This window comes from Pseudomonas sp. Leaf59, assembly GCF_920984685.1.
In the GTDB taxonomy this organism is placed as follows: domain Bacteria; phylum Pseudomonadota; class Gammaproteobacteria; order Pseudomonadales; family Pseudomonadaceae; genus Aquipseudomonas.
On record NZ_CAKLBR010000003.1, the window covers coordinates 108,954 to 339,639 of the forward strand.

179 protein-coding genes, 1 tRNA gene, 5 pseudogenes and 2 riboswitches (2 of these 187 only partly in view) are annotated in these 230,686 nt (G+C 61.9%); of the genes and pseudogenes, 97 read left to right on the forward strand and 88 right to left on the reverse strand.

Going from position 1 to position 230,686, the window contains the following annotated elements:
* Together LUB09_RS04110 and LUB09_RS04115 are read left to right on the forward strand one after the other, a co-directional pair.
* Positions 1-398, forward strand: partial view of a Na+/H+ antiporter family protein gene (locus LUB09_RS04110; protein WP_209990255.1) — the 3' portion only. 922 nt of this gene lie to the left of the window's left edge; the window shows 398 of its 1,320 coding nt (coding positions 923-1,320); its start codon lies beyond the left edge, outside the window; its stop codon occupies positions 396-398.
* Positions 399-519: 121 nt separating this feature from the next.
* A complete protein-coding gene (locus LUB09_RS04115; RefSeq protein WP_057009037.1) occupies positions 520-1,587 on the forward strand; it encodes an AI-2E family transporter in 1,068 nt (355 codons plus the stop codon).
* On the opposite strand, the gene LUB09_RS04120 is transcribed toward LUB09_RS04115, so the two are convergent.
* The 3 genes from LUB09_RS04120 to LUB09_RS04130 form a co-directional block, all read right to left on the reverse strand.
* Positions 1,584-1,760: a hypothetical protein gene (locus tag LUB09_RS04120; protein WP_209980904.1), complete on the reverse strand. Its 177-nt coding sequence runs from the start codon at positions 1,758-1,760 to the stop codon at positions 1,584-1,586. The genes LUB09_RS04115 and LUB09_RS04120 overlap by 4 nt on opposite strands.
* Positions 1,761-1,853: 93 nt before the next feature.
* Entirely contained in the window at positions 1,854-2,048 is a 195-nt protein-coding gene (locus LUB09_RS04125) for a hypothetical protein (RefSeq protein ID WP_231421729.1), read from the reverse strand.
* 243 nt (positions 2,049-2,291) lie between these two features.
* On the reverse strand, positions 2,292-2,666 hold the full coding sequence (locus LUB09_RS04130) for a hypothetical protein (protein ID WP_169896687.1): 375 nt from the start codon (positions 2,664-2,666) through the stop codon (positions 2,292-2,294).
* A 157-nt stretch (positions 2,667-2,823) separates the two neighbouring features.
* Here LUB09_RS04130 and LUB09_RS04135 point away from each other — a divergent pair, with 157 nt between their 5' ends.
* Positions 2,824-3,642 carry a shikimate 5-dehydrogenase gene (locus LUB09_RS04135; RefSeq protein ID WP_231421730.1) on the forward strand — a complete coding sequence of 273 codons (819 nt, stop codon included), beginning with the start codon at positions 2,824-2,826 and terminating at the stop codon, positions 3,640-3,642.
* A 54-nt stretch (positions 3,643-3,696) separates the two neighbouring features.
* On the opposite strand, the gene LUB09_RS04140 is transcribed toward LUB09_RS04135, so the two are convergent.
* Entirely contained in the window at positions 3,697-4,347 is a 651-nt protein-coding gene (locus LUB09_RS04140) for a YceH family protein (protein ID WP_231421731.1), read from the reverse strand.
* Positions 4,348-4,462: 115 nt separating this feature from the next.
* Between LUB09_RS04140 and LUB09_RS04145 the strand changes: the two genes are divergently transcribed.
* Positions 4,463-4,972 carry a DUF1993 domain-containing protein gene (locus LUB09_RS04145; RefSeq protein ID WP_231421732.1) on the forward strand — a complete coding sequence of 170 codons (510 nt, stop codon included), beginning with the start codon at positions 4,463-4,465 and terminating at the stop codon, positions 4,970-4,972.
* A gap of 72 nt (positions 4,973-5,044) precedes the next feature.
* Here the strand turns inward: LUB09_RS04145 and nhaR are convergent, their stop codons facing one another.
* The gene (nhaR, locus tag LUB09_RS04150; protein WP_231421733.1) at positions 5,045-5,947 is read right to left on the reverse strand and encodes a transcriptional activator NhaR; all 903 of its coding nucleotides are present in this window, start codon (positions 5,945-5,947) and stop codon (positions 5,045-5,047) included.
* A 134-nt stretch (positions 5,948-6,081) separates the two neighbouring features.
* Here nhaR and LUB09_RS04155 point away from each other — a divergent pair, with 134 nt between their 5' ends.
* The 4 genes from LUB09_RS04155 to mnmH all read left to right on the forward strand — a co-directional run bounded on the left by LUB09_RS04155 (position 6,082) and on the right by mnmH (position 9,342).
* Positions 6,082-6,333 carry a hypothetical protein gene (locus tag LUB09_RS04155; RefSeq protein ID WP_209980915.1) on the forward strand — a complete coding sequence of 84 codons (252 nt, stop codon included), beginning with the start codon at positions 6,082-6,084 and terminating at the stop codon, positions 6,331-6,333.
* A gap of 28 nt (positions 6,334-6,361) precedes the next feature.
* The gene (locus LUB09_RS04160) at positions 6,362-7,111 is read left to right on the forward strand and encodes a TerC family protein (RefSeq protein WP_209980917.1); all 750 of its coding nucleotides are present in this window, start codon (positions 6,362-6,364) and stop codon (positions 7,109-7,111) included.
* A 93-nt stretch (positions 7,112-7,204) separates the two neighbouring features.
* Positions 7,205-8,239 (forward strand): selenide, water dikinase SelD, encoded by a 1,035-nt coding sequence (gene selD / locus LUB09_RS04165; RefSeq protein WP_209980919.1) that lies wholly within the window; start codon positions 7,205-7,207, stop codon positions 8,237-8,239.
* Entirely contained in the window at positions 8,239-9,342 is a 1,104-nt protein-coding gene (gene mnmH, locus LUB09_RS04170) for a tRNA 2-selenouridine(34) synthase MnmH (RefSeq protein ID WP_231421734.1), read from the forward strand. The genes selD and mnmH overlap by 1 nt, the downstream gene beginning before the upstream one ends.
* A 118-nt stretch (positions 9,343-9,460) precedes the next feature.
* Here the strand turns inward: mnmH and LUB09_RS04175 are convergent, their stop codons facing one another.
* Complete coding sequence (locus tag LUB09_RS04175) at positions 9,461-10,516, reverse strand: permease (RefSeq protein ID WP_231421735.1); 1,056 nt, start codon at positions 10,514-10,516, stop codon at positions 9,461-9,463.
* A 58-nt stretch (positions 10,517-10,574) separates the two neighbouring features.
* Entirely contained in the window at positions 10,575-11,276 is a 702-nt protein-coding gene (locus tag LUB09_RS04180) for a histidine phosphatase family protein (RefSeq protein WP_231421736.1), read from the reverse strand.
* 253 nt (positions 11,277-11,529) lie between these two features.
* On the opposite strand from LUB09_RS04180, the gene LUB09_RS04185 reads away from it, so the two are divergent.
* The 3 genes from LUB09_RS04185 to hemB all read left to right on the forward strand — a co-directional run bounded on the left by LUB09_RS04185 (position 11,530) and on the right by hemB (position 14,152).
* Positions 11,530-12,228, forward strand: a complete 699-nt coding sequence (locus tag LUB09_RS04185) for a glutathione S-transferase N-terminal domain-containing protein (protein ID WP_231421737.1) — start codon at positions 11,530-11,532, stop codon at positions 12,226-12,228.
* A 3-nt stretch (positions 12,229-12,231) separates the two neighbouring features.
* Positions 12,232-13,062 (forward strand): PhzF family phenazine biosynthesis protein, encoded by an 831-nt coding sequence (locus LUB09_RS04190; protein ID WP_231421738.1) that lies wholly within the window; start codon positions 12,232-12,234, stop codon positions 13,060-13,062.
* 115 nt (positions 13,063-13,177) lie between these two features.
* Complete coding sequence (hemB, locus tag LUB09_RS04195; protein ID WP_231421739.1) at positions 13,178-14,152, forward strand: porphobilinogen synthase; 975 nt, start codon at positions 13,178-13,180, stop codon at positions 14,150-14,152.
* A 104-nt stretch (positions 14,153-14,256) separates the two neighbouring features.
* Here the strand turns inward: hemB and LUB09_RS04200 are convergent, their stop codons facing one another.
* From LUB09_RS04200 to LUB09_RS04215, 4 genes are all read right to left on the reverse strand, one after another.
* Positions 14,257-14,565: a contact-dependent growth inhibition system immunity protein gene (locus LUB09_RS04200; protein WP_269325476.1), complete on the reverse strand. Its 309-nt coding sequence runs from the start codon at positions 14,563-14,565 to the stop codon at positions 14,257-14,259.
* Positions 14,566-14,674: 109 nt separating this feature from the next.
* Positions 14,675-15,031 carry a hypothetical protein gene (locus tag LUB09_RS04205; protein WP_231421740.1) on the reverse strand — a complete coding sequence of 119 codons (357 nt, stop codon included), beginning with the start codon at positions 15,029-15,031 and terminating at the stop codon, positions 14,675-14,677.
* 483 nt (positions 15,032-15,514) lie between these two features.
* On the reverse strand, positions 15,515-15,901 hold the full coding sequence (locus LUB09_RS04210) for a hypothetical protein (RefSeq protein WP_231421741.1): 387 nt from the start codon (positions 15,899-15,901) through the stop codon (positions 15,515-15,517).
* A gap of 2 nt (positions 15,902-15,903) precedes the next feature.
* The gene (locus LUB09_RS04215) at positions 15,904-20,733 is read right to left on the reverse strand and encodes an RHS repeat-associated core domain-containing protein (protein ID WP_231421742.1); all 4,830 of its coding nucleotides are present in this window, start codon (positions 20,731-20,733) and stop codon (positions 15,904-15,906) included.
* 245 nt (positions 20,734-20,978) lie between these two features.
* Between LUB09_RS04215 and LUB09_RS04220 the strand changes: the two genes are divergently transcribed.
* Positions 20,979-22,064 carry a DUF1615 domain-containing protein gene (locus LUB09_RS04220; RefSeq protein WP_231421743.1) on the forward strand — a complete coding sequence of 362 codons (1,086 nt, stop codon included), beginning with the start codon at positions 20,979-20,981 and terminating at the stop codon, positions 22,062-22,064.
* A 209-nt stretch (positions 22,065-22,273) separates the two neighbouring features.
* Positions 22,274-22,375 (forward strand): annotated as a pseudogene (locus LUB09_RS04225) (DUF1615 family protein); the annotation flags it as partial.
* A 151-nt stretch (positions 22,376-22,526) separates the two neighbouring features.
* Here LUB09_RS04225 and LUB09_RS04230 read toward each other — a convergent pair.
* Genes LUB09_RS04230 through LUB09_RS04240 form a run of 3 tightly spaced genes read right to left on the reverse strand, consistent with a single transcriptional unit; the run spans position 22,527 to position 25,112 of the window.
* Positions 22,527-23,708 (reverse strand): acetyl-CoA C-acetyltransferase, encoded by a 1,182-nt coding sequence (locus LUB09_RS04230; RefSeq protein WP_231421744.1) that lies wholly within the window; start codon positions 23,706-23,708, stop codon positions 22,527-22,529.
* A gap of 11 nt (positions 23,709-23,719) precedes the next feature.
* A complete protein-coding gene (locus tag LUB09_RS04235; RefSeq protein WP_231421745.1) occupies positions 23,720-24,379 on the reverse strand; it encodes a CoA transferase subunit B in 660 nt (219 codons plus the stop codon).
* Between the two features lie 34 nt (positions 24,380-24,413).
* Entirely contained in the window at positions 24,414-25,112 is a 699-nt protein-coding gene (locus LUB09_RS04240; protein WP_231421746.1) for a CoA transferase subunit A, read from the reverse strand.
* Positions 25,113-25,243: 131 nt separating this feature from the next.
* On the opposite strand from LUB09_RS04240, the gene LUB09_RS04245 reads away from it, so the two are divergent.
* Positions 25,244-26,146 carry a LysR family transcriptional regulator gene (locus tag LUB09_RS04245; protein WP_231421747.1) on the forward strand — a complete coding sequence of 301 codons (903 nt, stop codon included), beginning with the start codon at positions 25,244-25,246 and terminating at the stop codon, positions 26,144-26,146.
* A 57-nt stretch (positions 26,147-26,203) separates the two neighbouring features.
* Here the strand turns inward: LUB09_RS04245 and LUB09_RS04250 are convergent, their stop codons facing one another.
* The 6 genes from LUB09_RS04250 to LUB09_RS04275 form a co-directional block, all read right to left on the reverse strand.
* Positions 26,204-26,533 (reverse strand): hypothetical protein, encoded by a 330-nt coding sequence (locus LUB09_RS04250; RefSeq protein ID WP_057009060.1) that lies wholly within the window; start codon positions 26,531-26,533, stop codon positions 26,204-26,206.
* 695 nt (positions 26,534-27,228) lie between these two features.
* Positions 27,229-28,074: an NAD-dependent protein deacetylase gene (locus LUB09_RS04255; protein WP_231421748.1), complete on the reverse strand. Its 846-nt coding sequence runs from the start codon at positions 28,072-28,074 to the stop codon at positions 27,229-27,231.
* A gap of 8 nt (positions 28,075-28,082) precedes the next feature.
* Entirely contained in the window at positions 28,083-28,523 is a 441-nt protein-coding gene (locus tag LUB09_RS04260; protein ID WP_209980949.1) for a CBS domain-containing protein, read from the reverse strand.
* Positions 28,524-28,651: 128 nt separating this feature from the next.
* The gene (locus LUB09_RS04265) at positions 28,652-30,601 is read right to left on the reverse strand and encodes a DNA topoisomerase III (protein ID WP_231421749.1); all 1,950 of its coding nucleotides are present in this window, start codon (positions 30,599-30,601) and stop codon (positions 28,652-28,654) included.
* A 151-nt stretch (positions 30,602-30,752) separates the two neighbouring features.
* The gene (locus LUB09_RS04270; protein ID WP_209980953.1) at positions 30,753-32,375 is read right to left on the reverse strand and encodes an MFS transporter; all 1,623 of its coding nucleotides are present in this window, start codon (positions 32,373-32,375) and stop codon (positions 30,753-30,755) included.
* A gap of 65 nt (positions 32,376-32,440) precedes the next feature.
* Positions 32,441-34,087: a GMC family oxidoreductase gene (locus tag LUB09_RS04275; RefSeq protein ID WP_231421750.1), complete on the reverse strand. Its 1,647-nt coding sequence runs from the start codon at positions 34,085-34,087 to the stop codon at positions 32,441-32,443.
* Positions 34,088-34,216: 129 nt separating this feature from the next.
* Here LUB09_RS04275 and LUB09_RS04280 point away from each other — a divergent pair, with 129 nt between their 5' ends.
* Positions 34,217-35,110: a LysR family transcriptional regulator gene (locus LUB09_RS04280; protein ID WP_057009065.1), complete on the forward strand. Its 894-nt coding sequence runs from the start codon at positions 34,217-34,219 to the stop codon at positions 35,108-35,110.
* Between the two features lie 304 nt (positions 35,111-35,414).
* On the opposite strand, the gene LUB09_RS04285 is transcribed toward LUB09_RS04280, so the two are convergent.
* Both LUB09_RS04285 and LUB09_RS04290 read right to left on the reverse strand, forming a co-directional pair.
* Positions 35,415-36,761 carry a glutamine synthetase family protein gene (locus LUB09_RS04285; RefSeq protein ID WP_231421751.1) on the reverse strand — a complete coding sequence of 449 codons (1,347 nt, stop codon included), beginning with the start codon at positions 36,759-36,761 and terminating at the stop codon, positions 35,415-35,417.
* Between the two features lie 11 nt (positions 36,762-36,772).
* Positions 36,773-37,330 (reverse strand): helix-turn-helix domain-containing protein, encoded by a 558-nt coding sequence (locus LUB09_RS04290; protein WP_209980961.1) that lies wholly within the window; start codon positions 37,328-37,330, stop codon positions 36,773-36,775.
* A gap of 405 nt (positions 37,331-37,735) precedes the next feature.
* Here LUB09_RS04290 and LUB09_RS04295 point away from each other — a divergent pair, with 405 nt between their 5' ends.
* On the forward strand, positions 37,736-38,044 hold the full coding sequence (locus LUB09_RS04295) for an RcnB family protein (protein WP_057009067.1): 309 nt from the start codon (positions 37,736-37,738) through the stop codon (positions 38,042-38,044).
* A gap of 95 nt (positions 38,045-38,139) precedes the next feature.
* Here the strand turns inward: LUB09_RS04295 and LUB09_RS04300 are convergent, their stop codons facing one another.
* Entirely contained in the window at positions 38,140-38,412 is a 273-nt protein-coding gene (locus tag LUB09_RS04300) for a DUF1652 domain-containing protein (protein WP_057009068.1), read from the reverse strand.
* Positions 38,413-38,515: 103 nt separating this feature from the next.
* Positions 38,516-40,012 carry a PAS domain S-box protein gene (locus LUB09_RS04305; protein ID WP_209980967.1) on the reverse strand — a complete coding sequence of 499 codons (1,497 nt, stop codon included), beginning with the start codon at positions 40,010-40,012 and terminating at the stop codon, positions 38,516-38,518.
* Positions 40,013-40,208: 196 nt separating this feature from the next.
* Here LUB09_RS04305 and LUB09_RS04310 point away from each other — a divergent pair, with 196 nt between their 5' ends.
* The 3 genes from LUB09_RS04310 to LUB09_RS04320 all read left to right on the forward strand — a co-directional run bounded on the left by LUB09_RS04310 (position 40,209) and on the right by LUB09_RS04320 (position 42,332).
* Entirely contained in the window at positions 40,209-41,177 is a 969-nt protein-coding gene (locus LUB09_RS04310; RefSeq protein WP_231421752.1) for a hypothetical protein, read from the forward strand.
* Between the two features lie 120 nt (positions 41,178-41,297).
* Entirely contained in the window at positions 41,298-41,918 is a 621-nt protein-coding gene (locus LUB09_RS04315; protein ID WP_122457676.1) for a transglycosylase SLT domain-containing protein, read from the forward strand.
* Between the two features lie 69 nt (positions 41,919-41,987).
* Positions 41,988-42,332, forward strand: coding sequence for an FKBP-type peptidyl-prolyl cis-trans isomerase (locus tag LUB09_RS04320; RefSeq protein ID WP_209990257.1), 345 nt, complete (start codon positions 41,988-41,990; stop codon positions 42,330-42,332).
* 211 nt (positions 42,333-42,543) lie between these two features.
* Here the strand turns inward: LUB09_RS04320 and LUB09_RS04330 are convergent, their stop codons facing one another.
* The 3 genes from LUB09_RS04330 to LUB09_RS04340 all read right to left on the reverse strand — a co-directional run bounded on the left by LUB09_RS04330 (position 42,544) and on the right by LUB09_RS04340 (position 46,683).
* Positions 42,544-43,716, reverse strand: coding sequence for a hypothetical protein (locus tag LUB09_RS04330; RefSeq protein ID WP_231421753.1), 1,173 nt, complete (start codon positions 43,714-43,716; stop codon positions 42,544-42,546).
* A 14-nt stretch (positions 43,717-43,730) separates the two neighbouring features.
* Positions 43,731-44,618, reverse strand: coding sequence for a nitrilase family protein (locus LUB09_RS04335; RefSeq protein ID WP_209980973.1), 888 nt, complete (start codon positions 44,616-44,618; stop codon positions 43,731-43,733).
* Positions 44,619-44,733: 115 nt separating this feature from the next.
* Positions 44,734-46,683, reverse strand: a complete 1,950-nt coding sequence (locus tag LUB09_RS04340) for a flavin monoamine oxidase family protein (protein WP_231421754.1) — start codon at positions 46,681-46,683, stop codon at positions 44,734-44,736.
* A 773-nt stretch (positions 46,684-47,456) separates the two neighbouring features.
* Here LUB09_RS04340 and mgtA point away from each other — a divergent pair.
* The 5 genes from mgtA (at position 47,457) to LUB09_RS04365 (ending at position 56,076) form a co-directional block, all read left to right on the forward strand.
* Entirely contained in the window at positions 47,457-50,162 is a 2,706-nt protein-coding gene (gene mgtA / locus LUB09_RS04345) for a magnesium-translocating P-type ATPase (protein ID WP_209980975.1), read from the forward strand.
* A gap of 93 nt (positions 50,163-50,255) precedes the next feature.
* Positions 50,256-50,972, forward strand: coding sequence for an MgtC/SapB family protein (locus tag LUB09_RS04350; protein WP_209980977.1), 717 nt, complete (start codon positions 50,256-50,258; stop codon positions 50,970-50,972).
* A gap of 296 nt (positions 50,973-51,268) precedes the next feature.
* Entirely contained in the window at positions 51,269-51,895 is a 627-nt protein-coding gene (locus LUB09_RS04355; RefSeq protein WP_209980979.1) for a response regulator transcription factor, read from the forward strand.
* Positions 51,896-51,931: 36 nt separating this feature from the next.
* Positions 51,932-55,525, forward strand: a complete 3,594-nt coding sequence (locus LUB09_RS04360; RefSeq protein ID WP_209980981.1) for a transporter substrate-binding domain-containing protein — start codon at positions 51,932-51,934, stop codon at positions 55,523-55,525.
* A 134-nt stretch (positions 55,526-55,659) separates the two neighbouring features.
* Positions 55,660-56,076, forward strand: a complete 417-nt coding sequence (locus LUB09_RS04365; protein WP_209980983.1) for a chemotaxis protein CheY — start codon at positions 55,660-55,662, stop codon at positions 56,074-56,076.
* Positions 56,077-56,078: 2 nt separating this feature from the next.
* Here LUB09_RS04365 and dkgB read toward each other — a convergent pair whose 3' ends face one another.
* Complete coding sequence (gene dkgB / locus LUB09_RS04370) at positions 56,079-56,897, reverse strand: 2,5-didehydrogluconate reductase DkgB (RefSeq protein WP_231421755.1); 819 nt, start codon at positions 56,895-56,897, stop codon at positions 56,079-56,081.
* Positions 56,898-57,066: 169 nt separating this feature from the next.
* Positions 57,067-58,146, reverse strand: a complete 1,080-nt coding sequence (locus tag LUB09_RS04375; protein WP_209980988.1) for a 3-deoxy-7-phosphoheptulonate synthase — start codon at positions 58,144-58,146, stop codon at positions 57,067-57,069.
* A gap of 609 nt (positions 58,147-58,755) precedes the next feature.
* Here LUB09_RS04375 and LUB09_RS04380 point away from each other — a divergent pair.
* Together LUB09_RS04380 and LUB09_RS04385 are read left to right on the forward strand one after the other, a co-directional pair.
* The gene (locus LUB09_RS04380; protein ID WP_231421756.1) at positions 58,756-59,505 is read left to right on the forward strand and encodes a carbon-nitrogen hydrolase family protein; all 750 of its coding nucleotides are present in this window, start codon (positions 58,756-58,758) and stop codon (positions 59,503-59,505) included.
* Positions 59,506-59,937, forward strand: a complete 432-nt coding sequence (locus LUB09_RS04385; protein WP_209980992.1) for a GNAT family N-acetyltransferase — start codon at positions 59,506-59,508, stop codon at positions 59,935-59,937.
* A 34-nt stretch (positions 59,938-59,971) separates the two neighbouring features.
* Here LUB09_RS04385 and LUB09_RS04390 read toward each other — a convergent pair whose 3' ends face one another.
* Positions 59,972-60,151, reverse strand: coding sequence for a DNA-binding protein (locus tag LUB09_RS04390; protein WP_231421757.1), 180 nt, complete (start codon positions 60,149-60,151; stop codon positions 59,972-59,974).
* A 141-nt stretch (positions 60,152-60,292) separates the two neighbouring features.
* Here LUB09_RS04390 and LUB09_RS04395 point away from each other — a divergent pair, with 141 nt between their 5' ends.
* The 5 genes from LUB09_RS04395 to LUB09_RS04415 all read left to right on the forward strand — a co-directional run bounded on the left by LUB09_RS04395 (position 60,293) and on the right by LUB09_RS04415 (position 64,022).
* Complete coding sequence (locus LUB09_RS04395) at positions 60,293-60,676, forward strand: helix-turn-helix domain-containing protein (RefSeq protein WP_209980994.1); 384 nt, start codon at positions 60,293-60,295, stop codon at positions 60,674-60,676.
* Between the two features lie 150 nt (positions 60,677-60,826).
* The gene (gacA, locus tag LUB09_RS04400; RefSeq protein ID WP_003190387.1) at positions 60,827-61,468 is read left to right on the forward strand and encodes a response regulator transcription factor GacA; all 642 of its coding nucleotides are present in this window, start codon (positions 60,827-60,829) and stop codon (positions 61,466-61,468) included.
* 1 nt (position 61,469) lies between these two features.
* A complete protein-coding gene (gene uvrC, locus LUB09_RS04405) occupies positions 61,470-63,293 on the forward strand; it encodes an excinuclease ABC subunit UvrC (RefSeq protein ID WP_231421758.1) in 1,824 nt (607 codons plus the stop codon).
* Positions 63,294-63,325: 32 nt separating this feature from the next.
* A complete protein-coding gene (gene pgsA / locus LUB09_RS04410) occupies positions 63,326-63,886 on the forward strand; it encodes a CDP-diacylglycerol--glycerol-3-phosphate 3-phosphatidyltransferase (protein ID WP_003232771.1) in 561 nt (186 codons plus the stop codon).
* 60 nt (positions 63,887-63,946) lie between these two features.
* Positions 63,947-64,022, forward strand: a tRNA-Gly gene (locus tag LUB09_RS04415).
* A gap of 173 nt (positions 64,023-64,195) precedes the next feature.
* Here the strand turns inward: LUB09_RS04415 and LUB09_RS04420 are convergent.
* Positions 64,196-64,534, reverse strand: a pseudogene (locus LUB09_RS04420) (dienelactone hydrolase); the annotation flags it as partial.
* Between the two features lie 36 nt (positions 64,535-64,570).
* Here LUB09_RS04420 and LUB09_RS23860 point away from each other — a divergent pair.
* Entirely contained in the window at positions 64,571-64,732 is a 162-nt protein-coding gene (locus LUB09_RS23860; RefSeq protein ID WP_269325479.1) for a topoisomerase DNA-binding C4 zinc finger domain-containing protein, read from the forward strand.
* Between the two features lie 152 nt (positions 64,733-64,884).
* On the opposite strand, the gene LUB09_RS04430 is transcribed toward LUB09_RS23860, so the two are convergent.
* On the reverse strand, positions 64,885-65,562 hold the full coding sequence (locus tag LUB09_RS04430; protein ID WP_231421760.1) for a GntR family transcriptional regulator: 678 nt from the start codon (positions 65,560-65,562) through the stop codon (positions 64,885-64,887).
* A gap of 296 nt (positions 65,563-65,858) precedes the next feature.
* Here LUB09_RS04430 and LUB09_RS04435 point away from each other — a divergent pair, with 296 nt between their 5' ends.
* The 7 genes from LUB09_RS04435 (at position 65,859) to LUB09_RS04465 (ending at position 73,999) form a co-directional block, all read left to right on the forward strand.
* The gene (locus tag LUB09_RS04435) at positions 65,859-66,944 is read left to right on the forward strand and encodes a phosphotransferase (protein ID WP_231421761.1); all 1,086 of its coding nucleotides are present in this window, start codon (positions 65,859-65,861) and stop codon (positions 66,942-66,944) included.
* A gap of 25 nt (positions 66,945-66,969) precedes the next feature.
* A complete protein-coding gene (locus LUB09_RS04440; protein WP_231421762.1) occupies positions 66,970-68,325 on the forward strand; it encodes an aspartate aminotransferase family protein in 1,356 nt (451 codons plus the stop codon).
* A 192-nt stretch (positions 68,326-68,517) separates the two neighbouring features.
* Positions 68,518-69,186 carry a haloacid dehalogenase type II gene (locus LUB09_RS04445; protein ID WP_231421763.1) on the forward strand — a complete coding sequence of 223 codons (669 nt, stop codon included), beginning with the start codon at positions 68,518-68,520 and terminating at the stop codon, positions 69,184-69,186.
* Between the two features lie 3 nt (positions 69,187-69,189).
* Positions 69,190-70,062, forward strand: coding sequence for a GNAT family N-acetyltransferase (locus LUB09_RS04450; RefSeq protein WP_231421764.1), 873 nt, complete (start codon positions 69,190-69,192; stop codon positions 70,060-70,062).
* 69 nt (positions 70,063-70,131) lie between these two features.
* Positions 70,132-71,409 carry an NAD(P)/FAD-dependent oxidoreductase gene (locus tag LUB09_RS04455; RefSeq protein WP_231421765.1) on the forward strand — a complete coding sequence of 426 codons (1,278 nt, stop codon included), beginning with the start codon at positions 70,132-70,134 and terminating at the stop codon, positions 71,407-71,409.
* A 132-nt stretch (positions 71,410-71,541) separates the two neighbouring features.
* Positions 71,542-73,179: an ABC transporter substrate-binding protein gene (locus LUB09_RS04460; RefSeq protein WP_231421766.1), complete on the forward strand. Its 1,638-nt coding sequence runs from the start codon at positions 71,542-71,544 to the stop codon at positions 73,177-73,179.
* A 178-nt stretch (positions 73,180-73,357) separates the two neighbouring features.
* A complete protein-coding gene (locus LUB09_RS04465) occupies positions 73,358-73,999 on the forward strand; it encodes a glycoside hydrolase family 25 protein (protein WP_231421767.1) in 642 nt (213 codons plus the stop codon).
* 91 nt (positions 74,000-74,090) lie between these two features.
* Here LUB09_RS04465 and LUB09_RS04470 read toward each other — a convergent pair whose 3' ends face one another.
* A complete protein-coding gene (locus LUB09_RS04470; RefSeq protein ID WP_231421768.1) occupies positions 74,091-74,867 on the reverse strand; it encodes a hypothetical protein in 777 nt (258 codons plus the stop codon).
* A 195-nt stretch (positions 74,868-75,062) separates the two neighbouring features.
* Here LUB09_RS04470 and LUB09_RS04475 point away from each other — a divergent pair, with 195 nt between their 5' ends.
* The gene (locus LUB09_RS04475; RefSeq protein WP_231421769.1) at positions 75,063-76,376 is read left to right on the forward strand and encodes an APC family permease; all 1,314 of its coding nucleotides are present in this window, start codon (positions 75,063-75,065) and stop codon (positions 76,374-76,376) included.
* Here LUB09_RS04475 and LUB09_RS04480 read toward each other — a convergent pair.
* The 7 genes from LUB09_RS04480 to LUB09_RS04510 form a co-directional block, all read right to left on the reverse strand.
* Entirely contained in the window at positions 76,366-77,994 is a 1,629-nt protein-coding gene (locus LUB09_RS04480) for a methyl-accepting chemotaxis protein (protein ID WP_231421770.1), read from the reverse strand. The two genes, LUB09_RS04475 and LUB09_RS04480, sit on opposite strands and share 11 nt — an antisense overlap.
* A gap of 156 nt (positions 77,995-78,150) precedes the next feature.
* Entirely contained in the window at positions 78,151-79,737 is a 1,587-nt protein-coding gene (locus LUB09_RS04485) for a rhamnogalacturonan lyase B N-terminal domain-containing protein (protein ID WP_231421771.1), read from the reverse strand.
* Entirely contained in the window at positions 79,737-80,960 is a 1,224-nt protein-coding gene (locus LUB09_RS04490; protein ID WP_231421772.1) for a pectate lyase family protein, read from the reverse strand. Before LUB09_RS04490 ends, LUB09_RS04485 begins: the two co-directional genes overlap by 1 nt.
* A gap of 451 nt (positions 80,961-81,411) precedes the next feature.
* Entirely contained in the window at positions 81,412-82,650 is a 1,239-nt protein-coding gene (locus tag LUB09_RS04495) for an alginate lyase family protein (RefSeq protein WP_231421773.1), read from the reverse strand.
* Entirely contained in the window at positions 82,647-85,715 is a 3,069-nt protein-coding gene (locus LUB09_RS04500; RefSeq protein WP_231421774.1) for an efflux RND transporter permease subunit, read from the reverse strand. Before LUB09_RS04500 ends, LUB09_RS04495 begins: the two co-directional genes overlap by 4 nt.
* A complete protein-coding gene (locus LUB09_RS04505) occupies positions 85,712-86,830 on the reverse strand; it encodes an efflux RND transporter periplasmic adaptor subunit (RefSeq protein WP_231421775.1) in 1,119 nt (372 codons plus the stop codon). Before LUB09_RS04505 ends, LUB09_RS04500 begins: the two co-directional genes overlap by 4 nt.
* The gene (locus LUB09_RS04510; RefSeq protein WP_231421776.1) at positions 86,827-88,308 is read right to left on the reverse strand and encodes an efflux transporter outer membrane subunit; all 1,482 of its coding nucleotides are present in this window, start codon (positions 88,306-88,308) and stop codon (positions 86,827-86,829) included. The genes LUB09_RS04505 and LUB09_RS04510 overlap by 4 nt, the downstream gene beginning before the upstream one ends.
* Positions 88,309-88,404: 96 nt before the next feature.
* Between LUB09_RS04510 and LUB09_RS04515 the strand changes: the two genes are divergently transcribed.
* From LUB09_RS04515 to LUB09_RS04525, 3 genes are all read left to right on the forward strand, one after another.
* Entirely contained in the window at positions 88,405-89,094 is a 690-nt protein-coding gene (locus LUB09_RS04515; protein WP_209981087.1) for a response regulator, read from the forward strand.
* A gap of 5 nt (positions 89,095-89,099) precedes the next feature.
* The gene (locus LUB09_RS04520; protein WP_231421777.1) at positions 89,100-90,275 is read left to right on the forward strand and encodes a sensor histidine kinase; all 1,176 of its coding nucleotides are present in this window, start codon (positions 89,100-89,102) and stop codon (positions 90,273-90,275) included.
* Between the two features lie 256 nt (positions 90,276-90,531).
* Positions 90,532-91,779 carry a glycoside hydrolase family 68 protein gene (locus LUB09_RS04525; protein WP_231421778.1) on the forward strand — a complete coding sequence of 416 codons (1,248 nt, stop codon included), beginning with the start codon at positions 90,532-90,534 and terminating at the stop codon, positions 91,777-91,779.
* A gap of 53 nt (positions 91,780-91,832) precedes the next feature.
* Here the strand turns inward: LUB09_RS04525 and LUB09_RS04530 are convergent, their stop codons facing one another.
* The 4 genes from LUB09_RS04530 to LUB09_RS04545 all read right to left on the reverse strand — a co-directional run bounded on the left by LUB09_RS04530 (position 91,833) and on the right by LUB09_RS04545 (position 95,053).
* Entirely contained in the window at positions 91,833-94,145 is a 2,313-nt protein-coding gene (locus LUB09_RS04530; protein WP_231421779.1) for an FdhF/YdeP family oxidoreductase, read from the reverse strand.
* A gap of 60 nt (positions 94,146-94,205) precedes the next feature.
* A complete protein-coding gene (locus tag LUB09_RS04535; protein WP_209981097.1) occupies positions 94,206-94,451 on the reverse strand; it encodes a hypothetical protein in 246 nt (81 codons plus the stop codon).
* Positions 94,448-94,705: a DUF6555 family protein gene (locus LUB09_RS04540; protein WP_209981099.1), complete on the reverse strand. Its 258-nt coding sequence runs from the start codon at positions 94,703-94,705 to the stop codon at positions 94,448-94,450. The genes LUB09_RS04535 and LUB09_RS04540 overlap by 4 nt, the downstream gene beginning before the upstream one ends.
* A 66-nt stretch (positions 94,706-94,771) precedes the next feature.
* A complete protein-coding gene (locus LUB09_RS04545) occupies positions 94,772-95,053 on the reverse strand; it encodes a hypothetical protein (RefSeq protein ID WP_209981101.1) in 282 nt (93 codons plus the stop codon).
* 206 nt (positions 95,054-95,259) lie between these two features.
* On the opposite strand from LUB09_RS04545, the gene LUB09_RS04550 reads away from it, so the two are divergent.
* The 9 genes from LUB09_RS04550 to LUB09_RS04590 all read left to right on the forward strand — a co-directional run bounded on the left by LUB09_RS04550 (position 95,260) and on the right by LUB09_RS04590 (position 103,077).
* Entirely contained in the window at positions 95,260-95,961 is a 702-nt protein-coding gene (locus tag LUB09_RS04550; protein ID WP_209981102.1) for a glycosyltransferase, read from the forward strand.
* A gap of 2 nt (positions 95,962-95,963) precedes the next feature.
* Positions 95,964-96,212: a hypothetical protein gene (locus tag LUB09_RS04555; RefSeq protein WP_231421780.1), complete on the forward strand. Its 249-nt coding sequence runs from the start codon at positions 95,964-95,966 to the stop codon at positions 96,210-96,212.
* 235 nt (positions 96,213-96,447) lie between these two features.
* Positions 96,448-97,338, forward strand: a complete 891-nt coding sequence (locus LUB09_RS04560) for an amidohydrolase family protein (RefSeq protein ID WP_231421781.1) — start codon at positions 96,448-96,450, stop codon at positions 97,336-97,338.
* 33 nt (positions 97,339-97,371) lie between these two features.
* On the forward strand, positions 97,372-98,340 hold the full coding sequence (locus tag LUB09_RS04565; RefSeq protein ID WP_231421782.1) for an alpha/beta hydrolase: 969 nt from the start codon (positions 97,372-97,374) through the stop codon (positions 98,338-98,340).
* Positions 98,341-98,683: 343 nt separating this feature from the next.
* Complete coding sequence (locus LUB09_RS04570) at positions 98,684-99,613, forward strand: GlxA family transcriptional regulator (protein WP_231421783.1); 930 nt, start codon at positions 98,684-98,686, stop codon at positions 99,611-99,613.
* Positions 99,614-99,821: 208 nt separating this feature from the next.
* Positions 99,822-100,511: an ABC transporter permease gene (locus LUB09_RS04575; protein ID WP_209981111.1), complete on the forward strand. Its 690-nt coding sequence runs from the start codon at positions 99,822-99,824 to the stop codon at positions 100,509-100,511.
* A complete protein-coding gene (locus LUB09_RS04580) occupies positions 100,508-101,479 on the forward strand; it encodes an ABC transporter ATP-binding protein (protein ID WP_231421784.1) in 972 nt (323 codons plus the stop codon). The genes LUB09_RS04575 and LUB09_RS04580 overlap by 4 nt, the downstream gene beginning before the upstream one ends.
* Positions 101,480-101,481: 2 nt before the next feature.
* Positions 101,482-102,150, forward strand: coding sequence for an ABC transporter permease (locus tag LUB09_RS04585; protein WP_209981115.1), 669 nt, complete (start codon positions 101,482-101,484; stop codon positions 102,148-102,150).
* Positions 102,151-102,189: 39 nt separating this feature from the next.
* The gene (locus LUB09_RS04590; RefSeq protein ID WP_231421785.1) at positions 102,190-103,077 is read left to right on the forward strand and encodes a glycine betaine ABC transporter substrate-binding protein; all 888 of its coding nucleotides are present in this window, start codon (positions 102,190-102,192) and stop codon (positions 103,075-103,077) included.
* A 114-nt stretch (positions 103,078-103,191) separates the two neighbouring features.
* Here LUB09_RS04590 and LUB09_RS04595 read toward each other — a convergent pair whose 3' ends face one another.
* Positions 103,192-103,395, reverse strand: a complete 204-nt coding sequence (locus LUB09_RS04595) for a hypothetical protein (protein ID WP_416195171.1) — start codon at positions 103,393-103,395, stop codon at positions 103,192-103,194.
* A 222-nt stretch (positions 103,396-103,617) separates the two neighbouring features.
* Between LUB09_RS04595 and LUB09_RS04600 the strand changes: the two genes are divergently transcribed.
* The 3 genes from LUB09_RS04600 (at position 103,618) to LUB09_RS04610 (ending at position 109,793) form a co-directional block, all read left to right on the forward strand.
* Entirely contained in the window at positions 103,618-103,767 is a 150-nt protein-coding gene (locus LUB09_RS04600) for a hypothetical protein (RefSeq protein WP_209981120.1), read from the forward strand.
* Between the two features lie 296 nt (positions 103,768-104,063).
* Positions 104,064-105,785 (forward strand): ShlB/FhaC/HecB family hemolysin secretion/activation protein, encoded by a 1,722-nt coding sequence (locus tag LUB09_RS04605; RefSeq protein ID WP_231421787.1) that lies wholly within the window; start codon positions 104,064-104,066, stop codon positions 105,783-105,785.
* Positions 105,786-105,830: 45 nt separating this feature from the next.
* The gene (locus tag LUB09_RS04610; RefSeq protein ID WP_231421788.1) at positions 105,831-109,793 is read left to right on the forward strand and encodes a YDG domain-containing protein; all 3,963 of its coding nucleotides are present in this window, start codon (positions 105,831-105,833) and stop codon (positions 109,791-109,793) included.
* A 109-nt stretch (positions 109,794-109,902) separates the two neighbouring features.
* On the opposite strand, the gene LUB09_RS04615 is transcribed toward LUB09_RS04610, so the two are convergent.
* Positions 109,903-110,787, reverse strand: coding sequence for a LysR substrate-binding domain-containing protein (locus LUB09_RS04615; RefSeq protein ID WP_231421789.1), 885 nt, complete (start codon positions 110,785-110,787; stop codon positions 109,903-109,905).
* A 148-nt stretch (positions 110,788-110,935) separates the two neighbouring features.
* On the opposite strand from LUB09_RS04615, the gene ydiJ reads away from it, so the two are divergent.
* On the forward strand, positions 110,936-113,965 hold the full coding sequence (gene ydiJ, locus LUB09_RS04620) for a D-2-hydroxyglutarate dehydrogenase YdiJ (protein WP_231421851.1): 3,030 nt from the start codon (positions 110,936-110,938) through the stop codon (positions 113,963-113,965).
* Here ydiJ and LUB09_RS04625 read toward each other — a convergent pair.
* The 7 genes from LUB09_RS04625 to LUB09_RS04660 all read right to left on the reverse strand — a co-directional run bounded on the left by LUB09_RS04625 (position 113,955) and on the right by LUB09_RS04660 (position 121,778).
* Positions 113,955-114,824: an isocitrate lyase/PEP mutase family protein gene (locus LUB09_RS04625; RefSeq protein ID WP_209981131.1), complete on the reverse strand. Its 870-nt coding sequence runs from the start codon at positions 114,822-114,824 to the stop codon at positions 113,955-113,957. The two genes, ydiJ and LUB09_RS04625, sit on opposite strands and share 11 nt — an antisense overlap.
* Before the next feature lie 128 nt (positions 114,825-114,952).
* Positions 114,953-115,264, reverse strand: a complete 312-nt coding sequence (locus LUB09_RS04630) for a hypothetical protein (RefSeq protein ID WP_209981133.1) — start codon at positions 115,262-115,264, stop codon at positions 114,953-114,955.
* A 241-nt stretch (positions 115,265-115,505) separates the two neighbouring features.
* Entirely contained in the window at positions 115,506-116,567 is a 1,062-nt protein-coding gene (locus LUB09_RS04640) for an ATP-binding protein (RefSeq protein WP_209981135.1), read from the reverse strand.
* Complete coding sequence (locus tag LUB09_RS04645) at positions 116,564-117,292, reverse strand: response regulator (protein WP_209981137.1); 729 nt, start codon at positions 117,290-117,292, stop codon at positions 116,564-116,566. The genes LUB09_RS04640 and LUB09_RS04645 overlap by 4 nt, the downstream gene beginning before the upstream one ends.
* A 440-nt stretch (positions 117,293-117,732) precedes the next feature.
* Positions 117,733-119,070 carry a c-type cytochrome gene (locus LUB09_RS04650; protein ID WP_231421791.1) on the reverse strand — a complete coding sequence of 446 codons (1,338 nt, stop codon included), beginning with the start codon at positions 119,068-119,070 and terminating at the stop codon, positions 117,733-117,735.
* Positions 119,071-119,085: 15 nt separating this feature from the next.
* Positions 119,086-121,323 carry a xanthine dehydrogenase family protein molybdopterin-binding subunit gene (locus LUB09_RS04655; protein WP_209981142.1) on the reverse strand — a complete coding sequence of 746 codons (2,238 nt, stop codon included), beginning with the start codon at positions 121,321-121,323 and terminating at the stop codon, positions 119,086-119,088.
* Positions 121,323-121,778: a (2Fe-2S)-binding protein gene (locus tag LUB09_RS04660; protein ID WP_209981143.1), complete on the reverse strand. Its 456-nt coding sequence runs from the start codon at positions 121,776-121,778 to the stop codon at positions 121,323-121,325. Before LUB09_RS04660 ends, LUB09_RS04655 begins: the two co-directional genes overlap by 1 nt.
* Positions 121,779-122,056: 278 nt before the next feature.
* Here LUB09_RS04660 and LUB09_RS04665 point away from each other — a divergent pair, with 278 nt between their 5' ends.
* From LUB09_RS04665 to LUB09_RS04675, 3 genes are all read left to right on the forward strand, one after another.
* Entirely contained in the window at positions 122,057-122,803 is a 747-nt protein-coding gene (locus tag LUB09_RS04665) for a hypothetical protein (RefSeq protein WP_231421792.1), read from the forward strand.
* Positions 122,804-122,930: 127 nt separating this feature from the next.
* Positions 122,931-123,203: a hypothetical protein gene (locus LUB09_RS04670; RefSeq protein WP_231421793.1), complete on the forward strand. Its 273-nt coding sequence runs from the start codon at positions 122,931-122,933 to the stop codon at positions 123,201-123,203.
* A 73-nt stretch (positions 123,204-123,276) separates the two neighbouring features.
* Positions 123,277-125,388, forward strand: a complete 2,112-nt coding sequence (locus LUB09_RS04675; RefSeq protein WP_231421794.1) for a TonB-dependent receptor family protein — start codon at positions 123,277-123,279, stop codon at positions 125,386-125,388.
* A gap of 19 nt (positions 125,389-125,407) precedes the next feature.
* Here LUB09_RS04675 and LUB09_RS04680 read toward each other — a convergent pair whose 3' ends face one another.
* Positions 125,408-126,553: a PAS domain-containing sensor histidine kinase gene (locus LUB09_RS04680; RefSeq protein WP_231421795.1), complete on the reverse strand. Its 1,146-nt coding sequence runs from the start codon at positions 126,551-126,553 to the stop codon at positions 125,408-125,410.
* On the reverse strand, positions 126,543-127,358 hold the full coding sequence (locus LUB09_RS04685; RefSeq protein ID WP_231421796.1) for an alpha/beta fold hydrolase: 816 nt from the start codon (positions 127,356-127,358) through the stop codon (positions 126,543-126,545). The genes LUB09_RS04680 and LUB09_RS04685 overlap by 11 nt, the downstream gene beginning before the upstream one ends.
* Positions 127,359-127,488: 130 nt before the next feature.
* Here LUB09_RS04685 and LUB09_RS04690 point away from each other — a divergent pair, with 130 nt between their 5' ends.
* Positions 127,489-128,688: a TPM domain-containing protein gene (locus LUB09_RS04690; protein ID WP_209981154.1), complete on the forward strand. Its 1,200-nt coding sequence runs from the start codon at positions 127,489-127,491 to the stop codon at positions 128,686-128,688.
* A 9-nt stretch (positions 128,689-128,697) separates the two neighbouring features.
* Here the strand turns inward: LUB09_RS04690 and LUB09_RS04695 are convergent, their stop codons facing one another.
* Positions 128,698-129,192: a DUF1543 domain-containing protein gene (locus LUB09_RS04695; protein ID WP_209981156.1), complete on the reverse strand. Its 495-nt coding sequence runs from the start codon at positions 129,190-129,192 to the stop codon at positions 128,698-128,700.
* A 106-nt stretch (positions 129,193-129,298) separates the two neighbouring features.
* On the opposite strand from LUB09_RS04695, the gene LUB09_RS04700 reads away from it, so the two are divergent.
* Entirely contained in the window at positions 129,299-130,120 is an 822-nt protein-coding gene (locus LUB09_RS04700; RefSeq protein WP_231421797.1) for an aldo/keto reductase, read from the forward strand.
* A gap of 69 nt (positions 130,121-130,189) precedes the next feature.
* On the opposite strand, the gene LUB09_RS04705 is transcribed toward LUB09_RS04700, so the two are convergent.
* Positions 130,190-130,705 carry an Hcp family type VI secretion system effector gene (locus LUB09_RS04705; RefSeq protein WP_003235468.1) on the reverse strand — a complete coding sequence of 172 codons (516 nt, stop codon included), beginning with the start codon at positions 130,703-130,705 and terminating at the stop codon, positions 130,190-130,192.
* 472 nt (positions 130,706-131,177) lie between these two features.
* On the opposite strand from LUB09_RS04705, the gene tssA reads away from it, so the two are divergent.
* The 4 genes and pseudogenes from tssA to LUB09_RS04725 all read left to right on the forward strand — a co-directional run bounded on the left by tssA (position 131,178) and on the right by LUB09_RS04725 (position 135,898).
* On the forward strand, positions 131,178-132,629 hold the full coding sequence (gene tssA / locus LUB09_RS04710; protein ID WP_269325477.1) for a type VI secretion system protein TssA: 1,452 nt from the start codon (positions 131,178-131,180) through the stop codon (positions 132,627-132,629).
* Positions 132,580-134,349, forward strand: a pseudogene (gene tssM, locus LUB09_RS04715) (type VI secretion system membrane subunit TssM); the annotation flags it as partial. The gene tssA and the pseudogene tssM, both read left to right, overlap by 50 nt.
* Entirely contained in the window at positions 134,346-135,065 is a 720-nt protein-coding gene (locus LUB09_RS04720; protein WP_231421798.1) for a PP2C family protein-serine/threonine phosphatase, read from the forward strand. The pseudogene tssM and the gene LUB09_RS04720, both read left to right, overlap by 4 nt.
* The gene (locus tag LUB09_RS04725) at positions 135,062-135,898 is read left to right on the forward strand and encodes a serine/threonine-protein kinase (RefSeq protein ID WP_231421799.1); all 837 of its coding nucleotides are present in this window, start codon (positions 135,062-135,064) and stop codon (positions 135,896-135,898) included. The genes LUB09_RS04720 and LUB09_RS04725 overlap by 4 nt, the downstream gene beginning before the upstream one ends.
* Positions 135,899-135,905: 7 nt before the next feature.
* On the opposite strand, the gene LUB09_RS04730 is transcribed toward LUB09_RS04725, so the two are convergent.
* From LUB09_RS04730 to gloB, 9 genes are all read right to left on the reverse strand, one after another.
* Positions 135,906-136,235, reverse strand: coding sequence for a DUF6388 family protein (locus tag LUB09_RS04730; protein ID WP_209981191.1), 330 nt, complete (start codon positions 136,233-136,235; stop codon positions 135,906-135,908).
* Between the two features lie 22 nt (positions 136,236-136,257).
* On the reverse strand, positions 136,258-136,512 hold the full coding sequence (locus LUB09_RS04735) for a hypothetical protein (RefSeq protein ID WP_209981193.1): 255 nt from the start codon (positions 136,510-136,512) through the stop codon (positions 136,258-136,260).
* A 151-nt stretch (positions 136,513-136,663) separates the two neighbouring features.
* Positions 136,664-138,274, reverse strand: coding sequence for an ABC transporter ATP-binding protein (locus LUB09_RS04740; protein WP_231421800.1), 1,611 nt, complete (start codon positions 138,272-138,274; stop codon positions 136,664-136,666).
* Between the two features lies 1 nt (position 138,275).
* Positions 138,276-139,295, reverse strand: coding sequence for an ABC transporter permease (locus LUB09_RS04745; RefSeq protein WP_003235508.1), 1,020 nt, complete (start codon positions 139,293-139,295; stop codon positions 138,276-138,278).
* A gap of 1 nt (position 139,296) precedes the next feature.
* Positions 139,297-140,370: a microcin C ABC transporter permease YejB gene (locus LUB09_RS04750; protein WP_209981197.1), complete on the reverse strand. Its 1,074-nt coding sequence runs from the start codon at positions 140,368-140,370 to the stop codon at positions 139,297-139,299.
* A complete protein-coding gene (locus LUB09_RS04755) occupies positions 140,371-142,209 on the reverse strand; it encodes an extracellular solute-binding protein (RefSeq protein ID WP_209981199.1) in 1,839 nt (612 codons plus the stop codon).
* Positions 142,206-144,035, reverse strand: a complete 1,830-nt coding sequence (locus LUB09_RS04760; protein WP_209981203.1) for an extracellular solute-binding protein — start codon at positions 144,033-144,035, stop codon at positions 142,206-142,208. Before LUB09_RS04760 ends, LUB09_RS04755 begins: the two co-directional genes overlap by 4 nt.
* A 210-nt stretch (positions 144,036-144,245) precedes the next feature.
* On the reverse strand, positions 144,246-145,652 hold the full coding sequence (locus LUB09_RS04765; protein ID WP_231421801.1) for a transglycosylase SLT domain-containing protein: 1,407 nt from the start codon (positions 145,650-145,652) through the stop codon (positions 144,246-144,248).
* A gap of 98 nt (positions 145,653-145,750) precedes the next feature.
* Positions 145,751-146,518 (reverse strand): hydroxyacylglutathione hydrolase, encoded by a 768-nt coding sequence (gene gloB, locus LUB09_RS04770; protein WP_231421802.1) that lies wholly within the window; start codon positions 146,516-146,518, stop codon positions 145,751-145,753.
* A gap of 65 nt (positions 146,519-146,583) precedes the next feature.
* Between gloB and LUB09_RS04775 the strand changes: the two genes are divergently transcribed.
* From LUB09_RS04775 to LUB09_RS04790, 4 genes are all read left to right on the forward strand, one after another.
* A complete protein-coding gene (locus LUB09_RS04775; RefSeq protein WP_209981210.1) occupies positions 146,584-147,342 on the forward strand; it encodes a class I SAM-dependent methyltransferase in 759 nt (252 codons plus the stop codon).
* A gap of 33 nt (positions 147,343-147,375) precedes the next feature.
* A complete protein-coding gene (rnhA, locus tag LUB09_RS04780) occupies positions 147,376-147,828 on the forward strand; it encodes a ribonuclease HI (protein ID WP_003207474.1) in 453 nt (150 codons plus the stop codon).
* A gap of 72 nt (positions 147,829-147,900) precedes the next feature.
* Positions 147,901-148,641 carry a DNA polymerase III subunit epsilon gene (gene dnaQ / locus LUB09_RS04785; protein WP_209990274.1) on the forward strand — a complete coding sequence of 247 codons (741 nt, stop codon included), beginning with the start codon at positions 147,901-147,903 and terminating at the stop codon, positions 148,639-148,641.
* Between the two features lie 283 nt (positions 148,642-148,924).
* Positions 148,925-149,503 (forward strand): GNAT family N-acetyltransferase, encoded by a 579-nt coding sequence (locus LUB09_RS04790; protein ID WP_209990277.1) that lies wholly within the window; start codon positions 148,925-148,927, stop codon positions 149,501-149,503.
* A gap of 31 nt (positions 149,504-149,534) precedes the next feature.
* Here the strand turns inward: LUB09_RS04790 and LUB09_RS04795 are convergent, their stop codons facing one another.
* Entirely contained in the window at positions 149,535-150,452 is a 918-nt protein-coding gene (locus LUB09_RS04795; RefSeq protein ID WP_209981212.1) for a LysR substrate-binding domain-containing protein, read from the reverse strand.
* A 183-nt stretch (positions 150,453-150,635) separates the two neighbouring features.
* Between LUB09_RS04795 and LUB09_RS04800 the strand changes: the two genes are divergently transcribed.
* The gene (locus LUB09_RS04800; RefSeq protein ID WP_209990280.1) at positions 150,636-150,980 is read left to right on the forward strand and encodes a hypothetical protein; all 345 of its coding nucleotides are present in this window, start codon (positions 150,636-150,638) and stop codon (positions 150,978-150,980) included.
* A 62-nt stretch (positions 150,981-151,042) separates the two neighbouring features.
* On the opposite strand, the gene LUB09_RS04805 is transcribed toward LUB09_RS04800, so the two are convergent.
* Positions 151,043-151,279: a hypothetical protein gene (locus LUB09_RS04805; protein ID WP_057009432.1), complete on the reverse strand. Its 237-nt coding sequence runs from the start codon at positions 151,277-151,279 to the stop codon at positions 151,043-151,045.
* Positions 151,280-151,506: 227 nt separating this feature from the next.
* On the opposite strand from LUB09_RS04805, the gene LUB09_RS04810 reads away from it, so the two are divergent.
* The gene (locus LUB09_RS04810) at positions 151,507-152,064 is read left to right on the forward strand and encodes an NADPH-dependent FMN reductase (protein WP_209981214.1); all 558 of its coding nucleotides are present in this window, start codon (positions 151,507-151,509) and stop codon (positions 152,062-152,064) included.
* Positions 152,065-152,130: 66 nt separating this feature from the next.
* On the opposite strand, the gene poxB is transcribed toward LUB09_RS04810, so the two are convergent.
* From poxB to LUB09_RS04830, 4 genes are all read right to left on the reverse strand, one after another.
* Positions 152,131-153,855, reverse strand: coding sequence for a ubiquinone-dependent pyruvate dehydrogenase (gene poxB / locus LUB09_RS04815; protein WP_231421803.1), 1,725 nt, complete (start codon positions 153,853-153,855; stop codon positions 152,131-152,133).
* Positions 153,856-154,003: 148 nt separating this feature from the next.
* Entirely contained in the window at positions 154,004-155,251 is a 1,248-nt protein-coding gene (locus tag LUB09_RS04820) for an MFS transporter (RefSeq protein WP_231421804.1), read from the reverse strand.
* 631 nt (positions 155,252-155,882) lie between these two features.
* Positions 155,883-156,377: a DUF934 domain-containing protein gene (locus LUB09_RS04825; protein ID WP_003235539.1), complete on the reverse strand. Its 495-nt coding sequence runs from the start codon at positions 156,375-156,377 to the stop codon at positions 155,883-155,885.
* Positions 156,361-158,019, reverse strand: coding sequence for a nitrite/sulfite reductase (locus tag LUB09_RS04830; RefSeq protein ID WP_231421805.1), 1,659 nt, complete (start codon positions 158,017-158,019; stop codon positions 156,361-156,363). The genes LUB09_RS04825 and LUB09_RS04830 overlap by 17 nt, the downstream gene beginning before the upstream one ends.
* A gap of 424 nt (positions 158,020-158,443) precedes the next feature.
* Between LUB09_RS04830 and LUB09_RS04835 the strand changes: the two genes are divergently transcribed.
* Positions 158,444-159,511 (forward strand): ABC transporter substrate-binding protein, encoded by a 1,068-nt coding sequence (locus LUB09_RS04835; RefSeq protein ID WP_209981224.1) that lies wholly within the window; start codon positions 158,444-158,446, stop codon positions 159,509-159,511.
* A gap of 36 nt (positions 159,512-159,547) precedes the next feature.
* On the opposite strand, the gene metH is transcribed toward LUB09_RS04835, so the two are convergent.
* Entirely contained in the window at positions 159,548-163,258 is a 3,711-nt protein-coding gene (metH, locus tag LUB09_RS04840) for a methionine synthase (RefSeq protein ID WP_209981226.1), read from the reverse strand.
* Positions 163,259-163,419: 161 nt separating this feature from the next.
* Between metH and LUB09_RS04845 the strand changes: the two are divergent.
* Positions 163,420-163,601, forward strand: a pseudogene (locus tag LUB09_RS04845) (fatty acid cis/trans isomerase); the annotation flags it as partial.
* Between the two features lie 23 nt (positions 163,602-163,624).
* Here LUB09_RS04845 and LUB09_RS04850 read toward each other — a convergent pair.
* Complete coding sequence (locus LUB09_RS04850) at positions 163,625-167,668, reverse strand: membrane-targeted effector domain-containing toxin (RefSeq protein ID WP_231421806.1); 4,044 nt, start codon at positions 167,666-167,668, stop codon at positions 163,625-163,627.
* 182 nt (positions 167,669-167,850) lie between these two features.
* Between LUB09_RS04850 and nfuA the strand changes: the two genes are divergently transcribed.
* Positions 167,851-168,435: a Fe-S biogenesis protein NfuA gene (gene nfuA / locus LUB09_RS04855; RefSeq protein ID WP_003190728.1), complete on the forward strand. Its 585-nt coding sequence runs from the start codon at positions 167,851-167,853 to the stop codon at positions 168,433-168,435.
* A gap of 146 nt (positions 168,436-168,581) precedes the next feature.
* Here the strand turns inward: nfuA and cobM are convergent, their stop codons facing one another.
* From cobM to LUB09_RS04875, 4 genes are all read right to left on the reverse strand, one after another.
* Positions 168,582-169,328: a precorrin-4 C(11)-methyltransferase gene (cobM, locus tag LUB09_RS04860; RefSeq protein ID WP_209981229.1), complete on the reverse strand. Its 747-nt coding sequence runs from the start codon at positions 169,326-169,328 to the stop codon at positions 168,582-168,584.
* A gap of 67 nt (positions 169,329-169,395) precedes the next feature.
* A complete protein-coding gene (locus LUB09_RS04865; RefSeq protein WP_231421807.1) occupies positions 169,396-169,788 on the reverse strand; it encodes a cobalamin biosynthesis protein in 393 nt (130 codons plus the stop codon).
* Entirely contained in the window at positions 169,785-170,477 is a 693-nt protein-coding gene (locus LUB09_RS04870; protein WP_231421808.1) for a CbtA family protein, read from the reverse strand. Before LUB09_RS04870 ends, LUB09_RS04865 begins: the two co-directional genes overlap by 4 nt.
* A gap of 11 nt (positions 170,478-170,488) precedes the next feature.
* The gene (locus LUB09_RS04875) at positions 170,489-170,677 is read right to left on the reverse strand and encodes a CbtB domain-containing protein (protein WP_231421809.1); all 189 of its coding nucleotides are present in this window, start codon (positions 170,675-170,677) and stop codon (positions 170,489-170,491) included.
* Between the two features lie 95 nt (positions 170,678-170,772).
* Positions 170,773-170,987, reverse strand: a riboswitch (cobalamin riboswitch).
* A 251-nt stretch (positions 170,988-171,238) separates the two neighbouring features.
* Between LUB09_RS04875 and LUB09_RS23865 the strand changes: the two genes are divergently transcribed.
* The 10 genes and pseudogenes from LUB09_RS23865 to LUB09_RS04920 all read left to right on the forward strand — a co-directional run bounded on the left by LUB09_RS23865 (position 171,239) and on the right by LUB09_RS04920 (position 212,075).
* The gene (locus LUB09_RS23865; protein WP_269325478.1) at positions 171,239-172,579 is read left to right on the forward strand and encodes a M10 family metallopeptidase C-terminal domain-containing protein; all 1,341 of its coding nucleotides are present in this window, start codon (positions 171,239-171,241) and stop codon (positions 172,577-172,579) included.
* 51 nt (positions 172,580-172,630) lie between these two features.
* Positions 172,631-172,830, forward strand: a riboswitch (cobalamin riboswitch).
* A gap of 93 nt (positions 172,831-172,923) precedes the next feature.
* On the forward strand, positions 172,924-173,985 hold the full coding sequence (cobW, locus tag LUB09_RS04885) for a cobalamin biosynthesis protein CobW (RefSeq protein WP_209981239.1): 1,062 nt from the start codon (positions 172,924-172,926) through the stop codon (positions 173,983-173,985).
* A 3-nt stretch (positions 173,986-173,988) separates the two neighbouring features.
* A complete protein-coding gene (gene cobN / locus LUB09_RS04890) occupies positions 173,989-177,750 on the forward strand; it encodes a cobaltochelatase subunit CobN (protein WP_231421810.1) in 3,762 nt (1,253 codons plus the stop codon).
* A 284-nt stretch (positions 177,751-178,034) separates the two neighbouring features.
* Positions 178,035-179,033 (forward strand): ATP-binding protein, encoded by a 999-nt coding sequence (locus tag LUB09_RS04895; protein WP_231421811.1) that lies wholly within the window; start codon positions 178,035-178,037, stop codon positions 179,031-179,033.
* On the forward strand, positions 178,958-179,689 hold the full coding sequence (locus tag LUB09_RS04900; protein ID WP_231421812.1) for a vWA domain-containing protein: 732 nt from the start codon (positions 178,958-178,960) through the stop codon (positions 179,687-179,689). Before LUB09_RS04895 ends, LUB09_RS04900 begins: the two co-directional genes overlap by 76 nt.
* Before the next feature lie 1,528 nt (positions 179,690-181,217).
* A complete protein-coding gene (locus LUB09_RS04905) occupies positions 181,218-194,132 on the forward strand; it encodes a non-ribosomal peptide synthetase (protein WP_231421813.1) in 12,915 nt (4,304 codons plus the stop codon).
* 245 nt (positions 194,133-194,377) lie between these two features.
* Positions 194,378-195,709, forward strand: a pseudogene (locus tag LUB09_RS24000) (condensation domain-containing protein); the annotation flags it as partial.
* A 162-nt stretch (positions 195,710-195,871) separates the two neighbouring features.
* The gene (locus LUB09_RS04910; protein ID WP_442964092.1) at positions 195,872-208,594 is read left to right on the forward strand and encodes an amino acid adenylation domain-containing protein; all 12,723 of its coding nucleotides are present in this window, start codon (positions 195,872-195,874) and stop codon (positions 208,592-208,594) included.
* Positions 208,595-208,961: 367 nt separating this feature from the next.
* The gene (macA, locus tag LUB09_RS04915; RefSeq protein WP_209981251.1) at positions 208,962-210,113 is read left to right on the forward strand and encodes a macrolide transporter subunit MacA; all 1,152 of its coding nucleotides are present in this window, start codon (positions 208,962-208,964) and stop codon (positions 210,111-210,113) included.
* Between the two features lie 3 nt (positions 210,114-210,116).
* Complete coding sequence (locus LUB09_RS04920) at positions 210,117-212,075, forward strand: MacB family efflux pump subunit (RefSeq protein ID WP_231421815.1); 1,959 nt, start codon at positions 210,117-210,119, stop codon at positions 212,073-212,075.
* Between the two features lie 110 nt (positions 212,076-212,185).
* Here the strand turns inward: LUB09_RS04920 and LUB09_RS04925 are convergent, their stop codons facing one another.
* Positions 212,186-212,854, reverse strand: a complete 669-nt coding sequence (locus tag LUB09_RS04925) for a helix-turn-helix transcriptional regulator (RefSeq protein WP_231421854.1) — start codon at positions 212,852-212,854, stop codon at positions 212,186-212,188.
* Positions 212,855-213,132: 278 nt separating this feature from the next.
* On the opposite strand from LUB09_RS04925, the gene LUB09_RS04930 reads away from it, so the two are divergent.
* Genes LUB09_RS04930 through LUB09_RS04940 form a run of 3 tightly spaced genes read left to right on the forward strand, consistent with a single transcriptional unit; the run spans position 213,133 to position 215,219 of the window.
* Positions 213,133-213,723, forward strand: a complete 591-nt coding sequence (locus LUB09_RS04930; protein ID WP_231421855.1) for a histidine phosphatase family protein — start codon at positions 213,133-213,135, stop codon at positions 213,721-213,723.
* A 9-nt stretch (positions 213,724-213,732) separates the two neighbouring features.
* On the forward strand, positions 213,733-214,488 hold the full coding sequence (gene cobF, locus LUB09_RS04935) for a precorrin-6A synthase (deacetylating) (RefSeq protein WP_231421816.1): 756 nt from the start codon (positions 213,733-213,735) through the stop codon (positions 214,486-214,488).
* 11 nt (positions 214,489-214,499) lie between these two features.
* Positions 214,500-215,219: an alpha/beta hydrolase gene (locus LUB09_RS04940; RefSeq protein WP_231421817.1), complete on the forward strand. Its 720-nt coding sequence runs from the start codon at positions 214,500-214,502 to the stop codon at positions 215,217-215,219.
* Between the two features lie 466 nt (positions 215,220-215,685).
* On the opposite strand, the gene LUB09_RS04945 is transcribed toward LUB09_RS04940, so the two are convergent.
* Together LUB09_RS04945 and LUB09_RS04950 are read right to left on the reverse strand one after the other, a co-directional pair.
* A complete protein-coding gene (locus LUB09_RS04945) occupies positions 215,686-216,237 on the reverse strand; it encodes a hypothetical protein (protein WP_209981258.1) in 552 nt (183 codons plus the stop codon).
* Between the two features lie 74 nt (positions 216,238-216,311).
* Positions 216,312-218,120 (reverse strand): monovalent cation:proton antiporter-2 (CPA2) family protein, encoded by a 1,809-nt coding sequence (locus tag LUB09_RS04950; protein WP_231421818.1) that lies wholly within the window; start codon positions 218,118-218,120, stop codon positions 216,312-216,314.
* Positions 218,121-218,317: 197 nt separating this feature from the next.
* Between LUB09_RS04950 and LUB09_RS04955 the strand changes: the two genes are divergently transcribed.
* From LUB09_RS04955 to LUB09_RS04970, 4 genes are all read left to right on the forward strand, one after another.
* Positions 218,318-218,683, forward strand: a complete 366-nt coding sequence (locus LUB09_RS04955) for a type II toxin-antitoxin system RelE/ParE family toxin (RefSeq protein WP_209981262.1) — start codon at positions 218,318-218,320, stop codon at positions 218,681-218,683.
* Positions 218,676-218,981, forward strand: a complete 306-nt coding sequence (locus LUB09_RS04960; protein WP_209981264.1) for an XRE family transcriptional regulator — start codon at positions 218,676-218,678, stop codon at positions 218,979-218,981. The genes LUB09_RS04955 and LUB09_RS04960 overlap by 8 nt, the downstream gene beginning before the upstream one ends.
* An 87-nt stretch (positions 218,982-219,068) precedes the next feature.
* A complete protein-coding gene (locus tag LUB09_RS04965; protein WP_231421819.1) occupies positions 219,069-220,625 on the forward strand; it encodes a DUF726 domain-containing protein in 1,557 nt (518 codons plus the stop codon).
* A 38-nt stretch (positions 220,626-220,663) separates the two neighbouring features.
* Positions 220,664-221,983 carry an Nramp family divalent metal transporter gene (locus tag LUB09_RS04970; RefSeq protein ID WP_209981269.1) on the forward strand — a complete coding sequence of 440 codons (1,320 nt, stop codon included), beginning with the start codon at positions 220,664-220,666 and terminating at the stop codon, positions 221,981-221,983.
* Positions 221,984-222,010: 27 nt separating this feature from the next.
* On the opposite strand, the gene LUB09_RS04975 is transcribed toward LUB09_RS04970, so the two are convergent.
* From LUB09_RS04975 to LUB09_RS04985, 3 genes are all read right to left on the reverse strand, one after another.
* Positions 222,011-222,388, reverse strand: coding sequence for a type II toxin-antitoxin system VapC family toxin (locus LUB09_RS04975; protein WP_057009402.1), 378 nt, complete (start codon positions 222,386-222,388; stop codon positions 222,011-222,013).
* The gene (locus LUB09_RS04980; protein WP_231421820.1) at positions 222,385-222,624 is read right to left on the reverse strand and encodes a type II toxin-antitoxin system Phd/YefM family antitoxin; all 240 of its coding nucleotides are present in this window, start codon (positions 222,622-222,624) and stop codon (positions 222,385-222,387) included. The genes LUB09_RS04975 and LUB09_RS04980 overlap by 4 nt, the downstream gene beginning before the upstream one ends.
* Positions 222,625-222,878: 254 nt before the next feature.
* Positions 222,879-223,811, reverse strand: a complete 933-nt coding sequence (locus tag LUB09_RS04985; protein WP_231421821.1) for a LysR family transcriptional regulator — start codon at positions 223,809-223,811, stop codon at positions 222,879-222,881.
* 118 nt (positions 223,812-223,929) lie between these two features.
* Here LUB09_RS04985 and LUB09_RS04990 point away from each other — a divergent pair, with 118 nt between their 5' ends.
* The 3 genes from LUB09_RS04990 to LUB09_RS05000 all read left to right on the forward strand — a co-directional run bounded on the left by LUB09_RS04990 (position 223,930) and on the right by LUB09_RS05000 (position 225,135).
* Positions 223,930-224,418: a DMT family transporter gene (locus tag LUB09_RS04990; RefSeq protein ID WP_231421822.1), complete on the forward strand. Its 489-nt coding sequence runs from the start codon at positions 223,930-223,932 to the stop codon at positions 224,416-224,418.
* A 4-nt stretch (positions 224,419-224,422) separates the two neighbouring features.
* A complete protein-coding gene (locus tag LUB09_RS04995) occupies positions 224,423-224,875 on the forward strand; it encodes a DMT family transporter (RefSeq protein ID WP_057009398.1) in 453 nt (150 codons plus the stop codon).
* 89 nt (positions 224,876-224,964) lie between these two features.
* On the forward strand, positions 224,965-225,135 hold the full coding sequence (locus tag LUB09_RS05000; RefSeq protein ID WP_231421823.1) for a metallothionein: 171 nt from the start codon (positions 224,965-224,967) through the stop codon (positions 225,133-225,135).
* A gap of 180 nt (positions 225,136-225,315) precedes the next feature.
* Here LUB09_RS05000 and LUB09_RS05005 read toward each other — a convergent pair whose 3' ends face one another.
* From LUB09_RS05005 to LUB09_RS05020, 4 genes are all read right to left on the reverse strand, one after another.
* Entirely contained in the window at positions 225,316-225,588 is a 273-nt protein-coding gene (locus LUB09_RS05005) for a hypothetical protein (protein ID WP_057009397.1), read from the reverse strand.
* 288 nt (positions 225,589-225,876) lie between these two features.
* Positions 225,877-226,905: a purine-nucleoside phosphorylase gene (locus LUB09_RS05010; RefSeq protein ID WP_231421824.1), complete on the reverse strand. Its 1,029-nt coding sequence runs from the start codon at positions 226,903-226,905 to the stop codon at positions 225,877-225,879.
* A 14-nt stretch (positions 226,906-226,919) separates the two neighbouring features.
* The gene (locus LUB09_RS05015; protein WP_442964091.1) at positions 226,920-227,870 is read right to left on the reverse strand and encodes a nucleoside-specific channel-forming protein Tsx; all 951 of its coding nucleotides are present in this window, start codon (positions 227,868-227,870) and stop codon (positions 226,920-226,922) included.
* A 172-nt stretch (positions 227,871-228,042) separates the two neighbouring features.
* Positions 228,043-228,963 (reverse strand): AraC family transcriptional regulator, encoded by a 921-nt coding sequence (locus tag LUB09_RS05020; protein ID WP_231421826.1) that lies wholly within the window; start codon positions 228,961-228,963, stop codon positions 228,043-228,045.
* A gap of 245 nt (positions 228,964-229,208) precedes the next feature.
* Between LUB09_RS05020 and LUB09_RS05025 the strand changes: the two genes are divergently transcribed.
* The 3 genes from LUB09_RS05025 to LUB09_RS05035 all read left to right on the forward strand — a co-directional run.
* Positions 229,209-229,982 carry an L-iditol 2-dehydrogenase gene (locus LUB09_RS05025; protein WP_209981285.1) on the forward strand — a complete coding sequence of 258 codons (774 nt, stop codon included), beginning with the start codon at positions 229,209-229,211 and terminating at the stop codon, positions 229,980-229,982.
* Positions 229,983-230,073: 91 nt separating this feature from the next.
* Entirely contained in the window at positions 230,074-230,664 is a 591-nt protein-coding gene (locus LUB09_RS05030) for an antibiotic biosynthesis monooxygenase (RefSeq protein WP_003235611.1), read from the forward strand.
* A protein-coding gene (locus LUB09_RS05035) for an amidohydrolase (protein ID WP_231421827.1) crosses the window boundary here: on the forward strand, positions 230,661-230,686 show its 5' portion. It continues 1,813 nt past the right edge of the window; only the first 26 of its 1,839 coding nucleotides appear in the window; the start codon lies at positions 230,661-230,663; the stop codon falls past the right edge of the window. Before LUB09_RS05030 ends, LUB09_RS05035 begins: the two co-directional genes overlap by 4 nt.

The following is a 230,686-nucleotide window of genomic DNA, read 5'->3' on the forward strand; positions in this document are numbered from 1 at the left end:
TGCTCAAGGCCACCGGTGACGTGCGCTCGCTGGTGGAAACCTCGGCGGCCTTCATCGGCCACAGCCGTGGGGTGGGGGCGTTGTTGATGCTGCTGGTGGGCCTGCTGGTGACCATGGGCATTGGCTCGTCGTTTTCCACGGTGCCGATTCTCGCAGCGATCTTCGTGCCGCTGTGCGTGCAACTGGGCTTCAGTCCGCTGGCCATCGTGTGCATCGTCGGCACGGCCGGCGCGCTGGGCGACGCCGGTTCGCCTGCCTCCGACTCCACCCTCGGCCCGACCTCCGGCCTGAACATCGACGGCCAGCATCACCATATCTGGGACACCGTGGTGCCGACCTTTCTGCACTACAACATCCCGTTGCTGGCCTTCGGCTGGATCGCCGCGATGACCCTCTGAGGCGAACGCCGCCATCGACCGATGTACGGCGGCTACGCTCAGTGCAACAAAGATGGCACTCGCAGGATTCGCTGCGGACTAAGCAGCAGGATGCACCCCGCTTTTTTCACACGGACCGGACATGAACGCGACCAATCTTCAATTCAAAACCCTGCTGCTGATGCTGGTCCTGGTGACCGTGGCGTTCATCTGGATATTGCTGCCGTTCTACGGCGCGGTGTTCTGGGCAGTGATCCTCGGCATCATCTTTGCGCCCATGCAGCGCCGCGTGCAGACGAAATTCGGCTGGAACCGCAACCTCACGTCCCTGACCACGTTGACGGCGTGTCTGGTGATCGCGATCCTGCCGGTGATCATCACCAGCGCCCTGCTCGTGCAGGAGGGCGCCACGCTGTACAAGAACATCGAAAGCGGCAAGCTGGATGTGGCCGGTTATATCGAGCAGTTCAAGAACTTCCTGCCGCCTTACTTCCAGCACCTGCTGGACCGGTTTGGCATGGGCAATCTGGAGGGGCTGCGCGAAAAGATCGTCAAGGGCGCGATGCAGGGCAGCCAGTTTTTTGCGTCACAGGCGTTCAGCTTTGGCCAGGGTACGTTTGATTTCCTGGTGAGCTTTTTCATCATGCTGTATCTGCTGTTTTTCCTGCTGCGCGATGGCCCGGAGCTGGTGCGCAAGGTGCGTACCGCGGTGCCGCTGGCCGAGCCGCAGAAGCGTCGCCTGCAATTGAAGTTCAACCGGGTGGTGCGGGCGACGGTCAAGGGCAACGTATTGGTGGCGGTGACTCAGGGCGCGCTGGGCGGCTTGATTTTCTGGTTTCTCGACATTCCCAGCGCGCTGCTCTGGGCCGTGCTGATGGCGTTTCTATCTTTGTTGCCGGCGGTCGGCGCGGGGATTGTCTGGGCGCCAGTGGCGGTTTACTTCCTGCTCAGCGGGGCGATCTGGCAGGGTGTGGTGCTGGGGCTGTTCGGCGTGTTCGTAATCGGCCTGGTCGACAACGTGTTGCGCCCGATTCTGGTCGGCAAGGACACCAAGATGCCGGACTACCTGATCCTGATCTCGACCCTGGGCGGTCTGTCGGTGTTTGGCCTCAACGGCTTCGTGATCGGTCCGCTGGTGGCAGCGCTGTTCATGTCCAGCTGGGCGCTGTTTGTGGAGACCAAGCCGCGGGTCAAGTTGCCGTTGCCTTAAGCGCGAAGCGACGTTTGTTGCAGCTGCTGTTTTGCGTCAGACAGTGACAGGAGCGGGCCACTGATGGGCTCGCCGTTGCTTACCAGGTACCAGCAGGCCAGCAGACCCCTGTTGCGCAGGGAGGCGGGAACGGCGGTGCCGACGACGGACATGATGTGAACGGTGGTGGGCATACAGACCTCCAAACGTGATGATGGGGCTACCTTAAGCGGCATGAAGGCACGGGAAAAATCATCTGTCTCGATAGTCGTCATCAACGCCAGGCGTTACTCCACCACCTGATCAAGCATGTGCACCACTTCCGCTTCACTGAGCACGCCTTTGCGCACCAGATTTTCCGCCAGCAACGCCATGAACTTCGCGTTGCGGTGGCCTTCCAGGTGCTTGAGTTCGGTCAATGCGTTGTAGACCTTGCTGGATGTGCACAGGCCTGCGGTGCGGTGTGGGTTTTGCGTGGGCATGGTCAGTCGTCCTTTGTTGTTATTGGGTGGACAGGCGCGGTGATGAGCGTGTGAGTGGCTCCAACATGCCAGCGCCGGCCCCGGTCAAGCAAGCAGACTTTGACATCAATGATGTGGGATTACGCGTTGGTCGCTGTCCTCAAAACGACCCCCACGCGGCTGAGTCGGACGTAGCCCCCATGAATTGCGCGCAAAAAAAGGCCCCGCGTGTGGGCGGGGCCTGTTCATACAAGGTGATGACGCTTACCAGCCGCGGCCGTAGTAGCCATGGGGAGGACCGTAGTAGTGGGCAGGTCCGTAATAGCCGCGCGGTGGGCCGTAATAGACCGGCGCCGGGCGATAATAGACCTCGCGCTGCACATACACCGGTGGCGGCGGGGCGTAGTAGACCGGTGGCGGCGCCGCATAGACCGGCTGCGGTTGCACATACACCGGTTGCTGTTGCACATAGACCTCACGGGGCTGGTTGGCCACCACGGAGCCCACTACGGCGGCGCCCACCAGTGCACCCAAGACGGCAGGGCCACCCCATCCACCACCGTGGGCGGAGGCTTGGCCGGCCATTGCGAGTGCGCCGATAAGCAAGGCGATCCTGGGGAGTTTACGCATCATGGTCATTCCTCGGTTAGCCCCTGCGCTTGTGGTCTGCAATCAATAGACTCAAGTAATGTCGCGGGGATACTTTTAAGACAACGTATTTCTGAAAAACAGCACAGCCGCCAGGTAAAGGTTGTGTAAGGTCTGTACCGATTTGCTTACTTTCAAGGAGCTACCCATGCAGATGCACCCCAACAAGGACACCCAGCTGTGCATGTCACTGTCGGCGCGTCCCGGAAATTTTGGCCTGCGTTTCCATAACCATCTGTACGAGCAGTTGGGCTTGAATTTCTACTATAAGGCCTTCAGCAGCCGCGATCTGCGCGGCGCGATCGGCGGCATCCGAGCGCTGGGAGTACGCGGTTGCGGGGTGTCCATGCCGTTCAAGGAGGCTGCCATTGCCTTGGTGGACGAACTTGACGAGTCGGTTCAAGCCATTGATTCCCTGAACACCATCGTCAACACCGATGGCCATCTCAAGGCGTACAACACCGACTATATCGCCATCGAACAACTGCTGAAAAAACATACGGTGCCCAAGGATTCCACGTTTGCCCTGCGCGGCAGCGGCGGCATGGCCAAAGCTGTGGCCAGTGCACTGCGCGATGGCGGCTATGCCAACGGCGTGATCGTGGCGCGCAACGAAGCGGCGGGCCGGGCGCTGGCGCAGAACCTGGGCTATGAATGGCAGGCGCACCTGGGCGAACTGCGCCCGCAGATGCTGATCAACGTGACCCCGATCGGCATGACCGGCGGATCGGAAGCGGATCAGTTGGCGTTTGACGCCGATGCGGTGGATAGCGCGGACACGGTGTTCGATGTGGTGGCGATTCCTGCCGAAACGCCGTTCATCCTGCGAGGCAGGGCCAAAGGCAAACGAGTGATTACCGGGCTGGAGGTGATCGCGATTCAGGCACTGGAGCAGTTTGTGCTTTACACCGGCGTACGGCCGACGAATGAGCAATTCGAGGCGGCAGTCGCCTTCGCCCGGGGTTGAAGCCCTGTGCCGATCCAAATGTGGGAGGGGCTTGCTCCCACCTGGATCACCGCGTTACGCCCGTTCCAGCTGTGCCAGGCGCTCTTCAAGGGCGGCAATGCGCGCTTCCAGTTCTTCAATGCGCTCAACCGGGACGCCCTGCGCCCCACGTTCCACCGGACTTCCGCGCGCCGCGATGATCACTTCGATATCCGCCGGGTCGCCCAGTGCATGGGTGTAGCGGTCTTCGCGCTGCCCCGCCTGGCGCGGTACCAACAGCGCCAGGCCTCGCGCAATCAGGCGTTCGAGTTGGTGCATCACCTGCTCGGCGTCTTCGAAGTCATGCATGCGCCCGCTGCGGGTCAGCAACTCGTTGACCGTCTGCGGCCCGCGCAGAAACAGCAGGCCGATAAGAATCACCTGGGCCGGCACTAGTTCCAGGGCTTTTTCCACACGGTGTTCCCAGCGGTCGGCGCGGCTGCCCATCACCAGCCGGGTAAAGCCCTGACCTTCGAGTACGCGCAGGCTTTGGCCGACCTGACCCGGGCTCAGGTTCATCACCGGCTCGCGGCTGGTCTTCTGGTTGCAGGCCAGCACCAGCGCGTTGAGGGTCAGGGGGTAGGTTTCCGGGTTGGTCGCCTGTTTTTCGATCAGGCAGCCCAGGATGCGGATTTCCGTGCTTTTCAGGCGCGGCTCAGGGGTGTCGGTGTCGTGCTCGGCGGTCATCGCGCTTTCCCTATGCAGTGAGAGCACTAGCCTATGCCGGAAAAAATAAAAGACAAGCGGCTGGCATGCCTATAATCGACGCTGGTTCAAACCCTGCCATAACCGTGAGACTGTCATGACTATTTCCCTGTACGCCGCCTCAATCCCGGTCTTCAAGCAAATGCTCAGCGCCCTTAGCGATGTGCTGAGCAAAGCCGAAGCCCACGCCACCGCCAAAAACATCGAGCCGAACGCGCTGCTGCAGGCGCGCCTGTTCCCGGACATGTTCGCACTGGTGCGCCAGGTGCAGATCGCCGTCGACTTCGCCAAGGGTGTCTCGGCACGTCTGGCCGAGATCGACGTGCCCAAGTACGAGGACAACGAAGTCACCTTCGCCGACCTGCAAGCGCTGATCGCCAAGGTGCTGGCCTTCATCGACACCCTCAAGCCCGAGCAGATCGACGGCAAGGAAGGCATCGAGATCGTCACCCGCCCAGGCACACCGAAAGAGAAGCGCTTCACTGGCCAGTCCTACCTGTTGACCTACGGCCTGCCGCAGTTCTTCTTCCATGTCACTACGGCCTATGCACTGCTGCGTCATAACGGTGTGGAAGTGGGCAAGCGCGATTACATGGGCGCGTTCTAAGCAGCCATTTACAAAAAAACCGGGGTGGATCTTCAACGAGCCACTCCGGTTTTTTTGTGCCTGCGTTGGCGGTCAGGGCAGGGCGGTAAACAACTCGCGTCGTGCGCCTTCGGTAATCGCCACGATGCCGGGGTGCTTGACCTTGCGCTCCACCGAGATGGCGTAGAACGACTCGGTCACTGCATCGGTCTGGCCAATTAAAGCCACGCCGTACTGGCGCACCACCTCGTCGGCAATCACGCTGGGGGCGATGAATATGCCGCTGCCGGATTGGCCGAAGGCCTGCATCAATGCGCTGTCGTCGAACTCGCCGATGATCTTCGGCTGGATCTGCTGCTCGGCAAACCAGCGCTGCAAACGGCTGCGCACCACCGTCTCCGCACCGGGAATCAACAGTGGCGCGCCCTGCAAGCATTGTGGGAAAGCGCCGGGATGCCGGTCGGCCAAGGCCTGGGTGGCGAAAAAACTGATGCCGCATTCGCCCAGTTTCTGGCTGTAGCCCTTGATGTCGAGGTGCGTCGGCATCGGGCTGTCAGAGATCACCAGGTCCAGGCGCTGGATCGCCAGGTCTGCCAGTAAGCGTTCGAGCTTGTCTTCGCGGCAGGTGATGCGCAGCGGCTCGCTCAACTCCATGGTGGGGGCGATCAGCCGGTAAACAATGGACTTGGGCACCACATCCGCCACCCCGACCCGGAACAGGATCTGCTGTTCATCCGGTTGCGCGCGCAACATCGCCTCCAGTTCATTGCCGGTCTGGAACATCTGTTCGGCGTAGGGCAGGGCCTTGCGCCCGGCCTCGGTGAGTTCCAGCTGGCGTCCTACCCGCTGAAACAATGCGATGCCATAGGTATGTTCGAGCAGGCTGATCTGCCCGCTGATGGTCTGCGGCGTGAGGTTCAGTTGCTCGCAGGCGCGCACGATGCTGCCTGTCTTGGCCACCACCCAGAAGTAGTGCAGTTGTCGGTAATTGAGCATGGCGACCTACACTTCGTGAAAATCGAAGTATACGTGAGAAAAATACGAATTTTACTGAACTGTCCGCCTGCATAGAATGCCTCGCTATCACGGGGCCACTCTCTGGACCCATTGGTTCTAACGAGGAATGCATCATGAAACTCAATTCCCTGGGCGCGGCGTCCTTGCTTGCGCTTTCATTGGTGATGATCAGCGGGTGTGATCAGGTCGAAAAAAGTGCACAGCAGGTGTTGGGCAAAGCCACCGAATCGGCCAAGCAGGCCATCGATGACACCCACAAGGCCGCCGAACAGGCGTTGAGCGAAGCGACACAAGGCCTGATCAGCCCGCAAAAAAAGGATGATCAGGAAAAAAACGAGTCAGACTCCAATACCCAAGACACCTAACTTCCCGGCACAACCTCAGGACTGACCTATGGACTACCTTTTACAACTGGCCGCCAGCCCCACCGCCTGGATCGCCCTGGCGACCCTGATCGTCATGGAAATCGTGCTGGGCATCGACAACCTGATCTTCATCTCGATCCTCACCAACAAACTGCCGGAGAAACATCGGGCGAAGGCGCGGCGCATCGGTATCAGCATGGCGCTGATCCTGCGTCTGGGCCTGTTGAGCACCATCGCGTTCATCGTGCAACTGACGGCCCCGGTGTTCGAGATCTTCGGCCAGGCGTTTTCGTGGAAAGACATGATCCTGATCGCCGGTGGCCTGTTTCTGGTGTGGAAGGCGACCACCGAGATCCATCACAGCATGGACCCGGAGCCAGAGGAAAAGACCAGCACCGGCAACGCCGTTACCATCGGTTTTGCCGCGGCCATCGGCCAGATCCTGCTACTGGACCTGGTGTTCTCCATCGACAGCATCATCACCGCCGTGGGCATGACCGAACACTTGCCGATCATGATCATTGCCGTGGTGACCTCGGTGATCGTGATGCTGGTGGCGGCCGAACCGTTGGCCAGGTTCATCAACGACAACCCGACCGTGGTGATGCTGGCCCTGGGCTTTTTGATCATGATCGGCATGACGTTGATCGCCGAAGGCTTCGGTGCCCATGTGCCCAAAGGCTACGTGTATGCGGCCATGGCCTTCTCGGCGGTGATCGAATGCCTGAACATCGCCCGGCGTAACCGCCACAAGCGTTTGCTTGCTGCCCGTCAGTAAGCGCTGAAACAAACAGGCCGGCTGCGCTCACAAGCGCCAGCCGGCCTTTTGCTGTCTGCTAGAATCGTCCCACTTGATAGCTTGAGGTTTCCCATGAACGAGCCGATTCGCCTTACCCAGTACAGCCACGGCGCGGGATGTGGCTGCAAGATTTCGCCCCAGGTGCTGGAAGTGATCCTTGCCGGCAGCGGCGCGCAAAACCTCGACCCCAAGCTGTGGGTGGGCAACGCCTCGCGCGACGATGCGGCGGTGTACGCCATCGACGACGAGCGTGGCGTGGTCTCCACCACTGACTTTTTCATGCCGATTGTCGATGACCCCTTCGACTTCGGCCGCATCGCCGCCACCAATGCCATCAGCGATATCTACGCCATGGGCGGCGACCCACTGATGGCCATCGCGATCCTTGGCTGGCCGGTCAATGTGCTGGCGCCGGAGGTGGCTCGCGAAGTCATCCGTGGCGGCCGTTCGGTGTGCGACGAAGCCGGCATTCCATTGGCGGGCGGGCACTCGATCGACGCGCCCGAGCCGATCTTCGGCCTGGCCGTTACGGGCCTGGTGCACAAGCGCCACATGAAGCGCAACGACACCGCCACCGCCGGTTGCCGGCTGTACCTGACCAAGCCCCTGGGCATCGGCATCCTCACCACGGCGGAAAAGAAGGGCAAGCTGCGCGAGTCGGATATCGGCCTGGCCCGGGACTGGATGTGCACCCTCAACAAACCGGGCAGCCGCTTTGGCAAGTTGGCCGGGGTGACCGCCATGACCGACGTCACCGGTTTTGGTCTGTTGGGTCACCTGGTGGAAATGGCCGACGGCAGTGGCCTTACGGCGCGCATCGAATACGAAAAGGTCCCACGCCTGCCAGGGGTGGAATACTACCTCGACCAGGGCTGCGTGCCCGGCGGCACCTTGCGCAATTTCGACAGCTACGCGAAAAAGCTTGGGCGCGTGCAGGAGCTGCACAAGCGCGTATTGTGCGACCCGCAAACCAGCGGTGGCCTGCTGATCGCCGTCACGCCTGAAGGCGACGCCGAGTTTCACGCCGTGGCGGCGGAGCTGGGCCTGAACCTTACGCCAATCGGCGAATTGCTCGAGCGACAGACCAACGCGGTCGAGGTGATTTGATGGCGGCCGACATCACCGATTACCGCGACATTTTCCTCAACGACCGGCCGATGATGGACACCCGCGCGCCGGTTGAATTCACCAAGGGCGCGTTCCCGGGGGTGATCAATCTGCCGCTGATGACCGACCACGAGCGCCAGCGGGTCGGCACCTGCTACAAGCAGCAGGGCCAGCAAGCCGCAATCGTCCTGGGCCACGCGTTGGTGTCCGGGGCGATCAAGGCTCAGCGTATCGAGCAATGGGCGCACTTCGCCCAGGCCCATCCCCATGGCTACCTGTACTGCTTTCGCGGCGGGCTGCGCTCGCAGATCGTGCAGCAATGGCTGAAAACCGAAGCCGGCATCGAATACCCCCGCGTCGGCGGTGGCTACAAGGCCATGCGTACGTTCCTGGTGGACACCATCGAGCAAGCGACTGCCCAGTGTGATTTCGTGCTGCTCGGCGGCATGACCGGCACCGGCAAGACCGAAGTGCTCGGCCAGTTGCACAACGCCCTTGACCTGGAAGGCCACGCCAACCATCGCGGCTCCAGCTTCGGCAAGCGCGCCACGGCGCAACCGTCCAACATCGACTTCGAGAATCGCCTGGCGGTGGACCTGCTGAAAAAACGCGCCGCCGGCGTCGAGCGGTTCGTGGTCGAGGACGAGAGCCGCATGATCGGCAGTTGTGCGTTGCCGCTGCCGTTGCACAAAGGCATGCAGCGCTTTGCGATGGTGTGGCTGGAAGACAGCGTGGAAGGGCGCGTGGAACGGATCCTGCGCGACTATGTGGTGGACCTGTGTGCCGAGTTCATTACAGTGTTTGGCGAGCAGGGCCAGGCGCTGTTTGCCGAACGCCTGACCCAGAGCCTGGCCAATATCCACAAGCGCCTGGGCGGCGAACGCTTCCAGCGGTTGCAGGCGATTCTGCAGGACGCTCTGGCGGAGCAGGCGCGCAGTGGCGAGGTGCATTTGCACCGAGTGTGGATTGAGGGGTTGTTGCGTGAGTACTACGACCCGATGTACGCCTTCCAGCGCGAGAGCAAAGGTGCACGGATCGAGTTTGCGGGGGAGCAGGGGGCTGTCGTGGAGTATTTGCGCGAGCGTGGTATACGGCACGGTTAAAGGGTTGGTCTGACGGGCCTCTTCGCGAGCAAGCCCGCTCCCACCTTTTGATCTGTAACTACATCCAAAACGTGGGAGCGGGCTTGCTCGCGAAAGGGCCATCAGCCTCATCCGAATTCTAGAGAATCACCGCCCCGATCAAGCCACAGACCACCCCGATCAGCATGGTCAATCCGGCCACCGTCACCAGCACCCGCGCATCGAAATCCTTGCGCAGCATCAACAGCGACGGCAGGCTCACGCTGGGCAGGGTCATCAGCAGCGCCACCGCCGGGCCGGTGCCCATGCCAAGGGCCATCATGGTTTGTACGATAGGAATCTCCGCCGCCGTAGGAATCACGAACAGCGTGCCGACAATCGCCAGCGGCACCAGCCACACCAGGCTGTTGGCCATTGCGCCGTCCACGTGGGGGAACAGCCACACCCGTGCCGCGCCCAGGACCAGCACTGCCAGGATGTACACCGGGATGGTGCTCCAGAACAGCTGCCAGAGGGTACGCAGCCAGCGGCCGAGAAACGGTTGCGCGTCCACCGTGCTCACATCGGCCACAGCTTCCAGCGCGGCCTCCGGCACCTGCTCGGGGCGTGCGATACGCTGCGCCACGAGGGACACGCCCACCACCAGCACAATCCCTGCCACCAGCCGCAACGCGGTAAAGCCCCAGCCCAGCACGAAGCCCATGAACACCAGAGTGGCCGGGTTCAACACCGGGTTGGCGATCCAGAACGCCAGTGCCGCGCCCACCGATACCTGCTGACGGCGCATACCCGCCGCCACAGGCGCGGCGCAGCAACTGCACATCATCCCCGGCAGGGCGAACAACCCACCGCGCAGGGTCGAGCCAAGCCCGGCGCGGCCGAACAGGCGCAGCAGCCAGTCACGGGGGATCAGCACTTGCAGCAATGAGCCAAGAATCACCGCCAGTACGGCGGCTTTCCAGATCGCCAGGAAATACACCTGGGCGTAGGCCAGCGCGGCCGCCAGGGGCGCGCTTTGCTGGTCATTGAGAATCGAGGCGCCGATGCTGTGGTTGTCGGCCGCGACAAACGCCTTGAAGTAGTAGGGCGACCACTTCACATAGTAGAGGCCGACGCAGGCCACCAATAGGAACAGCGCCGGCTTCCACCAGAAAGACCAGCCCCGATTGGGCTGGGTGGAGATGAGGTTGGACATGCTGATAATCCGCAGAGGAGTCGATAGCGCAGCATCATACGCCCCTGCCGCTCAACCTTCAGATATCTGCACTCACCTGTGTCGCTTCCGGGCAGCTTTGCTCGCCGTTGTTCAGGCCCTGCTTATAGTTGCGACTCAACAACGACGCCTTGCCGTTGTGCCAGGTCAGCGTGAGCACGTAGAGGGTGTCGTAATCGCTGCCGGACCAGTCTTCGGTGATGGTGTGCTTCTCGCCCACCGCTTCGCTGGCCACCTTGTTGATCAGTTCCGGCAGATAGCCGTGAGACCAGGCGGTATAGATGGTCGCGTTGTGGTACTTGTCTTCCACCAACTCGTCGGCCAGGGCGCTGGTGTCGTTGGCCGAGAACTTGATGTTGACCGGCAGGCCGAGCTTGATCGCGCTGGGGCTGATGGTCATCAGCGGACGAATGTAGCTGTAGGAATTATCCTTCTCGCCTTCCTCGATATTGCGCGTCGGGTTGGCTGCAAACACGTAATTGGCCTTGCCGAATTTTTCCGGCAGCACCGTGGCCAGGTTCATCGCACGGTTAAGGCCCTGGCAATTGAGCTGACCGAGGCCGCCGGCCGGTTTTTCGCCGTGGCGCAAAAATACCAGGGTTTGCACGCCGTCCACCGGCTGCGCGCGGCTTTCACGGGCGTCAAGGACGGCAACCATGGCGCCGCTGACCAACAGCATCGGTAACATAATGTATGAATAGCGTTTGAAACGTTGCACTAGGCGCAGAGGCTTGATCTTCATGATAGGTTCGAGTCTTCGTGCGTCAGGTTAAGGCCGACAGGCCCGGCCACAGTGGCGCTTGGTGCGTGCTGCGGTGTTCCTTGTCGATATAGCAAGGTGCCTCCATTCACCCAAGAGGGCGCACTTAAGAGTGCATCGGGGCACTTTGGTTCGCGCTCGCGGCAGATTAGCGCACCATTGTTGCGCAATGATGACGCATGCACGAAGGCGGGCAGATGACTATGATGGTGAGTTTCCGCCCAGGGGTTTCCCGATGAATCCACTCGCTGCCTTCCCGATCAACGCCAAATGGCCCGCCCAGCACCCCGAACGCCTGCAGCTGTATTCGTTGCCCACGCCCAACGGTGTCAAAGTCTCGATCATGCTGGAGGAGCTGGGGCTGCCCTATGAGGCGCACAAGGTCAGTTTCGACACTCAGGACCAGCTCTCCCCCGAGTTCCTGTCGCTCAATCCCAACAACAAGATTCCCGCCATCATCGACCCCAATGGCCCCAGCGGCCAGCCGCTGGCGTTGTTCGAGTCCGGCGCGATCCTCATCTACCTGGCGGAAAAAACCAGCCGGTTGCTCTCCGAAGACCCGGCCACCCGTTACGAAACCCTGCAATGGCTGATGTTCCAGATGGGCGGCATCGGCCCGATGTTCGGCCAGCTCGGATTCTTCAACAAGTTCGCCGGCAAGGCTTACGAAGACAAACGCCCCCGCGATCGCTACGCCGCCGAATCACGGCGCCTGCTCGAGGTGCTGGAAAAACGCCTGCTGGGCCGTACCTGGATCATGGGCGACGACTACAGCATCGCCGACATCGCAACCTTCCCCTGGATTCGCAACCTCATCGGCTTCTATGAGTCCGGCGACGTGGTGGGCATCGCCGACTTCCCCAATGTACTGCGCGCGCTGGATGGCTTCGTCGCCCGGCCGGCAGTGATCCGTGGCCTGAGCATACCGAGCTGACCCATGCCGACTTTTGATTTCAAGCAACTGGATGTGTTCAGCAGCGTGCCGCTCAAGGGCAACCCGCTGGCGGTGGTGCTGGGCGCTGACAGCCTGACCGACCAGCAGATGGCCGATTTCGCCAAGTGGACCAACCTCAGCGAAACCACGTTTTTGCTGACGCCACGCGATCCAAGGGCTGACTACCGCGTGCGCATCTTCACCACCCTGCGGGAACTGCCGTTCGCCGGGCACCCGACCCTTGGCAGCTGTCACGCGTGGCTGCAGGCCGGCGGTGTGCCGAAGGGCGAAGAGATCATTCAGGAGTGCGAAATCGGCCTGGTGCGTATCCGGCGCCAGGGCGACGAACTGGCGTTTATTGCGCCGCCGTTGTTGCGGTCCGGCGAGGTGGAGGCTTCATTGCTGGAGCGCGTTCGCCTGGGGTTGGGCCTGGCGCCCGGTGCCATCCTGCGCAGCCAGTGGGTCGACAATGGCGCCGGTTGGCTAGCCGTGATGTTGGCCGACCGACAGAGCGTGCTGGACCTGCAGCCCGATTACGCGCAACTGCTTGGCCTGGCGGTCGGCGTGATTGCGCCGAGCGACGTGGGCGACACTCAGTTTGAGGTCCGCGCCTTTGTCGCGGGCGACGGCGCTCCGGAAGATCCGGCCACCGGCAGCCTGAACGCGGGTGTCGCACAATGGTTGCTCAGTGAGGGCCTGGCGCCTGAACATTACGTGGTCAGCCAGGGCACGGCGATGGGCAGGGCAGGGCGCATCCACATCGAACGCCAGGGCGATGAGATCTGGGTCGGTGGCGCCGTTGCGGTGTGTATCGACGGGCGTTTGCAGCTCTAGCGCAAGGCAATTGTTACAGGCCATGCAACAGACTATTGGGCCTTCGGCGTTTGTGCCGTGCAATCAAGGGGCATAAGCTTTTGCCCAACTGTTTCCGCCGTTTTTCAGGAGTTCCATGACCAGCCAGTTCCCCCAGTCCCGTCCCCGCCGCCTGCGCCGCTCACCGCAGTTGCGCGGCTTGTTCCAGGAAAACGAATTCACCCTCAATGACCTGGTGCTGCCGATCTTCGTCGAGGAGGAAATCGACGACTTCGTGCCGATCACCAGCATGCCGGGCGTGCAGCGCATCCCCGAGAAGAAGCTTGCCGGTGAAATCGAGCGCTACGCCCGCGCCGGCATCAAGTCGGTGATGACCTTTGGCGTGTCCCACCACCTGGACGCCAGCGGCAGCGACACCTGGCAGGAACGCGGCCTGGTCTCGCGCATGTCGTCGATCATCAAGGACGCCGTGCCGGAAATGATCGTGATGTCCGACACGTGCTTCTGCGAATACACCGATCACGGCCACTGCGGCGTGATGCACGGCGCCCATGTCGACAATGATGCGACCCTGGTCAACCTCGGCAAACAAGCCGTGGCCGCCGCCCGCGCCGGCGCCGATGTGATCGCCCCGTCAGCCGCGATGGACGGCCAGGTCCAGGCGATCCGCCGCGCCCTGGATGACGCCGGCTTCACCCACATCCCGATCATGGCCTACTCCACCAAATTCGCCTCGGCCCTCTACGGCCCCTTCCGCGAAGCCGGCGGCAGCGCCCTCAAGGGCGACCGTAAAAGCTACCAGATGAACCCGATGAACCGCCGCGAAGCCGTCCGCGAATCGCTGCTGGATGAACAGGAAGGCGCGGACGCATTGATGGTCAAGCCAGCAGGCGCCTACCTCGACATCATCCGCGACATCCGCGAAGCCTCGCGCTTGCCGGTGGCGGCTTATCAGGTAAGTGGTGAGTACGCGATGATCAAGTTTGGCGCCCAGGCTGGCGCGATTGACGAAGATCGCGTGGTGCGGGAGACGTTGGGGTCGATTAAAAGAGCGGGCGCGGATTTGATTTTTACGTATTTTGCGATGGAGTTGGCGTTGGCGGGGATTTGAGGCATCCACTACCTCTTGTGGCGAGCGAGCTTGCTCGCGTGGGGCTGCGTAGCAGCCCCACAGCCCGCGTTCACCGATTTTATATTTTATAACGTTGTAACTATTTATTTTTTGAGTAAATAGTGGTCGAATTTTTCTACTACATGATTCAACCATAGCAGCCCTGATGTCCACTGGTTGGGGTAGTAATAGTTGCAATACTGTTTATAGAACAGGTTCTCCTGAAAACTCTGATCAGTTGTGAATGATTGTGCCAACTGTAAGATTTCACCTCTCACAGTCATGATCGTATCTCTGGAAGAATCCAGTAAGAAACTATCAATTACCTCGTCCGCTGTTGCATGTTCTTCCATCCAGTCCTGGTGGAAATAGGCGCCAAAAAATTGTTGAAGTTCAGTTAATGGGGGGTTCATATGTGACTGCTTAATTTAAGACGGCTAATTGCATTTTATGGATTTTGAATGGGCTGCTCAGTTGTATGCGGTTCCCTGATGTCTAGTGGTGAACGAGTTTCTATGGTTTTCATTTTTCGCCTATCTCAGCTTCGTACCTTTCAAGGCACTCTAATAAAACATGCATGAACTGTCGTTTGTCGATTATTTCATCGTCGAAATAAGTGTCAAAAAGATGAAAGACAGATTCAAAGTCTCCATCGGTACTTAAGAAGTGGTTAAGTGTGTCAATGTACCACTTGCGTCGAGCAGGTTCGAAAAAAATAAAGTCGGGTTTTGTCAGGCCGTCAAATAACTCCGACAGCTCTTTATTGTTGTTTGTGTTTTTTGAGGTGATAAATAGCTCTCTTTCGACGTCGTCGTAATTTTCAAAACTATACGTAAAAAGCAGGCTTCGTATGATGGAAAGTTTCGGTTGATACTTCATTTAGAAAACCGTGTAAGCGGTAATTGGGTTGCCGTCTTCATCTGATATTACTGGGGCTTTCCTTTGCTTTCCATATTCTAGCGTGCGCTTTTTTTAACCCTCTTCAATTATTTTTTCCATGTCCATAGGCTCTCGTGACGCTTCAGGTCCTGCGTTCTGAAATATAAATTTTGCACGGTAGATTGTATTCAGTTGGTCCCTGTGGCTGATATGTCGTGTTGCGGCGCTAGGTGTTTTTGGCTGACCGTTTTTGCGCAATAAATATGCCTTTCAATTTATCCCGTGGTCGGATTTTTTGCTATCTTAACTCTTTCAAGATGGGAACTTCGAGTTGTTTGTGCTCCATGTTTTTCTAAAAAGTGCGCTCTTGGGAATTCTTCTTCCATCTCCGCTAAACGTCTATAGGCGTTAGCCTCGCTTTCGAAGCGGCGAGTGGGGAGGCTAACTATTTATTAAGTGAGCCTGTTTTTTTGGCTAACCTGGTTATTCACTTTCATATCTGAGGTTTGAATGGCTTTTTTCTTCAGAAACACTCGTGTATTGTTTTAAACAGTTGACTAGGGTTTGCATGAACTTCCGTTGATCTGCAACAGGTTCGCTGAAGTAGGTTGCCGTTTTTTTAAATACGGCATCGAAATTATCGTTGATCGATAGGTAGTGCTCAATCGAACTGATGAACCACTCTTGTTCTGGTTTTGTATAGTCTAAAAACTCGGGCTTTGTCAGTTTTTCGAAAAGCTCGATGAGCTCTTGTTCGTTGTTTATGTCCTTCGAAGAAATGAATTCTTCCCGTTCTAGGTCATCCGTATTTTCAATTTCGTAAGTGAATAGCAGTCCACGTATTATCGATATGCTCGGTTTTTTATTCATGTTCATTGCTCGGTATAGGCAGTTTTGGGTTTTCCATGGCTGTCAAGTATTACTCTTGCTTTACGCTGTTGGCTATATTCCAATTCCTTTGAGTATCCCTCCCCAATAATTTTCCCCATGTCCATTGGCTTCATTGACGCAGGATGCCCATTTCCTCTAAAGATTAGCTGTGCACGATATATCGAGTTTAATTGATCCCTGTGACTTATATAGCGTGTTGCAGCAGGTGGATACTTTGGTTCGTCTTTTTTATTTCCGGACGTGTAAACCTCTACAATTCCGGTGCTAGGGTTTTTGGCAGTTTGCACGCGTTCCATTTGGGATTCGAGTGTTGTCTGTTTGCCGTGCTTTTCCAAAAAATGTGCCCCCGGCGTTGCTTTTTCCAATTCATCTAACCGCCTGTAGGCGTTCGCCTCTGCGAGTTCGTCAATTCTTGCCTGCCGCTCAGCTCTTTTAGCTTGCGGTAGTGCAGGCTCTCCGTGATTTACGTTCTCTGCAGGATTTTGAGCTGTAGTGCTTGATTTACATCCATCTCCACCTGGGCATGTGTTCAGCCCCAGTGGATCGACCCACCCCGTAGGATTCGGCACGTACTGGTACGCATTGATCCCACCCGCCAGCTTCACCGGGTCCGGCGTCAGATAGCGCCCAACATCCGGATTGTAGTAGCGATGACGGTTGTAGTGCAGGCCGCTTTCTTCGTCGAAGTATTGGCCTTGAAAGCGCAGCGGGTTATCGATTTTTCCGACGTCGAGGCGGCTGATGTGGCCGTAGGCGCGGTAGTGCGCGGACCAGACGATTTCGCCGTCTGCGGCGGTGAGTTCCTGTGGCGTGCCGAGGTGGTCGAGTTGGTAGTGGTAGGGCTGGGTGGCGTTGGGGCCGAAGCCTTCCAGTAAGGCCAATGGCCGGAAGCTGTCGGGTTCGTAGAGGTAGCTGCGGTGGCGGTCGGCGTGGTGTTCGGCGATCAGTTTGTCGCCTTGCCAGAAGAACTCCGTCGTTACGCCGTCAACGGTTTTGCTGATGCGGCGGCCAAAGGGGTCGTAGCGGTAGTGGGCGGTTTGTCCGCTGGGTTGGGTGAGGCTGGTTAAACGATGCTGGCAGTCGTAGCGGTATTCGGTGACCAGTGCGTGAGCTTTGCCACGGCGTTCGCGGATCAGGTTGCCGAAGGCGTCGTAGTCGTAATGCCGGTCGCCCTGGATCATCAGGCGATTGCCGGCGACGATGTCCGGGCCGGGGCGGTCGTGCATCAGCAGGTTGCCGGCCGGGTTGTGGCCGAAGCGTTCCTGCAGGTCCTGCGAGTGGTCGGCGCGGGTCAGGCGGTGGAGCGGGTCGTAGGCGTAGCGGTGTTCGCCTTTGCGGGTGTCGAGGATACGACTGAGGTTGCCGGATTTGTCGTAGTCGTATTGGCGGCGGTAGTGGCGGTTTTCCTGTTGCGTGATGGCGTGGGCGTGCAGGCGGTGTTGGTCGTCGTAGTGGTAATGGCTGATTAATTCGCCTTGCTGTCGTTGCTGCTCCTTGCCCGCTTTGAATAGATGCGAGGTGAGCACTTCACCGTTGAGCTGAACCGTCGCGAGGTGGCCACCTTTATCGTGGTTAAACGTGACGCGGTTGTTGTCCGGCAGGCGCAGGCGTTGCAGTTGTCCGCAGGCGTCATAGCCATAACGCAAGGTGCCCCAGCCTTGATGCTCGGCGGTCAGGCGGTTTTGTCGATCGTATTCGTAGGCCAGCGCCCAGTGACCGTCTACGACGCTGAGGAGATTGCCCTGGCGGTCGTAGGCATAGTCAACAACGGCGCCGTCCGGCAGGGTTTTTCTGACAAGGCGTCCGGCAGGATCTCGCTCATAACGCGTGATGAGCTGACTGCCATCGTCGCCATGTTCGGTCTTTTCCTGCAGATTGCCGTTGAGGTCATAAACGTAGGCGGTACGCTGGCCGTCAAAGCCGATTTCCTGCTGGATCAGGCCGTTGGGGTGGTAGGTAAGCCGGTAGGTCTCGCCGACCTCGTTTTCGATCTCGGTCAGCAGCAACCGAGTATTGTCGTAGCGGTACTGGACCTGCGTGCCGTCGGCATTGAGCCGTCGACTGATCAGGTGCAGCCCGTCGGCATACTCGTAGCGGGTGACGTGGCCCAGTTCATCGCGTTCGGCGGTGATTTTTCCGTAGGCGTTGTAGCTGTATTCCCTGCATGCACCGCCCGGCAATATCAGGCGAGTCAGCCGGCCCACGCTGTCCCACTGATACTGGGTCAGCGCCCCATGCTCATCCTCGCGGGCAACCTCTCGACCCAGGTCGTCATAGCGATAGCGCCTGATCCCGCCATTGGGCAACTGCTCCTCAAGCAGTTGCCCGCGCTCATTCCACACCAGCCGCTGACAACTGTGATCGGGATACCAGACGCCAATCAACTGCCCGTGTTTGTTGTAGCTGTAGTCGGTTACATGGCCGTCAGGATCGGTCTTACGCGTTACGTCGCCTTGTTCATTACGCTCGTACTTCCAAACCGCCTCACCCCGGCGCACCACCCGTACGAACCCGTTGTCATGCTCGTAGGACGTCGGCTCATCGTCCCCCGGAAACAGCGCCACCAAGCGCCCAGCGTCGTCGTACTGGTACGCCGTCACCGCGCCCAGCGGGTCCTGCTCAACCGTCAGCCGGCCTTTTTCATCGTAGGATTTGAAGTGTTGAGCGCCATCCGGATCAACCCGCTGCACCAGCCGCGCCCGCGGGTCATGCACATACACTTCCTGACTGCCATCGGCGTTATGCACGGTGACGCGTCCGTCATCACCCCACACATAGCGCGTATCCATCTGCGCAAAACTGGCCCAGTGCCGCACACAGCGCGCCGCCTTGCCGGAACGTTCCCACGCCCAGAAGAAACTCGCCCCACCGGCCAGCCCACGTTCCAGAATCACGTGCTGCTCGTCGTACCGATAAGTCTCGCATTCACCTACGGCATTGGTCGCCGACACCAGTCGGCCTGTGTCGTCGTAGGCGTAGGACACAACCGTCTGCTCAGTGACCCACTCGTAAGGCTCACGCCCCTTGGCGCGATGCACCTGATAGTCCACCGCGCCAATCCGGCCCTGCGCATAACGCAACCACAGCGAGCGCCCGGCGCCGTTGTCCAGCCGTTCAATGCGCCCCAGCACGTCGCGGAAAATGCGCAGCCGGTTGTCATACGCATCGCTGATCGACACCAGCACGCCATCACGAAAGTGGTAAAACCGCGACGCCTGGGCCAGCACCAGTTCATCCGGCACATCCCCGAGGAAGATCGCTGCTTCCGCCAGGCTGTTGGTGATCGCCGGTCGCGAAACGGTCGGCAAGGGCAGGGTGGTCGAGCGATTTTCATGGTCGGTCCACACCACCGAATCGCCGGACACCACCAGCCGCTGCGCCAGGGCATGACTCCAGCCAAACCCCAGCCCAACATCGATTTCCACCGCACTGGTGCGATACACCCGCGTCCACTCAAACGGCAGAATTCCGTCCAAGGTGCCGTCGGTGAGGGTGAGCAATTCCTCGCCGGTGACCATCGACACCGGGCAGCCGTTGGTCACGGTTTTATCGGAAGAAGCAGACGCATCCCCCGCCGGGTTTTTCGCCGAAACCGGCACGTCATCCACGGGCGATTCGTGCACGAGCGCCGTGCGCTGCTGCTTGCTGCGCACCGCCGGCACGGCGTTCGGCACCAACTCCTCACCCACCTTCAGCGGCGCCACCGTCTTGATCGGCGTGGCCGCACTGGCTAACAACACCGGCTTCAGCGCATCGGTATGCTCGTCCAGGTTCGCCTTGCCAAACTGACTGGCTATCTGCTGCAACCACTGGCGTGTACGGTGAGACTTGATGCGGCCGAGCACTTTCGTACTGATGCGCACCGCCATGCCCATCCCGGCCGTTGCCATCGCCAGCAACAAATTGATCAGTACTTCGGCGCCGAGCTCTCCCAGCATTTCGTTCATGTAGGGCGGCGGTAGCAGGCGCATCCAACTGACCAGCGCCGCCAGGTACACGAACAACAAGGGTTCATCGCTGAGCACCAGCAGCCCCTTGGCGAAGGTCTCGGCACTCAACGCCAGTAACTGGTCAAGTTCTGCCTGTGAGAGGTAATGCAGCAGCTTTTCAGCATTTGCCAGCGGGGCTGAAAGCCACTCCAACAGCTGCTTGATGCTGTCCCACAATGAATACAGCGCTTCGCCGAAGCCCTGGGCATAGGCTCGATGCAACGAGCGATAGCGCTTGAGAAAATTCGCCTCGGAATAGCCCTTCCACAAGGGTTCGAATGTGTCGTGCCATTCATTGCGCAGCCAACTTTCGAGGGGGGCGATCACCGATTGATAGGAGGCGTACAGCGCCTTGAAGTGCTCCTGGGAAACGTTGGGGTAAAAGCTGATGCGGTAACGCTGGTTGCGATCACATTCCTTGACCTCAAGAATGCCGCTGGGCCCGATGGTGTGATGGATGGGCTCGCCCAGCGGCCCGCCGTTCGGGTCAATTCGCTGCAGCACCACCGGCGTATTGCCAATGGGCACAAAGCGTGAACTCTCGAACATATGCACCAGGGTCAGCGTGCCGTCAGCAGGGCAGGCGGCGACGGTGCTGCTGGGGAAGAGTGAACGGGTGATCGGCGTGACCACCACCTCGTCGCCGACCTTGAACACCTGCTCGATATCGAGCGCGGAAAAGCTGAAATAGCTTTGCGCCCATAGATCGTAGGAATTGAGGCAACGCCGGAAATCGCCGAGAACGGCTTCGACGTCCCGCGTCTTCGAGTCCATGGCGGCCAGCACCAGAAAGCCAATGGCCTGGCTGGTAGGGTTGATCATGAGACAGCCCCGGCAACCAGGGCCTTAACGAACAAATCCATCTGCAATCCTTCGCACTGTGTGATCAGGCGACGGACTTTGCCGAGGTGTCTGGAGGAGGGGAGTAGAGGTTATCCGAGGCTCATGTGGGAGATTTCAGCGGGATGTGTCCCCTTTCAAATGGCGCAGGGTAGAGTGGCGAACCCGCGTTAGACTTGCCTGTCGATATCCGCACTGCCTGGCCCGTCGTTATCCAAGGAAGCTCCATGTACTCAACACGCTTGATCCTCAGCCTCACGACTTTGCTGGTGCTGGCCGGCTGCTCAACGTCACGCGGCCCGCAGCAGCCGGAACGCAGCGAGGGCGACGTGAAGGCGCAGATCGTGCGCCTGCTGCCCGCCAAAGTCGCCGACCGCAACGGTTGGGCCCAGGACATTTACACCGCGTTCGATACCCAGCACATCTATCCCAGCACCGAAAATATCTGCGCCGTGCTGGCGGTGACCGAACAGGAATCCACCTACCAGGTCGACCCGCCCGTGCCGAATATGGGCAAGATCGCCCAGGATGAAATCCTGCGCCGTGCCGGCAAGGTGCATGTGCCAGCGTTTGTGGTCCGCAGCGCCTTGCAGGTGCGTTCTCCCGGCGGCAAGACCTACGCCGAGCGCCTGAATGCCGCGCGCACCGAGAAGGACCTCAGCGGTATCTTCGACGATTTCATCAGTATGGTGCCTCTGGGCAATACGCTGTTCGGCGGCTTCAACCCGGTGCACACCGCAGGCCCGATGCAGGTCAGCATCGAGTTTGCGCAGAAGCAGGCGCGCGATTATCCCTACACGGTGGACGGCACGATTCGCCGCGAAGTGTTCACCCGCCGTGGCGGCATGTACTTCGGCATCGCTCACTTGCTGGGCTACCCGGTCAATTATGAACAACCGCTTTATCGCTTTGCCGACTTCAATGCGGGATGGTACGCAAGCCGCAATGCCGCGTTCCAGGCGGCAGTCAGCCGCGTTTCCGGCAGTGAGTTGGCGTTGGATGGGGACTTGATTCGCTACGGTTCGGTACTGCCCGGCACTACCGAGCTGGCGGTGCGCTCGCTGGGCGCGAAACTGGACATGCGCAACCCCAGCATCCGCAGCCAGCTGGAACAGGGCGAGCAATTGGATTTCGAAGACACGACCCTCTACAAGCGCGTGTTCGCCCTGGCCGACAAGGCGGCCGGCAAGCCGCTGCCGCGTGCCGTGTTGCCGGGCATAGTGCTCAAGAGCCCGAAGATCACCCGAAACCTCACCACGGCGTGGTTTGCCAAACGGGTGGATGAGCGTTATCAGCGCTGCATGAAACGCTGAGCCTCTTCAGTCGTGATGAAGAGCACCATGTGGGAGGGGGCTTGCTCCCGATAGCGGTGATGCAGTCACGAGTGTGCTGACTGAACCGCCGCTATCGGGAGCAAGCCCCCTCCCACAGTTGGACTGTATTGGTCTGTGAAATCAGCTGCGTTCGAGGGCCAGGGCCCCGGCCTGACCGCCGCCGATGCACAGGAGACCCAGGCCTCTTTCGCAGCCAGTTGGAACAGGGCGAGCAATTGGATTTCGAAGACACGACCCTCTACAAGCGCGTGTTCGCCCTGGCCGACAAGGCTGCCGGCAGGCCGCTGCCGTAAGCGCTGAGCCTTTCCAGTCATGATGAAGAGCACCATGTGGGAGGGGGCTTGCTCCCGATAGCGGTGATGCAGTCACGGGTGTGCTGACTGAACCGCCGCTATCGGGAGCAAGCCCCCTCCCACAGTTTGACTGTGTTGGCCTGTGAAATCAGCTGCGTTCGAGGGCCAGGGCTACGCCCTGACCGCCGCCGATGCACAGGGTGGCCAGGCCTTTTTTGGCGTCGCGCTTGATCATTTCATGCAGCAGGGTCACCAGCACGCGGCAGCCTGAAGCGCCGATCGGGTGGCCGATGGCGATGGCGCCTCCGTTGACGTTGACCTTGTCGGCGTCCCACTCCAGTTCCTTGCCCACCGCCAGGGCTTGCGCGGCGAAGGCTTCGTTGGCTTCGATCAGGTCCAGGTCGGCGAGTGTCCAACCGGCCTTGTCCAGGCAGCGGCGGGTCGCCGACACCGGGCCAATGCCCATGATGGCCGGGTCGACGCCGGCATTGGCGTAGCCAGCGATACGCGCCAGCACCGGCAGCCCGAGTGTCTTGGCTTTGTCCGCGCTCATCAGCAACACCGCCGCAGCGCCGTCGTTGAGGCTGGAAGCGTTGCCGGCCGTGACGCTGCCGTCTTTCTTGAACGCGGGCTTGAGTTTACCCAGGGACTCGGCCGTGGTGCCGGCGCGTGGTTGCTCATCCACGGTAAAGGCTACGGGGTCGCCCTTGCGCTGGGGAATCAGGACCGGCGTAATCTCATCGACAAATCGCCCGGCTTCAATGGCCACAGCGGCTTTTTGCTGGGACGCGGCGGCGAAGGCATCCTGCGCTTCACGGCTGATGCCGTACTTGTCCACCAGGTTCTCGGCGGTGATGCCCATGTGGTAGTCGTTGAACGCATCCCACAGGCCATCGGTGATCATGCTGTCGACCATTTTGGCGTGGCCCATGCGCAAACCGGTGCGCGCGGCCGGCAACACATAGGGGGCCAGGCTCATGTTTTCCATGCCGCCGGCGATGATCACCTCGGCATCGCCGCAGCGAATCGCCTGCGTGCCGAGGTGCAGGGCCTTGAGGCCCGAACCGCAGACCTTGTTCAGGGTCAGGGCGGGTACGGCGTGGGGTAAACCGGCGAGGATCGAGGCCTGGCGTGCCGGGTTCTGACCCGAGCCTGCGGTGAGCACCTGACCGAGGATTACTTCATCTACCTGGGCCGGGTCCAGGCCGGTCTGCTCCAGCAGGCGGCGGATCACGGCGGCGCCGAGTTCCGGTGCCGGAATAGTCGCCAGCGAACCCTGGAAGCTGCCCACGGCGGTGCGGGTGGCAGCAACAATCACGACGTCTTGCATGGCATCGGTCCTCACTGGAAATGCATTTCCGGAACAGAGTCCGGGACGATGAGTTTACCGGCGGTCTTGCTCACAATTTCTTCAACGCTGACGCCTGGTGCGCGTTCCTTGAGGATAAACGCGCCATTGTCGATTTCCAGGTAAGCCAGGTCGGTGAGCACACGTTTGATGCAGTGGGCGCCGGTCAGCGGCAGGCTGCATTGGCTGAGCAATTTCGACTCACCGTCCTTGGACGCGTGGGTCATGATCACGATGATGTTTTCCGCACCGGCTACCAGGTCCATGGCGCCGCCCATGCCCTTGACCATCTTGCCGGGGATCATCCACGAGGCGATGTTGCCCTGCACGTCGACTTCAAACGCGCCGAGCACCGTAAGGTCGACGTGGCCGCCGCGAATCATCGCGAAGGACTCGGCGGAGGAGAAGATCGAGGCGCCGATACGCGCGGTCACCGTCTGTTTGCCGGCGTTGATCATGTCGGCATCAAGCGTCTCTTCAGTAGGAAACGGGCCCATGCCCAGCAGGCCGTTTTCCGATTGCAGCATCACTTCTATGCCGTCGGGGATGTAGTTGGCCACCAGGGTTGGAATGCCGATGCCGAGGTTCACGTAGAAACCGTCCTGCATTTCGCGGGCGACGCGTTGAGCCATTTGTTCGCGGGTAAGCGCCATTTCTTGAGTCCTTATTGTCAGGGCCTGAGGCAGATTATGTGCGGACGGTGCGCTGTTCGATGCGCTTTTCGAAGGTGCCGCAGATGATCCGGTCGACGTAGATGCCAGGGGTGTGGATCTGCGCCGGATCCAGCTCGCCCGGTTCGACGATTTCCTCGACTTCCACCACGGTGATCTTGCCGGCGGTGGCGGCCAGCGGGTTGAAGTTCTGGGCGGTGTGGCGGTAGATGACATTGCCGAAGTGGTCGGCTTTCCAGCCTTTGACGATGGCGAAGTCGCCGGTGATGGATTCTTCCATCAGGTAGGGGCGGCCGTTGAATTCACGGGTTTCCTTGCCTTCGGCCACCGGGGTGCCAACGCCGGTGGCGGTGAAGAACGCCGGAATGCCGGCGCCGCCTGCGCGCATTTTTTCCGCGAGGGTGCCTTGCGGGGTCAGCACCACTTCGATTTCGCCACTGAGCAGTTGCTTCTCGAACAGGGCGTTCTCACCCACGTAGGACGCGATCACTTTGCTGATCTGTTTTTCTTCGAGCAGCACGCCGAGGCCGAAACCGTCGACACCGCAGTTGTTGGAGACCACGGTCAGGTCGCGCGTGCCCCTGCGCTTGATCTCGTTGATGAGGTTTTCCGGAATGCCGCACAGGCCAAAACCACCGGCGAGGACGGTCATGCCGTCTTCCAGGCCTGCCAGGGCTTCCTCGTAGGACGCCACGCGTTTATCGAAACCTGCCATATGCACCTCTTTTATTATGTGTGGGCCAGCCAATGAGCCGAGTGTTGCGCCGCCGCATTGATTTGTTAAGTTGTTTTTTAAGGTTGATTGATTTAGAAAACAGCATAGTCGAGCCGCCGCCCGGAGCAGTCATGACCGTCAAACAGCTGCGTGCCTTCCTGGCCGTGGCGCAAAGCCTGAGTTTCGCCGCCGCGTGTGAGCGCCTGCACCTGTCCCAGTCGGCACTCAGCCTGACCATCAAAGGGCTGGAGGAAGGCCTGGGCGGTCGTCTGTTCAGCCGCACCACGCGCAATGTGGCGCTCACCCCGGAGGGCGAATCCCTCCTGCCGCTGGCGCGCCGGTTGATTGCTGACTGGGACAATGCCGAAGACGAACTGCGTCAGCGTTTTACCTTGCAACGCGGGCGGGTGACCGTGGCGGCGATGCCATCGTTTGCCGGCAACCTGCTGCCGCCGATCCTGACCCTCTTCCGCGCGCGTTACCCTCAGGTGAACGTGACCGTGCATGACCTGATCAATGAGCAGGTGCTGGAAATGGTCCGCGACCGCCAGGTGGAGCTGGGCGTGGCGTTCGAGCCGGGTGAAGGTTCGACATTGGCGTTTACGCCCCTGTATCTGGACCGCTTCATTGCCGTAGTGCCGGGCGACTCACCCTTGGCGCGGCACACGGCAATCAACTGGCAAACCTTGCTCGAATACCCATTCATTACCTTGCAGCGACCCTCCACGGTGCGGGTGATGCTGGAGGAGCACCTCGGTGCGTTGCACATGAAGCTGCCGGTGGCGCTGGAAAGCCATCAACTGGCGACGGTGGGCAAGATGGTTGCCAGTGGCCTGGGCGTGAGCGCCGTGCCGGCGTTATGCAGAGGGCAGATGGAGGAGGCGGGCGCGCAGTGCATCACCTTGACCGGCCCGGTGATCGAACGGCCGATTGGCGTATTGACCAAACCGGGGCATGAGCTGTCGGCGGCGGCGCAAGTGTTGTTTGATATCTTTCGGGATGAGGCGCAGAAGGGAAAGTTTCCAACGTTCTGAGTGACGGCACGGTCACTTCAGGGAGCAGGCAAACCTGCTCCCTGAAGTTGCACTTGGCTAGTAGTAGCGATCAATCACTTTAACTTGCGAGCTGTCTTTGAAAGAGGCCCAGGCATTGTTGATTGTGTCGAATACCTGCTCGATAAAGTTGCGATCGGCGGCTGCTTTCTTGCCGACATAACCCTGGCCGCGACGGTACATCTTCAGGCGCGCCGCCAGCTCTCGGTGGCTGCGGTCGAAATCGGCTTCTTCGGAGTGGGGCGCCAGGCAGTCAATTTTCACTTCGCCCGATTTTTCCACCCACAGGATATGGTCGTCGAGTGTGTCTTTCTGCGCGGCGAACATCTCAGCCAATTCATCGATAGTGGGTTGGTTATTCAGATTCATGTGTAAGCCCCTTGACCAGTTGGTGATCTATCCGTTAATTCCGTTAAAACTGCTTAGTTGTCTCCGGCTCAAAAAACCGGGCGTCAGTGACGGTCTGCCAAATACGGGCAGGGTCTTGAAACTGATGCATGTAGTCTTGCTGATGAACTGCTACGCAATGCATTCATAACGAAGACAGGCAGCATTTGAGCGCCTGTACCCAACCCTTGCGGGGCAGGTCAGCTTCATCAATCTGCCTTGTGGGCAGTGCACATCCGGAAAAAACAGCTCGGCGGTCAGACGAGCGTCTTCAAAACACCTGTTACCAACGCTCCCGATGCGGGAGACGTCTAGATCATGCAAGGACAAAAACGCCGCGTCAACGATTATGTAGTGATTATTTTTGCTCACTACATAAAATGCTTTGATGACGGGAGAATGCGTAAAAACGTGACCTGGGCGTCATTTTTGGAGCGGTGGGTCGCCTCTGTGGCAAGCCGACTGTGTGGCGAGCGGGCTTGCCCCGCGTTGGGGTGCGAAGCGCCCCCAATCAAGGAACACGCGGTGTACCTGACACTGCGCGGAGCATGGTTTTGGGGCTGCTGCGCAGCCCAACGCAGGACAAGCCTGCTCGCCACAGGGAGTCTGCGCTTAACTGAACGGCATTAGGGCAAGCCCGCTCGCCACAAGGCATTTTTGATGGGCAGTGTTTTTTGCTAGCTCAATCGCTCGGCAAGCAAGGGCAACAAATGCTCACAGGACGCTTCAATCTTCACCTGCAACAGCTCATCGCCACGGGTCTTGCCTAAATTGATGGCGATCACCGGCTTGTCCTGTTCAACCATCGCTTTGCACAGACGAAACGCCGAATAGGCCATCAAGGACGACCCCACCACCAACAGCCCATCGGCTTGCTCCACCGCCGTCATGGCCCTGGCGGCTGTAGCCGGTGCTACATTCTCGCCAAAAAACACCACGTCGGGCTTGAGCCGCTCGCCATTGCAGCGTGGGCATCGGGGCACCTGGAAGCGTTCTTCGAATGTGGGGTCTAGCAAGGTGTCGCCGTCCGGTAATTGCACGGCATGTACCTGGGCGAGGTAGGGATTGTCGATCTCCATCTGCCGCTGGATTCCATCGCGCGGGCTGCGCTGCTGGCAATCCAGGCACAGCACCCGATGCAGGCTGCCATGCAGCTCGATCACATCCTGGCTGCCGGCCTGATCATGCAGGGTGTCGACATTTTGCGTGATCAGCCCGCTGATGCGCTGGCGGTGTTGCAGGGTCGCCAGTGCCAGGTGGGCCGCGTTGGGCTGCGCGATGCGCACCTTCGGCCAGCCCAGCATCGCCCGCGCCCAGTAGCGACGGCGCGCTTGGGGGGTGGCGAGAAATTCCTGGTACATCATCGGCGCCTTGCCACGGCGCACGCCTTCGCTGTCGCGGTAGTCGGGGATGCCCGAGGAGGTGCTGATCCCCGCACCGGTCAGGACCAGAAAGCGCCGTTCGCTCATCGCCCGGTGCAGGGTGTCGAGTTGATCGGCAAGATGTTCCAGCGTGTCGAGCATGGGTTCCCCTATTCGCCGCGAATGTATTGCTCCAGTTGCCTGATCAGGTCCGTCTGTTCGGCAATGGCTTCCTTGACCAAATCGCCAATGGACAGCAAGCCCAGCAGCTTGCCATCTTCTACCACCGGCAAGTGGCGCAGGTGACTGTCGGTCATGATGTTCATGCACTCCTCGACACTTTTATGGGGCTCAACGGTAATGACCGGCGAACTCATGACCTGATCGACCCGCGTGGTCACCGACGACAGGCCCTTGAGGATGAGTTTGCGCGCGTAGTCACGTTCGCTGATGATCCCTACCACCGCACCGTCCTTGACGACCGGCAAGGCGCCGACGTTTTTTTCCGACATGCGCACCAGCGCTTCAAACACGGTGTGGTCCCATTGAATGGTATGCACGTCGTGATGCTTCTGGTCCTTGGCTTTGAGCAGTTGTGCAACGGTTTTCATGGCGGCCACTCCGGTATTGTTGTTGGTGAGTCAGGGTCCTACAGAATCCTAGACGGCCCACAACCGGGCAAGGTCCAAAGCGGCGTTAAACCCGTCGAAAAACGTCATTTACCGGATTTTTTCGTGTTTTAACCTGCTTTGGTCGGCTTTTTCGCGCGCTTGGCGCTGGTTGCCGCCTTGCGCGGGGCGCTCTTGCGTTTGTTTTTCCAGGGCGTGGCACCCCGGCCTGCCGGGCTGGCCGGGCCGGTGATGGTCATGCGCATGCCATTGCACCGGGCCACCTGCTTGCTCATCCAGGCCGCTTGTTTGGCGACGAATTCCTCAAGGCTCATTTCGCCGCTTTGCACCATGTCCAGCGCCTGCTCCCAGATGGCGGTAGTGCCGGGGTCGGCAATGGCCCGGGGCACCGCGTCGATCAGGCTGAACGCCGCCGGCGTGGCCGACAGCGCCTTGCCATTCTTTACCAGGTAACCGCGGTCCAGCAGGCCCTGGATTATCCCGGCGCGGGTGGCTTCGGTGCCGATGCCGGTGGTGTCCTTGAGTTTTTGCTTGAGCAGCGGGTCCTGCACCAGCTTGGCGACGTTCTTCATCGCCTTGATCAGGTCGCCTTCGGTGAACGGCTTGGGCGGTTGGGTCCACAGGTCCTTGAGGTTGACCCTGGCCACCGCGTAGTCCCGACCTTGCGCCAGCGTCGGCAACGCCTGGGGCGCAGGGGGGGCGCGGCCTTTGGCGGGGGCCAGTGCTTCGGGCAGGGCGCGCTTCCAGCCCGGCTCGATCACTACCTTGCCCACCGCGCGCAACGCCTGGCCGGCGCAGTCGAAATCGGCCTGGGTACGATCGTATTCATGGTTGGGCAGGAACTGCGCCAGGTAACGCGCACGAATCAGCGTGTACACCGCTCGCTGCTTGCCGGCGAGTTGCCCGACATCCTTGCCGGCCCCGGTGGGAATGATGCCATGGTGGGCGCTGACCTTGCTGTCGTTCCAGGCCCGCGAGCGGCGCTGGGGGTCGATATGGGGCATCAGCTCGTTCACCGCGGCATCCGCGCGGCCCAGCGCCGCGAGAATCTTCGGCGCGTCGCTGTGCTGGCTCAAGGGCAGGTAGCCGCAGTCGCTGCGCGGGTAGGTGATGACCTTGTGCGTCTCGTAGAGGGATTGAGCGATATCCAGGGTTTCCTGGGCGCCGAGGCCGAGCTTCTTCGAGCAGATTTCCTGCAGGGTGCCCAGGTCGAAGGGCAGGGGCGCCACCTCACGCATGCGCTCGGTGCGCAGCTTCACCAGCCGGGCGCTGGCGGCCTGGGTCATCGCTTGGGCGGCGTCACGGGCGATTTGCGGGTTGAGGCAGCGGCCCTGGTCGTCACAGGCATCCTCTGCGGCACGCCACTGAGCAGTGAAGGTGATGGCGTCGTGGCGCAGGTCGACATCGATGGCCCAGTACGCCACCGGGACGAAATCGGCGATGCTGCGGTCGCGGTCCACCACCAGGCGCAGGGTCGGGGTTTGTACGCGACCGACCGGCAACACGCCCTGATAACCGGATTGACGACCCAGCAAGGTAAACAGGCGGCTCATGTTCATGCCGATCAGCCAGTCGGCGCGCGAGCGACCCAGGGCCGAGTGGTACAGGCTGAAGGTTTCGGCGCCGGGCTTGAGCGCGGCAAGGGCCTTGCGGATGGAGGCGTCGTCCAGCGCCGACAGCCACAGCCGCTGGATCGGCCCTCGATAACGGCAATGCTCCACCAGCTCACGCGCGATCATCTCGCCCTCACGGTCCGCGTCAGTGGCAATGATCAGTTCCTGGGCTTCCCCCAGCAGGCGCTTGACTGCCTTGAACTGGCTGGCGGTCCTGGGTTTGACCTGCATTTTCCATTTTTCCGGGACGATCGGCAGGTCGGCCAGTACCCAGCGCTTGTATTTGACGTCGTAGGCGTCGGGCGGAGCTGTTTCCAGCAGATGGCCGATGCACCAGGTGACGGTGACTCCAGTGCCCAGCCAGCAACCGTCGCCGCGGCGACTGGCGCCGAGCACGGCCGCGATATCCTTGGCCTGGGAAGGTTTTTCACAGAGGTACAGCCGCATGGTCATCACATCAGCTTGGGTTGATGCCTTGCAGGATGCTTAGTCGAAGGCAATTGAGCAACCATTATCTGTATGGATGTACAGCTATTTGTGTATTCATTGCAAAACCCTGTGGGAGAGGCTTGCTCCCACAGGGATTTCCACCGATCAATCAGTTGTTATCGATGTCGACGTGGCGCGTTTCCTTGAGGCAGAACAGCCCTACGATCAGGCTCACACCCGTCACTACCACCGGATACCACAACCCGTAGAAAATATCCCCGGTGTACACCACCAACGCAAACGACACCGTCGGCAGGAACCCGCCGAACCAGCCGTTACCAATGTGATAGGGCAGGGACATCGAGGTGTAGCGGATGCGCGTCGGGAACAGCTCCACCATCAGTGCCGCCAGCGGGCCGTAGCACATGGCCGCGATCAGGATGAGTGCGACGATCAGCACCACCACCATCACCTTGTTCACCTGGGCCGCATCCGCCGAACTCGGGTAGCCGGCCAGGGTCACCGCGCCGCGCAGGGCGGCTTCGTCGAAGCCATCGATGCGCACGTCACCCACGCTCACCTGCACCGGGCTTCCGGCCGGTGCGGCAGCGCTGGTGTAAGGCAGGCCCTGTTTGACCAGGAAGGTCTTGACCTTGTCGCAGGGGCTGTCAAACCGCGCCTTGCCCACCGGGTCGAACTGAAACGTGCAGGTGGCGGGGTCGGCCAGTACGGTGATCGGCGCCTGTCGGCTGGCCTGGTCCATGGCCGGGTTGGTGTAGTGCGCCAGGCTCTTGAAGATCGGGAAGTACAGCACGGTTGCCAGCAGCAGGCCGAGCATCAGCACCGGCTTGCGCCCGACCTTGTCCGACAGCCAGCCAAAGAAGATAAAGAACGGCGCACCGATCACCACGCTGATGATCAGCAGCATGTTGGCCAGGGCCGGGTCCATTTTCAGGAACTGGGTCAGGAAGAACAGCACATAGAACTGCGCCGCGTAGAAGGTCACCGCTTGCCCGCCGTTGATGCTGAACAGGGCGATCAGCACCACCTTGAGGTTTTCCCATTTGCCGAAGGAATCGCGGATCGGCGCCTTGCTGGCCTTGCCTTCCTCTTTCATCTTCAGAAAGGCCGGCGACTCATGCAGGCTCATGCGGATCCAGGTGGAAATGCCCAGCAGCACGATGGAGAACAGGAACGGTATGCGCCAGCCCCACACTTCGAATTGATCGCCCGTGAAGTAACGGCAGGCCAGCACCACCAGCAGCGACAGCAGCAGGCCGAGGGTGGCGGTGGACTGGATCCAACTGGTGTGCAGGCCGCGTTTGCCTGCGGGTGCGTGCTCGGCCACGTAGGTCGCAGCGCCGCCGTATTCGCCGCCCAGTGCCAGGCCTTGCAGCATGCGCAGCACGATCAGGATGATCGGCGCCGCGATGCCGATGCTGGCGTAGGTCGGCAACAGCCCGACGCAGAACGTGGCCACGCCCATCAAAATGATGGTGACCAGAAACGTGTATTTGCGCCCGATCATGTCGCCCAGGCGGCCGAACACCAGCGCGCCGAACGGGCGCACTACAAATCCCGCCGCGAAGGCCATCAAGGCAAAGATAAACGCCGTGGTGTCGTTGACCCCGGCAAAGAACTGCTTACTGATCACGGCCGCTAGGGCGCCGTAGAGGAAAAAGTCATACCACTCGAACACTGTGCCGAGGGAGGAGGCGAAGATGACTTTTCTGGAGTCGTTACCGGCGCTGGCAGGCAGTGCGGCGCCGAGCGGTTGAGCATGTTCTGACATCGGGTAGTCCTCACAGTGATTATTTATTGTTGTTCCACTGTCGGCGTCAAAGGTGACGCCGCTGTTCAGATTGCATGAACCCGTTCTTTCTCCGGGGCGAGGCGCCTTGTGGGCGGTGAAAGGATCAGCTGCGCAGCCTTCTCGGCAATCATCAGCGTGGGTGAGCAGGTGTTGCCGGAGGTGATGCGCGGCATGATTGAGGCGTCGGCAATGCGCAGCCCCGGTACGCCGTGTACTCGCAGTTGCGCGTCGACCACGGCGTCTTTGTCGCTGCCCATGCGGCAGGTGCCCACCGGGTGGAAGATCGTCGTGCCGATACGGGCGGCGGCTTCGTGCAGTTGTTCTTCGGTCTGCAACGCCTCGCCCGGCAGGTATTCCACCGGTTTGAACTGGCTCAGCGCCGGTGCGGCGACGATGCGTCGGGTCAGGCGAATGGCGTCGGCGGCCACGCGCAGGTCTTCGGGATGGCTCAGGTAATTGGGCTGGATCAGCGGCGCATCTGCCGGGTTGGCCGAACGAATATCGATACGCCCGCGGCTCTGCGGGCGCAGGTCGCAGACCGACGCGGTAAACGCCGGAAACCCGTGCAAAGGCTCACCGAAGCGCTCCAGGGACAGCGGCTGCACGTGGTATTCAAGGTTGGCCGAGGTCTGTTCGGGCCCCGAGCGGGCAAATGCGCCGAGCTGGCTGGGCGCCATCGACAGCGGGCCGCTGCGGTCATACAGGTATTGAAGGCCCATGCCCATCTTGCCCCACACGGTGCCGGCGATCTGGTTGAGGGTGCGGGCGTTTTCCAGTTTGTAGATCAGCCGCAGTTGCAGGTGGTCCTGCAGATTGCCGCCGACGCCCGGCAATTCATGCAGCACCTCGATGCCCAACGGCTTGAGCACGCTGGAGGGGCCAATGCCCGAACGCTGCAGGATGCCCGGCGAGCCCACGGCACCTGCGCACAACACGATTTCCTTGTGCGCTTTCCAGGTTATCTGCTGGCCATGCTGACGGCCGACCACCGCTGACGCACGGCCGTTTTCGAGTACCACGCGGTCGACTTCCACGTCGGTCAACACGGTGAGGTTGGGTCGCTGGCGGACGGGTTTGAGAAACGCCTTGGCCGCGTTCCAGCGCACCCCGGCTTTCTGGTTGACCTGGAAATATCCGCAGCCTTCATTGTCACCCTGGTTGAAATCACTGACCGAGGCGATGCCACTTTGCGCCGCCGCATCGCGAAAGGCATCGAGGATCGGCCAGTGCAAGCGCTGCTGCTCAACGCGCCATTCGCCGCCGTCATTGTGGAACTCCGAGCCACCGGCGAAATGGTTTTCGCTGTGCTTGAACAGCGGCAGTACGTCCTTCCAGGCCCAGCCGGGATTGCCGGCGGCCGCCCAGCCGTCGTAGTCCAGGGCCTGGCCGCGCATGTAGATCATGCCGTTGATCGACGAGCAGCCGCCCAGCACCTTGCCCCTTGGATAACTCAGCGCACGGCCTTGCAGGCCTGCCTGTGCTTCGGTCTTGAAGCACCAGTCGGTGCGCGGGTTACCGATGCAGAACAGGTAGCCGACGGGAATGTGAATCCAGGGGTAGTTGTCGCGGCCACCGGCTTCCAGCAGCAGGACGCGGTGGGCGGGGTTGGCGGACAGTCGATTGGCCAGCAGGCAGCCTGCGGGGCCGGCACCGACCACCACGTAATCGTATTGCGCAGTTGCAAGAGGCATCTGGGGTCTCGCTTGTTTTTCTTATTGGTTCCATCCTAGTTGTTAGTTTTCGTCTTAAAAATGTTAGTTTTTGCCCAGCTGCTGTGCGTTTTTAAACAGCGCTGCCCGAGGCCACGCAATGGAGGCGACATGTTCGACTGGAATGACCTGCGGTTTTTTCTCGAGTTGCAGCGCAGCGGCCGCCTGCTCACCGCCGCGCAGCGCCTGAAAACCACACATGCCACGGTGGCCCGGCATATTGAAGCGATTGAAAAGAGCCTCGGCACCGCATTGTTTGTGCAGCATGCCCAGGGCTACGAACTGACGCCCTCCGGCGAAGCGCTGCTCAAGCACGCCGAAGCCATGGAAAACCTTGCGTTGCTGGCCGAAGACGAACTCACCCACTCCGCCGCGCCCCTGGGCAAGATTCGCCTGGGCGTGGCGGAAGGGTTGGGCGTGATGTTCCTGGCCGGGCGCATGGGCGGCCTGTTCGAGCGTTATCCCGGTCTGGAAGTGGAGCTGGTGGCGGTGCCGCGCTTCGTCAGCATCCTCAACCGCGAGGCGGAAATCAGCATCCACCTGGAGCGTCCCAGCGTCGACCAACTGGTCACCCGCAAACTCACCGACTACCGCCTGGCGCTCTACGCCAGCCGTGCCTACCTGGACCGCCACCCGCCGATTGAAAAGCGCGAAGATCTCGCGGCCCATGCCTGGATCGATTACGTCGACGACCTGCTGTTCAGCCAGGAGCTCAAATTCCTCAGCAGCTTCTGCCGCACCCCCAAAGTGGTATTCCACAGCACCAGCGTCATCGCCCAGCATCAAGCGGCGCGCTCCGGCTTGGGAATCGCCGTACTGCCATGCTTCATGGCCGCCGGTGACCCGGACCTGATCGCGCTGCTACCGGAGGAAGGCATTCAGCGCAGCTACTGGATCAGCTCACGCCGGGAACTGCATAAATCGGTGCGGCTGCGGGTGTTGTGGGATTACGTGGTGGAGTTGTGCGCCCGCGAGCAAGCGCTGTTGCTCGGCGCGCCTACCTGACGAAACCGGGTAAAAAGGTGGGAAGCTTGGCGCTGTCGTGCAGCCAGTTGCAGCCTCTGTGGTAAGCAGGCTTCTTGTGGCGAGCCCTAATGCCGTTCAGTTAAGCGCAGATTCCCTGTGGCGAGCAGGCTTGTCCTGCGTTGGGCTGCGCAGCAGCCCCAAAACCAGACGCTAAGCCGTATCAGGTACACCGCGTTTTGCTTGATTGGGGGCGCTTCGCACCCCAACGCGGGGCAAGCCCGCTCGCCACAAGCCTGTAATCGCCTGAAAAGGTGATTTTCGTCCCTGAAGAACAACGCCAGGTTCAAAGAAACCAGCGATATTCCCGCGCATTAATCTCCTGCTGAAACGCCAGGTGATCCTGGCGCTTGTTCTCGCAATACACGTCAACAAACTCTGCGCCCAGCGTGTCGCGCACGACCGTGTGAGGCTGCATGGCGCGGACGGCGTCGAGCATTTCCACGGGGAAGTCGGTGCCGCTGCTGCGGTCGTCGTTCAGCGGGGCGATGGGTTCTTGTCGGGTTTCAAGCCCGTGTTCGAGTCCGGCCAGGATTGCCGCCAGCACCAGGTAGGGGTTGGCGTCGGCGCTGGCCAGGCGGTGTTCGATACGCAGGTTGCGCGGGTCGGACTCGGGGATGCGCACGCACGCGTCGCGGTCTTCGAAGCCCCAGCTGGCGCGGGTGGCGGCGTTGACTGTGCCGCCCAGGCGGCGCAAGGCGTTGTGGTTGGGGGCGAAGATCGGCATGCAATGGGGCAGCAGTTGCAGGCAGCCGGCCACCGCGTGGCGCAGCGCTTGCTGCTGGTGCGCGGCCAGCAGGTTGTTGCCTGCGCCGTCGTACAGGCTGACGTGCACGTGCATGCCGCTGCCGGGAAATTGCAGGTAGGGCTTGGCCATGAAGCTGGCGCGGTAGCCATGCTTGAGCGCCACGCCGCGTGTACTGCGGCAGAACAGGGCGGCCCAGTCGGCGGCGCGCAGGGCGTCGTCCGAGTGGCCGAAATTGATCTCGAACTGGCCGGGGCCGATCTCGGCAGTGATTACGGTGCTGTCGATGCCCTGGTCCCTGGCGGTTTGCGCCATGTCGTCGAGCACGGCGCTGAACCGCGACAGCCGCTCGATGTGCAGGTTGGGCTGGTCGTCGGTGTCATCGCTCAGCGGGTCGCGGGGGAATTGCGGCAGGCCGTTGGCGAGCTTTTTATCGAACAGGTAAAACTCCAGTTCGAACGCCACCACCGGGTGAATACCCCTGTTCTGCAAGCGCTGCAACACTCTGGCCAGCACTTCGCGGGGTTCGAACTCGATGGGCGCGTCGGTGCCGTCGGAGGTGATCAGCATCTGCCCCAGGGGCTGTGACTCCCAGCTCACCGGCTTGAGCGTGCCCGGCACCAGGCGGCGATTGGCGTCCGGGTCGCCATCGTTGAAACAGTAATCGCCGATCTTGAACAGCCCGCCCTGAACCCCCAGCAGCACGGCGTTCTGGGGCAGCTTCAAGGGGCTGCCGGCGGCGACTTTTTCGAGCATCTCCACCGGGTACCGCTTGCCGTAGAAATGCCCGGGAATGTCCAGAGCGATCAAGTCGACATAGCGCACATCGGGGTACTTCTGGCGAAACGCGCGGACTTCGGCCAGCAACGTGCAGGATGGGGTTTTCACAGGGGTTGCTCCTAGTTGTACACCCACAGCACGCGGGCAGGCACATCGGTAAGGTTGGCGTAGCGACAGTGGGCGAAACTGGCCAGGTGGAAACTGTCGCCCGGGCCGAGGGTGACGCTGTCGGCCTCGCCCTCCACCCACAGCGTCAACTCGCCTTCGAGCACGAAGCCGGCCTGCTCGGCGCGGTCGCTCATGCTCTGTTCACCACTGTTGGCGCCGGGCGCCAGCAGGCTGTCGAGCATGGAGAAGGCGCCGTTCATGCTCGGCGAGACGAGGATGTCGGTGATGCCATTGGCGTAATACACCGTGCGCCGCTCGTTGGGGCGCGTGACCCAGTCCACCGCCTTGGGCTTGGGCAGGCTGTAGAAATAGGTGGTGGGCACGTCGAGGGCATGGCTGATGGCGGTGAGGTCCGCCACGGTCGGGCGCGACAGGCCGCGTTCCACCTGGGACAGAAACCCTACGGATCGCTCGATCTTTTGCGCCAGCTGAGCGAGTGTAAGTTTCTTGTGCTTGCGCAGATCGTGGATCAGGGCGGCGAGGGTGGCGAGTTCTTCTTGTTGGGTCATGAAATTAATGTCGATAAATTTCATGAAAAATTATAGGATAAATTTCATGCGGGCAACCCGTGCCAAGGATCGATGCCGAACCGTGGCGAGCGGGCTTGCCCCGCGTTGGGGTGCGAAGCGCCCCCAATCGAGCAAAACGCGGTGTACCTGATACGGCTCAGCGCCTGGCTTTGGGGCTGCTGCGCAGCCCAACGCAGGACAAGCCTGCTCGCCACAGGGAATCTGCGCTTAACTGAACGGCATTCGGGCAAGCCTGCTCGCCACAACAAGCCTGCTCGCCACAGGGAATCCGCACTTAACTGAGCGGCATCTGGGCAAGCCCGCTTGTCACAAAAACATGGCCTGAATGATTCCACGCGGCTGCGGTCGGAATCTGGGTACGCGTCATTAATTGAAGGAGCACCCATGAAGTCCAGATCCCTAGCTGCCTGCGTTCTCGTTGCTGCAAGCCTGTCCACCGCCAGCTTTGTGGCCCAGGCCGGTGATACCCCCCAGGAAACCGTGCAGCCTTCCAACATCAATGCCCGTGACTTGAAAGAGGGCGACCGCGCGCCGGATATCCTGATGCGCGAGGAATCGGCGGTAAAAGACTGGAAAAAACGTGGCCTCAAGGACCCAGGTGAAAACAACCAGTGGGCTAAGGCGGCCGACAAGTACGTACTGCTCAAGACCACCAACGGCACCATTCTTGAGATCACCCCGGCGAAGAAATAATCGCGCAGCGTCCTGCATCAAGGTAACCGGCCGCAAGGGTCGCGTTACCTTCCTACAGATGGGGGGATTTTATCGTCGGGAGAGGGTGTGTTGTTTTATCTGGGCGTGATTGACGGCCAATCATCCAGCGTGAGCTTGCCTACGGTGTTGCTTTGCAGTTCGTAGCGCAGCTCTTCGACCATTCTGGTCACTTCCTCCGGGGTGTGCAGCCGGTTGGTGGTAATTCCGGTGACGACCAGGTCCACCCGGCCGGTCTCGGCGTCGTAGACCTTGAGGGTCAGTGACGCATCCCGGCACAGGGTGAACTCACAGGTTAACGGCAACAGGCCTTCCTCGATGCAATTGCGCAATTGAGAGACGGTGAGCATGCATTTTCCTTCAGGGCATTCAATGCGGTCCCTTCAAGGTTATTGATCGCTCCCCCGCGCCAGAAGGCGAATTCGCACTAGAGGCACTAGTGCATTTGCATGTCTAAGGCTTGTTTTTCAGGCGCAGTTCTCCGGCAAACAGTCCGCGTTCACGGGCCCAGACGATCGCTGCGCTGCGGCTGTGCACCCCCAGTTTGGAATACACCGTGGCCACATGATTACGCACGGTATTGGGCGCCAGCTTCAGGCGCGAGGCGATTTCCTTGTCGGCCAGGCCTTCGCAGATCAGCCCCAGTACATCGCGTTCGCGCGCGGTCAGGTCGGTGAAGGTCACGTTCGGCAGGTTGGGGCTGTTGACGCTTTTGGCGTTGGCCAGCTTCTCGATCAGGGTCTGGCTGAACCACGAAGCGTCCTGCATCACTTCTTCGATGGCTGCCACCAGTTCCAGCTCCGAGCGTTTGCGTTCGGTGATGTTCATCAACACCAGCAGGTAGCAGGGCACGTTTTCGATGCTCACGGTGTCGGCGGACACCACGCAGTCGATCACTTCATTGCCTTTTTTGCGCACTTTCAACTCTTGCCCGTCGAGGTTGCCGACCTTTTCCAGGGTCGCGAACAACTGCGCGCCGGCTGAAGCGCTGTCGATAAAGTCGATGTCTTCGATGGCCTTGCCGATCAGCTCCTGGCTGATATAGCCGGTGATGTTCATGAACGCTTCGTTGACGTCTACCACCTGGCGGTTGGCGGCATTGCACACCAGCGTCGGCACGGGCGTGAGGCGGAAGGATTTGGCAAAGCGTTCCTCGCTCTGGCGCAGGGCGATTTCCGCCTTGCGCCGTGGCTCCAGGTCCATGAAGGAAAACAGCATGCAGTCTTCCTCGTTCATGTCCAGCGGCTGCCCGGCGACGATCACCAGTTTGCTGCCGCCTTCTGGCAGTTTGAGTTCGGCCTGCATTTGCGGGATGGTCGCGCCTTCCCCCAGGCGCTGGATGGCCAGGTCCTTGCGCTCGGCCTGCTCCAGCACGTCCAGTTCATACACGGACTTGCCGATGACCTGGTCGCGGTTGTAGCCGGTCATTTCCAAAAAACCCTGGTTGACCTTGATGTAGCGCAGATCACTCAGGCGGCAGATCACGGCGGGCGCCGGGTTGGCGTTGAAGGTTTTTTCGAAGCGCTGCTCGGCGCTGGCCCACTCGGTGGCGTCGCTGAGGATCAGCACCAGCAATTCCGGCTCACCCTTGGCATCGGCGATCACCAGGCTGCGCAGGCGGTGCACCCAGGTTTTGTCCGGGTCGGCGGTAGACGTGACTTCGACCACCACATCGCTGAATTCATCGCCGGCGGCGGCTCGGGCGAGGGGGTAGTTGTCCGCCTGCACCGGGTGATTGTTTCGATAGCGCAGAGCAAAGCGTTCGGCGTATTGCCGGCCGTCGCTACCGAGGCCCATCACATCGCCGACGCCGTGCATGGCCAGCGCGGCTTCGTTGGCCCAGAGGATGGTCTGGTCGACCTCGGCCAGGATCACGCCATCGGATAAGCCCGAGATGATCTGCTGCAATTGGCGGCGGTTGGTTTCTTTGGCAAGAACGTCCTGTGTCATGGGCTCTCCGATCTTTAAGTGCATGAAACTACGACAGGGGAGGTTCGTGAACGTGCAGAAAAAATGATCCCGTTCAGGTGCGAATGCACCAGTGCGGATAGTGCAGATGGGCCAAGACTGAACGTATGTCGTTTCGCCACACTCACAAGATCAAGGCACTTTGCCTTGCTTCTATAACTTGTGAAGGACCTCTTGTATGACCACTGTCTATGAAACCAACCGTTCGTTGTTTCGCGTGTCCTGGAGCTCGATATTGGCCGGTAGTGCAATTGCACTGGTGACCTATCTGGTCTTGAGCGTGCTCGGCACTGCAATCGGCGCCAGCGCCGTCAACCCGATGGAAGCGGGTAACCCGCTGAGTGGTTTCGGCACCGGTGCCGGGATCTGGCTGTTCGTTTCGACGCTGGTGGCGATCGCCGTCGGTGCATTCGTGGCCGGGCGTACTGCGCCGGATCGCGGCGGTCTGCACGGCGTGCTGACCTGGACCCTGACCACCCTGTTCACCACCTGGCTGCTGGCCGGCCTGGCCTCAAGCGTGGTCGGCACTGCCGGCAATGTAGTGGGCAAAGGCCTGTCGGCTGCCGGTAGCGGTATCGCCGCCGCCGCACCGGGCATCGGTGACAGCATCAAGCAGCAATTGAACGAGCAGGGCATCCAGCTGGACTGGAACAGCCTGCAGGGTCAACTCGACACCTTGCTCAAGCAGACCGGCAAGCCTGAGTTGGACCCGTCCAACGTCGAGCAGAAAACCGATCAGGCCGCTGCTGATGGCAAGCAGTCGGCAACCGATGCTGCGAACAATCCTGCCCAGGCCGGCGATGAGTTGAAACAGTGGTTCGAACGCGTCAAGGCTTCGGGCGAACCGGCGCTGAACGCTGCCGATAAGGAAGCACTGGTCAATATCGTTGCTGCGCGTACTGGCAAGAGCAAGGCAGAAGCTACCCAGATCGTCGACAACTATGCCCAGGCTTATCAGCAAGCCATGCAGAAGGTTGAAGAACTCAAGCAGCAAGCCGAGCAGAAAGCCCGCGAAGCCGGTGAAGTGGCCGCCAAGCAACTGTCGCGCGCTGCCTGGAGCACTTTGGCGATGCTGTTGCTGGGCGCTGCCTTGAGCTTCTTCGTAGGCCGTTTCGCACTGACCAGCCGTCGCGTGCCATTGGCCTGATTCAAGCCAGCGCTTGCGCCACGGTTGTGGCGCAGGCGCTGGAGACGCGATGAGCAGTCGGCATCGGCGTCAATGAGTGCGTAAAATGGGCGCCTTTCGCATATCACGCAAAGGTGCCCCTTGAGCGCAGGCAAAGCTGTCGGACTGTTGGTCCTCACTTCCCTACTGGCCGCGTGCGGCACCTCGCCGCCGCGCAGTCCCAATGACCTGTGTGCCATCTTCCGCGAAAAGGACGACTGGTACGACGCCGCCAAGGTCACGCAAAAGCGCTGGGGCGTGCCAATCGAAGTACCGTTCGCCATCATGTATCAGGAGTCGGGTTTCCGCCACGACGCCAAGACCCCGCGTAAATACCTGCTGTGGATCATCCCCTGGGGCCGCGTCTCTACCGCATCCGGCTACGCCCAGGCCAAGGATGAAGTGTGGAACGACTACCGCAAAAGCACCGGCCGCAGCGGCGCCGATCGTGAAGACTTCGACGATGCCATCGACTTCGTCGGCTGGTACATGGACAAGACCTACACCATCAACGGCGTCTACAAATACGACGCGTACGGCCAATACCTGAACTACCACGAAGGCTGGGGCGGCTACCGCCAGCGCACCTACGCCGGCAAGCCCTGGCTGCTCCCGGTGGCGGGCAAGGTGCAGGCGCGTTCGCAGATGTATGCGCGCCAGTATGCCGGGTGCAAGGATGATCTGGGGCGGGGATGGTGGAGCAGGTTCTGGCGATGGTTGTAGGTTGATCGCTTGATCGCTCCCACGCAGGTGCTGCTGCACTTGCCGCACGTATTCGTCAATGAGGGCTCCATGAACAACGACCAATTGCAGATCACCGATACGCGGCCGGGCACTGGCAAAGCCGTGGTCAAGGGCGCGCTGATCACCACCCAATACACCGGCACCCTGGAAGACGGCACGGTGTTCGATTCGTCCTGGGAGCGGGGCAAGCCGTTCCAGTGCGTGATCGGCACCGGGCGTGTGATCAAGGGTTGGGACCAGGGCCTGATGGGCATGCAAGTGGGCGGCGTACGCACCTTGTTCGTGCCCGCGCACCTGGCGTATGGCGAGCGGTCGATGGGCGCGCACATCAAGCCCAACAGCAACCTGCGCTTTGAGATTGAGTTGCTGGAAGTGTTGACGCGCGAGGATTGAGGTCAGTTGGTTGTGGTTGTGGTTGTGGCTGTGGCTGTGGCTGTGGTTGTGGTTGTGGCGAGCGGGCTTGCCCCGCGTTGGGCTGCGCAGCAGCCCCACATCCAGCCGCTGCGCAATATCGCGTTCTGGAAGGGGGCGCTTCGCACCCCAACGCGGGGCAAGCCCGCTCGCCACAGAGGTCTCGGATTGCTGGTGTATTCGGTGGGGTTGTCTACATCTCGTTTAACCAGCCCACCAGCGGCACCACCAGGAGCGTACTCAGTGCCATTGAAATCACATTGCCAATATACGGATGAAAATGTGCCGGCAATCGCGCCGCAATCGCACAGGCCAATGGCGGTGCGATCAGCGCACCCAGCAGTGCGCTTGAGCCCACGACCATCCAGCTGCCGCCAAGGGTCAATACGGCGGCAGGCACTACCGATACCAGCGGCACATACGTGGGGAACCAGCCGCGCTTGATCCATTGTTGCCTCCAGATCAGCACACCCAACGCCGAAGTCAGGGCTTGTGCGCCAAGCAGTGGCAAGACCAGGCCCGAGCCGTAGGCCGGGCTGGCGGGGTTCAGCGCATAGGCCAGCAACACGCCTGCAATCAGCCCGAGGCTGGCCCACTCATTACCGAAAAACGGCGCTTCGGAAAAGTCCGCCAACACCCTGCGCGCGCTCCACACTACGCCGTAGGTGGGCGGTTTGACAGGGGCTGACCGGGTGGGCGCGGGGTGGTCCGAGCGTACCAACGAGGGCACGTGACGGCAGAGTACAAACGCCACCACGCTGCCCAGCGCCATGCCTGACACGTTGCCGATCACCACGGGCAGGCCCAGCGGCACGCACACGAAGTTCACGATCAACAGGCACATCGGCGTTACCAGTAATGCGCCCAGTACCGCCCCATTGATCGTCACTTTCCAGCCGCCGCCGAACATCAGCACCATGGCGGCCGGTAATGAAACAAACGCTGCGAATGTCGGTTGCCACGTCTGCGCAGTGACGCTCCAGCCCCAGAGCATATTGCTCAGCAGCAGCCCGAGCAGTGAACTGGTCACCAGCCAGGGCCATACTCCGCTGCCGTAGCAAATCGAAAAGCCTTGCCAGGCCTTATTGCGCGTACTCGCCCACCAGGCCAGGTACGCACCGGCCAGCAGGCCAAGGGAGGCCAGTTCATGCTTGTAGAAAGCGACTTCACTGATGTCTCCCAGTACCCAGCGGAGCCAGGCAACGGGATGGGGAAGGCTTTGCGTCATGTCGCTGTAGCCTGGCCAGGAGCCGCCGTAGCGGATGGCAATCCACAGCACCAGCAATGCACTGATGAGAAACAGGCTGAGCGCTACTGTGTCGGCCCTTGAGCGAGCCGCCTTGGACTTGGTTGATAACATCTCCATGCTGTGCCCTCCGATCAGCGTGGAAGGGCAGGGTGTTGCGCATACCCGAGCATCTGATCGTAGAGATCGCAGCGTCGGTCGCGCTGCAGGTCATTGAGGCTGTTCCAGATCGGCGCGCTGCGGGCGCTGGTGATGTCGATGTCGGCAAACAGTATCTCCTGGCGATTGGCCGAGGCCACGGCGCCGATGGGCCAGCCATTGGTGCCGGCAATCAGCGAGCAGCCAAGGTAACGGGCGTCGCGTTCTTCACCGATGCGACTGGCGGCCGCGATAAATACGTTATTGACATGGGCGGCCGTCATCGTGAGGTAGGACGCCATGCATTTGCCCGCCTCATCGAACAGCGGCGGCGGGGTCCACACCCAGTTGTTCAGGCTGCAAATGATATCGGCGCCTTGCTGGCTGAGAATTCGCGGCACTTCCGGAAACCAGATGTCCCAGCAGATCAGCAAACCGATGCGCCCGATGGGCGTTTCAAACACGGGAAAACCCGTGTCCCCGGGGGTGAACCACAGCTTTTCCCTGTTCCATAAATGGGCTTTGCGGTATTTACCGATGAACCCATCCGGGCCAAGCAGCACTGCAGTATTGAACAACTGCGTCCCGTCTATTTCGCTCAACCCGGCGACCAGATACACCTGATGTCGGCTGGCAAAATCCATCCAGGCCCTGACACTGGCTCCCTCCGGGACTGCCTCGGCGTGATCGAAAGCGTCCTGGCGACTGGTGAAGTAATAGCCACAATTGGACAGCTCTGGCAGCACGATCAGGTTGGCACCACCGTTCGCGGCGTCGGTGGCCAAGGTCAGTGTCTGACGCAGGTTGTTGGCGCGGTTGACGGTGCCGACCTGCGGGTCAAGCTGTATCACGGCTACGCGGGCGGGGCTTGCAGCTTCGGTCATGGGTGTGGCCTCTTATTTTTATACAACCGGAATGGTTGGGCGTTTATAAGAGGCGAAAATATGTTTATATAAAAGTCAGACGGTTCCTGTTGAGTCGTGGCCTGTTTCTCTTTATTTAACGCTCAACCCGATACTCTGGATAATCACTCAGGGTAAAGCCACCGTTGAAGGATGCCTGGGTCTTCTCGCAGATGTTGATCACGGTATCTATTGCTCCCCTGAAGCACGGTTCCGTCCAGCCAGCGTCAACCGAAAACGACTCGCCACACAAGTAGAGCCCTGACGCGTATGAGTAATCTCTGTTGTACTTCATCAGGCTCACCGCATCGTAGTAAGTGCCCGCACGATAAAGCTTCGCGCAACCGAGTGAGTGTTTGTCATTCATCCAGCGCTGAACGACGGCCTGTTCACGCGCTATATAAGGCGAAATCTTTTGGTGTATATTGGTCGATTTCAGAAGTATTCTATCCAGCTCGTCTATGCACTTTTCAACCAACTCTTCATCGGTGAAAACTAATAGTTTCGTGGCGTCGTCTTCCCAGGTGTAGCTGAGCAGAATGCAGTCGTAGGTGTGGTTGTTGTTATAGCGGTAAGTGTATACGTCGTGTATCAGGCTGTCCGTTACGATGGTTTGCGGGATAGTTATATTATGCGAAATAAACGATTTTTTTAACGGCGCATACACCTTGCAGCTGGTTTCCCAGTGGGCCGTTTTGTAGGCCGATATTATTTCGAAGGGAAGCATTTTCTGATCGAAGTTTTCGAGTGATATCTGCGTTTCTATTAGCCAGGAGGGTAGGGTCATGACGACGGAGTCAGCGTCGATAAACTCTTTTTTTGCCCTCTCTGGATCGGCGCTGTTCCAATCGTAGTAAACCCGTATTTTTCCGCTGTTCAATTTTTTTAGTTTTGTTACCGCGCTGCTGGTCAGTAATCCGTGCCGATGTCCAAGCAAATGTTCGTATAGCGATTGCCGGGTCTCGTCAGGCTTTATGAATAGCAGTGATTCCGCCAAAGATCCTAGGCCGATGTAACAGGGTTTGCTGAACGGCAGGCCTCTTGAATCGACGGTCTCCAGGGCATTCAGATAAGGTGAATCTTTCGGGCTGCCGTCTTCATTCACGCGGCCATGGATCAACTGTAAATGACTGCTGAAACCGAATATTGCGGTGCGAAGTGGATAAAGCGAACAGACGTCGTAAAACGCTCCCCAACTGCCATCACCAATACCTATGGCATAAAAAATTGCCGACTCCTGAGCGTTCATGCCCATCCCGCCAAAATTGCCGGGGTCATCTTGCCGCCATGTGTCGATGGCTGGCATTTTCACCAAATCCCGAAATGAAATACCTTCGTATTTTTTGACAATGGCTGTCCACATGTCATTCCAGCTTTCAGCAGCATAATGTTCGGATACGTTTAGCGTCATGCGTTCAGCAAACATTTTCCATTTTTCGAAAACCGTGCTCAAGGCTGCTCCGGGGGGCGGCGTTTTTCCATCAGCGTTCTTCCATATAAGCATGGTCGGCTCGTCACTTCCTTCTACGCTGCCTTCCCTGAGGTATATACCCGTTGATCGAACGGCAGGGCTGCCCGGATTTGGGAAGTCTGAATGCACTAATTCGAATGCGTCAGCGTAATAGGCCATGAGCGAGCGGCCCTCTTTAGGGTGTTCACCTGATTTGTTGAAGAATGGCATTCTCATTGCCCCCATTTCAAAAGGGGGACGGCCATACGTACGCGTGTTGTTTTTCCCAAAAGCGGTAAGGTGTCTGCCGCCGATGCGCTGGGACTTTTCAAGCAGCGTGATATTTTTAAAGCCGCATCTATGCAATTCGCGTGCGGTTGTCAGGCCGGTGATGCCTGCACCGATGATGCAGATTTTATGGTGGGTATCCGTTGCGTGAGCGACACCGTTTTCCTGTTCTACCAAGGCGCGATAGTCAAAGCATAAATCCGGCGGGCCAGGGAAGGTTGCTCGCCACTTATTGTCTGCGCCGCGTTTTTCCCGATGGGCCTGAGAGGCGATGTCTGCTGGGTAGTTGAAATTGGAGCCGATGGTCATCCTGATATTCCCTGTTCAGTGTTGAGTCACTGCTTACAGGGTGAGCGCTGGTGCGGATAGACGGGAATAAGCCGGGAGTGATTGTTGGATAGGGAATATCGTGTTCTCGCGTAGGTGTTGCCAATGCTGTTCAGTTAAGCGCGGACTCCCGGTGGCGAGCAGGCTTGTCCTGCGTTGGACTGCGCAGCAGCCCCAAAACCAGGCCCTGAGTAGTATCAGGTACACCGCGTTCTCCTTAATCGGGGGGCACTTCGCCCCCCAACGCGGGGCAAGCCCGCTCGCCACAGCGCCAGGTCGGGGAATTAGCGGGGGCTTTCATTGATCAAGGGGCTTGAAAATTGGTTCCTGAACCCACCCTGAAGAATTTTCGTATTCACCATTTCGACACTTTCCTACGGTTTACTCTGCCGGCACCGGGGCGTAAGCTTCGCGCGTTTTCATCAATAGCGGAGACCCTCAGTGGGTACTTGTTCGAGCGACAGTTGTCGGCCGGTCTCGGTAACCGGCACGTACTTGGCAAGGTAACGCGCATTCTTTTCGATGCCGTTGTCTCGCCAAAAAAGCGAGAAGCGGCATCCCGGTAGCGGCCAGTCCTGGCCCTGCCTCGATCCTCTCTCATCGACGCTGACCAGCCACCCGATTAACCTCGGGAGGCTACGGACGCGCCTGCCTGTTACGGCAGGCGGGCCAAATCTGTCTGTGCCTGTGAAACGGGCGCGGTGCAGAGGGCAGTACCTGCACGACGGGTTTTTACCTCGCGCAGGAGTAACACCATGAAACTCACTCTGCTCAAAGAGTTCTTCGCAGGCTTTCTGCGGACCCGCCATATCGCCCGGCATTTTCGCCGCCTGGCGATGCTCGAAACCGTGACCGACGCCAGCGTCAGCCGTGAAGTGCCGCCGACGTTGGCGCAAACCCTGGTGGCCGCCGCCAACAGTAATGCCGGGCAATTGCTCGGCACGCTGGGCAGCCATGCCGAGGGCCTGAGCACCCAGGACGCCGACGCCCTGCGCGTGCAATACGGCCTCAATGAAGTCGAGCATGAGCAGCCGCTGCCATGGTGGGTGCACCTGTGGCACTGCTACAAGAACCCGTTCAACCTGCTGCTGACCTTGCTGGCAGTGATCTCGTGGCTGACCGAGGACATGAAAGCCGCCACGGTGATTTTCTCCATGGTGGTGCTCTCGACCCTGCTGCGCTTCTGGCAGGAGGCCAAGTCGAACAAGGCTGCCGATGCGCTGAAAGCGATGGTGAGCAATACCGCGACCGTGCTGCGCCGCGATGCCGCCAAGCGCATTGAGCTGCCGATCAAGCAACTGGTGCCGGGCGACCTGATTGTGTTGTCGGCCGGCGACATGATCCCGGCGGACTGCCGCGTGCTCACGGCCAAGGACCTGTTCGTCAGCCAGGCGGCGATGACCGGTGAGTCGATGCCGGTGGAGAAATTCGTGCAGCAGCAGGACGCCGCCACGCGCAACCCGCTGGACCTGGAAAACATTCTGTTCATGGGCACCAACGTGGTGTCCGGCGCCGCCACCGCAGTGATCCTGGCGACCGGCAACAGCACCTATTTCGGCGCGCTGGCCCAACGCGTGACGGCCACCGACCGCGCCACTACGTCGTTCCAGCATGGCGTGAACAAGGTCAGCTGGCTGCTGATCCGCTTCATGTTCGTGATGGCGCCGGCAGTGCTGTTCATCAATGGCTTCACCAAGGGCGACTGGACCGAAGCGCTGTTGTTTGCGCTGTCGATTGCCGTGGGCCTGACCCCGGAAATGCTGCCGATGATCGTCACCTCCACCCTGGCCAAGGGGGCGGTGTTTCTGTCGCGCAAGAAGGTCATTGTCAAGCGCCTGGACGCGATCCAGAACTTCGGCGCCATGGACGTGCTGTGCACCGACAAGACCGGCACGCTGACCCAGGACAAGATTTTCCTGGCACGCCATGTCGACGTGTGGGGCGAGGACTCCGACGACGTACTGGAAATGGCCTACCTCAACAGCTACTACCAGACCGGGCTGAAAAATCTGCTGGACGTGGCGGTGCTGGAGCACGTGGACGTACACCGCGAGTTGAACGTGGGCACGGCCTTCCACAAGGTCGATGAAATTCCGTTCGACTTCAATCGCCGACGCATGTCGGTGGTGGTCGCCGAGCAAGGCTTGCCGCACCTGTTGATCTGCAAGGGCGCCGTGGAAGAAATCCTGTCGGTGTGCACCAGCGTGCGTCACGGTGACGTCAACGAGGCGCTGACCGACGAGTTGCTGGCGCGTATTCGCCAGGTCACTGCAGCGTTCAACGAAGAAGGCCTGCGCGTGGTGGCGGTGGCCGCACAACCTATGGCGCCGGGTCGCGATACCTACAGCCTGGCGGATGAAAACAACCTGACCCTGATCGGCTATGTCGCGTTCCTCGATCCCCCCAAGGAAAGCACCGCGCCGGCGCTCAAGGCGCTCAAGGCGCATGGTGTTGCGGTCAAAGTACTCACCGGCGACAACGAACTGGTCACTGCCAAGATCTGCCGCGAAGTAGGCCTGGAACAGCAAGGCTTGCTGATGGGCAATGACATTGAAGACATGAGCGACGCCGAGCTGGCCAAGGCGGTGGAAACCACCAATGTGTTCGCCAGGCTCACACCCAGCCACAAGGAGCGCATCGTGCGCCTGCTCAAGGCCAACGGGCACGTGGTCGGGTTCATGGGCGACGGCATCAATGATGCGCCGGCGCTGCGTACCGCCGATATCGGGATTTCGGTGGACAGCGCGGTGGATATCGCCAAGGAAGCGGCCGACATCATTCTGCTGGAAAAGAGCCTGATGATCCTCGAGGAGGGCGTGCTCGAAGGCCGTCGTACCTTCGCCAACATGCTCAAGTACATCAAGATGACCGCCAGTTCCAACTTCGGCAACGTGTTTTCGGTGCTGGTGGCCAGTGCGTTTATTCCGTTCCTGCCGATGCTGCCGATGCACCTGCTGGTGCAGAACCTGCTGTATGACATTTCGCAGATCGCGATTCCGTTCGATAACGTTGACGAGGAGATGCTCGCCAAGCCGCAACGCTGGCAGCCGGGGGACGTGGGGCGCTTCATGCTGTTCTTCGGGCCGATCAGTTCGATCTTCGACATCACCACGTTTGCCCTCATGTGGTACGTGTTCGATGCCAACACCCCGGACCACCAGACCCTGTTCCAGTCCGGCTGGTTTGTGGTGGGGCTGCTGACCCAGACGTTGATCGTGCACATGATCCGCACCCCGAAAATTCCGTTCCTGCAAAGCCGTGCGGCGATGCCGTTGATGGTGATGACCGGAGTGATCATGGCCGTGGGGATTTTCCTGCCGATGGGGCCGCTGGCGCATTACTTCAAGCTGCAGGCGTTGCCATCGCTGTACTTCGTGTTCCTGCCGGTGATTCTGCTGGCGTACATGGCGCTGACCCAGGCGGTGAAGGGCTACTACATCCGTAAATTTGGCTGGCAGTAAGACTTTATTGGCAACATTGCCTGCCCCTGTGGAAGCCAGCTCTCACAGGGGCAGGGTCGTTTTAATCAATGGCTGCAGACAGGGAAATTTTTTATGCAGGCAATCCATAACATTAACCTCGATTCGTTGATCGATACCCTGATCAGCCTCACGGCCGCGTTTATCTTCGGTGGCCTGATCGGCTTCGAGCGCCAATACCGTCAGCGCACGGCGGGCCTGCGTACCAACGTGCTGGTGGCGGTGGGTGCGGCGATCTTCGTTGACATGGCCAGCCGTCTTGGCGGTGCGGAAGGCGCAGTGCGGGTGGTTGCCTATGTGGTCTCGGGCATCGGCTTTCTCGGGGCCGGCGTGATCATGCGCGAAGAAGGCAATGTGCGCGGGCTCAACACGGCGGCCACGTTGTGGGGCTCGGCTGCGGTAGGCGCCTGTGCCGGTGCCGACCTGATTCTGGAAGCGCTGTTGGGAACTCTGTTCGTGTTGGCCGCCAATACCTTGCTGCGGCCGATCGTCAATAACATCAACCGCCAACCGCTGGACGTGGTATCGGCCGAGGTGACCAACATCCTCTATGTCATCGCGCGGCGCAGCCAGCAACAGGCGGTGATGGTGTTGCTGGAAGCCGAGCTGGCGCGCTGCAATTACCCGGCCAGTGACATTGATGTGCGGCCGTTCGGCAGCGAGGAAGTGGAGATCGAGGCCACCCTGGCCGCCACATCGGTGGATGGCGACGAGCTGGACGCGCTGGTGGCGCGTATTTCCGGTTCGACCCTGGTGGTGCAGGCGTTCTGGAGTCCGAGTACCACCGACTGACGGGGCGCGCGCAAGGCGCGTCCACGTTGCCGGATCTTCAGGCGTTGTGAGGATAAGTCCTACGCCTGGTCAGGAATATCCCTTCGGTTCAGGCGTTATTACGTTGCTAAGGTTGCGCTCTCGCTGCTATCCGGCGGCAAAAATTCGGCTGTGCCTATCCGAAAATGCTTTCAATCGAGGGGAACAGGCTGACCCGGTGTTGAGCGAGCGCAGTGCCGCCGGTCGGAACTGTCATTTCTCACAGGTACCTGCGTTTCGTGTGATGTGTGAATGTACTGGCGTCTCAGGGGAGTGTTATGAGTAAAGCGTTAATCGTCGATGATCATCCGTTTATCCGTCAAACCGTCCGGTTCCTGCTCAAACAGGAGGGTTTCACCGAGATCGATGAGGCGGGTAATGGCGCGGACGCGGTACAGAAGGCTCGGGAAGGTCGCCCGGATTTGATGATTCTTGACCTGTCCATTCCGAAGCTGGGTGGGCTGGAGGTGATCAGTCGGGTCAAGACACTGGGCTTGCCGTGCAAGATGCTGGTGCTGACCGCGTCCCTTGCGGAGTTTTTCTCTGCCCGCTGCATGCGCGCCGGCGCCATGGGGTTTGTCGCCAAGACCGGTGAACTGGACGAGCTGCAGAAGGCGATCAAGGCGGTGATGTCCAATTACAGCTGCTTTCCCAGCTTGCCGAGCAGTTCGGTACGGCGTGACGACTTGCAATCCACCGAGCTGCAACTGGTGGAGTCGCTGTCTGATCGCGAGTTGGAAGTCCTGCGCATGCTCGCACTGGGGCTGGGCAACAACCAGATTGCCGAGCAGATGCTGCTCAGCCATAAAACGATCAGCACCTACAAGACACGCCTCAAGGAGAAGTTGCGTATGTCCTCGGTGGTGCACATCGCAAAATTTGCCCAGCGCAACCACTTGATCTGACCGCACATGAGGTTCGTCAGGATTCGCCCCTTCATCATGGCCCTGTTACTGGCCTGGCTGCCGATGGTGGCGGCCGCTCTCGACGAGCCATCCTCCCTGCGTTTATTGGCGCATTCCAGTTTTCATGGTCCGTCCCCGGTATTGAAGGAGTCCGACTGGCGCTGGCTGCGTGAGCGGCGCACGTTGCTGATGGGGATTTCCGCCCCCGATTACGCGCCGTTTGACCTGACGAACAACAATGGTGAGTTCCAGGGCATCACCGCTGATTTTGCGGCGCTGATCAGCCAGGCCTTGAATGTCACCATCGAGGTCCGATCCTACGAGACCCGCGATGAAGTGATCGAAGCCCTCAAGCAGGGCGCCGTGGACTTCATCGGTTCCGCCAATGGCTATGAAGCCGCAGACCCGCAACTGGTGATGTCGCGCGCCTACGCCAACGACCAGCCGACCCTGGTCACTCGCACGGGTGACAGCCAGGCGCTGACCAGCGACCTTGCGGGCAAACGCGTGGCGATGCTTTATCACTACTTGCCACCCGAAATGGTGCGCGGTTTTTACCCCGATGCGCGTTTGGAGCTGTTTTCCTCGACGTTCGAGGCGATCGGCGCGGTGGCGTTCGGTCGCGCCGATGTGTATCTGGGCGATGCCATCAGCACCAATTACCTGATCAACCGTAACCATCTGAATAATGTGCGCATGGTGGACTTTTCCACCCTGGAAGTCAGCCCGTTTGCGTTCGCCCTGACGCGTGACAACAAGCAGTTGCTGGCAATTATCAACGCTGCGCTGACGGTGGTGCCGGCCAGCGAGCAAATGGAGATTCTGCGCCGCTGGAGTGGCGGCAACCTGGGGATTGTCGGCGCCGAGCGCTTGCAATTGAGTGCCAGTGAACAGCGTTGGCTGGAGAAACATCCACGGGTCAAGATTGCGGTGCCCGACAAGTTCATGCCGCTGTCTCTGATCGATGACCAGGGGCAATTCGAAGGGCTGAGCGCCGAGTTGCTGTCCCGTATCAGCCTGCGCACCGGCCTGAAATTCGATACCGTGCCGGGCCGCTCGATCCCGCGGCAGATCGATCAGGTGAGCGCGGGCGGAGCGGACATGCTGGCGGTGGTGACGCCCAGTGTCGAGGGCGCCGAAAAGGTTCGTTTCACCCGGCCCTATCTGACCAACCCGCTGGTGCTGGTGACCCGTGGCGAAGAGCGCAGCCCGCTTACGCTGGAGGACATGGTGGGTAAGCGCCTGGCGCTGATCGGCGGCAGTGGCCTGCACGATACGATTGCGCAGAACTTTCCCGGTATCCGTTTCGTGGACGTCGAGAACCCGGAACAGGCGCTGGCGCTGGTGGCCAATGGCGGCGCAGAGGGCGCGGTCAACTCGCTGCTCAGTGCGCGCTTTATGATCGCTCGGTCTTACCGCGACCGCCTGCGCGTTACCAGCACGATCGGCTCGGACCCCGTGCGTATCGCCTTCGGGGTCAACCGCAGCCAGCTGGAACTGTTTTCGATCCTCGACAAGGCACTGCTGAGCATCACGCCGCAGGAAATGGATGAAATCATCGGCCATTGGCGCAATGAGGTCATCATCGAGGACAGTTACTGGCTGCGTCATCGCAACATCATCCTGCAAGGGTTCGGCCTGGCTGCGCTGCTGTTGGTGATCACCCTGGGCTGGGCCATTTATCTGCGCAGCCTCATCCGCAAGCGAGTGCAGGCCGAGCGCGCCTTGAGCGATCAGATGCGCTTCATGAGCGTGTTGATCGACGGTACGCCGCATCCTATTTACGTGCGTGACCGCCAGGGACGGTTGATGGCCTGCAACAACGCGTACCTCGACGTGTTCGGCTTCAGGCTCGAAGAGGTGATAGGCAAGACCGTGGTCGAAACCGACACCGGCAACCCGCCCCAGGCGCAGCTGTTCCATGAGGATTACATGCGCCTGATGACCAGCGGCGTGCCGCAGATTCACGACAGAATCCTCAAGGTGCCGGGTAACAAGGTGCTGACCATTTACCAATGGATGCTGCCGTACCGCGATGGCGATGAGAACGTGGTGGGCATGATTGCCGGTTGGGTGGATGTGAGCGAACGGCAACGGTTGCTCGGTCAGTTGCAGGAGGCCAAGGAAGATGCGGACGCCGCCAACCGCGCGAAGACCACGTTCCTGGCGACCATGAGTCACGAGATTCGCACGCCCATGAACGCGGTGATCGGCATGATCGAGCTGGCCCTGGCGAATGCCGAGCAGGGCCGCCCCGACCGCGATGCCCTGCAGGTGGCGTCGGTGGCGTCACGCGGCATGCTGGAGTTGATCGGCGATATCCTGGACATCGCCAGGATCGAGTCCGGCCACCTTTCGCTGGCCCAGGAGCCGGCCAATCTGCATGAACTGCTGCTGTCGGTGGCGCGAGTGTTCGAAGGGCTCGCGCGGTCCAAGGGCCTGGCGCTGCAGGTGGAACTGGATCCGTTGATGGATTGCCCGGTGCTGGTTGATCCGTTGCGGTTCAAGCAGGTGATGTCCAACCTGCTGAGCAATGCGATCAAATTTACGTCGCGGGGCCAGGTGCGGTTGGGAGGATGCGTTTCGCCGACCAGCGATGCTGACCAACTGGAGTTCAAGTTGTGGGTCGAAGACGCCGGAATCGGCATCAGTGCGCAAGACCAGCAGCGCCTGTTCAACCCGTTTATCCAGGGCAGCAACAGTGAGCAATCGGCGCGCAGCGGGTCCGGGCTGGGGCTGGTGATCAGCCGCAACCTGTGTGAAATGATGGGGGGCAAACTGCACCTGAGCAGCGTACTGGGCAAGGGCACGCGGGTGGATGTGGTCGTGACGCTGGCCCGCACCGCGCGGTTACCCACCGAGCATCCGGCGCCGGTCGCGCGGGTGCAACCGGTTAAGGCATTGGACATCCTGGTGGTGGATGACTATCCGGCCAACCGCGTGCTGCTGGCCCGTCAATTGAGCTTTCTGGGGCATCGAATCAGGACTGCGGATGAGGGCAATCAGGGGTTCGAGCTATGGAAAACTGCACCTGCGGATGTGGTCATCACCGATTGCAACATGCCGCTCAAGAATGGCTACGCATTGGCCCGTGATATTCGCGCGTATGAACGCGAGCACGGCCGGGTGCCATGCCTGCTGCTGGGTTTTACCGCCAATGCGCAACCTGAAGAAACCGAACGCTGTCGCGAGGCCGGCATGGACGGTTGCCTGTTCAAACCGGCGGGCCTCGAAGACTTGCGCTCGGCGTTGGCCGCGCTCACCGATCAAGCGTCAGCTGCGGGCCAGGCCGCTGTAGTTGACTTGGGCGCTCTGGTCTCGCTGACTGGCGATGATCGCGCCGCGCTGCTTGAGCTGCTGGCGCCGTTGCTCGACAGCCTGCAGGCTGACCGCGCGCTGCTTTCGAAGCTGCACAGTGAGCTCGACTTTCACGCGTTGCATGATCTGGCTCACCGCGTCAAAGGTGGCGCGCACATGGTCAGGGCCCACGTACTGATCGCGTGTTGCGACACGCTGGAGGCGGCTTGCCTGCGCCAGGAGCGCAACGCACTGGTTGCGGCGGTAGAGGCGGTAGGCGTGGCGATTGACGATGTGCATCACGGCTTAAATGTTTATTGCAACCAGCCTTGACTGTGATTTATGGCCATTCGGTAAGTTTGGGACAACTCCTACGCGAAGGGGGAACAAGCCTGATTTTGTCTGCGGGATATGTCTGGAAAATGGGCCGCGCTCACTGACGAGCTCCGCCTGCGCAGGTACCCGACATGCCGAACAAAGCACTGACCATCCTGATTGCCGATGAACAGCACCTGCAACGACTGCACATCGAGAGAATGCTCAATCAGCTGGGATATCACCGCATTCTGCCGGTGCAAACCTTCGAAGAAGTCCAGATCCTGACGGGCATTCCGGCCGAGCCCTTCGATGTATTGATCATCAATGCGGGACTGGCGGCCCAGGCGACCGGGCCCCAGCCCCAGGCCCGTCATGTGTTGGTGTACGACCATCTGAACCTCGCCGCACCCGCCGGCGCAATGTCGACGTTGCCGGTACGTTTGCCCGGCGTTCCGGACACGGTCAACCTCAAGCACTTCATGGACATCATCGATCCCCCTGGGGCTTCGCGGGGGCTGCGGGTTTTACCGTGGCTGCGGGAGTTGTCCCGCAAGCCGGCTGCCTGAGTTCAATCCCACTGCGGTGCGATGCTCTTGGGGCTGGTCAACCGATGGCCACGTTCCAGGCTGGCAATTTGCGTCATGTCGTCGGCGCTCAAGGTCAGTTGCAGGGCTTTCAGGTTGCTCGCAAGGTTGGCGCGTTTGGTCGACGACGGAATCACCGCGTGGCCCAGTTGCATGGCCCAGGCCAGCGCCACTTGCGCCGCAGTGGCTTGGTGGCGTTCGGCGATTTGCTTGAGTACCGGGTCGTTGAGCACTTCGCCATAGGCCAGGGTCATGTACGAGGTAATCTGGATATCGTTGGCGTGGGCGAATTCCACCACCTTGCGGTTTTGCAGGTAGGGGTGCAGCTCGATCTGGTTGGTGGCGATATTCTCCGCGCCTACGGCGGCAATCGCCTGTTTCATCAGGTCGACCGTGAAGTTGGAGATGCCGATCTGACGCGTCAGGCCCAGGCGCTTGGCTTCCAGTAACTGGCCCATGAACTCGGCGACGGGTACCTGGTTTTGCGGTGACGGCCAGTGAATCAGCGTCAGGTCCAGGTAATCGGTTTTCAGCTTGCGCAGGCTCTCCTGCAGGCTGGGAATCAACTGGTCCTGGGCGAAATTGGATACCCATATTTTGCTGGTGATGAACAGCTCGTCACGTGGCACGCCACTGTCGGCAATCGCCTGACCAACCTCGGCTTCGTTCTCGTAGATCTGCGCCGTATCGATGGCGCGGTAGCCCAGTTCCAGGCCGGTGCTGACGGAGTCGATCACCACCTGGCCCTTCAAACGGAAGGTGCCAAGACCGAAGGCGGGGACTTTTTGCGTTGGGATGGACATCGGATGCTCCTGAACGGGTGTGAACAATGGAGTCGAGTATCCACGCGTCGTTCCGTTGGAAAAACCGCCGAATCCGCAAAGGACTGTTGACCGAGTGGCACGAATAGCGGTGCGACTCGATCAACGGTGGGAGGAAGCAAGCCCCCTCCCAGACTTTGATCTTTAGCGGTCAGGCGAGTGTGCGGGGGGCGCGCAAGCGTTCGGCCGCACTGCGCAGCAATTGCTCGGTGGCGGTCCAGCCCAGGCAGCCGTCGGTTACCGAGACGCCGTATTTCATCGACGCGCTCAACGGCTGGCAGCCTTCGAACAGGTGGCTTTCGAGCATCATGCCGATCAGCGACGTGTCGCCCTGCAAGCGTTGCTCCAGCACCTCGTTGAACACGGCCGGCTGACGCAGCGGATCCTTGCCGCTGTTGGCATGGCTGCAATCGACCATGACGCGTGCGGCCACCTTGGCGTTGGCGAGGTCTCGCTTTACCTGTTCTACATTCTGCGCATCGTAATTCGGCCCGCGGTGACCGCCGCGCAGCACCAGATGGGTATCGGGGTTGCCCGGGGTCTGGATGATCGCCGGGTGGCCCTGGCTGTCGACACCGAAGTGGCGATGGGGGTGGGCGGCCGAGCGCATCGCGTCACAGGCAATGGCGACGCCGCCGTCGGTGCCGTTCTTGAAGCCCACGGGCATGCCCAGGCCGCTGGCCATTTCGCGATGGATCTGCGATTCGGTGGTGCGTGCGCCAATTGCGACCCAACTGAGCAGGTCATCGAAGTAGCCGGCTGCCATGGGCTGCAGCAGCTCGGTCGCGACCGGCAGGCCCAGGCGCAGCATTTCGCGCATCAGCTCGCGCGACAGCGTGAGGCCGGCGGCCATATCGTCGCTGCCGTCCAGGTGCGGATCGTAGGCCAGGCCTTTCCAGCCGATGGTGGTGCGGGGTTTCTCGACGTAGGCGCGGATCACCAGCAGCATCTGGTCACTGACGTCCAGTGCCAGCTTCTTCAGGTTGCGGGCGTATTCCATGGCCGATGCCGGATCGTGGATCGAACACGGGCCGACAATCACCAGCAAGCGTGAGTCTTCGCCATTGAGAATGGCGCGCACGGCTTGGCGATGGGCGTGGATCTGTTCATTGAGGAACGGACTGAGGGGCAACTGGTGCTTGAGTTCAAGCGCGCTGGGCAGGCGCCGGGTCAGGGCTTCATTGGCGCAGGTCAAGGCGTGGAGGGGCAGGGCGGCGACGGAGGAGTTCATATTCAGGGCTTCCTGGGCAAGCGGCGGGCTATTCCCGCGCACTTGGCCTACTGGGGTGTTCGACAATTGGCCGGGTTGGCTACGGGTGTGGATTTGCCACCAGCGGGTGACCGATCGGAGGCGGCAGGCTGTCCCGAGCGGAGCTGGCTAAATCGCCATGCAGTGCACGTGTCGTAACGGTAATAGGTGGCGTAGTTCATGGCTTGATTCCTTGTGTAAGTGCAAAGTTGTTAAGGGCTGAAAAAACAAAACCCCCGATCGGGGAGCCGACCGGGGGTTAGATTTCTCTGGTAGGCGACCCCTTGAACAGTGGGCGCCGATTTCAGGTATCAGGCGCGCCAGTGGCTAAACCAATACCCAAAATAAAAGCTGACCAGCGCGCTCAAACCGCTCACGCGGGCAGCCGCAACCGAGCGCTGGACGCTGGCAGCCGGGCTAACCTGAGGGTGAGTGAGTTGCAGCATGGTCGCTCTCCGAAATGATGGTGCCGAGCTTACTAGAGGCGCCCTGGCAGATTCAATCAGTAATTTCTATTGCCCGCAGGTACTTACCGCTATGGGGTGAGTGCCGATATGCTGGTCGCCTGTTGATGATTGATCGGATGCGACCATGACTGCCCTGACCCTTGCTGCTGCGCAATCCATTTCCATTGCTGGCGATGTGCCGGCGAATATCCAACGGCATGTGGCGCTCATGCGCGAGGCGGCTGAACAAGGCGTGCAATTGCTGATATTTCCCGAGCTGTCGTTGACCGGGTATGAGCCTTCGTTGGCGGCTGAACTGGCAATCGCTCCGGAGGACGCGCTGCTGTTACCGCTGCGCGAAATGGCGCGCGAACTTCAGATAACGGCGGTGGTGGGCATGCCGATTCGATTGACGCCGCAGGCAGGCGTGCTGATTGGCGCGCTGGTGCTGGGCGCGGACGGCGGCCTGGCGCTCTACACCAAGCAGCACTTGCACCCCGGCGAAGACGTGGCCTTCGTTGCAGGGCAAGGTGGTGCCGCTCTGGAATGGGGGAGCGACCGAATCGCACTGGCGGTATGTGCAGACTTTTCCCGCGCCAGTCATCCTCTAGCTGCGGCGCAGTCAGGTGCCAATATATATGCCGCCGGTGTACTGATCAGCGAAGGAGGGTACGCGGGGGACAGTGCGCTGCTGCAGGGCTATGCCGTTGAACACAAACTGCTGGTGTTGATGGCCAACCATGGTGGACCCTCGGGTGGCTGGGCCTGTGCCGGGCGCAGCGCAATCTGGGCGGCGGATGGCCGTTTGCTGGCAGCTGCGCCTGGCATCGGTGATGCGCTGGTGATTGCCCATTGCGATGGCGATCAGTGGGCTGGCCGGGTGGTGGCGCTGTAAATGGCCTTTCACTTTCGCGCAGCCACGCAGCAGGACTTGGCTTTTGCCCGCACGCTCACCCACGAAGCCATGAACAATTACTACCAGCAGTACGGCTTGCTGTGGTCTGACAGAGGCTTCGACATGGCCTGGGCAGATCGGGAAAACTGGTTGATTTGCCGCGACGCCGATGTCCTGGGTTTTATCAGCCTGAGTCGCGACAGCCGGGCGCTCTATATCCGCGAGCTGCATATGATCGAGGGCTGTCGTGGTCTGGGTGCGGGAAGCTGGGTGCTGCAACAGATGGCGTTAAAAGCGCAGGCGCCAGGCCTGTTGCGGTTGACCGTGTTCAAGACCAACCCGGCGCGCAGGCTCTATCAGCGCATGGGCTTCAGCATCGTCGGTGAAGAGAATTGTTTCTGGCGAATGGAGCAGATTTGCCGCGCAAGCTGACCATGCGTCAAATCCTAATAAGCGCATACTGCCTTCAGGAACCGAATTCCTGATCTTCGTTCTGGCTCTCAGCCTCAGCAAGGATGATCCCTTCTTTCATGCCCAAAAGGACCGCTACCTTATGGGCCTCCCCACGCCGCCCCTTTTTGCGCCCAGCGAACACTTGATAGGTGGTTGCCGGATCTACACCCTGTTCACGGACGAACGCTTGCACAGACTTTCACTGGTGTTCCAGCCAGGCCTTGGCTTGTGCAGCGGTCCGAATTCCGGGCATAGTTCAAAACCGTTCAAGTTTGTTTAACCAGGAGGTGAGTGTGTCATCTCTTGGGGGGTTCAAATAGGATCATGCATCCAAATGAGTGGAATCAGTTCACGTTTAAGGCAAGAAAGAGAGCGGCTTGGCATGTCGCAAAAAGTTTTTGGTGAGATTGGCGGCGTGGAGGCCAACGCACAAGGTAAATATGAAAGTGGCGGTCGGGCGCCTAAAGCCGACTACCTGTCTCGTGTGGCGGAGAAAGGCGTGGACGTGCTTTACGTGCTGACGGGCAACGCTACGCCGATTCAACTGGCGCATCTGAGCCAGATCGAAGAAAAAGTACTGGGTGATTACCGTACGATGTTCAAGGAGGACCAGGATGCGATCCGCCGTCTGACGTCGACCCTGGCTGAGCACTCCCTTAAGGTGAACGGCAGAGTTACGGCGAACGGCAAATCCAGGCAGCCGCTTCAGGATTCCTGACGGTTTACCCAGGAAAAAGCGCCGTTCGTCATCCGACGAACAGGCGCGCGGCGCCAAAAAATCATATATGACACGTGCAACTAGGTCTGTGCCTTGGTTTTTTGCTAAGGTGTTCGGCAATGTATAAAGACCATTTCGCGAGGTGTCTGCTTGATTAGGGTGCTAGTAGTCGATGACCATGATCTCGTTCGTACAGGCATTACACGAATGCTGGCTGACATCGACGGCCTGCAAGTAGTCGGCCAGGCCGAATCAGGAGAAGAATCCCTGATCAAGGCCCGGGAGTTGAAACCCGATGTGGTGTTGATGGACGTCAAGATGCCCGGAATCGGCGGGCTTGGGGCAACGACCAAACTGTTGCGCAGCCATCCGGACATCAAGGTCGTGGTGGTCACCGTGTGCGAGGAAGACCCGTTTCCAACTCGTCTGTTGCAGGCCGGTGCCGCCGGTTACCTGACCAAGGGCGCAGGCCTGGCAGAAATGGTACAGGCCATTCGCCTGGTATTTGCCGGCCAGCGGTATATCAGTCCGCAGATCGCCCAGCAGTTGGCCATCAAGTCTTTCCAGCCCACCAGTGATTCGCCGTTCGATGCGCTGTCGGAGCGGGAAATCCAGATTGCCCTCATGATCGTAGGCTGCCAGAAGGTGCAGACGATTTCGGACAAGCTGTGCCTCTCACCCAAGACCGTCAACACCTACCGTTATCGCATTTTCGAGAAGCTCGCCATCAGCAGTGATGTTGAATTGACCCTGCTTGCGGTGCGTCACGGCATGGTGGACGCCAGCGCCTGACATGACCACGCCGTTCGATCCAAGTGCCTTCCTCTCGACCTGCAGTGGCCGCCCCGGCGTGTACCGCATGTTCGACAGCGAGGCGCGCCTGCTGTATGTCGGTAAAGCCAAGAACCTGAAGAACCGTCTGGCGAGCTACTTTCGCAAGACCGGTCTGGCGACCAAGACCGCCGCCCTGGTGGCGCGTATCGCCCAGGTCGAAACCACCATTACCGCCAACGAAACCGAAGCGCTGCTGCTTGAGCAGACGTTGATCAAGGAATGGCGGCCGCCCTACAACATCCTGCTGCGTGACGATAAATCCTACCCCTACGTCTTTTTATCCGATGGCGCCTTTCCGCGCCTGAGTATTCACCGTGGGGCCAAGAAGCAGAAGGGCAAGTACTTCGGACCCTATCCCAGCGCTGGCGCGATTCGTGAAAGCCTGAGCCTGTTGCAAAAGACCTTTTTTGTGCGCCAGTGCGAAGACAGTTTCTACAAGAACCGTACGCGACCGTGCCTGCAGTACCAGATCAAGCGGTGCAAGGCGCCTTGTGTCGGCCTGGTCGAGCCTGCGGAGTACGCCGAGGATGTGCGCCATTCGGTGATGTTTCTCGAAGGGCGCAGCAATGCCCTCACCGATGAGCTCTCCGGCGCCATGGAGCAGGCGGCCAGTACCCTGGATTTCGAGAAGGCCGCCGAACTGCGCGACCAGATCTCACTGTTGCGTCGCGTGCAGGATCAGCAAAGCATGGAGGGTGGCACCGGCGACGTCGATGTGATCGCCGCCTTCGTCAACCCCGGCGGTGCCTGCGTGCACCTGATCAACGTTCGCGGCGGCCGGGTGCTGGGCAGCAAAAACTTCTTCCCGCAGACCGGTATCGACGAAGAAGTGGCCGAAGTCATGGCCGCGTTCCTCGGCCAGTACTACGTGAGCAGCCCGGAGCGCGATCTGCCCTCGGAGCTGATCGTCAACGTGGTACACGAAGACTTCCCCACGCTCATCGAAGCGATTCACGAGTTGCGCGGCCGCGAGCTGGCCATCAGCCACCGCGTACGCGGCACCCGTGCGCGTTGGCAGCAATTGGCCGTGACCAACGCCGAACAGGCCCTCAGCGCGCGCCTTGCCAATCGGCAGCATGTTGCCGCACGGTTTGACGCGCTGGCCGAAGTCCTCAAACTCGAGGAGCCACCACAGCGCCTGGAATGCTACGACATCAGCCACTCCAGCGGCGAAGCCACCGTGGCCTCCTGTGTGGTGTTCGGGCCGGAAGGACCGATCAAATCCGATTACCGGCGCTACAACATTGAAGGCGTGACGGCCGGCGATGACTACGCGGCCATGCACCAGGCCCTCATGCGCCGCTTCAGCAAACTGAAGGAAGGTGAGGGCAAGCTGCCCGATATTCTCTTGGTGGACGGCGGCAAGGGCCAGCTGTCGATGGCCCGCGACGTGCTTAATGAACTGGCAGTGCCGGACCTGATCCTGCTCGGCGTGGCCAAGGGGACGACGCGCAAGGCCGGTTTCGAGACCTTGTACTTGAATGATGCCGCCCATGAGTTCACCTTGAAGGGCGATTCACCTGCGCTGCACCTGATTCAACAGATCCGCGACGAAGCCCACCGATTCGCCATCACCGGCCACCGCGCCCGTCGTGGTAAAACCCGACGAACCTCAACCCTGGAAGGGGTGGCAGGGGTAGGGCCGACGCGCCGACGTGACCTGCTTAAACATTTTGGTGGCTTGCAGGAGCTGTCCCGTGCCAGCATTGACGAAATAGCCAAAGCACCCGGTATCAGTAAAAAGCTCGCTGAGCTGATTTATGCAAACCTGCACAGCGAATAGAATGCCTTTCCACCTCGTAGCCAGTTGTGCCGATGAATATCCCTAATCTGATCACCGTTCTACGCGTCCTGCTTATCCCGATTTTCATTCTGTTGTTCTATTTGCCCTACGAATGGAGCTATGCGGCGTCAAGTTCCGTGTTCGCTTTCGCCGCCGCCACCGATTGGCTCGACGGCTACCTGGCCCGCCGACTGGAGCAGAGCACGCCGTTCGGCGCGTTCCTCGACCCCGTGGCCGACAAGCTCATGGTGGCCGTTGCCCTGGTATTGCTGGTGCAGGAACACGGCAATCTGTGGCTGACGCTGCCGGCCGCGGTCATCATTGGCCGCGAGATCGTGGTCTCGGCCCTGCGCGAGTGGATGGCCGAAATCGGCGCCCGCGCCCACGTTGCCGTTTCCAACATGGGCAAGTGGAAAACCGCCGCGCAAATGCTTGCGCTGGTCATTCTGCTGGCCAACCCGTCGGACTTCTCCTTCTGGGTGCTGACAGGCTACGCCTTGTTGTTGATCGCCGCCGGCCTGACCCTGTGGTCCATGCTCCAATACCTGCGCGCTGCCTGGCCGCATCTGCGCACTACCGTCGAAAAGAAATAAAACTTTTTTGAATCAAGGTGTTGACGAGCGCCGAGGATTCTATAGAATGCGCGTCACCAAGCGGGAATAGCTCAGTTGGTAGAGCACGACCTTGCCAAGGTCGGGGTCGCGAGTTCGAGTCTCGTTTCCCGCTCCAAGATTCAGAAAAAAGCCACTCAGATGAGTGGCTTTTTTTTGCCTGAGAAATGTCTGTACTCAGGTTGACAGGCTACTTTCGGCTAAAAGCGGACGCTGGATAGCGTAGGCAGCATGTCTCCGAGATCGCAGTCTCCATCCGTGGTAATCAGTAGCGATTGCCCTGCGTATCGGTTAATGCTGAAACCACTTCGCCAGAAAACGGCTGATCTGCTGAATCACTGCCCGCGGCCGAGCCCCTCACCATCCCGGCAAATCATGCCATCCCCGGGCGAGCTCTCTTCAATCAACGCCATACCGCCCGGCCTGCAGATTGACCTAAAGCTGAAGTGCGTGGCGTCGCCAATCTCCACGTACTGCGTGGTTGTTTCAGGCATGCGCTTGACCCTGTCGGCGGACTCCAATTCGGGCGACATGTCCTCCGTTGGCACCCCCCCCCGCAATCACCAGAGCCAGCACCGGCAGGGCGGCCAAGCTGGCGCTGGTGACGCCGCGCGCCAGGCCCAGGTCCAAAAGTGTGTTCTGGCATCGGTTCTTCCTTGGTTACCCATTGAGGCTTCAGCGTGTGGTTCGTCAGGGCCATCTGCAGCGAATGTTTGTCCGAGCTGCGGTGCTCTCATGATTCGTCGTACCGCACGTAAGGGTAAGCATGCTGGGCGTCAGTTTTGGGGTTGCTCCAAGTTTCCTGTATGTAAAGGTACGAGAAGCTAAGGCCTATCTCAGTGGTAGTTCCCGGAGTGGCGCAGACGTTGATAACTGCCAATGCGAATTCAGCCTCAAGCACGCCCGTAAGCAACGCGATGAAGCGCGACCGTCGCTGGCTTAGAACATCAATCCCGTGCGCGCCACGTTCAAGATAACGCTCATCGCCGACTCTCGAAATTCGCGCGCAACAGCTTCGTGCTCAAATCCTCCCAGTGCTCGACAAACGCCGCCCGAGCCGTCTCGAAATCCCGACTGCGCAAGCACTCTATCAAGTGCTCGTGGTCGGCGACGATGTCCTTGGGGTCTTCGTAGCAGGGTTGTTGCAGCACCAGCAGCAATTCGATCTCGCTCTCCAGCATGGCGTAGCTGCGTTGTAATCGCGGGCTGCCGCTGGCGCGGATTATTGCCCGGTGAAAGTCACCATCGGCAACCACAACCTCTGAACGGGGCGCGTCGGCGGGGGTCTGGCGCAACTTTTCCACGGCGCTCAGTGCGTCAGGTGGGATCACGCCGCTCAGAATAATCATGCGCACCGCTTCGGTTTCCAGCACCCCGCGCAACCTGGCGATATCCACGATTTCGTTCGGCCCGAACTCGGGTATGCAAAAGCCGCGATGCGGCACTTTGAGCAGCAGGCCGAATGAAACAAGCAGCTGCGCAGCGCTGCGGAACGTGTTGCGGGCGACTTCGTATTCCTCCGCCATTTTGATGTCGCGCAGAAATTCACCGGGCTCGAAATCACCGTTCAGGATTCTGGCTTTGAGCTTGGCAGCCAACACCTCTACCGCCGACAGGTTGGCGGCAGGGGCTTGGATGTTGGTGGTCAGAAAATTCATTTCGTGCAAGACCCAGGTGGAGGCGCGGCTGAAGGCGATTCTAATACGTGTTGGGGATATTGCACCAGTGAGGATCTGAGTAGTCTCGATAATTGTGCGACAACTACAAAAAATCAAAAAAATTTTAATTTAATTATTTTTATTAAAATACAGATAGTTATGCGTGAGTCGTGTGTTTTTCAAGACGGATTTTCAGCGAATCTCTATTTTCGCCTCTTTAAAATTAAAAAGTTGTAGCACAATATTGCTCCATCGAAGGCTGCTCTACACGGTCTTCCAAGGCCTGGAGTTCAGCAATGCGAGAGATGCACGAAGCTGTAGATACGGACGGCCTTACGGCGTTGCAGGGCGATCTGGCGGCCCCTTTTACCCCGATTGCATTAGAAAAGGCCGGGCTGATTCTGCAGGATCAGTTCGGGATCAAAGCCGATCTGACGCGCTTCTCGACGGAAAAGGACGACACATTTCGCTGTGACACGGCTGACGGAAAATCCTGCGTTCTCAAAATTTCCAACCCCCGGGAAGTGCCGGTTGAGCTTTCGCTGCAAATCGACGTCATGCGTCACATTGGGCATACGGCCCCTGAGCTTCCGGTTCCCAGGGTTTACCCCTCGCTGCAGGGTGAGTACCTCACGCCCATCGAGACGGCCAATGGCGATGTCAGGCACGTGAGGCTGATGAGTTTTCTGCCGGGCATGCCCCTGGATAAAACCAGCGCGAATGCTGAAATTCGTGAGCACATCGGCGAAATGCTTGCACGCCTGAGGTTGGCCACCGCCGGGTTTTCCCACCCGGGCGAGTCTCGAAAAGTGTGCTGGGATGTTCAGCACCTGAGCACGCTTGAGCCCTTGATGAGCTACGTGCCCGAGCGCGCGCTTCGGCAGTTGCTGGAAAAGGCGCTCACTCGATTCCTGGATATCGAGGGATTGATTGCCGGTTGTCGCAAACAGGTGCTGCATAACGACTTCAATACCTCAAACATCGTCGTTGACCCGCACAACCCGACGTCCGTCAGCGGCATTATCGACTTCGGTGACGCCGTCAAAACGGCCATTGCCATTGATGTTTCCACCGCAATGATGAACCAGTTGGGCGTGGTCGGCGCAGGCAACGACGTGGATATCTTTGCCCCGGCAAACGATGTGCTGAGGGGGTATTTGCGTGTCGCCGATCTGACCGCCGAAGAGCTCTCCCTGATTCCCCATCTGGTCATGGCGCGTCTGGTCACCCGAGCCCTGCTAACCACCTGGAGGTCGCAGCTTTTTCCGCAAAACAGTGCCTACATTCTCAGGAATGCTGCCCCAGGCCTGGCTCAGCTGGACTGGATACTGGGCCGTTCACCGTCACACCTGTCAGCGCTTCTGATGCCTTTTGCCGATTGATCCATCCTTGAGAGTGAGGATTCAAATGAGTAATGCAAAAATCGAGGCTGTCCGCGGTGATATGCCCAACGGCTTCAACCCGGCCCATACCGAGCACCTGGACGCAGCGGCGCGCGAGCATATACAGCGGCGCACCAACCTGCTGGGGCCTGGCTATCGGCTGTTCTATAACGAACCGGTAGGCGTGGTCCGCGCCAAGGGTGCCTACCTCTACGACAAGGACGGTAACGAGTACCTGGACGCCTACAATAATGTGGTGTCGGTAGGGCATTGCCATCCGCGCGTTGTGGCGGCAATCACCCAGCAAATGAACACCTTGTGCAGCCACACCCGGTACATGCAGGAGGGGATTCTTGATTATGCCGAGCAACTGCGCGCTACCGCAGACGGTGAGATGGCGGCCGACGGCCAGATGATGTTTACCTGCAGCGGTTCGGAAGCCAACGATCTGGCAATCCGTATTGCACGCCATCACACCGGCAATACCGGCGTCATCGTCACTAGCGAGGCCTACCACGGCAACTCGGCAACGGTGGCGGCTTTTTCGCCGTCGCTGGGTGCCAATGCCAAACTCGATCCCTATGTACGTCGCGTGCCCGCGCCGGATTCTTACCGTATCCCGCGTGAAGCATTGGGGCGCTATATGGCCGATCAGGTCTCTGCCCAGATCCAGGATATTCAGCGCCATGGCGGCGGGGTCGCTGCCTTCATTGCCGACTGCCTGTTTTCGTCCGACGGGCTGTTCTGTGATCCGGTGGACGTGTTCGGGCCGATTGCCGACGTGGTGCGCAAGGCCGGCGGCCTGTTTATTGCCGATGAGGTGCAGTCGGGATTTGGTCGCAGCGGTACGCATTTTTGGGGCCATCAGCGCCACGGCGTGGCTGCGGACATCATCACCATGGGCAAACCCATGGGTAACGGCTACCCCGTTGCCGGGTTGATGGTGCGCCCGCAGGTGGTTGAAAGCTTTGGCCGTGACATGCGTTATTTCAACACCTTTGGCGGTAACAGCGTGGCCATTGCTGCCGCCCAGGCCACCCTCGACGTCATCCAGCAAGAGCAGCTCATGCTCAACGCCAAGCGCATCGGCGGACTGATCCTGGCAGGTCTCAGGGACCTCGCCGAGCGGTATGAGCAGATTGGCGACGTGCGCGGCACGGGCATGTACTTCGCCGTCGAGTTGGTCACAGACAGGGCCAGCAAAACCCCGGACATGAAGACCGCGCTGCGGCTGGTCAACCATTTACGTGAAAAACGTGTGCTCATTTCCGCCACGGGACCTGACGCAAGCATCCTGAAAATTCGCCCACCCCTGATCTGGACCGAAAGGGAGGTGGGGCGGCTGCTGGACGCCCTGGAGAGCGCTTTCGCGGCGTTGTGAAAAACACACGCCGGCTGCCTCGGCAAAGTCTGCCGGAGCAGGCCTCTCAAACAGTGTTTTGTACCAGTTAAACGTTACTTTCAATCGGTTTACAGGGCGTCAGGGTGTTTCAATAAATCCATCACAAACCGCCGTGTGCACCGAGTAAGGCTTGACCCGTTGCGACCTCATTAATCATTCAGGACTGCACTCATGAGCTTTCTTCGCCCCAAGTACATTACTTTCGACTGCTACGGCACGTTGACCAATTTCAAAACCGCTGCCTTGACGCGCGAGTTTTTCGCCGATCGCGTCCCGGCCGAGCGGATGGATCAGTTCATCAAGGACTTCGCAGCTCATCGGCTCGACCAGGTGATGGGCGACTGGCGACCCTATGACGAGATTCTCAAGACAGCCCTGGCGCACACCTGCACGCGTTGGGGGATTGAATACCGGCAAGAAGGCCAGCTGTATTACGACGCAGTGCCGACCTGGGGCCCACACGCGGACGTACCCGCAGGGCTTTCAAAAATTGCCGGCAAGATTCCCTTGGTGATTTTTTCCAACGCCATGGATGAGCAGATCATGCACAACGTCGACAAGCTTGGCGCACCCTTCCATAAAGTCTTTACCGCCCAACAGGCGCAGGCTTACAAGCCACGCCTGGCGGCGTTCGAATTCATGCTCGATAACCTGGGTTGCGGGCCGGAGGACGTGTTGCATGTGTCCTCAAGTTTTCGCTACGACCTGATGTCTGCCCACGACATGAAAATCAAGCACAAGGCGTTCGTTGCCCGCGGGCATGAACAGCCGGCGAACGCTGCCTTTGGCTATCACCAGATCCCGGACATTGGCGGGCTGCCAGGCCTGGTCGGACTCTAACCCATGAAAACCGCATCAGCGGAGCCTCAAGTGGTGCCCTTGCGCGCAGATCATCTGCCGCAGGCGGTCGATCTCTCACGCGCCTTGGCGTGGCCGTACCGTGAGGCTGACTGGCGCTTTGCCTTTGAGCTTGGCGCCGGTCTCGCGGTGGAGGCAGAGGGCCAACTGGTTGGCACTGCACTGTGGTGGCCGCAAGGCGAAAGCCATGCCACGGTAGGCATGATCATTGTGGCGTCAGCCATGCAGGGCAAGGGCATCGGGCGCGCGCTGATGGACGCTCTGTTGCAGCAGACCGGCGAGCGAACGCTGATGCTCAACTCCACCCAAGAGGGCCTGGCGCTGTATACCCGCCTGGGGTTCATCGCCCACGGGCGCATTTATCAGCATCAGGCGTTGCTGGAGCAGGCGTCCCATTTTGCCGGCCATGATGGGGCGCCTGTCAGGTTCATGCAGGCCGAGGATGAGCCGTCGGTGCGACAGCTGGACCGGGCTGCCACCGGCAGGGATCGCAGCGCATTGTTAAGTCACTTGTTCGACATCGGCAGCCTCCTCGTCGTTGATCACGGTGACGGCGTGGCGGCTTATGCCTGCGCGCGCGAATGGGGCCGTGGCGTGGTGATCGGTCCGGTGATTGCCAGTGGGTCAGAGGCCGTGCCGGATGGCAAAGCGCTTATCGCCGCACTTGCAGAGGCTCATCGAGGCCGTTTCATTCGCATCGACGTGACCGAAGACAGCGGCTTGTCACCCTGGTTGAGCGAGAACGGCTTGCCCTGCGTGGGTCATGCCACACCCATGGTGCGCACCACGCAAGCTACCCCCAACGCCGTTGAAACAGATGCGCGATTGTTTGCCCTGTCCAACCAGTCGATCGGCTGACCCCGGCAACCGCTGCAAAGCCTGCATGGCGCCAATGGCCCACTTACCCTCAGAGGATGGATGTTGCGTATGAAGATGATGCCCTATTGGCTGGACACCGCTCCCAGGTTTGCCGCGGGTGAACGTGACGCGCCCAGTGGTGAGGTCGACGTGGCGATTGTCGGCGCCGGTTTTACCGGCCTGTCGGCTGCCATCGCGCTGGCCAAAAAGGGCGCAAAGGTCGCGGTGTTCGAGGCCGGGCTGGTCGGCAACGCAGCGTCCGGACGCAACGGCGGGATGTGCAATAACGGCTTTGCGCAGGACTACCACGCGCTGTCGACCGCTATCGGACGCGAGCGCGCGAACCTGCTGTATCGCGCCTTTGACGCTGGCGTCAGTAAAGTGGAGTCACTGATCACGGAAGAGAACATTGACTGCAGTTTCAAGCGCGTCGGCAAGCTCAAACTGGCGGCAAAGCCTGAGCACTTCGACAAGCTGGCCCGGTCCCAGGCGCTCATGGCACAGGAATGCGACCCCGACACCTGCATGCTGACGCGCGAGCAGTTGAGCGGCGAAGTCGGCACAGACCGTTATTTTGGCGGGCTGCTCTTCGGCAAGAGTGCCGGCATGCACGTGGGCCGCTATGGTCAGGGGCTCGCCGAGGCCGCCGCCCGACGTGGCGTGCGTATCTACGAGCAGGCGCCGGTGCTTGGCCTGTCCCGTCAGACGGGCACCGTGCATCAGGTGAAGACGCCACGCGGCGAGGTGCGTGCCAAACAGGTCTTGCTGGCGACCGGCACGTCTGCGGTGGGGCCGCTTTCCTGGTTTCGCCGACGCATCGTACCGGTGGGGGCCTTCATCATTGTCACCGAGCCCTTGTCCGTCGAGATGCTCGACCGTCTGGTGCCGAGTCGGCGCATGTACACCGATACGAAAAACTTCGTTAACTACTTTCGCATCACGCCGGACAATCGTTTGTTGTTCGGTGGCCGTGCGCGCTTTGCCACGTCCAACCCTGCCTCCGACGCGAAAAGCGGGGTCATCCTGCAAAGAGCGCTGATCGATATTTTTCCCGAGCTGAGCGGTACGCGCATTGATTACTGCTGGGGAGGCATGGTGGACATGACCCGCGACCGGCTGCCCCGTGCCGGTGAGCACGACGGATTGTTCTACTCCATGGGTTACAGCGGCCACGGCACGCATATGGCGACCTACATGGGCGCGATCATGGCCGAGGTGCTCGATGGTCGCGCCGACCTCAACCCATGGCGGGACTTTGATTGGCCCGCTATCCCGGGGCATTTCGGCAACCCCTGGTTTCTGCCGTTGGTGGGCGCCTATTACCGGTTTCAGGACTTGGTGCGCTAAGCCGCGACCTGGATCGTGACACGCTGCACGCTAGTTACATTGATGTTGGCATCACCGTCGTTCGCGTTTGAAAGGACGTTCCGCTCAGTCGGGACACGCCGTTTTTCTCATTTTTCGACAGGTACAACTGAAATGACCGACACCGAAATCGACTCCCAACTGATCAGCGGCCAGGAAAGTCTGCGCGTCTTCGAAAGCCTGAATCGTGATGTCTCTCGACGCAGAACGCTGCAGATGCTGGGACTCGCCGGTGTCGCCGCCGCCGGGGCCGGTAGCCTGTTCGGCGCCGCCGGCAAGCTGCTCGCCGATGAAGCGGCCGCCCCCGGCAAAGGCAAGCCCGGTGGACGTATCCGTGTCGCCGGCATGAACAGCTCGACCGCTGACACCCTCGACCCGGCCAAGGGTTCCGGCTCTACCGACTACACGCGCCATTACATGTTTTACAACGGGCTGACGCGTTTCGACAGTCACATGGTGCCGCAGCTGGAGTTGGCCGAGCGCTTTGAGACCACCGATGCCACGCTCTGGGTGATCACCCTGCGAAAAGAGGTGACCTTCCACAACGGCAAGCCCCTCACGGCGGCCGACGTCGTGTTTTCGTTGTTGCGGCACAAGGACCCCATCTCCGGCTCCAAAGTCCTGTCGCTGGCAGAGCAGTTCAGCGAGATCAAGGCACTCGGCCAGAACGAAGTGCAGATCCGCCTCACTGGGCCGAACGCCGAGCTGATGTCGATTCTCGCGGTGTCGCACTTCCTGATCGTGCCCGAAGGCACCACTGACTTTAACCTGGGCATCGGCACGGGGCCGTTCAAGGTCAAGGAGTTCAAGCCCGGCGTGCGCTCGATTGCCGTGCGCAATAGCCACTACTGGAAACCGGGGCTGCCTTACCTGGATGAAATCGAATTCATCGGCATTGCCGACGAACCTGCAAGGATCAACGCGTTGCTTTCGGGCGATGTGCATATCACCAATGAAGTCGACCCGCGCTCCACCGTGCGCATCAAGGCCAGCAACACGCACAAGGTGATTTCATCTCCTTCGGGCAACTACACCGACCTGATCATCCGGCAGGATCAACTGCCAGGTCAGAATCCGGACTTTACCCTGGCGATGAAATACCTGCTGGACCGTGAGCAGGTGGTATCCGCCGTGTTCAGGGGGTTTGCCGTGGTCGGCAACGATCACCCGATTGCGCCGAGCGCGCGATACTTCAATGCCGCGCTGCCGCAACGCGCCTACGACCCGGAAAAAGCCAAATTCCTGCTCAAAAAAGCCGGCATGGAGAGCATCACCATGCCGCTGTTCGCCTCGCCGGCGGCCACCGGCTCGGTTGAAATGGCGGTGCTCCTGCAACAGTCGGCGAAACAGGCCGGGCTCAAGCTCGACGTCAACCGCATGCCAAGTGATGGTTACTGGAGCAATCACTGGGCCAAGCACCCGCTGACGTTCGGCAACATCAACCCACGGCCGAACGCCGACGTGATGTTTTCGCAGTTCTTCAAGTCGAACGCCCCATGGAACGAGTCCGCCTGGAAGAACGAGCAATTCGACCAGTTGCTGCTGCTGGCCCGTGCCGAAACCGATGACGCCAAGCGCGGCACTATGTACGCCGACATGCAGACACTGGTGCACGATCATTGCGGCATTGGCGTACCGGTGTTCATCAGCAACATTGACGGTGTCGATCAGCGCGTCAAAGGCTATGGCGCCAATCCGCTGGGCGGTTTCATGGGCTATATGTTCGCCGAGCAAGTCTGGCTGGATGCCTGATCGAGGCAGGGTATCTATAAAAATGAGGTGCCTGAGCGCCTGTGGCGATTGAGAGGGCTGCGGGCGTGACCTTGAACGTTAACTCGGCGCCGCCCTGGAAGCGGTACTCCGATAGTGCATCTGGGCTGATCGCGGATGAAAAGATGCGACGACCAGATACCCACTACGGAGCGCAGAGATGAGTTGTGAAGAACCGATCAAGAATGAAAACGCACGCGGTATCGACGTGTCGCGCTGGCAGGGCAACATCGACTGGGCGCGCGTGGCGGGCGCCGGCATCACCCATGCGATAGCGAAGATGACCGAGGGCGGTGACTACACCGATCCCACATTTGTCGAGAACTTCCAGGGGATGAAGGCGAACGGCTTGAAGGCCGGGGTTTACCACTATTTCCGTGCGTTGAGCAGCACGCCGTGTGAGCAACTGGCCAATATCAAGGCGCGCCTTGCCGAGGTGGACTTCAAGCTCGGGCAGGACATTTTGGCTATTGATGTCGAGACAAATCGTAACGAAAGCGCCACTGCGGATCAGATGGCGGATGCCCTGTTCCAGTTGGTGACGCTTGTTCGGGTTTCGCTGCTGGAGGGGGCCTATCCGCATATTTATGCCTCGCCCAACATCTGGAACAACCGCGTGGCCTGGCACACATATGACTTTAGCGAATGCCCGCTGTGGATCGCCAACTGGAACGTCGCCGAACCTACAGTTCCGCAAACATGGAACAAGCAGGGCAAGAGTTGGCGATGGTGGCAGCACAGCAGCAAGGGACAGGTTGACGGTATTCAGGGGGCGGTGGATCTGAATTGGGTCAGGCTCTGATCGCAAGCAGCACAACGGCGCTTATGTGGGCCGTTGTCTGCTGCGCGAAGATCAGCGCCTGTTGCCCTCCTTGCCAGCGCTCTATCGACCGCTAAGCAGCAGGCCTGACCCGAAAGGCCAGAAACACCGGGCCTGCGGGAAAGGAGCTGATTTCCAGCTCGTCCAGTGGATTGAGCGTGTTCATGCGGCTGCCGGCGTTGCTGTACAGCGTATGGTCGCCCGCAGCGGCGAGGTTGATCTTGCCGGCGGCGGCCTGGATCAGCGTCACCTTGAACCCTTCGGTCACTTCCTCACCTATCGTCAGGGTGACGTCGGTGTTGCTGATGACCAGAATCGATTTGCCTGAATCGGCCATGGTCAGGGGGCGACTGCCGGTGATCGAGGTGTTGGTGTGCACGTGGCCACCGGCGTGGTAGGTCACCATCCTGGGGTCGGCGAAGACGCGGGCGAAGGCGCCCACGTAATTGACGCTGGCGCGCATGTCATCAAATTGCTCGACCACATAAGTGCCGATGCTGCCGGCGGTGTCGGCATCGGAGTCAAACACCCATTTGCGACCGACCATCAGCCCGATCTGGGTGTTGGTGCGTACGCCCGTGCGCAGTTCTTCGAGGTACAGCGTGCCGATCTGGCCGCCGCCCTTGCCCTGCACGTAGGTAAGCCGCGCAATGGAGTGGCTGTCGCCCGTCGGGCTGCCCTGGGAGGTGTCGACCCGATAGTCGACACAGTCTGCCGAGAGGATGGTGGTGGTGGTGTTGGTATTGGGGGCCCAGGTGAACTCCAGCACCCTGCCGGCCTTGGCCTGTTCCAGTGAGACAGTGGTCTGCGAAGTGGTGCTGGAGCCTGACTGCTTCAGATCGTCGGTCATGATACTTGTCCTTAAGTGAGGTGTGATTGAGCTGTTCATCCATACAGTAGTTGCGATGTGGTCGGTGCGCGAGGTGAGGCGACGAAATGCACGGGCGAGCCTCATTTGCCCGCAGCTTCGCCATCCTGATGGAACTTCAACTGTGCAACAGTCCTCCACCAAGGATGCCTTCCTCACCTGCCGCCAGAGCCGCCCATGACCCAATCCCCCAGTAGCGCCAAACCGTCCCTGCGCCGGGCCATTAGCGGCCCGATGCTGTTTCTGTTCATCCTCGGTGACGTGCTCGGCGCCGGCGTCTATGCGCTGGCCGGCACCATTGCCGGCGAGGTGGGCGGGGCGATCTGGGTGCCGCTGCTGGTGGCACTGTTCTTCGCCATGCTCACTGCCGGCTCCTACGCGGAGCTGGTGACCAAATACCCGCACGCGGGCGCCGCGTCGGTGTTCGCCGAAAAGGCCTTCAAGTCGCCGCTGATTTCCTTTCTGGTCGGCTTCAGCATGCTCGCCGCAGCGGTGACCAGCGCCGCCGGGCTTTCGCTGGCGTTTGCCGGCGACTACCTGGCAGCGTTCATCGATATCTCGCCCCCTCTGGCTGCGCCGATCTTTCTGCTGGTGATTGCGCTGCTCAATGCGCGCGGGATCAAGGAGTCGCTGGGCGCCAACATGCTCATGACGGCGATTGAACTGTCCGGGCTGTTACTGGTGGTGGTCGCGGCGGCCTGGTGTTTCCAGATGGGCGACGCCAACCTCGGCCGCGCGTTCGAATTCAAGCCCGGCATCAACCCGATGCTCGCCGTGCTCGGCGCGGCGTTGCTGGCGTTCTACTCGTTTGTCGGCTTCGAGACATCGGCCAACCTCGCCGAAGAAATCCGTGACGTGCGCAGGGTGTACCCGCGTGCGCTGTTCGGCGCGCTGGTGACGGCGGGCATTGTTTACATGGCGGTAGGTGTCGCCGCGTCCACCGTGCTGCCAATGGACAGGCTGATGGCGACCTCGGCGCCGTTACTGGAAGTGGTGCGCGCCTCAGGCTTGAATATCCCGCCCAGGCTGTTTGCGTTCATTGCCCTGGTGGCGGTGGCCAACGGCGCGCTGCTGACCATGATCATGGCCAGCCGCCTGACCTACGGCATGGCCCGCCTGGGCCTGCTGCCCGAGCCGTTGTCGCGGGTGCTGCCCAAGCGGCGTACGCCCTGGGTGGCAATCATCGCCAGCAGCCTGGTGGCCATTGCATTGACGTTGACCGGCACCCTGGCGGCCTTGGCGCAGACGGTGGTGCTGTTGCTGCTCTTTGTGTTTCTGAGCACCAACCTTGCGGTGCTGGTACTGCGCCATGACACCCTCGACGTCGACCATTTTCGCGTGCCCACCTGGGTGCCGGTGCTGGCGATTGTGTCGTGCCTGCTCCTGCTCAGCCAGCAGAGCCTCGACACCTGGTTGCGGGGCGGCGCGCTGCTGCTGTTGGGCATGCTGTTGTACGGCTGCAACCGGCTGGCGACCCGGCCTAAAGCTTGAACTGGCGGGTCAGCTGATTGAGGTCGGTCGCCAGCTTGGTCAGCTCGGCTGTGGCAATCGCCGTCTGGTTCGAGCCTTCGGAGGCCTCGCTGGACAAGTCGCGGATGCTCACCAGGTTGCGATCCACTTCGCGCGCGACCTGGGCCTGTTCCTCGGCGGCGGTGGCAATCATCAGGTTGCGCTCGTTGATCTGACTCAGGGAGTCGGTGATGTCGCCCAGCACTTTGCCGGCGCCGTTGGCCATGTCCAGGGTCTTGCTGGCTTGAGCGCTGGTCTGGTTCATCGACGACACCGCATTGCCCGTGCCCGTCTGGATCGAGCTGACCATCTGCTCGATTTCCTGGGTGGATTTCTGCGTGCGATGGGCCAGGGCTCTTACTTCATCGGCCACCACCGCGAAGCCACGACCGGCTTCACCGGCGCGCGCGGCTTCAATGGCGGCGTTCAACGCCAGCAAGTTGGTTTGCTCGGCAATCGCCCGGATCACGTCCAGCACCTTGCTGATGTCATTGGCCATGGTCGCCAGCACTTGCACTTCACCGGAGGTGGTCTGCACGTTGGCGACCATCAGGTTGATGGCCGCGACCGTGTCGTTCACCTGATTGCGCCCGGCGATGGCGGCCGAGCTGGATTGCGCGGTCAGATCGGAGGTGGTGGCCGCATTGCCTGCGACTTCCTCCACGGCGGCGGTCATTTCGGTCACGGCGGTGGCCGCCATTTCAATTTCGTGGTTCTGACGCTGGATGGTGCGCGACGCGCCCTCGGTCACGGCATGCATTTCTTCGGCGGTGGCCGCCAGTTGCGTGGAGGAGTCGCCGATCAGCGCCAGTGCATCACGCAGATTGGACTGCATGGTGGCGATGGCTTTTGACAGTTGCGCCGCTTCGTCGGAGCCGTCCACCTCGATGCGCTGGCTCAAGTCATTGGCGGCAATGCGCTGGGCCATCAGCAGGGATTGATTGATCGGCACTGTGAGGCTGCGGGTGTAAAGCCAGGCCAACAGTAAAGAGGCGGTTATCGACAGGAGCAGGAACACGCCGACGATCATCAGTGTTTGCGCATAAACGTCATCGGCCTCCTGTCCGGCTTTTTTTGCTTTGTCCTGGTTAACGCTGATAAGCGCTTTTAATGCAGTTTCGACATTATCCGCCGCTACTTTCATTGGCCCGTTTGATATGGCGACTGCGCCTTCCAATTGCTGTGCGCTAACTAGCGCAAGGTAATTGTCCTGAGTCTTGAAATAGTCGGCTTGTACTTCGCGTAAACGTGCAAACGCTTCCTGGCCTCGCGGCGTGACGATAAAGTTGTTCAAGGACTGCGCATATTGATCGATCAACTGCCGCGATTGCTGAATATCGCTGACCGCCTTGGTCCGGCGCTCCTGGGGCTCAATCGGGTTGCGCACCCGGGCGTTGTTGCCTCGGATGGTGACAAACTCCCGGTCCAGTTGGCCCAACAGTTGTACGCTGGGCAACACGTTGGTTTCGACATACTTCTCTGCTGTTCTAAGCAGCCCGGCTTGCCTGAGTGCCAGCAACCCCATCGCAATAATGATCAGGCAGAAAAAACCGAAACAAACAGCCGATCGCGGTGCGAGATTTAGTTTTCGCAAAAACATGGTAACTCCTCAGGTGTGGGCGCTTTCACCCGTGGAATTAATATCGACACTCTTGTTCGCAACTTTAAGTTTGTTCGAAATATAGTGTTGATTTTTTTGGCTCTGTATTGAGTCAATAACAATTAGATGTCTAATTGTTTCAGGGTTCGCGAGGCATCAGTCCTGCACCCACTGCACACTGTCGAACACAAAGCCCGGGCTCAGAAAACCCTGGCCCGTTTTACCCGAAGCCACGCCAATCTCCAGTGAATTTACCCCTGCATGCAAGGCCGTGGCCGGCACATTGACGTCGAACACCGTGTTGTTGCCTCGATACGTCCCACGGGTGATGCCACGGCTGTCCGGCTGGTTGGAGGCCTGCGGCAGCGGCGCTGTCCACTGCTGATTCACGCTCACCGTCGGCCTTCCGCCAGCCTGGGCCAGCGAGATGAACAGGCGCAGGCGGTAAGCGCGTATCTCATTGGCAGCCAGGACGAATTGGATGCGCGTAGGGCTGTTGACGTCGCGCCATTGCGCGGCGGGGAAGGCGTCGGGCTTGCTGGTGCCAACGCTGTAGGTGACGGGCGCCCAAGGGGTCATGCGCGCATCGCTGGGATGGGCGCAGGCCAGCAGACGCGCATTGAGAAACCCGGCGGGTGTGCCATCGGGTGTGCCGATCTGCCATTTCACCTGACCCGCTGGCGGGTGTGCCTGCAAGCTCGCCTGGCTGGTAGCGCCTGCGCTGATATCCACCCCGCTCTGCGCCACCTCACGTTCACCCTGATACAGCGTCATGCGGTAATGCCCCGGCCGCATCGCCGTCAACTGGAACCGCCCGTTGCCGTCGGCCCGCGCCCAGTATTGGGCGTTGGCATTGCTCAAGCCCACCACTGCCGGCAGGCCATGGGCCACGCCGCCAACCTGGCCGGCGAGGGCACCGCGTTCTGCGCTGCCGACAAAGCCGGCAAGTCCCAGGCGGTCGTCGACGAACCCAAGGTCGGTCAACGCTGCGCCTGGCGCGTCACCGTCGGTGAACAGCAGCCCGTAGACGCCGTGCAGGCCGCCGCGATAGGGCTCGGTCTGGGTGTGGTTGGAGAACATATAGTTGTACAGCTCGTGGGTGACCGGGGTTTTCTGCGTGGCGATGTCCTTGAAGAACGGGCCGCCCGCGCTCAGCTCGCGGTTGCCCATCAGCATGTACACCGCCACCCCCGGGCCTTTGACGCCGTGCAGGGGGTCATCGATCATCGGTTGCGCCGAATAGAACTTGGAACTGGTGCGCCCGTCGGCCAGCAAAAACACGTCCTTGCCTTCGATGGCCGTGCCGACATTGGAGTCGGTGCCACGCTGGGCCTTGGGCAGCTTGCTGACATCCAGCCGCGCCACAAAGCGCAGCTCGCCCACCGGCAGCAGGGTCGGCGCGTAGGTCGCCATGTAGATCGCCGCGCGGCCTTTGTTGGCGAGGTAGTAGTGGATCAGCTCACCTGACCGCGCGCTGATCACAATCACATCGCCCACGGTGCGCGCCTCCACCTGTGCGCTGCCAAGGCCCGAAGCAATCTGCGAAGCCTTGGGTTCGGTGGTCTGCAGTTCGTTGCCGCGATAGCGCATCGAGACCAGGTCGCCATTGTGAGTGTCCACACTGAAGACCAGGTTGGCGCCGGTGTCGACCACGATGTGCGAGTCACTGCGGGTAAAGCCGAAACCGGCGGCGTGGGCCTGGGCCGCCAGGGTGCACAGCATGATCAGCATGAGACGTCGCATCAGTTTTTCTCCAGGTCCATATGGCCCGCACCGGCATCGCGGGGCACCTGCAGGCGCACCCTGTCGGGCGGCTGCGGTGCGACGAGGTACTGGCGGTATTGGCTGAACGCCTCCAGTGCCGCCGCGTCCTGCGGGCGATAATCGTCGCCACTCTGATGCTGCTGGTTCGGCACACAGGGCCTGCCGATGGCTGCCCGGCACGCGTTATCGGCGGCCGGGGCGAAGAGGGCGAAGGCGGTGCCGGGCTGGCGGGTATCGTTGAACAGCGGGTGGGACACGTCGTCGAAGACATTGCCTTCCACCAGCAGATGGGCGCTGGCGGTGCGCGACATGATCGCGCCCTGGTAAGTCAGGTGGGCGAACACATTGTTGACCAGTTGCGCACGCACCTCGGCATCGCCCATTCCGCCGGCGTGAGGCGCACGTCCCGAGGTGTCGTGCACGTAGTTGCCCACCAGCGTCAGGGTGTCGTGGTGACCGAGAAACAGCCAGACCCAGTAGTGGTGACTGTCACAGGTCGCCGAATAGGGCGTGCGGCCGTCGAATTCATTGTTGGAAATCGTCACATGGGTGGCGCTGCCCCAGCCGCTCACGATCATCTGCCGGCCGATCCGCGCGAAGGTGTAGTGGTCGATCCACACGCCGTCGGCTTCGTCCAGCGTCAGCGCATCGCCGCCCCAGACCACGCGGGGGTTAATGTCCGAGAGCGTGAGGTTACGCACGATGACATTGCGCGCGCCGCCGCCGATCAACAAGCCGATGCCCTGAATCCCGGCATGTGGTCCCACGCCCAGCAACGTTTTGTTCGAACCGACTTTCAAGCGCTGCAGGCCGGCCTTGTCATAGCTCACCGTGGCCGGCGGCTTGGACTGGCAAAAATGGTTGGCGCCGTCGATGGCCCACTGGCCACCGCCCTTGGGGCAGGCGTTGGCCATGCAGCCGGCCTCGGTCACCCGGGCGCTGCCATCGGTTACTACGGAGCCGCGAAAATCGAACGTATGGTCCAGAGCGATCACGCGCGGCGTGGTGTCGATGCAGTTGCCGCGCGCATCGAAGCGGTCGCACAGAGCGTTTTTCAGCTCCGCCAGGGTGGCGGGGTGCACGGCGGCAGCCTGGCCGCCGCCGCTGACCCCTCGGGCAAAGCCTTCAGGCGCCGCAGCGGCGTGGCACAGCGGCGCCGCCAGCAAACACAGGCAGAGCACAAAAGAATTTCGGCGCATCATCGGCATGTTCCTGAGTGGCCTACCGCAGGCCGGCCATCATCCAAATACCCGGACGGATTTATCAAATGGTTTGAAGCTGATTGCGATGTTCTTCAGCTGCCGTTCAGTTGCGGGCAAACCGGCGCTGTGGCTAAAGAGCTTGTTGTGGCGAGCGGGCTTGCCCCGCGTTGGGGTGCGAAGCGCCCCCCATCGAGCAAAACGCGGTGTACCTGATACGGCTCAGCGTCTGGCTTTGGGGCTGCTGCGCAGCCCAACGCAGGACAAGCCTGCTCGCCACAGGGAATCTGCGCTTAACTGAACGGCATTAGGGCTTGCCACAACAAGCCCGCTGGCCAAGAAAAAACTACTCCTACAACAAGCCCGCTGGCCAAGAAAAAACTGCTCCTACAACGAGCCCGCTTGCCACGCAAACCTGCTCCCTATACCAAGCTCGATTGCCACAACGCCTGCCTCACGGCACCAGTTCAGCCTTGCTCAAACCATACTCCCCCAGCGAATACAGCAAGGTCCCATACCCCAACTGATCGTAGCCGCCGCTGTTGGGGCCGTAGTCGCCGCCGCCGCCTTCGGGCTGGACCTTTTGCGCGAAGGCTTTCACATAGGGCGCGTTGAGACCCTTGAGTACCACGTAGTGGTTGTAGAGCAATTCCCAGATCGGGCGGATATCGCCACGCTTGTCGGGCGAGATCACCTTCTGCTTGAACGCGCTGTTGATAAATGGGGTGAACGGCACTTCATGGTTCAGGTTGTACTTGGCTACATACTCGGCGCCTTGCAGCACGCGGTTGTTCTGGTAGCCGAACAGATCGTCGCCCTGGCTCCAGGCCATCTGGCAGAAGCTGCCGAGCAGGGCGATGTCGAGCATCGTGTGGGCCTGGTCGCGGCCGCTTTCCTGGACCTGGCCCAGGCCCTCGGGGTAGAGCTTCCACACCGCGTGTTCGATGGCGCCGTTGCCGGCCCCGTGCTTGAAGTAGTCGATGGCTTCGTTATAAAGATCGCGGCGGTCGGTCAACACGCCGATGGCCAGGATCGAATTCATGTTCGCCAAGTCCCAGTTGGCCCAGTGGTGATCCGGCAGCATGCCGTCCTGATGGACCAGGAAGTCATGGTTGATGGGGTAGAACACGCTGAGCATCATGCTTTGAAATCGGTGAAAGTCCTCAGCCTTCCATTTCGGGTAGCCGCGCAGGATTTCCCCGGCATTGGCCAGTTGGTAACCGTACAAGCCTGCCGCCAGGGACCTGCCGTTTTCGCCCTCGATGCCGGTGAGGGTGGAGGCCCACTGGTCGAGGATACTCACGGCCTTGTCGGCATAGGCCGCATCGCCGGAGATCTGCCAGCGCAGGGCCAGGGCATAGGCTGCCGCGGCGTCGTTGAACAGTTTGTTGTAGTTGTTGGGGCCGCCGGAGGTACGGTAAACCACCGGCACCGGGTTGGCTTGCCAGGTCAGTGACGCGTGCCTGTTGTCGATCAGCTTCTGCCAGCCCTCCAGCCAGGGATGGTTACGGTTGACGATTTTTTCGCGGATGCGCGTGAAGTCCTGCTGGGTCTGCAACAGGCCCGGGTGCACGAAGGCCCCAGTGTGTGTGGTGGAGGCGAGGGCGCCGAGACTCACCGACAACGCGCCAAGCAGCACGGCCCCTTTGGATAATTGCTGGATACCGCGCGTTGCCTTGAGCAGAACGTTCATCGTGTTGTCGCCTCTGTGTGTGGAATCCTGCGCTGCGTGAACAGCATGACGTAAAGCACCGGGATCAGTCCCAGCGTGACCAGGGTGCCAAGCGCCAGGCCGCCCATCAGGGTGATCGCCATGCCTTCCCATAGCGGCCCGGCAAACAGCATCAGCGGGACCAGCCCGATGATGCAGGTCAGTTTGGTCATGACGATGGGGCGCAGGCGTTTGACGGTGGCATTCACCACCGCGTCGTGCACCGCCAGGCCGTCCTGCAGTTCCGCTTCGATGCGTTCGAGCAGCAGCACCGCGTTGTTGACGATAATCCCCGCCAGTGACAGCAGACCGAACGTGGCCATGAAGCCGAACGGGTAGCCGGTGATCAGCAGCGCGGCCGCCACGCCGATCAACACGAACGGGATGGCCGAGACCACGATCAGCACCTTGCGCAGCGAATTGAATTGCCAGACGAACAGCAACAGCATGGCCACCAGCGCGTGGGGCAGGTATTGCAGGAGCGCTTGGTTGGCCTCCGCCGAATCTTCGATCTCGCCGCCCAACTCAATCCGGTAGCCGGGCGGCAGGCGCAGGGCGGCCACGTGCGGCGCGAGCCGTTCGACGATGGAGGTGGCGGTCAATCCCGGGTTGTGCCCGACCACGGTGATTGCCCGCTCCCCATTGCGGCGCACCAGGGTCGACGGCTCGCTGGACGCACGAATCTGTGCAATCGCCGTCAACGGCACGGGCGTCGAGCCATCGGCCGGATACACCAGAATGCCGCGCAGGTCAGGCGTGGCGCCGCTCACCGGCGCCGGCTCGCGCACCACCAGCGGCACGCGGGTTTCACCGTCCTGCAGGGACGAAACCTGGAGGCCGCCAAAATGCAGTTGCAGGGCCTGGGCGATGGCCTGGGTGTCCACGCCGGCGCGCCGCGCGCCGGGCTGATCGACCTCGACGGTGTAGCGCGTGAGCCGCGTGCTCCAGTCGTCGCGCACATCCAGGGTGCCCGGCACGTGCAGCAGGGCGGCTTCGATCTGCGCAGCGAGGGCGCGCAATACGTTTTCATCCGGGCCGATGACGCGATAGATCGCCACGCCGGCCTCGGTGGTGCCCAGGGAAAACCGTTTGGGCTCGGCGCGCAGTTCCGGGTGTTGCTTGAGCAGGTAGCGGCGCACGTTGGCGATCACCGCGTCGAGGTCGCTACCGGCCTTGACGCTGACGGTGAAGTACGCGGTCTCCGGCGCCGGCAGCGGCGGGTTGAGGCCCAGCACGATGCGCGGCCCGCCGTCGCCGACGTAGCCGATGCTGTCGACCACCGCCGGCTCCTTGCTCAGCCACAAGCTGATCTCGCGCACGCTTTGCAGGGTCTTGCGCGAACCGCTGCCCGGCTCCAGGGTGATCGGCACCTGGAACTGCAAACGGTCCGACTGCGGCAAAAAGTCATAGGGCACGCGCATCAGCTCGAACACGGCGGCGGCCAGCAGCACCAGCATCGCCATCAGGAACAGCAGCTTGTGCTGCAACACGCGGCTGATCACCGCGCGATAGCCACGGTAAAAGCCGCTGTCGTAACCCTCGTCCGCCGCCTCGTTGGGCGCGGCCCTGGTGAAGTACAGGCACAGCAGTGGCGTCACTGTGATGCTCAGCAGCCACGAGCCGAGCAGTGTCAGCGCCAGCACGATGGCCAGCGAGCGCAGGTATTCGTTGGTGCTGGTCTGGCCCAGAAAGAACGGCGAGAACGCCAGCACGATCACCAGCGACGAAGTCAGCAACGGAATCGCCAGGGTCCGTCCGGCCTCCACGCAGGCCTGGCGCCGTGCCTCGCCGGCATGCAGGCGACGCTCGATGTCCTCGGCGATCACGATGCCGTTGTCCACCAGCAAACCGAGGGCGAGGATGATCGCCGCAATCGACACGGTCTGCAGTTCGACGCCGAGCATGCGCATGGCAATCAAGGTGCCGAGAATGGTCAACGGCACGATGGCGCCCACCACCAGCCCGGTGCGCCAGCCGAGAAACAGCATCACCACCGCCATCACGATGACCACCGTCTCGATCATCACGTGCTTCATCTTGCTCATCTGCTGATCGACCACATCCGCCTGGAACGTCACCATATGGGTGGCGAACCCCAGCGGCAATTGCGCTTCCAGCTGCGCCAGACGGCTGCGCAGCGCGGCGCCGAACTGCTGGATGTTCTGCCCGGCGGCCATGGACACGGCCAGCACCACCGCGTCTTCACCCTGATAGATCGCGGCAGTCTGCGGCGGGTCGGCGGCCATCACCGACACCTGTGCGATGGCGCCGAGCGCGACCGACTGCGCGCCGCCGGCGGCGCCCGGCAACTGGATCGGCAACTGGCGCAGTTGCTCCACGCCGAGCAGTTCGCCGCTGACCGTGAGGGTGGTGCTCTGCCCGCCGATCTCGGCGATGCCGCCGGGCGCCAGCACGTTCTGTTGCTGCAACTGCTGGAACAGCTGCTGTGGCGACAGGCCCAGCCCCGCCAGGCGCTGCGGGTTGAAGTCGATGGACAGTTGCTGCTCCTGCACGCCGTGTAACGTCACCTGGCCGATGCCGGGCAAGCCGCCCAACTGATCGCGCAGGCGTTTGAGCGGCCCGCGCATCTCGCTCATGCTGTAACCGGGCGCGGTGACGGCAATGGAGGCCACGGCGACCCGACCGAAATTGTCGTCCACAAACGGCCCCTGGGTGCCGGGCGGAAAGCCCGCGCCAGCCTCGGTCGCCTTGTTGCGCACCTGTTGCCACAGCACGCCGAGGTCCTTGATGTCGTCGCGGGCGGTCACCTGGATGATCACGCTGCCGGGGTGGAGGGTGGTGGCGATGGTCTTGATCTGCGGCAACTCGCGCAGTTTTTCTTCGGTGGGCCGCGCCAGCAGTTCTTCCACGCGCTCGCTGGGCAGCCCCGGGAACTGGATGCTCACCAGTGCATCGCGGAGGGTGACCGACGGTTCTTCCTGGGTCGGGAAAGCGAGGAAGGTGGCCACGCCCGCCAGCAGCATCAGCAGGGCGCTGAATAACGTCAGCCGGCTGGCATTCAAGGCATGCAGGGTCAGGTTACTCATTGGGTGACGCTCAAGCGGCTGGAAGATGGCAGCAGGTTGACGGGCTGGCCGTCATCGAGAAACGCAACGCCGGTGGTCACCACCTGTTCGCCGTCCGCCAGGCCCGCGTCGATGGCGACGCGGCCCTGGTCGATCAGGCCGATGCGGATGTCGCGCAGCGTGACCTTGCCCTGGGCCGGGTCATACACGAATACCTGCACCTGCCTGGGGTCGGCGCCGATGCGCAGCGCCTGGGTCGGAATGGACAGCGGCAGCGGCGCGCCACTCACCAGATTCACCGTGAGGTTCACGCCGCTGGGCAGCGCAAGGTCGTTGGCGAGCAGGCGAAAGCGCGCGTTTTGCAGCACGCCGTTCTGCGCGCGCATCGACAGGCCCTCCAGCACCAGCGGCAGGCTTGAGCCGGGCGCGCTCGGGTCGGTGGCGACGGCGCGGTCTCCCGGTTTGAGGCCGATGGCCTGTTCCACCGGGATCGGTACGATGACCTGCGCAGCATCGGCGGCCTCCAGCTCCATCACCACCTGACCCGGCGACAGCTCGCTGTACAGCTGCGCCGTGCGCGCCACGATGCGCCCGTTGAACGGCGCAACAAGCTGGCCCTGGCGCTGATCGCGGCGCAGCAGATCCAGCGCCGTTTCATCCGCGGCCTGTTGCGCGACGGCCGCTTGCCAGGCCGTTTCGGCTTGCTCCACGGCGCTGGCGGCGACGCTGCCCTGGGCAAACAGCTGTTGCTGGCGCAGCCGGTTGCGCTTGCGTTCGCCGGTCTGCGCGACGCTGGCAAACAGGCTGACCTGCGCCTGCTTCAGGCGCAGTTGCACCACTGCGCTGTCCAGGCTCGCAAGGACCTGGCCCTGCTTTACGGTATCGCCCACGTCGACATTCAACGCGACCAGGCGTCCCGCGCCCTCAAAGGCCAGTTCGGCACGTTGGCGCTGGCGCACCACGCCGGTCAACGGCAGGCCCTCGGCATCGGCAGCGTGCACGCGGGTGACCTTCACCGACCTCACGGCCGGCTCCGGCAGCGGCTCCTCGCGCGAACAGGCTGCCACCACCAGGCAGGTCAGGCCAAGCAGCAGGCAATGGGCCCAGAGGCGAAGCGGGGATGTGCTCACGTTCATGGTGAAACCCTGTCTGCAAAGGAGGCCAACGGTGCGCCCGACAGCGCGCGATACAGCGCCAGGCGATTGAACAACACGGGGTAGGCGGCGTTGCGCAGTTGGAGGGTGGACTCGGCGAGGCGAATCGCGGCGACCGGTTGCTCCAGTTGCGCTGCCGCACCGACGGCAATCTGCTGCTCGACACGTCTGACCTGCGCTGCCGTCAAAGCCGCCACCTCGACCTGCGTGGCGGCATCGGCCAGGGCTTGCCGGCGCTGGCTCAGCAGGTCGGCGATGTCGCGGAAGGCGTCCTGCACGGTCTTTTCGTACTGGGCGACGGCCGCTTGCTGGCGCACGTGGGCCAGGTCAAGGTTGGCCTGATTGCGCCCGCCGTCGAACAGCGGCAGGTTCAGTTGCGGCGTGAACAGCCAGGCACCGCTGCCGGAGGCGAACAGGCTGCTCAGGTGCGGGCTGGCGATGCCGGCGCCGGTGCTCAAGGTGATCGACGGGAAGAACGCCGCACGGGCGGCACCGATGTTGGCATTGGCGGCGCGCAGTGCCTCTTCGCACTGGCGCACATCGAAGCGCTGCAACAGCCGTTGCGAGGGCAGGTCGACCAGCCATGGCGGGGTGCTCAGGTCCACCGAGGGGCCGAGGGTGGCCGCCGTTGAAGGGGCCACCTGATAGCCGCTGACCCACGACAGCGCCTGCACGGCGCGCTCATGCCCGGCACGCGCGTCCTGCGCTTGCAGCGCGGCGCGGCGCACCTGCAGGCGTTGCGTGTCGAGTGTGTCCTGGGCCACCAGGCCTGCCTGTTGCTGGCCGTCGATCAGGTGCAGCAGTTGGTTCTGGTGCTCGAGGAGGGTCTGGGTATCGAGCTGGATACCGGCCTGCAAGCGCTCCTGCAAATACAGGCGCGCCACCTCGACGATCAACGCCTTGCGCGCGGCAAGGGCGCCGTAGCGTGTGGCCAGGTAGTCATGCCGGGCCGCGTCGGACAGGCTGCGGACCCGGCCGAAAAAATCCAGTTCGAAATCCGCAATGCCCACGGACGCCACCGCGATGTCCTGCCCGTAGCGCTCGTCGGCGGCCTGGTCGTGCAGGTGCTGGCGGTTGCGTTGCAGCCCCAGGCCGACGGTGGGCAGGCGCTCGGCACGAGATAGGCCGTACTCGGCGCGGGCCTGTTCGACGCGCAATATCGCCAGGCGCAGGTCGCGGTTGTAGGCCAGCGCCTGCTCAACCAAATGGGGCAACTGCGCCGAGCTATCCAGCCCGGTCAGCAGTTGTGTTTCTTCGCCGGACAGCGGCTCCACGGGGTTTTGCGTGGTGGGCGCCAGCGCGGTTACCGGTGCGTCGGTCCAACTGCCCGGCACTGGCAGCGCTGGCGTCTGGTAGGCAGGCGCCAGTGAACAAGCAGTCAGCGCGCCGTTCAGCAGCAAAACCGCACAGAGGCGTTCAGGCAGCTTGATAGGCTTGGACAGCGGTGCGGTGGTCGGCATAGCATCGGTTCGCGAAAGTCGGGGTAGGGCGATACTGACAGCGGACTTTCAATAAACCGTTCGTGAATTATCAAGGTTTCATCAAGAGGCTTCTTTGTGTCAGGAAAACGTATCCTCATTGTCGAAGACGACGCCGACAGCGCCAATATCCTCGAAGCCTACCTGCGCCGCGACGGCTTCGAGGTGGCCCTGGCCGAGGATGGCCGGCGCGCGCTTGACCTGCACAAAAGCTGGCAACCGGACCTGATATTGCTCGACGTGATGCTGCCGCACCTGAGTGGCACCGACGTGTTGTCCGCCGTGCGCCGCAGCAGCGACACACCTGTGATCATGGTCACGGCCATGGGCGACGAGCCGGAAAAACTCGGTGCCCTGCGCTATGGCGCCGACGACTACGTGGTCAAGCCCTACAGCCCGCGCGAGGTGGTGGCGCGGGTGCATGCGGTGCTGCGGCGCACCGGCGCCAGCCAGCCGGTCGAGCAGGTGCTGCGGCACCAGAACCTGCGGGTGGACCTCGACGCCTTCACCGCCGCGATTGAACAGCGTGACGCGCCGCCGCAGTGGCTGGACCTCACGCCCACCGAATTCAAGTTGCTGGCGACCCTGCTCAAGACCCCGTCCAAGGCCTTCACCCGCGACGAGTTGCTGGAAATCTGCCTGCCCGACAGCGAAGCGTTGGCCCGCGTGGTCGATGCCCACGTGCATAACCTGCGGCGCAAACTGGAAACCCATGGCATCGCCGGCGTGCTGGTGACGGTACGCTCCATTGGCTATCGGTTCCGGTAATCGCCATGACTGAGACGTCTCGCGTCAACGACAAGCCCCTGTGGCGTTGGGTGGGCATGCGCATGAGCCTGCTGGCGATTGGCGCGGTGGTGGTGATTGCGCTGTGCATGTGGATCAACTTCTGGGTGTCGGACTGGTATTTCCTCCAGCACCTGCCGCCCGAAGCGCGCGAGGAGTTGCTGCAACTGCGCGCCGAGCCGCAACTCAACGAGGTGCGCCTGCGTCAGTTGGTGGCCGAGTATTACCCGGTGGAGTTCTTCCAGCCGGACATCGCCAATCGCGACTGGCTGATCCTCGCCGGCCTGGTGCTGGTCGCCATTCCGATCATTATTTTCTTTGGCCTGTGGTTTTCGCGGCCCTTGTCCAGCCAGTTCTCGGCGATTGCCCAGGGCGCGCGACGGGTCGCCGGGGGGGATTTCCTCACACGCCTGCCGATCCAGCCGCATACACCGGACGAACTGCGCCGCCTGATCGGCGACTTCAACAGCATGACGACCCAGTTGCAGCGCTACGAGCGCGATGTGCGCGAGTCCAGCGCGGTGATCGCCCACGAGTTGCGCACCCCGTTGAACGCAGCCATGGGCCGGGTGCAGGGCATGCTCGATGAGGTGTTCCCCAGCGATGCCGTGCAACTGAGTATGGTCAAGCGCCAGCTCGACCAACTGCGCAAACTGGTGGATGACCTGCACCTGTTGTCGATGGCCAGGGCAGGGCGGCTGGTGCTGGAGCGCGGCGAGTTCTCCCTGGCAGCGCTGGTGAGCGAACGCTTGGCGTGGTTCCAGCCGCAACTGGACGAGGCCGCCATCGAGACCCACGTCAGCATTGCCCGCACGTTGTCGATCAATGCCGATCGCGACCGCCTGGGCCAGGTGCTCAACATCCTCATCGACAACCTGCTGCGCTACGCGGCCGGTGGCGGCGCGTTGACCATCACCGCGCAGCAGGTCCAGGCGCGCATCGTGATCGAGATCGCGGATCGAGGGCCGGGCATCGAAGCCGAGCACCTGGACAGCGTGTTCGATCGCTTCTGGCGTGCGGAGCGCTCCCGTGCCCGTTACTCCGGCGGCAGCGGCCTGGGCCTGTCCATCGCCCGCGCCATCTGCCAGGCCCATGGCGGGTCGATCACCGCCAGCAACCGCGAGGGGGGCGGTACGCTGATCAGGGCGGAATTTTTGCTGTAGCGGCCGGGTTGGTTATATAGCAGTCTTGATTGATCTAGTTGTAAGTAGTTGCTCAAGGCCATCAACTTGCCATGTTGTAGATAGTGGCCTTTGACTCCTTAAATAAATTTTCATAATGCCTGTTGCAAGTTCTATGTTAAACCTTGTTTCGCACTATTAGCGCTGTTCGACTGAATGCCATTAATCATTCGAAGTCATTGTGCGCCTTGAATTCAAATACCGCTTGTCACTTGAGCGTCAGTAAAAGGACATCAACATGAAACCTGCGAATCACACACCCACACGCTGGACCCGGGCTGATGCGCTGAAAGTCAATGAAAATGACCCGACTACCACGCAACCGTTAGTACGGCCTGACTTCCCCGTCATGAGTGACACTGTCTTTATCTGGGACACCATGCCCCTGCGCGACCTCGACGGCACGGTGGTTTCCGTCGATGGCTGGTCGGTGATCTTCACGCTCACCGCCGACCGCCGCCCCCACGACCCGCAGTTTATCGATGCCAACGGGCGCTATGACATCAAGCGCGACTGGGAGGATCGCCATGGCCACGCGCGCATCTGCTACTGGTATTCACGCACCGGCAAGGACTGGATTTTCGGCGGCCGTGTCATGGCCGAAGGTGTGTCGCCCACCACCCGGGAATGGGCCGGCACGCCTATTCTGTTAAATAACAACGGTGATATTGACCTGTATTACACCTGTGTTACGCCGGGCGCGACCATTGCCAAAGTAAAAGGCCAGATCGTGACAAGTGAAGAAGGCGTGCAACTTGTCAATTTCAATAAGGTGAAGTTTTTATTTGCGGCAGACGGCACTTATTATCAAACCGAAGCACAAAACGCGACGTGGAACTTTCGTGACCCGAGCCCGTTTATCGATCCGCAGGACGGCAAGTTATATATGGTGTTCGAAGGCAATGTAGCCGGCGAGCGCGGCACTCATACGGTCGGCCCTGATGAAATGGGCCTGGTCCCGCCGGGGCATGAAGAAGTCGGCGGCGCGCGTTTTCAGGTGGGCTGTATCGGCATCGCCGTGGCCAAGGACCTGACGGGCGAAGAATGGGAAATACTGCCGCCTCTGGTGACGGCAGTCGGCGTCAACGACCAGACCGAACGCCCGCATTACGTATTCCAGGACAACAAATACTACCTGTTCACCATCAGCCACAAGTTCACCTATGCCGACGGCGTTACCGGCCCGGATGGCGTCTACGGTTTTGTCAGCGAACACCTGTTCGGCCCGTACCGCCCGATGAACGCCTCCGGGCTGGTGCTCGGCAATCCACCCGCGCAGCCTTTCCAGACCTACTCGCATTGCGTGATGCCCAACGGCCTGGTGACGTCATTTATCGACAGTGTCCCCACTCAGGATGGCGACTTCCGCATCGGCGGCACCGAGGCGCCCACCGTCAGAATCGAGCTGCACGGCGACCGCTCGTTTGTGCGCGAAGCCTATGACTACGGCTATATCCCGCCAATGCGCGATGTGGTGTTGAGTTAAGCGATAAACCCCCGCTTGCCTGCGTGCAGCAGGCAAGCGCCTTGCGGCCACCTTCAGTGGCCGTTTACCCTTTTCGCGCTGAGCCGCACCGGCACCGATTTGGCGGCCGGCACCTTGCTGCGTTCGGCGTGGTGCCACAGCGGCAGCAGCGGGTTGCATTCAGGGTAATACGCGGCGGCGCAGCCTTCGGGAATGTCGTAGGCGATGATCTCGAACGGCCCGACCTGGCGCTTTACCGCAGGCTCGATGGCGGTGGTCAGCATGACCTGCTGGCCGGCCGCGAACCCCAGGCGCACGATGTCGTTGGCATGCAGGAAAATGACCTCACGGGTGCCGCTTACCCCGCGAAAACGGTCGTCGAACCCATAGATGGTGGTGTTGAACTGATCGTTGCTGCGCAGCGTCATCAGTTGCAGCACATCGCGGTCAGGTTCGGCGAGGTTAACGTCATCGTCTTCGGCGAGGGTCACGGGGGTGACGAATTGCGCCTTGCCGCTGGGCGTCTCCCACTGTCTTTGCGCGGCGGCAATCGGGCGATGGAAGCCGCCGGGCTCGGCCATGCGGGTTTCCATGTCGTGGAAAATCTTCGGATAGACCGTGGCGATGGCGGTCCGGATCCTGGCGTAGTCGTCGTTCCAGGCTTGCCAGTCGATGGTGCAGCCGTTGGCGAGGGTGGCCATGGCCAGCCCGGCGACGATGCTGGTTTCGGCGCGCACCTGCGGCCCGACTGGTTCGGCATTGCCGCGCCAGCTGTGGATGCAGCCGGTGCTGTCCTCGGTGGTATACAGCTGCGGTACGCCGTTCTGGCGATCGATTTCGATGCGTCCCAGGCAGGGCAACAGCCACATGGCGCGCGCGGGCAGCAGGTGAGTGCGGTTGAGCTTGGTCGCCACTTGCACATTCAGCTGCAGATTTTGCCAGGCCGGTTCCATGCGCGAGGTGTCGGGAATAGCCCGCAGGAAGTTGCCGCCCAGGCCGATGAAGCCGCGCACACGGCCGTCGAGAATGCCTTCGCAGGCATCCACCGTGCACAGGCCCTTGTGCGGCGGCACGCTGAAACCGAAGTGCTGTTCGATCAGGTCCACCGGGACTTTCTTCGGGTCTTCGGTAATGCCCACGGTGCGCTGGCCCTGCACGTTGGAATGGCCGCGCACCGGGCAGATGCCCGCGCCCGGCTTGCCGATATTGCCGCGCAGCAGCAGCAGGTTGACCAGCATCTGCACGTTCGTCACGCCGTGTCGGTGCTGGGTGATGCCCATGCCATACACCAGCATCACGCGCTGGCTGCGCGCATACACGGTGGCGGCGGCTTCCAGCGCGCCACGGGTCAGCCCGCTCTGGCGTTCCAGTTGCGCCCAGTCGCAGCCGCGTACGTAGGTGGTGAACGCCTCGAAGCCTTCGGTGTGGCTGGCGATGAAGTCATAGTCCAACACCGCCGGCGTGCCGTGCTCGGTGGCCTGGTCATCCATGGCCAGCAACGCCTTGGCGATGCCGGTGATGGCCGCCGTGTCGCCACCAATGGCGACCTGGTGGTATTGGGTGCTGATCAGGGTCGACTCGGGCGTGAGCATTTCTCTGGGCGACTGCGGGTTGACGAAGCGCTCCAGGCCGCGCTCGCGCAAGGGGTTGAAGGTGATGATCGGCACGTCGCGCCGGCGTGCATCCTGCAGTGGGTGCAGCATGCGCGGGCTGTTGCTGCCGACGTTCTGGCCAAAGAAGAACAGGCAGTCGGTGTGCTCGAAATCGTCGAGGGTCACGGTGCCCACCGGCACCCCGATGCTCTCCTGCAAACCCACCGAGGTGCTTTCGTGGCACATGTTGGAGCTGTCGGGCAGGTTGTTGCTGCCGTAGGCACGGGCGAACAGCTGGTACATGAACGAGGTTTCCAGCGACGCGCGCCCCGAGGCATAAAACACCACGCTGTCCGGGTCCATGGCCTTGAGCTGCGCGCCGATGTCGCGGTAGGCCTCTGCCCAGGAGGTTTCGCGGTAGCGGTCCGTGACGGGGTCGTAGCGCATGGGGTGGGTCAGGCGACCCTGTTGCTCCAGCGCATAGTCCGACCATTCGCGCAGCTCGCTGAGGCTATGCTCGGCAAAGAAGGCCGGGTCGGTCTTGAGTGAGGTGAGTTCCCAGGCGGTGGCCTTGGCGCCGTTCTCGCAAAACTCCAGCGCATGGGGACGGCCGGGTTTGGCCCAGGCGCAACTCACGCAGGCGAAGCCGTCCGGCTTGTTCTGTTTGAGCAATGCCGCCGGCGCTTTACCCAGCGCCTGTTCGCGCCACAGGATGCGCATTACCGATTGGGCAGAACCCCATCCGCCACTGGCGTGGGTGTAGGGCTGGAAGTGACTCTTGGGGTAGATGAGCATCAGGCACTCCCAGGCATCGGCCGGAACCGGTGAAGGTCCCTGTTTGGTGCAAGCTTCGCGCTACGTGCGCATTGCGCGCTGAATGCGCATCCACTCGCGATACGCCGCTGTGCGCTGGGTATCAGCGAGTTTTTTCGCTTCGGTAAAACGTGCCCAGGTGAGCGGATCGCCGCTGTAGGACTCGATCAACTGGTACGCCAGGGCGTCCAGTCGGTCGGCTTCGAAGAACAGGGCGGTGTTCTGCGCGATCTCGTCATCCCAGGTATGGCTGGGGCTGGTGCTGCGATTGAGTGTCTGACTGTTCATGATGTAACGCTCTGTGCCCAATTAATCTCGGTAGCGCTGCTCCACTGCACATCAGTGATGCCGTATTTCTCGGCCGTGGGGCGGGAGACACGCTTGAGGTTCTGCTGACCAAACCTGGGTATCACAGCCACCCCTGCATCGCAGCTTGCCCAATGCCAGGCTTCGGCATTGTTCATCTGCGATGCCCGCACGATGAAGGACTTGGGGTCACCGTGCAGTTGGTAGTAAATAGTGAATAAATCGTTGCGTTTCATGAGACCTCCCTATGCTCATGAGTAACAGATGATTGACGTCACAGAAGATTCAAAATAACTGAGACGTCAATCGTCCACGGTGAAGGTGACAAAGCCTGGCCCGTCATTTGGCCGTTCAATCTCGACGATCACACCACCCACGGTGGTGCCATCAGGCAGGTTGACGGTCACATGGTTGGGGTGACCCGGCCACTGCAGCGGCGTTTGGAAACTCAGGCGCACGATGGTCGGTTTACCACTGCCGGTCATCTGGATATCAACCGACTCATTCAGGCGTTCAACGGCCTCGGTGCCCAGGTGGCGCGACGCGGTGATAACGCTGGCAGGACCTTGATAGTCGTAAGACATGCGGAGTTACCTCAGGTGATAGGGGCAATCTTGCCAAGCGGTAGAGCCCGCGGCGCGGGCGATCGTTCAATGCAAATATCGTAGTGTGCACCCTGTTGGCATCCATGTACTGCCTGGAAAGACTGCGCACCCGCACGTTCAAAACTCTTTAAACCTTCTGCTCACGCACAGTGTCGATTGCTCAGGACACGTCGGAGGGAATGTAAATGATAGGGATCGTGATACCTGCCCATAACGAAGAGCACTATATCGGCGAATGCCTCGACTCCGTGTTGCGCGCCACCGAGCATCCGGCCCTCAAGGGTCAGACGCTGGAGATTCTGGTGGTGCTGGACGACTGCTCGGATGGCACGCCCGCGCAGGTGTCGGCAAAGCAGGTAGAGCGCCTGGACGTGTGCTTTCGCAATGTCGGCAAGGCGAGGGCCACAGGCGCCGAGCAGCTCTTGAAGCGCGGCGCGCGCTGGCTGGCCTTTACGGATGCCGACACGGTGGTGCCGCCGGACTGGCTGGCACGCCAGATCGGCTTTGGGGCCGACGCGGTGTGCGGCACCGTCGACGTGGATGGCTGGAGTGAACACGACGAAGCCGTGCGCTCGCGGTACATGGCGCTGTACCAGTTCATCGAAAACCATCGCCATATCCACGGCGCCAACATCGGCCTGAGCGCCGAGGCCTATCTGACGGCCGGCGGCTTTCAGCACCTGGCTGCCCACGAGGATGTGCGCCTGGTGGCAGATCTTGAACGGACCGGTGCACGCATCGTCTGGACCGCCACCAACCCGGTGATCACCAGCGCACGTCGCGACTACAAGTGTCGCGGAGGGTTTGGCGAATACCTGGCCACGCTGGTGCCCGGCCTTGGCGTCGACGCGTGTCCGGGAGCGAGCGCTGCGCTCGGGGTGGAGTAGAAGTGGATCTGGTTGACTGGGTGCAATGGCCCGCCATGGCCGTGACCGTGCTTTCGGCCTGGTTCATCGGTTCGCAACGCCCGCATCGACGCATGCTCGCGTTCTGGGGCTTCATCCTCAGCAACACGCTGTGGGTGGCTTGGGGCTGGCATACCAATGCCTACGGCTTGATCGTGCTCGAATGCGTTCTGCTGGGCATGAACGCGCGGGGCTTCACAAAGAACCTGCGCGCGCAGCGCAATGCCGGATGATCTTGATCAGCGATTTTGCACTTGTCTTTATTTCGTATCGACGCAAAACCCGCAAATCAATATCACACGGAAGATAGGGCTGACGGGTTCTTTGAGTCCTACGCCGACAAAGTGGGCGGGTGACGCGGGTAGGCTGCCTTGCATGGCGAGAATCTGATAAGCCCCGTCGAATTGCCGGGAGCGGCCAGGCACCTCCCACGATTATTGTTCCTGCACCTTTGCAGGAACGATCATCATGCAGCCGCCGCTCCCAAGCATCGTCAGTCGATTCGATAATCACGTTCACTTCTACTCGTCAGCCGATCTTCAGCGCGTGTCAGGCTCGTTGCCCTACAGCTTGCCGGCACCGCATCCGCTGACGGCGTACCTGGACCGGCTGATCGATGCCGGCACGCTCCCCGCCGTCATCAACAATGTTCACCTGAGCATCCTGCCGGACTCGCACAATGTGTTCGCCTCATTCGATGAGCTGAAGGCGCTTAAGGCTGCCGACCCCCGGCGGTATGGCGGTGTAAGGCTGGTCGGCACGATCAAGGCGCACCCGGTCTACGCAACCCACGCGCGCCTCGCTCATCCGCAGGTTATTGGCGCGCGTATCGTGCTGCACGATGCGCCGCCTGAAAGCATTCATGGGACGCGCTTTTGCACCGCGCACTGGTTGGCGTTCTACGCTCGGTTGCTGCCGCACCAGCACGTGCATATTTATGCAAAGGAAGCCGCGACCACTCTGTGCGTGTTACGTCAGGTGCCGCAAGCCGTGCGGGTCATCATCGATCACCTGGGCAGTTGCCACGGCGAACGTGGCGCGATGGAGCCTGCCTATCTTGCGCTGCTCACTGAAGCGCGACGGCGCGGTACGGTGTGGTTCAAGGGGCCGGGTTATCGAACCTCGACCAACCCGCAGACGGCTGCCCAATTCGTCACGCAGATTGTGCGCACCGTCGGTGCCGACAAGCTGCTGCTGCAAGCCAGCGATGCGCCGCACGTGGGAGTCGACGAAAACGGTGTGCCCTATGCCCACGGTCTTGACGTGGCCAGTGCCTTTGAGTTTGTCGACGCCGTTGCGCGGCACGTAGGTGAGGCGACCCGCCTGCCGGTCAGTCAGCTGCTGCGAGGCACTTGCTGAGCCACTCCTTTTCACCGTCCGGGATACCCAGTAATGAACAGCATCCGTAGCAAGGAAATGACCTTCGCCGTCCACTATGGCGATGCAACGTTAAACCTCAAGGGCTGGGTGTTCGAGCCCGATTCGGCTTCGTCCACCTCATTGCCACCGGTGGTCTTCAACTCGGGCTTCACCGGCGGCGTCAGCATGTACGGCCAGTTGTTCGGGCGTGCGCTGGCGGCGCGGGGTTACCGCGTGATGACCTATGACGTGGCGGGCTTTTTTTCCAATAAATACGTACGCAACACGCTCAAGGCCGAGGGCATGGAAATCACCCGGGTGATACTCGAAGACCAGCGGGACGAAGTCCTCGGCGCCGTTGCCTGGGTACGTGAGACCTTCGGTGAAATGCCGGTGGTGGCGTCCTGGGCGCTGGGCGCGGTGGCAAGCCTTGGCGCCGTGGCTGAACTCGCGGCAGCCGGGGACGAGCAGATCCGCTTCTGGGTGCCGATGAACTACACCGGCACCCGTCAACTGCAAGCCTTGCGCACCGACAGTCAAGCGGCCGATGCGGCGATCCAGCAATTGCCGGATGACGCACCGATTCCGCCGTTCGATATCGGTACCCAATCAACCCGCCTGGGCTTTTATCCGCTGGACCCCGAAACCCAGGCCTACGTGGACCAGCAGTTGGGCAGCTATACCGAGGCGGGCGGTGCTGATCGTTGGCCGGGTTGCAGCCACGTGACGGCAAAGTCCTACAAAGCCTGTGTCGCCTATGACCCGGAGCGCGGTATCGAAGGCGCAGCAGGCTTTGCGCCTGCATTGATTATCCACGGCGCCGACAATACCCTGCACAGGCCGTCCGAATCCGAGCGGCTGTATCGACACTATCCCGGTGATGCCGGCGCGGGCGTGCTGCTAATCGCGCAGATGCAGCACGGCCAGCAGAATCAGGCGGACAATCCGCTGTTCCAGAGCATGATCCACAGCATCGATGAGGCGATTCGTGCGCGCGGCTGAATAGGCCGTCAATCCTCAGGGTCTGCAAATGTGGCGAGCGGGCTTGCCCTAATGCCGTTCAGTTAAGGAAAAATTGTGGGCTTATTGTGGCGAGCGGGCTTGCCCCGCGTTGGGGCGCGAAGCGCCCCCAATCGAGCAAAACGCGGTGTACCTGATACGGCTCAGTGTCTGGTTTTGGGGCTGCTGCGCAGCCCAACGCAGGACAAGCCTGCTCGCCACAGGGAATCTGCGCTTAACTGAGCGGCATTAGGGCTTGCCTCGGGTCTGGTTTAAACACGTTTCCCCAGGTGGGCGCCCACACGAGAATTCGGCGATGACGACTCCCAGGCACATTGGTTTGCTCATGCTTCCCCAGTTCTCGATGATGGCGCTTGCCGGCGCCAGCGAGCCGCTGCGGGCGGCGAATCGGCTTCGCGGCACACGGTTGTATGAGTGGACGCTGCTGAGTGAAACCGGTGGGCCGGTGTGCTCCAGCAGTGGCCTGGAACTGCAGACGGTGGCGATCGAACACGCCCCCGCGCTGGACCGCGTGTTCGTGCTGGCCAGCCTGGATATCGAGACACAGAAACCGCCGAAGATGCTGCGCTATCTGCAACGCGCGGCGGCCCGGGGCATAACGGTAGGCGCCTTGAGCACGGGCACTTTCATTCTTGCCCGCGCCGGTTTGCTCGATGGAAAACGCTGCACCCTGCACTGGGAATGCATCGGCCAGTTTGCCGAGGAATTTCCCCTGATCGAAGTGACCCGCGACCTCTACGTCAACCATGACAACCGCTGGACCTGCGCCGGTGGCACGGCGGCCATCGACCTGATGCTGGCGCAGATAGCGCTGGATTTCGGCAACCCGCTGGCGGCAGGCGTCGCCGAACAATTTTTGCATGCCCGAATCAGGGCGCCCGAAGAACACCAGCGCATGTCGATCCAGTGGCGTTTCGGGGTTCACGACCGGCGGCTCACGGCGGCGATTGCCGCGATGGAAAACAACCTGGAGCACCTGGTTGGCATCGAGGTGATCGCCGAGCGCTGCAACCTGTCCCATCGTCAGTTGGAGCGCCTGTGGCAACAGCACTTCGGCAAGACCCCGAAAAAATTCTACCTGGAACTGCGGCTTAACGAAGCGCGCCGCCTGCTGCGTGAGAGCGCCCAGCCTATCGCCCATATCGCCCACCGTTGCGGCTTCGTTTCAGCCTCGCACCTGGGCGATGTCTACCGGCGCACATGGGGCTGCACGCCCGGCGAGGAGCGGCGGAAATTTGATGAAACCCATTCCTGATGTCAGGGCATGACCCGGCAGCGCTAATCTTTTGCCACCTCGTCATACGGGCGCTGGCGCACTCGGAAACGTCGATTTTTTGATATAGCTCGTCGGGGATACAGCGCAGATACCGTGCGCTGACGGGGTAAGGTTCGTGGCAGGTTCAGCGCGCCTTTCGGCGCTGTGCCAATCACAACAACAATGACCTGAAGAAGGCCCTGCAACCATGGAAACCTTGCGCTTCATTCTGGACAATCACGGCCTGATCAGCTTTCTGCTGGGGCAGCACCTGTTCATCGTCGCGCTTGCCGTCGGTCTGGCGATCCTCACCGGTGTGCCCGTCGGCATCGCGATCTCCCAGCACGCCGGCTTGCGTCGCTGGGTGCTGGCCTTCGCCGCCGTGCTGATGACCATTCCTTCGGCCGCATTGTTCGGGCTGATGATCCCCGTGCTGTCCCTGGTGGGCTACGGAATCGGTGTCGTACCGGCGGTCATTGCGCTGTTTCTGTATTCGCAGCTGCCGATCATCCGCAATACCAGCACTGCGATTTCCAACATCGACCCGGCCTTGCGCGAAGCAGCCATCGGCATGGGCATGTCCGCCTGGCAGCGCCTGCGCAAGGTCGAACTGCCGCTGGCGGTGCCGCTGATCATGGCGGGCGTCAGGATGGCCACGGTGATCAATATCGGCATCGCAGCCATTGCCGCCTACATCGGCGCCGGCGGCCTGGGCAGTCTGATCATTCGCGGTATCACGCAAACCGATACGCGACAATTGCTGGCCGGTGCCCTGGTCATCAGCGTGATCGCCATCGCGGCCGACTATGCGCTGTACGCCCTGCAGCGGCTGCTGACACCCCGCGGCCTGAACACCAGCACGCTGATAGCCGGTCGACTGAAAGAGGCTACGACATGATCCAGATCGAACACTTGAACAAAACCTTTGGCGCCATCACTGCGGTAGAAGACGTCTCGTTGAGCGTCGCCGAGGGGCAGATCTGCATCCTGCTAGGCCCGTCGGGCTGCGGCAAAACCACCACCCTGAAGATGATCAACCGGCTGATTGCGCCTACCTCCGGCACCATCAGGATTGCCGGGCGCGATACCGCCGAACTGGACAGCGTCACCCTCAAACGCTCCATCGGCTATGTGATTCAACAGGTCGGTCTGTTCCCCAACATGACCGTCGAGGACAACATCTGCGTGGTGCCCAATCTGCTCGGGTGGGACAAGAGCAAAAGCCGCAGGCGCGCCGCTGAGCTGCTGGAAGTAGTGGCACTGGACCCGGCGACGTTTCTCAAGCGCTACCCCTGTGAACTTTCGGGCGGCCAGCAGCAGCGGGTTGGTGTGGCCCGTGCCCTGGCGGCCGACCCGCCGGTGATGTTGATGGACGAGCCGTTCGGCGCCATCGACCCGATCAATCGCGAAGTGATCCAGGACGAGTTCATGCGCATCCAGCGCCAGGTCGGCAAGACCGTGCTGTTTGTCAGCCACGATATCGACGAGGCCATGAAGATGGCCGATTGTGTCGCGTTATTCCATGACGGCAGGATCGAACAGTTCGGCACCCCGGACGATCTACTGGCCCGGCCTGTCAGCGAGTTCGTCGCCAGCTTCATGGGCGGTGACCGCATCATGAAGCGCCTGCGCCTGATGCGCTCGGTGGATGTGGCCAGCCAGGTGCCGCCTCGGCAGGGCGGTTCTTCCTCCGCGCAACTGGTGGTCAAGCCTGGGGATGACCTGCGTCAGGTGTTTTCGCAATTGCTGGGGTGCGGTCAGGACTGGGCGCTGTGCAATGACAGTGACGGACGTTTCGTCGGCTACGTGCACCAGGCCGATATCCTGGCGCGGCTGGCGGACCACACGACGCAAGGGGTGCACTGACGATGCCTGAGTTCATCAGCCGATTGAGCGCCGGGCTTGAGCTCTATTGGGGCGATATCAGCTACCTGAGCGTTCAGCACCTGCAAATCGTCGCCATCAGCGCGGCACTGGCCTTGCTGGTGGCGCTGCCCCTTGGCGTATGGATGAGCCGCACGGCGAGCCAGCGCCATGCCATGGCGTGCATGCAGCTTCTCAATGTGGGGCAGGCCATTCCCAAGCTCGCCCTGCTGGCGCTGGCCATGAGTTTTGTCGGCGTGGGCAGTAGCGCGGCCATCTTCGCCTTGTGGGTGGCAACCTTGCTGCCCGTGGCGGTAAACACCTGCGAAGGTTTGCGCGCGGTGCCCCGGCACGTGATCGAAGCGGCCGAGGCCATGGGCATGACGCCGACGCAAGTGCTGTGGAAAGTCGAGATACCGAATGCGATGAACGTGATCTTCGCCGGTATCCGTACGGCCCTGGCCATCAACGTCGGCACGGCGCCGCTGGCCTTCCTGGTCGGCGGGGGCGGGCTGGGCGAATTGATCTTTACCGGTATCGACCTGAACGATTTCGACATGATGCTGGCCGGTGCCGTGTCCACCGCATTGCTGGCCATCGTGATCGACCTGGCGTGCGGCCTGATCCAGAACCTCAGCGTTTCCCGTGGATTGCGTTTGGCCGGACGCGTTTGAAATCTGTCGACACACAACACTGAAACGAGGTGCAGGATGATGTATCGAGCGTTGGTCAGTCTGATGTTTACGTTGTGTCTGGTGGGCGGTGCCTCCGCCAACAGCACCCTCGTCGTCGGCGGCAAGAAATTTACCGAGCAGCAACTGGTGGCCGAACTTACCACTCAGTTGCTGCGCGCCAATGGCTATCGGGTGGATAAACGCCCGGACCTGGGCTCCTCGATCCTGCGCGCGGCGCAGGAAAACGGCCAGGTCGACGTGTACTGGGAATACACCGGCACTGCGTTGATCGTTCACAATAAGGTCAATGAAAAGCTGGATGCCGAAGCAGCCTACAACAAGGTCAGTGCCCTGGACGCGCAGAAGGGCATCACCTGGTTGAATCCATCCGGCGCCAACAACACCTACGCACTGGCCATGCGCAAGGAGCAGGCGGACAAGGACGGCATTGCCTCGATCAGCGACCTGGCCAGGAATATCGGCGACGGCAAGCTCTACACATTTGCCTCCAATGCCGAATTTTTTTCGCGCTCTGACGGGCTGCGACCGCTGCAACAAACCTATGGGTTCGAGTTCGGGCGTAAAAACGTGATCCGAATGGACGGCGGCCTGACTTACCAGGCCCTGCGTGACAGCCAGACGAACGTGGCGCTGGTGATGTCGACTGATGGACGCATGTCCGCGTTCGGGTTTGTTGCGCTGAAGGACGACAAGGGATTTTTTCCCAGTTACGCACTCACCCCCGTCATCCGCACCGAGGTTCTGAAGGCCAACCCGAAGGTCGGGCAGTTGCTCAACGCGCTGTCTTCCACGCTGGATGACGCCACCATTGCCGCGCTTAATGCGCGTATCGAAGTGGGCCGTGAATCCATCGAAAATGTATCCCGGGAATTCCTCCAGCAACGCCAACTGTTCCAGATGAACTGACTAAACGCTGTCTGGAGGCGACCCCCGGCCTCTTTGGCGAGCAGGCTTTTTGTGCAAGCCCGCGCGGGGCTTCACAAAGAACGTGCGCGCGCAGCGCAATGCGGATGATCTTGATCAGCGATTTTGCACGTTCTTTCTGAAGCCGCGCAGGTTCATCAGGCACAGGCATATCTGCAGCACGATCAGCGCGTACGCATGGGCATGCACGCCCCAGATGACCCACAGAATATTGCTCAAGATAAAACAGAAAAATCCTGCCATCCGCCTTGCCGGGCGCTGCGACCCGATCAGCCATGCCGCCATTACGGTGACGGCCATGGCAGGCCATTGCACCCAATCCACATCGCTCAAGCCAGCGTCCTCGTTCTTTATTCCAGTTAAAACACAGAGGGCCGCCTGGGTGAATGATTCAGATTTTTTGCCGACGGTGCCTTGACCGCCTGTCAGCCAGGCAGACTATTTGTTGAACAGGCACAGGTGTGTCCGGGCCAGATAAAACAAGGGCTGACGGCCCGTGTTTGAATTCGCCTGGAGATGATCATGAAAAGACTCTCGATGTGCCTGAGCCTGTGCAGCGTGTTCCTGCTGCACGGGTGCTTTGACAATGCCGACAACACCACCAAAGGCAATACCGATGGAAGCAAGTCGTCGGTGCAGATGCAGGAAGGGAAGGTGGAGGGGGGGAAGTGAGTGGTAGTTGAGCCAATGGCGGGCCGCCTGAAGTGCATGATGGGCGGCAGTCTGTTGCGTGTGACTTTATTGAGTTATCGGTTTTTGATTACGCAATGACAGTGGAAGAGTTGCTCAGGTTTCAGGCCGAACACTCTCTTCTTATTAGTAAAAGTTTGATTGATCATGTCAGCCAGCCAATTGCCAGGAGCCAAAACGACCGCTAATGAAAAATTCATAAAAGCTGCCTGGATAAAATATGAAAATAATCTAGATTAAATGCTCGTGTGTTACGTGTTTTCAACCGGACATTAACAATGCGAACGACGTGCTCATGTGGTGAACGTCCAATAACACGTCTGGTCATAGGCGCCGCTTTTTTCTGTGCTTCAGCGGCTCAAGCCCAGGTTGCGCCGGACGCGGGCCAGCTTCAGCGCCAGATAGACCAGAACCTGCAGAGGCCGGTCGTTGCACCGTCGCCAGCCGCACCGGCGCCCATTTCAGGCGCTGATCACCGCGGGCCCAAGGTTGTTATTCGGCGTGTCGATATTGTCGGCGCCAAACTGATACCGGTTAACGAGCTTGCATCTCAACTCGACCCTTACCTTAATCGTCCTTTGACGTTGGGTGAAGTGCAGGCTGCCGCACAACAACTGGTAGGTTACTACCGCGAGCGCGGATGGTTTGTAAGAGTGCAATTGCCTACGCAGGATGTCAGCGACGGTACGCTGCGCATCAACATCGTTGAAGGGCGTTTTGGACGTCTGCAAGTTGCACCCGGTACAGGTCGTGTCCGCAGAGATTTCGTATCCACTCTAGCCGGCCGAGATCTCAATGCTGATGAACCGTACTCTCTGTCACAACTTGAGCGCGGGCTATTGCTGGCCAACGATCTACCTGGAGTTCGGGCTGAAGGTACGCTGCGCCCAGGTCAGGCGCCGGGCACCAGTGATCTGGCGTTGCAGATCAGCGACACGCCTTTATTCGCGGGGCTTGTCGGCGCCAACAACTTTGGCAACCGTTTCACCGGGCGAGGGCAGGGCTTCGGCACCGTCAGGCTCGACAATCCCAGCGGCTTCGGTGATCAATTGCAGATCAGTGGGATTCTTAGTGAGCGACTCGATTATGAGAGCGTTTCCTACAGCGCGCCTGTGGGTTATGACGGCCTGCGCGCCAGCGTCGGCTATGGTCAATTGCATTACCAACTGGGTAAAGAGTTTGCCGATTTGGACGCACGCGGCCAGAGTCGCACCCTGTATGCGGGCCTGAGCTATCCATTGTTGCGCAGCACAGAACGCAATATCACGGTGGGGCTGGACGTCAGCCATGCGCGTCTGGAAGACGAGGCCTTTGATGTCACCCTGCGCCGGCGAGATATTCAACTGGCGACGCTCGAACTGCGCGGCGACGCCAGGGATGGTTGGGGCGGTGGCGGTGTCACCGCCGCAAGACTCTCACTGGAGGGCGGGCGCGCCGCGCTGCGGATTGCCGCGGACCGTGATCAGGACGCCCAAAGCGCGGGCGTTGAAGGCGGCTTCGCTGCGCTTGGGGTCGAACTTCGCCGCGATCAGGTACTGGCTCCGGCGCTCTATCTGAGAGGGCGCTTCGCCAGTCAGCTCGCTTTCAATAACCTTGCCTCGTCGCAACAGTTCAGCCTGGGTGGCCCCTACGGCGTGAGGGGGTATCCGGTCAACGAGGGCAGTGGCGACAGTGGTGCCCTGATGCAACTGGAACTGCATAGCCTGCTACCCATGCTGGGTATTGCGAACCTGGATGGTTATGCCTTCTTTGATGCGGGTGTCACACGCCAACATCAGACTCCCTGGCGAGGCTGGGATACTACAGGTAGCGGCCGTAACACCTATCCCCTTTATGCCAGCGGCGTCGGTCTTGCCTGGACCCATGCGCGTGGTTTCGTCATCAATGGGATATTCGCGGTGCCGCTGGGCAACAATCCCGGTGGTACCCGCAGCGATCAAGACCAGGATGGTGGCTCGACCGGACCGCGTGTCTGGCTCACCGCCAGTCAAAGCTTCTAGGTTGATTGACTCACAACTGCTCAGACTTTTGCGCGGGACATAACCATGAAACGACAAGCCCCCCTTGCAACTCCCTGGCCTGCGGCGTCACGTGCACTGAACTGCGAACCTGCGGCGTGGTTGAGGTGGACTTTCAGGGTTAACGTCCCCTATCGAAAACCAGCGTTTCATTCAGTGCACCTGGCGATGGTGGTAAGCCTGTTGATGGTGTCCACACCTGGCGTGGCGCTTGAGCCCGGTGCGCTACCAACGGGCGGGAAGGTCTTCGGCGGCCAGGCATTACTTCAGCAGCAGGGCAATCAGCTGGTTGTCGAGCAGCATTCTGATCGTGCCATCCTTGACTGGCAATCCTTCGACATAGGTCAAAACGCAAGCGTGCGCTTCAACCAGCCAGGCACGAATGCGACAGCCCTTAATCGCGTCACGGGCGGCGGTGGTCAATCGCTGATTCAGGGCAGCCTTTCCGCTAATGGCAGGGTGTATCTGGTCAACGGCGCAGGCGTACTCTTCGGCCCCAGCGCCCAAGTGAACACGGGAGGTCTGGTCGCCTCGACGCTGGATATTGCCAACGAGGACTTCCTGGCCGGGCGGGACCGATTCGTGCTCACAGACCAGAGCAAGGGCGAGGTTATCAACCAAGGTCACATCAGCGCCAGGAATGGCACCGTAGCACTGCTGGGGCGAACCGTCGGCAACACCGGCAGTATATCGGCCGATAACGGCAACGTCGTGCTCGCGGGCGGTCAGGAAGTCAGCTTCGCGGCGGGTGCCGACGGCCATCTGCAGATTGCCGTCAGTGCGTCTGAGTTGCAGTCCAGCATCCGTAACGGCGGTGCAATCTACGCTGATGGTGGGCAGATCGTACTCAATGCTCAGGGCGCCAACGCTCTCGCCTCGGCAGTGGTGAGCAATACTGGCACGCTGCAGGCTCACACGGTGGCGGAACACGAGGGCAAGATTCTGCTATTGGCCGATCTGGAGCACGGTGGGCGTGCCGAGGTGGCCGGCACTCTGGATGCCAGCGCCATCAACGGTGGCAATGGCGGTTTCGTCGAAACGAGTGGTGCACAGGTACAGATAGCACCGGCGACTCGAGTCACTACTCAGGCGCCCAAGGGACGGACCGGCAAGTGGCTTGTCGACCCCACCGATTTCACCGTATCGGCGGGTGGCCAAGCTCAAACCACCAGCGGCATTGGTGCAGACACTCTCGTCTCCAATCTGGCCAGCACCAATATTCTTCTGCAAACTGACGCTCAAGGCAGCGAGCCTGGAGATCTGAATATCCAGGCGCCAATCAGCTGGAATGCCGCGACTACCCTGAGCCTGCTTACGTTGCGCGACCTGAATATCAATGCGCCCATCAGCGCCGTCAATGGCGGCCTGACACTGAGCATAGCGCGCAACGTTAACGTCAACGCTGCGATTGATGTGGGAACCTTTAACTTCCTGGGGGGAACCTGGACTCAAAACAGTGCAAACCTACCTACATTTCAGGCCCATGACTTTCGCTTGAATGGCGGCTCCTTCCTGCGCGCGAACGGGGGGGATGGAAGTTCAAGCAACCCTTACCTGCTCACCGACGTTTATGGTGTGCAGGGGATGCAAGGGTTCCTGAGCAGCCACTTCAAACTGGCCAATGATATCCAGGCTGTAGGTACCCAGAACTGGAACTGTGATTCCTCTTGCAGTGGATTTGTGCCTATCGGCAACTTCGATCGACCTTTCACAGGCTCTTTGGACGGTGGCGGTCACCTGATCGATAAGCTTCAGGTCTCGGTCCATGCCTCCTCGCAAAGCACCAACGCTGAGGCCGGGCTGTTTGGCACTTTAGGAAGCGGGGCTCATGTTACCCACTTGGGCCTTACTGACGGTTTTTTCTCGGCTTCCGGTGGCAATGATAATTTTGCTGGTAGCCTCGCCGCGCGCAATTTGGGGAGTATCGACAGCAGTTATTCCACGGGTTCCGTTACAACTGGCGACGCCAACGCGGATCAAAATATCGCTGGAGGATTGGTAGGCAATAACACCTCCACAACGGTGAACGGTACCGCGCAAGGGGGCACTATCAGCGGCAGCTACTCCACGGCGTCAGTCATCGCGTCCGAGGGCAAAACGTCTGCATTCGCGGGAGGTTTAGTCGGTACCAATGTCCAGGGAACCCTCTATCAAAGTTACGCCGTGGGATCTGCGTCCGCCAGTGACGGTATCGATTCGAACTATGCCGGCGGGTTGGTCGCAAGCAATATCGGTACAGTGCAGCAAAGTTACGCCTTGGGCAGCGCAACAGCCTTACGGGGTAATCGGACCTTCGTTGGCGGTTTGCTCGGGCAGCACAGTGGCAATGCCATCACCGACTCCTTCTACGCGACCACCGATAGCTCAGGTGCGGGCATTAATAATGCGAGCAATTACAACAGCTTTGGCATCGGTAAGAGCCGGAGCGAGCTGACCACGCTCAGCACTTTCCAGAACTGGGACATCGATGCTACGGGCGGGACCGGGAGGGCTTGGCGCCTATACGAGGGGCAGACGACGCCGTTGCTGCGCAGCTTTCTCAAACCAGTGAATGCAACGGTGAACGATAATGGCCGGGTCTACGACGGGAGCACTGCAACGGTAAGTGGAAATGGCTTTACGCTATCAGCTAGCAGTGCCCAGGTCCTGGGCACGCCGATCTATGCTAGCACCTCTGCCCGTAATGCCGGCGCCTACGCCCTGAGCATGAGTGGCCTCTACTCCGATCAGCTCGGCTACGACATCAGTTACGTCCAGGGGACATACACCATCTCCCAACGCGCGATTGGCGGTGCATTCACCGCTGACAATAAGGTCTACGACGGCACGACTAGCGCCACTGTGCATGGCGGTCTCGACAGCAATACTGTCGTGGCGGGTGATGACTTGAGCGTCACCACCAACGGCCTTTTTGCCGATAAAAACGTCGGTCAAGGCAAAGCGGTCAGCGTCCTCGGCAGTCTGACCGGAGCCGATGCAGGCAACTATCAATTTACTGCCCCGAGTAATGTTTTCGCGGCCATCATGCCAAGGACGATTGGCGGTGCATTCACCGCCGACAACAAGGTCTACGACGGCACGACTAGCGCCACTGTGCATGGCGGTCTCGACAGCAATACTGTCGTGGCGGGTGATGACTTGAACGTCACCACCAGCGGTCTTTTTGCCGACAAGAACGTCGGTCAAGGCAAAGCCGTCAGCCTCCTCGGCAGCCTGACCGGAGCCGATGCGGGCAACTATCAATTTATCGCTCCGAGTAATGGCAGCGTTGTCGCCGCCATCACCCCTAGGACGATTGGCGGTTCATTCACCGCTGATAATAAGGTCTACGACGGCACCACCACCGCCACAGTGCATGGCGGTCTCGACAGCAACACAGTCGTGGCGGGTGATGACTTGAGCGTCACCACCAACGGCCTTTTTGCCGATAAAAACGTCGGTCAAGGCAAAGCCGTCAGCGTCCTCGGCAGCCTGACCGGAGCCGATGCGGGCAACTATCAATTTGTCGCTCCGAGTAATGGCAGCATCGTCGCTTCAATACTTCCGGCTACCTTGAAGATAACGGCGAACGACCAGGTTGTGCCTTGGAGCGGTCGCCCCTATTCGGGAGGTAACGGCGTCCGTTATGCCGGATTCGTGGCAGGCGAAGATGCAAACGAACTCGCTGGTCTGCCCCTGCGCTATGCAGGCTCCGCCCAAAACGCTGTTGCAGCGGGAACTTATTCTATTGCACCGCTGGGGCCACTAACGTTCGGCAACTATATTATTGGTTACGAGAATGGGAGCTTGCGGATCACATCAGTTCCCGTTTTACCGAACTTGATACCTCCTCCAGCAGGCGAAATTGAGCGTGGTTTGAGTCACTCCCAGAGGGTCGAGTATTTGGGGGTCGAGGCGGTGCCACTGCGGGGGGATGACGACTTAAGGAGTGGTCGTTACAGACTGCCACTTAACTTCACTCCTGGTGGTTTCATCCACGCGGGCAATTAACCCCGAGCTGCGCAGTTCATAGCGCGTTTCGACACTATCGGCGGGAGCCGCTAACGACACATGGAGTTGCAGGGCTGGCTTAAAAATGCCTGAAGGGCTGCGGCCTCACTCACAGTTGCTCCAACAGCCAGGTGCGAAACGCAATCAACGAAGGCAGCCTTTCATTGCGCGGCGGATAAACCAGGTAATAACTGCGCTGACTGGCGAAGGGCTGCCCCAGGCTGATCAATTCGCCCTTGGCCAGTTCGTCGCTCACCAGGATACGCGGCACCAGGCCGATGCCGATGCCTGCGCGCACGGCCTGGATCAGGTGCGACGTCAGCTCAAAGCTCGGCCCCAGGCGCATCAGGCGATGGGGCAGGCCGTGGTGGCTGAACCACTCGCCCCAGACGCTGGCATTGTTTGCCACATTCAACAGCATCTGCTGCGCCAGGTGCTGCGCTTGCCAGTCTTTATGGGCCAGGGCGGCTTCGGGCGACATGATCACCAGCAGTTCTTCCATGTGCAGCCGATGGCTGATCAGCCCTGGCAGATCGGCACTGCCCACGACGATGGCGGCATCGATGCCGCTGGTTTCGAAGTCGATGGCGTCGATCCGCGAATGGATGTGCACCAGCATGCCGGGGTGGCTTTTGTAAAAATCATGCAGGCGCGGCAACAGCCACTTTGAGCCAAAGGTCGGCAAGGTGGCCAGGCGCAGGGTGCCGCTGCCCGATTGGTAGGCCAGGGCCTGCAACGTGGCGCTGCGGATCAGGCCGAGCGCATGGCTCATCTCGCGCTGATACAGCCTGCCCACGTCGGTCAACTGGACGTGCCGGCCTTCGCGGCGAAACAGCGTCAGGCCCAGTTGCTGCTCCAGTGCCTGAACCTGTCGGCTCACGGCGCTCTGGGTCAGGGACAGTTCCATGGCCGCGCGGGTGTAGCTTTCGTGCCGCGCAGCGGCTTCAAACGCCAGCAGCAGCGACATTGAAGGGGTGAGGTGACGGTAATTCATTCGTAAAAGTCATCGATAGCGGCAGGATTATGCGTTTGTAGCGCGCCGTAACCTGCAGGATCATGGGCCAAACCAACGACCTGAGGCTGACCTATTAATGCCCAGGCGACAAGTATTTCGACTTTCCGTGACCAGAGACCTGCCCGCGATGATCGCCCCGTTGCCTACCGCTGCACCTGCGCCGCATTACCCGGAGTTTCTGCAGGCCTTGCAGGCCAGCGGCTTTCGCGGCCAGCTCAGTGCCGACTACGCCACCCGCACCGTGTTGGCCACCGATAACTCGATCTATCAGCGCCTGCCCCAAGCGGCCGTATTTCCCCTGGACGCCGACGATATTGCGCGCATCGCCACCCTGATGGCCGAACCGCGCTTTCGCCAGATCAAACTGACCCCGCGCGGCGGTGGCACCGGCACCAACGGCCAGTCGCTGACCGATGGCATCGTGGTCGACCTGTCGCGCCACATGAACGCGATTCTTGAGATCAACGTGGCCGAGCGCTGGGTGCGGGTGCAGGCAGGCGTGGTCAAGGACCAGCTCAATGCCGCGCTCAAGCCCCACGGGCTGTTCTTCGCCCCGGAGCTGTCGACCTCCAACCGCGCCACCGTGGGCGGCATGATCAACACCGACGCCAGCGGCCAGGGCAGTTGCACCTACGGCAAGACCCGCGACCATGTCCTTGAACTGCATAGCGTGTTGCTCGGCGGCGAGCACCTGCATAGCCGGCCGCTGTCCGGCAGCGAGCTTGACGCGGCGTGCGCGCAGGGCGGGCGTATCGGTGAGGTGTACCGTACCGCGCGGCAGATCCACGACACCCAGGCCGAACTGATCGCCTCGGTGTTCCCCACGCTCAATCGCTGCCTCACCGGTTACGACCTGGCGCACCTGCGTGACGAGCAGGGGCGTTTCAACCTCAACAGTGTGCTGTGCGGCGCCGAAGGCTCGCTCGGCTACGTGGTCGAGGCCCGGCTCAATGTGCTGCCGATTCCGCGCTATTCGGTGTTGGTCAATGTGCGCTACGCCAGCTTCATGGACGCGCTGCGCGACGCCAACGCCTTGCTTGCGCACGCGCCGCTGTCCATCGAGACCGTGGATTCCAGGGTGCTGCAGCTGGCAATGAAGGACATTGTCTGGCACAGCGTCGCCGAGTATTTCCCCACCGAGGCCGTGCGCCCGACGCTGGGCATCAACCTGGTGGAATTCAGCGGCGACGATGTGGCGCAGGTCAACGCACGGGTGGCGGCCTTTGTCGCGCACTTGCAGAGCGACGCCACCCTCGAGCGGCTGGGCCACACCCTGGCCGAAGGCGCCGAAGCGGTGACCCGCGTCTACGCCATGCGCAAACGCTCGGTGGGGCTACTGGGTAACGTCGACGGTGAAATTCGCCCGCAGCCCTTTGTCGAAGACACTGCCGTGCCGCCGGAGCGTCTGGCCGATTACATCACCGAGTTTCGCGCCTTGCTCGACAGCTATGGCCTTGCCTATGGCATGTTCGGCCATGTCGACGCCGGCGTGCTGCACGTACGCCCGGCGCTGGACATGAAAGACCCGGCCCAGGCCGCCCTGGTCAAACCGATCTCCGACGCCGTGGCCGCCCTGACCCAGCGTTACGGCGGGCTGCTGTGGGGCGAGCACGGCAAGGGTTTGCGCTCCGAATACGTGCCTGCATTCTTCGGCGAACTGTACCCGGCGTTGCAAGCGCTCAAGGGCGCCTTTGACCCGCACAACCAGCTCAACCCTGGCAAGATCTGCACGCCGCCAGATGCCGCCCAGGGGTTGCTCAAGGTTGACGAAGTGACGCTGCGCGGCGACCTCGATCGGCACATCGACGAACGCGTGTGGCAGAGCTTCGGCACCGCCATGCATTGCAACGGCAACGGCGCCTGCTACAACTACGACCCCGACGACGCCATGTGCCCCTCGTGGAAGGCCACCCGCGAACGCCAGCATTCGCCCAAGGGCAGGGCGTCGCTGATCCGCGAGTGGTTGCGTCTGCAGGGCGCAGCCAATATCGACGTACTGGCCGTGGCCCGTGGCCGGCTGGCCTGGTTGGGCGGGTTACCGGCGAGGCTGCGCAACAACCTGGCGCGCTCGCGCGGTAAGGCGGACTTTTCCCATGAGGTGTATGACGCCATGGCGGGCTGCCTGGCGTGTAAATCCTGCGCGGGCCAGTGCCCGATCAAGGTCAATGTGCCGGAGTTTCGCTCGCGGTTCCTGGAGCTGTATCACGGTCGCTATCAACGTCCGTTGCGCGACTACCTGATCGGCTCGCTGGAGTTCAGCATTCCCTACCTGGCTTACGCGCCGGGCCTGTACAACGCGGTCATGGGCGCCGGTTGGATGAGTCGCCTGCTGGCGCGCCATGTCGGCATGCTCGACAGCCCGCTGATCCACCGCCACGACCTGCAGGCCACGCTCAACGCGTGCAAGGTCAAGGTTGCCCGCGTGCCGACCCTGCGCGAGCTGACGCCCGCGCAACGCGAGCGCAGCGTGGTGCTGGTGCAGGATGCATTCACCCGTTACTTCGAAACACCGTTGCTGGCGCACTTTATCCAACTGGCTCATCAGTTGGGCTATCGGGTGTTTCTGGCGCCCTATAGCGCCAATGGCAAACCCTTGCATGTGCAGGGCTTCCTCGGCGCCTTCGCGAAAGCGGCGATTCGCAATGCCACGCAACTCAAGGCGCTGGCCGACTGCGGCGTGCCGCTGGTGGGGCTGGATCCGGCGATGACGCTGGTGTATCGCCAGGAGTACCGCAAGGTGCCGGGGATTGGCGAATGCCCGACGGTGCTGCTGCCTCAGGAATGGCTGGTCGACGCGCTGCCGGAGCGCGCGACCCACCGCTCGCAGACCTTCCGGCTGCTGGCGCACTGCACCGAAAAGACCAACGCCCCGGCAAGTACCGCGCAGTGGCAAGCCGTGTTTGCCCGATTGGGGCTCACGCTGGTCAGCGAGGCGAGTGGCTGTTGCGGGATGTCCGGCACTTACGGCCATGAGGCCCGCAATCAGCACACGTCGAAGACCATTTTCGAGCAGTCATGGGCGGGCAAGCTGGACCGGCCCGGTGAGGCGCTGGCCACCGGGTATTCCTGCCGCAGTCAGGTCAAGCGTCAAGCCGGCAAGCACCTGCGCCACCCGTTGCAAGTGGTGCTGGAGCATGCCGTCAGCCTTACTCTTTGACGTCCATGAACTCTTCGGCCCACGCCATGTAGCTGGCCGGCAACGTGTAGGTGTGCGTGAGTTCGGTGGCGCTGAGGTTGGAGGTGCGGTGGGTCAGTTGGCGCTGCGCGCGCAGGCTGTCGTAGGTGGCCTTGATGGCCGCAAAGTAGGCGCCATGGCCGGCCACCACCACGCGCACACCGAGGCTGGCCAGGCGTGCTGCGTCGTTGAGCTTGGGGTTGGCGTAGGTCACCAGCATCAGCGGCACGCTGAGGTTCTCGGCGATCTGCTCCAGGTGCTCGAAGTCCTTGACGCCGACCATGCAGATGCCGTCGGCACCGGCCTTTTCGTAGGCCCTGGTGCGCTTGATCACGTCCTCGGTGGGCAGCACGCCGGCGTTGGTGCGCGCGATGATCGACAGCGCGGGATCGACCCGAGCCTCGAGGGCTGCCCTGACCTTGCCGATGCCTTCGTCGATGGAAATCAGATCGGTGGATTTGCGCCCGAATTGCGCGGGCAGCAGGGTGTCTTCGATGGTCAGTGCGGCCACGCCGGCGCGTTCGAGCTCTTCGACGGTGCGCATCACGTTCAGGGCATTGCCGTAACCGTGATCGGCATCGGCGATAAAGGGCAGTTGGGCGACGCGACCGATGCGCGTGGCCTGTTCGACGAACTCGCTGAGGGTAATCAGCGCGAAATCGGGCGCCGCCAGCACCTGCAACGAGGCGACCGAGCCGCCCAGGATGCCGACCTCGAAACCCAGGTCGGCCGCAATGCGTGCGGACATCGGGTCGAACACAGAAGCTGTTTCGACGCACTGGGGGGCGGCAAGCAACTCACGAAAATTGCAGCGAAGCGCTGAGTGGGAAATTTTTGGCATGATCTTTCCTGGTTCTGGCCATCGTCTAATGCACGATCAATGCCTGTTTATAAACCAGCGAGCCTACCACGCAGATGAAATCAGCGTTATGACGTTTAAGAATGGGCCATGCGCCAGGCACATAACCCTCAAGGGCAGGCATAGCGATGCCTGGCGGTCCTGAGCAGGTCGCGCAGTTTATCGGCCTGCAACGCCAGCGTCATTTGCCGCTCGTCAATCACGATTTCGGCGACGATCAACGCAAGAATCAACGGCGCGGTCACCATCCAGTGCGCATAGAACTCGGTGATCAACGAGAAGAACACCCCCAGAATCCACAGTCCCAAGACCCATTTTGGTGCGCGCTGCTGCAAGGGCACCCACAGCCGCTGCCACTTTTTCAACCGGGTGGTGTGCAGTCTCAGTGAGTCTTCAAGCTTGGACAGATACGTGTTCGACATAAGAGTAGGCCACTGCGTACAGGATGAAGGTTGTTAAACGGTTCGGGCTCTGCCGGGCAACGGTCTGCCCAGCCAGCTCAGGTTGATCTCATGGACGGCGACCCAGTCCCCGTTGGCAGGCTGGGCGGTACAGCGTTTGAATGCGATACACACGCCCTGGTTATCCAGTAAAGCGAAGTCCCGGTAGTCGGGGGTGGAGCTGAACAGCCAGGCAAAGACGCGCATCGCGGTATCCGGTTGATCAAATGGGCCAGCTGAATTCGAACAGAGTGCCGCCGTTTTCCATGCGTCGGCAGCTCACCGCACCGCCGTGGGCGAGGGCAATCGCGCGCACCACCGCCAGGCCCAGGCCGCTGCCGCCCTGGGCCCGGGAGCGCGAGTTTTCGCCGCGCTGGAAAGCTTCGAACAGGTGCACGGCAAATTCGGCGTCGATGCCGGGGCCGTCATCGCGCACCCGCAGATAATGGATCGCGTCGCGCGTGCTCAGGTGGATGTTGACGTTACCCGGCGTGGCGTGGCGGCGGATATTGTCCAGCAGGGCGAGCAAGGCCTGGCGGATCCGCCCGGGATCGCAGCGCATCAAACGGCGTTGCAGGTCCAGGTGCAGCACAAACCCGGCGGCCGTGAGGCTCGGTTCGAACAGCCGCACATCGTCCTCGATCCCGGCAGCGAGGTCGGCGTTCTGCAGGTGCAGTTCCAGGTAGCCGCTGTCGGCCAGCCCGACCACCCGCAGGTCTTCGATCAGCCGCGTCAGCCCTTCGACCTGACCCAGCAGGCTGTAGAACTGCGCGTTGTCCGGTTCGAACACGCCTTCGGCCAGGCCTTGCAGGCGTCCGCGCAGGATGGTCAGGGGCGTACGCAGTTCGTGGGCAATCGCCGCGTTCCAGAACGCCTGCTCCTGGGCCATGCGTTTAAGGCGCTGAGCCATGCTGTTGAAGTCATCCACCAGAATCGCCGCCTCGCCGATGGGGTGTTCACCCGCCACGGCTTGCGCTTCCAGGTCACCGTCGGCCAGTTTGCGCAGGTTCTCGGCGACCGAGTTCAAGGGCATCAGAATCCGGCGCGACAACTTCAACGCCACCACCGCGCCCACGGCCAGGCCCACCAGGGTGATCAGCCCCATCCAGGCCCATTCGATATTGGACGGCATCCACGTGTCCACGTCTTCTTCGGACAGCGGCCAATAGGCCCACAACAGCGAATAGAACACGTAGGAGCCGATCACGGCGAGGGCGATGACGCACAGCACCACGGCCGACATCGACACAATGATCTGGCGGCTCAAACCGTTGAGGATTTTCACGTCACACTCCCAAACCGGTAACCCACGCCCCGGATACTTTCGGGCACGCCTTGCAGGCCGAGGTCTTCGATCTTGCGGCGCAACTTGCTGATGTGGCTGTCCACCGTGCGTTCCAGGCTGTCGCTTTCCGGCGAGCACAGCGCCAGGAGCTCGGCGCGGCTGAACACGCGCTTGGGCGCTTTGGCCAGTTGCGCGAGCAACTTGAATTCGGTGGCGGTGAGCAGCAGCGTTAATGCCTCACCCGCTCTGCGCACCGTGACTTCGTGGCTTTCGATATCGATCTCGAACGCATCCACGCGCAGCACGCTGCTGGCCGACACGTATTGATAGTCGGTGGTGCGGCGCAGCACGGCCTGGGTGCGCGCCACCACTTCGGCCGGATTGAACGGTTTGACGATGTAGTCGTCGGCGCCGATGCGCAGGCCCATCAGCTTGTCCAGGTCCTGGTCCTGCGCGGTCAGCATGATCACCGGCGTATTGCCGCGATGGCGTACTTCGGCGAGCACCTTCCAGCCGTCCACATGGGGCATGAGCACATCGAGCAGCAGCAGGTCCGGCTTGAGCGTCTGATGCAGCTCCAGCGCGCGCCGGCCGTCCAGCGCATGGGCGGTGCGAAACCCGGCGCGCTTGAGGTAGGCGATGAGGATGTCGGCGATTTCGGGTTCGTCTTCGGCGATCAGTACCAGCGCCTGGGTTTCCCGGGGGCTGTTGGGCAGGTCATTCATGGCGGGCTCGGTGTTGTGGTTGCCGTGGGGCTGGGGGGATTGTGCGTAATTACCATGCGCTTTTGTGGGAGGGTTTGTGGAGAAATGATGGAGAGGGGGATATTGCCAAAAATGTTACGGATTTGGAGGCATTTGATGGGGGAATATCCGTTGCTGCGAGGATGGCTGCTATGGATTCCGCCCTTACGGCGGCCCACGGATTCAAGCCTGCGTTCGGCCAGCGTGGTTGACGGGGCGCCCACGATCAAAAGCCAAGCCAAAGCAGATCAAAAGCAGTGTGATATCCATCAGACCAATGGAGATCAAAATGTGGGAGGGGGCTTGCTCCCGATGGCAGTGGGTCAGCTACACATAAGCTGACCCACCCTCATCGGGAGCAAGCCCCCTTGTTGTACAGCGCTCGGCAGACCATCCCGGTCGGCTCTCAGGCTGCCCCGCTCTTAGCGCATATGCAAAATGATCGGGCTACTGCTGGCCGGGTCGGTGTGGCCGCGCAGTTTGTTGACGTCCTTGGCGTCGACTGCGCCGCCAGTGTTGCCCCAGGTACTGCGCATGTAGGTCAGCACCTGGGCGATTTCCTGGTCGGACAGTTGCTCGCGGAACGCTGGCATGCGGTAGGCATCGGGTACGCCAGCGGCGACGATGCGTTGGGAGCCGTTGAGGGTGATGTTGATGGCCGAGGCGGCTTCCTTGGCCAGCGCCGAGGTGGCGCCGGCCAGGGGTGGCATCCAGTCGGGCTGGCCCTTGCCGTCCGGGCCGTGGCAGGAGGCGCAGCGTGTCGCGTACAGATGGGCGCCGGGGCGTGCGTCGGCGGCGGCGGCCTGGTACTGCCAGGGCGCACCGTCGCGCTGCGGATCGCCGGGCAGTGCCTTGAGGTAGCGGGCGATGGCGGCCAGGTCGTCGTCGGTCATGAACTGCGTGGAGTTGTTGAAGGCCTCGGTCATCGAGCCGTACACCACCGCGTGCTGGTTGCGCCCGGTCTTGAGGAATTGCACGATCTGCGGCTCGCTCCAGCGGCCCAGGCCGGTGTTGTGGTCCTGGCGCAGGCTCGGCGCGTACCAGCCATCGAGCAGCGCACCGGCGAGGAACGGCGTGCCGGTCTCATCCAGGGCTTTTTCGTTGAAGGCCAAACCGCGCGGCGTATGGCAACTGCCGCAATGACCAGGGCCCTGGACGATATAGGCGCCACGGTTCCACAGCGCATCCTGGCCGTGTTTGGCGGCGTAGGTGGCCGTGGGGGCGAACACGCCGTTCCACAGGGCGATGGGCCAGCGCATATTCAGCGGCCAGGGGATGGCGCCGGGAATATTGGGCTCGCTGGCCGGTTGCACGCCTTTCATGAAGAACGCATACAGCGCGCGCACGTCATCGTCGCTGAGCTTCACATAAGACGGGTAGGGCATGGCCGGGTAGAGTCGGCGGCCGCCCGGCGCCACGCCTTGGCGTACCGCGCGGTCGAAGTCGGCCAGGCTGTAGGCGCCGATGCCGACGTCTCGATCCGGGGTGATATTGGTGGCGTGGATCGCCCCCAGCGGCGTGGCCATCTCCAGGCCGCCGGCAAAGGGCGCCTTGCCGGCGAGGCTGTGGCAGGCCACGCAGTCGCCGAGGCGCGCGACATACTCGCCACGGCTGACCAGCGCCGGGTCGAAAGTTGTGGCCTGTTCCTGCTCGAATGGCGAGGCAGGCTCACGGGTGACATACCAGGCCAGCAGGCCGGCAGCGATCAGGCAGGGCAGGGCAAGCCAGCCTGCGGTTCGGGCGAATCGTCGGGTGTTCATGGGCGTTCCCTGTCCTTAGCTGAAGGTGTATCGGCTCAATGGCAAGCTGCGGATGCGCTGGCCGGTCAACTGCGCCACCGCGTTAGCCACGGCCGGCGCCACTGCGGGCAGCGGGGGTTCGCCGATACCGCCCATTTTTTCGCCACTCTCGACGATCTTCACGTGCACCTGCGCCATGCGCGAGGGCGGCAGGATCGGGTACAGGTCGTAGTTGCGTGCGCGTGGCTTGCCGTCCACGTACACTGCTTCCTCGATCAGGGTTTGCGACAGACCCAATGCCACGGCGCCGGCCACCTGCGCCTGCACGATGGCAGGGTTGACGATGCTGCCGGGGTCGATCGCTTCCCAGATGTGATGCACCTTGACCTGGCCGTGCTCGATCGACACTTCGGCGACCACCGCCGCATGGGAGCCGAACGGCGACGCCATCGCCACGCCACGGGCACGGCGGCTGCCGTCTTCGGCGGTGTAGGGGCCCCGTTTCCAGCCGCCGGACAACTCGCCTGCAGCCTTGAGCAAGGTAGTCAGTCGCGGGTTGTCGCGCAGCAGGTGCAAGCGCAACTCATAGGGGTCGTGACCGCCCTTGTCCGCCAGTTCATCGAGGAACGCTTCATAGAAAAAATCGTTGAGCGAATTGCCCACCGAACGCCAGTACCCGAGCATGGCCGGGCCTTTGACGTAGATCTGCGCGGTGCGTTTGTTGGCGATTGCGTAGCTTTTGCCCGACAACCCTTCAAGGGCCGCAGGGTCAATCTTGTCACCCTGTTTGCCGGCGAGGGCTTCCGTCGGGCCTTCGGTGGCGCTGACTGCTTCGATGGCGACCGGCAAACCTTTGTCATCCAGTGCAGCGCGGAACTTGACCACCGCCAGCGGCCGCAACACGTCACGCAGGAACTCTTCCTCGCGGCTCCAGATCAGTTTGACCGGGCGGCCCACGGCCTTGGCCAGCGCGATGGCCTGCGGGTAGGGATTGGCCGACTCATAGAGGAAGTGCCGACCGAAAAATCCGCCCAGCAGCGGCGAGTGCAGGGTGATGTTCGCAGGATCAAGGCCGGTGCGCTTGGCGATGTCGGCGCGGAACATGTCCGGTGCCTGGTTGGGCAGCCACACCTCGAGTGAGCCATCGGGGTTGAAGCGCGCCAGCGCCGACGGCGGTTCCAGTTGGGCATGGTTGAGGTATTGGTTGTGGTAAGTGGCCTCGACCCGGGTTTTGGCGTTTTTCAGCGCGCCGGCCACGTCGCCTTCGTTCTCGTCGTCGCGGGTCGGACCTTGCTGGGCGGCGAGGAATTCGCGGTGTTTGTCGCTGGAAAAGTCGGCAGGCATTGCGCGCAGCTTCGAATCGGCGGCCGCTTCCAGCCAATCCACCTGAATCGCTTCGACGGCGCGTTTGGCGTGCCACCAGCGTTCGGCCACCACCGCCACGGCGCCGGGCAGGGTGTGCACCGAATGCACGCCTTTCATCGCTTCGACCTGCGCCTGATTGCGCAGGCTGCCGACGGTCATGCCCAGGCGGGGCGCGTGCTGCACGGCGGCATGGAGCATGTCGTCGACTTTCAGGTCGATGGTATACAGCGCCTTGCCGGTGGATTTGTCGTAGGCGTCCAGGCGTTTCACCGGTTTGCCGATCCAGCGGAACTGGCTCGGGTCGCGCAGGGTGATGCTGGCCGGGTCGGGCACCGGCATGTCCAGGGCGCGCCCGGCCAATTCGCCGTAGCCCAGCGAACGGCCGGACGCTGCGTGCACCACGCGGCCGGGCTGGGTGGTGAGTTCGGCGAGCGGCACGCCGAGCTGTTCGGCGCCGGCCTGCAGCAGCATGGCGCGCGCGAGGGCGCCCAGGCGGCGCATGGTCGGGTAGCTCATGCGCACCGACATGCTGCCGCCGGTAATGCGCATGCCGTTTTCCATCACCACGTAGGCTTCGCCCGGTGGAGCGGCCTCGACCACGAAGGTGGCGGGATCGGCGTCCAGCTCTTCGCCGACGATCTGCGCCATGGCGGTGTGGGTGCCCTGGCCACCTTCCATGAAGGGGCTGAGCAGACGCACGCTGCCGTCCGGGCGAATTTCCAGAAACGCCGGCACCTGGGTGCCGCGCTCTGCGGCGTTGGCCGTGGCAGCCTGCACCCGGGCCGAGCCCATCGGCAGGCCGAAGCCGATCACCAGCGCGCCCACGGCGGTGCTGGCCAGAAAGCGTCGGCGCGACAGGTTGACCGGATCACCCAGGGGCAATTCAGGCAGGGGCAGATGCGTATTCATCAGGCACGCTCCTGCTTGGCCAGGTCATCCATGGCGGTGTGGATCGCGTTGTACGTGCCGCAGCGGCACAGGTTGACCATGGCCGCGTCGATCTGCGCCGTGGTGGGCGCGGGGGTGTGCTTGAGCAGCGCGGTGGCCGCCATCACCTGCCCGGACTGGCAATAACCGCATTGCGCCACCTGATGCTCGACCCAGGCGGCGACCACGCGCTTACCCACGTCATCGGCTTCGATGGCCTCGATGGTGGTGATTTCGCGGCCCGCCACGGCGGCCACCGGTGTAACGCAGGCGCGTACCACGTTGCCGTCCACCAGCACCGAGCAGGCGCCGCACTGGGCCAGGCCGCAGCCGTACTTGGTGCCGGTCATGCCCAGGTCATCGCGGATCACCCACAACAGGGGCGTGTCGGCGTCGGCCTCGACTTGATAGGCTTTTTGGTTGATGCGTAATTCCATGGCGGGTTCACCTGCTGATCATCGGTCGGTGTAGCTGAGTTCTTATAAGAGGTGCGACGCAGGTCGCCCATGTTTGCACTCTAGACCACCGGGCCAGGGCTATCTATCCAATCGGCGGCAACTCCGTAGGATCAGGCAAGTATTCAACAGGAATGCGCTAGTGCAGGGGTGTAGTCCTTTACTGATCTGCCGGGCAGGGCTGCACTTTTTTTCATTCTTCTGATCTATCCCTGTCACGAGCGCGCGCATTCCGCGCGCAGGCAGCAGGACCCGACCGGATGCGGATGAACCACCTTTCAACCTGTTTAATCAAACGCTGGCCGCTGCTGTTCGCAGCAATGCTGGCGCTCTGTGCCACGGCGTGCAGCCAGCAGCAGGGCCGCGATATGGCCCGGCAATTCAGCGAAGGCAAACCTGATGAGTTCTTCCAGACCAGCGTGGACCGCATGGCAACGTTGGGCATGCGCGATAACCTGCAAAGCCTGTATCTGTTGATGAACAAGCTCTACCTGCGCAACCCGAGCCAGTGGCGTCAGTCGGGCTACCCGGATGCCGTGACCGCCGCGCGGACAATCCGCCAGGCCATCGAAAACCGTCAGCCGTTGCCGGCACTTGGCGAGCGTCGTGACCTGGCAGCCTTGAGTTACTCGCTGAGCCCGGAGTTTCGCGGCGACCGCGTCGGCGCATTCATCTACGCCATCGGCAGCATGCTGGTCACCGCCCATGGCGGGCGCACCCGGTTCTACGTGACCGATTCGATCAACCCGCAATTCGTCAGCAACGCCGCGCGCAATATTGAAAAGGCCACCTGGCTGCTCGGCCAGCGCCAAGACGCCAATGGCGTGTTGCTGCTGTTTTCCAACGAGATCTCGGAGGAGGGCAGCAACCTCAGTTTCGCCGTGGAATTCGGCAAGATCGTCGCGCGCCTGGACCTGCTCACCCAGATCCTCGACGAGCGCTACCGCCGCATTGGTCTCAATTATGCGCAAAGCCTGTTGTTGATGAATTTTCTGCCGGTGCAGTGATACCCAGGGCCGGGGAGTGCGGCGTTTCGCTTTCCCATGTAGGAACTGGCCTATCTTGCAACAGGCCGCTTGAAACACCCCTCCAGCGGCAATAGCCTCGGACTTTTCCTAAAAGTCGAGGCCTACCTTGGGTAAGCGAAAAACGGTTTGGCTCACGGATCGCGACATTCGTTTGCGCTTCATCCTGTTTGCGGTGATCGACACCGCAAGCGTCCAGGGCGTCGCGGCGGAGCTGCTGCTGCCGGCGCAGAAACTGCTGCAGGACTCGCCGACCGAAGCACAGTTGCGCAACACCCTGGACGCGATTCTGGCCACAGATGAAATGTATGGTTTCAGGTTTCCCCCGGGGTCGGAGGCCGATGACTTCATGCAGGCACTGGAGGCTGTTGCCGCAAGCTGATGATTCGTTTGTAAGGAGTGACCCGTCGAAGCCGCCAGGCTTCTTACGCTTCCGAATGCCAAGGACCTGCCCCATGCTGTTGCGCCAATCCCCGCTCCTGTTTGCCGCCCTGACCCTCAGCCTGACGGTGCACGCCGAAACCCTGCAACTGGCACCGGTCGAAGTCAGCACGGCGCCCGCCAGTGCCGGTGAAATGGCTCAGGCGCAGCTCAAGAGCGTGCCTGGCGCCACTAACTACATCGACCTGGACAGCGTGCAACAGGGGCGCGTCAGCACCAATGAGGATGTGTTCAAGTATCAGGCCGGGGTGTATGCCAAGGCTGCGAATAATGAAGGGGTGAAGCTGTCCATCCGTGGCTCGGGCCTGAACCGCAGCCCTGGGTCCCATGCGTCCGGCCTGTTCGAGATGCTCGACGGTTTGCCGCTCACCGGGCCCGGCGGCACGCCCTATGAACTCAAGGACCCACTGTGGCACAGCCGCGTTGAGGTGCTGCGCGGCGCCAACGGCTTTGATCGCGGTGCGCTGGCGTTGGGGGGGGCGGTCAACTACATCACCCGTACCGGCTATGACGCGCCGACTTTGCAACTGCGCTATGAGGCGGGCAGTCGCGGTTATGCCCAGCGTGAAATCAGTTCCGGCCAGGTGCTGGGCGACGCCGACTACTACATCAGCCTCACCGACGCCGCGTCCGACGGCTATCAGCAGCAGAGCGCCGGTAGCGGCAAGGGTATTGCCGCCAACTTCGGCTATCGCTTCAACCCGGACCTGGAAACCCGCTTCTATTTTCGTTACCGCGAAACCGCCAACGACACCCCCGGCAAGCTCACGCGTTACCAGATCAGCCATGATCCGCGTGCCGCCAACAGCCTCAACGCCGCCCGCGATTCCAAGCGCCTGCAACCAGGCTCCACCTGGATCGCCAACAAAACCACCCTGCAATTGGATGAAAACTCAAAGGTCGAGGTCGGCCTGGCCTATCACGATTACCCCATGGACCTGCGCGAAGGCACCAACCGCCTGAAAGTCGCCTACACCGATATCAGCGGCACCCTGAACTACATCCGGCAGGACAGCCTGTTCGGCCATGACAGCAAAACCACCCTCGGCCTGCGCACCACCCAGGCGATGCCCAACAATGGCGCGTCGGAATATGTACGTACGCCGGCCACAAATACCGCCAGCTACGCGCCAGGCACCAGGACCCGCGATTATTCCTACCTCGGGTCCGACACCGTGCTGCATATCGGTAATGACCTGGAACTGTTGCCGGACCTGTGGCTGACCACCGGCCTGGCGGCCATTTATACGCGCCGCGAAACCCAGGTTACCTACCCGCAAGGTCAGGCGCCGCTCAGTCAGCATGACTGGGATTACGCACCGCGCATTGGCCTGCGTTATGACTTCAATCCGCAATTGCAGGTATACGGCAACCTCAGTCGCTCGGTCGAGCCGCCGCATGCGTGGTCGATGATCTGGGGTTCCAACAAATACTTCACCAGCGGCCCGGCCAAAGGGCTGGCGCGTGAAGGCGTGAGCCTGAGAAACCAGACCGCCACCACCCTGGAAGTCGGCGGACGGGGTGAAGCGTGGCTTGGTGCCTGGGACCTGGCGCTGTACCGCTCCGAAGTGCGCCACGAACTGCTGGCCGTGGAAACCCAGGCCCAGACCGCCACCAGCAACGCCGTGATTGCCGAGGCCAACGCCAGCCCCACGGTGCATCAGGGCGTGGAACTGAGCCTGCTCAGCCCGCTGTGGGACGGCGGCCGCGAGGGCCGGCTCGATCTGCGCCAGGCCTACACCTTCAGCGACTTCCACTACCGTGACGATGACCGCTTTGGCAGCAACACGCTGCCGGGCATCCCCAGGCATTATTACCAGGCGCAAGTTCGCTACAGTCACCCGAGCGGCTTCTACACCAGCCTCAACACCGAGCACTCTTCGCGGGTGGCGGTGGACTATGCCAATTCCTATTACGCGGCCGCCTATACCTTGCTGGGCGCGACCTTTGGCTACGACGCGCCGAAGCAGGACTGGCAGGCGTGGGTCGATCTGCGCAATCTCACCCACCGCCGCTATGCCAATACGGTCACGCCGGGGTATGACGACAAGGGGCTGGACGTCGCGCGTTCGACCCCGGCGGATGGGCGGGGCATCTATACCGGAGTGTCCTGGCGCTGGCGTTGAGTTCAGGATCCGCAACGGACTAATGGGTGGCAGGCAATTTCACGGTGAAGGTTGTGCCGGCCTCTGCCGATGAACTTACCGCCACATCACCGCCATGCACCTTGGCCAGTTCGCGCACGATATACAGGCCAAGGCCCACGCTGCGCACCTGGCTGCCTTGATCGGTGCCACGGGTCATGGGTTCGAACAGATTGGCGAGCAGCCCCTCGGGAATCGCGGTGCCATGGTTGTGTACGGCGACTTCACAGACGTTATTACCGATTCGCGAGGTGATGCGGATTTCGCGCTGCAGGTCGCCATACGCCACGCTGTTGGCCACCAGGTTGCCGATAATCTGTTGTACGCGGTCGGCATCCAGGCTCGCGCTGCCAAAGCCCTCGATATGGTGCACCAGTGTCGCCTTGGGGAAGGCGACACGCAGTTCCTCGACGGCATGGTGAATGACTGTGTGAAAGTCCAGCGGCGCGGCGCGGATAATGATGCCGTGACCAACCCTGGCCTGGGTGAAGTCAAGCAAGTCGGCGATCATGCGCTGGGCGCGCTCGGATGACTGGTCGATATGCCCCAGCAGTTGGCGCTCCTTTGGCGTGCACTCACCACGGCTGAGAAAATCCGAAGCCATGCGAATGGCCGTGAGCGGGTTTTTCAAATCGTGGCTGACAATCGCCACCATCTGTTCGGCGAACATCGCGCGCCGCTGCGAGATGGCATAGGCTTGCTTGAGTTCCGCCTGCGCCTGATGCAGGGCGATTTCAGTGGCGGTTTTTTCCTGCAACAGGGCTTCGGCCAGCTTGCGCGCGTTCAACAGCTCGCGTTCGTACTTGTCACGGTCAGTGGTACCGAACAGCGCCAGGTCGTACACCACGGCGTCGCCGAGTTGGCGACGATTGCCATTGAGCAGCACCGTCACTTTCTGCCCGTCGCGGTGCACGGTGTCGAGCTTCACCTCGGTGACGCTGCCATGCATGCGCAGCATCGGCGCCAGGTGCGTTTGATGGAAAATTCGCCCGCCCATGGTCAGCAGGTCCTGGAAGCGCCGGCCACACAGCTCCTGGGCACTGAACCCCAACCAGTCGGTGAAGCGTGCATTGACCTGCAGAATCGTGCCGTCTTCGGCAGTCACGGCCAGCGCACAGGCGGCGCTGTCGAACAGGTCAATGGGCATGGGCGGCTGCCCACGGCGCCAGGAAGCTGTGCATCGCCGCCGCGCACGCCACTGGCGCGCTCATGTGCGGACAATGGCCTACGTTGTCGATCAGGCAATAAGTGCTGTTGGGGACTACGCGATGCAGGTATTCACCCACCACGACCGGGGCAATCAGGTCGTCGCTCGATTGCAGGATCAACACCGGGGCGGCCAGGCCGGTCACATCTTCACGGTTGTCCGCCATGAAAGTCACGCGTGCGAATTGCCTGGCAATGTCCGGTTCGGTGCGGCAGAAGCTCTCGGTCAGCGCTTCGCTGAGTTCCGGTTGCCCGGGCGCACCCATGATCACCGGGGCCATGGCACTGGACCAGCCGAGGTAATTGCTGTCGAGTGTGTCGAGCAGGTCATCGATGTCGCTGCGCTTGAAACCGCCGATGTAGCCTGCGTCGTCGATGTAGCGGGGCGATGGGCCAATCATCACATGGGCGGCGATGCGCCCGGGCTGCAGGCGGTCGGCGAGGACGCCGATCATCGCGCTGACCGAGTGGCCCACCAGAATCACCGGGCCCTGGGCATAGGCGTCAATGATTTCATTCAAGTCACGAGCATAACCGTCCAGCGTGCCGTACTTGGTCTTGTCGAAGGCGACAAGGTCCGACAGGCCTGCACCCACCAGGTCATACATCACTACGCGGAAACGCTCGGTAAAATGCGGCGCCAAATAGTTCCACATCGCCTGGTTGCAGCCGAAGCCATGGGAGAACACCAGGGTCGCCATGCCGTCGCCCATCACATTCACATTGTTGCGGTGGCGTAGGTCCATGGAGGTCTCAAAATTATGGCGTATTGCTATGTGAGGCGCAGTTTAGATAGTCAACGCCTTTGGGTCACGCGTTATAGCGACGATAGGTTACAGTCAGCGCCATTCAGGACGAAACTTCAGGTAACAAAACATGATGCGGTGGGTACGGCTGTCCGTCTTGAGTCTGCTGGCACTGATGTGCTTCGGCGTGTTTACTGCCGCCCAGGCTGATGTTTCGCCGCTTGGCGTGGCCCTCGATCAGCGGGTGATCGACCTCACCAACACCCTCGACGCCGACACCACCGCCCGTCTGAAAAGCCGGCTAGCCGACCTCGAACAGCGCAAAGGTTCGCAGATTGCCGTGTTGCTGGTGCCCGGAACCGGCGGAGCCAGCATCGAGGATTACGCCAATCAACTGTTTCGCGCCTGGCAACTGGGCCGCAAGGACGTCAACGACGGCATCCTGCTGGTGGTGGCCAAGGACGACCGCAAGGTGCGTATCGAAGTCGGGTACGGGCTGGAAGGCACAGTCACCGATTTGCTTGCCCGCCGGATCATCGAGGAACACATCACCCCGGCGTTTCGCCAAGGCGATTTTGCCGGTGGCGTCAGCCAGGGTGTGAACGACCTCGTTGTGCTGGTTGAGGGCGGCGACTTGCCGGCAGTCGCCGTTCCGGGCGTCAGTCCCCAGGCCATGGCGATACTGCTGGCACTGATCGCCGGCGGCATCGGTGGTGTGTTGATGGCCGCAGGCATGTTGCACTGGCGCCGTGCCTTGATTGCCACGGCTGGAGTGACCCTGCTGCTGACGGTGTACATCGGTGGACGTGAGTGGCCGATATTCCTGCTGGTATTACCGCTGACGATGCTGATCGGCGGTGCCACGTTTGGCGCATTGTGGCTGGCGCGCGCAGTCTTTTACTGCGTGATGGCTGCACTGGCGTATATCGTCGGCGTGCTGGCAGCGGCTCGGTTTGTCGAACTCAGTCTTGTCCACTGGCTGCTGTGGCCGTTGGGCGCGGCCGTGGTGCTGGGTCTGTACGTGGGGTTGTTCTTCCTGATCAAGGCATCATGGAAAAGCAGCCCGCGTTTCTTCCTCGTGCGCGTACTGGCGGTTGTCGCGATTTATACCGCGGCGGGCCTGCTGTTGGGGCACGGTGCTCAAGGCTGGTGGGTGGCGATACCGGTGGCGACGATTGCGGCGTTTATCCTGTTCGTGCAGAGCGTCTCCAGTTCAGGCTCGGGCTCGAGCAGCCGCTCCAGTTCAAGCTCCGGCAGCTCGCGCTCCAGCGGCAGCTCGTCCGGCGGCGGCGGATCCAGTGGCGGCGGCGGTGCGTCGGGCAGTTGGTGACACGAGCACTCAGGACAGTACGAGGTAATCATTGCGTTGCACGATGGGCGCGTGCGCGCCCTGCACCAGATGCACATAGCGACCGTCCACCAGGTCGATGGGCAGGCAGTCATCCACATCCATCACGGCATCGGTATGCGCCTGGGACCAGCCGCGCAGCATCTGGCGTTTGCCCAGCGTCTTTGCCTCCTGCTTGTTGCGCGCGACGACCAGCAGGTAGTGATGGGCCTCGCCGAAACTGTGGGTGTCGTACCCGCCAAGGTTGATGAAATACAGGCGCGGCGCTCCGGCTTGCGGGGCCAGCGGGCTGAGCTCGACTTTCCAGCCATCGACGCCATCCACCGCCATCCAGGCGTCGATGTGTACGCCCTTGGCGCTGCCGAACCAGTTTTCACGCAATTGCGGGTAAGTGGCTTGCAGGGTATCCGCCACGGCGAATACCACATCATGGACTTCGATCCTCGCCCGCGGGTGCTTGCCCCCGAGCATCACGACAAACAGCATTGCAGGTTCTTCCTGGCGACTTGGCAGAGGGCAACCATACTTCGATTGAACCCTTTTGTCCGGTCAATGCCCCACTGTTTACTTGCGAACTCATCAGGAGGTTGTCATGCGTACCATTGATCTGGCCGGCGTACCGGTCCCCGTCATCGGCCAGGGCACCTGGCGCATGGGGGAAGACCCCGACCAGCACCGTGCTGAAGTGGCGGCATTGCAACTGGGGATCGACGAGGGCATGACCCTGATCGATACCGCCGAAATGTACGGTGAAGGGGGCGCCGAGTCCGTCGTCGGCGAAGCCATACGCGGCAAGCGTGACCAGGTGTTCCTCGTGAGCAAGGTCTACCCGCACAATGCCAGCCGAACGGGCATCCCTCGTGCCTGTGAAGCCAGCCTGCAAAGGCTTGGCACCGACTTTATCGACCTGTACCTGTTGCACTGGCGCGGCCAGTATCCCCTTGAAGAAACGGTCGAGGCCTTCGAGCGTTTGCGCGAAGCCGGCAAGATCGGCCGTTGGGGTGTCTCCAACTTTGATGTGGCCGATCTGCAGGAGCTGGCCTCTGCGGCCTGCGCCACCAATCAGGTGCTCTACAACATCGAGGAGCGGGGGATCGAGTTCGACCTGCTGCCCTGGTGGCAACAACATCATTTGCCGCTGATGGCTTACTGCCCCATCGCCCAGGGCGGCAAATTGCTGTCCAGCCCGACGCTCAAACAGATCGCCCAGCGTCACGAGGCAACGCCTGCCCAGGTCTGCCTGGCGTGGGTACTGCGTCAGGACGGCGTGATCGCCATCCCCAAGGCCGTTACGCCGGAGCATGTGCGACTCAATGCCCGTGCTGCGAACCTGGTGCTGGATGAACATGATCTGGACGCGATCGATCGGGTATTCGGCGCGCCCAAGCGCAAGCATCCGCTGGCGATGGTCTAGCCCTCAGTAACAACCCATCTCGATAGAAACGGCGCCCGTCCCTGGGCGTCGTTTACACATCACATTACGTCAGCTGGACACCGGGCTACGCCAATCGTCCGAGCCGGAGGTGCCCGACACTTCGTGGGTCCAGACAATCTTGCGATACGTGAAATACACGTCTTCCAGATGCGTGAAGTGCGCGTTGTCCGGGTCCTGGCAGTTGGGCATGCGCGATTGGATATCGACGATGGTCGCGCCCTCGAGTTCGATGGTGAAGTAATGCTCCTGGGTGCCGGCCGATGAAGTGCGCAGCCACTCCAGCCGGCATTTCACCTCCTCGCCACTGGTGAGTGCGCTGAAAAGCAGGGGCGATGACTTGTCGAACACCTTGCTGATCATCAATGGTTTATGCACCCGTTGCCCTGTTGGCTGACCGGATTGCGGATCGCGCGGGATGATGACCTGGTGCGCAAACGCCTGGACGAGAATCTGGTCCTCGTGCCCTTCCTGGTAAATATTGCCTACCGAGTCCTGAGTAAAAGTACCTGCCGTAATCAAACCTTGCTTGACGCCAGTGATGGAGAGATACGCGGGTGTTGGCATGACGGGTTTCCTTGTCTGCTTGATAGGGAGTCCATCCCATATTGAAACCGGATGGCCCTGTCTCCTTAACAAAAAACGTGCCGGAAAGTGCAAGGCCTAATGAAATATGGGGGCAGGGTTAGTCGGCGAGTGTCTTTTAATAAGTTGCTGTGAATAAGTGTGTAAGTTTATTGAGGTTGTTTGCGCATGAGTGCGCAATTAGTTGCCGTTTCATCGGGCGGGCGGCAGTGGGCTGGATAAACCATATTTGAGTTTTTCTTCAAAAAAAGTTGCGCAATTTTCTGCGCAGGCCTTGTTTTGCGGGTGTTGTAGGATAAGTCTCAAGTTTATTTTTTTCGCTTGATGAATCTCTTTATCGTGGCTAGTGTTTGCAACTCTTAAAGAGGCTTCTCATCGCTGGCTCAATAGCGTTTTAATGATTTATTGCGTGTTCAGTGTGTTTTATGAGGTGAGTAGTTGTGCGTGGAGCAAAATGGATTATTTGAAAACGCTGTGTGATTATTATCTTGAGTTGGCGCGGCAACCTTGCTCGCATGCAAGTTTCGCCGGCAATGAAATGCGCTTTTCCAGCGAATATGAGGCCCTGGAAAACGAGCTGGCGAAAATGCAATCGATACACGGTGAACGCCAGCCGGATTGGCAAAAAGTCGTTGAAACCAGCGAGTGCATGTTGCGCGAGCATTCCAGGGATCTGCGTGTCGCGGTATGGCTGGTCTGGGCGCTTTACCAGCGTGAATCGTTTGCCGGCCTGTTGGCCGGACTCGGCCTCCTGTTGCATCTCTGCGAGCAGCATTGGGCGGTTGTCTACCCGCTCAAGCTGCGCACCCGCAGTGCGGCTTTTGGCTGGCTGGTATTGCGCCTTGAACCGGTGTTCGACCAAAGCCTGTCGGTTGCAGGCCAGCAGCAGGTGTTTCATCTGCTCCACGAACACCTGTCGCGCCTCGATGAGTGCTGGCGTCAGCGTCTGGGTAATGATGCTCCATTGCTGCTGCCGATTCGCAGGCAATTGTCGGAGCGCCTTGAACATGCCACGCAAGGCAATCCCGCTCCAGCAGCATTGCCGCATGGGATGACCCAGGTCAAACAGGTGGCGGCTCAATTGCTCAAGCCCGAGCCCGCAATCGAAAACGAAAGGGATGCGGCGAAACGCCTGCGTACCTTGCAGGACCAGGCCCGCCCCCTGTGCAAGTGGTGGTTGGGCCAGGGCGCTGCAGACCTGCGCGCCTTGCGCCTGAGTCGAACACTGGCCTGGCTCTCACTGACCGGTTATCCGGACGCAGACAGCCAGAGAACCACGACCTTGCGTGGCCCTGCAGGCGACAAGCTCAAGCGGTGCCAGGAGCGTCTTGCCCAGGGGCATTACGCCGATCTGATACTTGAATTCGATGCGAGCCTGAGCAGCGCAATGTTCTGGTTTGACGGACTGCGCATGCAGTGGGAGTGCCTTGACGCACTGCACGCCAACCTGGCGAAGGCCGAGCTGGAAGTGAGTTTTGCGCTGTTGCTGCAGCGTCTGCCGGACCTGCCTGAGTATCGCTTTTACGACGGAGTGCCGTTTGCCGATGCCAGCACCCGTGACTGGATTGCGCTCCATGTGGCCCGCCATCTGCAAACAAACCAACCCCTGGCGCAGGCGAAAAACATCGACGCCGCACCGTGGGAGACGGCATTGCAGGAAGGGCTGCCCAGGCTGCGCAAGGACGGGCTCAAGGCTGTCGTCGGCGAGTTCACGCAAAGCCTGCACGCCGAGCGAAGCGAGCGCGACCGTTTCCATTGGCGCCTGGCCCAGGCCCGTCTATGTGTACTGGCAGGCAAGCACGAGTTGGCGAAGATCCAGCTCGAACAACTGGATGATCACCTGCAGCACGCAGGGCTTGGACAACCTGCGCGCCTACCTGATGCTGGCGCTGCCGGAACGTCGTGACAATCCTTGGCTGACGCAGCATATGGCCGCGCTGTGGTCTGCACGCCACGCCGCCGACAGCTCGGCGCAAACGCGCTTGAACCTGCACCTGGCGCGTTTGCTGGGGCAAACCTTCGTGGCGCCGCTTGACGATGACCTGGTGGCGCAGGCACGCCAGACCTTGCGCGGTGAGTCCCTGGCCGATGTGGTTTATCGGATGCTGCGAGAGCAGGCACGTAACCTGGAGCCTTTGCGGCTTGCCGAGGGCAGCCTGTTCGCTGCGAGTGATCAGCCAATACCGGGGTTCTACAGCAAAAAATACTGGCTGTATTTCGAGGCGCAGGGTGCGCGCCTGGTGAATGCCATCGCCCAGGATAACTGGGTGCTCGGTGAGGCGAGTGACCTCAGCGCGATGGACTTGCGCCGGCTGATGCTCGAACTGGAACAACGCTACTTCAGCGAGTACGCCGAGGCCTGGAGCGATGCACTGGGGCGCATCCGGCTGCAGGAAACCGACAGCCTCAAAAGAGCTGCCGAGCAACTGGCCGGCCTCACTTCAGCCCAGTCGCCACTGGTGCAGGTGTTGCAGCAGGTCAGGGAAAATACCCGGTTGTTACCCACGAGCGAGCGCCTGGGCGACGTTGCGCGTCAGGCCGGGGAGCTCGGCGCAAAGGTCGAAGCGGCAGGCGCCATATTGGCCAGCCCATTGCTGGGGCATACCCAGGCGGATACCGCTCGACGCGCGTTGCAGCGACGTTTTGAGCCCTTGCACCAGTTGCTGGATGAGCAGCACAACCCTGGCACGGCAGTGAGCCATGTGCTGCAACTGTCCGATCAGTTGCAGCTGCAACTGGCGACGCTGACTCGGGAAAGTTCGCCGGAGCAGGCGGCCTTTCACAGGGTCAAGCGGCGCATGGATGGCCAGCAGGATCTGCTCGGCAATTTGCGCGACGGCGCCGCCCGGTTGCCGCTGCCGCTGTCTGCGTGGGTCGGCGCGATTGCGGATGACACCTGGCAGCGCCTGCTGGAGGAGGCCTACGTGCATGTGAACCAGCGTTACCAGAGCGAGGTGTACAGCGTTTACAGCAAAGCCATTCGCCAGCGGTATCCGTTCAATGCCACCGCGGGCGGCGATGTCGCCCTCAGTGACTTTCAGGAATTCTTCGGCCCTCAGGGCGTGCTGGCAAGGTTTCAGGAGACCTACCTGCGACCTTTTATCAGCGCCGATGGCAGTCGGCATCGCCTGCGGGGCATCGACGGTCGCAGTTTGCCTGTGTCGCGCGCGCTGCTGGATCAACTGAGCAAGGTGCAGCTTATCCGGCGCGGTTTTTTCAGCGAGCAGGGCGAGTTGTCGGTGCGCTTCAGCCTGGCGCCCTACAGCCTGGATCAGGCGGTCAATCGCGCCATCCTGCGCCTGGGCGATCAACAGCTGGAATACCGCCATGGGCCCATCGTACCCATGGCGTTCCAGTGGCCTGTCGAGGGTGACAATGGCCGCAGCAGCCTGGTGCTGGAGCGGGGCGCCGAGCGGCCGCTGGGTATTGAAAGAAATAGCGGAGCCTGGTCGCTGTTCAGGCTGTTTGACTTGCTGCACAGCGAGCCCGCCAGCGGTCGGGATGCGCAAGTGCTCAAGTCCGACCTCGCAGGCTTGCGCGCCAATTACCTGCTGACCAGTCAGCGGACGCCCAGCCCGTTCCAGATGGCGGACTGGCGCACCTTCCGGTTGCCGGAGCAATTGTGAGCCAGGCACCTGCGCGCTGGCGCAGTGCCGGTCATACGCTATGCGGCAAGGATCGCTCACGCAATGAAGACGCGTTGCTCGACTGCCCCGAGCGGGGGTGTTGGGCGGTGGCGGATGGCATGGGTGGGCATCGCGCCGGGGACGTGGCCAGCCAGTGGGTGGTGAGCAACCTGGCGTCAATGGCTGGCCACGGCGACCTTGATCAGCGCGTGGGCGCTGTCCGGTGTTGCCTGCAAGAGGTCAACCGGAAGCTGCGGCATACGGCCCAGGGCCCGCATGACATTATCGGCAGCACCGTTGTAGCACTGCTGCTGGAAGGCGATCGCGCGGCGTGTGTCTGGGCGGGGGACAGCCGCTGCTATCTGTGGCGTGGGCGCAGGCTTTACCTGCTGTCCCGGGATCATTCGCGGATGCGGCAACTGATGGAAGAGCACCGGATGAGCGCGCAGCAGGCCGGTGCCCAGCCGGATGCCAGGGCGCTGACCCGGGCGGTTGGCGCGCGCGAGCGCTTGCATCTTGAGGTGCTGGAACTCGGTACACGTCCTGGCGATGTATTTCTGCTGTGCAGCGACGGTGTCTACCAGGCACTCGATCATGGCGAGCTGGGCCAGGCGTTGAGCCTGGACACACCGCAACAGATGCTGGATCGGGTGTTTGAGTCGGTATTGTGCGGCGCGGCGCGAGACGACCTCACGGCCGTGGTGATCCAGCGATGACAACGCCCCTGTGCACCGGCGACCTGCTCGCCGGTCGCTATCGGCTCGAACGCGTGCTGGGCATCGGAGGCATGGGCGTGGTCTACCGTGCCCGCGACCTGTTGCATGAGCAGTTTGGCGAGCCTTGCTCCAGCGTCGCCTTGAAAGTGCTCGGCGAATGTTTTTCCGAGTGCCCCGATGGCCATGTGCTGTTGTACAGCGAGTTCTCCCTGACACGCGGCCTGTCGCACCCTGGAGTGGTTCGCCTATTCGGGTTCGACGTCGACACCTCCCGCCAATTGGCGTTTTTCACCATGGAGTTGATGCACGGCATGACCCTGGACCGGCTCATGCTGGAACGTCCTGAGGGCCTCGGCTGGCATGAGTGGCAGCCAATGGCATCGCAACTGCTGGACGCATTGGCCTACGCCCATGGGCGCGGCGTGCTGCATGGCGACGTGAAGCCGGGCAATGTCATGGTGGGGGAGACGGGGATACGCCTGTTCGATTTTGGCCTGGGCCAGTCGCAGGCAGTGACCGGGCTGCCAGGTCTGGACCGCCATCGCATCAGCGCCTGGACGCCCGCTTATGCCGCGCCGGAGCTGCTGGGCGGGGGAGAGCTTTCAGCGTCGGCGGATGTGTATGGCGTAGCGTGCGTGTTGTACGCAATGGCGCAAAGGCGGCGTCCGGGTGAACGCCACCCCACTCATGTGCTCAAACGACCCCGCCAGTTACCGCGCCATTGCTGGTCGGCCTTGCGCGCGGCGTTGGCGACGGATCCGCAGCAACGAACGATCACGGTTGCGGAAATGCGGGAGGCAGTGGCTGGTCGATCATGGCGCTGGTTCGTGTAGCTCGGGGTTACTCGGCCACGTCATACAGCTCGCAATATTCCGACCAGCTCAGGCCGGCCATTTGTGCCACTTCCCTGTGCACTTCGAGGCGTTGGGCGGCGAAGGTTTCGGGCGATTCGGCGGTGAGCTTGAGTGTCAACTCCCAGGCGAACAGGCCCTGACGCTCGGCTTCGGCTTCAAAAGCTTCGTTCAGGCGCTCGGCGCGGTATTCGGCCAGGGTTTCACCCTTGGCCCGGGCGGCGAGCGGGTTCAGGGTGTCCAGCTCGGTTGCAAGTGCCGGGTGATCGCTCAGGAAGCGATCCAGGGCCAGTTGATGGTTATCGCCGGGTTGGGACAAGGGCGTGCTCCTTTGCAAGATCTCAGAGGTCGGTCTGCAGGTTGCGCCGTGCGCGTTTGCGCAGACGACGGTCGATTCTGGAACTGATCGGCTGCAACAGAAAGAACATCAGGTAGGCCGTCAGTACCAGCGTCAGGTCCACCCAGGTTCCGGCGACCGGTTCGTCTGAAAATATCTCGACTACGTCCTTGATCAGGAACAGCAGGGCGACCCCGCCCAGCCACAGCAAGGCCTTGAACAGCAATGGTTGCAGGTTGTTCGACAGTTTGTGTTGCATCCCGGGCTTACCTCTGCGGTGCATGACTTCCTCTCAGGCGAGGGTGGAGGTGAGCCACCGTGCCTGAAAGCGTCACCGATGATAACGATTAGGCAAGTTTAGGGATTGATCCAGAGCAGAAAGTTCATTTATTTAGTGACGAATACCGAAGTTACGCCCTCGCAGCAGGCACCAGAAAAGCAGCCTCCAGCAATTGACGCGTATACCCATGCTGGGGATTGGCAAAGATCGTCGCTGCATCGCCCTGTTCCACCACTTGCCCCTGTTTTACCACCATCAACTGATGACTCAATGCCTTGACCACCGCCAAATCATGGCTGATGAACAAGTAGGTCAGGTTGTACTTGGCCTGCAACCCACGCAACAACTCCACCACCTGGCGCTGCACCGTGCGATCCAGCGCTGAAGTCGGTTCGTCGAGCAAAATCAGCCTGGGCTTGAGCACCAGCGCCCGTGCAATCGCAATACGCTGGCGTTGCCCTCCGGAAAACTCGTGGGGGTACCGGTGCCGCGACGCCGGGTCCAGACCTACTTCCTTGAGCGCTGCAATAATCGCCGCTTCCTGTTCGGCCGCCGTGCCCATCCTGTGAATGCGCAGGCCTTCACCGACGATTTCACTGACGCACATCCGCGGGCTCAAACTGCCGAACGGGTCCTGGAACACCACCTGCATCTCCCGACGCAACGGCCGCACCTGTTGCTGAGTGAGCTGATCCAACTGCTGGCCTTCGAATCGAATGCCGCCCTTGCTCGCGATCAACCGCAGGATCGCCAGGCCCAGGGTGGATTTGCCCGAGCCGCTCTCACCGACGATGCCCAGGGTCTGGCCCTGGGGCAGGCTGAAGTTGATGCCGTCCACCGCTTTGACGTAATCGACGGTGTTGCGCAAAAAGCCCTTCTTGATCGGGAACCAGACCTTCAGGTCGTCGACTTCCAGTAAGGGCGGCCCAACTTCATTGGTGGCCGGCCCTCCGCTGGGTTCCGCCGCCAGCAGTTCCTGGGTGTAAGGGTGCTGCGGCGACTGGAACAAGGTCTCGCAGTCGGCCTGTTCGACGATGCAACCCTGTTGCATCACGCACACCCGATGGGCAATGCGCCGCACCAGGTTCAAGTCGTGGCTGATCAACAGCAGCGACATGCCCAGCCGCGCCTGCAGTTCCTTGAGCAGTTCGAGAATTTTCAGTTGCACGGTGACGTCGAGGGCGGTGGTCGGCTCGTCGGCGATCAACAGTTCCGGCTCGTTGGCCAGGGCCATGGCGATCATCACGCGCTGGCGCTGGCCACCGGACAGTTCGTGGGGCAGGGCCTTGAGGCGCTTGTGTGGCTCGGGAATGCCCACCAGTTCGAGCAGTTCCAGCGTGCGTCGGGTGGCCACCTTGCCGGTGAGGCCCTTGTGCAGGCCGAGTACTTCGTTGATCTGTTTTTCGATGCTGTGCAGCGGGTTCAAGGAGGTCATCGGCTCCTGGAAGATCATCGCGATGCGGTTGCCGCGAATATGCCGCAGGGTCTTTTCCTTGAGCGTCAGCAGGTCTTGCCCGGCATAGCGGATAGTGCCGCTCGGATGCCGCGCCAGCGGGTAGGGCAGCAGGCGCAGAATCGAATGGGCGGTCACCGATTTGCCGGACCCGCTTTCGCCTACGAGGGCGAGAGTTTCGCCGCGCTTGATGTCGAAGCTGAGGTTGTTGACCACCCGGTGGTGGTGCTCGCCCGTGACGAACTCGACGGAGAGGTCGCGGACTTCGATCAGATTGTCCTGATTCATCTCATTTCCTCGGGTCGAAGGCATCGCGAGCGGACTCGCCGATAAACACCAGCAAACTCAGCATGATCGCCAGCACGGCAAAGGCACTGATGCCCAGCCACGGCGCCTGCAGGTTGGATTTGCCCTGGGCCACCAGCTCGCCCAGCGACGGAGAGCCGGCCGGCAGGCCGAAGCCGAGGAAGTCCAGGGCGGTGAGGGTGCCGATGGCGCCGGTGAGGATGAAGGGCATGAAGGTCATGGTGGAGACCATGGCATTGGGCAGGATGTGGCGGAACATGATCGCGCCGTTCTGCATGCCCAGTGCCCGGGCTGCGCGCACGTATTCAAGGTTGCGCCCGCGCAGGAACTCGGCGCGCACCACGTCCACCAGGCTCATCCACGAGAACAGCAACATGATTCCCAGCAGCCACCAGAAGTTGGGCTGCACAAAACTGGCCAGGATGATCAGCAGATAAAGCACCGGCAAACCGGACCAGATTTCTAGAAAGCGCTGTCCGGCCAGATCCACCCAGCCGCCGTAGAAGCCCTGCAAGGCGCCGGCGATTACGCCGATGATCGAGCTGAGCACGGTCAACGTCAGCGCAAACAATACCGACACACGAAACCCGTAGATCACTCGCGCCAGCACATCGCGACCCTGGTCATCGGTGCCCAGCAGGTTGACGCTGGACGGTGGCGCGGGAGCCGGCACCTTAAGGTCGTAGTTGATGCTCTGGTAGCTGAACGGAATCGGCGCCCACAGGGTCCAGGCGTCCTTGGCCTTGAGCAGTTCGCGGATGTACGGGCTTTTGTAGTTGGCTTCCAGCGGGAATTCGCCGCCGAAGGTGGTCTCCGGGTAGCGCTTGAGCGCCGGGAAATACCAGTCGCCGTCGTAGTGCACGGCCAGTGGCTTGTCGTTGGCGATCAGCTCGGCGCCCAGGCTCAGGCCGAACAGGATCAGGAACAGCCACAGCGACCACCAGCCACGCTTGTTCGCCTTGAACCGCTCGAACCGGCGGCGATTGAGGGGGGACAGATTCATCTCAATGCTCCCGGCTGGCGAAGTCGATACGCGGATCGACCAGGGTGTAGGTGAGGTCGCCGATGAGTTTCACCACCAGCCCAAGCAGGGTGAAGATGAACAGCGTGCCGAACACCACTGGGTAATCGCGGTTGATCGCGGCTTCAAAACTCATCAGGCCCAGGCCATCGAGGGAGAAGATCACTTCAACCAGCAGCGAACCGGTAAAGAAGATGCCGATGAACGCCGAGGGGAATCCGGCGATCACCAGCAGCATGGCGTTGCGGAACACGTGACCGTAGAGCACGCGGTGGTTGGTCAAGCCCTTGGCCTTGGCGGTGACCACGTATTGCTTGTTGATCTCGTCGAGAAAGCTGTTCTTGGTCAGCAGGGTCATGGTCGCGAAGTTGCCGATCACCAACGCCGTGACGGGCAGCGCCAGGTGCCAGAAGTAATCGAGGATCTTGCCGCTCACGCTCAGCTCGTCGAAGTTGTTGGAGGTGAGCCCGCGCAGGGGGAACCAGTCCAGGTAACTGCCGCCGGCAAACACTACGATCAGCAGGATGGCGAACAGGAACGCCGGGATCGCGTAGCCGACGATGATTGCCGAGCTGGTCCACACGTCGAAATGGCTGCCGTGCCGCGTGGCCTTGGCGATCCCCAGGGGAATCGACACCAGGTACATGATCAGCGTGCTCCATAACCCGAGGGAGATGGACACCGGCATCTTTTCCCTGATCAGGTCGATGACCTTGGCGTCACGAAAGAAGCTGTCGCCAAAATCCAGCCGGGCGTAGTTCTTGACCATGATCCACAAGCGTTCCGGCGCCGATTTATCGAAGCCGTACATTTTTTCGATTTCCTGAATCAGCGCGGGGTCCAGGCCCTGCGCGCCACGGTAGCTGGAGCCGGCCACGGCCACCTCGGCACCGCCGCCGGCGATGCGGCTGGTGGCGCCTTCAAAGCCTTCGAGCTTGGCGATCATCTGTTCCACCGGGCCACCGGGGGCGGCCTGAATGATGACGAAATTGATCAGCAGGATCCCGAACAGGGTGGGGATGATCAGCAACAGGCGGCGAACGATATAGGCCAGCATTCAATCGCCTCCCTTCGCCGGATCGGCGTCAGCTTGGGTGCCTGCGGCGGTTACCGGCGGCACATTGGGTTTGGCCCACCAGGTGGCGGTGCCGACGTCGTACAGCGGGGACACTTTCGGATGGCCGAGGTTGTTCCAGTAGGCCACGCGGAAGGTCTTGATGTGCCAGTTGGGAATCACGTAGTAGCCAAATTGCAGCACGCGGTCCAGGGCCTTGGCGTGGGCGATCAGGCTGGTGCGCGAGTCCGAATCGATCAGTTCCTCCACCAGTTGGTCGATGGCCGGGTCCTTGAGGCCGATGTAGTTGCGGCTGCCGGGCTTTTCGGCGCTGGTGGACTTCCAGAACTCGCGTTGTTCGTTACCCGGCGACGAGGATTGCGGGAAGCTGCCCACCACCATGTCGAAGTCCCGCGAGCGCAGGCGGGTGACGAACTGGGACACGTCGACCCGGCGAATCACCAGGTTGATGCCCAGGTCCGCCAGGTTGCGCTTGAACGGCAGCAGGATGCGTTCGAACTCGGTCTGGGCCAGCAGGAACTCGATGGTCACCGGTGTGCCGGTGGTGTCGACCATCTTGTCGTCAACGATCTTCCAGCCGGCCTGCTGCAGCAATTGGTAGGCCTCGCGCTGCTGGGCGCGGATCATGCCGCTGCCGTCGGTTCTGGACGGCTCGAAGGCCTGGGTGAATACCTCGGGCGGGATTTTGTCGCGCAGCGGCTCGAGAATGTTCAGCTCATCGGGGCCGGGCAGGCCGGTGGCGGCCATGTCGGAGTTTTCAAAATAGCTGCGGGTGCGGGTATAGGCGCCGTTGAACAGCTGTTTGTTGCTCCACTCGAAGTCCAGCAACAGGCTGATGGCCTTGCGCACGCGCACGTCCTGGAACATCGGCTTGCGGATATTGAACACAAAACCCTGCATGCCGGTGGGGTTGCCGTTGGGGATTTCTTCCTTGATCAGTCGGCCCTGGGTGACTGCCGGAACGTTGTAGGCATTCGCCCAGTTCTTGGCGCTGAACTCGGACCAGTAATCGAACTGCCCGGCCTTGAGCGCTTCGAGGGCCACGGTGGCATCACGGTAATAGTCGGTGATGCGGTTGTCGAAGTTGTACAGGCCCTTGTTGATCGGCAGGTCCTTGCCCCAGTAGTCCTTGACCCGTTCATAGCGCACGGACCGCCCGGCCTTCACTTCGGCCACTTGATAAGGGCCGCTGCCGAGGGGGAACTCGAGGTTGCCCTTGTTGAAGTCGCGGTTGGCCCACCAGTGCTTGGGCAGCACCGGCAGTTGGCCGAGGATCAGCGGCAGCTCGCGGTTGTTGGTGCGCTTGAACTTGAACAGCACGCGCAACGGGTCTTCGGCGATCACTTCGTCGACATCGGCATAGTAGGTGCGATAGAGCGGGGTGCCGTCCTTGATCAGGGTCTGGAAGCTGAAGACCACGTCGTCGGCGCGAATGGGGTGGCCATCGTGGAAGCGCGCCTCGGGGCGCAGGTAGAAGCGCACCCAGCTGTTGTCCGGGGCCTTTTCGATCTTGCCGGCCACCAGGCCGTATTCGGTGAAGGGCTCATCCAGACTCTGGGTAGCCAGGGTGTCGTAGATCAGGCCGATATTGTCGGCGGGCACGCCTTTGCTGATGAACGGGTTGAAGCTGTCGAAGCCGGTCAGGCTCGACTCGCGGAACGTGCCGCCCTTGGGCGCGTCCGGATTGACGTAATCGGTGTGCTTGAAGTCGGCTGGGTACTTGGGTGGCTCGTTGTACAGGGTCAGCGCATGCTGCGGCGCGGCCTGGGCGGCGCTGCACAGCAACAGGCTGCCCAGCAGAACGTTACGCAAAGACATCATTGGGCTTTCTCCGAAGCTTTCAGCCACCACGCGCTCAGGCCCAGGCTGTAGGGCGGCGTGGTGACAAAGGCGAACCGGTTGCGGTAGGCCAGGCGATGATAGTTGAGGTACCAGTTGGGAATGCTGTAGTGCTGCCACAGCAGCACCCGGTCCAGGGCGCGGCCGGCGGCCAGTTGCTCTTCGCGGGTCTGGGCCGCGAGCAGTTGGTCCAGCAGGTGATCGACCACCGGGTTGGCAATGCCGGCGAAATTCTTGCTGCCCTTGATCGCGGCCTGGCTGGAGTGGAAGTACTGCCACTGTTCCAGGCCTGGGCTGAGGGTCTGGTTGAGGGTGATCAGGATCATGTCGAAGTCGAACTGATCCAGGCGCTGCTTGTATTGTGCGCGGTCGACGGTGCGCAGGCGGGCATCGATGCCGATGCTGATCAGGTTCTCGACATAGGGCTGCAGGATGCGCTCCAGGTTCGGATTGACCAGCAGGATCTCGAAGCGCAGCGGTTGTCCGTCCTTGTTCAACAGGCGTTGGCCCGACAGTTTCCAGCCGGCCTCGCCGAGCAGGCCGAGGGCACGACGCAGGGTTTCGCGAGGGATGCCGCGCCCGTCGGTCTGCGGCAGGCTGAAGGCTTGGGTTAACAGGTTGGGCGGCAACTGGTCGCGGTAGGGCGAGAGCATCAGCCATTCATGGCCGACCGGTATGCCAGTGGCGGCGAACTCGCTGTTGGGGTAATAGCTGAGGGCGCGCTTATAGGCATTGCTGAACAGGGCGCGGTTGGTCCACTCGAAATCGAACATCAGCCCGAGCGCTTCGCGCACCTTGGTCTGGCTGAAGGTGGGCCGTCGGGTGTTCATGAACAGGCCCTGGCTCTGGGTGGGGATCTGGTGGGCGATCTGCGCCTTGATCACCTCGCCACGGTTGACCGCCGGGAAGTTGTAACCATTGGCCCAGTTCTTGGCCTGGTGCTCGATATAAATGTCGAACTCGCCGGCCTTGAATGCCTCGAACGCCACATCGCTGTCGCGGTAGAACTCCACTTCGACCTTGTTGTAGTTGTAAAAGCCCCGGTTGACCGGCAGGTCCTTACCCCAGTAGTCCTTGACCCGCTCGAACACCAGTTGCCGGCCCGGGGTGACCTTGCTGATGCGGTACGGGCCGCTGCCCAGGGGCGGCTCGAAGGTAGTGGCCTTGAAGTCGCGGTGCTTCCAGTAATGCTGGGGCAGCACCGGCAGTTCGCCCAGGCGCAGGATCAGCAACGGGTTGCCCGCGCGCTTGAACACGAAGCGGATGCGATGGCGGTTGAGAATGTCCACCCGCGCTACTTCCTGCAGGTTGGTGCGGTATTGCGGATGGCCTTCGGTGAGCAGGGTGCGATAGGAAAACGCGACGTCGTAGGCGGTGATCGGCTTGCCATCGTGAAAACGCGCTTGCGGGCGCAGGTTGAACACCACCCAGCTGCGGTCCTCGCTGTATTCCACCGACTGCGCAATCAGGCCGTAACTGGACGCAGGCTCGTCGCCGGACGGCGCGTACTGGCCGGTGCCGACCATCAGCGGCTCGTTCAACTCGTTAACGCCGTATTGCAGGAAATTGGGCGTGGAAACCGGGCTTGAGCCCTTGAAGGTGTAGGGGTTGAGGGTATCGAAGGTGCCAAACGCCATCACCCGCAGGGTGCCGCCTTTCGGCGCTGCAGGGTTTACCCAATCGAAATGGGTAAATTTGGCCGGGTACTTGAGCGTGCCGAACTGCGTGTAACCGTGGCTCTCGGTTATCGTCGCGTGCGCACCAAAGCTCAAGGCCAGACTTATTAGTAGAAGGAGGGGACGCTTCAAGTCAGAGATCCGATCCAGGCGGCTTGGGCTTTATGGTCGGTACAGTAACAGCTTGTTCCGGTTGGAAAAAGCCGGTTTAGATGATGGAGAACCAATGTGGGAGGGGGCTTGCTCCCGATGGCGGTGTGTCAGCCAGTACATGCGCTGGCTGAATCACTGCTATCGGGAGCAAACCCCCTCCCACATTGGATTTTCAGTGTTGCCGAGGATTCAGCGCGGTGCCGAAACCACCAGCATCTGCCCCGGCTTCAGCGCCTGACCCGTGCGCGGGTTCCAGCGTTTGAGATGTTGCATCTCGACGTTGAAGCGCTTGGCGACGATAGACAGCGAGTCGCCTTTCTTGACCTTGTACTGCACCGGTTTTTTGGCACTGGCCACGGCGCGGCGTGTGTCCTGCATCACCAGGGTCTGGCCAACCTTGAGCGCCTGGCCATTGAGCTTGTTCCAGCGCTGCAGGTCATGCACGTCGACCTTGTTGGCCTTGGCGATCAGCGTGAGGTTGTCGCCGCTGCGCACCTTGTAGTTGCGGGTACGCCCGGCCACGCGTGCGGTCTCGACTTCGTCGAGTACCTGCTTTTTCGGGCGCATGGCCAGCAGTTCTTCGGGTTTCATCGTCGACAGCGTGCTGGTCAGAAGGTGCGCCTTGGAACTGGGGACGAGCAGATGCTGGGGGCCGTCGAGGGTGGTGCGTTGCTTGAGGGCCGGGTTGAGCTGGAACAGTTCGTCCTCGTCGATTTCCGCCAGCGCGGCGACCCGCGACAGGTCCATGCTCTGCTTGACCTCAACCACTTCGAAGTAGGGCGTGTTGGCAATCGGGTTCAGATTGACGCCATAGGCTTCAGGCGCCAGCACCACCTGGGACAGCGCCAGGAACTTGGGCACATAGTCGCGGGTTTCCTGGGGCAGGGGCAGGTTCCAGTAGTCGGTAGGCAGGCCGAGCTTTTCGTTACGCTCGATGGCGCGGCTTACCGTGCCTTCACCGGCGTTGTAGGCCGCCAGGGCCAGCAGCCAGTCGCCGTTGAACATGTCATGCAGGCGCGTCAGGTAATCCAGGGCGGCGGTGGTGGATGCGGTGATATCACGGCGGCCATCGTAGGCGCGGGTCTGGCGCAGATTGAAGTAACGCCCGGTGGAGGGAATGAACTGCCACAGGCCGACCGCATCGCTGCGCGAATAGGCCATCGGGTTGTAGGCGCTTTCAATCACTGGCAGCAGCGCCAGTTCCAGCGGCATGTTGCGCTCTTCGAGGCGTTCGACGATGTAATGAATGTAGAGACTGCCGCGTTCGCCGGCGTTTTCCAGAAAGGATGGATTGCTCGCGAACCACAGGCGCTGTTGCTCGATGCGCGGGTTGACGCCTGCGCTGTCCTGTAATTGAAAGCCCCGACGCATGCGTTCCCAGACATCCTGGGGCACTTCGGGGCTGGGCTTCTCTGAAAGCCAGATGGGTTTTTGCTTGATCTTGGCAGCAAGATTCGGTTTGGGTTGCACGGTGGATTGTGCAGCATATTGTGTGGATTGGCAGCCCGCCAGAGTTGCGGAAACGGCCACCGCCACGGCTTGAGCCAGGCGGGTCAATGCGTCTGAAGAGATGGATTTACGAATAGATGACGACATTGGCTGGAAGTAAGTTCCGGGCAAAAATGTCGGGCGATTCTAGAAAGCGCTTTGGTTCCGGTCAACCATTCAGAAATTACGTATCAGAATACGTAGGCTTAGAACGTATCTTTCCATGCCCTCAAGCTGGCAAACACCTCGGCCCCAGCCCGGTTGTCACGACCATCCCGTTCGTCCGCTTTTTGTTTAACGGATGTTTCAGAGGTGCGCAGGAAGGGGTTGGTGCGCTTTTCCAGAGCCAGGTTCGAGGGCAGCGTCATCTCGCCGCGAGCCCGCAATTGGCGGACGTTTTCCACCCGTTCGGCGATATCGGCGTTGTGCGGTTCCACCGCCTGGGCAAATTTCAGGTTGCTTTGTGTGTATTCGTGGGTGCAATACACCTGCGTGTCGTCGGGCAGGTCGGCCAGACGCTGCAACGAGGCGTACATCTGCTGCGGCGTGCCCTCGAACAGACGGCCACAACCGGCGGCGAACAGGGTGTCGCCGCACAGCAGCACGCGCTGGTGATAAAACGCGATATGGCCGAGGGTGTGGCCGGGTACGCTGTAAACGTCAAAGTCCCAGCCCAGCACGCTGATGCGGTCGTTGTCGTGCAGCGCCACGTCCCGCGCCGGGATGTTCTCGCTGGCCGGGCCGTAGACCTTGGCGCCGGTCACGTCCTTGAGCTGCGCAACACCGCCCACATGGTCGTGGTGATGGTGGGTAACGAGGATGTCGCTGAGGGTCCACTGCGGATTCTGCCCAAGCCAGGCCAGCACCGGCGCGGCATCGCCGGGGTCGACAGCGGCGCAGCGGCGGGTATGCGGGTCCTGTAATAACCAGATGTAGTTATCGGTGAAGGCGGGCAGGGCACTGATCTGTATCATTCTTCGATTCGCCAAGCTGAACACATTGGTGCATCTTAGAACGTCCAGGCGAGTAGGAGAATGCAATGACTGATAAAGCGTTCGCCCAGGCCGATCCTGAGTGGCTCGCGCTGATCGGCGCAGCCCGCGAATGGCTGTCCGGGCCCATCGGGCAATTTTTGCTGGAGGAGGAGCGGCGCATGCTCGAAGACGAGCTGGGCCGGTTCTTTGGCGGCTACCTGGTGCATTACGGCCCATCGGCCCAGACCCCGCCCGCCGCGCCGCAGGTGCAGCGCAATGTGCGCCTGGGGGCCCCGTTGCCCGGTGTGGAGATTGTCTGCGAGGAACAGGCCTGGCCGTTGAGCGAGCACGCCGCTGATGTGGTGGTGTTGCAGCATGGCCTGGATTTCTGCCTGTCGCCCCACGGCCTGTTGCGTGAAGCGGCGAGCAGCGTGCGCCCCGGTGGCCATTTGCTGATTATCGGCATCAATCCCTGGAGCACCTGGGGCCTGCGTCATGTGTTCGCCCAGGACGGCCTGCGCCAGGCACGCTGCATCGCGCCTTCACGGGTGGGTGACTGGCTGAACCTGCTGGGCTTCGCGCTGGAGAAACGCCGCTTCGGGTGCTATCGTCCGCCGCTTGCCTCGACCCGGTGGCAGGGCCGTCTGGCCGGCTGGGAACGTCGCGCGGGGACCTGGCAATTGGCCGGTGGCGGCTTCTATCTATTGGTGGCGCGCAAGATCGTGGTCGGCCTGCGTCCGGTGCGTCAGGTGGCCCGCCAGCCCATGGGCAAGCTGGTGCCGATGCCCATGGCCAAGGTCAATCGCAAGCAAAGCGAACCGTAAACCCCCTCTTTTTGATTCAAGACCGAGCAAACGATGACCGATACCGTAGAACTTTTCACCGATGGCGCCTGCAAGGGCAACCCTGGCCCTGGCGGCTGGGGCGCATTGCTGGTGTGCAAGGGCGTGGAGAAGGAACTGTGGGGCGGCGAAGCCAACACCACCAACAACCGCATGGAGCTGATGGGCGCGATTCGCGGCCTCGAGGAACTCAAGCGGCGCTGCGACGTGCTGCTGGTGACCGACTCGCAATACGTGATGAAGGGCATCAACGAGTGGATGGTCAACTGGAAGAAGCGCGGCTGGAAGACGGCGGCCAAGGAGCCGGTCAAGAACGCCGACCTGTGGCAACTGCTCGACGAGCAATGCAATCGCCACAACATCACCTGGAAATGGGTGCGCGGGCATATCGGCCATCCAGGCAATGAGCGCGCTGACCAACTGGCCAACCGTGGCGTGGATGAGGTGCGCGGCTACAAGCAGAGCTGAGGCCGGCTGCCGTGTTAACATCGCGCCTTCTACACACTCCACCACACCGTTGAGAGCTGAACCCTGATGGCCATCCGATCTGTTGTACTCGATACCGAAACCACCGGCATGCCGGTGACCGACGGCCACCGGATCATCGAAATCGGCTGTGTCGAACTGATGGGTCGTCGCCTCACCGGGCGGCACTTCCACGTGTACCTGCAACCGGACCGGGAAAGTGACGAAGGCGCGATTGGCGTCCACGGCATCACCGACGAATTCCTCAAGGGCAAGCCGCGTTTCGCCGAGGTGGCCGACGAGTTCTTCGAGTTCATCAACGGCGCGCAGTTGATCATCCACAACGCGGCGTTCGACATCGGCTTTATCAATAACGAGTTCGCCCTGATGGGGCAGACGGACCGTGCGGATATTTCCCGGCACTGTTCGATCCTCGATACCCTGATGATGGCCCGTGAGCGTCACCCGGGCCAGCGCAACAGCCTCGATGCGTTGTGCAAGCGTTATGGCGTCGACAACTCCAACCGTGAACTGCACGGCGCCTTGCTCGACTCCGAGATTCTCGCCGACGTCTACCTGACCATGACCGGCGGGCAGACCAGCCTCTCCCTGGCCGGTAACGCGTCCGACGGCAGCGGTTCGGCGGAAGGCTCGGGCAACCGCCCTTCGGAAATCCGCCGCCTGCCGGCCGATCGCACACCCACACCGATCATCCGCGCCAGTGAGCAGGATTTGGCCGAGCATGTGGCGCGGCTGGAGGCGATTGCCAAGTCTGCGGGTGCGCCGGCGCTGTGGACTCAACTGACTCAACAATGACTCGGATTCAAATGCGATCGGCCGTGTGGGAGGGAATAGGTCTCCTCCCACGGTTGATCGCCTTGAACCGTGAAATCTTCATTCGCCACATCCGCTTCCGGCTTCTAACCTTGTGGCAGGAAGTGTTTGTGTTTCGCCGCGCCCTGGCCAAACGCTGCGCGCTGCGAAGTGGAGGCGGTGTCGATGGATGCCGATCTGCATGGGTTCAACATGAGGATGACGGCAGTGGTCGTTGTTACACCGTAGATGGCATCAAGGGTTGAGGAACGTTATGCAAGCTGTCATGAACCCGAAGTATCCAGGGCTCAGTGTGCGGGTCGCCGATGCAGGCTTTGATGCCTATGTGTGGGGCAACGATTTCAGCTTTGAGGTCAGTGCCTATGGCGTGCCGGAGATGGGCAAGCGCGTTGATCAATGGCAGGTGGAGCGTATCCTGCCGTACCGCAAGTGTTATGGCATCGACCCCGAGGAGTTCGCCAGTTTTCGCGATGCGCCCGACAGTGCGATCTTTATGGCCTACCTGGATGATTGCCCGGTGGGGCATATCGTGGTCAGCACCAATTGGAACGGGTTTGCCCATGTCGACGAACTGGCGGTGATCCTGCCGGCACGGCGTCACGGCGTGGCCAAGGCGTTGCTGGATGTGGCGCAGTTCTGGAGCCGCAAGAAAAACCTGCCGGGCATGATGCTCGAAACCCAGAACAACAACCTCGGCGCGTGCCGGTTGTATGAGCGCTGCGGCTATGTGATGGGGGGTATCGACCACCTGCGCTATCGCGGCATCGACCCGCAAACCCGCGAAGTGGCGATTTTCTGGTATCGGTTATTCAAGTCCGAGACGGTGCTGAAAGCGCAGTCATGAACCGATCCAGCGCTGGGGCCTGGAGAGCCTGTTACGCGACAGGCGTATGGGGCGAAGTGCCCGCCAGCAGAGCCTCGGCCTTGTGCGCAACGATCTCCAGCAGCGCGTTCAGCGCGGGCGTGGGTTCGACGTTCTTCGACATCAATGCGTAAAGGACCACCGGGATGGGCGGCGACAGCGGGCAGGCATCCAGTCCGGCCTCCTGCGCGCCGGCTGCCGTGAACGGGTCGACAATCGCCAGGCCTTCGCCGGCCTCCACCATGCTGCGCATCATCTGGTAAGTCTGCACCCGCGTCTGCACCACCGGCAGCGGGCGCAGGGCTTGCAGTTTGGCGTCCAGCAGACGGCTCAAGGGGTCGTGCCCTTCAAGCCCGATCAGCGACTGCCCGGCCAGGTCCTGCAGTGCGATGTACTTTTGCCGTGGCTTGAGCCAGCCTCGGGGGGCGAGCACTTGCAGTTTGCCCTGGGCTACTTGGGTACTCCGGATCTGCGGATGTTCCGGATCATGCAGGCTCAGCCCCACCTGCGCTTCGTGAAGCAACAGGCTCCGTACGATCTCGCGCGTCGGCTGGCTCGACAGGCTGCACGGCGTGTCCTGAAAGCGGCGACGCAATGCGGCAATGCTTTGCGGCAGCAGTTGATTGGCCAGGGGCGGGGTGCAGAGGGCATGCAGGGTGGGCGCATGGTGATGTTTCAAGCGGCTGGCCAGGCGTTGCACCGGCTCCAGCGCTTCGTACAGGTGGGCAATGTGCGCCTGTAATTCGAGGGTCTCGCGCGTCGCCTGCAGGCGCCCGCGCACGCTGGCAAACAGCATGAAGCCCAGTTGTTGCTCGGCATCCTTGAGCGAGGCTTGTACATCGCCCACGGGGAGTTGCAGCCACTCGGCGGCCGTGCCGAGGTGCCCGGTCTGCAGGATGGCTTGAATGACTTCGATATGACGTAAACGCATGGCCGGAGTCTATGTGCAGCGCCGTGGGTATTCAATGGCGCAGGCCATTGTGCGCAAAAAAGACAGTTGGCGTCGGCCATGCATATGGCGTTGGGCCACGATCTCACTAGAATGACGCCGTCTGATCATCAACGACCACTGCCGGCACGCCGGTACTTACAACAAAAACAGGTCTGGTCTCAAATGCGCATGCCCTCGCTGTTTCGCGGGGTAACGGTCAAGCAGCTCCTGGTCCTGGTGACCGTGGGGTGTGCGGCTGCTTATCTCCTGCACAATCAAGACGAAATCATCCCGGAACACTCGGTGCTGGAACGCTATATCCGCGCCCAGCAACAGGTGGACGAGCAGGTTGGCGCGATTCTGGGGATCACGCTGGTCAGGCAGGTCGAGGCCTATCCGGTGGCCGATTCGCCGGGTTACCTGCGTTCATTGTTTGCGGTCGAGGGGGAGCGGGGCAGCCTGATGGTGACGCTCAAGCAGATCAAGGGAGAGGAGGGCATAGAGCTGACGGAGATGCGTCGTCCCTGATCGACCCCGGCCCAGTCAATGCCGTCAATGGCCAGGACTGAGCGGGTAGATGAGGCGAGATCTTATGAGGCGAGGGTGGTCTTTGATTCGCGGACGATAACCGTGCCCGATTGAATCAGTCTGAATTCATCGCCTTCCAGTTTCTCTACACGGTCGCCAATGGCCAGCTTGTAGGTAGTGGTGGGCGCCGAGCCAGCCAGGTCGCCTTGCGCCGGGTTGGATTCCTGGAACTCATGCACGGAATACACGCGGCCTTCCGCGTCTCTGGCATGAAACTGTCCGACAAGTACTGCTGCCATCTGCTTAGAACCTCTGGAGATAAACACTCGATTTGCGGTGGTGTAGACCGTCAAGAAGCCGGGTAGTTTACCTATGGGAAAAAAATACTATTCGCTGACGAGTTCAGCCGCTTCCTACACAAGAGTCTGCGAGGCAAACCCGGCGTGAATCGCAAAAAGCTTCTGGTGAACACGCCCCGAAGACTTTATAACTACAGGCTCCTTTAGTCAGACGTCGGGAAACCTCAATGAGCAAGGTCTACACGATTGCCGTCCTGGTTGGCAGCTTGAGAAAACAATCGATCAACCGCAAAGTCGCGCTGGCACTGGCCGAACTGGCCCCTGCCAACCTCAGGTTGAACATTGTCGAAATTGGCGATCTGCCGCTCTACAACGAGGACATTGACGGTGCATCACCGCCGGCAGCCTACAGCACTTTCCGTAGTCAGGTGGGTTCATCCGACGCGGTGCTGTTCGTGACCCCCGAATACAACCGTTCAGTGCCGGCCCCGTTGAAAAACGCGATTGACGTGGGCTCCCGCCCGTATGGCAAAAGCGCCTTCAGCGCCAAGCCCGGTGCGATCATCAGCGTGTCGCCAGGCGCCATCGGCGGCTTTGGCGCCAACCACCATCTGCGCCAGTCCCTGGTGTTTCTGGACGTGTGGTGCATGCAGCAGCCGGAAGCCTACCTCGGTGGGGCCGGGAATGTGTTTGATGAGTCGGGGAACGTGTCGGAAAAGACTCGGCCTTTCCTGCAGGCATTTATCGATGCCTTTGGCCAGTGGGTAGAAAAACACAACGGTTGAGCGACCACTGATATCCAGGGTGAGAGCAAGCCTGCTCCCACCCTGGACGATGTAGTCAGCTCAGGATCAGCGTAGCAAGTTGGTCCGTGCCAGTTCAATCACCTCATCCCCACGCCCACTCATCACTGCCTTGAGCATGTACAGGCTGAATCCCTTGGCCTGTTCCAGCTTGATGGTCGGTGGCATCACCAGTTCCTGAGTGGCGGTGACCACGTCCACCAGCACCGGGCCATCGTGGGCCAGGGCGCGGCGCAGGGCCGGCTCCAGGTCTTCGGACTGCTCCACGCGAATCCCGAGGATGCCCATGGCGTTGGACATGGCGGCGAAATCCGGATTCTTCAGCTCAGTGCCCGTGTCCAGATAGCCGGCCGCTTTCATCTCCATGGCGACAAAACCCAGGGATGAGTTATCGAACACGATGACTTTCACCGGCAGGTTCAGTTGCGCCAACGAGATGAAATCCCCCATCAGCATGGCAAAACCACCGTCGCCGGACATCGAAATCACCTGCCGGCCAGGGAACGCCGCCTGTGCGCCAATCGCCTGAGGCATGGCATTGGCCATGGAGCCGTGGTTGAACGAACCGATCAGGCGGCGTTTGCCGTTCATCTTCAGGTAACGCGCAGCCCACACGGTGGGTGAGCCGACGTCGGCGGTGAAGATTGCATCGTCGTCGGCCAGTTCGCTGAGCAGGCGCGCAACGTATTGCGGGTGGATCGGCCGGTCGGCTTTTGACGGCTGTGCGAGGTCATCCAGGCCCTGGCGCGCTTTTTGGTAATGCTTCAGGGAGGTGTCGAGGAAGCTGCGATCGGATTTGCGCGTCAGGCGTGGCAGCAGCGCGGCGATGGTCTCGCCGACGTCGGCGGCGATTCCCAGGTCCAGCGTGGCACGACGGCCCAGGGCCTGCGGGTCGCGGTCGACCTGGATGATCTTCGCATCGGTCGGGTAGAACTGGCGGTACGGAAAGTCGGTGCCGAGCATGATCAGCGTGTCGCAATCGAGCATCGCGTGGTAGCCGGAACTGAAGCCGATCAGACCGGTCATGCCCACATCGAACGGGTTGTCCCACTCCACATGCTCCTTGCCGCGCAGGGCATGCACCACCGGCGCGCCCAGCGCGTCGGCCAGCGCCACCACCTGGTCATGGGCGCCTGCACAGCCGCTGCCGCACAGCAGCGTGACTTTCTGGCTGCTCTGCAGCATCTCGGTAAGACGCTGCAGGTCCGGCTCGGCCGGCACGCTACGCGGCGCATGCAGGGCCGGCCACGGCTTGAGCTTGGCGTCCACCTCCAGCAGCGACACATCCCCCGGAATGACCACCACCGCTACGCCACGGTTGAGGATCGCCGAACGCATGGCGCGGTGCAGCACCTGGGGCATCTGTTCGGGGTTGCTGACCAGCTCGATAAAATGGCTGCACTCCTTGAACAGCTCCTGAGGATGGGTTTCCTGAAAATAGTTAAGGCCGATCTCCGACGACGGAATCTGCGCAGCGATTGCCAGCACCGGCACATGGTTGCGATGGCAGTCGAACAGGCCGTTGATCAAGTGCAGGTTGCCCGGTCCGCAACTGCCGGCGCACACCGTCAGTTCACCCGTGGCGGCGGCTTCGGCACCGGCGGCGAACGCGGCGACTTCTTCGTGGCGCACGTGCATCCACTCGATGCTGTCCATGGTGCGCAGGGCGTCGGTGAGGCCGTTGAGGCTGTCGCCGGTCAGGCCCCAGATGCGCTTGATGCCCGCCTGTTCAAGGGTGGTCGCCAATTGCTGGGCCAGGTTGATTTTCGCCATGAAGAACTCCAATCGTCAGTGAGGTAAAAAAATTCTGATCAATAGGGGACAGTTCGATCACGGCGAATGCTCCGTTTTTAACGTGAAGATTGCGTCAGGAGAGGCTCTGGCACAGCACTGGAGCGTGCCTGAAGAAGAGCGGAGCGCTTTAAATAGCCTGTTTTTTTAAATGAGTTTTTTGTCCACCTAATAGTAAGGTTGCGCTGACACCCAACAAGCCAGCAAGACAGAAAGCTGCAACGATAATCAGAGTGACGGAGAAGCCATATGTGTCCAGCAGTCCGCCGAAAACAGTATAGGAGATGCCGATAATAACTGAATTAATCAAGTTGGCGAAGGAGAGGCAAGAGGCTCGGATACGTGACTCGACATTGTCATGTATATAGGTTTCGTATGAGGTTTCATAGAGGGCAGGGAGGGACATGATGATAAGAAAGGTTGCAATAGAAGTTATTATCCCAATGTCCAATGATAAAACGAAAAGAAGAAAAGTAGCGGCGATGGTTGTAGTGAAAGCAATGAGGCCGAGCGAGAATCTGGAGCAAACAAAACCAGCCACCATGAACATGCCTGCTGAGATAGCTTCGACGGCAGCATAAATGCCAGCAATGACAGGCACTTCCAAGCCCAGCATGGAAAAAAACGGCTGTCCGTAAATAAACAAAGGGATCGTTGAAAGCTCGAATAGAGCATATCCGATAAATAAAGGTATCAGAAAGGCGCCTTTTTTGGAGCGGAAAAAATGAATGAGCGAAGTGAAGACTCCATCGGCTTCCTTATCGATGAAGTTGCTTTTCTTATGGGGAGTTGATGAGAAGGGCGGGAGTTTTATTTCGGGGATGAATGTCACGACGATGGCGCCAATAATTTTTGATATCGCAAAGAAAATATAAACGGCGTTCCACGATAACGTGTCTTGTAATATACCACCCAGCAGCATGGATAAACCCAGTGACACTGCACCAATAGCGCGGGCTCTTGATAATATCATGGGGTACTCGTCAGCTCGATGGTTGGCCAGTAAGTTGTCATATAACAGTGCTCTATCTGAACCGGAGCCCATGGCAATACTGGCGCCGAATAGACAAAATATAATTGCGAAAGGAATGAAAGATGAAAATAGCAAAAAGCCAATACCACTGAGCGATAACCCTAAAAAACCGATGATAAGAGAGAGCTTGCGTCCGTAACGATCGGCGAGTAAACCAGAAGGTAGTTCCAGTGCGACGGAGGAGAAAAATAAAAAAGATTGAAGGATGCCTATCTCGCCTTGGGTGATTCCAAGTTGCAATAGGTAAAGTACGAATAAACTTCTTTGGACGTCCAAGTTTATAAATATCGAAAGGGCGTAATATAGGTTGTCGTTTTTGTTTTTGAAAATTTTCAATGTGCTCATTTTTATTTGAGTTCTTTGCTTTTGATTTTATAGTGTGGCTGGGTATTGAAGAGGCGGTAATACTTGTGGCGGCGGTGTCTTGCTTGTCTTGTGGCGATTCAGAATATATAGGCATCGCGACTTTACAAGAAAAAATCAGTCGGACGATTCCTGCAACTTCCTACGTGCGCGTCCTAAGCGAGGTTAAGTTATTGTTTTTATGGGCGAATGTATGATGCTCGTCTCTCAGGGTTTTTGGTTCTGAAATATTGAGTAATGTATTGTGATTTTCCGCTGACTCAGCGTGTGTTTTTTATCGCCGCCTCGCTGAAGCTGGACAACTTTATAAGACACAAAATGACCTTTCGATCTTAAATCCTGAAATTTCACCCTAAGTATTGGCTGCACATAAGTCATCTCAGGCAATCTCATCCTTGTGGCGAGCAGGCTTGTCCTGCGTTGGGGTGCGAAGCGCCCCCAATCGAGCAAAACGCGGTGTACCTGATACGGCTCAGCGCCTGGCTTTGGGGCTGCTGCGCAGCCCAACGCAGGACAAGCCTGCTCGCCACAGAGGCTCAGTACGGTGGGTCATATCACCAACGAGCGCCCACAAAAAAGCCCTGGCATGCCAGGGCTTTTTCATTCGTCAGACTCAGCGCCGCCGAAACAGCGGCAGCGGTTCGTCGGTCGCGGCCTGGTACGTCACCGAAAAGTCCTTAAGGCTTTCCAACGCTTCGTACGGGTCCTTGTCGGCGCGCAGGGCGAAGGCATCGAACCCGCAGCGGCGCAGGTAGAACAGTTGGTCGCGCAGTACGTCGCCAATCGCGCGCAGTTCGCCCTTGTAACCGTAGCGGTCACGCAGCAGGCGCGCGTTGGAGTAGTTGCGCCCGTCGGTGAAGGCCGGGAAGTTCAGGGCGATGACCTGGAAGTGTTCCACGTCGGCACCGATCTCTTCGGCTTCCTCGTCGGCGTCCAGCCACACACCCAGGCCGCCGTCGCGGGCCTTGAGGGCGTGGCCGTGTTCGCGCCACAGCGCCAGCGGCACGATCAGGTCGTCGCAGTTGGAGATGCCATCGAAGCTCGCGTCCTTGGGCAGCAGGTGCCAGGTTTCGTCGAGGACTTCGTTGTTCTTAATGATTCGCTGCATAGACGCGCTCCTTGAACAGGTCAATGCCGATGCGCTGATAGGTGTCGATGAAACGCTCATCTTCGGTGCGCTGTTCGACGTACACATCGATCAGCTTGCCGATCACTTCGGGCATGGCTTCCTGGGCGAAGGACGGGCCGAGGATCTTGCCCAGGCTCGCATCGCGGCTGGCGCTGCCGCCCAGGGACACTTGGTAGAATTCTTCGCCTTTCTTGTCCACGCCCAGGATGCCGATATGGCCGACGTGGTGGTGACCACAGGCGTTCATGCAGCCGGAGATGTTCAGGTCCAGCTCGCCGATGTCGAACAGGTAGTCCAGGTCATCGAAACGACGCTGGATCGATTCGGCAATCGGGATCGACTTGGCGTTCGCCAGGGAGCAGAAGTCGCCACCCGGGCAGCAGATGATGTCGGTCAGCAGGCCGATGTTCGGCGTGGCGAAACCGCCTTCGCGCAGCTCGCCCCACAGGGCGAACAACTGGCTCTGTTCGACGTCCGCGAGAATGATGTTCTGCTCGTGGGAGGTGCGCAGTTGGCCGAAGCTGTAGCGCTCGGCCAGGTCGGCGACGGCGTCCAGCTGCTTGTCAGTGATATCGCCCGGCGCAACGCCGGTGGGTTTGAGCGACAGGGTCACGGCCACGTAGCCCGGCTGTTTGTGCGCCAGGGTATTGCGGGTGCGCCAGCGGGCGAAACCCGGGTGCTGCTGATCGAGCGCCGCCAGCTCGGCGTCCTGATTGCTCAGGGTTTTGTAATCCGGGTCGACGAAGTGCTTGGCCACGCGATGCACTTCGGCTTCGGTCAGGGTGGTCTGGCCGCCGCGCAGGTGTTCCATCTCGGCATCAACTTTCTGCGCGAACACTTCAGGGGTCAGCGCCTTGACCAGGATCTTGATCCGGGCCTTGTACTTGTTGTCACGGCGGCCGTAGCGGTTGTAAACCCGCAGGATCGCGTCGAGGTAGCTGAGCAGGTCCTGCCACGGCAGAAACTCATTGATAAAGGCACCGACCACCGGGGTACGGCCCAGGCCGCCACCCACCAGTACGCGGAAACCCAGCTCGCCTGCGGCGTTGTGCACCGGCTCCAGGCCGATATCGTGCACCTCGATGGCGGCGCGGTCCGAGGTCGAGCCGTTGATGGCGATCTTGAACTTGCGCGGCAGGTAGGCGAATTCGGGGTGGAACGTGGTCCACTGACGCACGATCTCGCACCAAGGGCGCGGGTCGATCAGCTCATCGGCGGCCACACCGGCAAACTGGTCGGTGGTGACGTTGCGCAGGCAGTTGCCGCTGGTCTGAATGGCGTGCATCTGCACGGTGGCCAGCTCGGCAAGGATGTCCGGCACGTCTTCCAGCGCCGGCCAGTTGAACTGTACGTTCTGGCGCGTGCTGATGTGGGCGTAGCCCTTGTCGAAGTCGCGGGCAATCTTGGCCATCATGCGCGTCTGGCGCGAGGTCAGTTGGCCGTAGGGCACGGCCACCCGCAGCATCGGCGCAAAGCGCTGAACGTAAAGGCCATTTTGCAGGCGCAGAGGGCGGAACTCTTCTTCGCTCAGTTCGCCTGCCAGATAGCGTCGGGTCTGATCACGGAACTGCTTGACGCGGTCCTCGATGATGCGCTGATCGTATTCGTCGTATACGTACATATAGGTCCTGTTCTCGGCAAATCTGCGCGCACGGCCGCGCACTCCCAACGGAGCGGGCGCACGATAACAGGTTGCGTTTATGCGCAAAAGTGATGTTTGAGTATATGCAAATAACCAAAATGACTAATGCGAACCGTTATCGCGATACCCACATTTGTCATATGGGCAAGCATGAACTTTACTGTGCTCGAGTCTTGATGCAATCACCTATAAAACCGACAAGAGGCGATGCGATGAGCAATTCTACAAAAGTCCGTAAACCCGGCATTACCGTGGATGCCTGGGCCATTCTGTTCCTGGTTGTGCTGGTGGTGGGCACAGCGCTTTTCTGGGTTGGGCATCCATAACGACCTTTTCGCTGGTGTCTCGATTGCCTGTCGTATTGCCACTATGATGGCGGTCAATATTCAAGGCTTGGACAACCATGTTGAAAGTTCTGATTGCGTGTGTATGGCTGCTCGGCTCGACATGCGCGGCGATGGTCCAGGCGTCGTCCGTGGTGTTTCTCAATCCGGGTATGTCGACGGAAGCCTTCTGGGTCAACTACGCGCAATTCATGCAGGCTGCCGCCACTGACCTCGGCCTGGATTTGCGCGTGCGCTATTCCGAGCGCGTTTCCGACACTACCTTGGCCCAGGCCCGTGAAGCGCTGCTGGGCAGTGCGCGGCCGGATTACCTGGTATTGGTGAATGAGCAGTACATCGCCCCGCAGATCCTGCGCATGGCCGAGGGCAGCGGGGTCAAGTTGCTGATCGTGAACAACGCGCTGACGGCCGATCAGGCTCAACTGCTGGGCACCCACCAGCATCCCGACTGGATTGCCAGCCTGGTGGCCGATGACGAGCAGGCCGGCTACCTGATGCTCATCGATCTGTTGCGCCAGTACGGCCCGCTGGCGCCCGGGGCGTCCATCGACCTGCTGGCATTTTCCGGCAGCAAGACCACCCCGGCTGCGCAGTTGCGTGAGCGCGGCCTGCACCGCGCCCTGGCCGAGCATCCCGAAGTGCGTCTGCGCCAACTGGTCTATGGCGAATGGAACCGCCAGCGGGCCTTTGAGCAGGCCACGCAGTTGTTCAAACGCAACCCGCAGACGGCGTTGGTGTGGGCTGCCAACGATGAGATGGCGCTGGGCGCGATGCAGGCCGTGCAAGCGAGCGGGCGAATGCCGGGCAAGGATGTGCTCTTCAGTGCCGTTAACAGCTCGCCGGAAATTCTGCAGGCGCGGCTGGACGGACGGCTGACCACCCTGGTGGCCGGGCATTTCACGCTGGGAGGCTGGGCCATGGTGTTGATCAATGATCACGCCAAGGGCGTAGACCTCGACGCCCACGGCGGCCGCGATCGCCAGGCAGCCTTGTTCCAATTGATCGATGCCAACCAGGCCCGGCATTTACTCGGGCCGCCGACCGCAGTGGACTTTCGCGCATTGTCGGCGGTGGGCAAGCCCGCGTCCTACCGTTACCCGTTCAGCCTGCAACTGCTGCTGCGCTAAACGCGGGTCGCGAGCAGCACGACTGGCCTGACAATCCTAGTTGTCATAGCCCAGGTTCGGCGCCAGCCAGCGCTCGGTCACGGCCAGATCCTGGCCCTTGCGTGCGGTGTAGCTGTTTACCTGATCCTTGTCGACCTTGCCCACGGCAAAGTACTGGGCCTGCGGGTGGGCAAAGTACCAGCCGCTGACCGCCGCCGCCGGGAACATCGCGTAGTGCTCGGTGAGGAACACGCCGCTGCGCCCGGCATGCATTTCGCGGGCTTCGGGGTCCAGCAACTGGAACAACTGGGCTTTCTCGGTGTGGTCCGGGCACGCCGGGTAGCCCGGGGCAGGGCGGATGCCGCTGTACTGCTCCTTGATCAACGCTTCGTTGTCCAGCGCTTCGTCCTGGGCATAACCCCAATGCTCTTTACGCACCTGCTGGTGCAGCCACTCGGCGCAGGCCTCGGCCAGGCGGTCGGCCAGGGCCTTGACCATGATCGAATTGTAGTCGTCGCCCGCGTCCTGATAAGCCTTGGCCACTTCCTCGGCTCCGATGCCGGCGGTGGTGATGAAGCCGCCGATATAGTCGGTTACACCGCTGGCCTTGGGCGCCACAAAGTCGGCCAGCGAGAAGTTCGGCTTGCCGTCGGTCTTGATGATCTGCTGGCGCAGGTGGTGCAGCCGGGCAATCGGCTGGCCATCGTCGCCGTAGACTTCCAGGTCATCGTCCTGTACCTGGTTGGTCGGCCAGAAACCGAACACCGCGCGAGCACTGATGAGTTTTTCGTCGATGAGCTTGTTGAGCATTTCCTGGGCATCGGCGTACAGCGCAGTGGCGGCTTCACCGACCACTTCGTCTTCAAGGATTCGCGGGAACTTGCCGGCCAGGTCCCAGGAGATAAAGAACGGCGTCCAGTCGATGTATTCGGCCAGCACCCTGAGATCGATAGTGTCCAGCACCCTGGCGCCGGTAAACGTCGGTTTGACCGGCGTGTAGCTGCTCCAGTCGAACTGCGGCTTCTTGGCGATGGCGGCGGGGTAGCTCAGGCGCTCGGTGCGCGCGCTGCGGTTGGCGGTGCGCTCGCGTACGTCGATGTATTCCAGGCGGGTTTTTTCGACAAAACCGGCCTTCAGTTCCTTGGACAGCAACTGCGTGGCCACACCCACTGCGCGTGAGGCGTCGGTGACGTAAATCACCGCGTCGTTGCTGTACTTGGGCTCGATTTTCACCGCGGTGTGCGCCTTGGAGGTGGTCGCGCCGCCGATCATCAAGGGCAGGTGGAAGTCCTGGCGCTGCATCTCGCGGGCCACGTGCACCATTTCATCGAGGGACGGCGTGATCAGGCCGGAGAGGCCGATGATGTCGCACTTCTGTTCCTTGGCCACCTGCAGGATTTTCTCCGCAGGCACCATGACACCCAGGTCGACGATGTCATAGCCATTGCAACCGAGCACCACGCCGACAATGTTCTTGCCGATGTCATGCACGTCGCCCTTGACCGTGGCCATCAGGATTTTGCCCTTGGCTTCCGGCTTGTCGCCTTTTTCCAGCTCGATGAACGGAATCAAGTGCGCCACGGCCTGCTTCATCACACGGGCGGATTTCACCACCTGGGGCAGGAACATCTTGCCGGCGCCAAACAGGTCGCCAACGATGTTCATGCCCGACATCAGCGGGCCTTCGATCACTTCGATCGGGCGCGCGAACGACTGCCGGGATTCTTCGGTGTCTTCAACGATGTGGGTGGTGATGCCCTTGACCAGCGCGTGCTCCAGGCGCTTGTTCACCGGCCAGCCGCGCCATTCTTCGGTCTCGGCCTCTTTTACGCTGCCGTCGCCCTTGTATTTATCGGCGATGGCCAGCAGGGCGTCGGTGCCTTCCGGGGTGCGGTTGAGCACCACGTCTTCCACGGCATCGCGCAGCTCGGCGGGAATCTGGTCGTAAATCTCCAGTTGACCGGCGTTGACGATGCCCATGGTCAGGCCGTTGCGGATCGCATACAGCAGGAACACCGAGTGGATCGCCTCACGCACCGGGTTGTTGCCGCGGAACGAGAACGACACGTTGGACACGCCGCCGGAGGTCAGCGCATACGGCAGCTCGTCGCGGATATAGGCACAGGCGTTGATGAAGTCGACGGCATAGTTGTTGTGCTCTTCGATACCGGTGGCGACCGCGAAGATGTTCGGGTCGAAGATGATGTCTTCCGGCGGGAAGCCGACTTCATTCACCAGAATGTCGTAGGAGCGTTTGCAGATTTCCTTCTTGCGCGCTTCGGTGTCGGCCTGGCCGGCTTCGTCGAAGGCCATCACCACCACGGCGGCGCCATAGCGCTTGCACAGTTTGGCGTGATGAATGAACTGCTCCACGCCTTCCTTCATGCTGATGGAGTTGACGATGCCCTTGCCCTGGATGCACTTGAGGCCGGCTTCGATCACTTCCCACTTGGAGGAGTCGATCATGATCGGCACGCGGGAGATGTCCGGCTCGCCGGCAATCAGATTGAGGAAGGTCACCATGGCCTTCTTCGAATCGAGCATGCCCTCGTCCATGTTGATGTCGATCACCTGCGCGCCGGCTTCCACCTGCTGCAGGGCAACTTCCAGGGCTTCGGTGTAGTTGTCTTCACGGATCAGCCGGGCAAAGCGCGCGGAACCGGTGATGTTGGTGCGCTCGCCGACGTTGACGAACAGCGAGCTGCGATCAATGGTGAACGGCTCCAGCCCCGACAGTCGGCAGGCTTTGGCAATGTCCGGGATCGCACGCGGCGCATAGCCGGCCACCGCGTTGGCGATGGCTTCAATGTGGCCGGGCGTGGTGCCGCAGCAGCCGCCGACGATATTGAGGAAGCCACTTTGGGCGAACTCTTCGATGACCTTGGCCGTTTCCGATGGCAGTTCATCGTACTCGCCGAATTCGTTGGGCAGGCCGGCATTGGGGTGCGCAGACACATGGGTGTTGGCCTTGTTCGACAGCTCTTCCAGGTAAGGGCGCAGGTCGCTGGCGCCGAGGGCGCAGTTCAGGCCCACGGAAATCGGTTTGGCGTGGGCCACGGAGTTCCAGAACGCTTCGGTGGTCTGGCCCGAGAGGGTGCGGCCGGAGGCGTCGGTGATGGTGCCGGAAATCATGATCGGCAGTTCGACATCCAGTTCCTCGAACACACCCTGCACGGCGAAGATCGCAGCCTTGGCGTTGAGGGTGTCGAAGATGGTCTCGATCAGGATCAGGTCGGCGCCGCCTTCGATCAGGCCCTTGGTGGCCTCGGTGTAGTTTTCCACCAACTCATCGAAGGTTACGTTGCGGTAGCCGGGGTTGTTCACGTCCGGCGACAGTGAGCAGGTGCGACTGGTAGGCCCGAGCACGCCAGCGACGAAGCGCGGCTTGGCCGGGTTTTCGAGGGTCTTGGCGTCGGCCACCTGGCGCGCCAGGCGTGCGCCTTCAACGTTCAGCTCATAGGCCAGTGCTTCCATGCCGTAGTCGGCCATGGAGATGCGCGTGGCGTTGAAGGTGTTGGTTTCCAGAATGTCGGCGCCGGCGTCCAGGTAGGCTTTTTCGATGCCGCCGATGACGTCCGGACGGGTGATCACCAGCAGGTCGTTGTTACCCTTGACGTCGCTTGGCCAGTCAGCGAAGCGCTTGCCGCGATAATCCTGTTCTTCGAGCTTGTAGCTCTGGATCATCGTGCCCATGCCGCCGTCAAGGATCAGGATACGGTCCTTGAGGGCTTGGTGAAGGGCTTGCAGGCGAGCGCTACGATCGGACATGGGACTACTCTGGGTCAGGCATTACGGAGGGCGTGAATCATAGCAAACTTGTGCGCATTTGGAGCATGAGAGGGTTTTGCATGAATGTTGCTCATGTTGGCGAGCCTCCTGTCCCAGTAGCATTGCCCTCACTTCAATTGCACGCGTTGAATCGACGCAGAACGACGCTGTGGGCAGGCAATGACAATGCGCTGCCGAGCATCTGGCGCCACTTCGACAGCGCCTCGGTGACCAAAGGCCTATCGGCGAAGTGCCGCAGACGATGTGGCTGTTCGACTACCCGTTGTTGGAGCGCATCTATGACCAGTTGGCGGTGAGTTTCGATGCGTTCGGCAACGTGACCTCTAGGGACAAACGGTCCAAGTCTCAAACCTCGATCATTCCCAGTTCATCGATCAAGGCTTCGGTCAATGCATCAAGGTCGGCGAAGCGTCGATGGCTGACCGCGCCGAACGGCGCATGATTGACATACGCCTGGGAGCCGTCGGCGAGTACCGCAACTTCCACCGCCGCGTGCTGTGCGTTGATGTAAAGCAACAGAGCCTGGTTGGTGGGCGCCATGACGGTGGTGAAAGTGAACGGGCTGTGTAGGCGAAGGGCCAGTTCATGATCGTTTACGGTGCTGTGCAGGCAAACCTGCAAATCACATCTGTAAAGAAACCGTCCGGAGGGCGCGCGGTAATCGATCAACCTGCCAGGATCATGGGTCACCCGTGGCATCGGCTGGGTGGCAACACGTGTGGTCATTCGGATGCCGATTGCGTCGGTCAACTCGGCCAGCCCGGGAATGTCCTGCATGGTGTTGCAATGACCGACCCCGACGAGGGCTACCCAGCGATGCGGTCCAATGGATGATTGATCGAAATTGATTCTCTTGTAGGCAAAGAAGTTGAACATGGTCACGCGATCAAGGTACTCGGCGAGGGTCAGCGGGTGTGGCAGTTCGAGATCACCTGCTCTATAGAGGTAGCTGGCAGTGGTATCCAGCGCATGGATCGGAATGCCCTGGGCGTGTACCGCTTCGACCAATCGAACGTAGTCGAATGGCGATTGTCCGGCCGCTGATTCGCCCATGCGTTCAATCCTGCTTCTCAGTAATTGAGGCAATTGATTGTTGGGTGAAGCGTTGTACAGCCTCAGTGCAGCCTGATGCATATCTGTATTGAACACCTCCATGTAGAACGCTGCGACCCCCGCGCGGCTCAGGCTGACTGCGTGTCTGGTCAAATACTGCCGTGTGAGCGGGAACGAATGGTGTTCACCGAAAATCAAGCCTCTACGTTGGCTGAACAACTGATTTAACAAATCATCGGTCGACAGACGCGGGGGCGGCAGGGCGATCGACCTTGAAGGCGCAACGAACGCCCGGTAATAACTTCTGGCATGGCGACGCAATCTTGCCTGAATGCCAAACACATGAAATATCGCTGCGCAATTATCGGTAACAGGGATCACCGGGGGCAGCTTTTCCAGGTTGAAAGACCCTGGCCTCGCCTGATTGACACTCGGTAGCGCGGCGAGGTCGGTGGGTGATAATTCATAGTCCCGATAAGTGGTTTGCAGCGCCGATCTTTCGACAGGAACCATGCCGCCAGGCAATCGGGGCTTCGGTTCGACCTGCCAATGCTTGAGGGAGGCATCCAGTGTCAGTGGATAGCGCAGGTTTTTTCCGGCTGCACCTTCGGGGTGGAGAAAGCGTTGCCCCTGAGCAATGTCGGTCAGGTAGTGCTTGCCGTTGACCCGCACATATTGCTGAACCGACGTCGCGCTCTGGTAGAGGTTGCCGCGGATTCGCTCAAGGGTCAGCGGGTCGACCGCCACGTCCAGCCCGGAAAGATCCGGCGTCGGTCGAAGCGCGGGGACGGCATCAAATTGGGGGGCCAGGAGTGGGCGGCTGCGGGCCCCGGTGATGGACCACAGCGCGCGCGCGGCAGACTTGGAGCGTCCCATCTGTTTGAGCAGCATGAGGGTCCGCGTGATATTGCGTACCGCATTGAAAGCGCTGGTGATGGGTAAAAAGCCGATCAGGTCGATTGCCAAATCGATGCCGAAGGTGACCTTGTTCCACAGCGATTCGCGTTCGACTTCAGCGTTGCTGGTCGACGCAACGTCGGCGTTGTGTCGCAGGGTCCAGACCTGCTGCTCGTACAGTGCATCGCAGACCGGTGCGTTGATCGTCTCGAAGTAAAGGTTATCGAACGGGTTGTAGATGCGGTTCTTGCGCTCCGTGACGCGTGCCTTGCCGAGTTCTGTCAAGTGTTGGAGGACGTAGTCGCGCCATTCGCTGGAGGTGTCCCACTGCAATTGGAGAAACTGCTGCATCGCGGCACTGTCGGTAAATTCCTGAATATCGTGCTCGGCGGGGCACGAGGGAGTGAAAAGGATCACGTTGGGCACGGAGCGGCGATTTTCCACGCTGATTATGAGGCTGTCATTGAGTGAGTAGCCGTTGGCCGTTGCCGGGGAGTTGGCGATAATCAGCGCGCTTGCCACGACCTTGTGCCCACTGACAGTGGTATAGGCGTTGAGCAAAAAGGTCTCGATAATCGCGTTGACCCATTTATAGCCCCTGTTCTCGCGGTCTTTCAGGAAGCTGCCGCTGATCAGCCTGGCGGTCAGTGCCTGGGTTTTCAGGCTGGCGAGATAAGCGCCGCTCCAGGCCTGGCGCAGGGGCTGGCCCTGATCGAGCAGGCGTAACTGCAACAACCGGTCGTAACCTGCGCCCACGTCGAGCTTTTTAATCAGCGATTTGAGGTAGGCGTCATCCAGGGTTATAGGCCTGCCGGACGTCGCCTTGCCCTCGGCTGACATCGAAGTGCGTTTACCGATGAGCAACTGGTACACGCTGACATCCCACGGCGTGTTGTTCTTCAGTGCCAGTTGGGTCAGTGTCAAGACCGCCGCACTGCTGGGCCGTGTGGCCGGGTCATCGGTCGGGGGCACATGGTCCACGCCCGCGCCGCCCCCCATGCTGGCGGGGTTGAAGGAGGTGGTGATGTGGACCTGAACCTTATCCGGGACCGTGTCCCAGTCGGGATAATCGCGTTGCAATTGCTGCGTGAGTTGACTGCTGGCGAACGCGTGCAGAGTGGGGATCGCCGCGGTGCGAAATTGGCCGGCCAGGCGTTTATTGGCCTCCAGTTCGGCATGGGCTCGCTGTTTGAGCGCCTGTTTGTGTGTCTTGCTTGCCGCCTGATACCACGCTGGCAAGGCGGCTTCGAGGTAGCGCCGACTGCGCGCAACCATCAGTTCGCGCAGATCCAGGAAAGTGCCGAGATGCGCCAGGCGATTGAATTGTTCATACACCTGCTGACCATTCGAACCCTGTTGGCGTACCTGCTGCCAGGCATATTCGATATCGGCTTTCTGCAATCTGAGCAGCCGCTCCACGCGATGTTGGAACAGATGCTCGTCGATGGCGGTGTAAACGAACGCGGGGGCACTTTTCAGGTACCGGCGTGCGCGTGCCTGGTCTTGCCAACAGGCTAGGCTCAGCAGCTGTTCGCGGGCCGTACCCTGTGCCATCTGCATGCGCAGCGACTGGTCGAGGGCTTGCAGCGAGGCATGCGTCTCAATGCCCTGGTGAGGGGTGAACAGCATAACAGCGCCGATATCGGTGCTTGCCGAGACGTTGGCCGCCGGGGTTTTGCCGGCAATTACAAACACCTCCACCAGCGCGATATCGGGTTTGTTGGCGCGGCCCTTGAGCCTCACGGCGAAGGCTGCGGGGCGTTGGTCTGGCGGCAGGCCCGCGCGAGCCTGGCTGCAGGGCCGCTCGACGAGCTGGCCGATGAGGGTTTTGCAGGCGGTGTCGAGCGTGCCGTCCTCCACGCGCAGCGCCGCTTCGGCCTGCAGGGTTTTGCCCAACTGGCTGGCAAGCCATTGACGCCGGGTTGTCGATTCGCCTGGTGCGAACGGGCCCCGCCAATACTCATCCAGTAACTGTTGAAAACACTGGTCCGGCTGGCGGATCAACGTGTCCAGAAAGGTTTCGAATGCCGGGGTGCCACCACTTGTGGCACTGACGCGGTGTCCAGGCTGGAGCTGATAGGTGGACGTGGCGTGGTAGCGGTAGCGCCGGTTGGGCGCGTTATGGTTTTCGCCGCCCCAGGGCGTGTCAGTGAATAGCGCAGACAATGGGCGAGCCGGTGTGTCCGTTGACACCAGGGTGTGCGTGCCAGGGCGGGTGCACAGTTGGATATCTTCGTCATAACTCACAGCTTTCAGTGCAATAGGCAACGGCAATCCGGGGAATCCCGACTGGATTTTCGCCAGGAGTAGTGCGCTGAGGGATCTGGCGGCCTCGGGCTGTTGGTTCAGCAATTGCTCCAAGGCCCTTTGTTGTTCCAGCAACTGCTTGAGATAGACGGACTGGCTGGCTTCGATCCCAGCGGGGGACGGGTTCATCATGATCGCCTCTCAAAGGAGGCAAGTGTGGCGAGGCGCTCCCTCTGGGCGGCGGTGCCTATCTATCGCTTTGAAAGAAAGCCCGGCGTGGCGCACCAATCAATGCTTTTCCGACAAAAATACTAGGACTTTGTACCTGCGTATTATTTTGGCGTAAACTGCCGGCAAGCCTGTGAGGAGTTTCCATGACTGCCATAACCATTACCGACGCCGCCCACGATTATCTGGCTGACCTGCTGTCCAAGCAGAACACCCCGGGTATCGGCATCCGCGTCTTCATCACCCAGCCCGGCACCCAGTACGCCGAGACGTGCATTGCCTACTGCAAGCCTGGCGAAGAGAAACCTGAAGACACCGCGCTGGGGCTCAAAAGCTTTACCGCCTACATCGACGCCTTCAGCGAAGCCTTCCTGGACGATGCCGTGGTCGACTACGCCACCGACCGCATGGGCGGCCAGTTGACGATCAAGGCACCCAACGCGAAGGTGCCGAATGTCAACGCCGACAGCCCGGTCAACGAGCGTATCAACTACTACCTGCAAACCGAGATCAACCCGGGGCTGGCCAGCCACGGCGGTCAGGTCAGCCTGATCGACGTGGTAGATGACGGTATCGCCGTCCTCAAGTTCGGCGGCGGCTGCCAAGGTTGCGGCCAGGCAGACGTGACCCTGCGCGAAGGCATCGAGCGCACCTTGCTTGAGCGCATTCCGGAGCTCAAGGGCGTTCGCGATGTGACCGACCACACGCAGAAAGAAAACGCCTACTACTGAGTAAGGCGTTCACTGCGAACAAAAAACGGCGCCCGTGAGCGCCGTTTTTTTTGCCTTGAATTCAGAAGCTTGCACCAGCTATCCAACTAATCAGATCAAATGTGGGAGGGGACTTGCTCGCCTCCCGCCGTTTTGCCCGCGTTCCTTCAAGGGCGGTAGAGGTGAGCATGACCCGCGCGATACAGCGATGAATCACCAAAGCTGTCACTGGCCAGCACCCTGCCCACCACGATCAACGCCGTACGCCGAAAGCCCTTGGCCGCGACTTTTTCAGCAATATCACTGAGCGTGCCCACTGCCCAGTCCTGATCCGGCCACGTTGCCCGGTGCACCACGGCGATCGGGCAGTCGGCGCCATAGTGCGGCAGCAGTTGGGCAACGATCTTCTCCAGGTGATTGACCCCCAGATGAATCGCCATTGTGGTGCCATGGCGCGCCAGGCTGTCGAAGTCTTCGCCATCGGGCATGCGGGTTTTGTCGGCGTAGCGGGTCAGGATCACGCTCTGGGCGATATCCGGCAGGGTCAGTTCGGTTTCCAGCAGTGCGGCGCAGGCGGCTATCGCCGTGACGCCCGGGATGATCTGGAACGGAATGCCCAGCTCGCGCAAATGACGGATCTGTTCGCCAATCGCCCCGTACAGGCTCGGATCGCCGGAGTGCACGCGGGCCACATCCTGGCCGCTGGCGTGGGCGACCTTGATCAACGCGATGATCTGTTCCAGATGCAGTTCAGCGCTGTTGACCACCTGATGCGCCTGATGGCCCTCCAGTACCGCCGCCGGCACCAGCGAACCGGCGTAGATGATCACCGGACAGCTGCGGATCAGCCGCTGCCCTTTGACGGTGATCAATTCCGGGTCGCCGGGGCCTGCGCCGATAAAGTAAACGGTCATGGGAGTTCCTGTGGAAGGGGGCGAGCATGAAAAATGCTCATGATCGATCAGGGTGATTATCGAGGTTTCAGTCGGCGCAGGCCAACGCAAAGGTAGCCTTGGCGTTGTTTTTGCGGCGGATCAACAGGCGGGCAGGGGCGCCCGACAACTGTTCTGCCAGTGCGAGTGCGGCACTTTCAGCAATACCATGGCAACCGGTGTGGGCAAAGGCGACGGCTGACTTGTGGCTCAGGCGGTCCTCATAAACCGCCAGTTGCGCAGCGCTGAAACACTGCAATGGCAATTGCAGCCGCTGGGCCAGGGCGATCAGCCCCGGCTCATCCTGTTTGCGATCGATGCTGGCCAGCGCGGTGACACGCTGGCGCTCGATTCCCGCCTCGGCAAGGGCGCCGTCAAGCAGAGCCAGCAGGGTGTCAACATCACAACCGCGCTGACAACCCAGGCCCACTGCCAGAATCATGCCGGGTATTGACCGTCGCGGTTGCGTCGGAACAGCCAGGCGCTGATCAGGCCCAGGGCCAGCCAGAATGCGATGTTGGTCAATTGCGACGCAATCTTGAACTGCGCTTCGAGGGCCTCCGGGGCCAGCATTGCATGCACTTCGGGCTGCGGCGCGCCGATCACATGGGGCACCGCGAGGATCGCCACGCCGAGGACCTTAAGCAGCCAGTTGCGGCCAAACACAATCAGCGCAATACCGGCGGCCGTGGAGGCGGCGGTGCCGATCCACCAGGTTTGGCGCAGCGCCAGGTCGGCGGCGGCAGTGCCCGGCAATTCGGGCGGCAGGCCCAGGGTGGGCGCCAGCACAAAAGTCGCGTAACCGGCCAGGCCCCATAGCAAACCCTGGGCCGTGCGGGTTGGGGCGCGCAGGGCATAGAGACCCGCCAGCATCAGCGCGAAACCCACTGCCACCACCAAATTGCCGCCGGTGGTGGACAGCACGCGCTGCCAGCCATCCTCCGGCTCCCAGGCTTCGGCGTCGTGGCTATGGGCAGTGTGCTCATGCGTCACCTCGGTTGCAGCCGGCGCCTTCTCGAAGGTTTCGGCCTGCAGAATCAACGGGGCGACCCAGAAGCTTTGCAGCAGAGTCAGCAGCAGGGCGGCCAGCAGGCCGGTAAAGCCGGCGGTTTGCGCAATACGCTTGATCATGTCGGCAGGCCTCAGTGGCATGGGAACGCGGCGCTGTGGCGGGTATCGTGGGCCGCGTTGTGCACCGCTTCGATATGCGAGAACCCGGCAAAATACACCAGGCAGGCGCCGAGAACCGACGCGCCGATGGCGGCAGTGAGGCGTTGGCTCAGGGTGGTGGTGTGGCTGGCGGCGGGTGAGGTGCTGCTGATGATCGACATGGCGCGTCCCTATCAAGTGTCTGGGCGAAACGAGCGCATGAAAACCCCGCGAGCCGGGCACGCGAGGTTCGAACAGCGCCCGCCCACCGCGGGTTTGTTATTTGATTTTTCGGGCCGGTCTCCGGGCTTGCGAGGGACGCTGGGTCAAAAAGCATCACCTTCCCATGCCGGCTGGCACAGTGGATCTGACGCTTCACTCGCTTACCGTTGCGGGGGCAGCACCGGACTCGTCATACCCTGGCATTGCAGGCCATGACTCACCGGTTTCCCGTTTCACCCTGTGAAGGGCACCCGAAACAAGATGTACAGGAAAACACGAGCATGACCGGGGCGTCAATTGAAGCCGATTCTGATTAAGAATCGCGGCGTAAAAGGCGTAATGGCATTTTTACCAAGTAATATCTCCTATTATTTTGCGGGTCTGATGCACTTTTTTTTCCGTGAGTGGATATCGGAAGGTAGGCGCGCTGAAGTTGATGTTATCCATTAAGTTGATAAGGCCTTTTTATGTCTGTTATATCGCGCGCCAGTTTAAATCCTCCGATTGTCAGTCAAGATATTATGAATTCGCACGTTGAAGCCGCCGGCCCGCACTACAAGGCACAGGATGCTCGCAACCCGCACTATCATGCGGTCTCCAGCAAGCCGTCCTGGTCCACCGGTCAAGCCGCCAGCCAAATAGATCGAAGGCAGCGCCGATTGCAGGACCGTAATAACGATAAAGTAGTGCGGGTGGGTTATACGTTTCGTGAAGTTGCACCAGAGGAAGCTCGGTTTAATCAAACCCAGCAATCGCAGGCCCGTCTTTCAATGCGGTCCTGGGCAGATGTAGCGAATATCGAGTTCGAGGAAGACGCCGTTACGCCCGACGCCCTGTTACGTTTCGTCAATAGCGCGAGGCCAAGTGTCGCCGATGCCATGCGTTCCGGCAATTCTGGGCGAGTGCGCCTGAACTCCAGACACTCGTTCAATCACGCGCCCACCGTAAATGGCTTTGGACGCCAAACGCTAACCCACGAAATCGGCCATTGGCTGGGCGCTGCCCACCCCGGAAACTATGAAGCGTTAAAGGGCCCGATCAAGTACGGCACGCATGCCATTTTCGCCGAGGACAGCCGGGCCTACTCGGTCATGAGCTATTTCGAAGCGAGCGATACAGGTCATGATCACAAGGGCGAGTACGCCTCGGCACCGTTGATGACCGACATTGCCTGGGCCCAAAAGGTCTACGGCGCCAATTACACGACCCGTAACACGGATACCACCTACGGCTTCAATTCCAATACCCGGCGAGACGATCTTTCACTGGTGTCCCCGCGGGACGGCGCCGTCTTTTGCGTCTGGGACGGCGGTGGTAACGATACGCTGGATTTCTCTCGCTATTACCAGAACCAGGTGATCAACCTGAACGCTGAAACCTTCTCCAATGTTGGTGGGAAGACGGGGAATGTCTCCATCGCCAGGGACGTTACCGTGGAGAACGCCATCGGCGGTTCCGGCAATGATGTGTTGATCGGCAACGCCGCCGACAACCGGCTCAAAGGCGGTGGCGGTGTCGATCGTCTGTACGGCGGCGCAGGCCGCGATACCTTCGTGTACGACACCGCCACCGATTCGACGTTACGCAGCCCTGACGTGTTGACGGACTTCGTCACCGGTCAGGACAAAATCGATATTTCTGGATTGCTGCGCAAGCATGGCCTCCACGACCTCACCTTCGTCAACCGGCTTTCCGGCCGACCCGGGGAGGCGGGGCTGGGCTACAATCCGCAAAATAACGAGTCGTGGCTGGTGCTTGACCTGACAGGCAACGGCGAAATTGATTTCTACCTTGAAGGCGAGGGGCGCATAGCGCTCGCCGACATCGTGACGAATGTGCCCATCAAACACCGCTATGTGTAGAGCGGCGTCCGGGTCCCGGGTTTCCGACATTGACCGCTTGCCATGCACTGCGTAGCCTTGCGCCTTCGAGGTTCTTCGGCCCAGGTCGAAGCTAAGAAGGGAACGCGGTTCAAGCCGCGGCTGCCCCCGCAACTGTGAAGGGTTCTGCTGACTGCCACGCCACTGCCGATCCGGCGGGAAGGCGCAGTCGGCGCCGGTCGCATGACCCGCAAGCCCCAAGCCAGGAGACCTGCCTCGCAACCGATTTTCCAATTCAACCGGGCGGGGTGATCCGGTGACGAAATCCGCTGCTGCGCGCCGTCGCAGGGCCTATCGTCCCGTATGCCCGCCCCAAAGGGCATCCGATGAAAACACTGGCCAAACTTCCCGTCACCATCGTCACCGGCTTCCTCGGCTCGGGCAAGACCACCCTGTTGCGCCATATGCTGGACAACGCCCAGGGCCGCCGCATCGCGGTGATCGTCAACGAGTTCGGCGAGCTGGGCATCGACGGTGAAATCCTCAAGCAGTGCTCCATCGGTTGCACCGAGGAAGAAGCCAACGGCCGCGTGTATGAACTGGCCAACGGCTGCCTGTGCTGCACCGTGCAGGAAGAGTTCTTCCCGGTGATGCGCGAACTGGTGGCCCGTCGCGGCGACCTTGACCATATCCTTATTGAAACCTCGGGCCTGGCCCTGCCAAAACCCTTGGTGCAGGCCTTCCAGTGGCCGGAAATCCGCAGCGCCTGCACCGTGGATGCGGTGATCACCGTGGTCGACAGCCCGGCCGTGGCCGCCGGCACCTTTGCCGCCTTCCCGGACCAGGTCGACGCCCAGCGCAAGCTCGACCCGAACCTGGACCACGAATCGCCGCTGCACGAACTGTTCGCCGACCAACTGGCCAGCGCAGACCTGGTGATCCTCAACAAGGCCGACCTGATCAGCCCCGAAGACCTGGCCCGCGTGCGTCTGGAAGTCGCCGAAGAGCTGCCGCCGGCGGTCAAGGTCATCGAAGCCAGCAGCGGCCGTGTGCCGTTGGACGTACTGATCGGCCTTGGCGCCGGCTCCGAAGAACACATCGACGCGCGCCACAGCCATCACGATGCGCACCACGAAGGTGAAGACGACCACGATCACGACGCCTTCGACTCCATCTCCATCGACCTGCCGCAAGCCGACGAAGCGCTGCTGCTCGATGCGCTCGCCCAACTGGTAGTGCAGCACGGCATCCTGCGTATCAAGGGTTTTGCCGCCATTCCCAACAAACCGATGCGCCTGTTGATCCAGGGCGTAGGCACCCGCTTTGACAAGCACTTCGACCGCGCCTGGGGTGCCGACGAAGCGCGCATCACGCGCCTGGTGCTGATCGGCCAGGAGCTGGACGCCGCTGGCCTCGAAGCGCAACTGCGCGCCGCGCTCAGCGTTTAAGCCATGCACCTGCTCAGGACCCAGCCCGGTGGTTTCGTCTCGGACGACAATATTGCCGACCTTGGACAGACCCCCGCTGAACTGGTGATTCTGTGCAGCGGTGACTCGAGCCTGGCGCTGCTGGCCGAAGCGGCCCGGCAGTTGCCCGACGACTATCCCAGCCTGCGCCTGGCCAACCCGATGCAGGTGCAGAACCATGCCTCGGTCGACCTCTACGTGGACCAGGTGCTGCGCCACGCCAAGGTGATCCTGATCTCGCTGCATGGCGGCATCGGCTATTGGCGCTATGGCGTCGAGCGTCTGGTGGCATTGGCCGAGCGCGGCGTGCAGCTGATTCTGGTGCCGGGGTGCGACCGCCCGGACCCGGAGCTGGGCAGCCTGAGCACCGTCGGAGTGCAGGAGCGCGACCGTCTGTGGCACTTCCTGCGCCAGGGCGGTTTGGGCAATGCGCTGAATTTCTATCGCTGTCTGGCCTCGGGCTATCTGGGCCGCGACTATGCGTGGGCCGAGCCGCAGACCCTGCCGCGGACTGCCATTTATCACCCGCATAACGCCAATGCCACACTGCAGGACTGGCAGGCAGCGTGGCGCGCTGATCTGCCGGTCGCAGCGGTACTGTTCTACCGCTCGCATTTGCAGGCGGCCAACACCGGTTTTATCGACGTGTTCTGTCAACGCTTGCAGGCGGCGGGCCTCAACCCGCTGCCGATGGCGGTGGCCAGCCTCAAAGAGCCCGGCTGCCTCACGGTGGTCGAGGACCTGCTCGACGAGGTACAGGCGGCGGTGATCCTCAACACCACCGGGTTTGCCCAGTCCAGCCCCGAAGCACCGCATCTGCGCCCGTTTCGCCGCAATATCCCGGTGATCCAGGCGATCTGCGCGCAAGACAACCAGCCCGGCTGGGAAGCCAGCGCACAGGGTCTCGGCCCGCGCGATCTGGCGATGCACATCGCCTTGCCGGAGCTGGACGGGCGCATCATCAGCCGGCCCATCAGCTTCAAGGACCTGGCCTGGCGCAGCGAGCGCAGCCAGTCGGACGTGGTGTGCTACCGCGCCGCGCCCGAGCGCATGGACTTCGTCGCCGAGCTGGCGCGACGCTGGGTCGAACTGGCGCGGGTGCCCAATGGCGACAAACGCATCGCGCTGATCCTCGCCAACTACCCGACCCGCGACGGCCGCATCGGCAACGGCGTGGGCCTGGACACCCCCGCCGCCGCGCTGAATATCCTGCGTGCCTTGCAGGCCGAAGGTTATCCGCTACCGGACGCGTTGCCGGAAAGCGGCACGGCGCTGATCCACGAGCTGCTCGGCGGCGTCACCAACGACCTCGACAGCCTCGACCTGCGGCCCTGCCACCAGAGCCTGGGCCTGGACGACTACGCGACGATGTTTGCGCGCCTGCCCGCCGCCAATCAACAGGCGGTGCTCGAGCGCTGGGGCGCGCCGCAGAATGATCCGATGTGCCGCGATGGCCGCCTGATGATCGCCGGGTTGCGCCTGGGCCTGACCTTCGTCGGCATCCAGCCGGCGCGGGGTTATCAGGTGGACGCCAGCGCCGTGTACCACGACCCCGACCTGGTGCCGCCCCATGGCTACCTGGCGTTCTACTTCTGGCTGCGCCACACCTACGGCGCTCACGGTGTGATTCACGTTGGCAAGCACGGCAACCTCGAATGGCTGCCGGGCAAGGGCGTGGGCCTGTCGGAGAACTGCTGGCCGGACGCATTGCTCGGGCCGTTGCCGAATATCTATCCGTTCATCGTCAACGATCCGGGGGAGGGCGCCCAGGCCAAGCGGCGTACTCAGGCGATGATCATCGACCACCTGATGCCGCCGCTGACCCGCGCCGAAACCTACGGCCCGCTGCGCAACCTCGAGCTGCTGGCGGACGAATATTACGAAGCGCAGTTGCTCGACCCGCGGCGCGCGCTGGCGCTGCAAAAGGACATCCTCGCGCTGGTGCGCGAAACCCGGATCGACCAGGAGCTGGCGCTGGACAGCGACGCCGAGGCGTCCGTGTGGCTGCCGCGCCTTGACACCTACCTGTGCGATCTCAAGGAGTCGCAGATCCGCGACGGCCTGCATATCTTTGGTGAGTCGCCCCAAGGCCGCCTGCGCATCGACACGTTGCTGGCGTTGCTGCGCATTCCGCGTGACGACGGTCGCGGCGCGCAATCGAGTCTGCTGCGCGTGTTGGCCAAGGCATTCGCGCTTGGCTTCGACCCGCTGGACTGCGCGTTGGCCGAGCCATGGAGCGGCCCGCGCCCCGACGTATTGCAGCGCATCGATCCACAGCGTTGGCGCACCGCCGGTGACACCCGCGAACGTCTGGAACTGTACGCGGCGCGCTTGATCGAGCAGGCGCTCGAAGGCCCGCTGGAGCAGCTTGAGGCGCCGGGCTGGGAGGACGTGAAAGCGGTGATCGAGCATTTGCGCATCATCGTCGCGCCGCGCCTGGATGCCTGCGGCCCGGCGGAAATGCGCGGTTTGCTGGATGCCTTGAGTGGCCGCTTCGTCCCGGCGGGCCCCAGCGGCGCGCCGAGCCGTGGGCGCCTCGACGTGCTGCCCACCGGGCGTAACTTTTTCAGCGTGGACGTACGCAACCTGCCGACCACCACCGCCTGGCGCATCGGTTTCCAGTCGGCCAACCTGATCCTCGAGCGGCACTTGCAGGACCACGGCGACCACCTGCGCCAGCTCGGCCTGTCGGTGTGGGGCACCGCCACCATGCGCACCGGCGGCGATGACATCGCCCAGGCCATGGCACTGATGGGCGTGCGCCCGGTGTGGGCCACCGGCAGCCAGCGCGTGGACGACTTCGAGATCCTGCCGATCAGCCTGCTCGACCGCCCGCGCGTGGATGTGACGCTGCGTGTGTCCGGGTTCTTCCGCGACGCCTTCGCCAACCTGATCCGCCTGTTCGATGCGGCGGTGCAGGCGGTGGCGGCGCTTGATGAGCCGGACGACATGAATCCGCTGGCGGCCAAGGTGCGCAGTGAGCGCGAGGCTCTGCGCATGGCCGGCCTGGACGAAGACGCGGCGGCAAAACAGGCGGGCTGGCGCATCTTCGGCGCCAAACCGGGCGCCTACGGTGCCGGTGTGCAGGGCGCGATTGACGGGCGCCTGTGGCAGAGCCGCGAGGACCTGGCCGAGGTCTACCTTAATTGGGGCGGCTACGCCTACGGCGGTGCCGATGAAGGCACCGAGGCCCGCGAGCCTTTCGCGCGGCGCCTGAGCCAGGTGCAGGCGGTGGTGCAGAACCAGGACAATCGCGAGCACGACCTGCTTGACTCCAACGACTACTACCAGTTCCAGGGCGGCATGCTCGCCGCCGTGGAAACCCTGAGCGGCGACAAGGCCGCCAGCTACCATGGCGACCACAGCCAGCCGGACCTGCCGAAAATCCGCACGCTGAAGGAAGAGCTCAACCGGGTGATTCGCTCCCGTGCGGCCAACCCCAAGTGGATCGACGGCGTGAAGCGCCATGGCTACAAAGGCGCGTTCGAGATGGCCGCCACCGTGGACAACCTGTTCGCCTTCGACGCCACCACCGAGCTGATCGACGATCACCAATACGCCTTGCTCGCCGACGCTTACCTGCTCGACCCGGACACCCGCGCCTTCGTGCAGCAGCACAACCCGGCGGCGTTGCGTGACATGACCGAACGCATGCTCGAAGCCCAGCAACGCGGCCAGTGGCAAGCGCCGGGCGCCTACCGTGAAGCGCTGGAAAACCTGTTGCTCGATATAGAAGAAGACAGCTGATGAGTGAGCGTACCAACACTGTGGCGAGCGGGCTTGCCCTAATGCCGTTCAGTTAAGGAAAATGTGTGGGCTTATTGTGGCGAGCGGGCTTGCCCCGCGTTGGGGTGCGAAGCGCCCCCAATCGAGCAAAACGCGGTGTATCTGATACGGCTCAGCGCCTGGCTTTGGGGCTGCTGCGCAGCCCAACGCAGGACAAGCCTGCTCGCCACAGGGAATCTGCGCTTAACTGAACGGGGGGCAAGCCCGCTCGCCACAATAAGTAGCAGAATTTAAAGAGAACCGGCATGACCGATATTCCACATTTCCCGCTGTCCGCCGTCGTCGGTGCCGGCGACCTGAAACTGGCGCTGTGCCTGGCCGCCATCGACCCGAAGATCGGCGGTGTGCTGATCGAAGGTCCGCGCGGCATGGCCAAGTCCACCCTGGCCCGTGGCCTGGCGGACCTGCTCGTCAGCGGGCAGTTCGTCACCTTGCCCCTGGGCGCCACCGAAGAACGGCTGGTCGGCACCCTCGACCTCGACGCGGCGCTGGGCGAAGGCCGCGCGCAGTTTTCCGCCGGCGTGTTGGCCAAGGCCGATGGCGGCGTGCTGTATGTGGATGAAGTCAACCTGCTGCCCGACCACCTGGTCGACCTGCTGCTGGACGTTGCCGCCAGCGGCACCAACCTGATCGAGCGCGATGGCATCTCCCACCGGCATGCGGCCCGCTTCGTGCTGATCGGCACCATGAACCCGGAGGAGGGGGAGTTGCGCCCGCAGCTGCTCGATCGCTTCGGGTTCAACGTGGCGTTGAGCGGCTACACCTTGCCGGCCGAGCGTGGGCAGATCATCCGCCGCCGCCTGGATTTCGACAGCGACCCCGCTGCCTTCTGCGCGCAATGGGCCGAGCCCCAGGCCGCCTTGCGCGCGCGTTGCACCCAGGCGCGTGAGCGGCTGGAGCGTATTGCCCTGGATGATGAGGCGCTGGCGCAGATCACCGAGCGCTGTTTCGCCGCCGGTGTCGACGGCCTGCGCGCCGACCTGGTCTGGTTGCGCGGCGCCCGTGCCCATGCAGCCTGGCGCGGCGCCGATGCCATCGCCGAGGAAGACATCCAGGCCGTGGCCGAGTTTGCCTTGCGTCATCGCCGTCAGCAGCAATCCCCACCGGCGAGCCCGCCCGGTCAAGGCCAGTCTGCGCAGCCGTCGGACACCTCGCCGGGCCAGGGCCAGTGGGGCGACCTGCCCGCACCGGCACTGCCCACCGGCGCGCGCCGCGAAGTGCCCACCTGGCCAAAAAAGCCCTAGGCATCCGCCCTCGACCTGACCCGGGGGCGGATGCACGGCCCCGAGCGGGCAGAGTCACCAGCGGCAGGCACGGCAAGGCGCGCGACGCAGAGCAGGGCACGGTCAACTGGCCGGGCACCCTGCTCGGCGGTCGCCCGCATTCGCGTGAGGATTTACGCTTCCAGCAGCGCAATCGAGCGACCCATGAGCTGTGGCTGGTCATCGTCGACGCCTCGGCCTCCACCCGACGGCACAGCGCACTGACCGATGCCAAGGGCCTGCTCGCGCAGTTGTTCGATGACGCTTACCGGCAACGGGCGCGCATGGCCTTGCTGACCGCCAGCGGGCCATCGCCGCAGTGGCAGGTACAAGGCCTGAAAGCCGCCAAGGGCCTGGCCGACTGGCTTGCGCAACTGGGCGCCGGCGGCGGCACGCCCTTGCTCGCGGCATTGAGCGAGGCCGCGCAGTGGCTGCAGGTGCGGCGCAAACGTCATCCCACTGAGCAGCAACGCCTGTTGATCATCACGGATGGCCGACTCAAGGCCATCGATCAACTGCCCCAACTCGACTGTCCGGGCTTGCTGGTGGATATCGAACGCGGTCCGATCCGGCTGGGAAGGGCGCAACAGCTGGCAGACGGATTGAACCTGGACTATCAGCATATCGACGCCAGGTAGCGCTGCAGAGCATCCTGTGTAAGCCGTTTCAATCTGTGGCGAGCGGGTCCTGTGGGTGCGGGGCTTGCCCTAATGCCAGTCAGTTGAGCGCAGGTCCCCCTGTGGGAGCGGGCTTGCCCACGAAGGCGATTTTTCGGTGTACATATCCGTTTCTGCGGTAACGGCGACTTAAGGTTCCGCTCTTACAGCGGGTCACTTTTGTAAAGGCACAAAAGTAACCAAAAAGCCTTCGCCCCAACACTCGGCACCTCGCTAATGCTCGGTGTGCCCGAACGCAGGCTTGAATCCGTGGGCCGCCGCAATGGGCCATCCCTGGCCCAGTTCGGCTAACCCGGCGTCCTGCCGGGTTACCCACGGATTCAAGCCTGCGCTCGGCCAGCGTGTTTGACGGGGCGCTTCCAGATCAAAAGCAAAAGCGCGGCGGCCCGAGAGCCGACCGAAATGGTCTGCCGAACGAGGTACAACATGTGGGAGCGGGCTTGCCCGCGAAAGCGGTGGGTCAGCCAGCGTCAATGTTTGCTTGGCCAACGCCTTCGCGGGCAAGCCCGCTCCCACATTTGATCTGCGTCGCTGTGAGCATAGCGTTCGCTTAACTGACTGGCATCAGGGCTTGCCCTAATGCCGTTCAGTTAAGCGCAGCTCCCCTGTGGGAGCGGCAGTGCGACGATTCGACTTGCCCGCGAAAGCGGTGGGTCAGTCAACGTCAATGTTTGCTGGGCCGACGCCATCGGGAGCAAGCCCTCTCCCACATTTTGTACAGCGTTCGGCAGACCATTTAGGTCGGCTCTCAGGCCGCCACGCTTTTGCTTTTGCTTTTGATCTGGAGCGCCCCGTCAAACACGCTGGCCGAACGCAGGTTTTGGAGCGTGGGTAACCCGGCAGGACGCCGGGTTAGCCGCGCTGGGCCAAGGATGGCCCATCGCGGCGGCCCACGCTCCAAAGCCTGCGTTCGGGCACACCGAGCCTGGGCGAGGTGCCGAGTGTTGGGGCAAGAGCCCTTTGGTTACTTTGGGGCTTTCCAAAGTGACCCGCCGTCAGGGCGGAACCCTAAGTCGCCGTTACCGCACAAACCGATATGTACACCGAAAAGTCGCACGGCTCGTTGCTTCGAGCATCACGTTGGCTTAACTGAACGGCATTAGGGCTTGCCCCGCGTTGGGGTGCGAAGCGCCCCCAATCCAGCAAAACGCGGTGTACCTGATACGGCTCAGCGCCTGATTTTGGGGCTGCTGCGCAGCCCAACGCAGGACAAGCCTGCTCGCCACAGGGACTCTGCGCTTAACTGACTGGCATCAGGGCAAGCTCGCTCTCCACAATAAGCCTCAAGTGAAACCTTTTCCCATTCCGCTTGTCCCCGCTTCCCATGTCACCTCCCGCCTGCCAAATCCCTTAATTTTCCAAGCCTGCCGGAAGCCTCTTCAGGTCCCCGGCTGCGCCCGCTATTTCAAGGCGCCCAGCACGCCCGATTCAAACGGCAGCTGAAAACGGACTTTCTTCTCCCCCGTGACTTATCAGGCAGGTTACCCCCATGCAGTTCAGCGAATTATTGACAGCGATTTCCACCCACGCGATCCGTCTGCAACTGGAAGAAGGCGACCTGATCATCCTCGGTGACGACGAGGCCCTGGATGATGCGCTATGGGATCAACTCATCGCCCACAAACCTCAGCTTCTCGAGCTGGTGGCCGAGCATGGTGGCGACTGGCTCAGTCCCGCCTACCGCATTACCCCGGACATGCTGGCGCTGGTCAGCCTCGACCAGGACGCCATCGACCGCATCGTCGCGGCCATCCCCGGCGGCGCAGCGAACGTGCAGGACATCTATCCACTGGCGCCACTGCAGGAAGGCATGCTCTACCACCACCTCTCGGCGCAGCAGGGCGACCCCTACGTGCTGCACGCGCAATTCGTGTTCGACAGCCGCACCCGCCTGGACGCTTTCGCCCAGGCGCTGCAATGGGTGATCGACCGCCACGACATCCTGCGCACCTCGCTGGTGTGGGAGCGTCTCGACGAGCCGCTGCAAGTGGTGTGGCGCAAGGCAACCCTGGCCTGCGAAGAAGCCCGCTTCACCGGTGGTGACGTCCTCGCGCAACTCGGCGCGCGCCACGACCCGCGCAGCTATCGCATGGACCTGGGGCAGGCGCCGCTGCTGCGCCTGGTGTTCGCCAACGACCCGGCCAACCAGCGTGTGGTGGCGATGCTGCTGTTCCACCACACCATTCTCGATCACACCGCCCTCGACGTGGTGCGTCATGAAATCCAGCTGTACCTGGCCGGCCAGCAGGCACTGGCGAGTGAGCCGGTGGCGTTTCGCAGCTACATCGCCCAGGTGCGCCATGGCGTCAGCGAGCAGGCCCATGAAGCGTTCTTTCGCACGATGCTGGCGGATATCGATGAGCCAACGCTGCCGTTCGGCCTGCAGGATGTGCAGGGCGACGGCCAGGGCATCGACGAGGCGCGCATCCCCGTCGACAGCGACCTCAGCCGCCGCCTGCGCAGCCTGGCACGCCCACTGGGGGTGAGCGTGGCAAGCCTGATGCACGTAGCCTTTGCCCGTGTGCTGGGCGTGGTGTCCGGCCGCGACGCGGTGGTGTTCGGCACCGTGATGCTGGGGCGCATGGGCGCCGGTGAAGGCGGTGAACGTGCGCTGGGCATGTTCATCAACACCCTGCCGTTGCGCGTGGATGTGGGCGGGCAGGGCGTGCGCGCCGAGGTCAAGGCGACCCATGCGCGCCTGACCGCCTTGCTCGACCATGAGCACGCGTCCCTGGCCCTGGCCCAACGCTGCAGCGGCGTGACGGCGCCCACGCCGTTGTTCAGCGCGATGCTCAATTACCGCCACAGCGCGGCGACGGACATGGCCCAGGTGATCGACATCGCCGAAGGCATCCAGGTGCTTGGCGCCGAAGAGCGCACCAACTACCCGCTGACGGTCAACGTCGACGACCTGGGCGAAGACTTTGCGCTGACGGTGATGATCGACGCGTCCATCGGCGCGCAGCGCGTAGCCGACTACCTGCATGTCGCCCTGCACAGCCTGGCCGACGCACTGCACGAGCGACCGGACATGCCGCTCTGCGGCCTGAACATCCTGCCTGACACCGAACGCCAGCACCTGCTGCACACGCTCAACCACAGCCCCACGTCTTATGCCGACACTGCGTTGATCCACCAGCAGGTCGAAGCCCACGCCGCCGCCCATCCCGACGCCATCGCATTGCGCTACGACCAGCAGCGCGTGACCTACCGCCAGCTCAACGAACGCGCCAACCAGGTCGCCCACCGCCTGCTCGCCCAGGGCATCCGTGCAGACGACCGCGTGGCGATCTGCGTAGAGCGCGGCGCCGAAATGATCATCGGCCTGCTCGGCATTCTCAAGGCCGGCGCCGGCTATGTGCCGATCGACCCGGCCTACCCGCAGGAACGCATCGCCTACACCCTGGCCGACAGCGCACCGCTGGCCGTGCTGGTGCAGGCCAATACCCGCCATCGGGTGGGCGACCTGGCACAGATCGACTTGAACGACCTGCGCGGTGAGTCCATCGTCAACCCGCGCGTGCCGCTCAGCCCGGCCAACCTCGCCTATGTGATCTACACCTCGGGTTCCACCGGCCTGCCCAAGGGCGTGATGATCGAGCATCGCCAGGTCGCGCGCTTGTTCAGTGCCACCGAGCACTGGTTCGGTTTCAATCACACCGATGTGTGGGCGCTGTTCCACTCGTTCGCGTTCGACTTTTCCGTGTGGGAAATCTGGGGCGCGTTGATGCACGGCGGCCAGTTGCTGATTGTGCCGCAACTGGTCAGCCGTTCGCCGGATGCGTGCTATGCGCTGCTCTGCGAAGCCGGCGTGAGCATCCTCAACCAGACGCCGAGCGCGTTTCGCCAACTGATTGCGGCCCAGGGCCACAGCAGCGAAGCGCACTCCCTGCGCCAGGTGATTTTCGGCGGTGAAGCGCTGGAACCAGGCATGCTCAAACCCTGGTATGCCCGCGCGATCAACGCCGGCACGCAGTTGGTGAACATGTATGGCATCACCGAAACCACCGTGCACGTGACCTACCGCGCCCTCGAGGCGGCGGACGCGCGTCTGGTGGGCGTCAGTCCGATTGGCGTGCGCATTCCCGACCTGCAACTCTACGTGCTGGACGCCCAGCGCCAGCCGCTGCCCATGGGCGTGGTCGGCGAGCTGTACGTGGGCGGCGCCGGCGTTGCGCGCGGCTACCTGAACCGCGATGAACTGAACGCCGAACGCTTCCTGGCCGACCCGGCCACCGGCCTGCGCATGTACCGCACCGGCGACCTCGGCCGCCTGCTGGCCGATGGCAGCGTCGAGTACCTGGGGCGCAACGATGACCAGGTGAAGATCCGCGGCTTCCGCATCGAACTGGGCGAAATCCAGGCGCGCCTGGCCACCGCGCCGGGCGTGCGTGACGCGGTGGTTGTCGTGCGCGAAGACGAGCCGGGCGACAAACGCCTGGTGGCCTACGTGATTGCCGACGGCACGCCCGATATCGCTGCACTGCGCGACCACCTGCAACTGAGCCTGGCCGAACACATGGTGCCGGCCGCCTTCGTGCTGCTCGACCAGTTCCCGCTGACCACCAACGGCAAACTCGACCGCAAGGCCTTGCCCGCACCCGACGCCGATGCCGTGGCCCGGCGCGGCTACGCGGCCCCTCAGGGCGCAGTGGAAAGCACCCTCGCGGGCATCTGGCAGGAGCTGCTCAAGCTCGACCGGGTGGGCCGCGACGACAACTTCTTCGAGCTGGGCGGGCATTCTTTGCTGGCGGTCAAGCTGATCGAGCGCATGCGCCAGGTCGACCTGAGTGCCGACGTGCGCGTGCTGTTCGGTCAGCCCACATTGGCGGCATTGGCCGCGGCGGTGGGCGGGCAGCACGAAGTGCAGGTGCCGGCCAACCTGATCAGCGCCGGCAGCCAACGCATCACCCCGGACATGCTGCCGCTGATCGACCTCGACCAGGCGGCCATCGACCACATCCTGCACAGCGTGCCCGTGGCCAATGTGCAGGACATCTATGCGCTGGCGCCGTTGCAGGCCGGCATTCTCTACCATCACCTGGCAACCACCGAGGGCGATCCCTACGTGTTGCAGGTGCAGTTGCGCTTCGAACACCAGGCAGCGCTGGACGCCTTCGTTGACGCGCTGCACAGCGTGATCGAGCGCAATGACATTCTGCGTACCGCGATCCTCTGGGAAGGCCTGGATGAGCCGGTGCAGGTGGTCCTGCGCCAGGCGCCGCTGACGGTGGAGCGCATTGAGCATCCGGGCGGCGATGGACTGGCGCGACTGCAACAGCGCTTCGACCCACGTCACTATCGCCTCGACCTGTCCCGCGCTTCGCTGATGCGCCTGGCCTACGCCGAGGAGCGGGGTGGCTTCGTCGGCATCCTGCTGTTGCACCACATCCTGCTCGACCACACCGCGCTGCACGTGCTGGTGGAAGAAATGAGCGCCAGCCTGTCCGGTCGCAGCGCACAGCTGCCCGACGCGGTGCAGTACCGCAACTACGTGGCCCAGGCGCGCCTGGGGGTCAGCCAGGCCCAGCACGAAACGTTTTTCAGCGAGATGCTCGGCGATATCGACGAGCCGACGTTGGCCTTCGGTCTGCAGGATGTGAACGGCGACGGCAGCGGCATCAACGAGGTTCATTTGCCGCTGGAGCCGGCGCTGAGCCTGGGCCTGCGCGAACAGGCGCGACAGCTGGGCGTGAGCCCGGCCAGCCTGATGCACCTGGCCTGGGCGCAGGTATTGGGCCAGGTGTCCGGCCAGCAGGACGTGGTGTTCGGCACCGTGTTGCTGGGGCGCATGCAGGGCGGCGAGGGCGCAGACCGCGCGCTGGGCATGTTCATCAACACCTTGCCGCTGCGGGTCAGCCTCGGCACCGTTGGCGTGCAGGCCGGTGTGCGCGCCACCCACGCACGCCTGGCGCAATTGCTCGGCCATGAGCACGCTTCACTGTCCCTGGCCCAGCGTTGCAGCGGCGTGCCGGCTTCGCTGCCGTTGTTCAGCACCTTGCTCAACTACCGCCACAGCGCACCGGACGAGGCGCCGGGCGCCAGTCCGTTCGCGGGCTTTGGCATCGATATCCTCAGTTCCCAAGAGCGCAGCAACTACCCGCTGGTGCTGAGTGTCGATGACCTGGGCACAGGCTTCGCGCTGGCGGTGCAGGGCGTCGCCGAGGTCAACGTGCAGCGTGTGGGCGACTACATGCTGACCGCATTGCGCAACCTGCTGATCGCGCTGCAACAGGCGCCGACCACGGCGTTGCAGGCGGTGTCGATTCTGCCGCCGGGCGAATGCGACACCCTGCTGCGTGAGTTCAATGCCACCGCCCGGGATTTCCCGCACGGCCAGACCCTGCATGGCGCCTTCGAAGTCCAGGCCGAGCGCCAACCCCACGCGGTTGCCGTGCAGCAGGACGGCGAATCACTGACCTATCAGCAACTCAATCAACGCGCCAACCAACTGGCTCATCACCTGCTGACACTGGGCGTGCAACCGGACGACCGCGTGGCGATCTGCTGCCGTCGAGGCCCGCAGATGCTGGTGGGCCTGCTCGGTATTCTCAAGGCGGGCGCCGGCTACGTGCCCGTTGACCCGGCGTACCCGGCCGAACGCATCGCCTACCTGCTGCAGGACAGCGCGCCGGTGGCGGTGCTGGCCGAAGCCAGCACCCGTGCGCTGCTGGGCGAAGTCAACAGCGTCGACCTGCATGACCCGCGCTGGCAGCAGCATCCCGTCAGCAATCCACAACTGCCCAACCTGACCCCGGCGCACCTGGCCTACGTCATCTACACCTCCGGCTCCACCGGCCAGCCCAAGGGCGTGATGGTGGAACACCACAGCGTGGAAAACCTCGTGCACTGGCACTGCGACGCGTTCGACCTGCACGCTTCCGGGCACACCAGCAGCCTGGCCGGCTTCGGCTTTGACGCGATGGCCTGGGAAGTCTGGCCGGCGCTGTGCGTGGGCGCGACCCTGCACCTGCCACCCGCTCACGTGGGCAATGAAAACATCGACGAACTGCTGGACTGGTGGCTGGCGCAACCTTTGGATGTGAGCTTTCTGCCCACGCCGGTGGCCGAATACGCGTTCAGCCGGCAACTGCAACACCCGAGCCTGCGCACGCTGCTGATCGGCGGTGATCGCCTGCGCCAGTTCAGCCAGGCGCAGCGCTTTGCGGTGATCAACAACTACGGTCCCACCGAAGCGACGGTGGTCGCCACCTCCGGGCGCATGCAGGTGGGGCAGCCGCTGCATATCGGTCGGCCCGTCGCGAATGCCTGCGTGTACGTGCTCGACGCGCACTTGCGCCCGGTTCCGCTGGGCGTGGTGGGCGAGCTGTATGTGGGCGGCAGCGGTGTGGCGCGGGGTTACCTGAACCGGCCGGAGATGACCGCCGAACGCTTCCTGCAAGACCCGTTCAACGAAGGCCGCATGTACCGCACCGGCGACCTGGTGCGCTGGCTGCCCGATGGCAATCTCGACTACCTGGGCCGCAACGACGACCAGGTCAAAGTGCGCGGTGTGCGCGTGGAACTGGGCGAGATCGAAAGCCGCCTGGCGGCCCTGGACGGCGTCGGCGAAGCGGTGGTGCTGGTGCGCGAAGGGCGTCTGGTGGCGTGGTTTACCGAACATCGCCCCCTTGCCATCGGTACCCTGCGCGCGCAACTGCAACAGCAGTTGCCCGAGGTGCTGGTGCCGGTGGCCTACGTGAAACTCGACGTCATGCCGCTGACCGCCAACGGCAAGCTGGACCGTAAGGCGCTGCCCGAGCCGGATCAATCCGCCATGCTCAGCCACGTATACGAAGCTCCCCAGGGTGACGTCGAAACCACCCTGGCGCGCATCTGGGCCGAGGTGTTGCAGGTGGCGCAGGTCGGGCGCCATGATCACTTCTTCGAGCTGGGCGGGCATTCGCTGCTGGCCGTGAGCCTGATCGAGCGCATGCGCCAGGTCGGCCTGAGCGCCGATGTGCGTGTGCTGTTCAGCCAGCCGACCCTGGCCGCGCTGGCTGCCGCCGTGGGCAGCGGGCGGGAGGTTGTGGTGCCGGCCAATGGCATCGCGGCGGGCTGCGCGCAGATCACCCCATCGATGTTGAGCCTGGTGCAGCTCGACCCGGCGGCCATCGAGCGCATCGTCGCGACCGTGCCCGGTGGCGCGGCCAATGTGCAGGACATCTACCCGCTGGCGCCGTTGCAGGAAGGCATCCTCTACCACCACATCAGCGCCGAGCAGGGCGACCCGTACCTGCTGCAATCGCGCATGGCGTTCGACAGTCTTGAGCGTTTGCACAGCTTCATGGGCGCGCTGCAACACGTGGTCGCGCGCCACGATATCCTGCGTACCGGGGTGGTCTGGGAAGGTCTCGACAGCCCGGTGCAAGTGGTATGGCGCAAGGCGCAGATGGTGGTGCAAGCCATTGGTCTGGACCCGGCGGATGGCGACATCATCGAGCAGTTGCACGCGCGTTTCGATGCGCGGCATTACCGCCTGGACATCACCCAGGCGCCGCTGTTGCGCATGGTCTACGCCGAGGATCCGGCCAATAACCGCGTGGCGGCGATCCTGCTGTTCCATCACCTGGCGCTGGACCACACCGCCATGGAGGTGGTGAGCCAGGAAATGCGTGCGTTCCTGTTCGACCAGGCCGATGCCTTGCCCGAGCCTGCGCCGTTTCGCAACTACGTGGCCCAGGCACGCCTGGGGGTGAGCACCGCCGAGCATGAGCAGTTCTTCCGCGAAATGCTCGCCGACATTGATGAACCGACGCTGCCGTTTGGCGTGCAGGACGTGCAGGGCGACGGGCGCGCTATCGAAGAGGCCGAGTTGCCTCTCGACACCGCGCTGGCTCAGCGCGTACGTGAGCAGTCGCGGCAGCTGGGCGTGAGTGCCGCCAGCCTGATGCACCTGGCGTGGGCGCAGGTGCTGGGGCTGGTATCCGGGCGCGACGACGTGGTGTTCGGCACCGTATTGATGGGCCGCATGCAGGCCGGCGACGGCGCCGACCGCGCGCTGGGCATGTTCATCAACACCCTGCCATTGCGCGTCGATGTGGCCGCCAGTGCGGCGGTAGCGGTCAAGGCCACCCACACGCGCTTGAGCGCGTTGCTTGGCCATGAGCACGCGTCGCTGGCCCTGGCCCAGCGTTGCAGTGGCGTGGCGAACTCAACACCGCTGTTCAGCGCCTTGCTCAATTACCGTCACAGCACCCCCGGCGAAATGGCCCGCGATGGCCAGGGTATCTGGGAAGGTGTGCAACTGCTCGGCGGCGAAGAACGCAGCAACTACCCGCTGGTGTTGAGCGTCGATGACCTGGGTGCAGGCTTTGGCCTGAGCGTGCTGGCCGTGCCGCAGATCGGCGCGCAGCGGCTGTGTGGCTACATGCACAACGCCGTGGAGCAACTGGTCGGTGCCTTGGAAAACAACCCGAGAACCGCGCTCAACCAGTTGCACATTCTGCCGCCGGCCGAGCGCGACACCCTGCTGCGTGACTTCAATGCCACCGCCCGGGATTTCCCGCGCGGCCAGACCCTGCATGGCGCCTTCGAAGTCCAGGCCGAGCGCCAACCCCAGGCGGTTGCCGTGCAGCAGGACGGCGAATCACTGACCTATCAGCAACTCAATCAACGCGCCAACCAACTGGCCCATCACCTGCTGACACTGGGCGTGCAACCGGACGACCGCGTGGCGATCTGCTGCCGGCGCGGCCCGCAGATGCTGGTAGGCCTGCTCGGTATTCTCAAGGCCGGCGCCGGCTACGTGCCCATCGATCCGGCGTACCCGGCCGAACGTATCGGCTACCTGCTGCAGGACAGCGCGCCGGTGGCGGTGCTGGCCGAATCCAGTACTCGCGAGCTGTTGGGCGAGGTCAGCAGTATCGACCTGCACGACCCACGCTGGCAGCAGCAGGCGGTTGATAATCCGCAGCTCGCCAACCTGACCCCGGCGCACCTGGCCTACGTCATCTACACCTCCGGCTCCACCGGCCAGCCCAAGGGTGTGATGGTGGAACACCGCAGTGTCGAGAATCTGCTGCATTGGCACTGCGCGGCCTTCGGCTTGAAAGCTTCAGGACATACCAGCAGCGTAGCCGGCTTCGGCTTCGATGCGATGGCCTGGGAAGTCTGGCCGGCGCTGTGCGTGGGCGCGACCCTGCACCTGCCGCCCGCTTACGTGGGCAATGAAAACATCGACGAACTGCTGGCCTGGTGGCTGGCGCAACCGCTGGACGTGAGCTTTCTGCCCACTCCAGTGGCCGAATACGCGTTCAGCCAGCCGCTGCAGCACCCGACCTTGCGCACGCTGCTGATCGGCGGTGATCGCCTGCGCCAGTTCACCCACGAGCAGCGCTTTGCGGTGATCAACAACTACGGCCCCACCGAAGCCACGGTGGTCGCGACCTCCGGCCGCATGCGCGCCGGGCAGGTCTTGCACATCGGCCGGCCCGTGGCCAACGCCACCAGCTACGTGCTGGATGCCCAACTGCGCCCGGTGCCGGTGGGCGTGGCCGGTGAGTTGTACGTGGGCGGCAGCGGCGTGGCGCGCGGTTACCTGAACCGCCCGGACCTGACCGCCGAACGCTTCCTGCAAGACCCGTTCAACGAGGGCCGTATGTACCGCACCGGCGACCTGGTGCGCTGGCTGCCCGACGGCAACCTGGAATACCTGGGCCGCAACGACGATCAGGTGAAAGTGCGCGGCATGCGCGTGGAACTCGGTGAAATCGAAAGCCGCCTGGCGGCCCTGGATGGCATTCGCGAAGCGGTGGTGCTGGTGCGCGAAGGCCGCCTGCTGGCCTGGTTCACCGAGCAGCGCGCGCTGAATATCGAGAGCCTGCGCGCGCACCTGCAGGCGCAGTTGCCCGAGGCGCTGGTGCCGGTCGCCTATATGCGCCTGGATGCGTTGCCGCTGACCGCCAACGGCAAGCTGGACCGCAAGGCGCTGCCGGAGCCGGATCAATCCGCCTTGCTCAGCCGCGCGTACGAAGCCCCGCAGGGTGACGTCGAAACCACCCTGGCGCGCATCTGGGCCGAGGTATTGCAGGTGGAGCAAGTCGGTCGCCATGACCACTTCTTCGAGCTGGGCGGGCATTCGTTGCTGGCCGTGAGCCTGATCGAGCGCATGCGTCAGGTCGGCCTGAGCGCCGATGTGCGCGTGTTGTTCAGCCAGCCCACCCTGGCTGCGCTGGCCGCTGCCGTGGGCAGCGGGCGCGAAGTGCAGGTGCCGGCCAACCGTATTGCGGCCGATTGCCAACGCATCACGCCGGACATGCTGGCGCTGGTCAGCCTTGACCAATCGACGATCGATCAGGTGGTCGCGCAGGTACCGGGTGGCGCCGCCAATGTGCAGGACATTTACCCGCTGGCGCCGTTGCAGGAGGGCATCCTTTACCACCACATCAGCGCTGGGCAGGGCGACCCGTACCTGCTGCAATCGCACCTGGCCTTCGACAGCCTCGAGCGTCTGGACGCCTTTGCAGCGGCGTTGCAACAGGTGATCGACCGTCACGATATCTTGCGTACCGGCGTGGTGTGGGAAGGCCTGGCGCAACCCCTGCAAGTGGTGTGGCGCGAAGCCCGATTGAGCATGATGGAACTGCACCTGCAAGGCGACGTGCTGGCAGGGCTGCATGAACGCTTCGATGCGCGGCGCTTTCGTCTGGACATCAGCCAGGCGCCGCTGATCCGCGTGAACTATGCCCAGGATCCGGCCAACGGGCGCGTAGCGGTGGTGTTGCTCTATCACCATATCGCCCTGGACCACACGGCATTCGATGTGGTGCTGCGCGAAATGCAGGGCCATCTGCTCGGCCACGGCGCGCCCACGGCAGCGCCGATGCCGTATCGCAACTATGTGGCCCAGGCGCTGTTGGGCGTCAGCGAGCAGGAACACGAAGCATTTTTCCGCGACATGCTCGGCGACATTGACGAGCCGACGCTGCCGTTCGGTTGGCAGGACGTGCGCGGCGACGGCCATCAAATCGAAGAATACAGCCTGCGTCTGGACGCCCAATTGAATCGCGGCCTGCGTGCCCAGGCACGTTTACTGGGGGTGAGCACCGCGAGCCTGTTCCATTTGGCCTGGGCCCAAGTGCTGGCCGCGACATCCGGTCGCCACAACGTGGTATTCGGCACCGTGCTGGTGGGCCGCCTGCAAGGTGGCGAAGGCGCCGACCGTGCGCTGGGGGTGTTTATCAATACCTTGCCGTTGCGTCTGGATATCGACGCTCAGGGCGTCAAGACGGCGGTGCGCGCCACCCATGATCGACTCAGCGCATTGCTTGGGCATGAGCATGCCTCCCTGGCGCTGGCCCAGCGTTGCAGTGGCGTGGCGGCCCCGGCGCCGCTGTTCAGTTCAATGCTCAACTACCGCCATCGCGGCATGGCCACGCGCTCGGCTGGAGCACAGCAGGCCTGGCAAGGCATGCAGACCCTGGCCAACGACGGGCGCACCAACTACCCGCTGAGCCTGAATGTGGACGACCTGGGCGACGGCTACGATGTCACTGCCCTGGCCCGCCTGGACGCGCAACGGGTGTGCGGCTACATGCAGACGGCTTTGGCCCGCCTGGTCGAAGCGCTGGAGCAGGCGCCGCAGCAGCCGATCAATCGCCTGTCGATCCTCGGCGAGCAGGAACGTCGGCAAGTGCTGCAGGGCTTCAACGCCACCGAGGTGGCTTACAACCTCGACCAGACCCTGCACGGCCTGTTCGAAGCGCAAGTGGTGCGTACGCCGCACGCGGTGGCGGTGAAGGCTGATCATCAACAGCTGACCTACCAGCAACTCAACGAGCGCGCCAACCGTTTGGCCCATCACCTGCGTGACCTCGGCGTGCAGCCGGATACGCGGGTGGGCATTTGCGTGGAGCGTGGCCTGGACATGGTGGTGGGCCTGTTCGCGATCCTCAAGGCCGGCGGCGGTTATGTGCCGCTCGACCCGGCCTATCCCCAGGAGCGCATCGCCTACATGCTGCACGACAGCGCGCCGGTGGTGGTGCTGGCCCAATCCGCCACGCGTGCACTGCTGGGGAATGTGCCGGTGATCGACCTCGACCACGGCACCTGGCAGCACCAGCGCGCCACCAACCCCGAGGTGCCGGCGCTGACCGCACGGCACCAGGCCTACGTGATCTACACCTCCGGCTCCACCGGCCAGCCCAAGGGCGTGATCAACGAGCATGCCGGCGTGGTCAACCGCCTGCTGTGGATGCAGGACGCCTATGGCCTCAACGCCGACGATGCGGTGTTGCAGAAAACCCCGTTCAGCTTCGACGTGTCGGTGTGGGAGTTCTTCTGGCCGCTGTTTACCGGCGCACGCCTGGTGATGGCGCGTCCGGGCGGGCACAAGGAGCCGGCGTACCTGTGCGAGGTGATCCAGGCCGAGCGCATCACCACGCTGCACTTTGTGCCGTCGATGCTCGATGTGTTTCTCGCCCATGGCGATGTCAGCCAGGCGGCGGGGCTGCGGCAGGTGATGTGCAGCGGCGAGGCATTGCCGGGCAGCCTGGTGCGACGCTTCAAGCAGCAGTTGCCGGACATCGGCCTGTACAACCTGTATGGCCCGACCGAGGCGGCGGTGGACGTCACCGCGTGGAATTGCGCGCGCCCGGACGTACCGGACAACACGCCCATCGGCAAACCCATCGCCAACACCCGCATGTACGTGCTGGATACGCAGTTGCAGCCCGTGCCCCTGGGGGTGGTGGGTGAGCTGTTCATTGGCGGGGTGCAGGTGGCGCGCGGTTATCTCAACCGCGCGGACCTCAGCGCCGAACGCTTCCTCGATGACCCGTTCAACGGCGGCCGTATGTACCGCACCGGCGACATCGGCCGCCACTTGCCCGACGGTAATATCGAGTACCTGGGGCGCAACGATGACCAGGTGAAGATCCGTGGCCTGCGCATCGAGCTGGGCGAGATCCAGGCGCGGCTGATCGAGCATCCGGCGGTCAAGGATGCAGTGGTGATGGCCCGTGACGAACGCCTGGTCGCCTATTACACCGGCGCACCGGCCGAGATCGACAGCCTGCGTGCGCACCTGCTGCAGCACCTGCCGGACTTCATGGTGCCCGCGCTGTTCGTGCACCTGGACGCCTTGCCCCTGAGCCCCAACGGCAAGCTCGACCGCAAGGCGCTGCCCGAACCCGGCCTGCAGGCGCTGAGCGTGCGTGAGTACGCAACGCCCGAAGGCGACACCGAAACCCTGATGGCCGGGCTGTGGGCCGAGCTGCTCAAGGTGGAGCGGGTAGGGCGGCATGACAATTTCTTTGAACTGGGTGGGCATTCGCTGCTCGCCGTGAGCTTGATCGGGCGCTTGCGCCAGGAAGGCATGGAAGCCGATGTGCGGGCGCTGTTCGAACAGCCGACCCTGGCCAGCTACGCCGCTATAACCGAACGAATGGAGATCGTCCTATGAGCCTCAATCAACTGCTGGCGACGCTGAAAACCAAGGACATCCAACTGGCCCTCAAGGGCGAACAGTTGTCGGTGCAAGGCAACAAACAGGCATTGAGCGAGCCGGCGATACTCGCCGCGCTGCGCGAGCACAAACCGGCGCTGATCGAGTTGATCAAGGCCGGCGACTACACAGCGACCAAGGCCGGTGAGGTACCGGTGCCGGCCAATGGCATCCCCGCTGGCGCAACGCGCATTACCCCGGACATGCTGACCCTGTCCACCCTGAGCCAGGAAGAGATCGAGCGCATTGTCGCCAGCGTCGACGGCGGCGTGGCGAATATCCAGGACATTTACCCGCTGGCGCCGCTGCAGGAAGGCATTCTGTTTCACCACGTCAGCGCCGAACAGGGCGACCCCTATGTGATGCAGTCGCAGTTCGCCTTCGACAGCCTTGAGCGTTTCGAGGCGTTTGCCCAGGCGCTGCAAAGCGTCATGGACCGGCACGATATTCTGCGCACCGGCGTGGTGTGGGACGGTCTGCAACAGCCCTCGCAAGTGGTGTGGCGCCAGGCGCGCCTGCCGGTGCAGGCCCTTGAGCTGGACCCGGCCGACGGCGATATCGCCGCGCAACTGCACGCGCGCTTCGACGCCCGGCACTACCGGCTGGATGTGACGCAGGCGCCGCTGCTGCGCCTGGTATACGCCGAGGACCTGGCCAACCAGCGCCTCGTCGCTACCTTGCTGTTCCATCACATGGCCCTGGATCACAGCGCCCTTGACGTGGTGTGCCACGAAATGCAGGCCTGCCTGTTGGGGCAGGGCGCGGTGCTGGGCCAGGCCGTGCCGTTTCGCAACTATGTGGCACAGGCCCGTCTGGGCATCAGCGAGCAGGAACACGAAAGCTTCTTCCGGCAGATGCTTGGCGACATCAGTGAGCCGACGCTGCCATTTGGCCTGCAGGATGTGCAGGGCGATGCGCGCGGCATTGCCGAGGTCAGCCTGCCGCTGGCGGCCGAGTTGTGCCAGCGCCTGCGCATGCAGGCGCGGTTATTGGGGGTGAGCGCCGCGAGCCTGTTTCACATGGGCTGGGGCCAGGTGTTGGGCGCACTGGCCGGCAAGCAACAGGTGGTGTTCGGCACCGTGCTGATGGGGCGTATGCAGGGCAGCCATGCCACGGACCGCGCCTTGGGTATTTTCATCAATACCCTGCCGTTTCGCGTCGACGTCGACGGTCAGGCGGTACGCGCCGGGGTCAAGGCCACCCACGCGCGGCTGACCACCTTGATGCGCCATGAGCATGCAGCGCTGGCCCTGGCCCAGCGTTGCAGCGGCGTGACCGCGCCCACGCCGTTGTTCAGCGCGTTGCTCAACTATCGCCACAGTGCCCCGGCGGCGAGTGCCGAAGCGGTTGCGGCCTGGCAGGGCATCTCGGCACTGCGCGCCGAGGAACGCACCAATTACCCGCTGACCCTTAGTGTCGATGACCTGGGCGACGGCTTCGGCCTGAGCCTGCTGGCCAGCACCCAGGTCGACCCGCAACGCGTTTGCGCCTATCTGCAAACCGCCCTGGAAAACCTGGTGACGGCCCTGGAGCAGGCACCGCACACCGCGCTCGATCAACTGCCGGTGGTGCCCGCGGCCGAGCAACACCTGTTGCTGGAAACGCTCAACGCGACCGCCGCCGATTTCCCCCAGGGCACCACCCTGCATGGGCGCATCGAGATCCAGGCCGCGCTGACGCCGGATGCGATCGCCGCCGTGCATCAAGGCCGCCAGTTGACCTATGCCGAGTTGAACCAGCAGGCCAACCTGCTGGCCCATCACCTGCTGGCGCTGGGCGTGAAACCGGATGACCGCGTCGCCATCGTCGCCCGCCGCGGCCTGGACACCCTGGCCGGCTTGCTGGCGATCCTCAAGTCCGGCGCCTGCTACGTGCCCGTCGACCCCTCGCACCCGGCCGAACGCCTGGCCTACCTGCTCAGCGACAGCGCGCCGGTGGCGGTACTCACTCAGCATGCGTTGATCGAGCGCCTGCCCGCGCTGGACGTGCCGGTGATCAATCTGGACCGCTACACCTGGCAGCATCACTCGGCAAGCAATCCGCAGGTCGCGGTTATGCCGTCGAACCTTGCGTATGTGATCTACACCTCCGGTTCCACCGGCCTGCCCAAGGGCGTGATGGTCGAGCACCACACCGTGGCCAACCTGGTGGACTGGCATTGCCGCGCCTTCGACCTGCGCGCCGGACGCCACACTGCCAGCGTCGCCGGTTTCGGCTTTGACGCGATGGCCTGGGAAGTCTGGCCGGCGCTGTGCGTGGGCGCGACCCTGCACCTGCCGCCGGCCAGTGACGGCGCCGAAGACATCGACGCGCTGCTGGGCTGGTGGTGCGCGCAACCTCTGGACGTGTGCTTTTTGCCCACGCCGGTGGCCGAGTACGCGTTCAGCCAGCAGATCGACCACCCGACCCTGCGCACCCTGCTGATCGGCGGCGACCGCCTGCGCGCGTTCAACCGTGGGCAAACCTTCGAGGTGATCAACAACTACGGGCCCACCGAAGCCACGGTGGTCGCCACCTCCGGCAAGGTCGAGGCGGGCCGCGCCTTGCACATCGGCAAGCCCATCGCCAACGCGCGGGTCTACCTGCTCGACGCACAACAGCGCCCGGTGCCGTTGGGCGTGGCCGGTGAATTGTATGTGGGCGGCAGCGGCGTGGCGCGCGGTTACCTCAACCGGCCCGAAATGACCGCCGAACGCTTCCTCCAGGACCCGTTCAGCCAGGGCCGCATGTACCGCACTGGCGACCTGGCGCGCTGGTTGCCCGACGGTAATATCGAGTACCTGGGACGCAACGACGACCAGGTGAAGATTCGCGGCATGCGCATCGAACTCGGCGAAATCGAAACCCGGATCAACCAGTTGCCGGGTATTCAGGAAGCGGTGGTGCTGGTGCGTGAAGAGCGGCTGGTGGCGTATTTTACCGAGAACCCGCAACTCGAACCCCAGGATGTCGGCACCCTCCGAGCGCACCTGGTGGCGCATTTGCCGGACTACATGGTCCCGGTCGCCTACATGAAACTCGACGCGCTGCCGCTGACCGCCAACGGCAAACTCGACCGCAAGGCCCTGCCGGCACCGGACAGCGCCGCCGTGTTCAGCCGTGACTACGAGGCCCCCGAGGGCGACATCGAGACGCTGCTGGCGCAGATCTGGGTCGATGTCCTGCAGGTGGAGCGCGTGGGCCGACGCGATCATTTCTTTGAATTGGGCGGGCATTCGTTGCTGGCGATGCGCATGGTCTCGCAGATTCGCCAGCGCCTGGGCGTCGAGCTGCTGCTGGCCGATCTGTTTGCCAATGCCGAACTGGCGGCGGTCGCTCAGGTGCTGGCCGAGGCCGGGCGCAGCACCTTGCCGGATATTCTGCCGATCAGCGGCAACAGCGACGTGCCGCTGTCGTTCGCCCAGCAGCGCCTGTGGTTTTTAGCGCGCATGGACGGCGGCAACAGTGCCTACAACATTCCCATCGCCCTGGGCATGCGCGGGCCGTTGCAGGCAGATGCCTTGCAACAGGCGCTGGCGCGTATCGTGGTGCGCCATCACACCCTGCGCAGCCGGTTTGTCCAGTACGGCGACGATACCCAGGTGCTGACCGTGCCGGTGGAGGAGGGGGCGCTGCTGCATGTGCAGGACCTGCGCCATCACGCCGAACCGCAACACGCCCTGCAGGCCCTGATTCACCAGGACGCCTCGGCGCCGTTCGACCTGGAACACGGCCCGCTGCTGCGCGGGCGTCTGGTGGTACTGGCCGACGATCATCATGTGCTGCTGCTGACCCTGCACCACATTGTCTCCGATGGTTGGTCCATGGGCGTGCTCACCCGCGAGCTGATGGCGCTGTACCAGGCGTTCAGCCACGGTCAACCCGACCCGCTGCCGCCGCTGGCGATCCAGTACGCCGACTTTGCCGTGTGGCAACGCCTGTGGTTGAGCGGCGAGGTGCTGCAGCGTCAGAGCGATTATTGGCAGCAGGCCCTGGCCGGTGCGCCGGCCTTGCTCACCTTGCCCACTGACCGCGCGCGTCCGGCGCAGCAGGACTACACTGGCGGCAGCGTCGAGGTGCGCCTTGACGAACGCTTGACCGCCGGCCTCAAGGCCTTGAGTCAGCGCCATGGCGTGACGCTGTACATGACGTTGATGGGGGCCTGGGCGGCGTTGCTGGCGCGCTTGTCCGGTCAGCACGACCTGGTGATCGGTTCGCCGGTGGCCAACCGCACGCGCAGTGAAGTCGAGGGGCTGATCGGCCTGTTCGTCAACACCCTGGCGGTGCGCATCGACACGTCCGGCGAGCCCAGCACTGAAGCGCTGCTGGCGCGGGTCAAGGCGCAGAGCCTGGCGGCCCAGGCCCATCAGGACCTGCCGTTCGAACAGGTGGTGGAGATCGCCCGGCCGGTGCGCAGCCTGGCCCATACGCCGGTGTTCCAGACCTTGCTGGCGTGGCAGGACAGCAGCGCGCCAGCACTGGCGCTGGGGGACCTGACCCTGGAAAACGTTGCCCAACAGAACCTGTTTGCCAAGTTCGAACTGACCCTGGACCTGTGCGAAGCGCAGGGTCGCATCAGTGGCGCGTTGCAATACGCCGTGGCGCTGTTCGATGAATCGACAGTGCGCCGCTACGTCGGTTACTTCACCCGCGTGCTGCAGGCGATGGTCGCGGACGATCAGGCGGTGCTGGCCCAAGTGCCGTTGCTGGATGAGCACGAGCATCAGCAGGTGCTGGTGGACTTCAACGCGACGGCGATGCCGGCTCGCGACGAGCAGACCCTGCACGGCCGGTTCGTTGCCCAGGCGGCGCGCACGCCCCACGCGATTGCGGCGCAGGCGGGTGAGCGGCAGCTGACCTACGCCGAACTCGACCGCCATGCCAATGGCCTGGCTCATCACTTGCTGGGCCTGGGCGTACAGCCCGACGACCGCGTGGCCATCGTTGCCCGGCGCGGCCTCGACACCCTGGTCGGGTTGCTGGCGATTCTCAAGGCCGGCGCCTGTTATGTGCCGGTCGACCCGTCGCACCCGGCCGAGCGCCTGGCTTACCTGCTCAGCGATTGCGCGCCGGTAGCGGTGCTCACCCAGCATGCGTTGCTCGAGCGCCTGCCCGCCGTGGACGTGCCGGTGATCGAACTCGATGGCAGTGCCTGGGATCAGCCTGTGCATCCGGCGGTTGCGGTCGCGCCGTCGAACCTGGCTTACGTGATCTACACCTCCGGCTCCACCGGCCTGCCCAAAGGCGTGATGGTGGAACACCACAGCGTGGTCAACCTGGTGGACTGGCATTGCCACGCCTTCGACCTGTGCGCCGGGTGCCACACCGCCAGCGTTGCCGGTTTCGGCTTTGACGCGATGGCCTGGGAAGTCTGGCCGGCGCTGTGCGTGGGCGCGACCCTGCACCTGCCGCCGGCCAGTGACGGCGCCGAAGACATCGACGCGCTGCTGGCCTGGTGGTGCGCGCAACCCTTGGACGTGTGCTTTCTGCCCACGCCGGTGGCCGAATACGCCTTCAGCCAGCACATCAAACACCCGACCCTGCGCACCCTGCTGATCGGCGGCGACCGCCTGCGCCAGTTCAGCCATGCGCAGTCCTTTGCGCTAGTCAATAACTACGGCCCTACCGAAGCCACGGTGGTCGCCACCTCCGGCCTGCTCGAAGTCGGTCGGCCGCTGCATATCGGCAAGCCGGTGGCCAATGCCCAGGTGTATTTGCTGGACGAACAGCAACGCCCGGTGCCTCTGGGCGTGGCCGGTGAGTTGTACGTGGGCGGCACCGGCGTGGCGCGTGGCTACCTGAACCGCCCGGACCTGACCGCCGAGCGCTTCCTGCGCGACCCCTTCAACCACGGCCGCATGTACCGTACCGGCGACCTGGCGCGCTGGTTGCCCGATGGCACCCTTGAATACCTGGGCCGCAACGACGACCAGGTGAAAATCCGTGGCGTGCGTATCGAACTCGGCGAAATCGAGACCCGGCTCAACCAACTGCCGGGCATCCAGGAAGCCGTGGTGCTGGTGTGTGACGAGCGGCTGGTGGCGTATTTCACCGAGCATCCGTCGGCTGGCAGCCTGACTGCCGGCGAGATTCGCGCCCACCTCGTCGCGCACCTGCCGGACTACATGGTCCCGGCCGCTTACGTGCGCCTTGATGCGCTGCCGCTGACCGCTAACGGCAAGCTGGACCGCAAGGCTTTGCCCGCGCCGGACCTGGCTGCGCTGTTCATCCGCGACTACGAGGCGCCGCAGGGTGAGATTGAAAGCGTGCTCGCGCAGATCTGGGCGGAGGTGCTGCAGGTGGCGCAGGTGGGGCGTCGCGATCACTTTTTCGAGCTGGGCGGGCACTCACTGCTGGCCATGCGCATGGTGTCCCAGGTGCGTCAGCGCCTGGGGGTCGAGCTGCTGCTGGCCGACCTGTTTGCCAACCCCGAGCTGGCGGCGGTCGCCCAGGTGCTGGCCCTGGCGGGGCGCAGCGTGTTGCCGGACATTCTGCCGGCCAACCGGGATAACGAGGTGCCGCTGTCGTTCGCTCAGCAGCGCCTGTGGTTCCTGGCGCTGCTGGAAGGCGCCAACACCGCCTACAACATTCCGATTGGCCTGCGCTTGCGTGGTCAGTTGCACGTGCAGGCGCTGCAACGTGCCCTCGCGCGCATCGTCGCGCGGCACGAAACCCTGCGCAGTCGTTTCGCCCAGAACGGTGACGACGCCCAGGTGCTGATCGCAGCGCCGGAAGATGTGCTGCCGCTGCAGGTGCAGGACCTGCGTCGCCATCCGCAGCCGCAGCAGGCGCTGGACGCGTTGATCCACGGTGAAGCCTCGGCGCCGTTCGACCTGGAGCGCGGCCCGCTGCTGCGTGGGCGCCTGGTGATACTGGCCGACGATCATCATGTGCTGCTGCTGACCCTGCACCACATTGTCTCCGATGGCTGGTCCATGGGCGTGTTGACCCGTGAGCTGATGGCGCTGTACCAGGCGTTCAGTCACGGTCAGCCCGATCCGCTGCCGCCACTGGCGATCCAGTACGCCGACTTTGCCGTGTGGCAACGCCTGTGGTTGAGCGGCGAAGTGCTGCACCGTCAAAGCACTTATTGGCAGCAGGCCCTGGCCGGTGCGCCGCCGTTGCTGACGCTGCCCACCGACCGCCCGCGCCCGGCGCAGCAGAACTATGCCGGCAATACCGTCGAAGTGCGCCTGGACGATCGCCTGAGCGCCGGGCTCAAGGCCTTGAGTCAGCGTCACGGCGTGACGTTGTACATGACCGTGATGAGTGCCTGGGCCTCCTTGCTGGCGCGGCTGTCCGGCCAGCAGGATCTGGTGATCGGTTCGCCGGTGGCCAACCGCACGCGCAGCGAAGTAGAAGGGCTGATCGGCCTGTTCGTCAACACCCTGGCGGTGCGCATCGACACCAGCGACGAGCCGAGCACCGAGGCGCTGCTGGCGCGGGTCAGGGCGGTGACCCTGGCCGCCCAGTCGCACCAGGACCTGCCGTTCGAAAAAGTCGTGGAAGTCGTGCGGCCGCCGCGCAGCCTCTCTCACAGCCCGATCTTCCAGACGCTGCTCACCTGGCAGGACAGCAGCGCGCCGGCCCTGCGTCTGGGCGACCTGACGCTGGAAGCGATTGTCGAGGAGAGTCACTTTGCCAAGTTCGATCTGGCCCTGAGCCTGGGCGAAGTCGGCGGCAGCATTCTCGGCACGCTGGAATACGCGGTGGCCTTGTTCGACGAGGCGACGGCGCAGCGTTACGTCGGTTACCTCACCCGCGTGCTGCAGGCGATGGTCGATGACGACCAGGCAGTGCTCGAACACGTGCCGCTGGTGGGCGCGCGCGAGCGTCAGCAGTTGCTGTTCGAATTCAACGCGACCAGCGTCGACTACAACCTCGAGCAGACCGTGCACGGCCTGTTCGAAGCGCAGGTCGAGCGCACGCCTCATGCGCTGGCGGTCAAGGCCGGCACCCGGCAACTGACCTACGCCGAACTCAATGCCCGGGCCAACCAGTTGGCCCATCACCTGCTGGCGCTGGGTGTGCAACCGGATGCGCGAGTGGCGGTGTGCGCCGAGCGCGGCCTGGACATGGTCATCGCCCTGTACGCAGTGCTCAAGGCCGGTGCTGCCTACGTGCCGTTGGACCCGGCGTATCCCCGCGAACGCATTGCCTACATGCTGCAGGACAGCGCACCACAGGTGGTGCTGGCCCAGGTCGCCCCCCGTGGTTTGCTCGGCGAAGTCCCGGTGGTCGAGCTGGATGTGCCGTGCTGGCAGCACCTGCCGGTTGCTAACCCGAACGTGGTCGCGGCCAGTGCCTATGTGATCTACACCTCCGGTTCCACCGGCCAGCCCAAGGGCGTGATCAACGACCACAGTGGGGTGGTCAACCGTCTGCTGTGGATGCAGGACGAATATGCCCTGACGGCCGCTGACGCGGTGCTGCAGAAAACTCCGTTCAGCTTCGACGTGTCGGTGTGGGAGTTCTTCTGGCCGCTGTTTACCGGTGCGCGGCTGGTGATGGCGCGTCCCGGCGGGCACAAGGACCCGGCCTACCTGTGCGAGGTCATCGAAGCCGAAGCGATCACCACCTTGCACTTTGTGCCGTCGATGCTCGATGTGTTCCTCGCCCACGGCGATGTCGGCCAGGCGGCGGGGCTGCGGCAGGTGATGTGCAGCGGTGAAGCGCTGCCGGGCAGCCTGGTGCGACGCTTCAAACAGCAACTGCCGGGGATCGGCCTGTACAACCTGTACGGCCCCACCGAAGCGGCGGTGGATGTGACGGCATGGCGCTGCATACGCGCCGAGATGCCGGATAACACACCGATCGGCAAACCGATCGCCAATACCCGCATGTATGTGCTGGATGCGCAGATGCAGCCGGTGCCCCTCGGCGTGGTCGGCGAGCTGTACATCGGCGGCGTGCAGGTGGCGCGCGGTTACCTGAACCGGCCCGAGCTTTGCGCCGAGCGCTTCCTCGACGATCCATTTACTGGTGGACGCCTGTACCGCACCGGCGATGTCGGTCGTTACCTGGCCGACGGCACCCTCGAATACCTGGGGCGCAATGATGACCAGGTGAAGATCCACGGCCTGCGTATCGAACTGGGGGAAATCCAGGCGCGGCTGACCGAACATCCGGCAGTCAACGAAGCCGTGGTGCTGGCCCGCGAACAGCGCCTGATTGCTTACTACACCGGCGAGCAGAGCGACATCGATGTGCTGCGCAATCATCTGGCGCAGCACCTGCCGGCGTTCATGGTACCGGCCGCGTTTGTGCACCTGGACGCGCTGCCGCTGAGCCCCAACGGCAAGCTCGACCGCAAGGCCCTGCCGGCGCCGGGCGCCGAATCGGTGATGGCGCGCGACTATGAGGCGCCCGAGGGGGATACCGAAATCGCCCTGGCCAGCCTGTGGGCCGAGCTGCTGGAGGTGGAGCGCGTAGGGCGTCACGACAACTTCTTCGAACTGGGTGGGCATTCGCTGATGGCCGTCAGCCTGATGGGGCGCCTGCGGCACCTTGGCTTGTCGGCGGATGTGAACGTGTTGTTCAGCCAGCCGACGCTGGCAGCGCTGGCGGCAACCCTGGGCGGCAGTCGCGAAGTGGCCGTGCCGGCCAACGGCATCGCCGCCGATTGCCGCGCGATCACCCCGGACATGCTGACCCTGGTGACGCTGGACCAGCCGGCCATCGACCGGGTGGTTGCGGCCATCCCCGGCGGTGCAGCGAATGTGCAGGACATCTACCCGCTGGCGCCCCTGCAAGCGGGGATTCTCTATCACCACCGCGCAGTGCAGCAGGGTGATGTGTATGTGTTGCAGGCGCAATTTGCGTTCGACAACGTTGTGCGTCTGCAGGCCTTTGCCGAGGCGTTGCAGGCGGTGATCCAGCGCCATGACATCCTGCGCTCGTCGTTCCACTGGGAAGGCCTTGAGGAACCGGTGCAAGTGGTGTGGCGTGGCGCCGCGCTGCGCGTTGAAAGCGGGCCGTTGCCGCAGCGCCTGGACCTGACTCAGGCGCCGGTGATGCGCCTGGTCTACACCGAGCAGGCACAAGGCGTGGTCGCGACCCTGCTGTTTCACCACCTGGTGATGGACCACGTCACCCTGGAAATCCTCAAGCACGACATGCAGGCGCTGCTGAGCGGCGAGGGCGCAGCACTGGGAACGGCGGTGCCTTATCGCAACTATGTGGCGCAGACCCGGCTGGGCATGACCGAGCAGGAACACGAAGCGTTCTTTTGCGACATGCTGGGTCAGGTCGACGAGCCGACCCTGCTCTGTGTGCCGGGCGCGGATGAAAAAGCGCAACGCCTGCTCGACAGCGCGCTGAGCCAGCGCCTGCGTGCCCAGGCCCGCCGCGCGGGCGTGAGTGCCGCCAGCCTGATGCACCTGGGCTGGGCGCAGGTGATGGGCAAAGTGGCCGGTCGCGACACCGTGGTGTTCGGCAGCGTGATGCTGGGCCGCCTGCAGGGTGGCGAAGGCGCCGAGCGCGCGATGGGGGTGTTCATCAACACCTTGCCGCTGCGCGTCGACCTCGGTGAACACTCGGTGCGCAGTGCGCTGCGCGACACCCATGCGCGCCTGTCGCGTCTGCTCCGTCATGAGCACGCGTCGCTGGCCCTGGCCCAACGCTGCAGCAGCGTGCCGGCGAACACGCCGTTGTTCAACGTGCTGTTCAACTATCGCCACAGTGCCGGGGCGGCGGCAGCGATGAGCGCCGAGGCCGCCATGGCGTGGCAGGGTATTCATCTGCTCGAGGCCGAGGAACGTTCCAGCTACGGCCTGTCGATGAGCGTCGACGACCTGGGCGACGGCTTCAGCCTGACGGCCGCAGGGCAGGGCGCGCAGCGTTTGTGCGATTACCTGCAGACGGCGCTGGAGCACCTGGTGGAGGCATTGGAGCAGAACGTCGACAGCGCCATCAGTGCGGTGTCGATCCTGCCGGCCGTCGAGCGCCGGCAAGTGATCGAGACATTCAATGCCACCGACCGGGAGTTCCCCCGTGCGCACACCGTGCAACGTCTGTTCGAGGCCCAGGCGCAGGCGCGTCCCGGTGCGTTGGCGGTGGTGCACGGCGAGCAGCGCTTGAGCTACGGCGAGCTGAACACCCGCGCCAACCGCCTGGCCCATCATCTGCTTGGCCTGGGCGTGTGTGCCGGCGACAGCGTGGCGATCCTGCTGCCGCGCGGCATTGACTTGATTGTCGGCCAGTTGGCCGTATTGAAATGTGCCGCCGCCTATGTGCCGCTGGACATCAACGCGCCCGCCGAACGCCAGGGTTTCATGGTGCAGGACAGCGGCGCGGTGCGGCTGCTGACCCGCAGCGACATCACCGTCGACTACACGGTTGCGCGCCTGGACCTCGACACCGAGGTGTTCGATCCGCAACCGGCGCACAACCCCGACCTGTCGCAGGCGTCGGACAGTGTGGCCTACGTGATGTACACCTCGGGCTCCACCGGTACGCCGAAGGGCGTGCTGGTGCCCCACCGTGGCATCACCCGGCTGGTCATCAACAATGGCTACGCCGACTTCAACGCCGGTGACCGCGTGGCGTTCGCCTCCAACCCGGCGTTCGACGCCAGCACCATGGATGTGTGGGGGCCGCTGCTCAACGGCGGGCAGGTGCAGGTCATCGATCACGCCACCTTGCTCGACCCGGCCGCCTTTGGCGCGGCGCTGGAGGGGGCGACGGTGCTGTTCGTCACCACGGCCTTGTTCAACCAGTACGTGCAGTTGATACCCGATGCGCTGGCGGGGTTGCGCATTCTGTTGTGCGGCGGCGAGCGTGCCGACCCGGCGGCGTTCCGCAGCCTGTTGGCACGGGCACCGGCGCTGCGCCTGGTGCATTGCTACGGGCCGACGGAAACCACCACCTACGCGACCACTTATGAAGTGCGCGCACTGGCCGAGGACGCCGACAGCGTGCCGATTGGCCGGCCGATTTCCAATACCCAGGTCTATGTGCTGGATGCGCAGTTGCAGCCGGTACCGGTGGGCGTGAGCGGAGAAATCTGCATTGGCGGCGACGGCGTGGCCCTGGGCTATCTGAACCGTGCGCAATTGAGCGCCGAACAGTTCGTGCAAAACCCGTTCAATGGCGGGTCACTGATGTACCGCACCGGGGATCTGGGCCGCTGGACGGCGGACGGGCTGCTGGAGTGCATCGGGCGCAACGACGATCAGGTGAAGATTCGCGGCTTCCGCATCGAGTTGGGCGAGATCGAAGCGCGCCTGGCGACCCACGCCGCACTGCAGGACGTGGTGGTGCTGGCCCGCGAAGACGTGCCGGGTGACAAGCGGTTGGTGGCCTATTTCACCTGGGCGGGCGAACCCGTCGGCAGCGACAGCCTGCGCGCCCATCTGCAGGCGCAACTGCCGGACTACATGGTGCCGTCGGCCTACCTGCCACTGGCGCGGCTGCCGCTGACCGGCAACGGCAAGATCGACCGCAAGGCCTTGCCGGTTCCCGCTGTGCAGGCCCTGGCCGGGGCCGTGTTCGAAGCGCCGCGCGATGCTCTGGAGCAGACCCTGGCGCACCTGTGGGCCGAGGTGCTCAAGCTGGAGCAGGTGGGGCGCAATGACAGTTTCTTCGAACTGGGCGGGCATTCATTGCTTGCGATCCGTCTGGTCAGCCTGATGGAGGACGCAGGGCTTGTGGTGAGCCTGGCCGAACTGTTCGAGCACGCCAGCGTGGCGAACGTGGCATCGATGCTGCGCCAGCGCAATGCGCAGACGGTGCGCGACACCACGGTGATCACCGTGCGCAGCAGCGGCACGCAGCCGCCGTTGTTTCTGGTGCACGAGTTCAGCGGCATGGACGTGTATTTCCCGGCGCTGGGTCAGCATCTGGCCGGTGACTACCCGATCTACGGCTTGCCGGGCCTGGCACTGGGCGAGTCGCACCTGAACACCATGGAAGGCCTGGCGGCGCGCATGGTTGGCCTGATCCGCGAGATTCAGCCGCACGGACCTTACCGGGTCGCGGGCTGGTCGTTCGGCGGCGTGCTCGCTTATGAAGTGGCGATGCAGTTGCTGGGGCTGGATGAGCCGGTGGCGTTCCTCGGCTTGATCGACAGCTTCGTGCCGCGCATGACCGACCAGGGCAAGGCGCGCTGGGAAGGACCGCAGGCGCTCAAGCGGCATCTGCTGCTGCAGTGCACTGCACATTGGACCGTACAAGGAGGTGTTGATGAAGTGGCAAGACTGGCGCAACTGGAAGCAGACACTCAACAGCTGGACCTTGCTGGCTTGCTGCAATGTTGTCGCGATGAAGGTTTGCTGCACCCGCAAATGGCGGCGGCCGAAGACGCCGACTTGATCAGCTTCATCGAACGCGAGGTCGGCCACGGCCACGCGCTGGCCCATTACAGCCTGTTCCCGCTGCCGGTGGCGGTGCATTTGTTCAGCGCGCAGGAGCGGCTCACCGAGCTGTCGCGGCGCAGTAATTCCCTGGGCTGGAGCGACGCGCTGGCGCCGGGGCAACTGCGCCAGATCGAAGTGCCTGGCACGCACCAGAGCATGATGAAGGCGCCGCATATCCGCGAGCTGGGGGCTGCGATGTCGGCTGCCCTGGCAGCCTCGTTACCGGTGACGCAGGCGGCCCATCAGTCGCTGCTGCGTATCCAAAGCGGGCGGCCGGGGTTTGCGCCGGTGTTCTGCGTACCGGGGGCGGGCGACAGCGTCACCGGGTTCGTGGGATTGGGCGAAGCGCTCGGGCGTGACTGGCCGCTGTTCGGCCTGCAGCCGCGCGGGCTGGACGGCGAGGCGGTGCCTCACAGCCAGGTCGAGGCGGCGGCGCAGTGTTACCTCACGGCGCTGGAACAGGAATGCCCGCACGGGCAGGTGCATCTGCTCGGGCATTCGTTCGGCGGCTGGGTGGCGCTGGAGATGGCGCTGCGCTTGCAGGCGGCCGGGCGCGAGGTGGCGTCGTTGACGGTGATCGACAGTGAAGCGCCGGGCGGCAATGGCGTGGTGGGACGGCCGTATACGTCGACGGCGGCGTTGTTGCGGTTGATCGAGGCGATGCAGTTGTCGGCCGGCCGGCCGCTGGGGATTGATCCGGTGGAATTCGCCGGGCGCGATGAGGTGGCGCAGCGGCTCGCGTTGCATGCGGGGATGGTGGCGGTCGGATTGCTGCCCGCGCGGGCGGCGGTGGAGGCGATGGTGGGGCCGGCGCGTACGTATGCGGCGGCGTTGCGCACGGTGTATCGGCCTGGGCGGCGGTATGGCGGGGTGGTGAGGTTGGTGTTGGCGCAGGATCCTGCGCTGGATGCGGTGGGCAATCTGCGGGAGCAGGGGGCGATGATTGAGGGGTGGCGTGGCCAGGGGGATGGCTTTGAGGTTTGGTATGGCGGGGGGAATCACTTCACGTTGCTTAAGGCGCCCAATGTTTCTGGGTTGGCCAAGTGGTGGCTTGAGTCGTTGGTGGTTGGGGAGGTGGTGTCGTGACGGGTGTATGCCGCTCAAAACGTGGGAGGGGGCTTGCTCCCGATGAGGGTGGGTCAGTCAGCTTATTGGTAGCTGACACACTGCCATCGGGAGCAAGCCCCCTCCCACCTTTGGATCGCCATCTTTCAGGAGAGTATCAATCTGCTTGGTCCTGCTTTGGCTTTGGCTTTGGCCTTTGATCTTGCGTTCGGGCACACCGAGCCCGGGCGAGGTGCCGAGTGTTGGGGCAAGAGCCCTTTGGTTACTTTGGGCTGGGCCGGCATTCCGGCTTTTCCAAAGTGGCCCGCCGTAAGGGCGGAACCCTAAGCAGCCGTAACCGCAGCAACGGATATACCCCCAAAAACCTCATCATCTTTTATGGGCATTTATGCAAACGTCTAAATTCCGCAAAATCGGCTTATTCACCCTGTTGGCCATCGCCATAGGCCTGATCATCTACACCCTACAGGCCCCCGCCGACACCCCCCAATACCTGACGGCCACCGCCGAACGCGGCGATATCGAAAACGCCGTCCTGGCCACCGGCCTGCTCGAAGGCATCAAACAAGTCGACGTCGGCGCCCAGGTCTCCGGCCAGTTGAAATCACTCAAGGTCAAAGTCGGCGACAAGGTAAAAAAGGGCCAGTGGCTCGCCGAAATCGACCCCCTGATCCTGCAGAACACCCTGCGCAAGGCCCAGGTCGACGAAGAAAACCTCCAGGCCCAGCGCCGCGCCACGGCGGCGCAGCTCAAGCAGGCCAAGTCGGTGTACGAGCGCTACAAGGGCCTGCAGATCGACGAGTCAGTGTCCCGTCAGGACTTCGAAGACGCCGAGTCAACCTACCAGGTGCAGCAGGCCAACCTGCTGTCGCTGGATGCGCAGATCAAGAGCGCGCATATCCAGATCGACACCGCCAAGGTCAACCTGACCTACACCCGCATCAATGCGCCGATCGACGGCGATGTGGTGGGCATCGTCACCCAGGAAGGCCAGACGGTGATCGCCAACCAGCTGGCGCCGGTGCTGCTCAAGTTGGCGGACCTGGACACCATGACCGTCAAGGCCCAGGTGTCCGAGGCGGATGTGATTCATATCAGCCCCGGCCAGCAGGTGTATTTCACCATTCTCGGCGAGGCCGACAAGCGCTACTACGCCAAACTGCGCGGCACGGAGCCGGCGCCGCAGAACTTCCTTGAGACCCAGAGCGCCGGTACGCCCAAGCAGAACACGGCGGTGTTCTATAACGCGCTGTTCGACGTGCCCAACCCCGACCATCGCCTGCGCATCGCCATGACCGCCCAGGTGCGCATCGTGCTCGACACCGCCCAGGGGGCGCTGATGGTGCCGGTGGCGGCGCTGGGCGCGCGCAACAACGATGGCAGCTATGCGCTGCGGGTGCTGGATGCCAAGGGCAAGGCGCTGGCGCGCAACGTGAAGACCGGCATCAACAACAACGTCAAGGTGCAGATCCTCGACGGCCTGGTCGAGGGCGACAAAGTGGTGATCGGCGACGCCACGCCTGCCGTGGCGGGGAACTGAGCCATGACCCAGCCACTGTTGGAGCTCAAGGGCATCACCCGCAGTTTCATGGCCGGCGAGCGTGAATTCATTGCGCTCAAGGGTATCGACCTGACGATCCAGGCGGGGGAGATGGTCGCGATCATCGGCGCGTCCGGCTCGGGCAAGTCCACCTTGATGAACATCCTCGGCGGCCTGGATTACGCCACCGCTGGCAGCTACAAAATCAACGGCATCGAGACCCGCTCCCTGGGCGATGAGCAACTGGCGGAGCTGCGCCGCGATTACTTCGGGTTTATCTTCCAGCGCTATCACTTGCTGGCGCACCTGAGCGCGTTGCACAACGTGGAAATGCCGGCGATCTACGCCGGCACCCCCGAGAGTCAGCGCCACAGCCGCGCCCGCGAACTGCTGACGCGGCTGGGCCTGGCCGGGCACACCAGCCACCGGCCCAGTCAGCTGTCCGGCGGTCAGCAGCAACGGGTGAGTATCGCCCGGGCTTTGATGAACGGCGGCGAAGTGATCCTCGCCGACGAGCCCACCGGGGCGCTCGACACCCACAGCGGCAAGGAGGTGATGCGCATCCTCGCCGAGCTGCACGCGGCCGGGCATACGGTGATCATTGTCACCCACGACCCCAAGGTGGCGGCCAATGCCCAGCGCATCGTCGAGGTGTGCGATGGCGAGATCGTCAGCGACAAGGCCAATGCCAGTGTCGGCCTCGAGCTGCCCGGCGAAACGCCCATCGAGTCACGACGCAGTGGTGCGCGGCGGCTGGTGGCGAGCCTGGGGTTGTTCAAGGAGGCGTTCAACATGGCCTGGGTCGCGCTGGTGTCGCACCGCATGCGCACGCTGCTGACCATGCTCGGCATCGTCATCGGCATCACCTCGGTGGTGTCGATCTCGGCCATCGGCGAAGGGGCCAAGCGCTACGTGCTCAAGGACATCCAGGCCATCGGCAGCAATACCATCGATATTTTTTCCGGCACCAGTTTCGGCGACAGCCGTGCTTCGGCCATCGAGACGCTGATGCCCTCGGATGTGGACGCGTTGAACCAGCTGTATTACGTCGACAGCGCCACGCCGGTGGTGGGCCGCAACCTGCTGCTGCGCTTTGGCAATATCGACCTGGATGCGCAGGTCAACGGGGTGAGCGAGCGCTACTTCAAGGTCAAGGGCCTGAAGCTCGAAGCCGGTATTGCCTTCAGCGAAAACGATGCGCGGCGCCAGGCCCAGGTGGTGGTGATCGACCACAACACCCGCCAGCGCCTGTTTGGCGCGCATGTCGACCCGCTCGGCCAGGTGATTCTGGTGGGCAACCTGCCGTGCACGGTGATCGGAGTGACGGCCGAGAATAAAAACATGTTCGCCGCCAGCAAGTCGCTGAACGTGTGGGTGCCTTACGAGACGGCGGCGGGGCGCGTGCTGGGTCAGCGTCATCTGGACAGCATCACCGTGCGCATCAAGGACGGCCAGCCGAGCAAGGTGGTGGAGGACAACGTCAACAAGCTGATGCTGCAACGCCACGGCACCAAGGATTTCTTCACCAATAACCTCGACAGCATCATGCAGACCGTGCAGAACACCAGCCGCTCCCTGGCCTTGCTGCTGTCGCTGATCGCGGTGATTTCGTTGCTGGTGGGTGGTATCGGCGTGATGAATATCATGCTGGTGTCGGTCACCGAGCGGACCCGCGAGATCGGTATTCGTATGGCGGTGGGCGCGCGGCAGTCGGATATTCGCCAGCAGTTCCTGGTGGAGGCGGTGATGGTGTGTCTGATCGGCGGGATCATCGGGATCTCGCTGTCCTACGCCATCGGCTACCTGTTTTCGCTGTTTGTGAAAGAGTGGGAGATGGTGTTTTCGGTGGGCTCGGTGGTCACCGCGTTTGCCTGTTCCACGCTGATCGGCATTGTGTTCGGGTTTGTGCCGGCAAGGAATGCGGCGCGGCTGGATCCGATTGAGGCGTTGGCCAGAGATTGACAAAGGTGGAAGGGGGCTTGCTCCCGATCGCGGTGTTTCAGTCGCACATGCAGTGGCTGACACGCTGCAATCGGGAGCGAGCCCCCTCCCACAATTTGCTGGATGCTGGCTTAAAGACCGCTGTTGTTCTCGGTGGCATACATCCACCGCAACAGCGAATGCCGCCCGCTGATACCCAGTTTGATCGACGCGCGCTTGAGGTAGCTTTCGATGGTGTTGACCTTCAACGCCAGTTGTTCGGCCAGCTCTGGCGCGGTTTTCCCGGCCAGCAGGCCGACGCACACTTCCAGCTCGCGGGTGGACAGGGTCAGCCCCGATTGCACCAGGCGCTCCTCGATGCGCTTGCGCAGGGTTTCGATGCCCTGATGTTTTGCCGCCACCGGCTCGCTGTCGTTGCCAGGCTGGATCGCCGTGATGTGTTTTTCCACCATGGGCAGCAACAGCGTGGAAAACTCCTGCAGCATGTTGCGTTCCTGCGGCGAAAAGCTTTCGGACTGGTGCGAACGGTAGACCGAGAGGATGTAGCGCACGTCATCCTTGCGCCGAGTCAGGTGCAGTTGCGCTGCGGGCTGTTCCTCGCCCAGCGTTGCCATCGAATCGGTGTAGACCGGGCTGATTTTGCGCCGCGTATGCCCCTCGGGGCTCACTCGCAATTGGGTGATATGGGTAGCGTCCACCGCCAGTTGGGTGAGGATCAGGTCGTGCAGCATGCGCGGGAAATGTCGGCTCCCGGTGCTGGCAATGACTTTGCCTATATGAGGAAACAGCTGAGCGTTCATCCAATCGTCCATGAGTGTCAGGTGCGGGTATTCGGCCTTGCAGCGACGGGGTTCAGGTGCCAATACGAATAACCCACAGTGATAGTCCATCCCGCCAGCACCTATGCTAGTACAGCCTCGCCACAGGAAGGGGATCCAATTTGAAAAAAACGGCTCAAGGCCGCACGCTGCGGGCTGTTGGCCCAGCGTCCAGCGGCCTTTTCCAGGTTTGTTGTAACATATGAATACAACTTCGCCGTTTCAGGGCGGACTGCATGCCAACCCAGAGTGAACCCGCGATGCAACCCACCCGGTTGACCCTTGTCTGCCACGCCGCCACTCCCGCGCAGAAATACGCGCGATTTGCCGATGACGACTCGGTGGTAATGGATTGGCAGAGTGACGCGTTATCCCTGGCCGGTCGCTTCAGCAAACCCCCGCAACTGGTGTGCGGCCCCGAGCTGCGAACCCGTCAGACCGCGAGCCTGTTCGGTAACGAGGCCACGCTGGAAACCGCTCTGCGTGACCTCGACATGGGCCGCTGGAAAGGCCAGGCGATTGACCAGCTCGACACTCACGCGGTGAGGGCCTGGCTCGCCGACAGCGCCGGTGCGCCCCATGGTGGCGAATCGGTGGATGCGTTGTGCGAGCGGATCGCGCAGTGGCTCAAGCAGCTGCAAACCCAACCCGGCCATGTGCTGGCCGTGACCCATCCGTTCGTGATCCGCGCGGCGATGCTGCAGGTGCTGCAGATGCCGGTCGAGATGATCTACCGGATCGACGTCGCGCCACTGTCCTGCATCGAGCTGCGCTTTACCGGCGTGTGGCGCCTGCGCCTGGACACTCACCCCTGGCCGTCCGAACATGGCAACATCCACGCCCCGCACTGAGAGCACCCCATGAAACGCATCCTGATCATCGGCATTGGCGCCGGCAACCCTGACTACATCACGATGCAGGCGGTGAAGGCGCTGAACCGCACCGACGTGTTCTTCCTGATGGACAAAGGCCAGAGCAAGGACAAGCTGATCGACCTGCGCCGCGAGATATGCGAAACCTACATCACCGAACCCGGCTACCGCTTCGTCGAGGCCGACTGCCCCGAGCGCGTGCGCGGTGAGATCGACTACACCACGGCGGTGCAGGTGCTTAACCGCGACAAGCAAGCCACTTTTGAACGCCTGATCAATGAGCACATGGCCGACGGCGAGGTCGGTGCGTTCCTGGCCTGGGGCGACCCGGCGCTGTACGACAGCACCCTTCGTATCCTGCAGGCGATTCTGGCCTCAGGTCAGTGCGAATTCGAGTTCGAAGTGATCCCCGGCATCACCAGCGTGCAGGCCCTGGCCGCGCAACATAAAGTAGCGTTGAACCGCATCGGCAAGTCCGTCGAAATTACCACCGGCCGGCGTTTGGCGGCAGGGCAGGCCAGTGATGCGGATACGCTGGTGGTGATGCTCGATGCCGAAGACTCCTACCGCAGCGTGGCTGAGCAGGGCTTTGATATTTATTGGGGGGCCTACCTGGGCACGCCGGATGAAATCCTGATCAGCGGCAAGGTCAGTGAAGTGGCTGAAGAAATCGAACGGGTGCGCAAGGCCGCGCGCCTGGAAAATGGCTGGATCATGGACACTTATCTGTTGCGCAAACCCTGAGGTGACCTCCCATGCTCAAACTGTTTGCCCTGGCACTGACCCTGGTGGCCGCTGCCGCCCACGCCGACTCGAACCTGCACACCGATTTGCCGTTGTCCTACCTGGAACAGACCCAGGGCGATGCGCGCAACCAGCCGTTGGTGATCTTCCTGCACGGGTTCGGCAGCGACGAGGAGGATCTGTTCGGGATCAAGGACGCGTTGCCCTCGACCTGGACCTACCTGTCGGCCCGCGCGCCAACGCCGGTGGACCCCCATGGCTATCGCTGGTTCACCAAGACCACCGGCGAGCGTGATTACAACGGCGAGACCGCCGACCTGCAGCGCAGCGCCGCGCTGATCGAAGACTTTGTGCGCAAGGCCACGGTCAAGTACCACACCCAGAGTGATCGCGTGTTCCTGGTGGGGTTCAGCCAGGGCGCGATCATGTCCTACGAGGTGGGCTTGCGTAAGCCTGAGCTGCTGCGGGGCATCGCGGCGCTGAGCGGCAGCGTGCTGCCGGTACTCAAGGCTGAGCTCAAGCCCGATGACGCGCTGGGCAGGATGGCGATCTTTATCGGCCATGGCACATTGGATCAGGCGCTGCCGTATGCGTCGGCGACGCGGGCGAACGAGGTGCTGGTGGGGTTGGGGTTGAAGCCGCAGTTTCATACCTATGAAGGCATGAACCACACGATCAGCGAAGCGGAGGTGCAGGACCTGAAGGCCTGGCTTGAATCGAACCTGAAGTGAGCACGGTTGCAATGTGTGAGGGGGGCAAGCCCTAATGCCGCTCAGTTAAGCCAGCGTGATGCTCGAAGCAACGAGCGGTGCGACTTTTCGGTGTACATATCGGTTTGTTCGGTAACGGCGGCTTAGGGTTCCGCCCTGACGGCGGGTAACCCGGCGTCCTGCCGGGTTACCCACGCTCCAAAGCCTGCGTTCGGCCAGCGTGTTTGACGGGGCGCTTCCAGATCAAAAGCAAAAGCGCGGCGGCCTGAGAGCCGACCGGAATGGTTTGCGAACGCTGTACAAAATGTGGGAGGGGGCTTGCTCCCGATGGCGTCGGCCCAGCAAACATTGATGTTGAAGACCCACCGCTTTCGCGGGCAAGCCGAATCGTCGCACCGCCGCTCCCACAGGGGAGCTGCGCTTAACTGAACGGCATTGGGGCAAGCCCCCTCCCACAAGGGGGTTTGTGTTGGTTGTGGGAAGTGGGTTATTTGCCGGTGATCTGTTTCACCAGTTCGGCGTGCCCCTTCACATCATCGGCCCGCGAAATGGCCTGGATCACCAGCAACTGGTTGCCCGAGCCGCCGAGGAACGTGGAGTTCAAGGTCTTGCCGCCGCCCTGGGTGGCGGTGCTGTCGACCTGACGCATGCCCAGGCCCTTGAAGTTGAGCTTTTTCTCGCTCTGTTTCTTGAAGTCGGGCAGGGCGGCGCTCTGGTCCTTGATGAAACCGGCGACGGCGCCGTCAAGGAACTTGGGGTCGTTGTCCTCGATCTTTACCCCGTCCTTGCGCACGGTTTCGGCGACGATCACCACACTTTTCGTGCTCTGATTGGCGTACAGGGTGCCCTGGGTGTCGCCGGTGCCATCCTCGGCCTTGCCGGCCGGCAGGGTATCGGCGACGTAGGCCTTGGGCAGGCTGAAGGTGAACTTGCCGCCCAGGGTGGAGATGGTCTGTGTGCTTGGCTTGGCGGCAGCGAACACGCTGCCGGCGGTCAGTGCGAGGGCAAGCAGGACGGCGGTCTTGGTGAAAGTGGCCATAAAGCACTCCGGTGATAAAACGAAATTGCGCCTTATTCTGTCAGAAAATTTGCAAGATCGTTCCTCCCCCGGCCTCACACCTTGTCGGACTCTTCCTCAAGCCGATCCATCTCAAACAGCCGCGCCAGTTCGGTGCGGGCTTCCTGGGCGGTCTGCATGACCTTGGCCGCGTCGTCGTATACCGCATGCTGGGCGGCGAGCACTTGCAGGTCGTGGTTCCTGAAGCGGTTGATGCGCGCATCGGCCTGGGCCTGGCTCAACCCCAGGCCAACCAGGGTACGGCGGCTCATTTCGAGGCTGGAGTAGAAGGTCTCGCGAATCGGCGAGGCGTCGAGGTCCACCAGGCGGTGCACGTGCTGGCGGTTACGTGCGCGGGCGATGATCTTCATGTGCGGGTAGAGGTTGCGCACCAGTTCGGCGGTTTTGATGTTGATTTCGGGGTCGTCCATGGCGATCACGAAAAATTCCGCCTGGTCGACCTTGGCCGCGTGCAGGATTTCCGGACGCTGCGGATCGCCGTAGAACACCGGCATCCCGCCGAAGCTGCGGGTCAACTCGATGGTTTCCACCGAGGTGTCGAGGGCGATGAACGAAATGTTCTGCGCGCGCAGGATCCGCGCGACGATCTGCCCCATGCGGCCCATGCCGGCGATCACCACGCGTGGCGCATCGCCTTCGATGGCGCGGTATTCCTCGGGCACTTCCACCGGCCTGGTCTTGCGCTTGAACAGCTTCGGGCAGATCAGCAGCAACAGCGGCGTGATGGCCATGGACAGGGTGATGGTCAGCACCAGAATGTCGTACAACTGCGGTTCGAACAGGCCCTGGTCGCGGCCGATCTTGAACACCACGAAGGCAAACTCACCGCCGGCCGCCAGCACCACGCCCAGGCGCAGGGCGCTTTCGCGATTGAGGTCACCGGCCATGCGGCCCACGGCATACAGGATCGGCAGCTTGAGGCCGATCAACAGCAGGGTCAGGCCGATGACCACCAGCGGCGAACTGAGCAGCAGGCTGAGGTTGGCGCCCATGCCCACACTGATAAAGAACAGCCCGAGCAACAGGCCCTTGAACGGTTCGATCTGCGACTCCAGTTCGTGACGGTACTCGGAGTCTGCCAGCAGCAGGCCGGCGAGGAAGGCGCCCAGAGCCATGGACACGCCGACCAGTTCCATCAACCAGGCCGTGCCGATCACCACCAGCAGCGCGGTGGCGGTGGACACTTCGCGCAGGCCGGTTTTGGCCACGATGCGAAACACCGGGCGCAACAGGTAACGCCCGCCGATGATCACCACGGCGATACTGCCCAGCACCTGCAAGCCGTGCTGCAGGCCTTCGGACTCGGTGGTGGGGTGGCTGCCGCCGGCCAGCAACGGCACCATGGCGATCAGCGGGATGGCGGCGATGTCCTGAAACAGCAGGATCGCAAAGGCCATGCGCCCGTGGGGCTGGTTGAGTTCCTTGCGCTCGGCCAGGCTTTGCAGGCCGAACGCCGTGGACGACAGCGCCAGGCCCAGGCCCAGCACAATCGCGCTGTTCCACGCCTGACCGAACAGCCACAGCGCCACCGCGCCCATCACCAGGCCGGTAAGCAGCACCTGCGCCAGGCCGACGCCGAACACCGCCTTGCGCATCACCCATAAACGCTTGGGCGACAGCTCCAGGCCGATGATGAATAGCAGCAGCACCACGCCCAGTTCGGAAAACTGCGCCACGCTCTGCGGGTTACGCACCAGGCCCAGTACCGACGGCCCAATGATCACCCCGGCGAACAGATAGCCGAGCACCGCGCCCAGTTGCAGGCGCTTGGCCAACGGCACGGTGAGCACGGCGGCGAGCAGAAACACCACGGCTGCTTGTAACAGGTTGCCTTCATGCGGCATTGCGAACTCCAGAATCTTCAAAGCCAGTCAACAGGGCGCTATTAGAGCGCTTTTTGCCGACTGAGAATTGTATTTTTGCCGCGCGTGCGCATCGGCCAAGACTTGTTAGTACGTACAAATAATTTGCCACTGGCGAGGAAAGTCTTACGGTCTAGGGTTATGCCATTGAGTTTATATTCCATGGGTGGCATATTTGCATGAGTTGGGACATAGAATACACGGACGAATTCGGAGACTGGTGGGCTGATCTGGATGCAGGAGAGCAATCCTCGGTATCTGCCAGCGTTGATCTGCTGGGGCTGTTTGGACCAGGTCTGCGCTTTCCCCACAGCAGCGATGTCAAGGGATCTCGACACGGTAACCTGCGAGAGCTAAGGGTGCAGCACGCCGGTCGCCCTTATCGGGTGCTGTATGCATTCGATCCCCGCCGTTGCGCATTGCTGCTGATAGGTGGCGATAAAACATCGCGACATCGATGGTACGAAGAGCACGTCCCCGTGGCAGATAAGTTGTATGACGTTCATTTGGAAACATTGCGTAGAGAGGGCCGTAACCATGGCTAGAAAATTCGCTGAACTTCAAGCTCGCATGTCACCCGAATCGCGGGCTGAGGCCGAGCAGATATTCGCGCAGCATGTGAGAGAAATGCCGCTGCATGAGCTGCGTAAAGCCCAGCAGTTGAGCCAGGAGAGCCTGGCCAAGGCGTTGAAGATCAACCAGGCTGCGGTCTCTAAAATGGAACGCCGCACTGACATGTATATCAGTACCTTGCGTGACTACATACGCGCCATGGGGGGGGAGCTGGAAATCATCGCGACGTTTCCCGACGGGCAGGTGAAGATCGACAACTTCGCTTGCTGAAGGCCGCGAGCGCCATGCTTTTTTCACATTGCCCCTGGCTGCCCTTTGTTACCATCGCCTTCCATCGTCGCCAGGAGTCACCGCCCCATGCAGCACCAGTGGGATGAAATGCACCGCACCCGCAAGCCCACGTTCGTATTGTGTGGCGAGCCTCAGGGCGATGTGCTCAATCTCTATGTCCACGGTTACTCGGCATTCTTCAACCAGCAACAGCTGGGTAACTTCAAGCAGCAGCTGGCAGGTATCGAAGGCTCGACCAACCTGATGCTGTTCTGGCCGGCCGGGCATTTTCTGGAAAACCTGTTTGCACCGTTCAAGGACGTGATCGCCTCGATGCTCGGCGGTGGCGGCCTGGGCGCGGCAACCGTGGGGCTGGGCAAGGCGATTGCGTATTTTCTCGACCACTACAAAAGCGTCGAGACGCGGGTGGATGAGGTGGCCAAAAGCTTGCTGCCGGAGCTGGCCAATTACCTGCATGGCGAGTCACTGACGGTGCGCCGCATCAACCTGATCGGCCATTCCCTGGGCGCGCGCATTCTCGTCAAAAGCCTGCTCGCCAGCCCTGAAACCGCGCGCGAGCTGCCGCTGAACAATGTGCTGCTGATGGGCGGCGCCATCTGTACATCGAGCCCCTGGGAGCAGGTGGCGGCGCCGTTGACGGGGCGTGTCATCAATTGCCACTCCAGCAAGGACTGGGCATTGGCGATAAAGCCCGACACCGAGCGCTGTATCGGCCGTTATGCCATCCCCGTCACGCCTTCGCTCAAGGCCAAGGTGACCAATGTGCATCTGGCCAGCTTCGACCATGCGGCGTATTGGCCCCAGCTGAAGACGGTGGTGCAGTACACCGACCTGTTGCAGGAGCGGCGCGGCATGATCCGCTTTGACCCGCGCAGCAGCGAGGTGCGGTTTGCCGAGGAGGATGTCGACCTGTTCCCTGTGCTGGTGCAGGCACGGCCGGACGAGTTGAAGTTTTTGGCCGAGCTGATGGCGCAAAAGCGCAGCGCCTCGATTGACGCCTCGGTGCGCGAACCCCGCAAGCTGGCCATCGAACTGCAGCGCATGGGCGGCGACAGCCTCATGAACATTGCCCGCGGGCATGGCGTGAGTTATCGCCAGATCGCCCAGGACGTGGCGGGGCGGCTGGGGATCAAATTCGACGAGCCGATCGCCAGTGTGGCGCTTGCCGACCTTGAAGCGCAGGTCGCCGAGAAACTGATCGAGCAGTACAAGGACAAACTCAGCCAGGCCGACCGTCAACGGTTCGACGCCGAACTGCGGGCCGCGGCGCAAAAGGAGCAGGGTCTGTTCAATCGCTTCGCTGTCGGCCGCTCGGCCACCACAGCCTTGAGCGGCACTGCGCTGGCGGGGCTGACCGGATTCATGTTGAGACGCGGCGCTGCCTCGGCGATTCCGGTGGTGGGCCAGGCGCTTGCGGCGGCGATGTTGCTGGTGAGTGGCGTACGGGCGTTCTCAGGCCCTGCGTATTCCATCACCACCCTCGCGGTGTTGGTGGTCGGGGTGATTCGCCAGCGCATGGAGCGCGAAGCCTTGAACCAGGAGCTGGACCTGGTGGTGCAGGTGGTCGAAGCGTTCGATCTGCCTCGGGACACGGTGATGCGCACGGTTGTGTCTGACTGCTAAGCTGCGTGCCTGTCTTGTGTGTTTACCTGGAATCGCGCGTGAAATTCAGCCTGCCAAAAATCGCTACCGCCCCCTTTTGCCCGCCGGAAGTGGCCGGCTCCGTTGCCGTTGACCCCAAGGCGTCGTTTTTCAAGCGCGCGCTGATGTTTGCAGGCCCCGGCCTGCTCATCTCCATCGGCTACATGGACCCGGGCAACTGGGCCACGGCCATCGAAGCCGGTTCGCGTTATGGCTACAGCCTGCTGTTTGTGGTGTTGCTGGCCAGCCTCGCCGGGATGGCGGTGCAGTGCCTGTGCTCGCGGCTCGGCATCGCCACCGGCAAGGACCTGGCGCAGCTGTGCCGTGAACGCTACAGCAAGCGTTCAGCCCGCACCCAGTGGGCCTTGGCCGAAATCTCCATCATTGCCACCGACCTCGCCGAAGTGCTCGGCTGCGCGTTGGCATTTCACCTGCTGCTGGGGGTGTCGCTGACCACCGGTATCGTCATCACCGCCTTCGATACCTTGCTGATCCTGGCCCTGCAGAACCGTGGCTTTCGCCGCCTGGAAGCGATCATGCTGGCGCTGGTTGCCACCATCGGCGTGTGTTTCTTTATTGAGCTGGTGCTGATCAAACCCTACTGGCCGGATGTGTTGAGCGGGTTCACCCCGTCGCTCTCGGCCATCAGCGATGCGGCGCCGTTGTACCTGGCCATCGGTATCCTTGGCGCCACGGTCATGCCGCATAACCTCTACCTGCACAGCTCGATTGTGCAGACCCGGATGATCGGCAAGGACCTGGCCAGCAAGCAGGACGCGGTCAAGCTGGCACGCATCGACACCATTGGCTCTCTTGCGCTGGCGCTGCTGGTCAATGCCGCGATCCTGGTACTCGCCGCGGCCGCCTTCCACAAGACCGGCCACACCGACGTCGTGGAAATCCAGGACGCTTACCATCTGCTTGACCCGTTGGTGGGTGGCGCGTTTGCCAGCATCCTGTTTGGCATCGCATTGCTGGCCTCCGGGCAAAGCTCCACCTTCACCGGCACCATTGCCGGGCAAGTGATCATGGAGGGTTACCTCAACCTGCGTATTCCGTGCTGGCAACGACGCCTGATCACCCGCGGCCTGGCGCTGATCCCTGCATTCCTCGGGGTGTGGCTGATGGGGGACGATGCCATCGGCAAACTGCTGATTCTCAGCCAGGTGGTGCTCAGCCTGCAGTTGCCGTTTGCGCTATACCCGTTGATTCGCATGACGGGTGACAAGCAACTGATGGGCCCGTTCGTCAATCGCCTGCCCACGCGGTTACTGGCGTGGTTCCTGTTTGCGGTGATCAGCGGGGCGAATGCGTGGTTGATTGGGCAATGGTTGTTTTGATCTGAGTATCCGAGTGTCGGAGGTGATCTAGACGAGGATCGCCAGCGATGTGTACTGAGCAACCTGCGGATCGGTGGTCAATAGTCTCATCGGTTCGCTGATGGCGGTTGCAACGATAAGTCGATCAAAAGGGTCTTTGTGATGATGCTCCAGATCCTTTACCGCGATGGCATGCTCGGAGGTGATGGCTAATTCGACGACACCGCTCTCCAGACAGTACCCACGAATTTCGTCCAGATCGACATGGAGCTTTCCCAGGCTTACCTTGATTGCCATCTCCCAGAATGTCGCCGCGCTGATGTAAACGTCGGCTGCATTTTCGATGAGCTTTCGTGCTTTGCTGGACAGTTTGGGATCGCCACTGAGTGCCCAAAGGAGGATGTGAGTGTCCAACAGTACCCTCATGACGCCTTGCCCTGAAACGAATCCAGCAGATCGTCCGGTAGGGGAGCGTCAAAGTCGTCCGGGATGACGAGTTTCCCCTTCATTGCACCAACCCTCTTGCCGTTGGGCTTGGTCATCGGGACGAGTTGGGCCATTGCGCGGCCATGCTTGGCGATGGTGATGATGTTGCCAGCGGCGGCCTCATCAACCAGTTTTGACAGATTATTCTTTGCTTCGCCCAGCGGAACGGTAACCATAGAGTTCTCTCCATGTTTTGGCCAAATATAGTCAAAACCAGCTTAGCTATCAAAGACGGGTAGACAGCTGTCAGACCGGCCAGATCGTATTTTTTTGTAGTACAGGACATTCATGGCAATTCTCCGAAGAAGGACGTTGCTGGAGTCTGCCTCTTGAAGACGGGTGTCATAAATAGTGGCCCGTAAAATCGGACCCGGACTACTTTTCCTACTAGGAAATTTCCTCACGCATAACGCCCGCGTCGCCTGAACGCTCACCGATCCCAATACGGCACTGTCCCAAAACACGCCGCAAAGTAATCGATCACCGTACGCACCTTCAGCGACAACCGTCGGCTGCCCGGCCACAGCGCGGCGATCTGTTGCGGTTCGAGGGTGGTGGCCACTTCGTAGTCGCTCAGCACCGCCTGCAAGGTGCCGGCGCGCAGGCTTTCGCCGATCAGCCATGATGGAAATACCACGAATCCCAGGCCCTGTTCTGCGGCGTGGGTGAGGGTGTCGGCGTGGTTGCCAGTGATCGGGCCTTTGACGCTGTAGGGCGTCCATTCGCCCTGGGCGCGGCGGAAGAACCAGCGTTGCTGGCCGATGACGCCCTTGTAGGCCAGGCAGTGGTGGTTGAGCAGTTCATCGGGGTGGCTGGGCGTGCCGTGCTGCGCCAGATAAGCGGGGCTGGCGGCGAGACGGAAGCGCTGGGGCGCGAAGATGCGTGCCTGCATGCCGGAGTCGTTGAGTACGCCGATGCGAAACAGCAGGTCGGTGCCATCCTGCAATGGATCGACGAAGGTGTCGGTTTGCTGGATGTCCAGTTGCAGCTTGGGGTAACGCCGGCACAGCTCGCCGAGCCACGGCGACAGGTGACGCTGGCCGAACACCATCGGGGCATTGATGCGCACCAGGCCGCTGGGCTCGCTTTCCTGTTCCTGCAGGGCCTGACCGGCGGCTTCCAGTTGCTCCAGCATCAACCGCGCATGCCGCCCGAGCAGGCGTCCGGCTTCGGTCGGGCTCACCGCGCGGGTGTGCCGATAGAGCAGTTGCTGGCCGAGGGCCTGCTCCATCAACTGGACCTGCCGGGAAATGGAGGAGGGCGCAAGGCCTTCGCGGCGGGCCACTTCGGAAAAACTGCCATGGTCCAGCACGGCGACGAACAGGCGCAGCGCCTTGAAACTCAGTTCATTCAAACCCTGCATCAGGTCTCCTGGTTGTGCGTATTGCGCAAAGGTGTTGTCCGCATGCTCCCATTTATCGCACAGGGCAGCCACTGGATAATGCGCGCCATCCATTTTTTTGTTGAAGCGCAGGTGATGTATGCAGGCAAGTTCTGTCGAGGGCGTGGCGCAGGCCAGGCCAAAACGAAACATTTTGAAGTTGCTGCTGTTGCCGCTGGTGATTCTGGCGGGCATGGGGCTGTCGATGGAAGCCGGTTTGCTCGGCCCGCTGGGTGAGCAGGTCGGGCATCTGTGGGCGACCTTGAGTATTTTCGGAGTGGGTTCGGCGCTGCTGTTTCTGCTGCTGTTCTTCGGCGGTGCGCGAAAGGGCCCGGCGCTGAGCGAGCTGCCGCGCTGGCAGTTGATCGGCGGTTTCCTGGGGCCGATCTATGTGGTGGTGCTGACCCTGGCCACGCCCCACATCGGGATTGCCATGACCATGATCGCGATCCTCTCGGGTCAGGTGGGCAAGAGCGTGTTGATCGACCATTTCGGCTGGTTCGGCACGGCCCGCAAGCGGGTCAATAGTGAGCGCTGGATTGCCCTGGCGTTGATTGTGGTGGCACTTGTTTTGATTGCGCGGGGTTGAGGCGATGAATCTGATTCTATTACTGGTGGTCGTGGTTGCCGCAGGTGCGGTATTGAGCGTGCAGGCGGCGATCAACGGGCGCCTGGGGCAGACGGTCGGCGTGCTGCGCAGCAGCCTGGTGACCTTCGGCATCGGCGCACTGGTGACGGCGCTGCTGATTTTCTTCTTCGAACCGGCGCACGCCGTGAGCCTGTTGGACGTGCCGAAATGGCAACTCACCGGCGCGCTGTTCGGCGTGGTGTACATGATCGTGATGGTCGGCGCGGTGCCGGTGGTCGGCACGGCCGTCGCCACGGTGGCGGTGATCACCGGGCAATTGGCGATGGGCATGCTGATCGACAATTTCGGCTGGCTGGGGAATCCGGCCATTGAATTGTCGGGCAGCCGCATCGTGGCGATGGTCTGCCTGGCGCTGGCGCTGGTGTTCATGTACCGCAGTAATACGCGCAGCGAGTGATGGTTTGAACCATCCGCGGCGGGCCACAGTCACTGCTTAAGGTGGCGGTGTTCGCCGCGCCATGACGACCATGAAGAAGGAGTCTGACCATGCCAGATCAAACCTGTGCCTGCCCACACTGCAAGTGCGTGTTGGGTGTTGATGCGGTAATGAAAGACGATAAGGGCTATTGCTGTGAGGGCTGTGCTCAGCATCATGCGCATGGTGAGCCGTGTGCTGCGCAGGCTAATTGTGAGTGTGCCAAGTCGGCCCATGGCTGAACGCTTGCGGGCTTTGGGAGGCGACGGTCTTAGAGTTGACCGACGTTTTCCTGGCTGGCGATATTAAAAAATGTGGGAGGGGGCTTGCTCCCGATAGCGGTGGGTCAGTCAGCTTATGTGTAGCTGACTCACTGCCATCGGGAGCAACCCTCTCCCATCCGTGTGATTGCATCCGATGGGCTATTGGGTTTCCAGCTCCAGACGCAGGCTGTGGTCGGACAGGCGCTTGTGATCCTTGACCACGGCGCTGGTGCGCTTGCCTTCCAGTGCGAACACCACCGTCTGCGCATGGTGCAGGTCGTCGGGCAGGGGTTGAAGCACCTTGAGCACCAGGCCGTCGGGTTCGTGCCGCACGCTCACCTGGCATTCCGCGTGTTTGGCCAGTGGCCCGAACAAGGTGTCCTGGGTGTAGTCGATCTGCGCTTTGCCGTTGACCTGTGCTGTTGAGTCCATGATTTTTCTCCTTGATCAAGCCTGGGCGCACGTCCCGAGTGGCGCTATTGCCAGGCTTGTGATGTAAACAAGTGATCGCCATGGAGGTTAAAAATTCACTAATCCTATTAGATAGCGCTTTTGTGGCGAGCGGGCTTGCCCCGCGTTGGGCTGCGCAGCAGCCCCAAAACCAGGCTCTGAGCAGTGTCAGGCACACCGTATGCGCCTTAATTGGGGGCGCTTCGCACCCCAACGCGGGGCAAGCCCGCTCGCCACAGGGGCATTCGGGGGGCTGGAAAGGTGTGTAGGTTACTCGACCTCGGGCACGCCTTTTTCCCAGGTCGACCAGTTGCTGAGGATCGCCTGCACCAGCGGGTTACCGGTGCGATAGAGGTTCTCCAGCGCCGGCACGAAGCCGCCCTGGTCGGCGTATTTGAGCAGGTTGTCCACCTCGCTGTAGCCCGGATAAGGGCGGTCGAAGTCGGACCCCGCGCGCACCACGGCCAGGCGCTGGATGTCCACCAGGCCTTCACGGCTGGCGCGCAGCAAGGCTTCGTAGGTGGAGTTGTCCTCCTGCTGGGTGGTGCAGTACTCACCTTTGTTGTCGGTGAGCAGTTTGGTCCACACCTCGGCGCGCTCGCTCAGGCGCGTGCCGGAAAACCAGGTATTGCCCGCCAGGGTGTCGCAACGGGTCACCTGCGGCGGCTGGTTGGCGGGAGCGGCGGGGTAGTGCTGGCGCCAGGCCGCCGATTCCTTGCTTTCGGAAAGCGTGACCTTGTGCGACAGCGCAAAGGCCTTGGCCTGCAACTTGGGGTTCAGCTCGAACACTTCGGTCTTGTAGTCCAGCGGCGGTTTTTCGTTGGGGCCTTTTGTGTTGATGCCGATATAACCCGTTGGCCAGTCCTTGGGCGCATCCCGCGAGTCCAGCTCCCACTGGGTGCCGAACTCCACCAGATAATGGGCCCAGGCCGCCGTGCCGAGGGTGCCGTGTTTGGGGCTGATGCCGGCGATCCCGGCGATCAGGAAGTAACTCTGGCGCAGGTCGAACTTGGGCGACAGCGCCAGTGCCAGCGTCGACGCTGCGGCGTTGGTCTGGCCCATGCCGGTCACCAACAGGCACACGTCCTGGGTGTTGCAGCGAATCACCGGGTATTCGGCGGACAGGCCGGGCACACGGACTTCCTGCTTGAGCGCCAGGCGGTCTATCCAGGTTTGCGCCTCGGGGGCGAACATGGTGATCAGCATCACCTTGGGTTTGATCGGTGCGGTCTGCGCCAGCACCACAGAGGGCAGCAGCGCGAGGCTCATGGCAATCGACAGACGGGTAAACGCTTTCATCCAAAACTCCTTGATCAGAATTGATAGCCCACGCCGGCGTAGTAACCCCAGCCGTCCGAGCGTGCGCGAAAGTTGCCTTCGCCGAAATTCAACTCGCTGCCATCTTCCCAGTTGCCGCCGTTGTGAAAGTAACGGCCGACCAGGGTGAAGCGCAGGTGCGTGAACGAGTACAGCAACACGTTGGTCGCCACCAGTGAGTTGGCGGTGCGCGCCGGGTTGTCCTTGTGCAGGTCCGAGCCGAAGTCGTAATTGGTAAAACCGATGTAGGTCAGCGAGGCGCCGTTGTCGAACTTGCCGATGGGCACGATGTACTTCATCTGGGCACGGTAGCCGTCCCATGAGTATTCATTGCTGGCGCCGTAGTTTTCCCACTGGTACCGGCCGTAGAAGTTGGCCGAGAGGTTGACCCGCGAGTGCGTGTCGATATCGGTGCCCAGGCCGCTGTAAAGGGTGTTGGCGCGGTTTTCCTTGTGGCTGCCGTGGTCGTAGATCCAGTCGAACGCCACGTACCATTCCTTGAACGGGCCGATGGCCAGGCTGCGGCCGGCCAGGTAGTCGATGGAGATACGCGGTTCGTGCTCCATGAACACCGGCGAACCGTGGTCCCACACGCCTTTGTCGTTGCTGTTGCCGATGGTGAGGATCTTCGGCACATCGACATAGCCGTACAGCTCGAACGGGCCCTTGCGGCCGAAGTACTCGTATTCCAGATACACATCATCCTGCGGCCGGGGGCCGAAGCTGATGTCCTTGCTGCCGATCAAGGTCAGGTCCTGGTTGAACCATTCAGAAAGATAAACGCCCTTTTTCGCCGCAGGGCTGGCTTCAGGGCTCAGGGTTTCGCCCTGTGCCGAGTCATCGGTGGGCTTTTCCTGCGCCAAAATGGGGGCACTGAGTACTCCCGTAACGGCGGCCAGGACCATGGAAACACCAAAGCAGGCCCGGGGCCTTGAGTTCAGGTGCATTGAAAATCCCTATTCGTACGCGGTGGGGACCCGATTATTCAGGCCGACATGAACCCGCCTGGCAGGTTCGTAGCGCAAACGTTTGCACGGGCCGTACCAACTTTGCCCAATGGACTGAATGGAATGGAAAAAAGCGAAATTAGTCGACCTGTTGATCAGAAATGACTGGGTGTCATTTTTCGCCGGGATCAAACAGATGAACTGCACTGCCACGCCGGTATTCGCTCGGTGTCTGCTGCATCTCGATACGGAAGTGCCGATTGAAGTTGGACAGGTTGGCGTAGCCCACTTCAAAACAGATATTGGCCACCGAGCGGTCGCTTTGCAGCAGCAGGCGGCAGGCACGCTGCACGCGGAACTTGCGCATCAGGTCGATAAAACCGTGGCCGGTGTTGCGCTTGAAGAAGCGCGAAAACCCCGGTTCACTCATCTGCAGCTGTTGGGCAATGACCGACACGCGCAGGTCGCCGGTCAACTCACGCATCAGGTAATCGAACGCGGTGTTGATGCGTTCGGCGCTACGGGCGTCCAGGGTTGGCGCGTAGCAGGCGCTGGCCAGCGCTTTCACCTGCGGTGCCGGGGCGCTTTTCAGGGTGTCGAGCAACTGCAGGAACAGGATCAGGCGTTGCAGGCCGTGGGCATGGCCGATGTCTTCCATCAAGGCCGCCGCCTGCACGGCGGTGGCGCCGCTGAATTGCAGGCCGCGCCGGGCCCTGTCGAACAGGGGCTGCAAGTCGCCCAGTTCCGGCAGCGTGTTGCGCAGGGCCAGCAGGGCGGCGCCGTCGAATTGCAGCACCACGTCGCGGCCGCGCAGGCAGTCGCCGGGCGCCAGCTCGCCAATCCAGTCGTGGGGCAGGTCGGGGCCGATCAGGGCCACGTGCCCGGCACTGAAGGCGCCGATGTAGTCGCCCGCCACCAGCTTGCCGCTGCCTTGACGGATCAGGTGGATCTCGAACTCGGGATGGTGGTTCCAGCGTGCCAGCTCGAAGGGATAGTCGTGTTCGAACCAGCGGAAACAATGCTCCGGCTCGGGCAGGATCACTTCCAGCTCGGCGGGGCGATGTTCAAACAGGGTGGCGCGGTCAACGGGCATGTGGCTGCCTCTTGTGCGTTGGGTCACGCCAAAATACTCGCCCGCAGCCTGCCTGCGCTACCTCTGTTATCGCGTGCAACCGGTACTTTTTTGCGCCTGGCGCGCCGGTTAAAAAAGTACCGGTCGCGCATGCGCCAGGCGTTTGTGAGGGTCAGGCCAAGCTGCTGTAATCGTTGCTCGACAACAAAAACAGCAGGCGCACAACGCCATGGCTCTCGCAACGACTGTTGACGGACACTGACCCCATGAAACGACTCCAAGGCAAGAGCGCGCTGATCACCGGATCGGCGCGGGGCATCGGCCGGGCCTTTGCCCAGGCCTATATTGCCGAAGGCGCAACGGTTGCCATCGCCGATATCAACCTGCAGCAGGCCCGGGCCACGGCCGCCGAACTGGGCCCGCACGCCTACGCCGTGGCGATGGACGTGACCGAGCAGGCTTCCATCGATGCGGCAATCGACGCGGTGGTGGCCCACGCCGGCAAACTCGACATTCTGATCAACAACGCCGCGCTGTTTGACCTGGCGCCCATCGTCGATATCACCCGCGCCAGCTTCGACCGGTTGTTTTCGATCAACGTCGCCGGCACGCTGTTCACCTTGCAGGCCGCGGCCCGGCAGATGATCCGCCAGGGCCATGGCGGCAAAATCATCAATATGGCCAGCCAGGCCGGGCGGCGCGGCGAGCCGTTGGTGGCGGTGTACTGCGCCACCAAGGCCGCGGTGATCAGCCTCACTCAATCGGCCGGGCTCAACCTGATCAGGCAGGGCATCAACGTCAACGCCATCGCGCCGGGGGTGGTCGACGGCGAGCACTGGGACGGCGTCGACGCCCTGTTCGCCAGGCATGAAGGCCTGGCACCGGGCGAGAAAAAACGCCGGGTCGCTGCCGAGGTGCCGTACGGCCGGATGGGCACGGCGGATGACCTGACCGGCATGGCGGTGTTCCTGGCGTCCACGGACGCCGATTACGTGGTGGCCCAGACCTATAATGTCGACGGCGGCAACTGGATGAATTGAGCGCTTTTTACAGCACATACATCCAATTCCCGCGCCGCCAATACCGGCAGAATTCCCCCATTGCTCAACGCTGCATGGGGGACTCAACACCATGGACGCAACATCCGGCACCGGCCCCGACGAAGTCGTCACTCTGGTCGTCAAACACCTGATCAAGCGCGGTCGCGAGGCCGACTACGAAGCCTGGCTGCGGCGCATCGTGCGCATCGCCGGCGAGCGCCCCGGCCACCTCGGCGTCGACGTGGTGCGCGGCACGCAGAACGGCCAGGCGCTGTTCACCTGCGTATTGCGCTATCGCTCCACCCACGACCTTGAAGTGTGGCTCGACTCCGCGCAGCGCAAGCTGTTGATCGACGAAGCCGCGCCGATGCTCGCCGACGGCGACAATACCGAAGTCGGCGGCGCCAACGAATTCTGGTTCACCCCCCTTGCCGACAGCGCGGCCAAGCCGCCGCGCTGGAAGCAGGCGGTGGTGAGCCTGTGCGTGATCCTGCCGCAGACCTTGATCCTGCCCTTCATCTGGGGGCCGATCCTGCGCCTGCACCCGTTCCTCTCCAATTACGTGGTCTCCACCTTTCTGGTCACCCTGACCATCGTGCTGTTGGTGGTGTACCTGTTGATGCCGGCGGCCACCCGGCTGTTCGCACCCTGGCTCGAAGCCTCCGTAAAGGAAACCCTATGAACGCCGACCTGATCCTGTTCAA

Bases quoted from the DNA above. Each gene is read 5' to 3' on its own strand.
- LUB09_RS04115 (WP_057009037.1), top strand. From the start codon at position 520: ATGAACGCGACCAATCTTCAATTCAAAACCCTGCTGCTGATGCTGGTC.
- LUB09_RS04120 (WP_209980904.1), bottom strand. From the start codon at position 1,760: ATGCCCACCACCGTTCACATCATGTCCGTCGTCGGCACCGCCGTTCCC.
- LUB09_RS04125 (WP_231421729.1), bottom strand. From the start codon at position 2,048: ATGCCCACGCAAAACCCACACCGCACCGCAGGCCTGTGCACATCCAGC.
- LUB09_RS04130 (WP_169896687.1), bottom strand. From the start codon at position 2,666: ATGACCATGATGCGTAAACTCCCCAGGATCGCCTTGCTTATCGGCGCA.
- LUB09_RS04135 (WP_231421730.1), top strand. From the start codon at position 2,824: ATGCAGATGCACCCCAACAAGGACACCCAGCTGTGCATGTCACTGTCG.
- LUB09_RS04140 (WP_231421731.1), bottom strand. From the start codon at position 4,347: ATGACCGCCGAGCACGACACCGACACCCCTGAGCCGCGCCTGAAAAGC.
- LUB09_RS04145 (WP_231421732.1), top strand. From the start codon at position 4,463: ATGACTATTTCCCTGTACGCCGCCTCAATCCCGGTCTTCAAGCAAATG.
- nhaR (WP_231421733.1), bottom strand. From the start codon at position 5,947: ATGCTCAATTACCGACAACTGCACTACTTCTGGGTGGTGGCCAAGACA.
- LUB09_RS04155 (WP_209980915.1), top strand. From the start codon at position 6,082: ATGAAACTCAATTCCCTGGGCGCGGCGTCCTTGCTTGCGCTTTCATTG.
- LUB09_RS04160 (WP_209980917.1), top strand. From the start codon at position 6,362: ATGGACTACCTTTTACAACTGGCCGCCAGCCCCACCGCCTGGATCGCC.
- selD (WP_209980919.1), top strand. From the start codon at position 7,205: ATGAACGAGCCGATTCGCCTTACCCAGTACAGCCACGGCGCGGGATGT.
- mnmH (WP_231421734.1), top strand. From the start codon at position 8,239: ATGGCGGCCGACATCACCGATTACCGCGACATTTTCCTCAACGACCGG.
- LUB09_RS04175 (WP_231421735.1), bottom strand. From the start codon at position 10,516: ATGTCCAACCTCATCTCCACCCAGCCCAATCGGGGCTGGTCTTTCTGG.
- LUB09_RS04180 (WP_231421736.1), bottom strand. From the start codon at position 11,276: ATGAAGATCAAGCCTCTGCGCCTAGTGCAACGTTTCAAACGCTATTCA.
- LUB09_RS04185 (WP_231421737.1), top strand. From the start codon at position 11,530: ATGAATCCACTCGCTGCCTTCCCGATCAACGCCAAATGGCCCGCCCAG.
- LUB09_RS04190 (WP_231421738.1), top strand. From the start codon at position 12,232: ATGCCGACTTTTGATTTCAAGCAACTGGATGTGTTCAGCAGCGTGCCG.
- hemB (WP_231421739.1), top strand. From the start codon at position 13,178: ATGACCAGCCAGTTCCCCCAGTCCCGTCCCCGCCGCCTGCGCCGCTCA.
- LUB09_RS04200 (WP_269325476.1), bottom strand. From the start codon at position 14,565: ATGAACCCCCCATTAACTGAACTTCAACAATTTTTTGGCGCCTATTTC.
- LUB09_RS04205 (WP_231421740.1), bottom strand. From the start codon at position 15,031: ATGAAGTATCAACCGAAACTTTCCATCATACGAAGCCTGCTTTTTACG.
- LUB09_RS04210 (WP_231421741.1), bottom strand. From the start codon at position 15,901: ATGAATAAAAAACCGAGCATATCGATAATACGTGGACTGCTATTCACT.
- LUB09_RS04215 (WP_231421742.1), bottom strand. From the start codon at position 20,733: ATGATCAACCCTACCAGCCAGGCCATTGGCTTTCTGGTGCTGGCCGCC.
- LUB09_RS04220 (WP_231421743.1), top strand. From the start codon at position 20,979: ATGTACTCAACACGCTTGATCCTCAGCCTCACGACTTTGCTGGTGCTG.
- LUB09_RS04230 (WP_231421744.1), bottom strand. From the start codon at position 23,708: ATGCAAGACGTCGTGATTGTTGCTGCCACCCGCACCGCCGTGGGCAGC.
- LUB09_RS04235 (WP_231421745.1), bottom strand. From the start codon at position 24,379: ATGGCGCTTACCCGCGAACAAATGGCTCAACGCGTCGCCCGCGAAATG.
- LUB09_RS04240 (WP_231421746.1), bottom strand. From the start codon at position 25,112: ATGGCAGGTTTCGATAAACGCGTGGCGTCCTACGAGGAAGCCCTGGCA.
- LUB09_RS04245 (WP_231421747.1), top strand. From the start codon at position 25,244: ATGACCGTCAAACAGCTGCGTGCCTTCCTGGCCGTGGCGCAAAGCCTG.
- LUB09_RS04250 (WP_057009060.1), bottom strand. From the start codon at position 26,533: ATGAATCTGAATAACCAACCCACTATCGATGAATTGGCTGAGATGTTC.
- LUB09_RS04255 (WP_231421748.1), bottom strand. From the start codon at position 28,074: ATGCTCGACACGCTGGAACATCTTGCCGATCAACTCGACACCCTGCAC.
- LUB09_RS04260 (WP_209980949.1), bottom strand. From the start codon at position 28,523: ATGAAAACCGTTGCACAACTGCTCAAAGCCAAGGACCAGAAGCATCAC.
- LUB09_RS04265 (WP_231421749.1), bottom strand. From the start codon at position 30,601: ATGCGGCTGTACCTCTGTGAAAAACCTTCCCAGGCCAAGGATATCGCG.
- LUB09_RS04270 (WP_209980953.1), bottom strand. From the start codon at position 32,375: ATGTCAGAACATGCTCAACCGCTCGGCGCCGCACTGCCTGCCAGCGCC.
- LUB09_RS04275 (WP_231421750.1), bottom strand. From the start codon at position 34,087: ATGCCTCTTGCAACTGCGCAATACGATTACGTGGTGGTCGGTGCCGGC.
- LUB09_RS04280 (WP_057009065.1), top strand. From the start codon at position 34,217: ATGTTCGACTGGAATGACCTGCGGTTTTTTCTCGAGTTGCAGCGCAGC.
- LUB09_RS04290 (WP_209980961.1), bottom strand. From the start codon at position 37,330: ATGACCCAACAAGAAGAACTCGCCACCCTCGCCGCCCTGATCCACGAT.
- LUB09_RS04295 (WP_057009067.1), top strand. From the start codon at position 37,736: ATGAAGTCCAGATCCCTAGCTGCCTGCGTTCTCGTTGCTGCAAGCCTG.
- LUB09_RS04300 (WP_057009068.1), bottom strand. From the start codon at position 38,412: ATGCTCACCGTCTCTCAATTGCGCAATTGCATCGAGGAAGGCCTGTTG.
- LUB09_RS04305 (WP_209980967.1), bottom strand. From the start codon at position 40,012: ATGACACAGGACGTTCTTGCCAAAGAAACCAACCGCCGCCAATTGCAG.
- LUB09_RS04310 (WP_231421752.1), top strand. From the start codon at position 40,209: ATGACCACTGTCTATGAAACCAACCGTTCGTTGTTTCGCGTGTCCTGG.
- LUB09_RS04320 (WP_209990257.1), top strand. From the start codon at position 41,988: ATGAACAACGACCAATTGCAGATCACCGATACGCGGCCGGGCACTGGC.
- LUB09_RS04330 (WP_231421753.1), bottom strand. From the start codon at position 43,716: ATGGAGATGTTATCAACCAAGTCCAAGGCGGCTCGCTCAAGGGCCGAC.
- LUB09_RS04335 (WP_209980973.1), bottom strand. From the start codon at position 44,618: ATGACCGAAGCTGCAAGCCCCGCCCGCGTAGCCGTGATACAGCTTGAC.
- LUB09_RS04340 (WP_231421754.1), bottom strand. From the start codon at position 46,683: ATGACCATCGGCTCCAATTTCAACTACCCAGCAGACATCGCCTCTCAG.
- mgtA (WP_209980975.1), top strand. From the start codon at position 47,457: ATGAAACTCACTCTGCTCAAAGAGTTCTTCGCAGGCTTTCTGCGGACC.
- LUB09_RS04350 (WP_209980977.1), top strand. From the start codon at position 50,256: ATGCAGGCAATCCATAACATTAACCTCGATTCGTTGATCGATACCCTG.
- LUB09_RS04355 (WP_209980979.1), top strand. From the start codon at position 51,269: ATGAGTAAAGCGTTAATCGTCGATGATCATCCGTTTATCCGTCAAACC.
- LUB09_RS04360 (WP_209980981.1), top strand. From the start codon at position 51,932: ATGGCCCTGTTACTGGCCTGGCTGCCGATGGTGGCGGCCGCTCTCGAC.
- LUB09_RS04365 (WP_209980983.1), top strand. From the start codon at position 55,660: ATGCCGAACAAAGCACTGACCATCCTGATTGCCGATGAACAGCACCTG.
- dkgB (WP_231421755.1), bottom strand. From the start codon at position 56,897: ATGTCCATCCCAACGCAAAAAGTCCCCGCCTTCGGTCTTGGCACCTTC.
- LUB09_RS04375 (WP_209980988.1), bottom strand. From the start codon at position 58,146: ATGAACTCCTCCGTCGCCGCCCTGCCCCTCCACGCCTTGACCTGCGCC.
- LUB09_RS04380 (WP_231421756.1), top strand. From the start codon at position 58,756: ATGACTGCCCTGACCCTTGCTGCTGCGCAATCCATTTCCATTGCTGGC.
- LUB09_RS04385 (WP_209980992.1), top strand. From the start codon at position 59,506: ATGGCCTTTCACTTTCGCGCAGCCACGCAGCAGGACTTGGCTTTTGCC.
- LUB09_RS04395 (WP_209980994.1), top strand. From the start codon at position 60,293: ATGAGTGGAATCAGTTCACGTTTAAGGCAAGAAAGAGAGCGGCTTGGC.
- uvrC (WP_231421758.1), top strand. From the start codon at position 61,470: ATGACCACGCCGTTCGATCCAAGTGCCTTCCTCTCGACCTGCAGTGGC.
- pgsA (WP_003232771.1), top strand. From the start codon at position 63,326: ATGAATATCCCTAATCTGATCACCGTTCTACGCGTCCTGCTTATCCCG.
- LUB09_RS04430 (WP_231421760.1), bottom strand. From the start codon at position 65,562: ATGAATTTTCTGACCACCAACATCCAAGCCCCTGCCGCCAACCTGTCG.
- LUB09_RS04435 (WP_231421761.1), top strand. From the start codon at position 65,859: ATGCGAGAGATGCACGAAGCTGTAGATACGGACGGCCTTACGGCGTTG.
- LUB09_RS04440 (WP_231421762.1), top strand. From the start codon at position 66,970: ATGAGTAATGCAAAAATCGAGGCTGTCCGCGGTGATATGCCCAACGGC.
- LUB09_RS04445 (WP_231421763.1), top strand. From the start codon at position 68,518: ATGAGCTTTCTTCGCCCCAAGTACATTACTTTCGACTGCTACGGCACG.
- LUB09_RS04450 (WP_231421764.1), top strand. From the start codon at position 69,190: ATGAAAACCGCATCAGCGGAGCCTCAAGTGGTGCCCTTGCGCGCAGAT.
- LUB09_RS04455 (WP_231421765.1), top strand. From the start codon at position 70,132: ATGAAGATGATGCCCTATTGGCTGGACACCGCTCCCAGGTTTGCCGCG.
- LUB09_RS04460 (WP_231421766.1), top strand. From the start codon at position 71,542: ATGACCGACACCGAAATCGACTCCCAACTGATCAGCGGCCAGGAAAGT.
- LUB09_RS04465 (WP_231421767.1), top strand. From the start codon at position 73,358: ATGAGTTGTGAAGAACCGATCAAGAATGAAAACGCACGCGGTATCGAC.
- LUB09_RS04470 (WP_231421768.1), bottom strand. From the start codon at position 74,867: ATGACCGACGATCTGAAGCAGTCAGGCTCCAGCACCACTTCGCAGACC.
- LUB09_RS04475 (WP_231421769.1), top strand. From the start codon at position 75,063: ATGACCCAATCCCCCAGTAGCGCCAAACCGTCCCTGCGCCGGGCCATT.
- LUB09_RS04480 (WP_231421770.1), bottom strand. From the start codon at position 77,994: ATGTTTTTGCGAAAACTAAATCTCGCACCGCGATCGGCTGTTTGTTTC.
- LUB09_RS04485 (WP_231421771.1), bottom strand. From the start codon at position 79,737: ATGCGACGTCTCATGCTGATCATGCTGTGCACCCTGGCGGCCCAGGCC.
- LUB09_RS04490 (WP_231421772.1), bottom strand. From the start codon at position 80,960: ATGATGCGCCGAAATTCTTTTGTGCTCTGCCTGTGTTTGCTGGCGGCG.
- LUB09_RS04495 (WP_231421773.1), bottom strand. From the start codon at position 82,650: ATGAACGTTCTGCTCAAGGCAACGCGCGGTATCCAGCAATTATCCAAA.
- LUB09_RS04500 (WP_231421774.1), bottom strand. From the start codon at position 85,715: ATGAGTAACCTGACCCTGCATGCCTTGAATGCCAGCCGGCTGACGTTA.
- LUB09_RS04505 (WP_231421775.1), bottom strand. From the start codon at position 86,830: ATGAACGTGAGCACATCCCCGCTTCGCCTCTGGGCCCATTGCCTGCTG.
- LUB09_RS04510 (WP_231421776.1), bottom strand. From the start codon at position 88,308: ATGCCGACCACCGCACCGCTGTCCAAGCCTATCAAGCTGCCTGAACGC.
- LUB09_RS04520 (WP_231421777.1), top strand. From the start codon at position 89,100: ATGACTGAGACGTCTCGCGTCAACGACAAGCCCCTGTGGCGTTGGGTG.
- LUB09_RS04525 (WP_231421778.1), top strand. From the start codon at position 90,532: ATGAAACCTGCGAATCACACACCCACACGCTGGACCCGGGCTGATGCG.
- LUB09_RS04530 (WP_231421779.1), bottom strand. From the start codon at position 94,145: ATGCTCATCTACCCCAAGAGTCACTTCCAGCCCTACACCCACGCCAGT.
- LUB09_RS04535 (WP_209981097.1), bottom strand. From the start codon at position 94,451: ATGAACAGTCAGACACTCAATCGCAGCACCAGCCCCAGCCATACCTGG.
- LUB09_RS04540 (WP_209981099.1), bottom strand. From the start codon at position 94,705: ATGAAACGCAACGATTTATTCACTATTTACTACCAACTGCACGGTGAC.
- LUB09_RS04545 (WP_209981101.1), bottom strand. From the start codon at position 95,053: ATGTCTTACGACTATCAAGGTCCTGCCAGCGTTATCACCGCGTCGCGC.
- LUB09_RS04550 (WP_209981102.1), top strand. From the start codon at position 95,260: ATGATAGGGATCGTGATACCTGCCCATAACGAAGAGCACTATATCGGC.
- LUB09_RS04560 (WP_231421781.1), top strand. From the start codon at position 96,448: ATGCAGCCGCCGCTCCCAAGCATCGTCAGTCGATTCGATAATCACGTT.
- LUB09_RS04565 (WP_231421782.1), top strand. From the start codon at position 97,372: ATGAACAGCATCCGTAGCAAGGAAATGACCTTCGCCGTCCACTATGGC.
- LUB09_RS04570 (WP_231421783.1), top strand. From the start codon at position 98,684: ATGCTTCCCCAGTTCTCGATGATGGCGCTTGCCGGCGCCAGCGAGCCG.
- LUB09_RS04575 (WP_209981111.1), top strand. From the start codon at position 99,822: ATGGAAACCTTGCGCTTCATTCTGGACAATCACGGCCTGATCAGCTTT.
- LUB09_RS04580 (WP_231421784.1), top strand. From the start codon at position 100,508: ATGATCCAGATCGAACACTTGAACAAAACCTTTGGCGCCATCACTGCG.
- LUB09_RS04585 (WP_209981115.1), top strand. From the start codon at position 101,482: ATGCCTGAGTTCATCAGCCGATTGAGCGCCGGGCTTGAGCTCTATTGG.
- LUB09_RS04590 (WP_231421785.1), top strand. From the start codon at position 102,190: ATGTATCGAGCGTTGGTCAGTCTGATGTTTACGTTGTGTCTGGTGGGC.
- LUB09_RS04595 (WP_416195171.1), bottom strand. From the start codon at position 103,395: ATGGCCGTCACCGTAATGGCGGCATGGCTGATCGGGTCGCAGCGCCCG.
- LUB09_RS04600 (WP_209981120.1), top strand. From the start codon at position 103,618: ATGAAAAGACTCTCGATGTGCCTGAGCCTGTGCAGCGTGTTCCTGCTG.
- LUB09_RS04605 (WP_231421787.1), top strand. From the start codon at position 104,064: ATGCGAACGACGTGCTCATGTGGTGAACGTCCAATAACACGTCTGGTC.
- LUB09_RS04610 (WP_231421788.1), top strand. From the start codon at position 105,831: ATGAAACGACAAGCCCCCCTTGCAACTCCCTGGCCTGCGGCGTCACGT.
- LUB09_RS04615 (WP_231421789.1), bottom strand. From the start codon at position 110,787: ATGAATTACCGTCACCTCACCCCTTCAATGTCGCTGCTGCTGGCGTTT.
- ydiJ (WP_231421851.1), top strand. From the start codon at position 110,936: ATGATCGCCCCGTTGCCTACCGCTGCACCTGCGCCGCATTACCCGGAG.
- LUB09_RS04625 (WP_209981131.1), bottom strand. From the start codon at position 114,824: ATGCCAAAAATTTCCCACTCAGCGCTTCGCTGCAATTTTCGTGAGTTG.
- LUB09_RS04630 (WP_209981133.1), bottom strand. From the start codon at position 115,264: ATGTCGAACACGTATCTGTCCAAGCTTGAAGACTCACTGAGACTGCAC.
- LUB09_RS04645 (WP_209981137.1), bottom strand. From the start codon at position 117,292: ATGAATGACCTGCCCAACAGCCCCCGGGAAACCCAGGCGCTGGTACTG.
- LUB09_RS04650 (WP_231421791.1), bottom strand. From the start codon at position 119,070: ATGAACACCCGACGATTCGCCCGAACCGCAGGCTGGCTTGCCCTGCCC.
- LUB09_RS04655 (WP_209981142.1), bottom strand. From the start codon at position 121,323: ATGAATACGCATCTGCCCCTGCCTGAATTGCCCCTGGGTGATCCGGTC.
- LUB09_RS04660 (WP_209981143.1), bottom strand. From the start codon at position 121,778: ATGGAATTACGCATCAACCAAAAAGCCTATCAAGTCGAGGCCGACGCC.
- LUB09_RS04665 (WP_231421792.1), top strand. From the start codon at position 122,057: ATGCGGATGAACCACCTTTCAACCTGTTTAATCAAACGCTGGCCGCTG.
- LUB09_RS04675 (WP_231421794.1), top strand. From the start codon at position 123,277: ATGCTGTTGCGCCAATCCCCGCTCCTGTTTGCCGCCCTGACCCTCAGC.
- LUB09_RS04680 (WP_231421795.1), bottom strand. From the start codon at position 126,553: ATGCCCATTGACCTGTTCGACAGCGCCGCCTGTGCGCTGGCCGTGACT.
- LUB09_RS04685 (WP_231421796.1), bottom strand. From the start codon at position 127,358: ATGGACCTACGCCACCGCAACAATGTGAATGTGATGGGCGACGGCATG.
- LUB09_RS04690 (WP_209981154.1), top strand. From the start codon at position 127,489: ATGATGCGGTGGGTACGGCTGTCCGTCTTGAGTCTGCTGGCACTGATG.
- LUB09_RS04695 (WP_209981156.1), bottom strand. From the start codon at position 129,192: ATGCTGTTTGTCGTGATGCTCGGGGGCAAGCACCCGCGGGCGAGGATC.
- LUB09_RS04700 (WP_231421797.1), top strand. From the start codon at position 129,299: ATGCGTACCATTGATCTGGCCGGCGTACCGGTCCCCGTCATCGGCCAG.
- LUB09_RS04705 (WP_003235468.1), bottom strand. From the start codon at position 130,705: ATGCCAACACCCGCGTATCTCTCCATCACTGGCGTCAAGCAAGGTTTG.
- tssA (WP_269325477.1), top strand. From the start codon at position 131,178: ATGGATTATTTGAAAACGCTGTGTGATTATTATCTTGAGTTGGCGCGG.
- LUB09_RS04725 (WP_231421799.1), top strand. From the start codon at position 135,062: ATGACAACGCCCCTGTGCACCGGCGACCTGCTCGCCGGTCGCTATCGG.
- LUB09_RS04735 (WP_209981193.1), bottom strand. From the start codon at position 136,512: ATGCAACACAAACTGTCGAACAACCTGCAACCATTGCTGTTCAAGGCC.
- LUB09_RS04740 (WP_231421800.1), bottom strand. From the start codon at position 138,274: ATGAATCAGGACAATCTGATCGAAGTCCGCGACCTCTCCGTCGAGTTC.
- LUB09_RS04745 (WP_003235508.1), bottom strand. From the start codon at position 139,295: ATGAATCTGTCCCCCCTCAATCGCCGCCGGTTCGAGCGGTTCAAGGCG.
- LUB09_RS04750 (WP_209981197.1), bottom strand. From the start codon at position 140,370: ATGCTGGCCTATATCGTTCGCCGCCTGTTGCTGATCATCCCCACCCTG.
- LUB09_RS04755 (WP_209981199.1), bottom strand. From the start codon at position 142,209: ATGATGTCTTTGCGTAACGTTCTGCTGGGCAGCCTGTTGCTGTGCAGC.
- LUB09_RS04765 (WP_231421801.1), bottom strand. From the start codon at position 145,652: ATGTCGTCATCTATTCGTAAATCCATCTCTTCAGACGCATTGACCCGC.
- gloB (WP_231421802.1), bottom strand. From the start codon at position 146,518: ATGATACAGATCAGTGCCCTGCCCGCCTTCACCGATAACTACATCTGG.
- LUB09_RS04775 (WP_209981210.1), top strand. From the start codon at position 146,584: ATGACTGATAAAGCGTTCGCCCAGGCCGATCCTGAGTGGCTCGCGCTG.
- rnhA (WP_003207474.1), top strand. From the start codon at position 147,376: ATGACCGATACCGTAGAACTTTTCACCGATGGCGCCTGCAAGGGCAAC.
- LUB09_RS04790 (WP_209990277.1), top strand. From the start codon at position 148,925: ATGAACCCGAAGTATCCAGGGCTCAGTGTGCGGGTCGCCGATGCAGGC.
- LUB09_RS04795 (WP_209981212.1), bottom strand. From the start codon at position 150,452: ATGCGTTTACGTCATATCGAAGTCATTCAAGCCATCCTGCAGACCGGG.
- LUB09_RS04800 (WP_209990280.1), top strand. From the start codon at position 150,636: ATGCGCATGCCCTCGCTGTTTCGCGGGGTAACGGTCAAGCAGCTCCTG.
- LUB09_RS04805 (WP_057009432.1), bottom strand. From the start codon at position 151,279: ATGGCAGCAGTACTTGTCGGACAGTTTCATGCCAGAGACGCGGAAGGC.
- LUB09_RS04810 (WP_209981214.1), top strand. From the start codon at position 151,507: ATGAGCAAGGTCTACACGATTGCCGTCCTGGTTGGCAGCTTGAGAAAA.
- poxB (WP_231421803.1), bottom strand. From the start codon at position 153,855: ATGGCGAAAATCAACCTGGCCCAGCAATTGGCGACCACCCTTGAACAG.
- LUB09_RS04820 (WP_231421804.1), bottom strand. From the start codon at position 155,251: ATGAGCACATTGAAAATTTTCAAAAACAAAAACGACAACCTATATTAC.
- LUB09_RS04825 (WP_003235539.1), bottom strand. From the start codon at position 156,377: ATGCAGCGAATCATTAAGAACAACGAAGTCCTCGACGAAACCTGGCAC.
- LUB09_RS04830 (WP_231421805.1), bottom strand. From the start codon at position 158,019: ATGTACGTATACGACGAATACGATCAGCGCATCATCGAGGACCGCGTC.
- LUB09_RS04835 (WP_209981224.1), top strand. From the start codon at position 158,444: ATGTTGAAAGTTCTGATTGCGTGTGTATGGCTGCTCGGCTCGACATGC.
- metH (WP_209981226.1), bottom strand. From the start codon at position 163,258: ATGTCCGATCGTAGCGCTCGCCTGCAAGCCCTTCACCAAGCCCTCAAG.
- LUB09_RS04850 (WP_231421806.1), bottom strand. From the start codon at position 167,668: ATGATGAACCCGTCCCCCGCTGGGATCGAAGCCAGCCAGTCCGTCTAT.
- nfuA (WP_003190728.1), top strand. From the start codon at position 167,851: ATGACTGCCATAACCATTACCGACGCCGCCCACGATTATCTGGCTGAC.
- cobM (WP_209981229.1), bottom strand. From the start codon at position 169,328: ATGACCGTTTACTTTATCGGCGCAGGCCCCGGCGACCCGGAATTGATC.
- LUB09_RS04865 (WP_231421807.1), bottom strand. From the start codon at position 169,788: ATGATTCTGGCAGTGGGCCTGGGTTGTCAGCGCGGTTGTGATGTTGAC.
- LUB09_RS04870 (WP_231421808.1), bottom strand. From the start codon at position 170,477: ATGATCAAGCGTATTGCGCAAACCGCCGGCTTTACCGGCCTGCTGGCC.
- LUB09_RS04875 (WP_231421809.1), bottom strand. From the start codon at position 170,677: ATGTCGATCATCAGCAGCACCTCACCCGCCGCCAGCCACACCACCACC.
- LUB09_RS23865 (WP_269325478.1), top strand. From the start codon at position 171,239: ATGAATTCGCACGTTGAAGCCGCCGGCCCGCACTACAAGGCACAGGAT.
- cobW (WP_209981239.1), top strand. From the start codon at position 172,924: ATGAAAACACTGGCCAAACTTCCCGTCACCATCGTCACCGGCTTCCTC.
- cobN (WP_231421810.1), top strand. From the start codon at position 173,989: ATGCACCTGCTCAGGACCCAGCCCGGTGGTTTCGTCTCGGACGACAAT.
- LUB09_RS04895 (WP_231421811.1), top strand. From the start codon at position 178,035: ATGACCGATATTCCACATTTCCCGCTGTCCGCCGTCGTCGGTGCCGGC.
- LUB09_RS04905 (WP_231421813.1), top strand. From the start codon at position 181,218: ATGCAGTTCAGCGAATTATTGACAGCGATTTCCACCCACGCGATCCGT.
- macA (WP_209981251.1), top strand. From the start codon at position 208,962: ATGCAAACGTCTAAATTCCGCAAAATCGGCTTATTCACCCTGTTGGCC.
- LUB09_RS04920 (WP_231421815.1), top strand. From the start codon at position 210,117: ATGACCCAGCCACTGTTGGAGCTCAAGGGCATCACCCGCAGTTTCATG.
- LUB09_RS04925 (WP_231421854.1), bottom strand. From the start codon at position 212,854: ATGAACGCTCAGCTGTTTCCTCATATAGGCAAAGTCATTGCCAGCACC.
- LUB09_RS04930 (WP_231421855.1), top strand. From the start codon at position 213,133: ATGCAACCCACCCGGTTGACCCTTGTCTGCCACGCCGCCACTCCCGCG.
- cobF (WP_231421816.1), top strand. From the start codon at position 213,733: ATGAAACGCATCCTGATCATCGGCATTGGCGCCGGCAACCCTGACTAC.
- LUB09_RS04940 (WP_231421817.1), top strand. From the start codon at position 214,500: ATGCTCAAACTGTTTGCCCTGGCACTGACCCTGGTGGCCGCTGCCGCC.
- LUB09_RS04945 (WP_209981258.1), bottom strand. From the start codon at position 216,237: ATGGCCACTTTCACCAAGACCGCCGTCCTGCTTGCCCTCGCACTGACC.
- LUB09_RS04950 (WP_231421818.1), bottom strand. From the start codon at position 218,120: ATGCCGCATGAAGGCAACCTGTTACAAGCAGCCGTGGTGTTTCTGCTC.
- LUB09_RS04955 (WP_209981262.1), top strand. From the start codon at position 218,318: ATGAGTTGGGACATAGAATACACGGACGAATTCGGAGACTGGTGGGCT.
- LUB09_RS04960 (WP_209981264.1), top strand. From the start codon at position 218,676: ATGGCTAGAAAATTCGCTGAACTTCAAGCTCGCATGTCACCCGAATCG.
- LUB09_RS04965 (WP_231421819.1), top strand. From the start codon at position 219,069: ATGCAGCACCAGTGGGATGAAATGCACCGCACCCGCAAGCCCACGTTC.
- LUB09_RS04975 (WP_057009402.1), bottom strand. From the start codon at position 222,388: ATGAGGGTACTGTTGGACACTCACATCCTCCTTTGGGCACTCAGTGGC.
- LUB09_RS04980 (WP_231421820.1), bottom strand. From the start codon at position 222,624: ATGGTTACCGTTCCGCTGGGCGAAGCAAAGAATAATCTGTCAAAACTG.
- LUB09_RS04985 (WP_231421821.1), bottom strand. From the start codon at position 223,811: ATGCAGGGTTTGAATGAACTGAGTTTCAAGGCGCTGCGCCTGTTCGTC.
- LUB09_RS04990 (WP_231421822.1), top strand. From the start codon at position 223,930: ATGCAGGCAAGTTCTGTCGAGGGCGTGGCGCAGGCCAGGCCAAAACGA.
- LUB09_RS04995 (WP_057009398.1), top strand. From the start codon at position 224,423: ATGAATCTGATTCTATTACTGGTGGTCGTGGTTGCCGCAGGTGCGGTA.
- LUB09_RS05000 (WP_231421823.1), top strand. From the start codon at position 224,965: ATGCCAGATCAAACCTGTGCCTGCCCACACTGCAAGTGCGTGTTGGGT.
- LUB09_RS05005 (WP_057009397.1), bottom strand. From the start codon at position 225,588: ATGGACTCAACAGCACAGGTCAACGGCAAAGCGCAGATCGACTACACC.
- LUB09_RS05010 (WP_231421824.1), bottom strand. From the start codon at position 226,905: ATGAAAGCGTTTACCCGTCTGTCGATTGCCATGAGCCTCGCGCTGCTG.
- LUB09_RS05015 (WP_442964091.1), bottom strand. From the start codon at position 227,870: ATGCACCTGAACTCAAGGCCCCGGGCCTGCTTTGGTGTTTCCATGGTC.
- LUB09_RS05020 (WP_231421826.1), bottom strand. From the start codon at position 228,963: ATGCCCGTTGACCGCGCCACCCTGTTTGAACATCGCCCCGCCGAGCTG.
- LUB09_RS05025 (WP_209981285.1), top strand. From the start codon at position 229,209: ATGAAACGACTCCAAGGCAAGAGCGCGCTGATCACCGGATCGGCGCGG.
- LUB09_RS05030 (WP_003235611.1), top strand. From the start codon at position 230,074: ATGGACGCAACATCCGGCACCGGCCCCGACGAAGTCGTCACTCTGGTC.